The following is a 230,686-nucleotide window of genomic DNA, read 5'->3' as shown; positions in this document are numbered from 1 at the left end:
GGGAAGCACTGCGGAGTTTGAAGGAAAGGTTACAAGAGAGCCTTCAAGAGAAGATATAGATATTCCTGTTAACGAAACATTAATAGTTGAGTTATATAGTAAGTAATTAATATAGAATCAGTTGCCCTCAAAATACATTATTAGATAAATAGAAGGAGGGTTATATTCATGTTAGAGATAGAAAAGCCAAAAATAGAATGTGTTGAAGTAAGTGAAGATGGCACCTATGGTAAATTTGTTGTAGAGCCATTAGAAAGAGGTTATGGTATTACTCTAGGCAATGCTTTAAGAAGAATTCTTCTTTCCTCATTGCCAGGAGTTGCCGCTAACCACATCAGAATTGATGGAGTACTTCATGAGTTTTCAACTGTTCGTGGAGTAAAAGAAGATGTTGCTGAGTTAATTCTAAATATTAAAGGCCTAGCTTTAAAAATGAGTGGAGACGGTTCTAAGACTATCGTTATAGATGCCCAAGGACCAGGTGAAGTTACTGCTGGAGACATAAAAGCTGATGGAGATGTAGAGATAATTAACAAAGACTTACATATTGCGACTCTTGATGATGATGGGAAGTTATATATGGAGATTTTAGTTAATAGAGGTAGAGGTTACGTTTCCCAAACTAAAAACAAATCTGAAGATATGCCTATAGGTACTATTCCTGTAGACTCAATATATACTCCTATTAAGAGAGTTAACTTTATTGTAGAGAATACAAGAGTAGGTCAGATTACTGACTACGATAAGCTATCTCTTGAAGTATGGACTAATGGTACAATAATGCCAGATGAGGCTATAAGTTTATCAGCAAAGATTCTAATTGAGCATTTCAAATTGTTCATGACTTTAACAGATCATGCAAACAATGTAGAAATAATGGTAGAAAAAGAAGAAGATAAGAAAGAAAAAGTTCTAGAAATGACAATTGAGGAACTTGACTTATCTGTTAGAAGCTATAACTGCTTAAAAAGAGCTGGTATAAATACAGTGCAGGAATTAACTGAAAGAACAATGGATGATATGATGAAGGTTAGAAACCTTGGTAAGAAGTCCTTAGAAGAAGTTGAGCAAAAGCTTGAGGCATTAGGATTGTCTCTAAAGCAGAGCGAAGAGTAAAATCGGATTATATTTATATACTCAGAGAAAAGTCAAGGTAAGGAGGTATAGAGATGGCAGGATATCGTAAATTAGGTCGTCCAACTGACCAAAGAAGAGCAATGCTTAGAAACCTTGTTACTAGTTTCTTAAAGCATGGAAAAATCGAAACAACAGAGACTAGAGCAAAGGAAACTAAAAATTTAGCTGAGAAAATGATCACTCTTGCAAAAAGAGGAGATCTTCATGCTAGAAGACAGGTGCTTTCTTTCGTAACAGAAGAGGAAGTTGTAAGAAACTTATTTGATAATGTAGCTCCTAAGTATGCTGAAAGAAATGGTGGATATACTAGAATGTATAAAGTAGGTCCAAGAAGAGGCGACGGAGCTGAATTAGTTATACTAGAGTTAGTATAATATACAGGGGATTAAGTAAACTAACTTAATCCCCGTTTTGCTATAATTTATAAAAGTTTCTTTAATGCTTCATTAAGTTTGAGAGGTGTTCCCATGGAGGATAAGATGATAGAGTGTAATGGTGTTATTTATAGATATGCTTCTAGTGATAAAGATGATGGGAAATTAGCTTTAAATGGCGTTAATCTACAGGTAAATAAAGGGGAATTTCTTGTGATATTAGGCAGAAATGGATCGGGTAAATCTACTATAGCTAAGCATATGAACGCACTGCTGGTTCCATACGATGGAAAAGTATACGTAGATAAACTTGATACATCAGATGAAAGAAATATCTGGGATATAAGAAACAAAGCTGGTATGGTATTTCAGAATCCAGATAACCAAATTGTTGCTACTATAGTTGAAGAAGATGTAGCTTTTGGTCCAGAAAACTTAGGAGTTGAGCCTACTGAGATTAAACAAAGAGTTGATGAGTCATTAAAAAGCGTAAATATGCAGGACTACAGGAGGCATGCACCTCATTTGTTGTCTGGAGGCCAGAAACAAAGGGTAGCTATAGCTGGAGTATTAGCAATGAGACCAGAGTGCATAATATTTGATGAATCTACTGCTATGCTTGATCCGTCAGGTAGAAAAGAAGTTATAAGTTCTATAAAAGAGCTTAATGGCAAACATGGCATAACTATAGTATTAATTACTCATTATATGGAAGAGGCTGTTGAAGCAGATAGAATAATTGTTATGGATGAAGGAAAAATTATAATGGAAGGCAATCCTAAGTCTGTTTTCCCAAATGTAAGTAAAATGCAAAATATAGGACTAGATGTCCCTCAAATGACAGAATTAGCTTATGAGCTTAAAAATAGTGGAATTGATATAAGAAAAGATATATTAACAATAGATGAGATGGTGGATGAATTATGTCGATTAAAATAGAGAATTTAACTCATATATATATGAAAGGCTCTCCCTTTGAAAAAAAGGCACTTGATAATGTAACTATCAATATTAATACAGGTGAATTTATTGCCTTAATCGGTCATACTGGTTCAGGAAAGTCTACGCTTATCCAACACATAAATGGTCTTTTAAAACCTAATTCAGGCAAGATAATAATAGAAGATGTAGATATTACTGAAAAAAAGATTAACCTAAGTTCCATTAGAAAGAAGGTAGGTCTAGTTTTTCAGTATCCCGAATATCAATTATTTGAAGAAACTATAGAAAAAGACATTGCTTTCGGTCCTAAAAATTTGGGGCTAAGTGATGATGAGATAAATAAAAGAGTAAAAAGAGCCATGAATATGGTTGGTTTAGACTATGAGAGTTATAAAGACAAGTCCCCTTTTGAATTAAGTGGTGGTCAGAAGAGAAGAGTAGCAATTGCTGGAGTTGTGGCTATGGAGCCAAAGGTTTTAATATTAGATGAGCCTACTGCAGGACTGGATCCTAAAGGAAGAGATGATATTTTAGGACAGATAAAGAGGCTGCATAATGAGTATAAAATGACTATAATTCTTGTTTCACATAGTATGGAAGACGTAGCAAAACTAGCTGATAGAATATTAGTTATGCATAAAGGACAGTGTATACTAGATGGGCCACCAGCTAAGGTATTTAGGGAAATAGATACATTAGAAAGTGTAGGTCTTGCAGTGCCACAGGTAACCTATCTTGTAAGAAGACTTAAAAATTTAGGAATGAGTATACCTGAAGATATATTTACTGTGGAACAGGCTAAACTGGAAATACTCAAAATACTAAATAAAGGTTAGGAGAGCTAGCAAATGATTAAAGATATTACCATAGGTCAATATGTTCCAGGTGATTCGTTTGTACATAAATTAGATCCAAGAGTTAAAATTTTAATATCTTTAATATATATAATTGATTTATTTATTGTAAATAGTTTTAAAGGTTATATATTTATAACTTTATTTACCTTTGTTGCAATAGTTATTTCCAAGGTGCAATTTAGGTATATTTATAAAGGACTTAAGCCCATATTAATACTAGTACTTATCACTGCAATATTAAATCTACTTATGACAGAAGGAGCAAATCCTCCGTTATTTCACTGGAGGTTTATAACTATATATAAAGAGGGATTAATTTTAGCTGCATTCATGATTCTAAGACTAGTATTTTTAATAATAGGAACCTCCTTGCTTACTTTAACCACATCACCAATTGAATTAACCGACGGAATTGAAAAGCTTTTAAATCCGTTAAAAAAGGTAGGAGTACCTGCTCACGAATTAGCAATGATGATGACTATTGCCCTTAGATTTATACCAACTTTAATGGATGAAACTGATAAAATTATGAAAGCTCAAATGGCAAGAGGAGCAGATTTTGAATCTGGAAACCTTATTCAAAGAGCTAAAAACTTAATTCCTATACTAGTTCCACTTTTTATTAGTTCCTTTAGAAGAGCTGATGAATTAGCCATGGCTATGGAAGCAAGATGTTATAGAGGGGGAGAAGGAAGAACTAGAATGAAGCAATTAAAGTTAACTAGCAGGGATGTTATAGCATCTACTGCTATGCTATGCTTAGTGTTTATATCTATATTGAGCAGGATGTGGGTATAATGAGAAATATAAAATTAGTAATAGAGTATGATGGATCTAATTATGCTGGATGGCAAAAACAGAGCAAGGAAATTACAATTCAGCAAAAAATTGAAGAGGCAGTAGAAAGAGTGACAGGGGTATTTTCTGAAGTAATAGGTTCTAGTAGAACTGATGCTGGAGTTCATGCAAAAGGATTTGTATGTAACTTTCTTACTGAGAGTAAAGTTCCTTCTGAAAGATTTAAGAAAGCCTTAAATAGTTTTTTACCAGATGATATTGTTATAATAAAATCTGAAGAAGTTGATTTAGATTTTCATGCAAGGTATGATAGTACAGGCAAGAGATATGTTTATACTGTCATGTTGGCAAAACAAAGGCCTGCTATCGGGAGAAACTATGTCTATTATTTTCACCGAGATTTAGATATAGATAAAATGAAAGAAGCAGCGAAGAACTTTATAGGAACACATGATTTTTCTGCTTTTAAAAAAAGTGGAAGTAGTGTAAAAACTTCTGTTAGAACAATAAGTCAAGTTAACATAGTAGAAGATGAGAATGTTATTAAATTTACTATTGTAGGTGATGGGTTTTTATATAACATGGTAAGAATAATGGTCGGTACCTTGCTAGAGGTAGGAGTAGGTAGATTTGAGCCAAAGTATTTAGTAGAAATACTTAAATCTAAGGATAGAACTAAAGCCGGAAAATCTGTCCCTGCTAGCGGACTGTGTCTAGAAGAAGTATTTTATTAGAAGTTATTTATATAATGAATTATATTGACACGCCAGGCAGATTGTATTATAATATTATGTGTTTGTATCTAAAGTATAAAAGATCCACTAGCCCCGGATCTTTATATATAGAAACGTATTTTGTATAGAAGAATTCAGGGAGGGAAAATGATGAAATCATACATAGCAAAAACACAAGAAGTTGAAAGAAAATGGTATGTTGTTGATGCTGCTGGAAAGCCATTAGGAAGAGTAGCAAGTCAAGTTGCTTCAATTTTAAGAGGAAAGAACAAACCTACATTTACACCACACGTAGATACTGGAGATTTTGTTATAATAATTAATGCAGAAAAGGTTGTTTTAACTGGTAAAAAATTAGATCAAAAAATGTTAAGACACCACTCATTATATCCAGGTGGATTAAAAGAGACTCCATATAGAGAAGCTATAGCAAAGAAGCCTGAGTTTGTATTCAGTGAAGCTGTTAGAAGAATGCTTCCAAAGGGAGTATTAGGAAGACAAATGCTTAAGAAGCTAAAAGTATACAGAGGTGCTGAGCACAATAATGAAGCTCAAAAACCAGAAGTATTAGAATTAAGATATTAATTGGAAGCTGGAAGGAGGAGAAAAAATGGCTAAAGTGCAATATTTTGGAACAGGAAGAAGAAAGAAATCTGTTGCGAGAGTAAGACTTGTACCTGGAGAAGGTAGAGTAATAATAAATAAGAGAGATATAGAAAACTTTTTTGGATTGGAAACTTTAAGAGTAATAGTTAACCAACCATTAGTTTTAACTGAAACTAAAGAGAAATTCGACGTTTTAGTAAATGTTCATGGTGGTGGATATACTGGTCAGGCAGGAGCTATAAGACACGGTATATCAAGAGCTCTTTTAAAAGCAGATGAAAGCTTAAAGCCAGAACTTAAGAAAGCTGGTTTCTTAACAAGAGATCCAAGAATGAAGGAAAGAAAGAAATACGGTCTTAAGAAAGCTAGAAGAGCTCCACAATTCTCAAAGAGATAATGAAAAGAGAGGTAATAACCTCTCTTTTTTTTATTTTATATTAAATTATTATTAATTAAATAGCACATATTAAGCATAAAATATATAGGAAGTTATCATTAAGGGGGAGGATGGGTTGAACTATAGAAATAGAAAATTGATATTAATAACACTTGTAATTTTCTTGGGTATGACTTCTGTATTATATGCAAACATAAAATATTCTACGCCTACAACTAAAAACAAGTTCCATTTTATAAATAGTGAAGAAGATAGGATTATACTTATAGATCCGGGACACGGTGGTGTAGATGGAGGAGCCTCTGGAATAAAAAGTGGCATTTTGGAAAAAGATATTAATCTAAAAATTAGCACTAGGCTTAGGGATAAGCTAGAAAAACAGGGTTATAAAGTAGTAATGACTAGAGAGGACGATAGAGGATTATACGAAGACGAAGGTAGAATAAGAAAAAAGAAGTTAGAAGACTTGAATAACAGAGTTAAAATTAAAAAGGATTCTAACTGTGATATGTTTATTAGTATACATTTAAACGCATTTCCTGAGACTAGATATTACGGAGCACAGGTGTGGTACTCCAGAAATAAGGATAGCCAAAGACTTGCTAGAATAGTCCAAGAAAACTTTAAAAAAGACTTAGATATAAATAACAATAGACAAGAGAAGCCGGCATTAGACTCCTATAAAGTCTTGAGGGTTAATGATGATATGCCTAGTATATTAATTGAATGTGGATTTTTATCTAATCCTGGTGAGGAGCAGAAGCTTACCACTGATGAGTATCAAAATATAATAGCTGAATCTATAGTAAAATCTTTAAATACATACTATGGTGGATAAAAAGCAATAAAAGCTGCATATTACAGTAAAAAAATGCAGCTTTTATTGCTTTTTTATTCATGACTAAATTTTTAAAAATTGAATATTTATTAGTACCATATTAAGGAATGGATTTATAAAAGTCCAATAGTTAAATGTTTTCAGTGCCAATAGCTGAAATATAAACTATGAATAATTATTAATATATACAGAATAAGTAATAACCATATGTGAATTCATAACAAAATTTTCTTAAATTTGAATTTTGTTAGAAAATTATTGATGTCCATTCTATACTGTGCTATCATAAAATTATAAAATGGATTGGTCCATTAATCCAATAAACTTTGGGGTGATTATTATAGAGATTAGAATAAATAAAGAGAGCGGCGTTCCGCTTTACTTGCAAGTAAAAAAACAAATCATGGACTTAATAAAGAATGGGTTCTTAAAGGTTGGAAATAAAATGCCAACTGAGAGAGAGTTATCTGAAAAGTTAAAAGTAAGCAGAAATACAATTAGTACAGCTTATAATGAACTAGAGCAAGAGGGAGTTTTAAAATCTTACCAGGGAAGAGGAACTTTTGTAGCAGAAGAGGCAAACCCATGGAAAGCTCAAAATATAAAAGAGAAGATAATTAAGTTTGTTGATCTTGGATTAGAAGAAGCTCTTGAAATAGGAATGGATGTAGATGAATTTTTAGAAATAGTCACTCAAAGAGTAAAAGAAAAGAAAGAATTAATGAGTAAAATAACGGCACTATATGTTGAATGTAATATTGAACAATCAAGAATGTTTAGTAAGCAGTTAACGGATAGCACAAATATGAGTGTAATTCCGTTGACCTTAGATGATATAAGAATCATAGATAAAGAAACAAAAGAACTTGTAGAAAAATCTCAAGTTATAATAGCTACATTTAATCATGTTAACGAAGTTGTAGAGTTAACCAAGCCTTTTAAGAAGGAGGTAATTGGTGTAGCTATCAATGTAGATTTAGAAACTATAGTTAAAATTGCTAGGTATCCAGAGAGTACTAGATTTGCATTTGTGTGTATGTCACAAGAATTTATGTTTAAAGCTAGAGGTGCTCTAGAAAAAGCTGGACTTGGCAATATAAATATTCAATATACAAATACTAGTGAAAAAAGTGAGTTGGTAAAAGTTATAAATAACTCTGATGTAATAATAGTGTCACCTGGTAGATACAACGATGTAAAGGAAAATATTAAAGGTGATAAGGAAATAATGAGATTTTTATATAGCCTTGATGACAGCTCAGTAAAAGCTCTAAAGTCAAAAATCATAGAATTAAAATATCAAAAGTAATTTTCAGGGGGTTTCATAATGAAAACTTTAGTTATAGGTGTAATCGGTTCAGACTGCCACGCTGTTGGGAATAAGATATTGGAACATTCTTTTACGCAGGCAGGATTTAATGTTGTTAATATAGGAGTTCTTTCTCCACAAGAAGATTTTATAAATGCAGCAATAGAAACTAATGCAGATGCAATATTAGTATCTTCATTATATGGACATGGAGAAATAGATTGTAGAGGATTAAGAGAAAAGTGCGATGAGGCTGGACTTAAGGGAATTCTCATGTATGTAGGAGGAAACTTAGTTGTAGGAAAACAAAAATGGGAAGATGTTCACCAAAAGTTCAAGGAGATGGGATTTAACAGAGTATACGCACCTGGAACATCACCAGAAATTACAATAGAGGATTTAAAGGTTGATTTGAAAATAGAAGGTTAATAAAAATAAACCTCTGTGGGGAAAACAGGAGTGATGGATTTGGATAGTTACTTGCTCATAGATTTTGGTAGCACCTATACTAAGCTTACTGCCGTAGATATAGAGAATGAAGAAATAATTGCTACAGCTAAAGATATTACTACTATTGAAAACGATATAATGGTAGGCTTTGATAACGCCTTTCAAAAACTGGAGGGTCAATTAAAGGGTAAAGAAATCAATTTTACTAAAAAGTTAGCATGTTCTTCTGCAGCAGGTGGTTTGAAAATGATTGCTATAGGACTTGTACCAGAGCTTACAGCTGAAGCAGCAAAAAGAGCTGCATTAGGAGCTGGAGCTAGAGTATTAAATGTTTATAGTTATGATCTGACATCAAAGGAAATAGAGGAAATTAGAAATTCAAAACTAGATATTATCCTTTTAGCTGGAGGAACGGATGGAGGAAACAAAGATTGTATAATCCATAATGCGAAGATGCTAGCGGAAAGTGGAATGAAAGTACCAATAGTTGTAGCTGGAAATAAAGTTGCAGTAGATGATGTAGAAAAAATACTAAAAGATGCAGGTATGTTTTATAAAATAACTAGTAATGTAATGCCTAAGCTTAATGTTTTAGATGTTGAGCCTGCTAGAGAAGAAATAAGAAAAATATTTATGGAAAAAATAATAGAAGCTAAGGGCATGAAAAATGCTGAAAACTATATAAGCGGAATTTTAATGCCAACTCCAGCTGCAGTACTTAAAGCTGCTAGAGTTTTAAGTGAGGGAACTGATAAGGAAGAAGGGTTAGGCGATTTAATTGTGGTTGACATTGGAGGAGCAACTACCGATGTGCATTCGCTAGCAGATGGTGAGCCTTCAAAGGCAGGGGTAACATTAAGAGGACTTCAGGAACCTTTTGCAAAGAGAACAGTTGAAGGTGATTTAGGAATGAGGTACTCTGCTGTTGCATTATGGGAAGCGGCCACAACAAGAAAAATCCAGAAATATCTTGATGATAAAACAGTAGATGTTGAGGAAAACTGTAAATATAGATCAGAGAATATAAGAATGGTTCCAACCACAGAAGAGGAAATAAAGTTCGACGAAGCGATGGCTAAAGTTGCAACTGAGTTAGCATTAGAAAGACATGTTGGGGTTCTTGAAACCTTATATACTCCATGTGGAGTAGTATACTCTCAGGAAGGCAAGGACTTATTAGAGGTTAAGTATCTAATAGGAACAGGTGGGGTGCTGGTTCATAGTGAACATCCTGCTGAGATATTAAAAGCAGGAAACTTTGATAAAGCTGATCCTACACATTTAAAGCCACAAAATCCTGAATATTTAATGGACAAAACGTATATAATGTCAGCTATGGGATTGTTAGCAGAAGAGAATTCAGATATGGCAGTTAGAATCATGAAAAAATATTTATTGAAGGTTGTTTAGGAGGTAATTCGATTGGAACTTAAAAATAAAAAATGGACAGATGAAGAATTTTTTAACATGAGAAAAGAGGTATTAGCTCAATGGCCTACTGGCAGTGAAGTAGACCTTCAAGAAGCTATAGATTATTTAAAAAGTATACCTGAAGAAAAGAGTTTCCCAGCAAAGTTAAGAAAAGCTAAAGAATCTGGAGTAACATTAGCTCAGCCGAGAGCAGGAGTTGCTTTAATAGATGAGCATATAGAACTTTTAAATCATCTTCAAGATGAAGGTGAAGCAGATTTACTTCCATCAACTATAGATAGCTATACAAGACAGAATAAGTATGATGAATGTGAAATAGGAATAAAAGAGAGTATTGCTGCCGGAAGATCACTATTAAATGGTTTTCCAGGAGTTAACCACGGAGTAAAAGGATGTAGAAAGGTATTTGAGTCTGTTAATCTGCCACTTCAAGCAAGACACGGTACACCAGATGCTAGACTACTTTCAGAAATAATTCATGCAGCAGGCTGGACTTCAAATGAGGGTGGTGGAATATCTTATAACATTCCATATGCTAAGAGTGTATCCATAGAAAAGACTCTATTAGATTGGCAGTACTGTGATAGACTTGTAGGTTTCTATGAAGAACAAGGTATATCAATAAATAGAGAACCTTTCGGTCCTTTGACAGGTACATTAGTCCCACCAAGTATATCAAATACGGTAGCTATAATAGAAGCATTACTTGCGGCAGAACAAGGAGTTAAAAATATAACTGTTGGATACGGACAATGTGGAAATCTTGTTCAGGACGTAGCAGCTATAAGAGCTTTAGAAGAGCAGGTAAATGAATATTTAGAGCAGTATGGATATAAGGATGTATATATAACTACAGTTTTCCACCAATGGATGGGAGGATTTCCTCAAGACGAATCAAAAGCATTTGGGGTAATATCTTCTGGAGCAGCAACAGCAGCTTTAGCTGGAGCTACAAAGGTTATAGTAAAAACACCTCATGAGGCTATGGGTATACCAACAAAAGAAGCAAATGCATCAGGAATAAAGGCAACAAAGATGGCTTTAAATATGTTACAAGGTCAAAGACTTCCTATGTCAAAGGAATTAGAAACTGAGATTGCTATAATAAAAGCTGAAACTAAATGCATGATGGATAAATTGTTTGAGCTTGGTAATGGTGATTTAGCAATAGGAACAGTAAAAGGATTTGAGGCTGGAGTAGTAGATATTCCATTTGCTCCAAGTAAGTATAACGCAGGAAAAATGATGCCAGCAAGAGATAACAATGGTGCAGTTAGATACCTTAAATTCGGTAACGTACCTTTAACTGATGAATTAAAGGAATTTAATATGAAGAAGCTAGAAGAAAGAGGTAGGTTTGAAGGAAGAGAAGTTAGTTTCCAAATGACTATTGATGATATATTTGCTGTTGGTAAAGGAAAACTTATCGGAAGACCTTAATAAAAGAATATACAATTATTAAAAGAAAATATGACTACCGTATCAAATGCGGTAGTCAATATATAATATTTAATAAATAATTTGTAATTAGGAAACAATTAAAGAAAGACAGGTGTAAAATATGAAAATTGTTGACGTTATATGCTCAGAAGGAAAAACAGGATTTTACTTTGATGACCAGAGAGCCATAAAAAAAGGCGCAAAACATGATGGATTTACGTATGTAGGAGAGGCTGTAACAGATGGTTTTACAAAGGTTAGACAAGCGGGAGAAGCTATATCTGTAATGTTAATACTTGAAGATGGTCAGGTGGCATACGGAGACTGTGCTGCTGTTCAATATTCAGGAGCTGGCGGAAGAGATCCATTATTCTTAGCTAAAGATTTTATACCAGTGATAGAGAAAGAAATAGCTCCAAAACTTATTGGCAGAGAATTAACAGAATTTAAGGCTCTAGCAGAAGAATTCGATACAATGCAAGTTAATGGAGAAAGATTACATACTGCTATAAGATATGGAATAACTCAAGCTATTTTAGATGCTGTAGCAAAATCACAAAAAATTACTATGGCTGAGGTTATAAGAAATGAATATAACCCAGAAGCAGAAATAAATAGAGTTCCAATATTTACTCAATCAGGAGATGACAGATACGATAGTTCTGATAAGATGATTATTAAAGGCGCAGATGTAATGCCTCATGCTCTTATAAATAACGTTGAAGAAAAATTAGGACTTGGTGGAGAGAAGTTATTAGAATATGTTAAATGGCTAAGAGACAGAGTGTTAAAACTTAGAACAACTGAAGAGTATAACCCAGTATTTCATATAGATGTATATGGAACAATTGGTATTGCATTTAATTATGATACAAAGGCTATGGCAGATTATATAGCAACATTAGAGGAAGCTGCAAAACCATTCCATTTGAGAATTGAAGGACCTATGGACGTAGAACACAGACAAAAGCAAATGGAAGCTATGAGAGACTTAAGAGCAGAAATTGACGGAAGAGGAATTCAAGTAGAATTAGTTGCAGACGAGTGGTGCAACACTGTTGAAGATGTTAAGTTCTTTACAGATAATAAAGCTGGACATATGGTACAGATTAAAACTCCTGACCTAGGTGGTGTCAACAATATTGCTGAGGCTATTATATATTGCAAAGAGCATGGAATAGGAGCTTATTGTGGTGGAACTTGCAATGAAACAAATAGATCTGCCGAAGTAACTACAAACATTGGAATGGCTTGTGGAGCAAAACAAGTACTTGCTAAACCAGGAATGGGTGTTGACGAAGGTTATATGATAGTCAATAATGAAATGAATAGAGTACTTGCATTAATAAATAGAAGAAAATAGTAGTTAACTTAAATTGGTTATTGAGAAGGCGGTTTTATTAAACTGCCTTTTCATCTATTTAATAAAGGAGAGGAAGTTAATGAGAGAGATAAATGTATCTGAAATAACAAAGGCTGTAAAAGGATTATGTATAGACTCTAATTATTATCTTTCAGAGGACGTTAAAGCTAAACTTAAAGAAGCATACGAAAATGAAAGTTGGTCTATGGCAAAGGGAATCTTGGATAAGATAATTACAAATGTAGATATAGCTAAAAATGAACAGATGCCTATGTGTCAAGATACGGGTATGGCCTGTGTCTTTATAGAAATTGGTCAGAATGTCCATGTAGTAGGAGGAAGCTTAGAAGAAGCAATAAATGAAGGTGTAAGACTAGGCTATGGAGAGGGTTACCTAAGAAAGTCAGTGGTAAAGGATCCGTTAGATAGAATTAACACTAAGGATAACACTCCGGCAGTTATATACTACGATATAGTTCCGGGAGATAAACTAAAAATAACTGTGGCACCTAAAGGCTTTGGTTCTGAAAACATGAGTCAGCTTAAGATGTTAAAACCAGCAGATGGTTTGAAAGGCGTTAAGGAATTTGTGTTAAAAGTAGTAAAAGAAGCAGGTCCAAATCCATGTCCACCAATTGTTGTTGGAGTAGGATTAGGAGGTACCTTTGACAAAGCTGCTAATTTAGCTAAAAAAGCATTAATAAGACCTTTAGCACAGAGAAACAATAATAGCTTTTATTCTGATTTAGAAAAAGAACTTTTAGAGGAAATAAATGCTTTAGGTATAGGACCACAAGGTTTTGGTGGGAAGACTACTGCACTTGCAGTAAATATAGAAACATATCCAACTCATATAGCAGGATTACCTGTAGCGGTAAATATTAATTGCCATGTTACAAGACATGCAGAAATAGAACTATAACAGTTAGAAGTTAGAAGAAAAAACTATAATATAGTTATAACTCTTAACTAAGAATTGTGGAGGAAGATAGTATGGAAAAAAGAATAACTACTCCTTTAACTGAGGATAAAGTTAAAGATTTAAAAGCTGGGGATAGTGTTTTAATTTCAGGAACCATATATACTGCTAGAGATGCAGCTCATAAGAGGCTCGTAGAACTTTTAGATAAGGGAGAAAATTTACCCTTAAACATTAAAGATGAAATTATATACTATGTAGGACCATCTCCGGCAAAACCAGGTCAACCAATAGGTTCAGCAGGTCCAACGACAAGTTATAGAATGGATTCATATACACCACGACTTCTAGATATTGGATTAAGAGGTATGATTGGAAAAGGATTAAGATCAAAAGAAGTAGTAGATTCAATGGTAAAGAATAAAGCAGTTTATTTTGCAGCCATAGGTGGAGCTGCAGCGCTAATGGGTAAGTCTATTAAAAAAGCTGAAATTATTGCCTATGAGGATTTAGGTTCTGAGGCAATAAGAAAACTTGAGGTAGAAGACCTACCGGTGGTTGTGGTAATAGATTCCGATGGAAACAATCTGTATGAACAAGGACAGAGGGAATATCTTAAATCAACTAAATAGTCACTATTTTGCTTTTAATGTCAGGAGGATTAAGATGAAAATAAATAAGGTAGCAAAGGCTGGAACCCTTGAATCAAATGATATATTAATAATGATTATGCCAAATGAGAACAGTGGAATAGAATTGGAGCTAGAAAGCATAGTTATGAAGCAATTTGGCAATCAAATAAAGTCAGTAATATTAAATAAAATAGATGAATTAGGTCTAGAAGATGTAGTTATAAAAGCTCAGGATAAGGGAGCTTTAGACTACACAATAAGAGCTAGAGTACAAACTGCTGTAGAGAGAGCAGTGGAGTAATTTTAAAATAAACTTACTATATTAAGGTAAAGGTATATATTTATAAATATCTCCGTAAAACTACATTTAATTTTCACTAAGAAGGGGAAATGAATATGAAAACATTAAGAAGAACAATGCTTTTTATGCCTGGAAATAATCCAGGAATGCTTCAGAATGCACCAATACTTGGAGCAGATTCAGTAATACTTGACTTAGAAGATGCAGTAAGTTTAACTGAAAAAGATAGTGCAAGAATATTGGTTAGAGAGGCTATAAAATTTATAGACTATTCTCAAGTAGAATTGGTTGTAAGAGTTAACCCTCTTGACACAGAATATGGTATTAAGGATATAGATGTTATAGCTAGAGTTAAACCAGATAGTTTAATGATTCCAAAAGCTACAGAAGAACAACTACAGCAAATAGATAAGATGCTAGACAGGATAGAGAGTGAAGAAGGATTTGAAAAGAGCAGCATTAAGCTCATACCAATTGTTGAAACTGCTTACGGATTAGAAAATGTTTATAGTATAATAAATTCTTCAAAAAGAGTAGTTGCAGTACTTCTAGGAGGGGAAGATTTGACCTCTGACTTTGGAATTAAGAGAACTAAAGAAGGAGAAGAAATTTTCTATGCTAGAAATAGAGTATCCACAGCGTGTAGGGCTGCTAGAGTTCATGCAATAGATACACCTTTCACCGATACAAATGATTATGAAGGTCTTTCAAAAGATACGTTAAAGGCTAAAAGTTTAGGATTTACAGGTAAGGCAGCCATTAATCCTAGACAGATTGATACTATACATTCTGTGCTTGCACCAACAGAACAGGAAATTAATCATGCACTTAGGATACTACAGGCTAGGGATGAGGCAAAGGAAAAGGGCTTAGGCGTATTTTCATTAGACGGAAAAATGGTAGACGCACCTATTATAAATAGAGCACTAACAACGGTAGAACTAGCTAAGGTATTAGGCCTTATATAAGCATACGATTAAAAAGTGAGGGATTAAAATGAAAAATATACTAGGAAGAGATATTCCTGATTATATAGAGGGTTATGGAAGTGTTAAACATTTTGAAGGAGCCTTTTCAAATTATGGAGTGAAAGAAAAGGTTGGAGTTAAAGTAAGTACTGTGAAGCCTGGAGAAGAAAAAGTTCTTAACAGTATTGATGAAGCTTTAGATAGATTAGAATTAAAGGATGGAATGACTATATCTTTTCATCATCACCTAAGAAACGGTGATTTCGTACTTAACAATGTAGTGTATGCAATTTCAAAAAGAGGAATTAAAGATATAAAAATAGCTGCAAGCTCCATCTTTCCAGTACATGAGCCTTTAGTAGAGCATATTAAAAATGGCGTAGTTACTGGAATAATAGCAAACTACATTTCTGGACCTGTGGCAGAAGCTGTATCAAGAGGAGAACTTAAAAATCCAGCAGTTATGATGACTCATGGAGGAAGACCAAGAGCCATAGAGAGTGGAGACTTACATATAGATGTTGCATTTATAGGGGCACCAACAGCAGATACATATGGAAACATAAATGGAGTTTATGGAGATGCTGCTTGTGGATCACTAGGTTATGCAGTATCAGACGCAGAGTATGCAGATAAGGTAGTAGCGATTACAGATAACTTAGTACCATATCCTGCGTCACCGATAGAAATAAGCCAGATTTATGTAGATTACGTAGTAAAAGTAGATTCCATAGGAAATCCAGCTGGAATTGTATCTGGTACTACAAAGGTAACAAAGGACCCTGTAGGACTTAAAATTGCTAAGATGGCAGCTAAGGTTATAGAAGCTTCTGGCTTAGTAAAGGATGGAATGTCTTTTCAAACAGGAGCGGGAGGAACCTCCCTTGCAGTAGCTGTAGAATTGAAAGAAATAATGAAGAAGAAAGATGTTGTAGGAAGTTTTGCAGCAGGTGGAATAACTGGATACATAGTAGATATGTTAGAGGAAGGATTATTTAGAAGCCTGTTCGATGTTCAATGCTTTGATTTAAAAGCAGTTGAATCCTATAGAAATAATCCTAAACATCAAGGTATGTCTGGATCTATGTATGGAAATCCTCATAACAAGGGAGCAGTAGTAAACAATCTAGATGTTATGATACTAGGAGCTACAGAAATAGATACAGACTTTAATGTAAATGTAACTACAGGCTCTAGTGGAGTAATAATGGGCGGTTCAGGAGGACATAGTGATACAGCAGCAGGATCAAAGCTTTCAATAGTTGTTACAAATTTAATAAAGGGAAGACTTCCAATTATAAAAGATAGAGTAACCACGGTAACAACACCGGGAGAAAGTATAGATGTAGTTGTTACTGAAAGAGGCATAGCTGTAAATCCTGCAAGAGAGGATCTAATAGAAGAGCTAAAGAAAACCAATCTGCCAGTTATGACTATAGAAGATTTAAAACAATTAGCAGAAACCATGACAGGGAAACCAGAGGAGATACAAACTTCAGAGGAAATTGTGGCTGTAGTTGAATATAGAGATGGAACTGTAATTGATGTGGTGAAAAAGCCATTAGAATAAAAGATTTGAGATATAGTTTAGCCTTATATTAACTTTCGCATACAGGTTAGCTGTAAACAACATATAATCTAATCAAAAGGAGCTATTATAATGTACGATTTTAAACTTCAAAGTATAAATTTAAAAAATGAAAAAGAAAAAAATGAGGTGTACAGATTCCTAGAACAGTTCCAGTTAACTTTAGACAAAGATGTGGATTATACTGTGGTTTTAAGAGATGGGAATGAAACTATTAAGGCTACCTGTTCTAAGGAAAAGAATATTTTCAAATGTTTTGCTATATCGGAAGACTTAAGAGGAGAAAATGTGACTTCTTCTCTTATTTCCCATCTTATTGATAAAGCCTTTGAAGAAGGAATATATCATAACTTTGTCTTTACAAAACCTGATAAAATAAAAATATTTACAGCTTTAAATTTTAAATTGATATATGAAGTAGAGGAAGCTGCCCTTCTAGAATATGGCATTTACGATATAAATAAGTCCTTAAATAAAATGATAGATAGATATAGCATAAATCTACAGAGCTTAAAAGGAGCTTTAGTTATGAATTGCAATCCTTTTACCAAGGGACATAGATATATAATAGAAGAGGCTGCCAAGAGATGTGAAGAAGTATTAGTATTCATTGTGGAGGAAGACAGATCAATATTTCCATTTAAGCATAGGTATTCTATTGTGAAAGAAGGGTTAAAGGATTTGACAAATGTTACTGTAGTACCAGGAGGAGAGTATATTATATCCTCTGCCACTTTCCCTAATTATTTCATAAGAAAAGAAGATGATAGAATGAGAGCCTATCAAAATGTGGATTGCAACATTTTTGGAAAGTATTTCTGTAGTAGATTTAATATAGATAAGAGGTTTGTAGGTGAAGAGCCATATTGCAATGTAACTAATACCTATAACCAGACCTTAAAGGATATAATGCCTAAGTATGGTGTAGAAGTTATAGAATTAAAAAGAAAAAAGAACAATGAAGAATTTATAAGTGCCTCAAAGGTAAGGGAGCTTATAAGAAACAATAAAATGGATAAGGTTAGAGAATTAGTTCCTGAGGTAACTTGGAATTTCTTAAACTCCCAATTAGGAAAGGAGATAAGTGAGAGAATAAAGATTAGTAATTCTCCTCATTAAGTTTATGAAAGAAGATGTAGTAATTTTTAATGAAGAAGAACTAGGGTTAACAGAAGCTATATGTAAGCTTTGTACAGAAGAAGATGAATGGGATAAAAGAATAGATATTCGCTATATAAGAAAATATAGTCCGGAAGATATATTATCAGAAAGAGAAGAAAGAGTATATAGGCAGCAATCGCTAATTGGGAAATATAAGGGTACTTTGATTGTGATTAGGGTTAATTATCCAGGAACGAATAAAAACAATTATATATCTTTTGGTATATTAAAAGAAATTAGTGCTTTAATTATTGCTGTGTTTAAAAATGTTATTTTGTATAAGAATTTTGAAATAACTGCAGAGGGACCAATAGTAACTATGGTCCTTAATGAAAGCTGTAATAATGCAAAAAACAAGACTGTAGAAATAGAAGAAAATCATCCTTTAGGAAGATGTGTTGATATAGATGTATATGATGAAAATGGGAATAGCTTGAGCAGAAGAGAATTAGGATTATCCGAAAGAAAGTGCTATCTTTGTTGCAGCCTAGCGCAGAACTGTGTCAGGTCAAGAAAACACAGTATTGATGAAATTGAAAACTTTATGAGGTTAAAATATCAACAATTTTGTCATTTATCTATTCTATAAAAATATAGATAATGTGTATGATGGATTTTAAGGTATGATAGATATAAATATTAAAATATAATTTTGGAGAAACATATGGATAATAGACATACTATAAACGATATATCCTTTGATATTGGTAGCTTAGCAGTTAAGGCCATGATGTATGAGGTAGCTTGTTACCCGTCACCAGGGCTTGTTTCATGTATATCTAACGGTGCCCATAAGGATATGGATTATTACACCTTTATTGATAGCACTTCTGCATTGATAAAGTACTTAATTTTATGTGTAGAAGAAGGACTTAAGAAAAATCACCCTAATGATGTATTTTTTCAGCTGAGAAAAATCGGTATAATGGCGGAAAGAGACATGTACAAAAAAACCAAGGGAGTAAATACTCATAAGGGAATGTTATTTCTTATGGGAATATGCTGTGCTGCAGTAGGTATAGCCATTAGAGACAAAAAAAGATTTCTAGATATTAGACAGATTATAAAAGATATGACAGAGGGAATTGTAGAGAGAGAGCTAGAACCTATATTAAGAGAGAAACATTTATTAAAAGACTCTTTATCACATGGAGAAAAGCTGTTTTTAGAACATGGTATTAAAGGAATTAGAGGCGAGATAGAAAAAGGGCTTCCTGTAATATTTGACTTTTCTTTAGAATTTTATAAATTAAATAGTGACTTGAATAAAAATGATAGGTTAGTACATACTCTAATTGGAATAATGCAATATAGTGAAGATACAAACATACTTCATAGACATTCGCTAGATGTGCTTCAAGATATACACAAAAAGGCAAGGGACATCATAAGCTTAGGTGGAATGAAAACTATAGAAGGGAAAAAGGCTATACAACTTTTAGATGCTGAGTTCATAGAGAGAAACATAAGTCCGGGAGGAAGTGCAGACTTATTAGCAATTACTGTATTCCTACATATGGTGGAAGACTATATAAGAACTATTTAACTTTTAGAATTGTTATAGAAAAAATAAAGTTATATTTTTTAAGTTTTACTTTCTATAGAATCTCATATAAAATTATCTATATACTAAATAAATAGAATATAGGAGAGAAAAAGATATGAGGTTTAAAGGAGATAAGCCGAATAATAAATTATTTGATGGAATTTCATTAAGAACAAAAATGATAATGTTTCTTGTCTTAAGCTTAATTGTAGCGGGGATAGCATACAAAGCTGCAGTGGATAACAGGAGTAATAATAAAAGTATAATAGAGAAAGTAGATAACGGATCAAGCAATAACAATAATTTAGAATCATTTATAGAAGACCCTAAGAAAGATAGTACTGAGACAGATGAGGTAAGAAAACTTCAAGAAGAAAAAAGTAAGAAATTAGAAGAAACATATCAGCAAAGCTACAAAGCTTTTGGTGAAAAAAAATATCAAGAAACTATAAAATTGGCTGATCAAATGATAGGTGAAGACAGCAGTTTTTATAAAGCTTATAATATTAAAGGTATAGCGCAGTGCTATAACAACAATTTTAATGACGGAATGAAAAACATAGATAAGTCATTAGAGATTAAACCTGACTTTGGATATGCAAGATTTAATAAGGCATTAGCTTATGAACTTTATGGTTACTATGATGATTCGCTAAAGTGGTATGATAAAGCTTTAGAGGTTGAAGATTATATATGGAGCTACTATGGTAAGGCTAGCATATATGGAAGACGAGGAGATATAGAAAACACTGTAAAGTACTTAAAAACTGCCATTGATATGGCTCCAGAAATAAAGAAACTAGCTAGTGAGGAAACAGACTTTAATCCAGTTAAAAATTCAAAGGAATTTCAAGAATTGATAAAGTAGTATATGGATACTGTTTAAATAGATATATGATTAAATATTTATAAAAATAATCCCCATTAGTTTTTAACTGATGGGGATTATTTTTAATAAGAAATGTGGATAAGTTTAAGATTAATTTATATCAATACCATACTTTTTGCACTTTAGTGATACAGTTCTATGAGTAATACCTAGCGCTTTGCCGGCCTTATTATAGCTTTTATATTTTTTCATAGCTAAAGCTATTATTTCTTTTTCATATTGTTCTAAAGGTTGAAGCTCACCATTGTTAAGATTTATAAGGCTTTCACTAGATGAAGCTTCATTTTTAATGTAGAAAGGCAAATCTATTTCAGTAATTTTAACACCTTCACACATATTAATGGCTCTTTCAATAATATTTTCAAGTTCTCGGATATTACCTGGCCAGTGGTAATCTTGAAGGTATAGAAGAGATTTATTATCTATACCTATAATGTTTTTACCTAATTTATTGTTCATTTTTTCTATAAAGTGTTCTACGAGAAGGTTTATATCTTCTTTTCTGTTTCTTAATGGTGGGAGCATGATGTTTATAACATTTAATCTATAATAAAGGTCTTCCCTAAATGTATTTTCCTTTATCATTTCCTCTAAATTTCTATTTGTTGCAGCTATCACTCTGACATCAACAGTCTGAGTAACAAGTCCACCGATACTTTCGAATTCTTTTTCTTGTAGAACCCTTAGGAGTTTTACTTGCATAGAAACAGGCATATCGCCTATTTCGTCAAGAAAGATAGTACCACCATTTGCTATATTGAACTTTCCAGGTTTATTCTTTACAGCACCAGTGAAGGCACCTTTTTCATAGCCGAATAATTCACTTTCAAGCAGGTTTTCAGGGATTGCAGCACAGTTTACCCTAACAAAAGCTTTATCCTTTCTATCACTATTATTATGAATAGCCTTAGCTATAAGCTCTTTCCCAGTACCACTTTCTCCTCTAATTAATACAGTAGATGTTGATTGAGAAGCTTTTTGGGCTGTAATAGTGCAATCTTTAAGAGAACTACTGTAACCTATAATGGAAGAAAAGGAATTACTTAATTTTGTATGTCTATTTAATTCTTCTTTATAATAATTTAATTCTTCTTCTGAGGTTTCAAGTTTTTTCACTAGATCCTTTAGCTCGTTTACAGTTTTAGAGATAGAAATAACTCCTTTAAAGGTTTTATCAATGAATATAGGAGCAACTGAAGATATTATGTTTATGTTATCCTTACGATGAACTGAGTTATCTATAGATTTTTTTGTATTAAAAACCTTCATTCTAAGACCTGTTGGAGAAATTTCTAGTAAGTCCTTTCCAACAATATCAGAACTTTTAATATGAAAGTGCTTTTCATAGGATGGATTTACATAACTTATAATTCTTCTTTCGTCAACAAAACATATTAAATCATGGGATATTTCTAGTATTTTTTTAAATTTCTCGTTAAGTTCTTTTATGCCACTAAGCTCCGATATGTCTTGAAACACGCCTAAAGCACCAATAACTTTATTATTAGAAAATATAGGTGATCTATTAGTAATTACAAGACGGTTATTGATATATTGAGTTTCTCCAACTTTTCGTTCCATTGATAACACTATATTAGGAAGATCTGAAGTTGGGATGATTTCTTTTACATGATGACCTATGACTTCCTTTGATTCTCTGTCTATAATCCTTAAGGAATAATCATTCATTGCCGTAATGTAGCCATTGTTATCAATAACTAGTATTCCCACAGGAATATTTTTAACAATTTGTTCGTAGGCTATTGTATTCTCTTCGATTATATCATCAATTTTAGATAAAACTGAATTGTTAGTATTCAATCTATTAGTTATAAAATCACAGAGTTCCAACACAGCTTTTTGTGCATTTGAAGAATCTTCTCTTGAGGAAACTTCAATTATTTCACCTTCTCTTATCTTTAGCGAGATTAAAGCTAACATACTTATAGCTAAAGGCTCTTTTGCAGATAAGTTTCTTATATAGAGACTTATTCCATATTTATTTTTTAATTCAGTAGCTTTATGAACTATTACTGCAGCAATTCTTGTATGTATTCCATTAGGAATAGGGACTGTTACACTACTTTTATACATAATTCACCTCGTTCTGATAAAAAATATCAAATATGCTTAAAATGTTGATAAAAATTATCAATTATTATAATATCTTAAAATCTGCTATAAGTCTAGTATTTAATGCTGGGTGCTAAATCTCATTGGAATTATAAACAAAGGTTCTTTGATAATTTTTATCAAGAATTTAGTCGTATTTTCAAACATTTTGTCGTAATAATCACTTTAAAAACAGGTTATATATTTTTTTGATTAGAAAAATACAAGGTTACACAATATAATTATAGACAGAAAATATAAATTAATTAGATTAACAGTTTATTGGCATAAAATTTGCTTTAAATATATCTTTGTCAGAATAAAAATGGACTATAGGTTTGAGATATATTTTATGAACGATTTATATTTGAGGAGGATAAGTAATGATAAAAGGTATAGCAGCTTCAAAAGGATATGCAATCGGTACAGTACTAATAAAGGAAGATACTGAGGTAAAAGTAGAAGAACGAAGAATAGAAGATATACAAGGAGAAAAGGATAGGTTTGAGAGAGCTTTAAAAGCCTCAAAAGAACAGTTGCAACAAATAAAAGAAAAGGCAGAAAAAGAGCTTGGAGCAGCTAAAGCTGCGGTTTTTGAAAGTCATATGATGCTTTTAGAAGATCCAGAATTTGCAGGAGCAGTACTAATGGGTATAGAAAGCAGCAAAGTAAATGCAGAAAAGGCTCTTGAGGATGTTTTAAATATGTATGCTGGAATATTTGCAGCTATGGAAGATGAATACATGAGAGAGAGAGGCGCTGATATAAAAGATGTTGGCAGTAGAATACTTGCCAATCTAGCAGGAAAAGCTGTTGGAATATCAGAGTATAAAGATAACACAGTGGTAGTTGCTCATGACTTAACACCTTCAGATACAGCACAATTAGATAGAAGTAAAGTTATAGCTTTCCTAACTAACATTGGTGGAAGGACTTCCCACAGTGCTATTATGGCTAGAACTTTAGAGATACCTGCAGTTGTAGGACTACAAGACATAACTTCAGCAGTTAAAGATGGTGATACTGTTATAGTAGACGGAGTAGAGGGAATTGCTATAGTTAACCCAGATGCTGAAACAGTAAAGGCCTATGAGGCTAAAAAGGAAGCTTATAAAAAAGAAAGAGAAGAACTTAAAAAGCTAATAGATGTTAAAACTGTTACTAAGGCAGGAAAACGTGTAGAAGTTGCAGGGAACATAGGTAAGCCAGAAGACGTTCATCAGGTATTAGCAAATGGTGGAGACGGAATAGGATTATTTAGAACTGAATTTTTATACATGGATAGAGATGATATGCCAGGAGAAGAAGAACAGTTTGAGTCCTATAAATATGCTGTTGAAAAAATGGAAGGAAGACCTGTAGTTATCAGAACGCTTGATATTGGTGGAGATAAGAAGCTTCCATATTTGCCATTGCCAGAGGAAATGAACCCATTTTTAGGTTATAGAGCTATAAGACTTTGTCTTGATAGAACAGATATATTTAAAATTCAGTTAAGAGCATTACTTAGGGCTTCAGCTTTTGGTAATTTAAAAATAATGTTTCCAATGATATCTTCTTTAGAAGAATTCCTTAAATCAAAAGAAATTCTTGAAGAATGTATGGATGAGCTAAGAACAGAAGGAAAAGAATTTAATGAGAATCTAGAAACAGGTATAATGGTAGAGATACCAGCAGCAGCTGTTAATGCTGATGAACTTGCTAAATATGTAGATTTCTTTAGTATAGGAACAAACGACTTAATACAGTACACATTGGCGGCAGATAGAATGAATGAAAAGATATCCTACTTGTATAATCCAATGCATCCAGCAGTGTTGAAACTAATAAAAATGACTATAGAAGCAGCTCATAAGGAAGGGAAATGGTGTGGAATGTGTGGCGAGATGGCTGGTGATGAAAAGGCTATCCCTACATTAGTAGAATATGGTTTAGATGAATTCTCTATGAGTGCATCATCTATACTAAATGCGAAAAAGTTAATTATGGAAAATTAAAATATAAGAAAAAGTGATAAGTATAAAACCTGAACGGAATTAATTTTCAGTTCAGGTTTTATTTATATCAAAATTTAAACCGTAAAAAGAAATTTTAGTATATAATAGTAGATATAAAAACAAAATTTTAACCAAAGTATATTTAAGTTGATTTTTAAGGAGGAATTACAATGTCAATATTAAAAAATAAGAAAAGAATATATACACTTTGTTCAATGTCAATTGTTTTGCTATTAGCTTTAACAGCTTGTTCAAACTCACAAAATAAAAATACTTCAGACAATAATCAAACAACTACACAAAATCAGAGTCCAAAGGATAACGACAATCAGAATAATACATCCGCAAAAGAAGATAAAAAAGAAGATAAAAAAGAGGCGAAATTTGTTAGCACTCAAAGTGTTAATATTCCAAAGTTTAGCAAGGGGTTGTTATCTAAAAGTGAAGAACCAAGGTTTGGTACACCTTGGAAGAAGTCTAACAATAAAAGTTATAGTGCATGCATAGAAGGAAAAGGACCTGAAGCTATTGAAGAAGGCGTAGGTAAGTTGTTTGTAAAGGATAAGGAAGGCAACACATATAGTTTTGAAATTTTAAACAATGATAAGATTTCACCTAGATATATAGAATGGGCAGATGATGAGAATCTATTTGTAGTAATTGGAGATGCTCACGGAACCGTATCAAAGGGTGGGAATTTATATCTAATTAATGTAGTTACAGGTAAGACATCTTTAGTATTAGAAACATCTAGTGATAAACAACAGGTAATGGAAATAAAGAAATTAGAATCAAACCTAAGCTTAAAGGTCAATGTATATGATGATGACAGTTATAATAAGTCACATATTGAAAATTGGTCAATAAGTTCCTTTGACATAAGTTTAAATAAGCAGATGGAGGTAAAAGATTCAACAGGAAAGACAATTTATATAATTAATAAAACAAATTAGTAAGCTCTAAGGGGAATAATGTATGAACAAATCTAGAAAAATATACATTAAGGCGCTAGAAAAATATAATAACGGTTATATAGATAAGGCTATAGAGTTATGTGAAGAAAGTATATCCATAGATATTAAAAATGCAGCAGCTATAAATCTAAAAGGTCTATTGTGCTATCTAAAAGGGGATTTAGAAGAGGCACAAAAGCTTTGGAAAATGAATAAACAAATTAATAAAGATGGAATATCTGAAAAATATTTAGAGGATACAAAAAAGGATAAAGAAAGACTGAAATTTTATGGCGTTGCATTAGAACTTATAAGGGAGTTGAAAATTCAAGAAGCATTAGTTCTTTTAGAGAAATGTTTAGAGAGCGATTATAACCTTATTAATGTTAACAATCACCTAGCATTATGCTATATGAAAAAAGGGTTATATAACAAAGCATTAGAACATGTTGAGAAGGTTTTAACCTTAGATAGGACTAATGTAATAGCTAAAGATACGAGAAAGAAACTAAAGAGTTATGGTGTATTAAAGGAAGAACATGTACCAAAAAAACTGGTATTGATATTGATAGGTGTAATATGTCTAGTTGCGTTACTTTTGGGAACAATAGTATTTATTAATTTTATTAAAGCCAGCTATAAACCTGGACTTAGAAGTTTATTAAATTTTAAAGTAAATAGTTCTAGTGAGTCCCATAAAAAAGAAACTGGCACTACTAATAAAGAAACTGGAAAGGAAAAAAAGATAGGTGCTGCTAAGCCAGAAGTCAAGGAAGATAAGAAAAGTAATGTACAAAATGAGGTTTTCCCTTATGACAAGATTAAAGGTGATATTGAAAGTAAGAACTTTGATGCTGTATATGATGAAAACATAAAATGGAGAGACAAGAATATTAGCGATACAGAAAAAACACTTTTATCTAGTGCTAATGAATTGCTAAAAACAGAAGGTGTAGAATACTTTTATGACAAAGCATATAGCTACATGAATAGCGAGGATTATGTCAATGCAAAGGTATATTTTACAAGATGTTATGAACTAGGTGGACAGCACTATTTATACCCTCATATAGTTTATATGCTTGGCACTACTTTTCATTTGTCTGGAGATGCTGAAAATACTATAAAATACTACTCTGAATATGACAAAGCATTTTCTGGTGGAGAATATGAGGAAACTGTATTATATACTTTAGCTCTTATATACAAAGATAAAGATGCAGCTACAGCAAAAGTTTATGCAGAAAAGTTATTACAGAATTATCCACAGTCAATCTATAATAATTCTGTAATAAACAGTTTAATTTATTGATAGAATTGAACACATAAATAAAGGTATCAATAGAAAAAATAAATAGTAACTTTAAAATATTTTATAGACTCAAATATTATAAACTATTGACTGTATAAAAAAAGTATTATAAAATTATCATATGAAAGGTACCCCTCAAGGGTATATTGGAGGTATGGAAATGATAGGAGAAATAAAAGATATAAATTTTTCAGAGATAATTGAAAGTTCAAATGTGCCTGTAGTTGTAGATTTTTGGGCACCATGGTGTGGTCCTTGTAAGATGCTCGGACCTGTAATTGATGAAATTGCTGGAGAGTTAGGAGAAAAGGCTAAGTTCTTTAAGTTAAATGTAGATGAAAATCCTGAAACATCCTCAAGGTATAAGATCGCTAGTATACCTACAATTATGGTATTTAAAAATGGTTCTATAGCTGACACACTAGTAGGATTTAGACCGAAGGATGCTATAAAAGGAGTAATAGAAAATCATATTTAATTGAATTTGAAATGACAAATTAACCTTGGGTTAATTTGTCATTTTATATATGTATTAAATAAACAAATCGAAAGTAAAATATTAATAAGTATTTATATTATAGGGAGTGAACACAGTGGATAACAAATATGATATAGCAGTAGTTGGTAGTGGACCAGCAGGTTTATCAGCTGCCATAAACGGAAAGATAAGAAATAAGAGAATAATTGTATTTGGAAGCAAAGAGCTAAGCAACAAGGTAATAAAAGCACCAAAGGTAGATAATTATTTGGGATTTTACGGAATAACAGGTGCGGAAATGAAAAAACAGTTTAAGAAACATATTGATGCTATGGGAATAAAAATAACTTATGAAAGAATAAATGCAATATATGCTATGGGAGACTATTACGGGTTAGCAGTTAATGAAAAAATCTATGAAGCAAGAACTGTAATTTTAGCTACAGGAATAGAATATACGAAACCACTAAGGGGAGAAGAGGAGTTTTTAGGTAAGGGAGTTGGCTATTGTGCTACCTGTGATGCCCCTCTTTATAAGGGAAAAATAGTGACTATAATAGGATATAATAAAGAAGCTGAAGAAGAAACTAACTATGTAAGTGAATTAGCTGAAAAGGTCTATTACGTACCTATGTATAGAGGTGCATACGATTTAAAAAGGGGAAACATTGAAGTAGTTAGTGACAGACCGATAGAAATACAAGGAAAAGATAGAGTTACAAAGGTTGTCTTAAAAGAAAGAGAAATAATCACAGACGGAGTTTTTGTACTAAAGGATAGCGTAGCACCAAATCAACTTGTACCAGGATTATTAGTGGAGAATGATCATATTAAAGTAGATCTGAATATGCAAACAAATCTTAGTGGGTGTTTTGCTGCAGGAGATTGTACAGGGAAACCTTATCAGTATATGAGAGCTGCGGGGCAAGGTCAAGTTGCTGCGCTAAATGCTGTTTCCTACTTAGACTCGTTAAAATAAATAAATGAAAAAACCATACAGAGGTCACCATCGTATGGTTTTTTATATGTGCTTAGCTAATATTAGCTAAAGGCTTATATGTCTAATTGACCACAAAGAAAACATGATTTCCAATAGTTTTTACATTTTTTTTGTTAATATTCTTCATCCATTTAGAGGTTGCTATTTTAGGATTATAGAAGAAAACTGCCCTTTCTGTTGGGTCTTCACCTTTTAATGCTTGAAATACTGCCTTATAACTACTTTCATCAGGAGTTACCTCGATTTTTCCGTTTCTTACACAGGAAAAGGCACCCTTCTGTTTAACTACGTCCTCTACGGTTTTTGGAAACTCTGGATACTTTAGTCGGTTTAGAATCACAGATGCCACTGCCACCTTACCTTCAAAGGGTTCACAATTGCTTTCAGCGTATACTACTTTAGCCATCAAGTGAATATCATTTTGGGTAATGTATATTTTTTTATCCAAATAGCTGAAAACTTGAACCACTTCATCTTCTTGATTAAATAAAGTTGTGTCAATATTGTTAGAGTCATAGGCACTAGCCTTAGTACAATATAAAGCTAGCAACAAGAACAAGAAAGTTATACAATAGGTCATTCTTTTCAAATAAATCCTCTCCTTATTACCAACGGGGTTAGCTGACGGGTTCGGTAAAGGCATAACCTACGTAAAATACGATTCACCCCAAAAATTTGGTTTCCCCGCGTTTTATAAAAAAACTTAGGCTAATGGTATTATACCCATGAATTTTAAAAAAATACATAGTATAATAATTTTTAATATTTTATAAAAATAGAATAGGAATTGATATAAAGATTAGTAAATAGTGTATAATTGATAATAGGATTATTTATTAGGATGGTGAAGTGGGTGGAGATTTTAGATATAGTAGTTAGTTCTATTAAAAATATTAGCATATCATCGATAATGGATATATTAGTGGTTTCATATATTTTTTATAAGGGATATGTTCTCATAAAGGAAACAAGAGCAGAGCAACTTTTGAAAGGAATTATACTTATAATTTTCCTTATTCCGGTAAGTAGTTTTTTTAACTTAACTATGCTTAATTGGATCTTAACCAAAACAATAACAATCGGAGTGCTTTCTTTTATTATTATATTTCAGCCAGAAATTCGTAGAGCACTTGAGCATTTAGGAAGAACTGCTTTTAATGATAAACATCTATTAGAAGATGAAGAAACTATGGAAAGAGTAGTAACTGAAATTGTCAATGCTGTAGAAAATTTATCTAATGAGAAAACAGGCTCCCTAATAATTATTGAACAACTTACAGGCTTGGGGGATATAGTAAATACAGGCACAATGCTAGACGCTGAAGTTTCAGCTGCATTGCTAGAGAATATTTTTGTGGTTAACACACCATTGCATGATGGGGCTACTATCATAAGAAATGATAGAATTGTATCTGCAGGTTGTTTTTTACCCTTAACTAGCAATCAAGGAATCAGCAAAAAACTTGGTACTAGACACAGAGCGGCTATTGGTATTTCAGAGAACTCAGATGCACTAATTATAGTTGTATCTGAAGAAACTGGAACTATCTCCCTTGCGGTAAATGGTGTTCTTACAAGAAACTATACGAAGGAAAAGCTTAAAGATATTCTTATAAGAATAATTAGAAAAAGGCAGAGTACAAAGTTGACCTTTAGGGAGCAGGTGAGAGCATGGAAGAAAAAAATAAACAGCAGCAAGTAATTATCAAAGTATGTTGTGTTATAGCATCTTTTGTTTTATGGTTATATATATTTAATGTTGAAAATCCTATTAGGGAACGAAAAATTCTAGTTCCTGTGAAAATAACTAATAGGGATGTATTGGCAGAATCAAAGTTAGTAGCTGTGGGAGAAAATGACCTAAATATATCTTTAAGTATAAAAGGAAATGCGTCAGAACTGTATTCCGTTAAGGCTGAAGATTTTAGATTAGAGTCAGATCTAAGGTCCTATGTATTGAAAAAAGGAGAAAATAAAGTTCCAGTTCAGGTTAAGAAGAGTCCTGAAAATATAAGAATACTTAATGGTGAAAATCTATGGATTAGTATCGATTTGGATGATTTAAAGGAAAAGATAGTTCAAATAAAAGTACTGCTAGAAGGAAAAGTTAAAGATGGATTTTATGCTCTTCAGCCTACTTTAAGTATAAAGGAGGCTGAAATCAGCGGAGCATCCAAAGAGTTAAGTTCTATAACTAGTGTAGTGGCTAGGTGCAATGTAAAAGATGTAGCAAAAGATGTAAATGCACTAGTATCACTAGAAGCAGAAGGAGAATCTGGAGCGATTAAAAATGTACAGATAGAGCCAAGTTCAGTTCAAGTTATAGTTCCTGTAAAAAAGATAAAAAGTGTTCCAGTTAATATTAAAACACAGCCTAACTTACAAAATATTCAGGGGATAAAATCTATAGCAGCGATGCCGGATAAAGTCGATATAGCTGGAGATGAGAAAGTGCTATCAGGTATAGCTAGTTTAGACATAGAAGACGTTGATTTAAACAAATTAAATGGTAAAGATACTATAGAAGCTAAAATAAAAATTCCTAAGGATGTGATACTTGTAAATAGTAATGGTTCAATTAAACTTAAGGTTCAGTACAATAAAATTGCACAAAAAGAGTTTAATTTAGATATACAAACGAAAAATGTTGGGAATAACTATAATGTAAATTTAGGTGCTAATAAGGCAACTATAACAATTTCAGGAGAAGAAAATATTTTAAATACCTTAAAGCCTGAGTCTATAGGCTGTTTTGCAGATTGCAGCAACCTAACTGAAGGAGAGTACAAATTACCTGTTACTGTAACTCTTCCAGAAGGAATGACTAGGGTTTCACAAAACCCCACAGAGGTTAAGGTAATAATAAAATCAAATGTATTGGAGGATAAAAATGTCAGTCAGAGTAAGTAACATAACAATGAGCATAGATGAAGACATAGAAGGATTAAAAAAAAGAGCAGCTAAAAAGGCAAGAATATCGATAAATGAGATAAAGGATTTTAAGATACTTAAGGAATCCATAGATGCCAGAAAAAAAGATAATATAAAATTTAACTATACTGTTGAAATGTTTTGTGAAAATGAAGATAAGCTTGTAGCTAGAGCCAATGATAAGGATGTAAGTATAGAAGAAGAGTATAATGAAGAACTAAAGCTTGGAACAAAAAAGATGAATCATAGACCTGTTATTATTGGAATGGGGCCTGCAGGAATGTTTGCAGGTCTTTTCATGGCTCAAAAGGGATATAGACCTCTGATAATAGAAAGAGGGGAAAGGGTTGAGGATAGGACAAAATCAATAGAGAAGTTTTGGAGTACAGGAGAATTAAATTTAGAGTCTAATGTGCAATTTGGAGAAGGTGGTGCAGGTACTTTTTCAGATGGAAAACTAACTACTAGAATAAAAGATATAAGATGTGATTTTGTATTAAGGGAGCTTGTTAACGCTGGAGCACCAAAGGAAATTTTATATAGTGGAAAACCGCATGTAGGAACGGATATTTTAAAGAAAGTTGTAAAAAATATAAGAAATAAGATTATTGAACTTGGTGGAGAGATAAGGTTTAATAGTAAGTTAGAAAGCTTAATAGTTAAGGATAAGGCAATTTCAGCAATTATAGTAAATGGAGAGGAGATTCCTTGTGACAACTTGATATTAGCAATAGGCCACAGTTCGAGAGATACTTATGAAATGCTATATAAAAGCGGAGTTTTTATGGAGGCAAAAGCTTTTTCCATAGGGGTAAGGGTAGAACACTCCCAATCAATGATAAACGAGAGTCAGTATGGAAAATACGCGGAGCATCCAAGACTTAAAGCTGCAGATTATAGATTGACCTATAACACCAAAGAAAAAAGAGGAGTTTATAGTTTTTGTATGTGTCCAGGCGGAGAGGTAGTAGCTGCAGCTTCAGAGGAGAAAATGTTAGTAACTAACGGCATGAGTCACTATAAAAGAGACAAGGAAAATGCTAACTCTGCTATTGTAGTTACTGTTGGAGATAAAGATTTTGAGGGAACTAGCCCACTTAAAGGTATGGAGTTTCAAAGACATTATGAAAGACTAGCTTACTTAGTAGGAGGAGGAGAGTATAAAGCACCTGTTCAGTTAGTAGGAGATTTTCTACAAGATAGAATATCCACTAAGTTAGGTAATATAAAGCCTAGCTATAAGCCAGGGTATGAGTTTAAAGAATTAAAAGATTGTCTTCCATCCTATGTAACTGAATCATTAAAGGAAGGTTTTGTAAATTTTGATAGAAAAATCAGAGGATTTGCAAATAATGATGCAATAGTTACAGGAATTGAAACAAGAACTTCAGCTCCAGTTAGAATATTAAGGAATGAAAAATTAAAGAGCATTTCTATTGAAGGATTGTATCCTGCTGGAGAAGGTGCTGGATTTGCCGGTGGAATAGTATCTGCAGCAGTAGATGGATTAAAAGTTGCAGAGAATATAATGCAAGATTACAAACCATTATATTAAATTTTCTGAAAAGAACTTTTTTGAAATAAATCTGTTAAAATATATATTAGATAAATCGATTTCATGAGAATATTTAGATAGACAAGCATTATTTATATAAAGAAGAGGTGTTAATAAATGATTAAAAATTTTCAAGAGGTTTTAGAAAAAGTAAAAAGTTTAAAAACAAAGAAGATAGCAGTAGCAGTAGCTCAAGATAAACCAGTTCTTGAAGCAGTAATGGATGCAAAAGAACAAGGAATAGCAGATGCTATACTAGTTGGAGACAAGACAAAAATTGAGCAAGTGGCAGCAGAAATAGGAATGGATTTAAGCAAGTTTGAAATAGTTGAAGAAACAGACATGAGAAAAGCAGCAATGAAAGCTGTTGAATTAGTTTCAACAGGCAAGGCAGATATGTTAATGAAAGGACTTATAGATACTGCAAATTTCCTAAGAGCTGTTTTAAATAAAGAAATAGGATTGAGAACAGGTGTGCTTATGTCCCACGTAGGTGTTTTTGAAATACCAGGTTACGATAGGTTAATATTAATAACAGATGCTGCTTTTAATATGTATCCTGAACTTAAAGATAAAATAGATATAGTTAAAAACTCAGTAACAGTTGCACATTCACTTGGACTTGAAAAGCCAAGAGTAGCTCCAGTATGTGCTGTAGAAGTTGTAAATCCTAATATGCCAGCTACAATGGACGCTTCAATTCTTTCAAAAATGAATGATAGAGGACAGATAAAAGGATGTATTATTGATGGACCACTAGCATTAGATAATGCTTTATCAGAAGAGGCTGCAGCACATAAAGGAGTTACAGGACCAGTGGCAGGTAAAGCTGATATATTATTAATGCCAAATATTGAATCAGGAAACATAATGTATAAAACACTAACTTATACAACTGCTTGCAAGAGTGGTGCTTTATTAGTTGGAACATCAGCTCCTGTTGTACTTACTTCAAGAAGTGACAGTCATGAAACAAAAATGAATGCTATAGCTTTAGCTGCGTTAGTTGCTAACCAATTAAGCAAGAATAAATAATAGATTATTGAGTTTATTGTATAAAGAGATTTTAATAATATATTAAAACCTAAGGAGGAAAAAGTAATGTCATATAAATTATTGATAATAAACCCAGGATCAACTTCAACAAAAATTGGTGTATACGAGGATGAGAAACAAATTCTAGAGGAGACATTAAGACACTCTTCAGAAGAAATAGGAAAATACGCTACTATTTTTGATCAATTCCAGTTTAGAAAAGATGTTATATTAAAGGTTTTACAAGAGAAAAATTTTGATATAAATACATTAAGTGCAGTAGTAGGAAGAGGCGGATTATTAAAGCCAATAGTAAGTGGTACTTATGCTGTTAATGATGCTATGCTTGAAGATTTAAAAGTTGGAGTTCAAGGACAACACGCATCAAATTTAGGCGGTATAATAGCTAATGAAATAGCAACTTCTTTAAATATTCCTGCTTTCATTGTAGATCCTGTTGTTGTTGATGAATTAGATGATGTTGCAAGAATATCTGGTATACCTGAAATAGAGAGAAAGAGTATATTCCATGCGTTAAACCAAAAGGCTGTAGCTAAGAGATATGCTAAAGAAAGTGGAAAGGCATATGATGGTTTAAACCTAATAGTTACACATATGGGTGGAGGAGTATCTGTTGGAGCTCATAAAAATGGAAAAGTTGTAGATGTAAACAACGCATTAGATGGAGAAGGACCATTCTCACCTGAAAGATCAGGGGGATTACCAGTAGGAGATTTAGTTAAGCTTTGCTATAGTGGCAAATATACAATTGATGAAATAAAGAAAAAAATTAATGGTAAAGGTGGTACTGTAGCTTACCTTGATACAAACGACTTTAGAGTAGTTGAAGACAAAGCTTTAAGCGGAGATGAGAAGTACAAATTAATTTTTGATGCTTTTATATTCCAAATAGCTAAAGAAATAGGTAAGTGTGCTGCAGTGTTAAGTGGAAAGGTAGATGCTATAGTTTTAACTGGAGGTATTGCATATAGTAAGGCTGTTACAGAAGCATTAAAAGAAATGACTTCATTTATAGCACCTGTTGTAATTTATCCAGGAGAAGATGAACTTTTAGCTTTAGCTGAGGGAGCACTTAGAGTGTTAAAAGGAGAAGAAAAGGCAGGAGAATACAAATAAGTATAAATAAATAGATTATATACTTAACTTTAGAGGTATATGCTATCTTATATCTCTAAAGTTAAGTGGATTTATTAGATTTATCTTATTTTTTAAGTTAAATATATAAAAGAAGCAGAAAAATTACAGGTATTCAGCCAATATAGTGAATTTTAAAAAGAAATTTGGCAAAAAATGAATTAGTAAAGTTTATTACTTTATGATATAATGTTTTTGTGATGAAGAACAAGTCATAAAGAAAAGGTTTTAACATAAAAAATTCATATATAGTTTAATAAATGAATTAAGGCTTGTTAATTAGCACAATATGAGAAAATAGACTTTGAAGTCAAAGTAACTTTATTTCATGAGGGTTGTCTATAACCGCTGTGAATACGTTTACTGATGCTTTGATCTAAAGTTTGTTGTCCTTTTATATAAAGAGGTGATATTATGAGTAGAATTAGAATTTTCACAGGACATTTTGGAAGTGGTAAGACTGAAATATCTATAAATTATGCATTAAAACTTGCAAAAGAAGGCAAAAAAGTAGCAATCGTTGATATTGATATAGTTAATCCTTACTTCTGCTCAAGAGATGTAAGAAAACATCTTGAAGAGAATGGTGTAAGAGTAATATCATCAGACCCAAATCTGTCTAATGCAGAATTAGCAGTAGTGCCTGCAGAAGTATTAGCAGTATTCAATGATAAAAGTTATGAAGTAGTTATGGATATAGGTGGAGACGACCAGGGAGCTGTAGTACTAGGACAATATAATAGATACCTTAGAGAAGAGCCTTATGATATGTACTTTGTAGTAAATAACAATAGGCCACTAACTTCTAATGAAAAAGATACAGAAGAGTATTTAAGAACTATAGAGTGGGTTTCAAGACTAAAGGTTACACATTTAATATCAAATACTAATATGTCTTATGAAACTACAGTTGAGGATATATTAAGAGGAGACAAAGAAGTAGCTGTGTTAGCAGAAAAACTTAATATACCACATAGCTATACAGCATGTAGAAAAGACTTTGAGGATGAAGTTAGAGGAAAAGTACAAGGTGAATTATTACCGATAGATATCTATATGAAACCGCCTTGGAGATAATTGCCACAAGGTGTTATAGATTGATTTTAAACATGCTAGCAATAAAATTTATATAAATGGAGTTGAAAAACTCAGGTCATTTTATAGTCTAGAATCAAAAGACTTTAAGATAATTGCAGAAATATCTTTCAAATTATCAAGCATAGGGAGGGAATTTTAATGCAAAAGGTTACTTTCAGAGAAGAGAGATGTAAAGGTTGCGGACACTGTTTAGAAGTCTGTCCAAAGAAGATAATAAGCTTTTCAGAAAAGCTTAATGTTAAAGGATATCATCCAGCAACCGTTACAGAAGATAAGATGGATCAATGTATATCATGTGCATCATGTGCAAAAATATGTCCAGATTGTGTAATTACAGTTCAAAAATAAAAGGAGGGATCTTTAATGGGAGAGAAAGTATTAATGAAGGGTAACGAAGCCATTGGAGAAGCAGCAATTAGAGCTAATTGTAAAGCATTCTTTGGTTATCCTATTACCCCACAAACAGAAGTTGCAGCTTACATGGCAAAGAAGATGCCTAAGATAGGAAGAACATTTATTCAAGCTGAAAGTGAAGTTTCTGCTATAAACATGGTTTATGGAGCAGCTGGAACTGGACTTAGAGTTATGACTTCATCAAGTTCACCTGGAATAAGCTTAAAAGCAGAAGGTATATCATATATAGCAGGAGCAGAGTTACCATGTGTTATTATAAACATAGTTAGAGGAGGCCCTGGTCTTGGAAGTATTCAACCAGCTCAGTCAGATTATTTCCAAGCTACAAAAGGAGGAGCGCACGGAGACTTTAATATGCCTGTATTTGCTCCAGCTTCAATCCAAGAAATGGTTGACTTAATACAAGATGCTTTTGATGTTGCTGATATATATAGAACTCCTTGTATGATAATGGGAGATGGAATGCTTGGCCAAATGATGGAGCCAGTTGAATTCAAAGAAAAAGCAGCTAGAGAGCTTCCAGAAAAAGTTTGGGCAGCTAATGGCTTAAATGGAAGAAAAGAACATAATGTTATAAACTCATTATACCTAGAGCCAGAAGCTTTAGAAGAGCATAACATTCACCTTCAAGAGAAGTATGCTGCTATAAAGAAAAATGAAGCTAAATATGAAATATTCAACTGTGATTCAGACTGTGACTTAATATTAGTTGCATACGGAACTACATCAAGAATATGTAAGAACGTAATCAAAATGGCTGAGAAAGAAGGAATAAAATTAGGACTAGTAAGACCTATAACTTTATGGCCTTTCCCAGTTGAAGCATTTGAAAAAACTATGGACAACACTAAGCATGGCTACTTAGCAGTAGAGATGAGCTGTGGACAAATGGTTGAAGATGTAAGATTAGTTGCAAACGGAAGAAAGCCAGTTGACTTCTACGGAAGATCTGGTGGTATGATTCCAGAACCAACAGATATTTTAGATAAAGTTAGAACTATAGTAGGAGGTACAAAATAATGACAATAGTATATGAAAATCCAAAAGCATTATTAGATGTTCCTACGCATTATTGCCCAGGATGTACTCACGGAGTAATTCACAAGCTAGTTGCAGAGGTTATTGATGAGCTTGGTATTTTAGATAAAACTATAGGAGTAGCTCCAGTTGGATGTTCAGTTTTAGCATACAAGTATTTTGCATGCGATATGTTTGAAGCTGCACACGGAAGAGCACCAGCAGTTGGTACAGGAATAAAGAGAACAAATCCTGATAAAGTTGTATTCACATATCAAGGAGATGGAGACCTTGCTGCTATCGGTACTGCTGAAATAGTTCACGCAGCTGCAAGAGGAGAAAACATAACTTCTATATTCGTAAACAACTGTATTTATGGTATGACTGGTGGACAAATGGCTCCAACTACATTACCAGGTCAAAAAACTGAAACATCACCATATGGAAGAGACACAAGCAGAGAAGGTCATCCAATAAGAGTTTCTGAGATGATTTCAACTTTAGATGGCGCTTGCTATGTAGAGAGAGTATCTGTTGATACAGTTCCTAATATAATGAAAGCTAAAAAAGCTATAAAGAAAGCTTTCCAAAATCAGTTAGACGGAAAAGGCTTCTCAATGATAGAAGTATTATCAATATGCCCAACTAACTGGGGATTATCACCTAAAGAATCAATGCAATGGTTAAAAGACAACATGATTCCATACTATCCTCTTGGAATTAAGAAGGATAAAACTGAGGAGGTGAAATAAATGGCATCACAACAAATAGTTTTTGCTGGTTTCGGTGGACAAGGTATATTATCAATGGGTAAGTTCCTTGCTTATGCAGGAATGGATGCTAATTTAAACGTTTCATGGTTACCATCTTATGGTCCTGAAATGAGAGGAGGTACAGCAAACTGTTCAGTAATATTAACTGATGAAGCTATAGGTTCACCTATAGTTACAAAGGCTGACAGTATAGTTGTAATGAACAGACCTTCTTTAGATAAATTTGAGGATATGGTAGCACCTGGTGGAGTTATCGTAATAGATTCAGATTTAGTTGATAGAATGCCAGAAAGAACAGATGTAACTGTTATAGCAATTCCTGCTCAAACTATAGCTCAAGAGATCGGAAGTAAAACAATAGCAAACATGGTTTTACTAGGAGCATTAGTTAAGAAGACAGAAATAGTTACAATAGAAGCATTATTAGATTCATTAAAGGCTCACGGAAAAGAAAAGTTCTTTGAATCAAATAAGAAGGCTATTGAAAAAGGTTTAGAATACGTAAAATAGTATTGAATTTAGAGGATGTCTCAGAGATTAAATGAGGCATCCTTTTTTATTTTCACCTATTTTAGTCATAAAAACTTAAATAGATTATGAAGGTATTTAGATTATATTGTAACTATATGTAAGTTATAATATAATGTTGTAGAGGAGTTGGTACAAGCTAAGAAAATTGTACTAACTAACTATTTTTGATTAATGTACATATAATAACATTAGCCTATTTATTTTAGAAGAAAAAGAGAGGTATTTTTTATGCATAGAATGTTTGGTACTGATGGAGTTAGAGGTATAGCAAATAAAGAGTTAACAGCAGAATTGGCTTATAGATTAGGAAGAGCGGGAGCACATGTTTTAACAGAAGGAACCCATAAACCTAAAATACTTGTAGGAATGGATACGAGAATATCTGGAGATATGCTTGAAGCTGCATTAGTCTCAGGAATATTATCAGTTGGTGCAGAGGCTATCTGTGTTGGTATTGTGCCAACTCCTGCAGTATCTTATTTAACTAGAAAATATGAAGCTGACGCTGGTATTGTTATATCAGCATCTCACAATCCAGTGGAGTATAATGGAATAAAGTTTTTTAATAATCAGGGTTATAAGTTATCTGACGAACTGGAAGATACAATACAAAGTGTAATAGAGAGTAATTTCGAAGGGGTTCCTCTTCCAACAGGAGACCAAATAGGTAGAAAGATAGAAGAAGAAGGAGAAGCTGTTGGAGACTACGTAGAGTTTGCTAAAGGGACTATTGATACTAACCTAAAAGGACTAAAGGTTGCACTAGATTGTGCAAATGGAGCAGCCTATATAACTGCAGTAAGGGCATTTAAGGAACTAGGAGCAGAAGTATATGTTATAAATAATGAGCCAGATGGAATAAACATAAATAAAAACTGCGGTTCCACCCATCCAGAAAGATTAATGGAATATGTAGTAGAAAAAGGCTGTGATTTAGGATTAGCCTTTGATGGAGATGCTGACAGATGCTTAGCTGTAGATGAAAAGGGAAACCTAATAAATGGTGACTTTTTAATGGCTATTATCGGAAAGTATCTTAAAGAGCAAGGTAAACTAGATAAGGATGTTGTAGTTGTAACTGTGATGAGTAACTTAGGACTAGATATAGCTTTAAATAAAGAAAATATAGGCACTGTAAAGACAAAGGTTGGAGACAGATATGTCCTTGAAGAAATGGTTAAGGAAGGGTATAAGTTAGGTGGAGAGCAATCAGGTCACGTAATAATGCTTGACTATAATACTACAGGAGATGGCTTAATAACAGGGCTTCAATTATCTGCTATAGTTAAAAAGAGCGGCAAAACGTTATCTGATTTAGCATCTATGATGAAGGAACTTCCACAAATATTAGTTAATGCTAAGGTGCCTAATGATAAGAAGAATATACACAATGAAGATGAAGAAATATCAGCTGAAATAAGAAAAATTGAAGAAAGATTAAATGGCTGTGGAAGAGTGCTTATAAGACCTTCTGGTACAGAGCCGTTAGTTAGAGTTATGCTAGAAGGAGAAGTACAAAGTGAGTTAGATGAAATGGCTCATGGGTTAGCAGAGCTTATAGAAAAAAAGGCAAATATTTAAATAAAGTATACCTCTAGAGAAATATGTTCCTCTAGGGGTATATTTTATATTAAGTTATTGGGGGATGGTATTTGGTTAAATTTTTGAAAACATTAATATTTATGTTGACCAAATTTTTATATATACTATATAATATAATGAGGCTTTTAAAATTGGAAGTATAAGCGCCAGAACTTAAGTGAAGGATAGACTTGAAGCGTCACTTGCACAGTGTGTAGGTTCCACTAGCTAAGTCATAGATTTAGAGTCTCACTTGAGTTGACGAGGACAGGGAGTATCGAGTGTTCGGCGGATGCCCTGCGGTATGACACTACCGAGAAACATTAATAAAAGCAAAAAGTAATTTTTGTTACAAAATTAATGAGGTGTCTAAAAGCCTAAAACTTAAAAGTTGAAAGGCAGGTAATTTAATAATGTGTGGAATAGTTGGTTATGTTGGAAAAAGACAAGCAGCACCAATCTTAGTAGAGGGGTTAAGCAAGCTTGAATACAGAGGATATGATTCAGCGGGAGTAGCTATAATAGACGAAGCTGGAAATATGAATGTAAGTAAGTGTAAGGGTAGACTTGCTAACTTAGAGGGCAAGCTAGAGCAGGAACCTGTACAAGGCTTAATAGGAATAGGCCATACAAGATGGGCTACTCATGGAGAACCATCAGATAGAAATTCCCATCCTCATACAAATGAAAAAGAGACAATAAGTGTTGTTCACAACGGAATCATAGAAAACTATATGCATTTAAGAGAATGGCTTATATCAAAGGGATATAAATTTTACTCAGAAACAGATACAGAGGTTATACCAAATCTTGTAGACTATTTTTATGATGGCAATCTTTTAGATGCTGTTATGAAAGCTGTTTCAAAAATGGAAGGAAGCTATGCATTAGGGGTTGTATCAACTTATGAACCAGATAAGATTGTAGCTGTTAGAAAAGACAGTCCTCTTATCGTAGGAGTTGGGGCAGAGGAGAATTTTATTGCTTCTGATGTTCCTGCTATTTTAAACCAAACAAGAGACGTTTATTATTTAAATGATAAAGAATTTGTAGTGTTAACAGAGACAGGTGTAGAAATCTACTCAGCAGAGGGTGAAAAAATAAATAAAGAGCTTCACCATGTAACATGGAATGCTGATGCAGCTGAAAAAGGTGGATTCGAGCACTTTATGATAAAGGAAATCCACGAGCAGCCAAAGGTAATAAAGGACACTATGACTTCAAGAATTATGCCTGGCAAACCAGTAACTTTAGATGATATTAAAATCACAAAAGAACAGATAGAAAATATTGATAAAGTATATATTGTTGCATGTGGAACAGCATATCATGCAGGTATAGTTGGAAAATATGTAATTGAGAGATTAGCTAGAATACCAGTAGAGGTTGATATAGCATCAGAGTTTAGATATAGAAATCCAATAATAAATGATAGAACTTTAATGATTGTAGTAAGTCAATCAGGTGAAACTGCTGATACTTTAGCTGCTTTAAGAGAAGCAAGAGCACAAGGAGCAAGAGTTATAGCTGTTACTAACGTAGTTGGAAGCTCAGTTTCAAGGGAAGCTGATGATGTTTTATACACTTGGGCAGGACCAGAAATAGCAGTTGCATCTACTAAAGCGTATACTACTCAGCTTATTACTATGTATATGATAGGTTTATTCTTTGCTCAAAATAGAAATACACTTACAACAGAGGAAATAGAAAGCATTAAAAATGATATGCTTACTTTACCAGAAAAAGTAGAGGAAACATTAAATCATAAGGAAGTTCTTCAGAAGTTTGCTGCAAACACTTATATGCATAAGGATATGTTCTTCCTAGGTAGAGGACTTGATTATGCCGTAGCAATGGAAGGTTCATTAAAGCTTAAAGAAATATCCTATATTCACTCTGAAGCATACGCTGGCGGAGAATTAAAGCACGGTACTATAGCATTAATTGAGCCAGGAACTATAGTGGTTGCATTAGCTACTCAGAAGAGCCTATATGAAAAAATGGTAAGCAACATTAAGGAAGTAACAACAAGAGGAGCTAAGGTATTAGGTCTAGCTGTAGAGGGCAATACTGATGTAGAAAAGGCTGTGGAATCAGCAATATATATACCAGAAGTTCAAGAGGTACTTTTACCAGTACTTTCAGTAGTACCGTTACAATTATTAGCTTATTATATGGCTATACAAAAGGGTTGTGACGTAGATAAGCCAAGAAATCTTGCAAAGTCAGTTACTGTTGAATAACTTATTTTAGTAGACGACTATTATCTACTGAATACACTAACTTAAATAGAGAAATAGAGAGAAAATCAGGTGAAAAGGCTGACTTTCTCTCTTTTGTTTATATAAAAAAGCATAGTGGCAATAAGAAATAAAGATAGGTAAGAAATTGAAGCTATAAATGGAGTGTAAAGAAACTGTATTGGAAATTAGTTGATATAGTGATAAAATTTAGGGAGATGGTCCTATATAATAAACTAACTAGGGGTGTGAGGGGTTTATGAATGATAAAAAGAAAAAGTTAATTATTGATTTAATAAAGAAGATGCCTTCTCTAATGTTTGGGTTACTACTATATTCTATAGGAATATTGTTAACCTTATACTCGAAACTAGGAATGAGTCCATGGGATGTATTTCATATGGGGATAGTACAACATAGCTCACTTACGCTAGGTCAGGTATCTGAATTAACTGGTTTTGTAATTCTTCTAATTTCATATTTTCTTGGCGTTATACCAGGGCTAGCTAGTGTGCTAAATATGATATTCATAGGGTTATTTATTGACCTGATAGAGAAGTTTAAGGTTTTTAGTACACCAGATAACATAATAGGACAAATGTTTATGTTGTTTATGGGCATTTTTGTAATAGGATGGGCAACTTATTTTTATCTAAGAGTTGGTCTGGGAGCAGGCCCAAGGGATGGGTTAATGGAAGGGCTTGTAAAGAAGATCAACAAACCTGTTTGGATGATAAGGGGGGCTATAGAGGGAACGGTTTTAATCATTGGATACATTTTAGGAGGGCCTGTTGGAATAGGAACTTTGATAACTGCGGGCAGTATTGGATTTTCGGTGCAGTTTGCTTTTAAAATTGGTAAGTACAGTTCCAAGGATACAGATCATATGAATTTGATTCTTTTATACAAGGATTTAAGGCAAGACGAGATTGATATAAATGACACAGATGATAAGTTAATTGATGAAAGAAATAAAATAGAGGTATAAAGAATAATGTAGATATTTATGGGTTTGTTCAAGAAGTTTCTCATTAATATTTAATAAATTAAAAATGTATAGGATATTCTAGAATGTATTTGAATAATATAAAAAGTACTAGTTTTTACTAGTGCTTTTTATATTGCAAGAACATTGTAGTGGTTAACAATGCAAGGAAATTAATTATAGATTACTGAATATTATCTCAGCGATATTTTTGCTCCATAAAAAATTTACCAAAATATATGAAAAAGTACTTGCAAAACAATAATTAGTATTATATAATATTAATTGTAAAGAAAATAAAAATTATAAAGAGTTAAAATTTGATGGGAGGATTATTATTATGAAAAAATTTGTTTGTACAGTATGTGGATATATTCATGAGGGAGAGGCAGCACCAGAGAAATGCCCACAATGCGGAGTTTCAAGTGATAAATTTGCTGAAAAAGTTGAAGGTCAATTCACTTGGGCTGATGAGCATAGAATAGGAATAGCAAAGGATGTTGATCCTGAAGTAATAGAAGGCTTAAGAGCAAACTTTACTGGAGAATGTACAGAAGTTGGAATGTATTTAGCTATGAGCAGACAGGCTGACAGAGAAGGTTACCCAGAAGTAGCAGAAGCTTATAAAAGAATAGCTTTTGAAGAAGCAGAGCATGCAGCAAAGTTTGCTGAATTATTAGGAGAAGTAGTTGTAGCAGATACAAAGAAAAATCTTGAAATGAGAGTAGAAGCAGAGCATGGAGCAACTCAAGGAAAGAAAGATTTAGCTACTTTAGCTAAGAAATTAAACTTAGATGCTATTCATGACACAGTACATGAAATGTGTAAAGATGAAGCAAGACACGGTTCTGCATTTTTAGGATTATTAAATAGATACTTTAAATAAAAAATAGTTTAATATAATTTTAGCTAAAATAGAAGATGCCATATCTTAAACCTTAAGATATGGCATCTTCTATTTTTATAAGTTAAATAATCAAATATATATCTGTGTGATTTAGAACATATATTACATTAAAAAGCTTTATTTTTAAAATAATAAAGATAGCTAGATTTAATGTGGAAAAAACTTAGAAAGGAAGAAAATTATGATTGAACGTATCGCTAAGGATATTAAAAATTTAACCTTTAGGTTTAATGACGATGATGTTTTAGCTTTAGCATCTCAGCTTGCATATAGTCTAATTTTCTCATTCTTTCCATTTCTAATATTTCTTATGACGTTAGTAGGATATAGTCCTATTAGCAGTGGTGAGGTGTTGGTGGGATTAAATAAAATTTTACCTACTAACGTATTAGAATTGGTGCATAATACTGTGGTAGAAGTAGTTGATGGTAGAAACAGCCATCTACTATCTTTGAGTTTACTAGCAACAATTTGGAGTGCATCCAGTGGATTTAATGCGGTTATTAAAGGCCTTAATAAGGCATACGATGAATCTGAGGATAGATCGGTTTTTAAAGTTCAGTTTATAGCAATTATGTGCACTTTTGGGGTAACCTTCATAGTAATACTGACAATGATATTACTGGTATTTGGACAAATTTTGGGAGTATATTTAGCAAAACAGTTCGGGTATTCTTTTATGTTTCAGAGATTTTGGAATATAGTAAGGTATACTGTCATGTTTCTAACCACAATATTTATATTTGCAGCATTATACCATTATACTCCCAGCAGAAGATTGACATGGAAAGAAGTGATGCCAGGAGCGGTTTTTTCTGCAATAGGATTGGTTGGGGTATCTGTAGGGTTTGCCTATTATGTAAATAATTTTGGAAACTATTCTAAAGTTTACGGAAGCATAGGTGCTGTAATTATACTTTTAACTTGGTTATTTTTTTTATCAGTAATGATAATCATGGGAGGAGAATTAAATGCTACATTGGCTTTTGATAGGGAAGGAAAAGTGAAGCCTAAGGGAAAAAAGTTTTAGTATATTTTTATATAACATGAGTAAAAATATTGAATATATGTTTATCAGTTTATAACAACAAAAAGGAATGGTTTTTTAGTAGTAATTCATTACAAAATTTAAAAAGATATTCTAGAAGGTGATATTTTGAGAAGCAAAGATTATATGAAAAAAATCTATAAAAATTTTTCCGACTTTATATACGAGTGTTCCAGTCGTGAACTAGAGTATTTTATACTGGACTCAAAGTTCACGAGTTCCTTCAATCAAAGAGTAAAGAAGTTAACTGATGAAATAGGAAGAGAGGGGAAAAAAAGCGTAGAGTTGGCAATAATATTTAATACGGAAGGAGAGATTGCTCTAATAGACAGTTACATTATAGGGAGTTATATCGGTAACAGTTACACAAAACATATGGAGGAATACTATAAAGAAAACTTTTTAAACAAAATAGTAAAATATGTAGTAAATGGTAACCAAAAGTCTAAAAAGGATTTTTTAATACTTTCTTATGATATACTATATAATACATTAAATAGTATATATTGTGACATAAAGTGCAAAAAAGAGACGTTAAATAACTATGTAAAAATGTATAATTTAAAACATTGCAAGAATGATGATTGCTCTATAGTTGTAGCAAGTATCCTAATATTAGAAGATATCTGCAGATATCTTGCAATTGAAGAACATATTCTAACAGAATCTATTAGGTATACTAATTCAAAAAGAAATAGTCAAGAAGCATAGAATTTCGACAAACAATCATTATTTAAAAGGAAGATAATTGAAGTAAAGTAATATACATGGTTATAGATGTGGGACTACAGGCTTTTTGATGTCATATAAAAGAGATAAGTTGTAATTAATTTTCACATGAAATGACATATTTCTTTTATTTAATATGTTAAGATATTTCTGAAGTTAATTATGGGGGGAAAAAATATGGTGGTAGAAAATTTAGTTAGAACTGAAAGTGTAGAAAAAATAAAGTATAACTATTTCTACAGACTGCTAAAAGGAAGTGTTCTTATTTCATGTGAAATAGATGCCGTAGAGGTACAGTCATATGGAATAGAAGTTGAAAGACAAGATATGGTAGACGGAAAATTAATTAATATAGAAAGAGATGTTGTACAAAATATAAGTCCTGATAGACATAAAGTACATAATTTATTAAAATTATTGTATGACAATACAGTATCACCAATACACTTAATTGATGTATTAGGAGAATATATTGACGAATATATCATTGATTTTGATAAGGAAATAAGATGCATAGCATATTAAGCTATTGTAAGAGTAGATAGTTTTAAAAAGAGGGAAAATCCTCTTTTTTTCTTTTAAATATTAAATTTAACTTTAAAAATTGAAAATTTTGCCTTATTATATTAAGTGTGGGGGTGATATTTTGATTTCAGGTGTTGGGGTTGATATAGTTGAAATCAGGAGAATTAAAGATGCCATGGATAAACATTCTAATTTTATGGATAAAATGTTTAGTAAGAATGAAGTTGAATATCTAAAGAGTAGAAATCTAAGACCAGAATTTGTAGCAGGAAGATTTGCAGCAAAGGAAGCTGTTTCTAAAGCATTAGGAACAGGATTTAGTGGATTTGAATTTAAGGACATAGAAATAGATAGAACTGCTGCAGGTAAGCCTATTGTAGTGCTAAAGGGTAAAGCTAAGATGATAGCACAAAAGTATGGGAACTATAAAATTCATTTAAGTATATCTCACGGAGTGGATAATGCTATAGCGTACGCAGTGATGGAGGTTGATAAACTTGAAGATTGCAACTGCAGAAATAATGAGGAATATAGATAACTATTGTATAAATGAATTGAAAATACCAGGTATTGTCTTAATGGAAAATGCAGCATTAAAGGTTATTAACAATCTAGATTTAAATAAGTTTAGTTCCTTTTGTATTGTTTGTGCTAAAGGAAACAATGGAGGTGACGGTTTTGCAGTAGCAAGACACCTTCATATTTTAAATAAAAAAGTAGAAGTGTTTTTAGTGGGCGGAAAGAGTGGAATGACTTCAGATTGTAAAACTAACTATGATATATTAAAGAAAATAGGAGTTAACATAGTTAAAGTTGACAATATCGAGGATATTAATGAACTAAGGGATTCAGTGCAGAGAAGTGAAGTGACTGTAGATGCAATATTTGGCACAGGACTTTCTAGAAATGTTGAAGGTATATTTGACTCTGTTATCTCCATAATTAACGAGAACAGTAACCATGTTGTAGCTATTGACGTGCCATCAGGCTTTGATGCTAACACAGGCAAACTTCTTGGAAACTGTATTAGAGCAAATATAACTGTGTCTTTCCAACTATATAAACAAGGATTTTTAAGCTACGGAACAGATGAACTAACTGGAAACATAGTAATAGAGGATATTGGCATTCCTGATATAGCTGTTAATAAATTTCATAACAATGAATTTATTATGGATGAACATATGATAAGAAGCAATATAAAGATAAGAGATAAATACTCCTATAAGGGTGATTATGGAAGAATATTAGTTGTTGCTGGCTCAAAGGGGTACACAGGAGCCGCTTATATATGCACACAGGGAGCTGTTCGAAGTGGAGCTGGATTAGTAACATTATGCTGTAGAGAAGAAATTCAATCTATGCTAAGTTCTAAACTCACAGAGGCTATGACAATTTCTATTAGCGAAAAAATGAAAGTACAAGAATTAATAGAAAAAAGCGATGTTATTGCTATGGGGCCAGGTATGGGAAAGGATGAAACTACCTTAAGTCTAGTAAAACAAGTTATAAGTAGTTCTGAAAAATCTATCGTTATAGATGCTGATGGTTTAAATGTTCTGGAGGATAGAGTAGATATTTTAAAAGATAAAAAATGTAATATTTTAATAACTCCTCATTTAGGGGAAATGGCAAGACTAACAGGACTTTCTATAGATTACATAAAGGAAAATAGACTAGAGGTTGCGAAGAAGTTTGCACAAAAAAATGATGTTATTGTACTTTTAAAGGGATACAATAGTATAATTACTGATGGTAAAATAACAGTAATTAATCCTACTGGAAATAGTGCTATGGCATCAGGTGGCATGGGAGATTGTCTTACAGGAATGATAGCATCTTTAATAGGTCAAGGTTATAAACCTATGAAAGCTGCTTATATATCTGCTTTCATACATGGTTATTGTGGAGAAGAACTTTCAAAAAAAATGTTCTGTGTAAGTGCTAGTGATATTTTAGAAAATATGCCGGTGATATTTAAAAAATTTGCCAATTAGGTTGAAAGGCTAAAATTTTACAACCATGAGAATATAAAGAGACATAAGAGAATAGTATTTATAGTGAGATGATACTTGAGAAAATCCATTTCCAGGAGGAATTCTATGAAAAAAGGTACACTAATAATATTATCCCTTATGTCCTTTGCTTTCTTAATACTTTCTTTAGGTTGTAATAGAAATAATAGAGATACAGAGAAAGCAATTGATTATTTGAAAAACTTGGACAGCTATACCTGCGACATAACCATGAAAATACAGAATGATAAACAAGTTATAAATTATGGTGGGAAACAATTTTACGATAAAAAGTATGGATATAGGTTTGAGTTAGAAAAAAGCAGAATCCTAATATATAAAGATAACAAAATATTTATAAAAGATTTACAAAATGGATTAAACTATAATACAGATAGAGATTTTGATAGTTTATTCAAGCTAAGTTTTATTGGTGAATATATAGGCATGATATACACAAATGAAACAGTGAAAAATTCCTTTAAAAAGATAAATAATGAAGAATATCAAGTTATACATTTGGATATTCCAGGTAACAATAAAAACATTAGTAAATCAGAGTTATATATAGATCTTAAAGACAACTCACCTAAGTATTTAAGAATACTAGACTCTAAGGATAGAGAGAAGGTTAACATTGAGTATAGTAATTTTAAAGCAAATACAGAATTACAACAAGAATTATTTGATGTAAATAGTTGAGATACAGGTTGGCAGGGGCTTACTAATGGGTTCGTGCCATTTTATTTTGCGTGTTAAATCAAAAATCTTAATATTTGCAATTATAATATTATTAAAAATGTTGTATAATTAATGTTAGGGGCTAATTAGTAGATAATAAAATTAGTGCTTAATATAATTTTGGGGGGGATGTTTTATGTTTAATAATTTTAGACCGGTATGGGCTGAAATTAACTTAGACAACATAGCCTATAATATACAGCAAATTAGAAAATTAGCTAAAAGTAAAGAATTAATTGCGGTAGTTAAGGCTGATGCTTATGGACATGGAGCTATTGATATAGCACCTGTAGTTTTAGAAAATGGTGCTACAAGACTTGCCGTAGCGGTAATAAGTGAGGCGGTAGAATTAAGAAAATCAGGTATTAATTGTCCTATAATGATTTTAGGACTTACTCCTGGCACCTTAACTGAAGAATTGTTGGAATACAATTTGGAACCAACGGTATCTTCATATGATTATGCTCTTAGTTTATCCGAGGCTGGAAAGAGCAAAAATAAAATAGTAAAAATTCATATTGCTGTAGATACTGGTATGGGTAGAATAGGATTTTTACCTTGTGAAGAAAGTATTGAGGAAATACATAAAATTAGCAATTTGCCGAATATAGAGGTAGAAGGATTGTTTTCACATTTCTGTACAGCAGATGAGACTGATAAAGAATATTCGAAAATGCAGTTTAGCAAATATAATTGGTTCTGTGAGAAGATAAAGGAAAGAAATATTAAGATAAATATGAGAGATATAGCCAATAGTGCTGCAATAATGGAATTGCCAGATACTCATTATGATGGAACAAGACCAGGAATAATACTATATGGTTACTATCCTTCTAGTGAGGTTAATAAGGATATATTAAGTATAAAACCGGCTTTAACATGGAAAGCAAATATAATGCATATAAAAACGCTAGATAAGGATGAGTATATAGGCTATGGAAGAAAGTTTAGGACTACAAGAAAAAGTGTAATAGCAACACTTCCTGTAGGATATGCAGATGGTTATACAAGAATGATGTCTGGTAAGGCAAAGGTTATAATTAATGGAAAGTTTGCACCAGTGGTTGGTAATATATGTATGGATCAGTGTATGATTGATATAACAGATATAGAAGGAGTAAACGTAGGAGATGAAGTTATATTGTTAGGCACTGATGGAAATATAAAGTTTGATGCAGATGATATAGCACCGATGCTTGGGACTATCAACTATGAGGTGATTTGTATGGTAAGCAAAAGAGTTCCGAGAGTATACATTAAGGAAGGCCAAGTAGTTAAGGTTAGAAACTACGTTTAGTAGTATTTTAGAGTTAAGAATTAGGATTTAAAGATAAAGGACAAACTCCATTGTGAATAGTTAACATCCATTATATTCAATCTTAATTCTTAACTTAAAGTGTTAGATTTAGTGTATATAAAATGAATACTTTGTATAATATACTAGTATATTGCCATATTCATCAAAACATATAGATAATACAAAAGGCATTAGCAAATAGGCCTACATATGATAAAAAATACATAATATTATTAAGGTATATTATACCTATTAATGGGTTAGCGAGGTACATATTTAATGAGATTAATGTAAGTATACATATACAATAACATATGTGTAAAAATTAGGGATTATATGCTGACATTACAAGTAGAAAAGTGATGAAATTGCGTATAATTTCTTTGACATAGTTACGATTTTATGACTATAATGATGTGTACATAACTTTCGCTTAAGTTAATAGGAGGTATTAATTTTCATATGTCAAATTCAAAGAGATTAGTAGTAAACCTCTCAGAAACACTATACAATGAATTTAACAAGGCACTTCAAGAAGATTGCAAAAAAAGAAGTGAATTTATTAGGGAAGCTATCATATTATATATTAAAGAGAAAAAAAGGTTAAATATTATAGAGCAAATGGAAAAAGGATATAAAGAAATGGCGCAGCTTAATCTTGAGTTTGCAGAAATGGGCTTTGCAAATGACATGAAAGAATTTAAAGAATATGAAGCGAAGCTTTCGGAGAGTGATTTGCCAGATGACAACAGTAGTGAAAAGAGGAGATATATTCTATGCTGATTTAAGCCCCGTAGTGGGTTCGGAACAGGGCGGAATTAGGCCAGTTATCATTATTCAAAATGATATTGGTAATAAATACAGTCCTACCGTAATTGTAGCAGCTATTACCTCTCAGATAAATAAGGCGAAACTACCAACTCACGTAGAGATTTCATCTGAGGATTATGGGCTTAATAAGGATTCAGTAGTTTTGCTTGAACAGATAAGAACTTTAGATAAAAGAAGACTAAAAGAGAAGATAGGTCATATGACAGATACAGACATGACAAAGGTAGATGAAGCACTTTTAATAAGTGTAGGATTGCAATAGTTTAAATAAGGGTTTTTTAAACCCTTATTTTTTTATATATAAAAATAGAGTTTTATGATAAAATAGAAAAAGAAATTATTAAGTGCAAGCTTACTAGGAGGTTGAGATTGTGAAGAAAAATATAGAAGAACTTAAGCAAACAGCTAAGGTTATCAGAAAAGACATCATAAAGATGTTGACAGAATCAGGTTCCGGTCATCCCGGTGGTTCTTTATCAGCGGTAGAAATTTTAACTACCCTTTATTTTAACCAAATGAATATAAATCCAGAGAAGGCTAGAGATTTAGATAGAGATAGATTTGTTCTTTCCAAAGGACACGCAGCACCTGTATTATATAGTACTTTAGCTAGAAGAGGATACTTTGATGTTGAAGAATTAAAAACACTTAGAAAAATTGGTTCTATATTGCAAGGTCATCCTAATATGAATGAGGTTCCAGGTGTAGATATGTCAACAGGTTCATTAGGACAGGGAGTATCCACAGCTGTTGGTATGGCCTTAGCTGGAAAGTTAGATAAAAAGGACTATAGAGTATATACATTATTAGGTGATGGAGAGCTAGAAGAAGGTCAGGTTTGGGAAGCAGCTATGTCAGCAGCTCACTATAAGCTAGATAACTTAACAGCTTTTGTTGACTATAATGGACTACAAATAGATGGACCTTGTGCAGAAGTTATGTCAGCAGAACCTATAACTGATAAGTTTAGAGCTTTTAGATGGAATGTAATAGAAGTTGATGGACATAGCTTTGAGCAATTAATCAATGCTATTGAAGAAGCAAAATCAGTTAAAGATAAGCCAACAATGATAGTTTGTAAAACTGTAAAGGGTAAGGGTGTATCCTTTATGGAGAACGAAGCAGGTTGGCATGGAAATGCACCAAGCAAAGAACAGTGCGAAAAAGCTTTAGATGAAATCGGAGGTGAAGAATAATGTCTAATAAGATAGCAACAAGAGAAGCTTACGGAAAGGCATTAGCGAAGTTGGGACAGGAAAATGAAAAGGTAGTTGTATTTGATGCAGACTTATCTAAATCAACTAAAACTGCTGATTTTAAAAAAGTTTGTCCTGAGAGATTTATAAATATGGGAATAGCTGAAGCTAATATGATGGCGGTAGCTGCTGGTATATCAACTTGTGATAAAATACCTTTTGTAAGTACATTTGCTATGTTTGCAGCAGGAAGAGCTTTTGAACAAATAAGAAATTCTATATGTTACCCTAACCTAAATGTAAAAATATGTGCTACTCATGCAGGTATTACAGTAGGTGAAGATGGTGCTTCACACCAATCTGTTGAAGACATAGCCTTAATGAGAAGCATACCGAATATGACAGTAATAAGCCCAAGTGATGCTGTTGAAACAGAAGAGGTAATTAAAGCTATAATAGAGCATAAAGGACCTTGCTATGTAAGATTAGGTAGATCAGGAGTTCCTGTAATAAATAACAATCCAGAATATAAATTTGAATTGGGTAAAGGAATAACTTTGAGAGAAGGAAAAGAAGCTACTATAGTTGCAACGGGAATAATGGTAGATGCAGCACTTGAAGCTTACAATACTCTTTCTGAAGAGGGAATAAAGGTCAAAGTTATAAACGTACATACTATAAAACCTATAGACAAAGAATTAATAATAAATGCAGCAAGAGAAACTGGAGTTGTAATAACTGCAGAGGAACATAGTACTATTGGAGGACTTGGATCTGCAGTATGTGAAGTGTTAAGTGAGAACTTACCTACACCCGTAATAAGAGTAGGCATAAAAGATACCTTTGGTGAAAGTGGAAAGCCAGCAGAGTTATTAAAGGCTTACGGATTAACAGCAGATGATATAGTTAAGGCAGTTAAAAAGGGATTAACTCTTAAATAGAAAACTTAAGCAAAGGAGGATATAGGAATCTATATCCTCTTACTTTTTTTAATATAAAATTTAAAATAGGGAATAACTATTCTTAGTAAAATGCGATTTTATTAAATATTTTTCGTATTTAGCAATTACTGCAGAACATATTACTAAAATAGGAGTTAAGAGATTTATGAAAAATGTAAAAGAATATAGTTTAATAACCCTGGGAGTGTTGCTTGTTGCCTTAAGTATAGAACTATTTTTAGCACCTAATAAAATTGCAGCAGGGGGAGTTACTGGAATAGCTATAATAATTAATAATTTTTTACCGAAGTTTAACATAGGGTTGCTTACTTTGATTATGGACATAATATTACAAACAATCGGATTCATCGTTATTGGAAGTCAATTTGCTTCGAAAACCATATATTCAAGCTTAAGCCTATCAGCTTTTCTTTGGATTATCGATAAGTTAATATCCCCGAGCCTTGTAGTAACTACGGACTTATTCCTTGCAGCTATATTTGGTACCTTAATGGGGGGGATAGGATTAGGCATAGTATTTAATCAAAATGCGTCTACAGGTGGTACTGATATTATAGCTAAGATATTAAATAGGTTTTGGCATATAGATATGGGAAAGTCACTTCTTTTAGTGGATTTTATAGTAACGCTATTGGCAGCATTGGCATTTGGTATTGAGGCAGGTTTATATTCACTTTTATGTGTGATTATGAACGGAGTTGTAGTAGATAGAGTTATAGAAGGACTAAATGTGTCAAAACAAGTAATGATTATCAGTTCTCAAAATGAACTGATTAGTAAGTTTATCATTAAAGAATTAGATAGAGGATGCACAATACTTCATGGTCAAGGGGGCTATTCAAAAAAGGATACGTATATTTTGTATGCAGTTCTTGGGAGAAAGGAACTTATAAGGTTGAAACAATATATAAAAGAAATAGATACTAAGGCATTTATTTCAGTAAGTGATTCTCATGAGGTTTTAGGAGAAGGTTTTAAAGATATCATTAGTGAGGCATAAAATAATTTATACCCCCTAAAAAACAAATAATATTTCGTAAATAAAGTATGCAGATTAATTTTATATTATCTTTGCATACTTTAGTTTGTTAATAATAAATTAATTAGTAGAATTGTTTTTTAATTTCATGTCTTATTATGTTATAATAAATATAGTAATGTAAAAAACTTGGAAACTTATGTATATACAAGGAGAGATTTAGATGATAGAGTTTAAAAATGTAAGTAAGGTATACAATAATAATATATTTGCGCTATCGAATATTAATGTAAATATTGAAAATGGAGAGTTTGTATTTTTAGTTGGACCAAGTGGAGCTGGTAAATCTACATTTATAAAAATGCTACTTAAAGAGGTACAAGCTACTAGCGGAAATATAATAGTAAATAACATGGATATAACAAATATTAAGAGAAAAGAAATACCATATTACAGAAGAAAGTTAGGCGTAGTTTTTCAGGATTTTAGATTAATTCCAACTTTAAATGTATATGAGAATGTTGCTTTTGCTATGAGGGTAGTAGAGGCACCATTAAGAGAGATAAGAAAAAAAGTTCCTGTAGTGCTTTCTTTAGTAGGGTTGGCTAATAAATATAAGGCTTTTCCACATGAGTTATCCGGAGGAGAGCAGCAAAGGGTGTCACTAGCAAGAGCTATTGTAAATAACCCATCTATATTAATAGCGGATGAACCTACTGGGAATCTAGATCCAGATACTGCAATGGACATTATGGAAACACTAAATGATATAAATCATGCAGGCACAACAATTTTGATGGCAACTCACGCTAAGGATATAGTAGATGTAATGAAAAAAAGAGTTATTGCTATTGAAAAAGGAATTGTGGTAAGAGATGAGCAAAGGGGGACTTACGGATATGAGGATTAGTACAATTAAATTTTTTATAGTTGATTCTTTAAAGAGTTTAAAGAGAAATAAAACAGTTAGTAGTGCATCTGCTGCTACAGTTGCAGCAACACTTTTTATATTTGGTATATTCTTGCTTAGCATACTAAATGTTAAACAGGGAATATTAGAAGTTGAATCTAGAGTAGAGGCAAAGATATTCTTAAAGGATAATATAACTATGACTCAACAAAGAGATCTAGAGAAAAAGATAAAGGAAGTAAATGGAGTAGTTGATGTACAGTACGAGAGCAAAGCTCAAGCGATGGAGAAATTTAAAGACCAACTTGGGGAGCAAAATAAGAGTTTAGTAGAAGGTCTTGACAAAGATAATCCAATGCCAAATTCATATATAATTAAAGTTCAGAGTCCTGAGATAGTTTCGCAGGTTGTAACTAATGTTAAGGGTATGGAAGGAATAGAAAGCATAAAGGATGGCAGAGAAATTATAGATAAGCTTATGGCTATCACTAAAACAATTAAATGGGTAGGAACTGTTATATTCATAATTTTAATTGGAGTTTCATTGTTTTTAATAGGAAACACTATTAAAATTACTGTGTATTCTAGAAGAAGAGAAATAGGTATAATGAAATATATAGGTGCTACAGACTGGTTTATAAGATGGCCTTTTATAATTGAAGGAATAATTATAGGGGTAGTTGGTGGTATAGTAGCAGACCTATTATTGTACTATGCTTATAGAATTGCCTATGTTAAAGCCTCAACAGGTTTAATGGTAATTCAACTAATTGATCCTCAATATATTTTAACTAGCGTATTAGGCCTGTTTATACTTGCAGGTATTGTTATAGGTTCCTTAGGAAGTATTCTGTCAATAAGAAAATTCCTAGCAGTTTAGAAGATAATTCTCAAGGTATAAGAAAATTTATTTTCATATAAGATAACACTATGTTATCTATATACTATAGAGTATATTGTATTTTAAAGCATGCAGTTATAAACTGCATGCTCATTTTATAAAATTTTTAAATAGTTTTACAAATTTATTTTTTTTAATGTTATAATTATTTAAGATTTATATAAATACTATAACAGTAGAAGGTTAAAGCGAAGAGGTGGATAAATTGGGCAATAAAAAGAAATGGTTATCGTGGACACTAGCAATTGTGCTTATCACTAATACTATTACTTTACTGGGGACGCGAATCTATATATCCAGGAATGAAAATGCAGCTATATCTAAGTTTCAAAAGCTGTTTGAAGTAAGAAATGAACTTTATAAGTACTATGATGGTAAAATAGATGATGCAGTTTTAGCAGAAGGTGCTGTTAAGGGAATGACCTCAGCATTAAATGATCCCTATACTGTATTCATGAACAAAAAAGAATTTGAAGAGTTTAATACTCAAACAGAAGGAAACTATAGTGGAGTTGGCCTTCAAGTTCAAGCAAAGGAAGATAACATTGTAATAGTAGATGTTTTCGAAGATTCACCATCAAAAGCAGCAGGTATATTACCTAAAGATATAATAGAAAAGGTTAATGGCACCGATGTAACTGGTAAGGAACTTGAAAAGGCAGTATCTCTAATGAAAGGTAAAGAAGGAACAGAAGTTACGTTAACTCTTTATAGAGAAAGTAAGGGGAACTTTGATGTAAAATTAAAAAGAAAGAAAATAAACCTTGTTACCGTTAAAGGTGAAATGTTAAATGATAATATAGGAATGATACAGGTTTCAATGTTTGATGAGAATACAGCTAAAAACTTTACAAGTAAACTTAAAGAGCTTCAGGGAAAAGGAATGAAATCATTAATAGTTGATCTAAGAGGAAATCCTGGTGGGTTACTTGACGAGTGTGTAGATATGGTTTCTAATTTTGTGCCAAAAGACAAGGTTATAGTTTCAACAATAGATAAATATAAAAACAAGAAAGAGTATAAATCTAAGGGCGGAGATGCTATTGGAGTACCTCTTACAGTTCTTACAAATGAAGGAACTGCCAGTGCGTCAGAGATATTCTCTGGAGCTGTTAGAGATTATAAGATTGGTACCTTAGTTGGTAAAAAGACTTTTGGAAAGGGTGTTGTTCAAACAATACTGGATACAGGAGATGGCACAGCTCTAAAGGTTACAGTCTCAAAATATTACACTCCAAACGGAGAAAATATTCATCATACTGGAATTAAGCCTGATGTAGAAGTAGAGTATCCTGATGACTTAAGACAAAAAGCTTACGATAGGAATACAGATCCACAGTTTAGCAAGGCTCTAGAAATAGCTAAAGATAAAGTGAAATAATTACTTTAAAGTAAGTAATGCTAAAAACATATTTCAACTTTTAATTATTGAAATAAATATAGTTATAATTATTTTAGGTTTTAAGTTAGATAGGTTTTTCTGTCTAACTTAATTTCACTTCACGGAGAGGGGAAGTTATTTTAATGAATATTTTAATATATACTTTAAAGTCTGTAGCCTATGCGTTAACAGAACCTTATTTGGTTACATTGTTAATTATTCTGGCATTTATACTTTATAGAAGAAATAAAAAAACAACTGTAATGCAGAAAATGATACTTGGAGAAAGAATAAATTCTCCCTTTGAACTTACAATATCACAGATTGTAATAGGTATATTTGCAGGTACATTGGCAAGTATTATAATGTCATATATGGGAGTTGTATTTGATGAGAGTTCAGCAGTGGATTTAATATTTTTAGTTTCCATTGTATTTATGTTTTTTAATCCCAGATTCATATGTTTCGCATATTCAGGGGCAGCATTAGGGCTTGCCAGTGTTATACTAATTTTAATTGGAACAACATTTAACATACCTAATTTGGATTTTTTAAGGATAGATGTGACATCACTAATGACAATGGTAGCTATACTACATTTTGTAGAAGGAATCCTCATAATGATTGATGGAGAAACAGGCTATATTCCTGTGTTTACCAGCAGGGAGGATAAAATAATAGGAGGGTTTGCTCTGCAGAGATACTGGGCCCTTCCGGTTGCAGTGTTTTTTATGCTTCATAATACTTCAGCTATATCAGCATCTTGGCAAGTACCTTTGCCAAACTGGTGGCCTATAGTTAATAGTTCAATCCCTATGAATATTTTAAAGACTGCAGTAGTTGCTCTCATTCCTTTCTATGGCATGATTGGCTACAATAGTATAACCTTTACTAAAAATAGAAGACAAAAGACTCTAATATCTGGACTTATAATAATAATATATAGCTTAGTGTTGTTTGGATTAGCACAGCTTGCTGTCTACAATCTATTCTTTAAATTTTTAGTTCTTATATTTGCACCGGCAGCCCATGAAGGTATTATTATTATTCAGCGATATTTAGAGCTAAAAGGTATTCCTAAATACATTAGTAGCGATGAAGGGATAATGGTGCTAGATGTGGCACCAAATTCACCAGCTAAGGAAATGGGAATAAAAAGCGGAGATTTATTAGTAGAAATTAATAATGAAAAAATTGATAGTGAAGATAAAATAGCAGAAACTATAAGAGACTGTTCAAATTTTATATGGTTTAAGGTAAAAAAGGTTACAGGCAAATTTGAACAAGTAAGCTACAATAGGATGAACAGCAATAAGAGACTGGGAATAGTCTTCGTTCCCAAAGGAGTTCCAAGAGACAGCATGGTAGTAAGGCTTGATGAAACGAAATTTGGAGAAGTACTAGATAAAATAAAAAATAAGGATAAGGATGAGTGAAAATGGAAGTTTTCAAAATACATTCTAAGTTTAAGCCAAAAGGAGATCAACCTCAAGCTATAGAGAGTATAGCAAATAATATATCAAAGGGAGAAAAGTTTCAAACTCTCCTTGGAGTAACAGGTTCCGGTAAAACTTTTACAATGGCTAATATTATTGAAAAGGTTCAAAAACCAACACTAATATTAGCTCATAATAAAACTTTAGCAGCACAGCTTTGTTCTGAGTTTAGGGAATTTTTCCCTGAAAACTGTGTTGAGTATTTCGTATCTTATTACGATTACTACCAGCCAGAAGCTTATGTTGCTCAGACAGATACCTATATAGAAAAAGATGCATCCATAAACGATGAAATAGATAAATTAAGACACTCTGCTACATCAGCATTACTTGAGAGAAAAGACGTTATTGTTGTAGCATCTGTTTCATGTATATATGGTCTCGGTAATCCTGAAGAATATAAAAATCTTACTTTGTCTTTAAGGCAAGGGATGATTAAGGATAGAGACGAAGTTTTAAAAAAACTTATAGAAATACAGTATGAAAGAAATGAAATTAATTTTGTAAGAGGTACCTTTAGGGTAAAGGGAGATGTGTTAGATATATTTCCTGCATCTTCAACTAATAAGGGAATTAGAGTTGAATTTTTTGGAGATGAAATAGATAGAATAAGAGAATTTGACGTATTGACTGGAGATTTACTAGGAACGAGAACTCATGTATCTGTATTCCCGGCGTCCCACTTTGCAACTTCAAGGGAAAGACTTGAAAAAGCTATAGAAAAAATAGAAGTGGAATTAGAAGAAAGACTTAAGGAGTTAACGTCACAGGATAAACTCTTGGAAGCTCAAAGGCTAAAGCAGAGAACGAACTTTGATATAGAAATGATGAGAGAAGTTGGATATTGCAGTGGAATTGAAAATTACTCAAGAATTCTTGATGGTAGAGCAAAAGGCACCCCACCACAAACTCTTATTGACTATTTTCCAGATGATTACTTGCTTTTTATAGACGAAAGTCACGTTACTTTGCCTCAAGTAAAGGCTATGTATTCAGGGGATAGGTCTAGAAAGGAATCTCTGGTGGAGTATGGATTTAGACTTCCTTCTGCTTTTGATAACAGGCCTCTAAAGTTTGTAGAGTTTGAAGGTAAGCTAAGTCAAACTGTTTTTGTTAGTGCCACACCTGCGGATTATGAATTAAATCATTCAACCAATGTAGCTGAGCAGATAATTAGACCAACAGGTTTATTAGATCCAGAAATTATAGTTAAACCTATTAAGGGTCAAATAGATGATTTGTATTCTAGCATTAAGCAAACTATAGATAAAGGGTATAGAACTTTAGTTACTACCCTTACTAAAAAGATGGCAGAAGACTTAACAGATTACCTAAAAGATATGGGCATAAAAACTACCTATCTACACTCTGACATAAATACTATAGAGAGAATGAAGATAATTAGAGATTTAAGAAAAGGAGTTTTTGATGTTTTAGTTGGTATAAATCTCTTGAGAGAAGGACTAGATATTCCAGAAGTAGCTTTAGTTACTATACTTGATGCAGACAAAGAGGGATTTTTAAGGTCAGAGAGATCTCTTATACAGACTATAGGTAGAGCAGCAAGAAACTCTGAAAGTAAAGTCATTATGTATGCGGATAGAATAACGGACTCTATGAATAAGGCCATAACAGAAACAAACAGAAGAAGAAAGATACAGATGAAATATAATGAAGACTATGACATTACTCCAACTACGGTTAAGAAGGAAATTAGGGAAGTAATAGAGGCTACAAAGGTTTCAGAAGAAAAGGAGAAATATGATAGTCTAGAAGAAGCGATAGAGGCAAACAAAGAAAATATAGATGCCCTTATAGCAAAATATGAAAAGGAAATGAAACAAGCGTCTAAGGATTTACAGTTTGAACAAGCTGCACATCTTCGTGATATTATATTTAAACTCAAAAAACAAAAAAAGAGTTAGGTAATTACTGTAGAATGCTTATTGTAAATTTGCAATATTTATTATAAAATAATTTTTTGATAGAAATTATCTACTGATTTTAATTATTAATGGAAAACTAAGGAGTGAAGATAAAACTAATGAGAGATAGCATATTAATAAAAGGTGCTAAGGTTCATAACTTAAAGAATGTAGACCTAAAAATACCTAGAGAGAAACTAGTGGTATTTACTGGTTTGTCTGGTTCTGGAAAATCTTCTCTAGCTTTTGATACTCTATATGCAGAAGGACAGAGACGATATGTGGAGTCATTATCTGCATATGCTAGACAGTTTCTTGGTCAAATGAATAAACCAGATGTAGAGTATATAGAAGGTTTATCACCTGCAATTGCAATAGACCAAAAAACCACAAGTAAAAATCCTAGATCAACAGTTGGAACTATTACAGAAATATATGATTATTTGAGACTATTGTATGCAAGAATAGGGACTCCTCACTGTCCAAAGTGTGGAAAAAAGATAACTCAACAGACTGTAGATCAAATGGTAGACAAGATTCTTTCGATGCCAGAAAGAACTAAGATACAAATTTTAGCACCAATAATAAGAGGCAGAAAAGGTGAACATGTAAAGGTTCTTGAAAATATAAGAAAAAACGGCTTTGTAAGAGCCAGAATTGATGGAGAGACTATTGATTTACAAGAAGAAGAAGTAAAACTTGAAAAGAATAAAAGGCATAACATTGAGGCAGTAATAGATAGATTAGTAGTAAAGGAAGAAATTAAAAGTAGGTTAGCAGATTCTTTGGAAACTGCTCTTAAGCTATCAGAAGGCATAGTTATCGTAAATATAATTGGAGAAGATGATATATTGTTTAGCGAGAACTTTGCCTGTGTTGATTGTGGTATAAGCATTGGAGAACTTGCTCCAAGGATGTTTTCTTTTAACTCTCCTTTCGGAAAATGTGATAGATGCGATGGACTTGGCACGTTAATGGAAATAGATGAAAATTTGGTTATACCAGATAAAAGCAAGAGTATTTTAGATGGTGCTATTGTACCTTGGGGAAGTGGGAGTTTAAAGGAAGATTCCTGGACTTTTAGTATATTAAAAGCACTTTCAAAGGAATATAAATTTAAGCTTGATACACCAATAGAAAAGTTAAAACCTGAAGTGGTGGAAATATTATTATATGGACTTAAAGGTGAAAAGATAAAGGTTAACTATACTAAAGAAGATCGTGCTATGGAATTTAACCATGCCTTTGAAGGAGTAATCAATAATTTAAAAAGAAGGTATCTAGAAACGAATTCTGATTATATAAAAGGTGAAGTTGAAAACTATATGAGCGATAACCCATGCCCTAAGTGTAAAGGAGCGAGACTTAAGCCGGAAGCTTTATCCGTAGCTGTCGGTGATAAAAACATTTTTGAATTCTGTAGAATGTCTATAAAGGATGAATTGGAGTTTTTAGAGCAGGTAGAACTATCTGAAAAAGACAAAATAATTAGTGATCAAATATTAAAAGAAATTAGAAGTAGACTAAAGTTTCTAATTGATGTAGGACTTGATTATTTGAATTTAGGTAGAACTTCAGGAACTCTTTCAGGAGGAGAAGCTCAAAGAATTAGGCTTGCTACTCAAATAGGATCAAGTCTAGTAGGAGTACTGTATATACTTGATGAACCAAGTATAGGACTACATCAAAGAGATAACGATAAACTTATTGCTGCATTAAAACACTTAAGAGATTTGGGAAATACACTTGTTGTAGTAGAACATGATGAAGACACTATGAATGAAGCAGATTTCATTGTTGATATAGGGCCAGGAGCTGGAGAGCATGGCGGTGAAATAGTTGCTGCAGGAACTATGGAAGAAATAATTAAATGTGAAAAATCAATAACTGGTCAGTATCTAAGCGGTAAGAAAAAGATAGATATTCCATCCTCTAGAAGAGGAGGTAATGGAAACAACATAGAAGTAAAAGGAGCAAAGGAAAATAACCTCAAGGATATAAATGTAACATTTCCACTAGGAACTCTTACTTGCGTTACTGGAGTTTCAGGTTCAGGAAAAAGTACTCTTATTAATGAGATATTATTTAAAGGGTTGAATAAAATAATTAATAAATCAAAGAATAATCCAGGAATGCATAAGGATATTTTGGGAGTAGAAAATATAGATAAGATTATAAATATAGATCAAAGTCCTATAGGTAGAACTCCCCGTTCAAATCCAGCAACTTACACCGGGGTATTTGATATTATAAGAGAAGTATTCTCAAATACTTCTGAGGCAAAAATGAGAGGATATAAACCTGGTAGATTTAGCTTCAATGTTAAAGGTGGAAGATGTGAAGCTTGTAGTGGTGATGGGATAATAAAAATAGAAATGCAGTTTTTATCCGACGTGTATGTGCCTTGTGAGGTTTGTAAAGGAAAAAGATATAATAGAGAAACTCTTGAGGTAAAGTATAAGGGTAAGAATATAGACGATATTTTAAATATGACTGTAGAAGAGGCATTAACGTTCTTTGAAAATATTCCTAGAATCAAGAATAAGATTCAAACGCTTTTTGATGTAGGATTAGGCTATGTTAGACTAGGTCAGCCATCAACTCAGTTATCTGGAGGAGAGGCTCAAAGGATAAAGTTAGCCTATGAGTTGTCTAAAAGAAGTACTGGGAAGACGTTGTATATATTAGATGAACCTACAACAGGGCTTCATATAGATGATGTAAGTAGACTTGTTGATATCCTTCAGAGGATTGTGGATACAGGAAATACTGTAGTGGTCATAGAACATAACTTAGATGTTATTAAGTGTTCAGACTACATCATTGACTTGGGACCTGAAGGAGGAGAAAAAGGAGGAACTATTTTATGTACAGGAACACCAGAGGAAATAGTTCAAAATAAATCCTCTTATACGGGACAATATTTAAAAAAGATGCTATAATTTATATGAGACTTAAGACTAGCATTGACAAAGCTAAGATGCTAGTCTTTTGATATATTTATCGCATAATTAAAATTAAAATTTACTAAGAAAATATACTAATAAGTTTACGAGAAGGTGATTATATGGATCTGAGTAAGCTAAGCTTAATATTTAAAATTATAATTATTGGAATAATTTACATTATAATTTTCATAGCCCTACGTATAATGTATAAGGATGTAAAAAACGGAGGAAGAAAAGTTAGAAGTAGTAAAAAATCCTTCGGATTAGAGGTTATTAGTGCAGGTAATAATTCCAATTTGAGAAGGGGTGGGGTTATCCCTGTTCGAGGAGATATAACAATAGGAAGAAAAAATGATAACCTACTTATATTGGACGACCCCTATGCTTCCAGTCATCATGCTAGAGTATACGTTAAAAATAATGATTGTATTTTAGAAGATTTGGGAAGTACAAATGGAACATTATTAAATGGAGAAAGAATAGAGGGCAGAGAATATTTGAATTCAGGAGATGAGATTAGAATCGGAAGTACATCTTTTAGAGTCATAGGCTAAGCTATTATTTTATTATTTATTAAGCAGAATTTACAAAGTTGGCAGTTGATAGTTGACAAGTATCCATTGTCAACTATTTATATTTATGAATTGGTGGTGAATGCAGTTGGACGCTAGCAGAGATGAAAAAAGACTATTAAGGTATACATATCTTCTATGCTTAATATGTTTTTTTAATTTAGCTATAATCAAACAACCTTTTGACAAAGGAGCAATGGTTATGGCTGTGGTTACCTGTTTACTTGTAGGATACTCCTACTTTATTATAAGAAAATTCTTTTCTGATGGAGACAAATATATATTTATATTTTCAAGCATACTAGCAGTTATTGGAATGGTTATGATCTATAGAATTGACATGGCATCCTCAATAAAACAAATAATATGGTTTGCTTTAGGAGTAACAGGTTTTATTTTAATAGTAGTACTGTTGCCGGACTTAAAAAGCTTTGGTAAATATAAATATATTTACTTGGTAGTTACCATAATCTTTATGGGGATGGCTACTTTGTTTGGAACGGAAATAAACGGTTCAAAAAACTGGATAAAAATAGGTGGATACAGCTTCCAGCCTTCAGAGTTCGGTAAGCTATTCTTGGTGGCCTATCTTGCATCTTCTTTAAAGAACTATAAAAGTTTCAAGGATTTGGTAAAACCGGGACTTGTAGTAATGATATGTCTGGGATTTATGGTTATTCAAAAGGATCTTGGTTCTGCATTAATATTTTTTGGAATATCCATAACTATGCTATATATAACTACCTCTAAGTTCTCCTATGTTGCTACCTGTTTTGGATTATTTGGTGCTGGTGCTTTTATAAGCTATCAGCTATTTGATCATGTAAAGACTAGAGTACTAATATGGATGAATCCATGGCCATATGCCACTGGAAAGAGTTATCAAGTAGTTCAGTCTATGTTTTCTATAGCATCGGGAGGACTTACCGGTTCAGGACTGGGACTTGGATATCCTGAGTATGTGCCTATTAATACAACTGACTTTATATTTGCGGCTTTATGTGAAGAACTTGGAATACTTATAGGCTTTGGAATAATAATATTATACTTTTTATTATTCTATAGATGTATGAGAGCAGCGGTATATGGTGAAGATGAATTTTCAAGACTTCTTGCTGTAGGATACAGTGCTATGATAGCATCTCAAGTATTAGTTATAGTGGGAGGAGTTATGAATGCCATTCCTCTTACAGGTATAACGCTACCTTTAGTAAGTTATGGAGGAAGTTCAATGCTTATAACTTTCTTTTCATTAGGTATAATTCAAAAGATATCAGAAGAGGGTAGATAAATATGAATGATATATCAAATAATATAAAAAAAGTTCTTATAGTCTTTTTGATATGCTTTATAGGATTAATTTCCTATATAACATACTTTGAAATGATTGTAGGCCCTAAAATAGTGAGCAGTCCCTACAATAGGAGACTATGGGTTAAAAGAAACGAGGTACTAAGAGGGACAATTTACGATAGAAATGGTAAACCATTAACTAAAAGCGAGAGAATAGACAAGGAAACTCAAAAAAGAGAGTATACCGGAGGAGAAATCTTTGCACATATACTTGGTTATGTAGATATAAAATATGGTATCACAGGGTTGGAAAGAAAATATGATGAACAGCTTATGTCTACAAATATTCAAGATAACGTAAGAAGTTTAATAAAAAATAAAGGTAGAAATGAAGAAAAAGTAGGTAACAATCTTAAAACAACTCTAGACTATGATGTTCAAAGTAGAGCCTACGAGTTATTAGGAGATAACAAAGGTGCAGTAGTTGCATTAAACCCTAAAACTGGAGAAGTGCTAGCAATGGTTTCAAAACCTTCTTTCAATCCTAATAATCTACAAGAGATATGGAGCTCTATTAATAAAGATGAGAGAAGACCTTTGATAAATAGAGCTACAGCAGGGTTATATCCACCAGGGTCAACTTTTAAGGCTGTAACTGCAATAAGTGCATTAGAGAATATTCCAGGGATATCTAATAGAAGATTTGATGACAATGGCAGTTTGTTTATAAGTAACGATTATTCTCTTCATAACTTCTCAGGAGAAGTCTTAGGAAACATAGGTTTCAAAGAAGCTTTTGTCCACTCAAGTAATGTAGTATTTGGAGGATTAGGACTTGAACTTGGAAATGATAAATTAAAAGCAACGTCAGAAAAGTTTTTCTTTAATAAGGAAATACCAACAGATGGAATTCCTGTTGAGCCAAGTAAGTTTCCTACTTTAAAGAAATATGAGAAGGGAAGTATAGCACAAAGTGCAATCGGACAGAGTAGTGATCTCGCCAGCCCTCTTCAAATGGCAGTGGTAAGTAGTACTATAGCCAACGGTGGAATTATGATGAAGCCTCATTTAGTTAAGGAAGTTGTTACTAGCAAAGGGGAATTAATAAAAAGTATACAGCCAGAGTCTATAGGTCAAATTACTTCCTCGGATGTTGCCAACAGAGTAAAGGAATATATGAAAGGTGTTGTTTCTGAAGGTACTGGAGGAAATGCAGCAATTGAAGGAATAGAGGTTGGTGGTAAGACAGGAACTGCTGACCATCTAGAAGGAGGAAAAGAAGCTACTCCTCACTCTTGGTTCATAGGATTTGCACCTTATAATAATCCAGAGGTTGCAGTAGCGGTAATTGTAGAAGAAGGTGGACAGGGAGGAAAGGCTGCGGCTAGAATAGCATCAGAAGTGATGAGAACTGCTTTAAGAAGATAGTAGAATTATTTAAAACAGGGTAATCTAGTATAGGATATTAAGCTTATGATTAAATTAAATGTCAGCAGAAATTAAAAAATTTCCTGCTGACATTTAATTTTTATATTTTTACAGTTTTCCCGGGAAATTTTGTCCGAAAAAGTAAAATTATTAATTCTTTAATGATATAATATATACAATAATTATATCAGTTATTAATAAATAAAATCATATTATGTTTGAAAATAAAATTATATGAGAAAAAGAGGAGAAAATATGAAGGGTAAAACCCATGCGGGTGTTGGAATAGTTACTTTTTTATCTCTTTGTAATATTTTACCGGGAAAATTTAATTTCATTGGTATTGCAGTGGTTGTTTTTGCCTCAGTATTGCCGGATATAGATCACCCTAAGAGCATTATAAATAAATATATACTTCCTTTTAAAAATAAGGCTACTAAAGTCACTTTATATATTTGCCTAGGTATAGTGGTCCTGTGGTATGATTATTTGTATACTAAAGAACCTGCTATAAAGGCACTAGGAGTATCACTTATAACAATAGCTATATCATCTCATAGAAATGGGCTTACTCATAGTCTTTCAGGAATGATCATATTTTCCTTTATTACTGGATATATAGGTAATATGTATGGTATACATCATTTGATATACTACTTTATGATAGGATATGGAATGCATTTGCTGTGCGATATGGCCACTAATAGGGGAATACCACTGTTATATCCATTTAGAAATAAAAAGGTTAAACTGCCTATTACATATAAAACAAATTCAAGAATTGGTACTACTATAGAGGAGTTACTTATGATAGGTGGACTTTTGTTTACTATATATAAGCTGCCTATAATTTTTTACAAATAATTTTTAGGAGTGATTTTGTGTTTGATTTCCAGTATCAGTTGAAGATTTTGCCTGATAAACCAGGGGTATATTTAATGAAGAATTCTTTAGGTGAAATAATATATGTTGGTAAGGCTAAGGTATTAAAAAATAGAGTTAGACAGTATTTTCAAAACTCAAAAAATCATTCTGAAAAAGTAAAAGCTATGGTTAAACACATTAGTGAGTTCGAGTATATAGTTACAGATTCTGAAATGGAAGCTCTTATACTAGAGTGTAATCTAATAAAGAAATATAGACCTAGATATAATATATTACTTAAGGATGATAAACACTATCCATTTATAAAGGTAACTACTAATGAAGACTTTCCTAGAATATTTATAACTAGAACATTGGCGAAGGATGGTGCAAAATACTTTGGTCCTTATACAGATGTTTCTGCTGTGTATGAAACCATGGAACTTATAAAAAATATTTTTCCTATAAGAAACTGTAAAAGGCTCATAAAAGAAGATGGTGAAAAAACAAGACCTTGTCTCAATTACCATATAGGACTGTGTAAGGCACCTTGTGGAGGGTATATAAGTAAAAGTGACTATGACAAGATAGTTGCTGATGTAGTTGACCTGTTATCAGGAAGAGATAAAAATGTAATTGAAAAATTGAAGGGGCAAATGGATGCTGCCGCAGAAAACTTAGAATTTGAAAAGGCAGCTGGTTTGAGGGATAAATTATTAGCGGTGCAGAAAATTAGAGAAAAACAAAAAATAATAACAGGGAATTTTGAGGACGAAGATTTCATAAATATATATAGTGATGAAAAAGATAGCTGTATTCAAGTATTTTTCTTAAGGGCAGGGAAGATAACTGGTAGAGAACACTTTATTGTGGAGAATACCGGGGATTCTGAAAAGGGAGAAATAACAGCAAATTTTATAAAAGAATTCTATGGAGGTACTGCATATATACCTAAAACTATATATGTGCCGGAAACAGATGATAGAGAATTACTTGAGCAATGGCTAGGTATGAAACGTGGCTCAAAGGTTATAATTAAGATACCGCAAAAAGGAGAAAAAAAAGAAACCTTAAATTTAGTTGAAAAGAATGCCAAGATGACTTTGGAGCATTTTAAGTTGAAATTTATTCAAGATAAAGAGATTTATAAGTCATCTTTACAAGAGCTTTCCAATATACTTAATTTAGAAGATATTCCACATAGGATAGAAGCTTATGATATATCTAACATTCAGGGAGTAGACTCTGTAGGAACCATGGTTGTATTCGAGGAAGGAAGAGCTAAAAATAGTGATTATAGAAGATTTAAAATAAACACCGTAAAAGGTGCAAATGATTATGATAGTATGAGGGAAATCTTAACACGAAGGTTTCAACATGGGTTAGATGAAATAAGGGAAATTCAAGAGAATAAAATAAACTTAAGCTCAGGAAAGTTTTCGGTATTTCCCGATTTAATATTAATGGATGGGGGAAAAGGCCAGGTTAACGTTGCGCTTGAAGTACTAAAAAGCCTTAACATTACTATTCCAGTCTGTGGAATGGTTAAAGATGTTAAGCACAATACAAGAGGATTAATATATAATAATAATGAGCTTATGATAAATCGTAACACTAATGTAATGAGACTTGTTACAAGGATACAAGATGAGGTCCATAGGTTTGCAATAACCTATCACAGAAGCTTAAGAAATAAGAGAGTGCTTCACTCAGTACTTGAGGATATACCTAATGTAGGTGAAAAAAGAAGAAAAGAGCTTCTAAAGAAATTTGGGTCTATAGAAAATATAAAAAAGGCCAACGTTGAAGAGCTCTTACAGACACCTTCTATAGACAGGAAAGCGGCTTTAAGTATTATTGAGTTTTTTGGCAGGAATAAGGAAGAGAAATAAAATGTACACTAGGAAATCAAGTATAAGGGATATAAATCTTGATTAAGAATTGTACATACATTATACTAGTTATGATACATAATTTTAATTTTCAAGGAGAATAGACCATGAATAGATTTAAAAGTTTTAGTACAAAGTTAATGGAAATATTGGATCCAAAAGATATAGAAATAGATTCACTTATGAAAAATCATACATCTTTCAAAATAGGGGGCCCAGTAGATATACTAGTTAATCCAGAAAGCTTCGAAGAAGTAGTAGAAGTTGTGAAATTGTGTAAAAAAGATGGTGTACCATGTTATATAATTGGTAATGGTACTAATTTGCTTGTCAAGGATGGCGGAATAAGAGGGGTAGTAGTTAAGTTATCCAAGTTAGATAAAATAAAGTTACAAGGAACTAAAATAATTGCTGAAAGTGGTGCTCTTTTAAAGGACGTATCGGATTTTGCTTTAGAGAATAGTTTAACTGGCTTTGAATTCGCTTGTGGTATTCCTGGAAGCATCGGCGGTGCAGTTACAATGAATGCAGGAGCTTACAATGGTGAGATATCTTATGTTATAGAAAGCGCTAAAATTATAGACAGTGATGGAAATATAAAAGTTCTTAGTAAAGAAGAGCTGGAGCTTGGATATAGGATAAGTTCAATACTTAAATATGGGTATACCGTATTAGAAGTAACCTTTAATTTAGAAAAAGGGGAATATAGCAAAATAAAAGAGAGAATAGATGATTTAAGTGCTAGAAGAACAGAGAAACAGCCTCTTGAATATGCTTCAGCAGGAAGTACATTTAAAAGACCTGAAGGCTACTTTGCAGCTAAATTAATAGAAGATACCGGTTTAAAAGGCATCAGTATCGGAGATGCCCAAGTATCAGAAAAGCATTCTGGATTTATAATAAATAAAGGTAATGCTACTGCACAGGATATTCTAGACTTAATTAAAATTGTTCAAACAAAAGTTAAGGAGAAATTTGGAGTAGAACTTTCCACAGAAGTAAGAATTATTGGAGAAGATATATAAAATAAAATGGAGAATTTAACATCATATTTGTGTTAAATTCTCCATTTTATCTTGTATTCCTTCTTATAAATTGTTGTGTTATAATTATAAAAGTAAATCCATAAAGTATATATAATGAGAAGGATTTAATTAGCAGTTCATGTGAAAAAAGTTAATAGGAGGAGTGACAATGAGATTTGTTATAGTAACAGGTCTGTCTGGTGCAGGTAAAACTCAGGCTATAAGGAACCTGGAAGATTTGGGATATTTTTGTGTAGATAACCTTCCTCCTACACTAATACCTAAGTTTGCAGAGGCTTGCTATCAAACAGACGGTAAGATAGATAAGATAGCTTTAGTTATAGATATAAGAGGTGGAAAGTTCTTTGATGATTTATTTGAGAGCTTAAAGTACCTTAAAGAACAAGGATATAAGTATGAAATTCTATTTTTAGACGCTTCCGACGAGGTGCTAGTTAAGAGATTTAAAGAGTCTAGAAGAAAGCATCCTTTAGCCCCAGATGGGAGAATATTAAATGGAATATCAATGGAAAGAAACAAGTTAAGAGAAGTAAAGGATAGAGCTGATAATATAATAGACACGTCAAAACTTGCCACTAGAGAACTGAGAGAAGAGATAACAAAGATATATTCAGAAGAGGGACAGATGGAGACTCAATTAATGATAACCATACTCTCTTTTGGATTTAAATATGGCATACCTGTAGATTCAGATTTAGTATTTGATGTAAGATTTTTACCAAATCCTTACTATATTCCAGAGTTAAAGAAGTACTCAGGAAATGATAAACCTGTTAGAGATTATGTAATGAGTTTTGAGGAAACTAACAATTTTATTGACAAATTAGAAGATATGTTACAATATTTAATTCCAAATTATTTAAAAGAAGGAAAAAGGCAGTTGATTGTATCCATAGGATGTACCGGGGGAAGACACCGTTCAGTAACTATAGCAAATGCTATTTATGAAAAGTTGACGAATAATGAGTACAGGGTAAACATTGACCACAGAGACATAGATGAAGACGTTAATAAAGGTGGTAAGAAACTATGAAAATAGTAGATTGGCTTAGACCGGGCATAAAGGTAAAAAGATGGGTTATGCTTGGTGCCATGGGAATATTATTTATAGTATTTGGCGTACTGGAATTTGTTAATAGAAGATTTTATAGTATGTACTATATATCCTTTTATGTATTTTTAATAGTATCTGGTGTTTTTGTATTATATATATCTATAACTCAAGGTATGAGGTCTATAATAGCATTAATAAATAAAGGTTATTTAAGCGTATCTTTAGATTCTAGAAAGTTGGAAAATCTTATATATGAAAAAAGGCTTTTGGTAAAAGGACCTAAAGTTGTAGTAATAGGTGGAGGAACAGGACTATCTACAATGCTTAGGGGATTAAAGTACTATACTTCAAATATCACTGCAATAGTTACTGTTGCAGATGATGGAGGCGGGTCTGGTGATTTAAGAGAAGATCTGGGAATGCTGCCACCAGGGGACATAAGAAACTGTATCCTTGCTCTTGCAGATACAGAACCTCTTATGGAAGAACTTTTACAGTACAGATTTAAAGATGGAAGGCTTAAAAATCAAAGCTTTGGTAACCTATTTTTAGCAGCTATGGATGGGATATCTAGTAATTTCGAGGAAGCAGTTCATAAAATGAGTTCAGTATTAGCAGTAACAGGCAAAGTTATGCCTGTTACTTTAGATAACTTAATACTAAAGGCTAAGCTTAAGAATGGAATGATTATAGAGGGAGAATCTAATATTCCTGAGGAAGCAATTAAGCATAACAGCCGAATTGAAAAGGTATTTATAGAACCTAAGAACGCAAGGGCCCTTAAGGAGGCAGTAGAGGCGATACTAGAAGCAGATGCCATAATTTTAGGACCGGGCAGTCTGTATACTAGTGTAATTCCTAATCTTTTAGTTAAAGATATATCTAATGCAATGCAGAAAACAAAGGCTATAAAGTTATATGTATCAAATATAATGACACAACCTGGAGAAACAGATGGATTTGGTGTAGAAGACCATATAGAATCTATTTTTAAGCACTCAGTCAACGGTATAATTGATTATGTAATTATAAATGTAGGTAAGATTGATAGAGAGCTTGAGGGAAAATACAAAGAAGAAGAATCACATCTTGTAAAAATAGATGAGGAGAAAGTAAAAAAACTCAACGTTAACATTATAGAAGGAGATTTTATATCTATAAGAAATGGTCTGATAAGACATAATTCAGAAAAATTAGCATCGATTTTAATAGAGACTATTATGGAGAAGAAGCTTCTATTTGATAGAAAGAAAATTATTGAATACTTCTACTTATCAGAAAGATTAAAGCAAAATAAGAACAAATAGGGAGAGAGCATATGTCGTTTTCAGTTAAAGTTAAGAATGAGGTTTGTAGATATACGAATATTACCAAAGAAGAAGCAATAGCTGAGTTGTCTGCCATAATGAAAGTTAGTGGTACTTTGCTCCTTGGTGGAAATAAGCAATTTAGCTTTAAAGTTACTACAGAAAACCCTGCTATTGCAAGATTCATATTCAAGATACTAAAAGAACATTTTAACATGCACACCCAGATACTAGTAAAAAAGAGCAATTCCCTTAAGAAAAATAATGTGTATATGATATTAATTACAGAGGAAATGAATGTTAGAGGATTACTTAAACAAGTAGGACTCTTAAAAGAAAATGAAAATGTATTTTCCCTTGATTACAGCATACCAAAAAGAATAATAAAAACAGAGGAGTGCAAAAGAGCCTATATAAAAGGAGCATTTTTAGGCGGAGGCAGTATCAGCAATCCTGAGAAAACCTATCATTTAGAATTTGTTACCCACGATAATGATTACTCAGAAGATTTAAGTGATCTTATAAATGAATATGGATTAAACTCAAAGGTAATACAAAGAAAGAGCAGCTATATAGTTTATCTTAAGGAAGGGGAGCAAATAGTTGATTTGCTTAACATAATAGGAGCCCATGCATCTCTTTTAGAATTAGAGAACGTTAGAATTATGAAGGAGATGAGAAATAACGTAAATAGGCTTGTTAATTGTGAAACTGCTAACTTAAGTAAAACTGTTAACGCTGCAGTAAGGCAGGTTGAAAGTATAAAACTTATTCAGAAAGAAATAGGTCTTGCTAGACTTCCTAAGAATTTAAGAGAAATCGCAGAACTTAGACTGAGTTATCCTGATGAATCCCTAAAAGAGTTAGGAGAAATGCTTAACCCACCAGTAGGCAAATCAGGTGTTAACCATAGACTAAGAAGAATAGAAAAAATAGCTGAGGAACTTAGAAAAGAAGGAAGGTAGGAACAGACTATGTCAAAACATGAGGATATAATTAAATATATACTTTCACTGGAAGTTGGAACAAAAATCTCAGTAAGAAGCATAGCTAACGATTTGGGGGTCAGTGACGGAACTGCTTACAGAGCAATAAAAGATTCAGATGCTTTAGGGATAGTTACTACCATACCTAGAGTTGGAACGGTAAGAATTGAAAAAGTAGAGAAAAAAAATATTGAAGCATTAACTTATGGTGAAGTGATAAATATTATAGATGGAACATTGCTGGGAGGAAAAGATGGTATACATAAGACGCTGCATAGATTTGCTATAGGAGCTATGACTATTGATGCTATGGAAAAGTATGTTACACAGGATTGTCTTCTCATTGTAGGAAATAGAGAAGAAGCACAAAGGCTAGCATTGCTAAGCAATTCCGGTGTTCTTATAACTGGTGGCTTTGGTTGCAGTGATGAAATAAAAAGGTTGGCTAATGAAAAATGCCTTCCTATAATCTCTACTACCTATGATAGTTTTACTGTTGCCAGCATGATAAATAAAGCCATATCAGAAAATCTCATAAAAAAAGATATAGTTTTAGTTGAAGATATTATGGAAAGTAATCCTTATTTCTTAAAGGTTACTGATACGGTAGCGAAATGGAAGGAAGTAATGGTTAATACTAAACATCAAAGGTATCCAGTGGTAGATGATGAGCATAAGGTTGTTGGAGTCATTACGATGAAGGATTTATCTAACAGAGAAAGTGATGATGAAGCTATTGGCAGAGTAATGCATAAGGAGCCTATAACGGTAACTCCTAAAACCACTGTGGCTTACGCAGCTCATATAATGGGGTGGGAAGGCATTGAATTGTTTCCTGTAGTTAAAGGGAAAAAACTAGTAGGGGTTATTACAAGACAGGACGTAATAAAAGCTTTGCAATATATGGCAAGACAGCCGCAAGCTGCTGAGACCCTAGAAGACTCTGTGTTAAAGAACTTTGAATTTGAAACTACTGGAGATAAGGTTCGTTTTTATGGAAAAATAACTCCGGAAATGTTAGATCCTATAGGAACAGCTTCTTGGAGTGCTCTAAATATGCTGCTATCAACTATGGGAATTATGGCTTTGAGACAAAGAAATAACATTAATGTACTTGTTGATAGTATAAATACATATTTTATGAAGCCGGTTCAGGTGGACAGCATTATAGAAATTTATACTGATATAATAGATACAGGTAGGAACTTTTGTAAGGTAGAAATTGATATGTTTAATAGCAAGAAAGATATAATAGCGAAAGCCTTTCTATCAGCTAAAATTATAAGAAGGTAAATTAAATAAGTTCATTTCAGGTAGACGGCATTTGTACTTGCTATCTGCCTTTTTTATTGGAAAAACATATGTTATTAAAAAATACCTAGTATAGTGATATAATTTAAGAGTAATTTGTCAATATTTTAGATAAGCTTTTACGGAAGAGGTGAACTAATGAGCGAAAAAAAACATCAATGGGTAAGTTTACACCAGCATACTGGGTATTCTCTTTTGGACAGCTCTGCCAAGATACCAAATCTTATAGCTAGAGCAAAAGAGCTTGGAATGAAAAGTATAGCTATAACTGACCACGGAGTTATGTATGGATGTGTAGAATTTTATCAAGAGGCTAAAGCACAAGGAATTAAACCGATAATAGGATGCGAAATCTATGTTGCTGGAAAGTCAATGCACATAAAACAAAATGATAAAGAAAATGAAAACCATCATCTTGTGTTACTAGTAAAAAATGAAGCTGGTTATAATAATCTAATGGAAATAGTATCTACAGCTTCTATTGATGGATTCTATTACAAGCCTAGAGTAGACCATGAGTTTCTAAGGCAGCACAGCGAAGGATTAATAGCTCTAAGTGCATGTCTAGGTGGAGAAGTTCAATCTAATATTTTAAACGGAAACTTGAATAAAGCTAAAGAAATAGCGCTTTTATATAAAGAGATATTTAAAGAAGGATTTTATCTAGAATTACAGTATCATGGTATAGAAGAACAGCTAAAAGTAAATGAAGAACTGGTATGTATGTCAAGGGAACTAGACATACCATTAGTAGCAACAAATGATGTTCATTATATAAATAAGGAAGACTATAAATCTCATGATGTACTTCTTTGTATACAGACGGGAAAGACCGTAGAAGAAGAGGATAGAATGAGATACGCCTCTGATCAGTTTTACTTAAAGTCACCAGAGGAAATGCATGAACTGTTTTCCTACGTACCTGAAGCCTTGGAAAATACCCTTAAAATTGCTGAGCAGTGTAACTTTGATTATGAGTTTCATAAGTCTAAATTGCCTAAGTTTCCACTGCCAGAAAATCAAGACCCTTACGAATATATGAGAGAACTTTGTTATGACGGATTAAAGGAAAGATATAATGCTTTAACTGATGAACTTAGGGAAAGACTAGAGTATGAGCTTGGCGTAATAAAGCAAATGGGTTATGTTGATTACTTTCTTATAGTTTGGGATTTTATGAGGTATTCTAGAGATAACGGCATTATGGTTGGCCCGGGAAGAGGTTCTGCAGCAGGGTCTCTTGTAGCATATACTTTAGGAATAACTGATATTGACCCAATAAAGTACGGATTAATTTTTGAAAGATTTCTTAATCCAGAACGTGTGTCCATGCCTGATATAGATAGTGATTTCTGCTACGAAAGAAGAGGAGAAGTAATTGACTATGTAGTGGAGAAGTACGGTGTTAACAATGTTTCTCAAATAGTCACCTTTGGAACTATGGCTGCTAGAGCTTGTATAAGAGATGTTGGAAGAGCTATGAGTTACTCCTACAGTGAGGTAGATAGAATAGCGAAGATGATTCCAACGGTTTTAAATATAACTATAGATAAAGCTTTGGAGTTAAATCCAGAATTAAAAGAGGCTTATGAAGATGAAATAAGAACTAAAGAGTTAATTGATGTAGCAAGAGCTCTTGAGGGATTGCCAAGGCATACATCAACCCATGCTGCTGGAGTTGTTATAGCTTCGAAGCCTTTAGTAAATTTCGTTCCACTTCAAAGAAACGAAGGTAATATAGTAACACAGTTTACTATGGGGACCTTAGAGGAGCTTGGTCTATTAAAAATGGATTTCCTAGGTCTAAGAAATTTGACGGTTATTCGGGATGCAGTGAATATGATAAAGGATAACAAGGGAATAAATTTAGATTTAAATAAGATAGATTATGATGATAAAAAGGTCTATGGCATGCTAGGAGAGGGGAAAACTGTAGGAGTCTTTCAGCTTGAGTCTCCTGGAATGACTGCCTTCATGAAGGAACTTAAACCAGATTCTATTGAAGACATTATCGCAGGAAATAGTCTTTACAGACCAGGACCTATGGCAGAAATACCAAGGTATATTAGGAATAAGAATAATCCAGAAGAGGTAGAATATTTGACCCCTGACTTAGAAAGTATATTAAATGTTACCTATGGGGTTATGGTTTATCAGGAGCAGGTTATGGGAATTGTTAGAAAACTTGCTGGATATTCTATGGGGAGAAGTGACTTGGTAAGACGTGCTATGTCTAAAAAGAAACATAAAGTGATGGAGGAGGAAAGACGGAATTTCATCTTTGGTATAGTAGATGAAGATGGTAAAGTAGAAGTGCCAGGATGTATAAGAAATGGTATAAGTGAAGAAATTGCAAATAAGATATTTGACCAGATGATGGATTTTGCAAGTTATGCCTTTAATAAGAGCCATGCTGCAGCCTATGCTATATTATCTTATCAGACTGCCTATTTAATGTACTACTATCCTACAGAGTTTATAGCAGCTACATTGAATAGTGTAAAAGGGGACAGTGATAAGGTTGCCTATTATTTAAGGTTTGCTAATGAAAAGGGAATTCAGGTCCTTCCGCCAGATATAAATGAAAGTTATGCCAAGTTTACTGTTGAAAAAAATACTATAAGATTTGGCCTATCTGCCATAAAAAACGTTGGAGAGAATATTATAGATAGTATAGTAAAGTCTAGAAAAGCCAAGGGTAAGTTTTTAGATATTTCTGATTTTTGCAACAAAATAGATATTTCTTCTATAAATAAAAGAGTAGTTGAGAGTTTGATTAAGGCTGGGGCCTTTGACTGTTTTAAAGTATATCGCTCAAAAATGCTTGCCGTTTATGAAAAGGTATTAGATGGTATAAGTAGTTCTAGAAAAAAGAACTTAGATGGGCAATTAAGTCTTTTTGCCGGCTTAAAGGATGAAAGTATTAAGATACAGTATCCTCCAATTCAAGAATTTGAAAAGAGACATATCCTAGCAATGGAAAAAGAAATGACTGGGTTATATCTATCAGGACACCCTCTAGAGGAATATGAAGAAACGCTAAAGAAAAATACTAGCGTAAATATTTCTGATATAGTAGCAAGTGAATCCTTAGAAGAGGGGATAATTCAAGAATCAAAATTAAAGGATGGAGATAAAGTAATAATTGGAGGAATAATAGCAGCAGTAACAAAAAAGTTTACGAAAAATAATGATATGATGGCTTTTATAACTGTAGAAGATTTATATAGTACAATCGAAGTGGTTGTATTTCCGAAAGTATTTCAAAGGCATAAGGGTCTAGTCAATGAGGACAGTATGGTATTAATAAAGGGAAGGGTCAGCATAAGAGAAGAAGAACAACCTAAGATATTATGTGAAAGTATTGAACCCTTACTTAAAGCTAACACGGGAAGTTTATACCTGTTAATTGAGGATGAAAGAACTTTGAAGGTCTTGCTGCCGGAAGTTAAATCTCTACTGATAAGCTTCAAAGGAAACACTCCTGTTTATCTATGTACGAAGAAAGAAAGAAAGAAGTTTAGATTGGATACTGAGTTTTGGGTTAATGAAGACTTGGAACTTATGTCCACTTTGAGAAGGAAATTTGGGGATGATTCAATTAAGATAATATAGGTTTTTAAGTATATTTTCTTAGTACAATAAACAAAATATTAGAGAGGATAGATGTACATATCTTCTCTAAAACTCCTTATATATTAATTAACAATAAATACCGAAAATACTCTTAAAAATAAATAATATCATGTGATGAAAAAAGGCTAAATATGTGATATAATAAAAATACTTTACTTATAGAATATCAAAATAAATATTGTATAATGTGCGTGGGACATAAAATGTCCCAGTGGTCATAGGAGGTATAGATATGAGAACAATAGCTGTGTTAACAAGTGGTGGAGATGCACCTGGAATGAATGCTGCTATAAGAGCAGTAGTGAGAGCAGGATTAGAAAAAGGTCTAAACGTAATGGGAGTAAGAAGAGGATATAGTGGGCTAATTAACGGCGAAATTATACCTATGGATAGACATAGTGTGGCTGACATTATACAAAGAGGTGGAACTATTTTAAGAACCGCACGTTGTGAGGAATTTAGAACAGAAGAAGGAAGAAAAAGAGGAGCAAATATACTAAAAACCTTCGGAATTGATGGACTTGTAGTAATAGGTGGAGATGGTTCTTTTAAAGGAGCACAATTATTATCAAAACTAGGTATAGCAACAGTGGGGATACCGGGAACTATTGATAACGATCTTCCATATACTGAGTATACTATAGGATTTGATACCGCTGTAAACACAGTTTTAGATGCAATTAATAAGATAAGAGATACTTCAACATCACATGAAAGAGTAAGTATTATCGAAGTTATGGGTAGAAATTGTGGAGATATAGCACTTTATGCAGGTCTTGCAGGTGGAGCAGAAAGTATAATTGTACCAGAAAAAGGATATAATCAAGATAAGCTATGCAGAACCATACTTGAAGGAAAATTAAGAGGTAAAATGCATAATCTAATTCTATTAGCAGAAGGTATTGGAGGAGCAGAAGAACTAGCTAAGACTGTAGCTGAGGTTACAGGAATGGAAGCTAGGGCTACTAAGCTTGGTCATATCCAAAGAGGCGGAAGTCCAACTTGTATGGATAGAGTATGGGCATCAAGAATGGGATATAGAGCTATTGAGCTGTTAGAAGAGGGAAAATCCTCTAGAGTAGTTGGAGTTAAAGACGGAAAAATATTTGACGAAGACATAGATGATGCTCTAGCAGTACCAAGACAATTTGATGAAAAACTATATGAAATTGCTAATGCGTTATCATACTAAAATATATAAATAAATTTTAAGTGGATGTTAAGGAGAGTAAGCTATGCAAAAGACTAAAATGATTTTTACAATTGGACCAGCCAGTGATTCGGAAGAAGTTTTATCTAAACTTATCGAAGCTGGAATGAGTTGTTCAAGACATAACTTTTCTCATGGAGATCATGCTGAACATGGAGAAAGAATTAAGCTTGTAAAGAAGTTAAGGGAAAAATATAATAAACCAATAGGAATAGTGCTTGACACTAAGGGACCAGAGATAAGAACAGGATATTTTCCTGAAAAGGTAGAATTAGTTGAAGGAACAAAGTTTACTATAGTTTGTGGCGAAGATGTAGATGGAGATGCTACAAGATGTAATTTAAGTTATCGTGAACTATACAAAGATGTTAAACCAGGAGACATGATACTAATGGCTGATGGTTTAATTGGACTTGAGATTCAAGAAGTAAAGGGAACTGATATACACTGTATAGTAAGAAATAGTGGAATGATAAGCACTAAAAAGAACGTTAACGTACCAAATGTAAAAACAAACCTTCCTTCTTTCACAGACAAAGATGTTGAGGATTTAAGATTTGGTTGCGAAATAGGTGTAGATTATATAGCAGCATCTTTTATAAGAAAAGCTTCAGATGTTCTAGCTATTAGAAAGCTATTAGAACAATTTGGTGGACATGATATACAAATAATTTCTAAAATAGAGAACCAAGAAGGTGTTGATAACATTGATGAAATAATCAAGTTTTCAGACGGAATAATGGTTGCTAGAGGGGATATGGGTTCAGAAATTCCAATAGAAAGAGTACCATCAGCTCAAAAAATGATAATTGAAAAATGTAATAGAGCAGGTAAATTTGTAGTAACAGCTACACAAATGTTAGATTCTATGGAGAGAAACCCAAGACCAACAAGAGCAGAAGCTTCCGACGTAGCTAATGCTATATTCGATGGTACTGATGCTTTAATGCTAAGTGGAGAATCTGCAAATGGAAAGTGGCCTGTGGAAGCTGCTCAAACAATGTCAAGAATAGCTATAGAAGCTGAATCTAGATTAAAGTATGAAGAAATTTTAAGTAAGAAGAGAGAAACTCATATACAAAATGTACCTAATGCTATAAGTCTTGCTACTTGCACAACTGCATCAGAATTAAATGCATCAGCTATAATAACAGCTACTCAAAGCGGTCATACAGCAAGAATGGTTTCAAAATATAGATCAGCTTGTCCTGTAATAGCCGTTACTTCAAGTGAAAGTGTAGCTAGAAAATTAGCATTAAACTGGGGTGTATTCCCTATAACTACAGATAAGGTTCAGTCAACAGACGAGTTAATAGAAAAATCTGTTGATATATCACTAAAAACTGGGTATGTAAAGAAAGGGGATCTAGTTGTAATAGCTGCTGGAATTCCTGTAAGTTACTCAGGAACTACAAATATGCTTAAAGTTCATGTTGTAGGAGATATATTAGTTCAAGGTAGAGGTGCTGGAAACAAGCCAGGATATGGTACAGCTAAAATTGCTAATAGTGCTAAACAGGCAGATGAGATTATAGAAAAAGGAGATATCTTAGTTGTAAAAAACCTAGATAGAGAATATATAAATGTATTAGATAGAGTATCAGGTATTATAGCTGAGGAAGGCGGGTTAACTTCTCATCTTGCTATAGAATGTATTTCACAAGAGATTCCATTAATTTGCAATGCAGGTGGAGCTACTGAGGTATTAAAAACCGGATCTTTTATCACTATGGATGTTACAAGAGGTATTGTATATAACGGCAGAACAAATATAATGTAATATAAAGGACTACTGGTAAAAGCTAGTAGTCCTTTATACTGAAAATAAAATTTAGTAATTAAGATATTTATAATTATTTTTTTCTAAATATAACGACAAAAATCAACAAATAAACTATAGTTACGTAAGAATTAAACTTATGTTAGAAAATCAAGTTAAGATTTAATAGATAAGTTTTTAAGTTTTTATTGGAAATTTATATTAAAGTAATGTATAATAAGAAAACATATGGTTAAAATAACAAAATGAGAAAATAAGAGACAACTGATTCTATTTACTTTTAGCACCTTTCTGATAAAGGTGCAATTTTTTTAAAGTATAAAATTCCTCGAAATTTAGAAAACTATATTTATAGATAGTAAAGGGGAGGAATTTTTATGAGTGGAAAGTTAAGATGTAGCGCAAAAAATTGCTATAATAATGTAAATGAATTTTGTATAGCAAGTAGTATTCATGTAATGGGGGAAGAAGCAAACACTAGTCCAGATACTATGTGTGATACTTTTCTTGAAAAAACAGATGCAGATGCCATGTCACATTTTACAAATAGAAATCTAGCAGGTGAGTTTAGACAGCTTTTTAGTGCAGATACGGTAGAGCTAAGTCCCGATATAGTTTGTGAAGCTCAGAACTGTGTATATAATGTAAACAGAATATGTAGCGCTGATTTTGTTCAAGTACATGGGCCAAATGCTCGAACAAGTGAAAGTACTGAATGTGAGACCTTCAGAGAAAATGAGTAAAAAGCGGATTTTTCCGCTTATTTTTATTTAAATTATTTGATAGACAAATTACAAGGAAAAATGTAGAATATGGAGAGAGAATTTGATAGAGTAGGTGAAAGTATGAGTAGAATTATTCCTGTAGAAAAGAATAGAGAATATATATTAGATATAAGCAGTATGGGTTATGAGGGGGAAGGAGTTGGCAAAGTAGAGGATTTTACGATATTTGTTCCTGGAGCTTTGGTAAAGGAAAAGGTAAAAGTAAAAATTGTGAAGGTAAATAAAAACTTTGCCTTTGGAAAGCTTATAGAGGTGATTGATAAATCACAACATAGGAGTGAACCGGTATGTGGAATATATAAAAGGTGTGGGGGATGTCAGTTACAACATTTTAATTATCAAGCCCAGTTAAAGTTTAAGAAACAAAGAGTACAAGACTGTATTAATAGGATTGGGAAACTTAATATAAAGGGTTCAGAGGAAAAGAAAGTTAAAGACAATACAGTAAATAGTGATGAAGGAATAGTATTACACGATACAATAGGCATGGAGACACCTTATAGGTATAGAAACAAAGTACAGCTTCCAGTAGGAAGAAGAGATGGTGAAGTGCAGATAGGCTTTTATGCTCCAAGAAGCCATGAAATAATACATATGGACTCCTGTAGTATTCAAGATGAAATAGCTGATAAAGTAGTTCTCTTGATGAAATCATGGATTGAGAAATATAGTATAGAGCCTTATAATGAGGAGCAGCATAGTGGACTGATAAGACACATTATGGTTAGAAGAGGTTTTAAAACCGGTGAGGTAATGGTTGTTATAGTAACAAGGACTGAGGAATTGCCTCATAAAGAAGAGTTTATAAAGCTAATGGCTGAAAATATTAAGGGTATAAAAAGTATTATACAAAATATAAACAATAAGAAAACTAATGTTGTCTTAGGAGAAAATAACATAACCCTATGGGGAAGTGACATTATAAGTGATTATATAGGAGAATTTAAATTTAATATATCACCACTTTCATTTTTTCAGGTAAATCCAGTGCAAACGGAAACTTTATATAATAAGGCATTAGAATATGCTAATTTAACTGGAGATGAAACTGTCTTTGATGCCTATTGCGGAACAGGTACTATATCACTATTTTTATCACAAAAGGCTAAAAAGGTTTATGGGGTGGAGATTGTTCCTCAAGCTATAGAAAATGCAAAGGTGAATGCAGTACAGAATAATATTAAAAACGCAGAATTTATAGTAGGACAATCTGAAAAGGTCATTCCTGCGCTTATTGAAGAAGGAGTATATGCAGAAGTTGTTGTAGTTGATCCTCCTAGAAAGGGCTGTGAAAGAATTCTTTTAGAGGCAATAGCTAAGATGAAGCCTAAAAGAATAGTATATGTATCCTGTGACCCAGGAACCTTAGCTAGAGATTTGGCTGTATTGGATGAGTTGGGGTACGGAACTAAGGAAATTCAGCCAGTAGATATGTTTCCTCAGACCGCTCATGTGGAATGTGTCGCGAGGATAGAGAGTAAATAGGCTGATATGAAGGTGTTAGAGAGATTTAATCTTTTTTTATGTGTATTTCATATTTTCTTAGACTAAGAGTCTGTGCATAAATACTGAAAAACAGCAGTGACCAAGTAGGTGTATAAGAGTATAAATACCAAAAAATAAATTAAACTATAGGGTAGTAAAATTTATGCTGGCTGAGGTGAAGTGAAAATATTCATCTTAGTCGGCTGTTTTTTGGTATTGATTACTCTAAGGGCAGTTGAAAGGCTTGAATGCAAAATATAGTTGACAATTAGTCTAATTAGACTATAATATTTAAGTGTTAATAGTCTAATTGGACTATTAATGAATTTAGTAGTTTTTGATATCTAGGAAAATCTACTGAAGCAATGAATTAATAATAGAACTGGAAACATTTCTTAGTGAATACTAAATGAAAAGAAAGGATGAAAAAAATGATTAAATCGTTTTTAATGTTAGGACAGTCCAATATGGCTGGACGAGGATTTATTCATGAAGTAACCCCGATTTACAATGAAAGAATACAAATGTTACGTAATGGTAGATGGCAAATGATGACTGAGCCTATCAATTATGACCGTCCTGTTTCAGGAATAAGTCTTGCTGGTTCATTCGCAGATGCATGGTGTCGTCAAAATCAAGAAGATATTATTGGCTTAATTCCTTGTGCTGAAGGTGGGAGCTCACTGGATGAATGGGCTGTAGACGAAGTGCTTTTTAGGCATGCGATAACTGAAGCTAAATTTGCTATGCAGAATAGTAAGTTAACAGGAATTCTATGGCATCAAGGAGAAAGTGATAGTATCAATGGTAACTACAAAGTTTACTACAAGAAATTACTTTTAATTATTGAGGCTCTTAGAAAGGAGTTAAATGCTCCAGATATTCCCCTCATTATTGGTGGTTTAGGAGATTTTTTAGGCAAAAAAGGGTTTGGAAAAAGCTGTACTGAATATAATTTTATTAATGAAGAGCTACAAAAGTTTGCTTTTGAACAAGATAATTGTTACTTTGTAACAGCCTCAGGTTTAACTTCTAATCCTGATGGTATTCATATTGATGCAATTTCCCAAAGAAAATTTGGTTTACGATATTTTGAAGCCTTTTGTAATAAACAGCATATATTAAAGCCATTAATTAACGAAAATGAGTTAATTAACCTAAATTATGCTAGAACACATACCAAACCAGAAAAAATATATATAAAAAGTATGGATTTAGCACTAGGAAAAATATCATATGATGAATTCGAATCTCAACTGATGCAAATCACAAATGGTTAAACTTTATAATTATGAAATAACTATCAGCATAATTTTGATGAAGAATATAAAGGAGATGTTTTTTTGATACCATTACTAATTTTAGGGTTATTAAAAGAAAACCCAGGTTCTTATGGATACGAATTATTAGCCTTAATGGAAGAGAGGCACTATAAATATATAGTAAATTTCACTAAAGGATCATTCTATTATAATCTTCAACAATTAGAAGAGAAAAAATATATTAAAAAAATTGACCAATTAGACAATACTAGAGAGACGCATAACTATATCATCACTGAACTTGGAGATAAAGAATTTGAAAAGTTGATGTATAAATATGGCTCTAAGACGGATTATATAAATTTATCTTTTTATGCAGCAATGCTATTTGCTAATGAATATAAAAGCGAGGGACTAACGAAACTAATAGAAATACAAATCGAACAAACTAAAAAGAAAATTTCTTTATTAGAAAAATCTCTTGAGAATAATGAAACTATCCCTACTTATTTTGGGAAAATGCTAGAAAATTCACTTTCTCATCATTTAGTAAATGTTCAATGGTTTGAGGGATTGTTAAAAGATATAAGAAACGAAAGTTAACTTAAGGGGTATCTGTTATTTAGAAATCCGTAAGGATAAGCTGAAGTGGGTATGTGAGAATTAAATTATGGAGATATAGAGTTTTTTATTTTAAATTGAAAGGGGCGAGTACTTTATGCTAGGACCAGATAAGAAAAAGTTATATCCAAATGAAAATATCAAAACAGTTTGTTATATAAGTAATTTACCTAAACGGCCCAACGTAGAGATTGGAGAATATACTTATTATAGTGATAACAAAAAGTCTCCTGAGAAATTCTATGATAATATAGAGCATCATTATGAATTTCTAGGAGATAAGCTAATAATAGGTAAATTTTGTGCAATAGCAGAGGGAGTCAAATTCATTATGAATGGAGCAAATCATAGAATGGATGGCATAACAACCTATCCCTTTAATATTTTTGGTAGCGGTTGGGAAAAGGTTACTCCTACAGTAGAGCAGCTACCCTTTAAGGGAGATACTGTGATTGGCAATGATGTCTGGATAGGTCAAAATGTAACCATTATGCCAGGTGTTAAAATTGGTGATGGTGCCATTATTGCTTCTAACTCAACTGTAGTAAAAAATGTTGAACCATATACAATATATGGAGGGAATCCAGCTAGATTTATCAAGAAACGTTTTAACGACGAAAAAATTGCATTATTGCTAAAGATTAAATGGTGGAACTGGAACGAAGAGAAGATATTTAGTAATCTTGAAATGTTAACATCAGGGGACGGATTAGATCATTTGATATAATGTATAATTGTTGATTAAAAGCAGTTATAATATAAGTAAAGAAGGAGGGCCCTCACCTTATGAGGCTTCTCCTTCTTTACTTAGGGTCATTTTAAAAAGTAATACTTTTAATTAGTTTTTTGGTCAGTTTTATTTGGTACCTCTTTATCAGCCGGATATTTACGAACTACAAAAATTTCAACTCTTCTATTTTTTGCTCTACCTTCTTCTGTAGAGTTATCAAATTTAGGCATATATTGACCATATCCTTGAATTGAAAATCTTTCAGGCTGGAGACCACCTGAGTCAACTAAAAAATTCATTACGTTTATAGCACGCATAGCACTTAACTCCCAGTTAGAATGGAATTTTACATTCTTAATAGGAATAGTGTCTGTATGGCCTACAATCTTAATACTGTTATCTAAATTAACTAATGACTTAGAAACTTCTAGAAGTAATGGTGAAGTCTCATTTAATATCTTATCATCACCAGAATTAAAAAGCACAACGTCTTGTATAGAAATCTCTAGACCTTCCTTGGTGACGTTAACTTTAACTCTATCAGAATAACCGCTTTTTTCTATTTCCTTATCTAAGGTTTGTTTAATTTCATTCATCTTATCTTCTTCAACAGCACTATTACTACTTTCTGAAGGAACAACTGCTTCACCAGGGTTATCTAGAACTCCACTGCTTTTATCTCCTGAGAAAACCACACGAAACTGTTCGCTAACTTGTTTCATTTTTTGTTTATCTGCCTGACTCATGGCAAACATAACAATAAAAAGTGCTAAGAGGAGAGTGAGCATATCAGAATAAGGTATTAACCATGTCTCATCAACGTGTTCTTCGTGATGTTGTTTTTTCTTAGCCATTATTACTCTCCTTTACTATTTTCCTCGATTTTAGCTCTCTCTTTTGGCTCTACCATACATGCTAGCTTCATTTTAATACTAGTTGGATTTTCTCCTGCTTGAATGGCTAAAACACCTTCGAGAATAATATACATATTACTTATTTCTTCATGAGACTTTCTTTTTAACCTTGAGGCAAAGGGATGGAAAATTACATATCCAAAAAATATACCATAAAGAGTAGCAACGAAGGCTGCTGCAATCATATGTGCAAGTCTTTCAGTGTCACTTAAGTCTCCTAGTGCACCGATTAAGCCTATAACAGCACCCAAAACTCCAAGTGTAGGAGCAGCCCCACCGGCGGAAGTAAATATGGAGGCACCAGCGCGGTGTCTTTCTTCCATGCTGTCAATCTCGCTGTGCAGAATTTCACTTATATTTTCTCGTTCCATACCGTCAATTACCATTCTTAAACCATTTTTCAAAAACTTGTTATCCATACCTTGCATAGATTGTTCAAGTGATAACAAGCCATTCTTTCTAGCAGTTTTCGATATATCTGCAATTTGTTCTATAATATCCGCAGCATCTTCTGTCTTTCTTTCTTTAAAAAGAACTCCTACGATTTTAGGTATGTTAAGAAACTCTTTCTTAGGAAAGGAATTCATTACTGCGGCAGCAGTACCAACAAGGATAATAATAGCAGCAGCAGGGTTTAACAATACCATAACATCTGCACCTTTTACAATCATACCAACAACTATTGAAAGAAGACCGGTAATAACTCCAATAATCAAAAAAATATCCATTTTTGCACCTCACAAAATACTTAATAATTATATTTAATTTAAAAAATTTGTTGAATAACCAACAATCGACAAATTGTTTAAAATATTATGGACATGCTACAAGTATATCTACACTAGAAAAGATAGTCAAGATGTTTACATAATGTAATATAATACCATTCGTGGATATATATATCTTATAACTATTGATCTTAAAAAACTTAGTATTAGTAAGGCATACTATCGATATTTTAGTTATAGCATTGTGAAAAACAAATTTTGAAATTTAAAAAATATTGGAAGTTGAGATGTGTTTTTGTTTTAAAAGGATTTTTACTTTGATTTTATTTTCTACTTTAGTATTTACAGTTATTTTCGATAAATTATACAAGAATATAACATAAAACAACAAAGGGGGAACCTTAATGCTTAAAAAAGTTAATTTAAGAAGCATACGTAGTAAACTGATAATTAGTTTAATAGCCATATGTGTACTTCCACTATATATGTTAGGAACTGTAGCATATTTCCAGGCCAAGGCAATTATGACTAAAAAATTTGAAGTTACAAGTAAACAGACCTTAGAGGAAGTTAACAGAGGGCTAGATAACTATTTTAATACCTTTGCATTTCAAATCACTATGTTATCTAGCAATGTGAATTTCAGAGAATCGCAGGCTGTGCCAGAAAGGATAGATTTTGCAAAATCCCTTTTGAAGGATGTTAAAGAGAGTGATGCAAATGTTTTTAGCACTTATTTTGGTACTGAAGATGGAAGGTTTATAATATACCCTGAAGGTGAAATGCCAAAGGATTTTAATCATAAAGAAAGATCATGGTATAAGGATGCGATAAATAATAAGGGTAATGTTACCGTTTCTGAACCTTTTAAGGATACTAGAACTCAAAAGCTCGTAGTTTCTGTTTCTAAAACTGTAGAGTATAATGGCAAAATAGTTGGAGTTGTATCGGAAAATATAGACTTTGAAAACTTATCAAAAAACATGAGCAAAATAAAGATTGGTAATAATGGATATGTTTTTGTTACTGATAAGCAGGGAATAATGTTAGCTCATCCAAAAACCGAAAATTTAGGAACAGATGTGGCAACTAAACAGGGTTTTTGGAATACGGTAAAATCAAAGAATAGCGGTATGGAAAAGTATACATACGAGGGGGCAAATAAATATGCAACCTTCCTGACAAATGAAAAAACAAATTGGAAGCTAATTGCTGCTATGGATGAAGGTGAGATAAAAGGAGATATTAGCTCCTTCTTAAGCTTTCTTAAAGTAATACAAAATATAGTTACTGTTATTGTTATATTCGTAGCTGTACTTATAAGCAGAGGAATAGCCAAAAATATTAAAGAGCTCAATACGGCTTTTAATAGTGCAGCAGAAGGTGACTTAACCGTAAGGGTTAATATTAAGTCCAAAGATGAGTTTGGAACTCTTGGAGGAAACTTTAGCAAGATGATGGACAACATATCAAGGCTTATGTCAGAGGTAGAAGCCTCCGCTAAGACTGTTATGGAATCCTCAGTAAATTTAGCAAGCGTATCAGAGGAAACCTCTGCATCTATAGAACAAGTTTCTCATGCCATAAACGAAATAGCTGAAGGAGCTACAGAAACTGCTCAAAGTGCTCAGTGGGGAGCAGAAAAAATAAATAATTTGTCCCAAGGTATAGATAAGATAACAGTTTCTACTGAAGATATGGATTTAATATCTAAAGAAACTCAGAAACTTGGAGGAAAAGGTCTAGAGTTAATTGAATTATTAGGTGAAAAATCCGACAGGACAAAAGCTTCAGCTACTCAGGTAGGAAGTATTGTTTCAGATATGAATAAAAGCACAGAAGAAATTAGCTCTATTTCAGATGCTATATCCCAAATAACAGAACAAACAAATCTACTTTCATTGAATGCTTCAATTGAGGCAGCAAGAGCAGGAGAGGCAGGAAGAGGCTTTGCTGTTGTTGCAGATGAGATAAGAAAACTTGCTGAGCAATCTAAGAACTCCACTGTAGAAATTAAGAAAATTATAGAAAGTATACAAGCTAAATCACATATCGCTGTGAAAGCTATGGGAGAAACAGAGCTAACTGTTAGAGAACAAGAAGAGACAGTTAGAGAAACTCAAAAAGTCTTTGATGAAATAATAGGAGCAGTGAATATTCTTGTACAAAGGATTGAAGAGGTAAAAATTGATACATTAAATATTAAGGATCAGAGAGAAACAGTTATAGAGCAGATGGAGAATATATCTTCTATATCAGAAGAGACGGCTTCAGGCACAGAAGAAGTTTCTGCTTCCGCGCAGCAGATAAACCTAACAATGGAAGAGGTAACAAGGCATGTAGAACAGTTGAAAGAACTTTCCGAGAAACTACAACAAGGAATTAGCAAATTTAATTTAGCTTAAGCTAAAAATTCATATTATGAAAAAATTAATATATTTCTAACTTGTTCTTAAGATTTATATTGTATAATGAGTACATCTAAAAAATGTTGAATGGAAGTGATTATTGTATGATAGCTTATCTGCAGAATATTGATATAAAAGTATTGGACTTACTAAATCGAAAGTTTCGGTGTCAATTTCTCGATAAGATAATGCCGCTTATTACTGCTATGGGTAATTGTGGTATAGTGTGGGTTCTTGCTTCAATATGTTTAGTAAATAATAAGAATTATAGAGTTAAGGGATATATGATAATTACTTCTTTAGTTATAACTACAATTATTGGTGAAGGAATAATAAAACACTTAATAAAAAGGACAAGACCCTTTGTTAATATGAAGGATAGTAAGTTGCTAGTATCAAAGCCTATAACCTATTCTTTTCCATCAGGTCATACTGCATCATCCTTTGCAGCTGCTGGAATATTTATGAACATGGACAGCAGCTTAAGCATTTTGGTGGTCATAGTAGCTTCACTGATAGCTTTTTCTAGGATTTATTTAAACGTACACTACCCAACGGATGTTGTTACGGGAATTATTTTAGGGCTCTTGTGCTCTAAGCTAGTAATAAATATATTTAGTAGTGAGTTTCTTACCTACTTAAATTACTAAAACTTATTAATTCAAGGGATTTGGTGTATTTATAAACCAAATCCCTTGAATTTTTAAAGTTTTAGCTTTTTTACACTATTCAAAGCAAACAATTCTTATCTAAAGCCTATTTTTAAGAATACATTTACAGTCATTGTGCCTTAATATATTATAGATAGAGAAGAATGGAGATTAAGAGTTAAAATTTTTTATGCTAGGGATAAAGGTAATTAAAATAATTTGTTATTCAGGTAGAGGTGTGAACTATGTATAACATTATGATAGTAGAGGATGATAAAAAGATAACTGAACTTATCAAGAGAACACTTGAACGCTATGGTTATAAAGCTTATGCCGTAGAAGATTTTTCAAATATTAAGGAAGAGTTTATAAAGAGCAATTCTGACCTTGTGCTTATGGATATTAACCTTCCATTTTATGATGGTTTTTACTGGTGTAGAGATATAAGAACTGTATCCAATATACCCATAATTTTTATTTCTGCAAGGAATTCAGATATGGATCAGGTTATGGCAATAGAAAATGGTGCAGATGATTATATAACAAAGCCTTTTTCCTATGATTTATTACTTGCAAAGATAAAAGGTGTTATTAGAAGAGTTTATGGAAGTTATGCTGAAAATAGTAGTGAGGTTTATGAAGTAAGAGGATTATTTTTACACATAAATCAAAATATTGTAGAGTTTAATAGGAAAAGGATAGAACTTAGTAAAAAAGAATTTCAATTATTATATACGCTGATAAGGAATGTAGATAAGATTGTATCAAGGGAGACTTTACTTGAGGTTCTCTGGAATGATACTGATTTTGTTGATGATAATACGTTATCCGTTAATATTACACGACTTAGAAAGAGGCTTGAAGATATAGAAATTAAAGATGCTATTGAAACTAAAAGAGGTCAGGGATATAGATTGGTAGTTAATTGGAGCAAGTAACAAAAGGTATGGGCAGGTGGATTGATTGAAATTAAAGGATTTTTTAAAAGATAGAATAGCTTACACAATAATATATTTCTCAGGAATCTTTTTAACTATTATAATTATGTACTTGACTATAGTTATAAATTCTAAGGAGTATCCAAAGGCGGAAAATATACTCTATCCATTATTGATATCTATAATAATTTATATAGCTTTTTTGGCATATGACTATTATAGGAAGAGCCACTTTTATAATCAGCTTTATAATATGCTTGAATCAAGTGAGAATATTAATTATTTATTAAATATTGATGATGCTAGAACTAGGGAGCAGAGAACTTATGCAGAAGTCTTATCAAAAATATATAAAGTTAATAGCCAAAAAATATCTGAATATGAAGATAGGCATAAAGAATACATATATTTTATAAATCAATGGGTGCATCAAATGAAAACACCTGTATCTGTTATTAATCTTATATTGCAGGATCAAAAAAAAGAGGAATTTAGAGAGTTATTTAACAGTATAGGTGAAGAAAACGAAAAAATATCTCATGGAATCGAAATGATGCTTAATCATGCAAGGCTTAATGAATTTAACTTAGATTTCAAAGTAGAAAGTATAGATATAATAGCAGTGGTACGAAAAGTAGTTAACGATAATAAAAAGTCATTAATTCGGAATTCTATCTTTCCTAAAATTATAGGAGACAACAGTGTAGTCGTAGAGACAGATAAAAAGTGGACTTATTTTGTAATAAATCAAATATTAGTTAATGCAATAAAGTATTCCAAAGAAGTTAAAAAGGAAAATAAATATATAAGCTTTGAGATTAAAGAAAAGGAATCAAAAGTAGTTTTATCCGTTACTGATGAAGGAATTGGTATACCTAAAGAGGATTTAGGAAGAGTGTTTCAGGCTTTTTTTACAGGTAAGAATGGCAGAAAAACTTCAGAGTCTACTGGTGTGGGGATGTATTTATCTAAAAGAATATGTGATAAACTTGGGCATGAATTAATAGTAGAATCCAAAGAAGGACAATGGACTAAGTTTTCCATAGTATTCTATAAACAAAAAAATTTATTTAGGCTTTAATCTTTCAACATTGTAAGATTAAAATGTCATTTGTAAGAGAAATCGATACATGGATTTCTCTATTTTTTTTATAATGTATTTGTAGATAATAAACATTAGAGAGGAATGATGATGATGCCAGTATTAGAGGCTAAAAATATAACAAAAATATATGGAGATAAAAGAGGTGCAATGCAAGTTAAAGCTCTTGATAAATTTAGTATTAGTATAGAAGAAGGAGAGTTCGTAGGAGTAATGGGACCTTCAGGAAGTGGAAAAACTACTCTTTTAAATATCTTAGCAACTATAGATACACCATCCACTGGTGAACTGTTAATAAGTGAAATAAATCCAGCAAAACTAAGTGAAAAAGAAGTTGCTTTCTTTAGAAGGAAGCAACTAGGATTTATATTTCAGGATTTTAACCTTTTAGATTCTCTATCAATAGAAGAAAATATAATACTTCCACTGGTGTTAGATAAGGTAGGAGTAAAGGAGATAGAGAAAAGAGTACAGGATATTGCAGAAGTTTTAAATATAAAAGATATCCTTCTAAAAAGGCCTTATGAGGTATCAGGTGGACAGCAGCAAAGGGCAGCTTGTGCTAGGGCTTTAATTCACAATCCTTCTATAATTTTGGCTGATGAGCCTACAGGAAATCTGGACTCTAAGGCTTCACAGGACGTGATGGAAGCTTTAAGAAACTTGAACGAACAAAAGAAAGCTACTATCATGATGGTCACTCATGATCCTTTTACAGCAAGTTTTTGTCAGAGGATTGTTATGATTAAGGATGGAAAATATTTTTTAGAGATAGTGAATGGGGGTAAACGACAGGTTTTCTTTAAGGAAATTATAGACTCACTTTCACTAATAGGAGGTAGAACAACTGATAACTATTCTATACAGGGCGGGAATATAGGAGGGAATTATAATGACCTTAAGTAATATTGTATTTAAGAATATTAAAGGGAATTTAAATAAATATGTAATGTATTATTTAAGCAATACTCTAGTAGTAATGATATTTTTTATTTTTGCTAATTTTATATCCAATCCCCAGGTGGAAAGTGTGGATATCATGGGAAGCATGGGAGCTATGGCATCACAAACTATGTTTTTATGCGAGGTCGTAATAGTTATATTTACTATGGTATTTACAACGTACTCAATTTCAAGTTTTCTAAAATCCAGGGAAAAGGAATTTGGACTTCTTTCAATGTTTGGACTAACAAAGGGTCAGATAAGAAGTTATGTAATGCTAGAAAATGTTATTGTATCTACTGCAGCGATAGTTACAGGCCTTCTTTTAGGAATAATCTTTTCTAAACTATTTTTTATGACAATCACTGTCCTTTTAGCATTAGATATAGAAATACCCCTTATAATATCTACTAAAGCCCTCATTATAACACTAATAGTCTTTATCATATTATTTCAAGGTATTAGTTTTATAGTGAGCTATAAAATAAAAAGCAACAATATAATTGAGCTATTAAAAGGAGATAGACTGCCTAAACCTATACCTAAATTCTCTAAATTTAAAGCTATATTTTCTATAATACTTATTGCTGCAGGCTATATTTTGGCTGCATATTCTGGTGCAGCTATAGTGTTAACTATGTTACCTATTTTAATCTTAGTTATTATAGGAACCTATCTTCTATACTCTCAGTTTACTGTATTTTTTACTAATAAACTTAAGGTTAACAAGGCGATTTATTATAAAGGAATAAACATTATAACCTTATCTCAAATTATATATAAATTAAGGGATAATGCTAACATTCTTTTTATTGCATCTATTCTTAGTGCTGTTACCTTAACGGCTTCTGTAAGTGTATATTCTATACAAAAAAACATTATAGGGAGCATAGAGCAGAACTTTCCACAAGACTTTAATATAGTTGAAAGGGGATTAAACTCTCATAGTGTAATATCACCTGAAGAAATAGAAAAAACAATAAAAGCTTATGGTCATGAAATAGAATATAAAAATAGAATTATGCTAATAGAAGCTGCAAATAAAGAAAGAGAAACTTCAAGTGTAACTAATAATAAAAGAGATTTTTATATAATGTCTAACTCAGACTATAATTTGATGGCCTCCCAGTTAAGAAAAAAACAAATATGGCTACAAAATGGAGAAGTGTTAATACACACCTATGATATTACAGGAAGAATGGGAAGTAAATACTTTATTGATGATAGTGAATATTTGACTCTAACTACTAACAGTGAAGAATTAAAGTTAAAGATAAAGAATGAAATAAGTGGGGGAATAATAAACGACGATAACAAGAACACCAATACTGCTGTGGTGAATGATGAGGTTTTTAATAAAATTGTTACAAAGGTTCCTAATGAAAAGAAGTTGGTTTACTACGGATATAACATAAAAGATTGGATGAATGCTTCTGAGGCTGTAAAGGAGATAGAAAAAATGTTTCCAGATAACAGTAAAAATTCTTTTACAGAAAGAGTGGCAAAATATTTACCTATTATAAGAAGTATGTCGCTTTTGTTATTTATTGGAACCTTCATATCTATACTATTCTTTATTTCAACTAGCAGCATACTATATTTTAAAATTTACAGTGAGATACAAAATGATAGACATGAATTTATGTCTTTAAGGAAAATGGGGATATCCAATGACGAAATAAAAAGAGTAGTAAGCACTCAAAGCGCAATCATGTTTCTACTGCCTTTTGTAGTGGCATTAAGCCATTCTATATTTGCAATAAAATCATTAAGTAACTTGTTAGGAGATAATTTGTCAGGATATTTTATAGTAATATCATTAATTTATCTTGCTCTACAGTTATTATATTTTGTATTTGCAAGGACTATTTATAATAACCAAGTAAATGCTTGGGTTAGATAATAAACTTAAGAAAATGAGAGGATAATAATATGAAAGATTGGATTACACAACTAATGGAGAACTTCGGTTACTTTGGTACATTTCTTTTAATAGCCTTAGAAAATGTTTTTCCGCCGATTCCTTCAGAAGTCATTCTTACCTTTGGAGGATTTATGACTACACGGACGGAAATGACAATTCTAGGGGTAGTAGCATATGCAACAGCCGGGTCTACCGCTGGTGCTGTTATCCTTTATGGAATAGGACGCCTGCTTAACATTGATAGATTAGAAAAGATAATAGGTCGATGGGGACATATACTACGAGTAAGAATTGAAGATGTTCATAAAGCAAATAACTGGTTTAATCGTTACGGTTATCTTACTATTTTCTTCTGTAGAATGATTCCTTTGATCCGAAGTTTGATTTCAATCCCAGCTGGTATATCTAATATGAAATTCAGAGTATTTTTACCGCTAACAATAGCGGGAACGCTAATATGGAATATCATATTAGTTTGGGCCGGAGCTTCACTTGGAGAATCCTGGGAAGAGGTTTTGAGATTTATGGATATATACTCTAATATCACATACACCGGTATCGGATTATCTACCATTGTTTTTGCTACAATATGGATTTCAAAAAGAAAACAGAAAATTAAGGTGAAACAATAGAGTATTAGCTACAAGAGTATGAAAAAAGAGGATTAAGATAAAAGTTCAAATATTTAGTAACTTATAGCCTTGACAATTAAGTTTTTATATTTTATTATATAAAATAAGTTTAAAAAGTAAAAATATTATAAATACAAAGAAGAGGATTAGTAAAAATTTTTAGCTTTTCAAAGAGAGGGAATGTAAGGTGAGAGTTTCCTAAAAGTTTGATTTTGAACCTACCTTGGAGTTCTGTACTGAAGTAGTAGTAGGATACAGCGGATAATTACCGTTAAGAATTAAGAGTGAATATATTTAAACTATGAATATATTAATCAGGGTGGTACCGCCGATTTAGCTTCGGTCCCTTTTAGGGATTAGGGGCTTTTTTTATTGCTAAAAATTATAAAAAGTGTAAAAAATGTTAATATCAAGTACATAAGTTTATTAGGAGGATTAAAAATGGAAAAAGAAAAGAAACTAGTAGAACAGATAACACCTAGGGATGTAGACTTTGCGCAGTGGTATACTGATATCGTTAAAAAAGCAGAGTTAGCTGATTACTCAAGTATTAAGGGATGTATGATTATTCGTCCTAATGGATATGCAATTTGGGAAAACATACAAAAATATGTAGATACAAAACTCAAAGAGTATGGACACGAAAATGTTTCTATGCCAATGTTTATACCAGAAAATTTATTACAAAAAGAAAAAGACCACGTTGAAGGATTTGCACCTGAAGTTGCATGGGTAACTCATGGTGGAGATGATGAATTAGCGGAAAGATTATGTGTTCGTCCAACATCAGAAACACTATTCTGTGAACACTATGCTAAGATCGTGCAATCTTATAAGGATTTACCAAAGTTATATAACCAATGGTGCTCAGTAGTAAGATGGGAAAAGACAACTAGACCTTTCTTAAGAACAACAGAATTCTTATGGCAAGAGGGACACACAATTCATGAAACAAAGAATGAAGCTGAAGGCCATGCACTTAAAATATTAAATATGTATTCTAGATTATGTGAAGATATGTTAGCAATGCCAGTAGTTATGGGTAAAAAGACTGAAAAAGAGAAGTTTGCTGGTGCAGATGATACTTACACAATAGAAAGCTTAATGTACGATGGAAAAGCACTACAAGCAGGTACTTCACACTACCTTGGTCAAAACTTCTCAAAGGCATTTGATATAAAATTCTCAGACAGAAACGGAAAGTTAGAATATCCACATTATACTACATGGGCAGTAACCACAAGATTAATTGGTGCAATAATAATGGTTCATGGTGATGACAGTGGTTTTAAATTACCACCAAGAATTGCACCAACTCAAGTAATAATTATTCCTGTTGCACAACATAAAGAAGGAGTACTTGAAAAGGCAGCAGAGTTAAAAGAAAGATTAGCTAAGGTTGCAAGAGTGAAGCTTGATGACAGTGATAAGATGCCAGGCTGGAAGTTTAGTGAATATGAAATGAAAGGTATTCCATTAAGACTAGAAATCGGTCCAAAAGATATAGAAAAAAATCAGGCAGTATTAGTAAGAAGAGACAATAGAGAAAAAATAATGGTTTCATTAGATGAGCTTGAAACAAAAGTTCAAGAGTTGCTAGACGCTATTCACAACTCAATGTTAGAAGAAGCTACAAGAAGAAGAGATGAAAAAACTTATGTAGCAACTACTATGGAAGAGTTTAAGGATACTATTGAAAATAAACCAGGTTTCATTAAAGCAATGTGGTGTGGAGATAGAAATTGTGAGGATAGCATCAGAGAGAAAACAGGAGCAACATCTAGATGTATGCCATTCGATCAAGAGCATGTTTCAGATAAATGTATTTGCTGTGGAAAAGAAGCTAAGCAATTAGTTTACTGGGGAAGAGCATACTAAAATTCAAACGTCATAGTTTTTACTATGGCGTATTTTCTGAGAAAATAAAACTTTTATATAGTAAAAAGCTAGGGGGTAGTTTTATGGAACTAAATGAAAGAATTGAGGAGCTAAGAGAAGAAATAATAAAATCTACACAGGACCTTGTAAAGATAAAAAGTGTTGAAGAGGAAGCAAAGGAAGGAAAGCCTTTTGGAGAAGGTGTTGCTAAGACCTTAGATAGAGCCCTAGAAATATCTGCTGAACTTGGATTTAAAACAGTAAATATGGATGGCTATGTAGGTTATGCGGAATATGGTGAAGGTGAGGACTATGTTGCAGTATTAGCTCATCTTGATGTAGTGCCAGAAGGAGATGGATGGATTCACCCGCCTTATGGGGCTGAAATTCATGACGGAAAAATGTACGGAAGAGGAACTATGGATGACAAGGGACCTATCATGTCTGCTCTATATGGCTTAAAAGCTATTAAAGATTTAAAACTTCCACTTTCAAAGAAGGTAAGAATAATATTCGGTACTGACGAAGAGACTGGTTCAGAAGATATTGCATATTATTTACAAAGAGAAAAGGCACCTATAGCAGGCTTTACACCAGACGCAGAGTATCCAATAATTTATGCAGAAAAAGGTTTGACAGTTTTTGATATAGTAAAGGATTTAAATAACAGAGAAAACAGTGATGTTAGAATAAAATATGTTAAAGGTGGAACTAGGGCAAATGTAGTTCCTGATTACTGTGAGGCAGCAATAGAGGCTAAAAATCCTTCTGAAATTATTAAATTAACAGAAAGTTTTGCAGTAAGTAGTGGATATGATATAAAAGCGGAAATTAAGGATGATCTAGTAATAGTAAAATCTGTAGGTGTGTCTGCTCACGGCAGTGTTCCTGAGATAGGAAAAAATGCTATAATGCAAATGTTTAAGCTTTTAGGAGGACTTTCATTAGGAGATAATGATACAGCTGCTTTTATAAAGTTTTTAAATACATATATAGGAATGGAAGTAAACGGAGAATCCTTTGGAATAGGTCTTGAGGATAAAGAATCCGGCAAACTTACATTTAATGTAGGTACAGTAGATATGAATGAGAACAAGGTTACCATGGCTCTTAACTTAAGATATCCTGTTACATTTAAATTTGAGGACATGATAAATCCATTTAATGAAAAAATAGAAAAAGCAGGTATAAGAGTTGAAAATATGGATCATGACGAGCCTTTATACTTCCCAGCAGATCATTTCCTAATTAAAACTCTACAGAAGGTTTATAAGGAGCAAACAGGAAATGAAGCAACCCTTCTAGCTATAGGTGGTGGAACATACGCAAAGGCAATGCCAAATACGGTAGCGTTTGGACCATTATTCCCAGGGGAAGAAGATCCTATACACCAACCTAATGAATATATAAAAGTAGAAGATTTAATACTTAATGCTAAGATATATGCTAAGGCAATATACGAATTAGCTAAATAATATATTAAGAATGAGAGTACATGTAGTGATTCTCATTCTTTCTTTATTTTATCTTTCAAGAAGTTAGTGGATAAAAGCATCTTAAATGTTAAGGATATACTATAAGCTCAATAAAAATTGCAAATATATATCATAGTAGATATTTATAAATAAAAATATATATAAATAAAAAAATACTTTAAAATAATTTGTAAACACTATAGGTAAAAGAATATTTATTGTTATAATATAATTATAATTTAATAACAATTTACATGGAGGATAAATATGTTCAATAAGAATAAGTTTGATAGTAATAAGTTTAAGTATGGAATATACTATGCCATAGCCGTAGCTATCATAATCTTTATTTTAAATGACTATGTAGTAAACCTAAAAACACAGCACATAAAATATAGTGAGTTTATAAACTACATAAATGCAAGTAAAATAGAGGAAGTGCAGATAGCTAGGGATAAGTTGATTATTGTTCCTAAAGCAAAAGAAGGAGAAAAGAGTAAAATACTATATACTGAAAGGGTAGATGATCCAGATTTAATCAAGAAACTGGATACTGCCAAAATTAAGTATGGTGGAGCACCACAGGAGAACAGTCCGTTAAGAAACTTTTTCATCAACTGGATATTACCAATTTTAATTTTTATGTTCCTTGGACGACTACTCTTTGGAAGAATAGATAAGAAGATGGGCAGTGGAGTGATGTCCTTTGGTAAAAACACTGCAAAGATATATGCTGAAAGTGAAACAGGAGTAACTTTTGATGATGTAGCTGGACAGGAGGAGGCTAAGGAATCTTTAGTTGAGATAGTGGACTTTCTTCACAATCCTCAAAAGTACACGGATATAGGAGCGAAACTTCCTAAGGGAGCATTATTAGTAGGACCTCCAGGAACGGGAAAAACTCTTCTTGCGAAGGCGGTAGCAGGAGAAGCAAAGGTTCCATTTTTCTCTATATCAGGTTCAGCCTTTGTAGAAATGTTTGTAGGCATGGGAGCATCTAGAGTGAGAGATTTGTTCCAACAAGCGCAAGATAAGGCTCCATGCATAGTGTTTATAGACGAAATTGACGCTATAGGTAAAAGTAGAGAGGGGAACATTGCTGGAAATGATGAGAGAGAACAGACTTTGAATCAGCTTCTAGCAGAGATGGATGGTTTTGATTCCTCTAAAGGAGTTGTAATTTTAGCTGCAACTAATAGACCAGAAGTATTAGATAAAGCACTTTTAAGACCAGGAAGATTTGATAGAAGAGTAATAGTTGATAGACCAGACTTAAAGGGTAGAGAAGAGATATTAAAGGTTCATTCAAAGGGAGTTAAGGTGTCAAAAGATGTGGATTTAACTGCTGTTGCAAAGGGAACCCCAGGAGCAGTAGGGGCTGACTTAGCAAATATAATAAATGAAGCAGCTTTAAGAGCTGTAAAAAGTCGTAGAAAAGAAGTAATTCAAGAAGATTTAGAAGATGCAGTAGAAGTAATTATTGCAGGTAAAGAGAAGAAAGATAGAATACTATCAGGTAAAGAAAAAAGGGCTGTAGCCTTCCACGAAGTCGGTCATGCACTAGTAGCAGCTTTATTGGAAAATACAGATCCTGTTCATAAAATCACTATAGTACCGAGAACTATGGGTGCGTTAGGTTATACTATGCAGCTTCCAGCAGAGGAAAAGTATCTTATAACTAAAGAAGAGATGATCGAACAAATCTGTGTTATGCTAGGTGGAAGAGCAGCAGAAGAAATTGAGTTTAATTCAATGTCTACTGGAGCAGCCAATGACATAGAGAGAGCAACTCAGACAGCAAGAAGTATGGTTACCATGTACGGAATGACAGACAGATTCGATATGATGGGCTTGGAATCTATTCAAAATAGATATTTAGATGGAAGACCAGTTCAAAATTGCAGTGCAGAGACTGCAGCAGTTATAGATGAAGAAACCTTAAAGATAATAAGAGAAGCCCATGATAAGGCTAAAGAATTGCTTAAGAATAACAGAGAATTATTAACTAAGATATCAGAGAGACTTTTAGAAAAAGAGACACTTATGGGTGATGAGTTTATGTCAATGGTTAATGGATATGATCAAAATAAAGAAGATAAATCTTCCGAAGCAGATTCTGATAATCAATAATTAATAGTAGGATGGAGATTTAAATTATGGATAACAGTGAATTAGAAAAGGAATTAAGAAGGGAAATAGAGCTTAACTTAGAAAAAGAAAAGTTAGAAGTAGTTCTTGATGAAATTAAAAGCCAGACTTTAAGTTTTATAGATAAGAGAAAAGAAGTAACCCAGTATATAGTGAACCTAAGAAAAAATGCTATTGATGAATATAAAGATGATGAAGACAAGGTAGCGGAATACTTTGATCATGAGGCCTTTGCTAAAGAAGAGTATTATAAGCTTATAGACAGAAAGCTAAAGGAACTTACTATTTTAAGTAGTTCCCCTTACTTTGGTAAAGTAAACTTTGAGGATAAGTTCGGCAATGAAACCATATATATAGGCAGATTTGGGATGACTAAGGAAGAGGATTATGAGCCTGTTATAATAGACTGGAGATCTCCTATATCATCATTATTTTACGCTGGTAAGCTTGGTAAAACTACCTATAAGGCACCTATAGGAGAGGTGGAGGCAGATATCTTATCGAAAAGACAGTTTGTTATAAAAAGAGGAAAAATGACAGGAATGTTTGATTCCGATATTGATGTAAAAGACGAAATTTTACAAATGGTTTTAAGTAAGAGTGCAGTAGATAAATTAAAGGATATTGTAATGACTATACAAGCTGAGCAGGATACTATAATAAGGCAGCCAAGAACACAAGCTACCATAGTAGATGGAGCAGCTGGTAGTGGAAAGACAACTATAGCACTGCATAGAGTTGCTTATTTACTATATAATTATAGAAACATTCTTCAAGACAAAGTTCTAATCCTTGGTCCTAATAGTATATTTATGGATTATATATCTATGGTTTTACCTACCCTTGGTGAGGTAGGAGTAAAACAAACTACATTTAGAGATTTTGCTATGGAACTTCTAGAATTAGATAATATAATGAGTTTTAAAGATTATATGGAAAAAGTATTAGGGGAAAATGAAGAATTTAAAGAAGATATAGCATATAAGCATTCTTTAGATTATTGTAAACAGCTAGATAATTTTATAAAAGAATTGGAATATCAGCAATTTAAGATAGAAGATGTTAAGTTTTATGATAGGGTTATTGTTGAAAGCAGTGAGATTAATCAGATGTTTAAAGAGCACTTTAAGGATATGCCTTTATTTAGAAGAAGTAAAAAAATAAAAAGAATTATATATTCAAAAATTAGGGATGAAAGAGACAATATAGTAAGAGAAATAAAAAGAGAATATGAAGAGGCTATCAAAAATCTATCTGAAACAGAATTAAAGATTCAACGGAATCATTTAGAATTTGTAAGAAGAAACAGAATAAGAGAAACTATACAGGAAGTAATAAGAATAAAAACTAACTTAGGTTGGATAGCTAATCCAGATGTCATACAGGCATATAATAGATTTAATAATGAGAAAACCTTAACCTATGATGATTTATCAGCTATTATATACTTAAAAATTAAGTTAGAGGGTTTAAAATATAAAAAAGAAATAAAACATATAGTAATAGATGAAGCACAAGATTACTCAGCTCTTCAATTTATTATTTTAAAAGAACTTACTGGATGCAAGTCTTTAACAGTAGTTGGAGATAGTAATCAAAGAATAACCCCTATCAAAGGATTAGTTCCTATGACAGACTTAGAAAATATTTTGCCAGACTTGGATATCCATAAATTTAAGCTTTCTAGAAGCTATCGCTCTACAAAAGAAATAATTGATTATGCAAATAAGTATTTAAAAGGCGATAAAACCATTCCTTTAGTTAGAAATGGTGAAGAAGTAGTGGAAAAACAGGTAAATGACGTAAATAATCTTGTAGACAAATTAATAGATAATATTATAAAATTAAAAGAGAAGGGTTATGAAAGTATAGCTGTTGTTTGTAAAGACTTAAAAGAGACAGAAATTTTAGGTAATCTAATAAAAAGTAAAGCTCATATAAAAGTTATAAATAGGGAGGATATTATATACTCTAGTGGAGAGGTAATACTTCCTAGCTACTTTGCGAAAGGCTTAGAGTTTGACTGTGTTTTACTGGTAGATACTGATGAAAACCTGGATAATAAAGAGAATAAATTAAAATATGTTATGACTACACGAGCATTACATGAATTATATGTATATAAAACTTCCTCGATTAAATAAAAAAGCTTTCACTTATGAAAGCTTTTTTATTTGTTTATAGAATCTAAAAAAATACGGCACAAGTAATTTTTTAGATTCTATTGCTTAAAATATTTGTATAGTTAGTTGTTAAAACTTGGTGTAAAATAAATATATGGTCGTGATTATTTTGTAAGAAAGGAATCGTGAGATACTTATGGATAGAAACTTAGAGTTAATAAAAAAAGCAGAAGAAACTCATAATTTAAACAAATGTGAAATAGTGCAGCTTTTACAAGATGATACTTATAACGAAGAGCTTTTTAGAGCAGCGGATAGAATTAGAACTGAGTATGTAGGAGATGAGGTTCATTTAAGAGGATTAATAGAATTTTCCAACATATGTAAAAGAAACTGTTTATACTGCGGATTAAGAGCCTCAAATAGCAATGTAAAAAGATATAGATTGGAACCAGATGAAATAATAGAACTAGCTAGAAAGGCTGTAGATTATGGATATAAAACTGTAGTAATGCAGTCTGGCGAAGATGAATATTATACTTTAGATAAGATGACATATATAATTCAAGAAATTAAGAAACTTGATATTGCACTTACGCTAAGTATAGGCGAAAAAAGTTTTGAGGATTATAAGGCATATAAAGAGGCTGGAGCAGATAGGTATTTAATAAGAATAGAAACTACAGATAAAAAACTATATGAAGACATGGACCCAGGCATGAGTCATGAGGAAAGAATAAGATGTCTTAAGGAACTGAGAAAGTTAGGTTACGAAGTTGGTTCAGGGTGCTTAGTTGGACTTCCTGGACAAACTGTAGAATCTTTAGCAGATGACATAATATTTTTTAAAGAAATAGAAGCTGATATGATTGGGATAGGACCATTTATTCCCAATGAGGACACTCCATTAAAGGACGCTAAGGGTGGAGATTTTATAACTAGTTTAAAGGTTATGGCTATAACTAGACTTTTAATGCCAGATATAAATATTCCGGCAACTACCGCTATGGAAACTTTAAATAAAAATGGCAGGATGATAGCTCTTCAAAGTGGGGCAAATGTAGTTATGCCAAATGTTACCGAGGGAGATTACAGAAAGCTATATGCTCTTTATCCTGGAAAGATATGTACAGGAGATACTCCATCACATTGTAGAAACTGTATAACAGGCAAAATAAAAGCTATAGGTAGAGCAGTTTCAACATCAAAGGGATTTAGGAGACAAATTGAGGCTTTATAAGTTTAGGGTTCTTAAGTAAACTCTCGCATTTTGCGAGAGTTTACTTATGTGTTTATATAGTTTTATTAATTTCATGCTCTTTTTCATATTTTAAAAGTCTATTTACTAGTTTATCATAGGCTTCGTCAATTTCCTCAAAGTTCATGTTTTCTATATAGTATTTTTCAAGATCATCATGAAGTTTTTTAGCTGAAGCGATAACAGTTAATCCCTCATTTAATAATTTGTAGAAGATATCTTTATCCTTTTGAACTTCGTCTTTATCCACAAGAGCATAGTCAAGTAAGTTATCCATAAATATCTGAGTTCCAATGAATTTTTTTTGATTTATTTCATTAGACGTAACAAGAGCAGTTTTTAAATCAGGTATGATAATGTGCTCAATTCTTTCTGGAATAAGTGGGTCATGATATACTTCCACAAAAAATCCTCTCTTAATTGCCTCCTCTAATATGAACTTTAAAATCTGTGTTTTACCAGTACCAGGTCCTCCATTTAAGACATATACCTTTTCTGAGCTTTCATAAAGAGAGTCAATAAAGGTTACAATACCATTAGGGGTAAAGGCTGTAGCAAAAAGGTGGCGCTCAGCTCCTATAGAAGCAATTTCGTAGTTTGATAGAATTTTATTCTTTAAGTCTTCCTGTAAAACAGCTAATTTAGACCTATCTAATGCAGTTTTGTTATAGTTACTCCAATCATCATGTATTAGTTTTGATGCTCCTATGAATTTGTAAGCTCGTTGAAAGCGACTTTTGATTTGTTTATTTGTTTTAATAATGTCTTCTCTATATTTCTTAAAGCCATCCTCATTCCAGTGTTGACCCATATTAAGAATTTCATCTACTGCACCTGGATTTTGAGGATCTACTACGTGAGGGGATGTACCGTCTAATATAGCTACATCAAGTCCCTTAATAACTACACCGTCTAGTGAATTGTTATCAGAAGAGCAGTGGTGATACTCAACATCATAACCTTTATCATTAAAAAATGTTCCTATCTTTTTCATAAGAGATGATTTTCCAGTTCCAGGACCACCTTTAATGCAAATCTTCCTCGTTGCTGTATCTTGACTTATAATGTAGTCATAAAAAGAATAAAAGCCGAGAGAAGTATTACCACCTGGAAAAAAGTTTCGAATATTACCTTTCATAATTACACACTCCTACTTAATTACAATCATTATATAATATGCGAAGTGCTGTTATTTTGATTATGTGTATTTGAAAATATATTAAGTTGGATAAATATTTATAAAAAACATAAATTTTGGTATAATTATCTGGTCGTAGTGCAAAGTAATATAAATTATTAAAATAGTGGAGGAATAAAGATGAATGACCAATTAGAAAGGGCACAGGGGCTTATAGACTTCATTTACGAAAGTCCTACAGCTTTTCATGCAGTAGAGTCCATAAGAACAATACTCCTAAATTCAGATTTCACTGAACTTAAGGAAGAAGATAGTTGGAAATTGGAAAAGGGAAAAGGATACTTTTTAGTAAAAAATGAATCAGCAATTGTAGCTTTTGTAGTAGGAAAAGGGGAACTATCCAAAGAGGGCTTTAGAATAATAGGAGCACACACAGATTCTCCAAGTTTTAGAGTTAAACCAAATCCTGATATGGAAGTGGAAGGCTCTTACATAAAGATAAATACAGAAGTTTATGGGGGACCTATCATTAATACATGGCTAGACAGACCACTGTCTTTAGCAGGTAGAGTTGCTTTAAAAAGCGCTAATCCATTCTGTCCTGAAATAAGACTATTAAATATAAAAAGACCTATTTTAGTTATACCTAACTTAGCAATACATATGAATAGAAATATAAATTCAGGTGTAGAATTGAATAAGCAAAAGGATATACTTCCTCTACTCTCACTAGTCAATGAGGAATTTGAAAAAGGAAGGTATCTAATAAAAACTATAGCTGAAGAGTTAGAAGTAAAGGAAGATGATATACTAGATTTTGATTTATTCCTGTATGAATTTGAAAAGGGAAAAATTATTGGCCTAAATAATGAATTTATATCCAGTGGAAGATTGGATGATTTATCTATGGCTTATGCAGGAATAAAGGCATTAACAGAAGGAAAAGCAGGAAATGCTACAAATGTAGCAGTTTGTTTCGATAATGAGGAAGTAGGAAGCACTACAAAACAGGGAGCAGATTCTCCGCTTTTATCAAATACATTAGAGAGGATAAGTATTAGCCTTGGTAAGGATAGAGAAGAATTCTTTAGGTCTCTGTCAAAGTCATTTATAATTTCCAGTGATTTAGGCCACGCGCTACATCCTAACTATGGAGAAAAGTCCGACCCTGTAAACAGACCTATTATTAATAAAGGTCCTATTATCAAGGTAAGTGCAAATCAAAGCTATACTTCAGATAGTGTATCTAGTGCTGTTTATAGAAGCATATGTGGTGAAGCAGGAGTGCCAGTGCAAATTTTTGTAAATCGTTCCGATGAGCGAGGAGGCTCTACTATAGGACCTATATCCTCAAGACATATAAACATATCTTCTGTAGATATTGGAGTTCCAATATTATCAATGCACTCCATAAGAGAATTAGGTGGAGTAAAAGACTACTGCTATGCTGAAGATTCATTTAGAAAATTTTATGAATTATAATATGCAGAGCTCTGTGTATTTTTAAAATTCAATGATTTGTGAATAAAGAAAAAGGTATAAAAAGTAGTTGAAATGTATAATTATTTATGATAAACTAAGTACAATTTAATAGAAGTACTTACCTAGGGTAGAGGTGCTGTGATTAAGAGTATTTATTTTGAGTCTGCAGACGATGAAAAATAAAGAAAGGAATTATAGCCGAAGAAAATAGTTTGGCGAAACTATTTTCTGGCTTTGCATATAATATGTGCAAGGCTGTCACATTCATTTATGAAGGTGGAGAGCTACAAAGGTACACGGAGTTGCATTTAAAAGTTTTTGATGTGCGGCAGAGGTGTTCCTTTGCTGCACTTATTTTTATTCCTTATAGTAAGTTTCTAGAAAGTAAGTAAATTTGAGGGAGTGGTGTTATGGCAGTTGTAGTACAAAAATATGGTGGAAGTTCTGTAGGAACTATAGACAAGATTAAAAAAGTTGCTAATACTGTGGTAAAAAGAAGAGAAGCAGGAGATGATGTAGTTGTTGTAGTTTCTGCTATGGGTGATACCACAGATGATCTTATAGAACTTGCTGGTCAGATTTCAAAAAATCCTGACAAAAGAGAGTTGGATGCTCTTCTCTCTACAGGAGAGATGATGTCTTCAGCGTTATTAGCTATGGCAATTAAAGAATTAGGATATGGTGCTGTTAGCTATACAGCTTATCAAATAGGGATTAAAACAAGTGGTCAATATGGAAAATCTTTAATAGATGATATAGATGGTGACAACATAAAAAGAAGTTTATCAGAAGGAAAAATTGTTATAGTAGCTGGTTTTCAAGGTATTAACCAGGAAGGAGATATTACTACCCTTGGTAGAGGCGGTTCAGATACTACTGCAGTGGCAATTGCTATTAAGTTAGCCGGGGTATGTGAGATTTACACAGACGTAGATGGCATATATGGTGTAGATCCAAGAAAATATAATGCAGCAAAGAAACTAAATGAAATAGATTATGAGGAGATGCTAGAACTTTCAAGTCTTGGAGCTCAAGTAATGCATTCTAGATCAGTGGAGCTTGGACAAAAATATAACATTCCAATTTATGTAGGATTAAGTAACAGTGATATCAAAGGTACAATTATTAAGGGGGTAAGTAACATGAACATGGAAAGTAAGCCAGTAACAGGATTAGCTACAAGTGATGAGGATGTTGCAATAACAATAAGGGATATAAATAACGATATTAATATGATTTCAAGTTTATTTGAAAGTGTTGCAAGTAAGAGGATTAATATTGACATGATAAGTCAAACGGCACCAATAGATAACAGAGTTAATCTATCATTTACAATACCAAAGGCTGATTTAAATGAATGCTTAGAGATAGTTCGAGAGCACTATTCATGCAAGGAAGCAATAGCTATAGATGAGGATATAACTAAGTTTTCCATAGTAGGAATTGGAATGAAAACTACTTCTGGAGTAACAGCTAGAATGTTTAAGTTATTTAGAGAAAATAATATAGAGGTAAAAATGATTACTACTTCAGAGATTAGAATTACTTGTACTATAAAGCAAGATGATAAATTAAGAGCAATAAATGCAATAGCTGGAGAGTTTAACTTATAATTAGTATTTAGGAGGAAAGCCACTATGAGATTAGCAGGTACTATGGAAACAAAAAATAATACACTATATATTGGTGGGGTAAGTACAGTAGATTTAGCAGAAAGGTTTGGTACTCCTCTATATGTTATTGATGAAGAATTAATTAGAAGTCAGTGTAAAAGATATTACAATGCCTTTAAAGGATATGAGAAAAAAAATAAAGTTGCCTATGCTGGAAAAGCCTTTTTAACTTTAGCAATGTGCCAAATAGTTAATGATGAAGGATTATGTCTTGATGTGGTTTCTGGCGGTGAACTTTATACTGCATGGAAAAGCGGGTTTCCTATGAAAAATGTATATTTTCATGGAAACAATAAAACTTCAGAGGAAATAAAGATGGGTATTGAACTTGGTGTTGGGAAATTTGTTGTTGATAACTTATACGAGATTGAAAAGATAAATTCAATAGCAAAGGAACAAAGTAAGGTTCAACAGATTCTTCTTAGAATAACTCCAGGAATTGAAGCTCATACTCATGAATATATAAAAACTGGACAAATAGACTCCAAGTTTGGTTTTACAATATTAAATAACAAAACTATAGATGCAGTAAGGAAAGCAATAGGCCTTTCTAATATTAAATTTGTCGGATTGCATTGTCATATAGGCTCACAAATATTTGATACTAAACCTTATGAAGATGAGGTAGAGATTATGTTATCTATAGTAAAGAATATAAAAGATGAAACAGGCTGTGATATCCAGGAATTAGACTTAGGTGGTGGATTTGGAATATACTACACTACAGGAGATACACCTAAAACCATTGAAGAGTTTTGTGAGGTAATATTAAACAAAGCAGAAGAAGTAGCGAATAAACTAGATATCCAGCTTCCTAGTCTAGTTATAGAACCAGGAAGATCTATTGTAGGTAATGCTGGTACGACTCTTTATACAATAGGTTCTATCAAGGATATTCCAGATGTTAGAAAGTATGTAGCTGTAGATGGAGGAATGACAGATAATATAAGACCTGCATTGTATAACGCACAGTATGAATGTGTTATAGCAAATAATATAGAAAGCACTTTGAAGGAAACTGTGACAATATCAGGAAAGTGTTGTGAGTCAGGAGATATATTATTAAATAATGTAGAAATTTCTAAAGTTAAAAGTGGAGATGTCTTAGCGGTATTAAGTACAGGTGCATATGGCTATTCTATGTCAAGTAATTATAATAAAATACCAAAGCCAGCAGTGGTGTCAGTGAAGGAAGGCAGCACAAAGCTAATTTGCAGACGTCAAAGTTATGAAGAAATTATTCAGAATGAATTATCTATATAATTAAAAAATGCTTAGTAGTAATAAACTACTAGGCATTTTTTAATTATATGTGTAGCAAAAATTACTCAGTTATAAAGTTAATTTATACTTTGTATATTTTAGGGAATAATAAGCAAAGCACAAAGTCTTTTACATGAAAGGATTGATTTTTATGCTTTATATTATTATTGTAGGAATAATCATATTGATTGTGAGTTTTTACATATTGTCAAACAAGGATGAAACAAAAGAACATAACATAATGGATGATATTCCTGTGGTGAACACGAGTAGAGAGGAACTTAAAAAACACGCATTTGAGATATCTAATTATTCCGATGTCACAAGAAAAACTAATTGTAGAAGAAAGTTAATTCAAAACTTAGATGATAGCTATAGAAAAATACTTAGTAGTCATGATTATCTAGATAAGGAGTTTAGAAATAAAAATAATGTAATTCAAGCTTCAGAATGGCTGTTAGATAACCTTTATTTAATACAAAGGGAATATAAGGATATTAAGAGAAATATGCCAGAAGCTTATTATAGAAACCTTCCTGTGTTAAGTAGGGGAATTATGAGGGGATATCCTAGGATTTACTATATAGCCATTGAGTTAGTATCTCACACAGATGGAAAGGTGGATAAAGATGCAATAGAGACTTTCATTAATGCATATCAAAAAAATACTATACTTACTAGTGGAGAATTGTGGGCTTTTCCTACAATGCTTAGAATAGCTTTAATTCAAAATATAAGTAAGATAACTGAACGGATTACATTGATGCAAAGAGAGAGAAAGAAGGCAGAGGTTGTTCTGGAAAGAATCATAAATCCTGTAGGTAATGGAGGTATTTCAGAAGAAATAAGAAAGCTTTCAGAGGAAAAGGTAGACTTTTCTGCTCCTTTCGTTGAAAAATTGTTAAAGGGGTTAAGAGATAATGGGGTGGAAAGTCCAGAAGTATACAAGTGGATAGATCACCAACTGGATAAGTTAGAGCTAAACACGGAAAGAGTAATAAACCTGGAGCATCAAAAGCAATCTGTATATCAAATTTCACTAGGTAATTCAATAACTGGCATAAGAGAGGTAGGGGCGTTAAACTGGAGTGAAAACTTTGAAAGACTAAGTTACTTAGAGAGTATCCTGAGGAAGGATCCATTGCAACTTTATGAGAAGATGGATTTTCAATCAAGAGACCACTATAGACATAGATTAGAAAGATTGGCTAAGTATATAAAGGCTCCAGAATCTTTTATAGCGAAAAAGGCTATTGAATGTGCAGAAGAAGCCTTTCAAAATAAGGATGCTGAGAACTATGAAAAACATGTTGGCTACTACATTATTGATGAAGGTGTAGAGTGCTTAAAGAGAAAAATTGATTATAAAGAAAAGGGAATTAAAAGTATAAGGAGTTTGTTTATAAAAGCAAATGTAAGCTTTTATATAAGAGGTATAGTTTTAGGTACAGTAATATTAACAGTCTTATTGACATATTTAAGTTCACTAAGAGAAACCTATATGGAGAGCTGGAGATATGTGGTTATAGCAATAGTAGCTTTAGTGCCATGTAGTGAGATAGTTATTTCTATATTAAATTGGAGTATAAATAAATTAATTCCTCCTAGGTTTATACCTAAGATAGAATTTGAAAATGGAATTCCAGAAGAATTCAGCACTATAGTAGTAATTCCAACATTGCTTAATGATGAGTCAAAGGTTAAAGCACTAGTAAAAGACTTAGAGGTCTATTATTTAGCGAATAAAGAGAATAATATGTACTTCAGTATTCTAGGAGATTTTAAGGATAGTCACCGTGAGCGTGAAGAGGATGATAAAGTAATAACTGAGAGCGCTTTAAAATTGATAGAGGAATTAAATAAAAAGTACTGTAAAGATGACAATAATATTTTTTATTTTTTTAATAGGTATAGACAATTTAATAAGAAAGAAAATCTTTGGCTTGGCTGGGAAAGAAAACGGGGAAAGCTTATTGAGTTTGGTGCTTTAATTAGAGGAGATAAAAACACAAGTTATAACGTAGTAAGTAGTGATATAAGTAATTTGCAGAAAGTTAAATATATAATAACTCTAGATGCAGATACTAAGTTACCTAGAGATAGTGCAAAAAGATTAATTGGAGCTATGGCTCATATTCTAAACAGACCTTATGTAGATGCTGAAAGGAAAAAAGTATTAAGAGGACACGGTTTGATGCAGCCAAGGATAAGTGTAGGAACCTTAAGCGCTAATAAGACCTTATTTTCTAAAGTTTTTTCAGGAGAAACCGGAATAGATGTATATACAACAGCTATTTCTGACGTATACCAAGACTTATTTGATGAAGGAATTTTCACCGGTAAGGGTATATATGATGTAGATGTCTTTAACCAGTTACTAAAAGATGAAATCCCCGAAAATGCAGTATTAAGCCACGATTTACTAGAAGGATCTTATGTTAGAGCTGCTTTGGTTACGGATATAGAACTCATAGATGGTTACCCAGCTTATTATAATTCAAGTTCTAAAAGACTTCATAGATGGGTTAGAGGAGATTGGCAACTTATACCTTGGCTGTTTAAAAAGACATCTCTGAATAGGCTATCTAAGTGGAAGATCTTTGATAATCTAAGAAGAAGTCTATTGGCTCCGTCAATTATAACTTTAACTATAATTGCTTTGGCTATATTCTCTAGGCCAGATGAATGGCTATTGGTAGCTTTTATTTCACTTATCTGTCCTATATTATTTGATGTATCGGAAGCAGTAGTATCACCAATTAAGGGAATAAGTTTATCAGGAAAAGTGAACAATGGAAAGAATCTGTTAGAACAATTTTTTCTCATATTCTCTTTTCTGCCTTATCAGGCATGGCTAATGCTAGATGCTATAGTTAGAACTTTGTATAGACTTTACATAAGCAAGAAAAATCTACTGCAGTGGCAGACTGCAGAAGATGTAGAACAAAGTACAGGAAGAGAATTAAAAGATTTTATAGTTTCCATGTGGCCAGGAAGTATGATAAGTGTATTCATAGCGTACTTAGCTTTTATGAGTTCCTATGAAACAGGTTTGATAATGCTCCCTTCCTCTATAATTTGGTTTCTTAGCCCGTTGATGGCCTATAGCATAAGCAAGGATATAAAAGTAGATAAAAGGGAATTTACAGAAGAACAGAAAGATACATTAAGAAGACTAAGTAGGAAGACATGGGCATATTTTGAGGACTTTGTAAGTGAAAAAGATAATTGGCTCGCACCAGATAACTATCAAGAAGACCCTGCAAATGGAATCGCCAGTAGAACATCTCCAACTAACATGGGGATGGGATTAACCTCTAATATAGTGGCATATGATCTAGGTTATATTGGAGTACTAGAATTTAAGCAGAGAATTGATAGAGTAGTTACTAGTATGGAATCTCTAGAGAGGTATAAAGGACATTTTTATAATTGGTATGACACCAGAAGCAAGAATCCACTATATCCAAGATATATTTCCACTGTTGACAGTGGAAATCTTGTTAGCTATATATGGCTTGTAAATGAAGCGATAAGGGAACAAATGAATAGTCCGTTACTAAGTAAAAATCTAATTACAGGTCTAGAGGATACTCTAAAGCTTGCTGATGATGAGATAGAAAAGTTATTGGGGTTGAAGGATTTTTATGCTGACTCCTTGATGGAATTAAAAAATAGGGAGTTTAGTGTAGGATTATGGAAGAATATTTTAAGCATTATTTGGGGTAAAGTTATAGATGTGGAAAGAAGAGCTAATCAAATAAATTTATATTGGAATGAAAAACTAAAGCATCAAGTTGGAAAAGGTTTAAATGAACTAAAAAGGTTAACTCCTTGGTTAGAAATTTTAGAACAAAATTTAGATAAGTTTTCTAACTTAGATAAAGTAATAGAGAAGCTATTGCTACAGACTCCAATAAATAAAATTTCCCAGGAGCTTCAATCTCTTGAGGATTATGTTATAGGCTCTTCGCAGAAGCTTTATAAAAATGAAGAATGGATTAATCAATTAGTTCAACTAGTGGATGCAAGTAGAAGAGAACTGAATGACCTTTTAACAAAGATGGATGATTTAATAAGAAGATTAAATAATATAGCAGAAGATACTAGTTTCAGGATGCTCTACGATGAAAAAAGACAGCTTTTTACTATAGGTTATGATGTAGAGAGAGATAGTTTAGGAAACAGTTACTACGATTTATTAGCATCGGAAGCAAGGCAGGCTAGCTTTATAGCTATAGCAAGGGGAGAAGTTAAACAATCTCATTGGTTTGCATTAGGTAGAGCACTAACACTCATAGGTAAAAGCAAAGGTTTAGTATCTTGGACAGGAACGATGTTTGAATATTTAATGCCACTTTTAGTTATGAAAAATTATCCTGATACTCTTCTTGACGAAACTTATAAATCGGTAGTAGAGGGGCAAAAGCGATATGGTATGAAAAGAGGAGTACCTTGGGGAATATCTGAATCAGCATATTACTATTTTGATTTAGGTAAGAATTATCAGTATAAGGCTTTTGGGGTACCAGGTATAGGACTAAAAAGAGGGCTTGCAAATGAACTAGTAATAGCCCCATATGCTACTGTTATGGCTCTTCAGGTAGACTTTAGGGGAGCTTTTGAGAATATAAAGAATCTTATTAATATGGGCTTAGAAGGAAAATATGGTTTTTATGAATCAGTAGACTATACTAAGGAAAGACTTCAAAAGGGATGTGGGAAGGCATTAGTAAAATGTTTTATGGTTCATCATGAAGGTATGAGCCTTATGGCCTTAGATAACGCTTTAAAGAATAATATTTTGCAGCAAAGATTTCATAGAATTCCTGAAGTAAAAGCAACAGAATTACTTTTACAAGAAAAATTAACAAAGGCTGTGGTATATGATAGAGAACAGCAGTATGATAATCCAGATGTTGTAGTAGAAAAGCAGCACATGGCTGTAAGAGAATATAATACAGTTAAAACAGAAATACCGGAAACTCACTTGATTTCAAATGGAAATTATGCTTTGATGATAACCAATAGCGGAAGCGGTTATAGCAAAAATAATGATATGACAATATATAGGTGGAGGGAAGATGCAACAGTAGATGATACTGGAATGTTCTTTTATATAAAGAATTTAAATTGTAATGAGTTCTGGAGTGCCACCTATGAACCTTGCAAATATGAGGGAGAAGAGTATTCTGTAGCATTTTCTCTTGATAAAGCAGAATTTAAAAGGAAGGATGGTAATATAAGAACTCATACAGAAGTTACAGTTTCCACTGAGGATAACGCAGAAGTAAGAAGGATTTCTATAACTAATAGTAGTGAACATCCGAGAGAAGTGGAAATCACCAGTTACTGTGAAGTAACACTAGCACCTTATAATGCAGATTTAGTGCACCCAGCTTTTAGTAACCTCTTTATAAAAACTGAGTTTGTAGATGAACCAGGATGCATACTTGCAAATAGAAGGCCAAGGGCTAAGGGAGATAAAAAGCCCTGGGTAATGCAGACTGTTGCCTTAGAAGGAAATGTCATAGGATCAGTGCAGTATGAAACTAGCAGAGCTAATTTTATAGGAAGGGGTAGAGATTTAACTAATCCTCAGGCTATGGATAACGACGCTCAGTTAGGAATGACAGTGGGAGCTGTGTTGGACCCTATAATTAGTATGAGAGTTAGAGTAAGAATAGAAAAAGGAGAGACCTGTACAGTAGCCTATACAACAGCTGTGGCCAGTTCTAGAGAAGAGATAGTAGAGTTAGGTAGAAAGTACAGTGATATTCAAAATATAAATAGAACCTTTGAGCTTTCCTGGACTGGTGTTCAGGTTGAATTAAAATACTTAGGTATAAAATCATCTCAAGCTAACATATATCAACTTATGGCATCAAAGATACTATTTATTAGCTCTCTGTTTAAAGATAGGGCTGATTATATCACTAAAATAAGCAAAAGCCAATCAGCTTTATGGCCTTATGGAATATCAGGAGATTTACCTATAGTTCTGCTTATAATTAGGGATGAAAAACATATAGATTTGGCAAGACAGCTGTTAAATGCCCATGAATACTGGAGTATAAAGGGATTAAAGGTGGACTTAGTTATTATAAATTTACAAGGAAACTCATATATTCAATCTGTTAATGATACTGTAAGAGATTTGATAAGCTCCAGCCATGCAAGAGATAAGCAAAATAAAGCTGGAGGAGTTTTTCTTCACAATACAGCTACTATTAAGAAGGAGGATATAGAACTGCTTATAGCTATAGCAAGATTAGTTATAGATGGAGATAAAGGTTCATTAATATCCCAGGTTAAAGACAAAGAAGAAAACAAGGAGAGTCTGGACCTACTAGGTGTTAATCCAAAAGAGTATAATACTATCCCTGAAAAGTTACAGATACCTAAACTACATTATTTTAATGGTATAGGAGGCTTTAATTCTGAAGCTAACTCATATGTGATACTGTTAAATAACTATAATAATACTCCTGCACCATGGATAAATGTTATATCTAACGGAAAATTTGGTTTTCATGTTTCTGAAAGTGGTATATCTTACAGCTGGAATAAAAATAGTAGGGAAAACAAACTTACAACTTGGTCAAATGACCCTGTAATGGATAGTGAGGCTGAACAGATATATATAAGAGATGAAGATACAGGGAAGTTATGGAGCATATCTCCTAAGCCTATAAGAGATGAAGGAGAATATTTAATAGAGCACGGCTTTGGTTACTCTACCTTTAAGCATGAGGTTTATGGAATACTAGGAGAAATGACTGTATTTGTTGATATGAATGAAAGAGTTAAATTATCTAAAATAAGGCTAAAAAATAATACTAATGAGGAAAGGAAACTATCTATAAACTACTATGCAAAATTAGTGCTTGGGGTAACTCATGAACAAACTGCACAGTATATATTTACAGGGTTTAATGATGAAGCCCAGTACATATATGCAAAAAATCCTTATAGTGAACATTTTGGTAAGTTAGTATGTTACCTGAAAGTTTTTGGAGGAGAACAGTTAACATATACAGGAAGAAGAGTGGACTTTATCGGAAGAGGAGAAAGTATAAGGCAGCCTAAAGGATTAAAGCTTAATTCCCTTCCCAATACTGTAGGAGCAGGTTTTGATCCCTGTCTTGCAGAAAGTGTTAAAATAACTCTAAACAAAGGAGAGAGCAAAGAGATATTAGTTATGCTTGGTCAGGAAGAAAGTTTTGAAGACATAGAAAGAGTTATAGGAAAGTATATGGAAACTGATAGGGCAGAGAAGGAATTAATTAACGTAAAAACTTACTGGAAGGATCTCCTAGGCACTATTCAGGTAGAAACTCCTGATAAGTCAATGGATTTAATGATAAATGGTTGGCTCATGTATCAGGTTATATCTTGTAGGTACTGGGCAAGAACAGCTTTTTATCAATCTGGTGGAGCTTATGGTTTTAGAGATCAACTTCAGGATGTTATGGCGGTAGGTTACCTGGAACCTGAAATTACGAGAAAGCAGATTATTTACAGTGCTTCTAGACAATATTTAGAGGGAGATGTTCAGCATTGGTGGCATCCTGTAGTAGATAGCGGAATAAGAACAAGATTTTCAGACGACTTACTATGGCTTCCTTTTGTAGTTATAGATTATATACAAAATACTGGAGACCTTAGTATTTTAGATGAAGAGGTAACCTATTTAGAGGATGAAGAGTTAAAAGAAGGGGAGGATGAAAGGTATAATATATCTAGAATATCAGATAAAAAAGGAAACATTTATGAACATTGTGTAAAGGCAATAGAAAGAGGATTAAGATTTGGACCGCATAATATACCTCTTATGGGATCAGGTGACTGGAATGATGGAATGAGTACCGTTGGAAACAAGGGAAAAGGAGAAAGTGTATGGCTTGGATGGTTTTTGTATAGTATATTAGATAACTTTACTGAGCTGTCTAATAAAAAAGAGGATTGGGAAAGAGCAAAAGAATACGAAAGAATGAAAGAATTTATCAGAGAAAACTTAGAGAAAAATGCTTGGGATGGAGGTTGGTATCGAAGAGCATACTTCGATGATGGAACACCTCTAGGTTCTAAACAAAATGATGAGTGTCAGATAGATTCATTATCCCAATCCTGGTCAGTTATATCTGGAGCAGCTAAGGAATCTAGAGCAAAAGAGGCTATGGAAGCCTTACAGAGAAACCTTATAAAAGAAGATAAAGGAATAGTGTTGTTATTAACACCGGCCTTTGATAAATCCTTCCTAGAACCTGGCTATATAAAGGGTTATGTACCGGGAGTAAGAGAAAATGGTGGCCAATACACTCACGCATCTATATGGGTAATTCTAGCTATGGCTAAGATGGGGTTAAATAATGATGCATGGAGAATATTTCACATGATAAATCCTATAAATCATTCAAGGACGTATTTAAATAGTCAGGTTTACAAAGTAGAACCTTATGTTATGACTGCAGATGTCTACGCTGTAGAACCCCATACTGGTAGAGGAGGTTGGAGCTGGTATACCGGTGCTGCTGGATGGATGTATAGAACAGGAATAGAAAGTATATTAGGCTTTAAGTTTGTTGAGAGTAGAGGATTTACTATAGCTCCATGTGTTCCAGATAACTGGCAGCGATATAAAATTTGTTACAGTAGAGGAAAATGCAAATATAATATAAATATTGAAAGAGGAGAAGAAAAAGGAATTTGGCTTGGAGAGAAGTTGCTGAAAGATGGAGTGATTCCTATTCTTCAATCCGGACAGTATGAAGTTAAGGTAGTGATCTAATTAGGAGTAGGTGTGAACTAATTTTTAGTTTACACCTATTAAACTTCTGTTTTAAAATATGCTGCATATAATTATAAATGTAGTATAAGACATACTTTAATACTTGCTAATAATAATTGTTCAAAAAAGAAGGATTTTAGGAATTTATCGAGAATAATTATTAGTAAGTACTAAATGTTTAAGGAGGAATGAACAATGACAGAAGTTAAACAAGTTTATAAGTGTGAGATTTGCGGTAATATGGTTGAGGTACTTCATAAAGGAGGAACTCTACACTGCTGTGGCAAACCAATGAAGAAACTAGAAGAGAACACTGTTGATGCAGCTTTAGAGAAACATGTGCCAGTCATAGAAAAAATAGATGGTGGAGTACTAGTGAAGGTTGGGGCTGTAGAACATCCAATGCAGGAAGTTCATTATATTGAGTGGATAGAGATACACACTGAAAACAAGGTATATAGAAAGCATTTGAAACCAGGTGAAAAGCCAGAAGCTATTTTCAAGATTGATGAAGAAATTCTATATGCAAGAGAATATTGTAATTTACATGGTTTGTGGAAAAAATAAATAATAACTCTAAGCCTACTTTTTCTGAGTTAACTTTTAATTCTATATAATGATTTTAAAAAAGTATTGACAATTACATTTTTAGGGAATACTATATTATAAAGAATTAAATCATTATATAACCATTGAAGGGAAGTAAGTAAGTTTAAATACAGATTTAAGAGAGTCGTAGATGGTGGAATTACGATAATTATGCTTAAACTGAATGGGTCCTAGAGGTTCGAGATGAATTTAAAGTAGTCTTCTGACGTGTGCCTTACGTTATAAAGGCTGGAATATTATTGTATTCATAATAAGGAAAAGATTAATTATCTTTTTAAACTTAGGTGGCACAGCGGTAATGCGCCCTATGACTATTTATAGTCATAGGGCTTTTTTATATTTAGCAGTAAACCAATAAAATTTGATTAAAGAATTGGAGGTATAAACTATGGATGAAAAGAAAAAAGTAATATTTAGTGGTATTCAACCATCAGGAAACCTAACACTAGGGAATTATTTAGGAGCTTTGAAAAACTGGGTAAAACTACAAGACCAATATGATTGTTATTATTGTGTTGTAGATTTACATGCAATAACTGTAAGGCAGGAACCAAAGGAACTAAGAAGAAGAACTTTAGAAGTACTTGCAATATATTTAGCAGCAGGGATTGATCCAGAAAAAAACACAATATTTATTCAGTCACATGTACCTACTCATGCTGAAGCTGCTTGGTTATTAAATTGTTATACCTATACAGGTGAACTTGGAAGAATGACTCAATTTAAAGATAAGTCAAGTAGATATGGAGAATCTGTATGTGCAGGGCTTTTAAATTATCCTGTATTAATGGCGTCAGATATATTAATTTATAACGCAGACTTAGTACCTGTTGGAAAAGATCAAAAGCAGCATTTGGAGCTTACTAGGGATTTGGCAGAAAGATTTAATAATCTATATAGCCCTACATTCAATATACCTGAACCATACATTCCAGAAGCAGGTGCTAAAATCATGGATTTACAAGAGCCAACTAAGAAGATGTCAAAGTCATCAGATAACCCTAATAGCTATATACTGATAATGGATCCTCCAGAGGTTATAAGAAGGAAAATAGGCAGGGCTGTTACAGATAGCATAGGAGTTGTTAAATATAGTGATGAGCAGCCTGGAGTGAAAAATTTAATTACAATATTAAATGCTATAACAGGCATGACTATAGAGGAAATAGAAAATAAATATCAAGGACAGGGGTATGCTCAGTTTAAGGTTGACGTAGCAGAGGCTATAGTAAATGAGCTAGAACCTATACAGAAAAAGGTAAATGAAATTTTGAACGATAAAGAATATATTGAAAGCATATATAAAAAAGGAGCAGAAAAAGCTTACTATGTTTCTAGCAAAATGCTAAGAAAAATGCAGAAAAAGATAGGTTTTATTCCTGTGTCTAAATAAGTTTTCTATATTTAATAAAAGAGTATAACTAAAGCATGTGATTTAATTGAGCATTTATATAAAATCACATGCTTTTCATTTTTATAATATACAGTTATGGGGTTTTATTCATAGGCATTAACAAGCCTTGCCATCTTCTAGAATAAATTTGTTTATTACATGAGCAACACCATTTTCTATATTTGTCTTTGTTATATAGTTAGCTATTTTTTTCACTTCTGGGAAGGCATTGCCCATAGCAACGCCAAGTCCAGCGTATTTTATCATGTGTATGTCATTTCCAGCGTCACCCATGCAAATTACTTCTTTTGAATTTATACCAAGGCTTTTAGCTAGAAGTTCTACTCCAAAACCCTTATTAACTTTCTTATTGATAAATTCAAGGAAAAAAGGAGCACTTCTTACCACTGTATATTTATTATATATTTCTTTAGGAAGCTTTTCCGCTGCTTCAGATAAAATCTCCTCGTCACCTGTAACAATTACTTTAACGACAGTAGTATCTTCATTAATTTTATTAAAGTCTAAAATTTCTAATGGAAGGTTATTCATAGTAGTTTCCAATTCACTATACTTGTCAGCTTTAGGTGTTATACAAGAATTAGGAGTAGATATAAAAATTCCAACACCTAATTTAGCAGTTAAATTATATATATACTTAGCATCATCTAGATTCAGAAGATTTTCAGCTATAACTTTTCCGGTTTTAGTATTTTGAATTACTGCACCATTAAAGGTAACAGCATAGTCATTTTCAGTAATCAGGTTTAATTCCTTTAGGTATTTTTCGATACCTTTTATAGGTCTTCCAGTAGCTAAAACTACCTTTACGCCATTTTTCTGAGCATTTTTTATAGCTTCTAAATTCTCTTTAGATATAGTTTTATCTTCATTTAGTAAGGTACCATCCATATCAAGTGCTACTAATTTGTACATTAAATTACCTCCAAGTTTCTATTTTTATATTATTTAGGGATAATAAATCACCCCTCTAGTTAACTCAGTCCAGTATCATAATAATTATATATTCTACTTCAGTTAAAGCAAATTACTGGAGAAGGTAATAACAAGCAGTGACAAGTAATTACATGGTAAGTTAAACGATTACCGTCATACATATTCCATAGAGGTGCATAAGGCTGTTTTTGTTGAAAGTTAGTATGTGAAATGATATAATTTAATTTGTTTTGAAAAAGTTATGATGGATGTTTGTAATAACAAGCATCCTATATTTATAAAGCGAAAACTACGGAATAATAGCAAAAAGAAGAGGAGAGAGAGCTGTGGCTGACTTAATAAGAGAGATTGAAAGAAGAAGAACCTTTGCAATAATATCTCACCCAGATGCCGGAAAGACAACATTAACTGAAAAGCTTCTGTTATATGGAGGTGCTATAAGACTTGCAGGTTCTGTTAAGGCTAGAAAAGCATCAAAACATGCAGTGTCAGACTGGATGGAAATAGAAAAACAAAGGGGTATTTCTGTTACATCATCAGTAATGCAGTTTAATTATGATGGATATTGTATAAATATTTTAGATACGCCTGGACACCAGGACTTTAGTGAAGACACATACAGAACCTTAATGGCAGCAGATAGTGCAGTGATGGTAATTGATGCAGCTAAAGGTGTAGAGGAACAAACAAAAAAGCTTTTTCATGTATGTAGTTTAAAGGGAATACCTATATTTACCTTTATAAATAAGATGGATAGAGAAAGTAAAGATCCTTTTGAGTTAATAGAGGATATCGAGAATGTTTTAGGGATAAAGTCATATCCTATAAACTGGCCTATAGGTTCAGGGGCGGATTTTAGAGGGGTTTATGACAGAAACCAGAAGCTTGTTGAAGTTTTTGACGGCGGTAATCACGGGCAAACTGAGGTTGAAGCTATAGAAGGAGATATAGAAGATAAAGTATTTAAGGATCTTCTTGGCGATGCATTGCATCAAAAATTAAAGGATGATATAGAACTGCTTGATATAGCAGGAGATGAATTTGATTTGAATAAGGTTAGAACTGGTTCCCTTACTCCTGTATTTTTCGGTAGTGCTTTAACTAACTTTGGAGTAGAACCATTTTTGAGAGAGTTTCTTGGGTTGACTACTTCGCCATTACCAAGAGAGTCAGATAAGGGAGAAATTGAAGTTTTTCAAGATGATTTTTCTGCCTTTGTCTTTAAAATCCAAGCCAATATGAATCCAGCTCATAGAGACAGAATAGCATTTATGAGAATTTGTTCTGGTTCCTTCAAAAAAGGAATGGAAGTATTCCACGTTCAAGGTGGAAACAAAATTAAACTTGCTCAACCACAGCAATTTTTAGCACAGGATAGAGAAATTGTTGAGGAAGCATATGCTGGAGATATAATTGGTGTATTTGACCCAGGTATCTTTAGTATAGGAGATACACTGTGTTCACCTTCAAATAAGTTTAAGTTTGAGGGGATACCTATATTCGCACCAGAGCATTTTGCCAGAGTTAAAACTTTAGATACTATGAAGAGAAAGCAGTTTATAAAGGGAGTAACTCAGATTTCCCAAGAAGGAGCTATTCAGGTATTTAAACAATTGAATATTGGAATAGAAGAAATAATTGTAGGAGTTGTAGGTGTTCTGCAATTTGAGGTATTAGAATATAGGTTGAAAAATGAGTACAATGTAGATATAAAAATGGAGAGATTAGCTTATAGATATATAAGATGGATAGAAAGTTCCGATATCCCAGTAGATAAGCTTACTTTAACAAGTGATACTAGACTTGTTAAGGACTTAAAAGATAGAGATATCTTAATATTCCAAAGTGAGTGGGCTATAAGTTGGGCACTAGAACATAATAAAGGACTTATATTATCTGATATAGGTAAATCTGAGTAAATAGTACAATATAATTGATGAACTTGAATTATATAAAAAGGCTAGAGTACAACTAATATAATTTAGTTATACTCTAGCCTCTGCTTTTTTAGTCTATAGAGTTAATATAGTAATTATTTACGTAGCTAGTAGAACTAGTAGGCCTGCTGTAGTAATAGGAGTTTAGTAAGTTTGATATTAATATCTTACCTTTATCTAGTACGAAATCTACAAGTTTAACAGTTACATATGCAAGCAGCATACCGGCTATAACATCTATTATCCAATGAATCTCCAAGTACATTGTGGAGAATACAACACTCAAACAATAGAATCCCCAAATATATTTGAAAGCTTTATTTCTCTCTCTCAAAACTAAAAGAAACATAGCAAAGGCTATAGATGTATGCATAGATGGAAAGCAGTTTAAGGTAACTCCTGCAGCTGCCTGAGGGCTTAAGTTTCTTGCTAAACCATCGGGATGACCTAGTACATACCATACCTCCTGTAAATGAAACATTAGGTAAAAAGGAGTAATCAAGAAGACTTGTACAATATGTCCGGACAATCCATATCTCAACATTTTTTTAAAGTCTTTAGATATAGCAGCTCTATATAGTGGAAGAAGTACTGGAAGTACGAATCCATTATTATAAACTAGTCTTAAAAACCAAGTAAGAGTTTCTGATTTATAGGCTCTTACAAAAGCGGCATCATTAAGAGGTATTTTGCTAAACAAAGGGTTTAGGTCTATTACAATATCCTTGCTCATCTGCCAGCTTAGCATTTTACCCCATAGTGCATATCCATGAACATTTAAGTAAGATACAAATATTAAAAAGGGTACACATAATGCTAAAAATGGTAACCATTTTATATCTTTACGTAGTTCTGAATAAGCTGTAAAGCTTGCGAAAGCTAGTAAAAATAAGTATGCTTTATAGTCAATTCCCGTATTTGAATTGAGAGCAGTAAGTATAGCGCTGCGAAGAAAATACAGACCTATTAGTACAAAGTAATATTTATTTAATAAGTCAAAGGCTCTAAAAGACAAATTCTTTAACGTTTTTACAAATCTTTTTTCTCTAAAAATAGACATAAAATTTTATCCCTCCCTCATACAGGATAAATTATATCATAGAGTATTAGTGGAAGTACATAAGCAAATATAGTCTATTGCTAGTGTTCAATATACTATGACATGAAAAAAAGCTCAGAATTTATCTGAGCTTTTTAACTATGATATTATACATTTTTCTTTCTTCCAAATATGGCATCTACGATGAAAACTATTGCTGCTACAATTAGAAGAAGATTAATAAAACCGCCTCCAATTCTAAATATTAAACCTACAAGCCAGAATAATAGTACAAAGCCACCTAGCCAACGTAAAAAAGTCATTAACAATACCTCCTATAAGATAGATAATATTAATAATAGTGTTATCACTAATTGCAAAAATTATTAGTAAATTTCAATAAATTTTATATTAAAGAATTGTATCGTTACATTTTTGGTTTTTTAAAATTACCTATATAATAAAAGAAAGAATGACAATTAAATATAAAAGGAGTGTTTTCAATCATGGAACAGAAAAAAGTAGCCTTTAGTACTCTGAGGGTTCAGGATATGGTACAAGTAGCATTGATGGCGGCTATGACTTATATAGTTACTACAGTGGCCAATATTCCTAGCGGAGTAATAGTTAAAGGAGTAGTTCATTTAGGTGATACTATGATTTTCTTGGCAGCTATATTATTAGGTAAGAAAAAAGGATTTCTATCAGCAGCTATTGGAATGTGTATGTTTGATTTACTTTCTCCTTATGCCATATGGGCACCATTCACTTTTGTGATAAAAGGGGTTATGGCATATATAGCAGCCTCGGTAGCTTATAGAAAAGGGTATAAAGGAAATAATCCGTTGAACAATGTACTAGCTTTTACTTTAGCAGGAATATGGATGATCGCTGCTTATTATGTAGCTGGAGTGCTTATAATGAATTTGGTAATGAATATAGCGCTAGGACAAGCCTTTGTTCTTGCGGTAGCAGAGATTGTTGGAAATATAACTCAAGTAGTGGCAGGCATAATTTTAGCTCTTCCTTTAGCAAAAATATTAAAGAGAGCCAATATAGTTAGGTAATAATGAAAAAGCAATTTAAGGTAAGGGTTACATTAAAAATACCTACCTTAATTACTTACAGACAACTAAATAAAAAAGAGAGGTTTTAAAGCCTCTCTTAAAATTTCTTATCTGTCTCTCATTCTGTTTTTTTCAGCTTTTCTAGCTCTTCTGCAGTCAGGGCATCTAACTGGATCATTTTCAAATCCTTTTTCCTTATAGAAAGCTTGCTCACCTTCTGTAAATACGAATTCTTTTCCACAGTCTTTACAAACAATTGTCTTATCTGCCATTTAAAAAAACCTCCTTGAATCATAGGACTAATTTTATTCTTACTACTTACCTCCCATGATTAAGGAGAATATAGTACCTTGAAAAAACTGACCTATATGAAATAATTTTAGAGTAAAACTCTAAAATTATTATATCACATTTTACTAAAAAAACAATATTTTATAAGGTTATTTAGGATTCAATAGGTGAAAATATACTATAAAAACTGTCAAGTGATTATAATGATAATATATAATAGTTTTATAAAACTATTTGCAGATAAATTGAATATAAATATTAGTATAATAGATGTGGAGTTGTTAGAATGGATAAGAAAAAACTTGCAAACTTATTGAAAAAAATCGAAGGTCCTAAGTTAGATTTTAAACAAAGCATTCAAATAGAAACAGATAGTGGACGCAGAGAGCTTGCTAAGGATATATGTGCCATAGCTAACTCCAAAGGAGGAAGAGGATATCTAATAATTGGCATAGAAGATAAAACTAAAAAAGTAATTGGAATTGAAGACTTTGAGCTCAGTGAAGAAAAGATTCAGCAAATAGTAAGTTCTAGAATTGATCCACCAATACCAATATCTTTAGAAGTTATTGAGTTTCAAAATAAAAAAGTGGCAATAATAAATGTATATGATGGTCCCCAAAAACCATATCAATTAAGGGATAATGGTGCATTTTATGTAAGAAGGGGCTCTACCAACGATACAATGAGAAAGCAGGAGATAGTTTCTGCATTACAAGAAAATTTCATGTTAAATGCAGAATTGTGCCCAATACCTGGTAGTAATCTAAGCTGTATAGACAATACACTTGTAGACAAATATTTCTTTTCTCAAGGTATTAAGGTTGATGATGATAACAGGGTAGGACTAATGGAAAGTGCTTCAATTATATATATGGATAAAGATTCAGGAAAATATATGGTTACATTAGGTGGGTTGCTGGTTTTTTGTAAAAATAATAGCATATATGTACCGCACAATATGATAAAAATAATTAATAAAGTCAATACAAACTTTGATAATACTATAGTAATCCATGGAGATTTATTAACTATGTTAAACAGCAGTGAAAAGCTATTGCGAGACATATTAGTTAAATCCTATCCAGTAGAAGCCGTTAATGAGGGTATAAAGAATGCTATTTTATATAGGGATTACACAATGTTTAATAAAATAATTGAAGTTATAATTAATTATAATAGTATCATCATTACTAGTCCTGGTATATTAGTAAAAGGGAACAATACTGGGTACATTAATTATGTAAAACGCAATATGTGGATATATGAAAAAGTCATTGCCTTAGATGATAAGTCTAAGTTCATAAAGTCCGGAAAGGGATTTAGCAGAATGAAGAATGCCTTTAAACGAAAGGGGAAAGTGAACTTTATAAACTCCATTGAAGACGGTGATTTCAAAGTAATATATCCTGGAGTAAAAAAATTTGATTAATATATGTATAATATATAGGTACATATATATATAATAACTATAGAGCAAAAGTTGTCATTCAATTATGAATATTTTTTTAAATGCTTTATAAAATGTTGAAAAAATATTCTGAATATTATATAATTTACTTATAAGGATAGCACCTAAATATTAAAGTAAGGGGTGGTAAACATGATTCACGTATTTTGCAACAAAAGAGGTTCAGGCAAAACTAAAGCATTACTTAATTTAGCTAATGAAAAGGCATCAGAAGCAAAGGGTCATATTGTATATATTGATGACAATAGCAGACCTTTGTTTCAGTTGGACAGAAGAATAAGATTTATTAACACAAGTGAATTTAGTTTAAGAAAGCAAGAAAGTTTCTATGGTTTTTTGTGCGGCATAGTTTCGGAAGATTATGATATTGACACAATTTGTATTGATGGATTGTTTAATATTATAGAAGAGAATCTTCAGGATGCGGCACAATTATTTTATGCCCTTGAAAAGTTATCCAGCCAATATGCTATCGATTTTTACATCAATGTAAACGAGGAACAGGAAATGCCAGATTTCATTATGAAATATGTTGCTTAACAAATTTTATACTTTATTATTGGAGAATTGGGGAGAAAACAACTTTAAAATTTATATATCAAGGCTGGGCTTATAAACCCAGCCTTAAATAATTGTGATTTTAAGATTAGTTTTATAAAAAAGATTAAAAAACAACTATTTTATTGAAGATTTGGATTAAAAAATGCATTATATTTATTTAAATGTTGATAAAAAAATGCTTTATATATATACTATAAGTTATAGCAAAGAATGACAATTTAAAATAGTAGAAAGGTAGTGATTGAAGTGGCTAGCGTTTATGATATATTGCTAGAACGTGGATACATAAAGCAGGTTACTCATGAAGAGGAAATTAAAGAACTTCTAGAGAAAGAGAAGGTAACCTTTTACATAGGATTTGATCCAACTGCTGATAGTCTTCATGTAGGACATTTTGTACAAATGATGGTTATGGCTCATATGCAAAAAGAAGGACACAAACCTATAGCTTTAATAGGTGGCGGTACTGCAATGATTGGAGACCCAAGTGGCAAAAGTGACATGAGAAAAATGATGACAAAGGAACAAATACAACATAATGCCGATTGTTTTAAAGTTCAGTTTTCAAAGCTTATAGACTTTAATGATGAAAAAGCAATAATGGCAAACAATGGGGATTGGTTACTAGGTCTAAACTATGTAGAGTTCTTAAGAGAAGTTGGTGTACATTTCTCTGTAAATAGAATGCTTACAGCAGAATGCTATAAACAAAGATTAGAAAAAGGGTTAACTTTCCTAGAATTTAACTATATGTTAATGCAAGGATATGATTTCCTTGAACTTAATAGAAGATATGGCTGTGTTCTCCAAATGGGTGGAGATGATCAATGGTCAAATATATTATCAGGAGTAGATTTAATTAGAAGAAAAGAAAGCAAACCAGCATTTGGAATGACATTTACTCTTCTAACTACTAGCGAAGGTAAGAAGATGGGAAAAACTGAGAAGGGAGCTTTATGGCTTGATGCTGAGAAAACATCTCCTTATGAGTTCTATCAGTACTGGAGAAATGTAGGAGATGCAGATGTGGAGAAATGTTTAGCTCTTTTAACTTTCTTACCGATGGATGAAGTTAGAAGACTTGGAGCTCTTGAAGGTGCTGAGATAAACGAAGCTAAGAAGGTATTAGCTTTTGAAGTTACAAAACTAATACACGGTGAAGAAGAGGCTCAAAAAGCTAAAACTGCAGCTGAAGCGCTATTTGCTGGTGGTCAAGATATGAGCTCAGTACCAACAGTAACTATAGAAAAAGGAGAATTAAGTTGTAATGTTTTAGACCTGCTAGTAAATACAAAAATATTACCGTCAAAGAGTGAGGCGAGAAGGTTAGTTCAACAAGGTGGACTTACAATAAACGATGAAAAAATTACGGATATCAACTCGGAAATCACAGAAGAATATTTCCAAGATGGTAGTATTTTAATAAGAAGAGGAAAGAAAAATTATAATAGAATAATCCTTAAATAAGAGGGAAACACAACTATAAGTTGTGTTTCCACATTATTATCGCATCTTCTTTGTTATCTCCATAGTATTCTTTTCTTATGCCTTCTTGAATAAAGCCATATTTTTCATAAAGAGACTGAGCGATTTTATTAGACTTTCTCACTTCTAAAGTTATTTTACATATTGATTCTATTTTACATATCTCAATAAGTGCTTCAAGGAGAAGGTTTCCAGCACCTATCCCCCTATATTCTGGATGAACAGCTATATTAGTTATATGTCCTTCATCAAGAATAAGCCACATTCCTGCATAACCTATTATAATTCCATCTTTTTTGGCCACTATATATCTTGCAAATTTATTAGTCTCGATTTCTCTTTCGAAGGAATTTCTGCTCCATGGAGTTGGAAAGCTTAAGGAGTCTATTACCAACACGCTATCCACATGTTCGTGTTTCAAGGATAGAATCTCAATATCATTATTCATGATGAAGGGACTCCATTTTTTTTTCATATTCTCTTTCTGCCTGAGACTTTCTAAGGTAAAAAGGAGCAAAACTATAAAGGTCATCATGTTTTCCGGAGACTAGAAGCTCTAACCCAAGTTCACCTAAAGAGGATGATTTAACTAAATTAAGATGGGCAGGAGCAAAGCGAATATTTTCCATACTAGAGGACAGTTTTTCTCTGAACTTAGGTACTGCGTCGCCGACAAAACAAACAGATTGCCCTTGTTTATTTAAAAGAGAAATTAAATCATCTACAGAGATGACCATGTACTCACTTATAATATGAAGCTTATTATCAATAAATTTGTATAAAGCAGTATAAACGTTACCTCTAAGTGCATCTAGAATAGGACATATAATTCCTGATGTAAATGCTAAGTTATATGCAAGGGCATCTAAGGAAGAAATGCCTATAAAGGGTTTGCCGGTACCATGACTTAAGCCTTTTATAGTTGCAGCACCTATTCTTAGACCTGTAAAAGAACCAGGTCCTTTAGATACAACAAAACCGTCTACAGAAGAAATATCTAATTTTAAATTCTTTAGTAATTCATCTATCATTGACATAAGTACTACTGAATGTTGCTTTTTATAATTAAAGGTTATTTCCCCTAATAATCTATCATCTTCTAACACAGCACAGGTTGCTGATTCTGTGGCTGAATCCAAACTTAAAATTCTCATAAAATTATCCTAGCTCCTTTATATAATTATATCTATCTCCATAATATTGTATTATAATTTTTCTAAAGTTTATACCTAGTTCCGGCATTTTTCTTATTTCCACCCATATATGTTCTTCTGGTATTAGCTCCTCAATATAGTTTGCCCATTCAATAACACTTACAGCATCGCTAAAAATATATTCATCAAAACCTATAGCCTCTATTTCATCTGGATCATTTACCCTGTAAACATCAAAATGATATAGTTTTAAACGGCCTTCGTATTCATTTACAATAGTAAATGTAGGGCTTGTAATAGGGCAATTTATTCCAAGACCGCTAGCAAGTCCTTTAGTAAAATGAGTTTTTCCTGCTCCTAGGTCACCAGTTATGCAAACTATATCACCAGGATTAGCAAGAGAACCAAGATTTTTTCCTATATTTATAGTATCTTCTAAACTATCTACGATAATTTCCATTAAAATTCACCTCATAGATATTTTATCCAAAATAGAACAAAAAGAAAAGAAACATTAAATTTTCATTAATAGTATATAACAAGTTTGCATTGTTAAAATACATTATGTAAAATATATATTATATATCTATATCTGTAAAACATGCACTTTAATGTGTAACTCAATATGTTATTGTTAGAATAATTATTATATATTTTTATTCGAGAAATATAGAGGTGAAGAACTTGAGAAAAAAGTTAGGTGTATTTTTAGTTTTTATTATAATATTTCTTGTAGGGTGTGGCAGCAAAGTAGAGAAGGAGTCAGCGGCTATAGAAGAACTACCTAAAATGGAAACAAAAAAGAATATTGATTTAAATATAGTAACTACAGATAAATTGCTATATAGTATGGTAAAAACTCTAGTTAAAGAAAAACATTTAGTTGAATATATGTTTAAGGATAGAGAATCAGAGATAAACTTTACCTTTTCAAGTGATAGTCTAAATAATGTAGCAAAGAAGGACTTATTTATTTATATGGGAGCCGGTTTTGAGCCATGGATGAACGATTTTATAGATAAGCTTAACAAAAGCAGGGTTGGAGTCATAAATGTATCTAGAGGAGTAAATCTTATTTCATATAATAAGGTAGTAAAATATAAGGATGTAGTTTTAAAGGATAACCCTTATTATCTTTTAAATATAGATAACTACAAAGTTGCATTGTTGAACATAAAGAATTCAATACAAGATAGAGACCCTAAAAATAGAGATCAATATGAAAAGAATTTCTCGGAACAATTAAAAAGATTAGAAGGCTATCAAAATGAATTGAAAACAATCCGTGACAAGCTGGCAGACTATACATTTATAGTGGTAGAAGATGAATTAAGTTACTTCGTAAAGTATAATGATTTTAAGGTAATGGAGATAAATAGTCAAGGTAATGAAAAGAGAATATTACCACAGGATAGCAATGCTGCATTAGAATTAGAATCAAAACTTAAGGAAAGTAAAAAATTAATCTTATTATATAATAATGATACTGTATTAAAAGATAACGAAGCTTTAATAGGTAAGTATAATATTAAAACTGTAAATATAAAGATGATTAATGATGAATCAAGCTATGATGCTATACTTAAAGCTAATATTGAAAGTTTAAAAAAAGTTTATGAAGAGGAACCGGTTATAAAATAGATGGATATTAAAATGTTATAGTAAAATAAAAAAATGCTTGCATTATTTAAAAATATCGTATATAATAAATATTGTCTTAGGGGTATAGCTCAATTGGTAGAGTAGCGGTCTCCAAAACCGTTGGTCGTAGGTTCGAGCCCTACTACCCCTGCCAAGAAGATCTGATAAACTAATTAGTTTATCAGATCTTTTTTTATTTTAAATTAAACTGTTAAGTGGAGGCTCTGTATTTTTAAAAAGCGATAGCTTAAAGCTTATACTGAATTGAGCAAAAAAGGAATAAGTAAGTTTTGAATTATTCATTTAACAAATAAAGGTATGCAATAAACAGCTATAAGGTATAAGAAGTAAAATGTTGTAATTACATAAAATACAAGGATATTTACATATTTGATCAAAAGTTTCTACCATAAAGTAAATGTTATACCATTTGTTTATAAGTTTATGGTATAGTTTATAAGTTTTTGAAAATGTTTTCTGGGATTATTAAAATTCTTTTTTTTAAATAAATATTAATAATAATAGAATGATAACAATAAGAATCAACAAAACTATGGATGCATTTATTCTAGAATGTTTGCAATAGTTAGTGAAATAGTGTAATATGAGTAGGTGTGTTTTTTCATTGTTTGTAATATTCGAAGAAATAGTAATGCAAAGATGTTAAGATATATCAATAGATGAAAGAAAAAATGCAATCCTCTAAAAAGAATTTTTGCAATAAAGTAGTATATATATATACTTTTCTCAGAAAGTTATAAGAATATAAAGTTATAAAAAGTTATTTTTGTTGAAATGATTACAATACTGCATATAAATGTATAAATATAATAAAATAAATGAAATAATTAATCGCAAGATTGCCGTGGAAATAAATGATATCTTGTCAAAATAAAAATATAATGATAAAATAATTTTGAAATTAAATTAAATAAGAAAAAGGAAGAGGGGATAACATGGAACTTGCAAAAAATCAAGGTGAAGAACAAAAGATGAAACATCCACCAGGGCTGTATATGCTTTTCATGGTAGAGATGTGGGAAAGATTCAGTTACTATGGTATGAGAGCTTTACTTGTAATGTATCTAACAGGAACACTAGTATCTGGTGGTTTGGGATTTGATAAAGCTTCAGCAATGAGCTTATATGGTACATTTACATCTTTAGTTTATTTAACTCCATTAGTAGGTGGATATTTATCAGACAGATTCTTAGGACAAAGATTAGCTATCACAATAGGTGGTATAACAATGGCGGCTGGACAATTTGCATTGTTCTCAAGCCAAACTAAGGGTGCGCTATATTTAGGATTATTTTTACTTATAATAGGAAATGGTTTCTTTAAACCAAACATTTCAGCTATAGTTGGACAACTATATCCAGATGGAGACAAGAGAAAAGATGCTGCCTTTACTATATTCTATATGGGAATAAACGTAGGTGCATTTATCGCTCCACTAGTATGTGGTACTTTAGCAGAGCAAGTATTCGCAGTTAGACAAGGCGGAGAAATTATACATTACGGATTTAGATATGGTTTCTTAGCAGCTGCTATAGGAATGATTTTAGGACAACTTATATTCAACTTGTTAGGAAATAAGTATCTAGGCGAGATTGGAAAAAAACCAGTTAAAAAAGCGAAAGATAACGACGATAATTCAGAAGATGCTAATAGACCTCTTACAAAGAAAGAAAAAGACAGAACTATAGTTATATTTATATTAACAGCTTTCGTTATATTCTTCTGGACAGGCTTCGAGCAAGCAGGAAGTTCATTAACAATATACACTAAGGACTTTATTGACAGAAATGCATTTGGAACAGAATTACCAGTTTCTTGGTTCCAATCATTAAACCCAGTATTCATAGTAATTTTTGCACCAATAATAGGAAAGCTATGGATAAGTTTAGCTAAGAGACCACAGGGAGATATGAACATTCCTACAAAGATGGCTTCTGGTATGATTCTTTTAGGTATTGGTTTCGTATTAATGGTAGGAGCTGTTTTACAAAGAGGAGATGCAGGTGATAACGTAGCTGTAAAAGCTAATATGTTATGGCTTGTTGGAGCTTATTGGTTCCATACTATTGGAGAACTTTGTTTATCACCAGTAGGACTTTCAATGGTAAGTAGACTAGCACCAAAGAAATTCCTATCATTACTTATGGGAGTTTGGTTACTAAGTTCATCTATTGCTAATAAACTAGCTGGAGTATTAGCTGGATTTATGGATCAATTAGGACACTTACAAATATTTGGTGGAGTTGCAGTTGCCGTTATACTTTGTGGTGGTATACTACTTGCTCTTAACAAAAAACTTTCATCTATGATGGAATAATATACAGTAATATAGGTCGCGGATAGTAGGGATAAATTCTTACTAAATCCGTGGCTTTTTTTTATATTTCTTTAATTAAAGCTTATTTTTATCAATTATAAAGGTATTATTTTTATAATAAACTTAAGCTTTAAATTTAAGATTCTAAGTTTATTTGTCGAAAGCAATCCATTGTATTCAAAAAAGCATTCTATTAATATTGAAAACCTTATCATTTTTGAAAGTTATTAAATTTAAATAAAAGTTTACTAAAAATTTAACAATCTTTATGAAGTTATAATATGATTTGCTGATATGAAAAAAATGTCGAAAAATGCTTTAAATATTTATTCAATAGGAAGAATAACTTGAAGATCCTATAAATAAGATATAGAGTCTTAAATTATTTATCAAAATTTTTTGAATAAAAAATAAAAAATACTTTGCATTGGACGATAAATTTATGATAATATAAGAGCAGATAGGAATTCATGGAAATTAATTTTGAACTAATTTGATCTAAAGTAAATAATTGTAATAGATTATATCTGTAATTTCAAACAACATGCTGATATAAATTGTATTTATATCTTAATAAAAACCCATCTGAAATTTATAATAAATACATAAAAAAATTAAAAAAATAAGTGTTTTAAGAAATAAATATAGGATTAGACTTGGGTATTCTTGATTTTATAGAGTTAAATGTTTATTTTTTAACATTTTTGTTTGTTAATCTTTTCTTTTTAATAGAAAAGGATTATAATTATAATTGTGGACATACAATTTTTTTCAATTAATATAAAAAATAGGGTTTTAGGTAATATTAGGGATTGACTAAAATTATACAGTTAATCCTACAAGGAGGGAATTATTAATGAGTGAAAAATTACTTTCCATTGACCAAACTACAATTCAAATGTTGGACAAAGCTAAAAATGAAGGTTTGGAAACAGCTTGGGACAGAAAAGTGGCTCAAAAAGCAGCTTGTGGATTCGGTTCCGCTGGTGTGTGCTGCAGAAACTGTACTATGGGACCTTGTAGAGTAAGCCCAGTTCCTGGAAAAGGTGCTGAAAGAGGTATCTGTGGTGCTACTGCAGATGTTATCGTATCCAGAAACTTTGCTAGAATGGTAGCTGGTGGAGCAGCAGCTCACTCAGACCATGGTAGAAGTATAGTTCTTGAATTATTACATGCAAGTCCAGAAGGAGCTATAAAAGTAAAAGATGAAAAGAAATTAATGAAGGTTGCTTCAAGATTTGGAATTGAAACTGAAGGCAGAGATGTATATGATATAGCTCATGAGCTTGCTCAAACAGGATTAAAGGACTTTGGTAGACAAGAGGGACATATGGTTCTACCACCAACAGTTCCACCACAAAGAAAAGAAATATGGGAAAAGTTAAATCTAGTTCCTAGAGGATTTGATAGAGAAGTTGTTGCAATCATGCACTCAACTCATATAGGATGTATGGCAGATGCTGAAGAAATGCTTAAAATGTCATTAAGATGCGGATTAGCAGATGGATGGTTAGGATCATATATGGCAACAGAATTCAGTGACATAATGTTTGGAACACCTCATGCACGTCCTACTGAAGCAAGTCTAGGAGTTCTAGAAGACAACCAAGTAAATATAGTTTTACATGGACATGAGCCAGTACTTTCAGAAATGATAGTTGCAGCTGCAGAAATGCCAGAAATAATCGAATTAGCTAAATCAGTAGGAGCAGATGGAATAAACCTTTGCGGTATGTGTTGTACAGCTAATGAAGCAACAATGAGACATGGTGTTAAACTAGCTGGTAACTTTATGCAACAGGAATTAGCAGTAGTTACTGGAGCAGTAGAAGCAGTAGTTGTTGACGTACAATGTATATTCCCAGCACTTGCTAAATTAACAGAAAGCTATCATACTAAATTTATAACTACTTCACCAAAGGCTCGTATCACAGGAGCTGTTCATATGGAAATGGATGAAGAATCACCATTAGAAACAGGTATAGCTATAGTAAAAGAAGCTATAATGAACTTCAAAAACAGAGACAAGAGCAAGGTTATGATACCTGATATTAAAACTAAAGCAGAAGTTGGATATAGTGTTGAAGAAATATTAAATAAATTAGATGGAGTTGTAAACTCACACATAGGACCAATGCAATCAACTAAACCTCTTGCAGACGTTATAGTTGCTGGAGTAATAAGAGGAGCAGCTGGTGTAGTTGGATGTAACAATCCAAAAACTGTTCACGATGAAGGACATATTGAAGTAATAAAAGGCTTAATTAAGAATGATATAATAGTTGTTGTTACTGGTTGTGCAGCTCAAGCAGCAGCTAAACACGGTTTACTTTCAAAAGAAGCAAAAGAACTTGCTGGCCCAGGACTTAAGAAAGTATGTGAATTAGTTGATATTCCACCAGTACTTCACATGGGTTCTTGTGTAGATATCAGCCGTATCTTAGAATTAGTTGGAACAACTGCTATTCATTTAGGAGTAGATATAAGTGATCTACCAGTAGTTGGTGTAGCTCCAGAATACATGTCAGAAAAAGCTTTATCAATAGGATGTTATGTTGTAGCATCAGGTATAGATACATGGCTTGGAGTAGCTCCTCCAGTTACAGGTAGCCCAGAAGTTGTGGACATACTAACTAACAGAATGGAAGAGTGGGTAGGAGCTAAATTTACAGTAGAACCAGATCCACATAAGACTGTTGAACAAATAGTTGCTAGAGTTAATGAAAAACGTAAAAAGATAGGAATCTAAAACCAGAGGTTTATACTTATTTCAGAATGAGAATAGAAAAAGTCTATTCTTATTCTGAATGAACTATTAATATAATAAGTGAATTGCAGTGAATTATATAAGGCAATTATTGTAGCAAATAAGGAGGGTCTACACATGAAAATGAAAGTGGCGATAACGGGAAAAGGTGGTGTAGGTAAAACTACATTCTCAGCCATATTAAGTAGGATATATGCAGAAGAAGGATATAAGGTTTTGGCAGTAGATGCTGACCCAGATCCTAACTTAGCCTTGGCTTTAGGTTTCCCAGAGGAACTAATGGATGAAATTGTTCCAATATCAGAGATGAAAAAGTTAGTTGCAGAAAGAACAGGCTCAACTCCAGGAGCCTTTGGTAAAATGTTTAAGATAAATCCAAAGGTTGATGATATACCAGAAAGATACTGTAAAGAACATAATGGTGTAAGACTTTTAACTATGGGAACAGTAGACACTGGTGGGACAGGCTGCATATGCCCAGAAAATGTTCTTCTTAAAAAGCTTACTTCACATCTAATTCTTCAAAATAAAGATATTGTTATAATGGATATGGAGGCTGGTATAGAGCATTTAGGAAGGGGAACTGCCCAAGGTGTAGATGTATTTATCGTTGTTGTAGAACCTGGAATAAGAAGTATTCAAACTTACAAGCATGTAAGAAGGCTTGCTAAGGATATAGGTATAGATAAAATTTTTGTAGTAGCTAATAAAGTTAAAAATGAAGAAGATGAAAAATATATACTCCAGAATGTAGACGAGGGAGCTTGTCTTGGATTCATACATTATAAGGACGCTGTAGGAAGTTCTGATAGAGTTAATCAATCTCCTTACGATTCTAATAAGGATACTGTTGAGGAGGTAAGAAAAATAAAAGAAAAATTAGAGATGGGGGTATTTTAAATGGGATTTAAATCCGATATCGAAATAGCACAGGAGTGTAAACTACAAGACATAAGGGAAATAGCTTCAAAATTAGGTTTTACTGAAGATGATATTGAACTTTATGGAAAGTATAAGGCTAAAGTAGATTATAATCTTTTAAAGAAAACTCCTTCAAAAAATGCAAGACTTATTCTTTGTACAGCAATAAATCCAACACCAGCTGGTGAAGGAAAAACTACTACTTCAATTGGTGTAGCAGATGCTTTATCAAAAATAGGTAAAAATACAATAGTTGCATTAAGAGAGCCATCACTCGGACCAGTATTTGGTGTTAAGGGTGGAGCTGCAGGTGGCGGATACGCTCAAGTTGTTCCAATGGAAGATATAAACCTACACTTTACAGGAGACTTCCATGCTATAGGAGCAGCTAATAACTTATTAGCAGCAATGGTTGACAATCATATTTATCAAGGAAATGCATTAGATATAGACCCAAGAAGAATTGTTTGGAGAAGATGTGTTGACATGAACGACAGACAATTAAGATTCGTAGTAGATGGTATGGGTGGAAAAGCTAATGGAATGCCTAGAGAAGATGGTTTTGATATAACTGTTGCTTCAGAAATAATGGCTATATTCTGTTTATCAAATGATATAAATGACTTAAAAGAAAGATTAGCTAGAATAGTTGTAGGATATACAAGAAAAGGAGAACCAGTAACAGCTGGTCAAATTAATGCTCAAGGTGCAATGGCTGCATTACTTAAAGATGCATTAAAGCCAAACCTTGTTCAAACACTTGAAGGAACACCAGCATTTGTTCATGGTGGACCATTTGCGAACATTGCTCACGGATGTAACTCAATAATGGCTACAAAGATGGCTACTCATTTTGCTGATTATGTAGTTACAGAAGCTGGTTTCGGAGCTGACCTAGGAGCAGAAAAATTCTTAGATATTAAATGTAGAATGGCTGGATTAAAACCAGATGCAGTAGTAATAGTTGCTACAGTTAGAGCATTAAAATATAACGGAGGAGTTCCAAAAGCTGAGTTAAATAATGAAAACTTAGAAGCTTTAGAAAAAGGACTTCCAAACTTATTAAAGCATGTTGAAAATATAACTAAGGTATTTAAATTACCAGCAGTAGTTGCAATAAATGCATTCCCAACTGATACAGCAGCTGAGTTAAAGCTTGTTGAAGACAAGTGTAAGGCACTTGGCGTAAATGTTAAGTTATCAGAAGTTTGGGCAAAAGGCGGAGAAGGCGGAATTGAAGTTGCTAAAGAAGTTGTAAGATTAATAGAAAGTGGAGAAAATGAGTTCCAATTCTCTTACGACACAGAACTTCCAATAAGAGAGAAAATAAGAGCTATATCTCAAAAAATATATGGAGCTGATGATGTTATATTCACAGACCAAGCTAACAAGGAAATTGATGAGTTAGAGAAAAATGGATATGGAAAGACTCCAATATGTATGGCAAAAACTCAATATTCCTTAACTGATGACCAAACTAAGCTTGGAAGACCAACAGGATTTAACATTACTGTAAGACAGGTAACAATTTCAGCAGGAGCAGGCTTTGTTGTTGCTTTAACTGGTTCAATAATGAAGATGCCAGGACTTCCTAAGGTTCCAGCAGCTGAAAGAATCGATGTTGATGAAAGTGGAGTAATAAGCGGATTATTCTAAAGAATTTTAGGGGGAACGAATAATGAAGCTAGCGGATAAAACTTGTACAGAATTTATAGAAGTTCTTGCTTCAAAAGCAGCAGTACCTGGTGGTGGCGGGGCTGCAGCATTAACAGGTGCGATAGGAATGGCACTTGGAAGCATGGTTTGTAATTTGACAATAGGAAAGAAAAAATTCGTTGAGTACGAAGAAAAGTTACAAGGCATATTAAATAGAGCTGGAGAGTTACAACAAGAACTTCTCAAAATGATAGATGCAGATGCAGAATGCTTCTTACCTTTATCAAAGGCTTATGGAATGCCTAAAGATACAGATGAGCAGAAAAAACTAAAGGAAGAAACTTTAGAGAAATGCTTAAAAGATGCCTGTGAGGTTCCTGTATCTATAGTTAAATTAGCTTATGAGTCAATTAAACTTCATGAAGGATTAGTTGACAACTGCTCAATGTTAGCTATAAGTGACGTAGGGGTAGGAGTGCAGTGTTTAAGAGCTGCTATAATCGGTGCTCAATTAAATGTAATAATCAACATAAATTCTATTAAAGATGTAGATTATGTTGAAAAAGTAAAAAAAGAAACAGAACCTCTAATAGAAGAGGGAGTTAAACTTTGTGATGAAGTTTATGAAAAGGTAGTAAAAGCACTTTCTAAGTAGTGCATTGTGGCACGGCTTCAGAGAAAAGCTTTTTTCTCTGAAGAGTGCTTACACATATAATTACTTGAGAATTTTAGTGTGAAGGAGATTATAAGTATGGGTCAGTTAATTAAAGGGAAACCAGTTGCAGATGCAATAAGTGCAGCATTAACTAAAGAAGTTGAAGAATTAAAGGTAAAGGGTATTGTGCCAAAGCTAACAATAGTTAGAGTTGGAGCCAACGGAAGTGACCTTGCTTATGAAAGAGGAGCTTTAAAAAGATGTCAGTCTATAGGAATAGCGACAGAAGTTAAAGAGCTTCCAGAAGACATATCTCAAGATAAGTTCATAGAAGAATTAAAAAAGGTAAATGATGATAAATCTACTCACGGAATACTAGTTTTTAGACCTTTCCCAAAACAACTAAGCGAAAGCGTTATTAAATATGTAATTGCACCTGAAAAAGATGTTGATTGTTTCAGCCCTGTAAATGTAGCTAAGGTTATGGAGAACGACCAGACTGGCTTTGCACCATGCACTCCATCAGCTGTTATTGAAATTCTTAAGCATTACAATGTTCCTATGAAGGGCAAAAAGGCTGTAGTTATAGGAAGATCAATGGTAGTAGGAAAACCAGTATCAATGTTGCTTTTAAACGAACATGCTACAGTTACTATATGTCATTCAAGAACTGAAAATATGCCAGCAGTATGCTCAGAAGCTGATGTCTTAATAGTGGGGATAGGTAAGGCAAAGATGATAGATTCAGCTTATGTAAAAGAAGGAGCAGCAGTTATAGATGTTGGTATAAATGTTGATGAACAAGGAAATCTTTGTGGAGATGCTGATACTGATGACTGTGTAAATAAGGCTTCAGTGATAACACCAGTTCCAGGTGGAGTAGGAGCGGTTACTACTTCAATACTTGCTAAACATGTTGTAAAAGCATGTAAGCAGCAAAATAACCTATAAGCATTTATAAATTGGGGGAATAAAAATGATTATTTCAGAAAAAAAGCCTTTTGAAGAAGTAATTGACTATTTAAAAGATAGTCAAAAAGTTGTTTTAACAGGTTGTTCCTTATGTGCATCCACATGTAAAGTAGGTGGAGAAGAGGAAGTTTTAGCTATGAAAGCTAAGCTAGAAGAGAACGGAAAAACAGTTTTAGGATATAAAATATTAGATCCTTCTTGTAATTTGCTTAAAACTAGAAAAGACTTAAAAGCTTTAAAGGATGAGTTAAAAGAAGCTGATGCAGTTTTATCTTTAGCTTGCGGGGATGGAACTCAGACTGTTGCAAAGCTTGTAAAAAATTCAGTTTACCCTGCTAATAACACATTGTTTATAGGCGAAGTAGAGAGAGTTGGCCAGTATGCAGAAGCTTGCAGAGCTTGTGGAAGCTGTCAGCTTGGCTGGACTGGGGGAATATGTCCAGTAACAATGTGTGCAAAGGGTCTTTTAAATGGAGCTTGTGGTGGAGCAAGAGATGGAAAGTGTGAAGTTGATCCGGAAAACGATTGTGCATGGATAGCAATATACAATAAGTTAAAGGAACAAGATAAGCTTGAAAATCTAGTAGAGATAAGAGAGCCAAGAGATTATCAAATTAGTGCACATCCAAGAAAAATAGATTTAAAAGATAAGTAATTATAACTAAGGGGGATTATGAAAAATGAGTCTATTGAAAGAAGCTTTTGAAAGAGGAGATTTTGCTGTTACAACAGAAATGGCTCCTCCAAAAGGTACAAATCTTTCCCATCTAATAGAATGTGCTAAAGCGGTAAAAGGAAGAGTTCATGGGGTTAACGTTACAGATTTCCAATCTGCTACATTAAAAGCTACCTCCTTAGCAACATGTAAGGTTTTAAAAGATGCAGGACTTGAGCCTGTGCTTCAGGTGACAGGAAGAGATAGAAATAGAATAGCTATACAGGGGGAGTTATTATCTGCTGGGGTTTTTGAGATAGAAAACGTTTTAGCTCTTACTGGAGACTATACTATGACAGGAGATCATCCAGGTGCTAAGCCAGTTTATGATTTAGACAGTGTAAGCATACTTCAGGTAGCTAGCACTTTATCCAGTGGAAAGGATATGTCTGGTAATGAGTTAAATGGAAAGCCAGATTTCTATCTAGGAGCCTGTGTAACACCAAGATATGAACCTTTAGAGGTACAAATACTAAAAATGGAAAAGAAAATAAAGGCTGGTGCTAGGTTCTTCCAAACACAAGCTGTATTTGACATAGATACTTTAAGAAATTTTAGAGAGAAGACTAAGCATTTAGACGCAAAACTAATGCTAGGTATTATACCTCTAAAATCAGCTGGAATGGCTAAATATATGAATAAAAATGTTCCAGGCATATTTGTTCCAGATGAATTAATCGAAAGAATGAAAAATGCTGAGGATAAGGTAAAAGAGGGTATTAAAATATCCGGTGAATTTATAAAACAAGCAAAAGCTGAAGGGCTTTGTGATGGTATTCATATAATGGCAATCGGGGCGGAAGAGAATGTGCCATTTATATTAGACGAAGCAGGATTATAAAAAAGGGGCGATTTAAATGAAGATAGTTGTTGTTGGTGGGGGTCCAGGTGGATATGTAGCTGCATTAAAAGCTGCAATGTTAGGTGCTGAAGTTACTGTAGTTGAAAAGGGTAAAGTTGGGGGAACTTGCTTAAATGTAGGATGTATACCTACAAAAGCTTTACTTGCTTGTTCAGACGTATTAAATCATGTTAGAGAAGCTAAAAAATTCGGCATTACTATAGAAGGGGATATAAGTGCTGATTTTGCAACTATAGTAGAAAGAAAAGAAAAAGTTGTTACTCAGCTTGTAAAAGGAATTGAATACCTATTTGAAAGCAGAGGAGTAAAACTTGTAAGAGGACTTGGAAGATTAGTAAGTAATAAGGAAGTTGAAGTTACAAAGGAAGATGGAACAAAGGAAAGTATACCAGCAGACAAGATAATTCTTGCTACAGGTTCTGTGCCAGTAGTTCCAAGATTCCTTCCTTATGACGGAAAGAATGTAATGACTTCTGATGAAATTTTAAATCTAAAGGAACAACCAAAATCAGTAATTGTTGTTGGTGGCGGTGTAATAGGCTGTGAAATAGGACAGTTCCTACATAGACTCGGAACTGAGGTTAAAATAGTAGAAATGTTACCACAATTATTACCTCTTGAAGACGAAGATACAGCAAAAATACTACAAAGAAGCTTTAAACAAGAAAAGATAAAGTTCTTTGTAGGTGATGGTATCTCAACTGTAGAAGTTGGAGAGGACAAGGTCGTTGCAACTTTAGCTAGTGGTAAGAAAGTAGAAGCAGAAAAGATGCTTGTAGCTATTGGCAGAAGAGCATATACAGAAGGTCTTGGATTAGAAGAACTAGGAATGCAAATGGATAGAGGTAAAGTAATAGTTAACGAGTGTTTAGAAACTAATGTAGAAGGCGTTTATGCAATAGGCGATTTAACTATAAGTCCTGATTTAGCTCATGTAGCTTCAAGACAAGGTATCGTAGCTGTAGAAAATGCTGTTCTAGGCAAAAATAAGAAAGTTAGCTATAAAGCTATACCAGGATGTGTATTTACAGAACCAGAAGTTGCTTCTGTTGGTATGAAAGAAAAACAAGCAAAAGATGCTGGAATTAATTACAAGGTAGGAAAATTCGATTTTAGAGGACTTGGAAAAGCTCAAGCTATGGGTAAAATACAAGGATTTGTAAAAGTAATTACAGATGAAAAAGATGTAATTATTGGTGCAGCTATAATCGGAGAAAGAGCAGCAGACATGCTTGGAGAATTAACAGTAGCTTGTGAACTCGGCTTAACAGCAGAACAAGTAGGAGAAGTAATTCATCCACATCCAACTTTATGTGAAGGAATTATGGAAGCACTTCATGATGTTCATAAACAATGTGTTCACTCAGTAGACTAACAGCATAGGGCTTTAGCCCTATGCATAGCGATAAAGGGAGGTTGTACTATGGGATATAAAATAGCTGTAGCAGGTAAAGGCGGCACTGGAAAAACTACTTTAACAGGTCTTTTAATTGATTACTTAGTTAAAAAAGGTAATGGACCTATCTTAGCAGTTGATGCAGATGCCAATGCCAATTTAAATGAAGTATTAGGTGAAGAGATAGAAGCCACTATAGGAGAGATAAGAGAAGATGTAAGTCAAAGATCACTTGATCAAAACTTCCCAGGAGGAATGTTAAAGGCTGATTACCTAAAGTATAGGTTGAATACTGCCGTAACAGAAGGAAACGGCTATGACATGATAGTTATGGGAAGGTCCCAAGGAACAGGCTGTTATTGTTATGTAAATGGGGTACTAAAGTCCCAAATAGATTCTCTTTCAGGAAATTATAATTACCTGATTATTGATAATGAGGCAGGTATGGAGCATTTAAGTAGAAAAGTAGTTGAAGATATAGACACTTTATTTTTAATAAGTGACTGTTCTAGAAGAGGAATCCAAGCTGTTGGAAGAATAAGAAGATTAGTTGATGAGTTAAAACTAAAAGTAGGACAAATTTTTCTTATAGTTAATAGAGCACCAGAAGGTAAGTTAAATGAAGGAACAATGGAAGAAATAGAAAAGCAAGGTTTAAATTTATTAGGTGTTGTACCAATGGACCCTATGGTGTATGAATATGATACTAGCGGAAAGCCTCTTGTTGAAATGCCAGAGGATTCCATGTCTAAAAAAGCATTAAATGATATTTTATCAAAAATTGAATTTAAAAAGTAGTTTAAGGAGGCATTAAGTTATGTTCAAAAAAACAGTACAGAAGTTCTCAGGTAAGATTTGTGAAGTTGAAATCGGAACTGGAGAAAAAGCTATAAAGTTAGGTGGAGAAAGCACACTTGCATTCCATAGCTTTGATGGAAATGTAGGAAATGCTCCAAAGGTTGGTTTAGAAATATCAGACGTATATCCAGAAGAGTGGATAGAATCATTAAAAGCTCTTTACAGTGATGTAAGCAAAGATCCTGTTGCATGGGCAAAGTTTGTTGAAGAAAAATATTCTCCAGACTTCATTTGCTTAAAATTAGATAGTGCAGATCCAAACGGATTAAATAAGCCTGTTGAAGAAAGTGCTAAAGCTGCTAAGGCTGTAGCAGAAGCTATAAAAACTCCTCTAGTAATAGCAGGAACAGGTAACCATGATAAGGATGCTAAGCTTTTCGAAAAAGTTGCTCAAGAATTAGATGGACATAATGTTCTTTTACTAGCTGCAGTAGAAGATAACTATAAGACAATAGCAGCTGCTGGTACAATGGCTTATAACCATAAAGTTGCAGCAGAGTCTTCTGTTGATATAAACCTTGCAAAACAAATAAATATATTAGTTAATCAGTTAGGTGTTCCTAATGAAAAGATAGTTGATAACATAGGTTCTGCAGCAGCAGGCTATGGTTATGAATATGTTATCTCAACTCTAGATAGAGTAAGACTAGCTGCTCTTGGACAAAATGACAAAACTCTTCAAGTGCCAATAATAACACCAGTTTCTTTTGATACTTGGAAGGTAAAGGAAACAGTTGAGTTAGAATCAGATTCACCACAATGGGGATGTCAAGAGGATAGAGGAATTGCTATGGAAATAGCAACTGCTACAGGAGTTTTAGCATCAGGATCTAACGCTGTAATCTTACGTCATCCAAAATCAGTAGAGACAATTAGAACATTCGTAAATGAGTTAATAGGTTAATAAAAATATAAATTTATACTGGGATTAGGTAAGGGAGGATTCAAAATGGCTTTAACAGGATTAGATATATTTAAATTAACACCAAAAAAGAATTGTAAAGATTGTGGTTTTCCAACATGTTTAGCATTCTCAATGAAGGTTGCTGCAGGTGGAGCAGAAATAGGAAAATGTACACACATGAGTGCAGAAGCTATAGAGAAGTTGTCAGAAGCTACAGCACCATTAATGAAAACTATAACTATCGGTAAAGACGAAAATGAATATAAATTTGGTGGAGAAACTGTTTTATTCCGTCATGAAAAGACTTATGTAAATAGAAATAGATTTGCAGTATTATTATCAGATAGCATGGATGATGCTGAAATAGACTCAAAGATTCAACACATGAAAGATGTTAACTATGTAAGAATCGGAGAAGAAATGAAGGTTGAATTTGCTGCATTAAAATATGCTGGCAATAAAGATAAGTATGTTGCTTTAGTTAATAAAGTGAAAGCAAGCGGATTAAAGGTAGCTTACATACTAATTTGCGAAGACGTTGCTGTTGCAAAGGAAGCTCTTGAATTAGTAAAAGCTGAAAATCCTATGATGTATGGTGCTAACAAAGAAAACTTCAAGGAAATGGTTGAGCTTGTTAAGGCTGACAACATTACTTTAGGAGTAAAAGCTGATGATTTAGAAGCTTTATATGGATTAGTAGAGGAAATACAAAAATTAGGATACAAGAATTTAGTACTTGATCCAGGATCAAGTTCAGTAAAAGAAGCATTTGAAAATACAGTTCAAATCAGAAGAATGAATCTTCAAGGACAGGATAGAACTTTTGGATATCCTTCAATCTTATTCGTAGATGAGCTTTCAAAAGGCGACAAGTTTATGGAAGTAGCTTTATCTACACTATTCACTATGAAGTATGGCTCAATAATAGTTTTAAGTGATATGGATTATTCTAGAGCGCTACCATTATATGGTCTTAGACAAAATATCTTCACTGATCCTCAAAAACCAATGAGAATAGAACCAAATCTTTATGGAATAAATAACCCAGATGAAAATTCTCCAGTATTATGTACAGTTGACTTTGCTTTAACTTACTTCGTAGTATCTGGTGAAGTTGAAAGATCTAAAGTGCCTGTATGGATGGCAATTCCAGACGCAGGTGGATATTCTGTTCTTACTTCTTGGGCAGCTGGTAAATTTACAGCTAGCAGCATAGCTAAGTTCATAAAAGAAAACGGAATAGAAGAAAAAGTTAAGAGCAGAAAACTTTTACTTCCAGGAAAAGTTGCAGTTCTTAAAGGTGACTTAGAGGAAAACTTACCAGGATGGGAAATAATAGTTGGACCAGCAGAAGCTATGTTCCTTCCTAAGTTCTTAAAAGAATTAACAGCAAAGTAATTATTAAGATAAATTAAGTTTGAGAATCGAGATTTCTCGATTCTCAAATAAAAAATAAAAATGTATTAAGGCTATCTTTAAAATTTAAAGTTAAAATGGGAGGGTATTTGACCATGGATAAATTTTTAATCATAGGCGAAAGAATTCACTGTATATCACCAGCTATTAGAAAGGCTATAGCAGAAAGAAATCCAGAACAAATTATAAAAAGAGCAAAAGAACAGTTAGATGCAGGTGCTCATTATATAGATTTTAATATAGGACCAGCAGAAAAAGACGGAGAAGAAGTAATGCAATGGGGAGTTCAATTACTTCAAAAAGAGTTTGACAATGTTCCACTTGCACTAGATACAACAAATAGAAAGGCTATAGAAGCAGGACTTAAGGTTTATAACAGAGAAAAAGGAAAACCAATTGTAAACTCTGCAGATGCTGGTGAAAGAATCGAGAATATAGATTTAGCTGCAGAATATGATGCAATGTGTATTGCACTATGTGCAAAGGAAGGTATAACTAAAGACAATGACGAAAGAATAGCTTACTGTACAGAAATGTTAGAAAGAGCTATGGGACTTGGAATGGATCCTACAGATTTATTATTCGACCCATTATTCTTAGTAATAAAGGGAATGCAGGATAAACAAAAAGAAGTTTTAGAAGCTGTTAGAATGATAAGCGAAATGGGACTTAGAACTACTTGTGGATTAAGTAACATATCAAATGGAGCTCCAAAGGAAATAAGACCAATCATGGATGCTACATTCTGTGCAATGGCTATGCAAGCAGGACTTACTTCAGCGATAATGAACCCATGTGACAAGAGATTAATGGAAACAATTAAAACTTGTGACGTAGTAAATGGAGCTGTTCTATACGCTGATTCTTACTTAGACTTATAATACTTTAACTATAAATTTCAATAATTTAAAATTTGGGAGGGGCTAAAAAATGAATTTATTTCAAACTATATTCACTGGTTCCAAGCAGGCATTAGCAGCTGCAGAAGGTCTTGTAAGTAAAGCAGTAGAAGAAAAAGGTAGAGACCATAAAGTTGCGTTCCCTGATACAGCATATTCATTACCAGTTATTTATGCTGCTACAGGAAAGAAAATCACTAATGTAGGAGAATTAGAAAGTGCTTTAGACATAGTTAGAAGCTTAATAGTTGAAGAGGAAATGTTAGATAAAGCATTAAACTCAGGTTTAGCTACTGCTGTTGCAGCTGAAATAGTTGAGGCTGCTAAATACGTTCTTTCAGATGCTCCATATTCAGAACCATGTGTTGGTTTCGTATCAGACCCAATAATCCGTTCACTAGGAGTTCCACTAGTTACAGGAGATATTCCAGGTGTAGCAGTTGTGCTTGGAGAATGTCCAGATGCTGAAACAGCAGCAAAAATAATAAAAGATTATCAATCAAAGGGTATAATGACATTTCTAGTTGGTAAGGTAATAGACCAAGCTGTAGAAGGCAATGTTAAAATGGGTCTTGAATTAAGAGTTATTCCTTTAGGATATGATGTTACATCAGTTATTCACGTTGTAACTGTTGCAATAAGAGCAGCATTAATATTCGGTGGAGTTAAACCAGGAAACTTAGCTGAAGTTCTTCAGTACTGTTCTGATAGAGTTCCAGCATTCGTAAATGCTTTTGGACCATTAAGTGAGCTTGTAGTTTCAGCAGGTGCAGGTGCAATAGCACTTGGATTCCCTGTAGTAACTGACCAAACTGTAACAGAAGTTCCTACATTGTTATTAACTCAAAAGGATTATGATAAAGTAGTTAAAACTTCTTTAGAGGCTAGAAACATTAAGATAAAGATTACTGAGATTCCAATACCAGTTGCATTTGCAGCAGCATTCGAAGGCGAAAGAATTAGAAAGAATGACATGTTTGCAGAATTTGGTGGTAATAAATCAGAAGCTTGGGAATTAGTTATGAGTGCTGAGCTTGGAGAAGTTGAAGACCATAAAATAGAAATTATAGGACCAGACATAGATTCTATAACAAGTGCTCCAGGATTATTACCTCTTGGAATGATGATAAAAGTAGCTGGTGCTAAAATGCAAAAAGACTTCGAGCCAGTTCTAGAGAGAAGACTTCACTATTTCTTAAACTACATTGAAGGCGTAATGCACGTAGGACAAAGAAATATGACTTGGATAAGAGTTGGTAAAGAAGCATTTGAAAAAGGCTTCAGATTAAAACATTTTGGTGAAGTTGTATATGCTAAAATGTTAGATGAGTTTGGTGAAGTTGTAGATAAATGTGAAGTTACATTAATAACTGATCCAGAAAAAGCTGTACAATTTAAAGATCAATATGCTATGCCTAGATTTGCTGAAAGAGATGAAAGACTTAGCTCATTAATAGATGAAAATGTTGATACATTCTATACATGTAATCTTTGTCAATCATTTGCTCCAGCTCATATATGTATAGTTACTCCAGAAAGACTTGGTCTTTGCGGAGCAGTTTCATGGTTAGATGCTAAAGCTACACTTCAATTAAACCCAGTAGGTCCATGTCAAGAGGTTCCAAAAGAAGGTTTGCTTGATGAAAGAGCTGGTATTTGGACAAAGGTAAACGAAGCGGTAGCAAATGGTTCACAAGGTGCTGTAACAGAAGTTACATTATATAGTATTTTAAATAGTCCTATGACTTCTTGTGGATGTTTCGAATGTATTACAGGTATTATGCCAGAAGCAAATGGTGTTGTTATAGTAAACAGAGAACATGCTGCTACAACTCCACTTGGAATGACATTTGGTGAACTTGCATCTATGACTGGTGGTGGAGTACAAACTCCAGGATTCATGGGTCACGGAAGAGCATTTATTCCATCAAAGAAATTCATGAAGGCAGAAGGCGGAATTGAAAGAATAGTATGGATGCCAAAAGAATTAAAAGATTTCGTAGCAGAGAAATTAAATGCTACTGCTAAGGAATTATATGGAGTAGAAAACTTTGCAGATATGATCTGTGATGAAACTATAGCAGTAGATTCAGAAGCTGTAATGGCATTCCTAGAAGAAAAAGGACATCCTGCATTAGGCTTAGATCCAATAATGTAATCAAACTAAGAAACTTAATCAAGTTGATAGTGGACTATAATGGTTCACTATCAACTCTCAACTAATAATTAAGGGGTGTTTATAATGAATTTACCAAAGGAATTATATTATCATGTTGAACATACTTGGGCTAAAATCGATGGAGATGTAGCTTATATAGGAATAACTGACTTTGCTCAAGACCAACTTGGAGACATATTATTTGTTGAAATGCCAGAAATTGAAGATGAAGTTACACAAGGTAAACCTTTTGGAGTTGTTGAGTCTTCAAAGAAAGCTTCAGATTTATTTGCGCCGATTTCTGGTCAAGTATTAGAAGTAAATGAGAAACTAGATGATGAGCCAGAGTATATTAATGAAGATGCTTACGATGCATGGATAGTAAAAATAAAAGTTAGTGATAAAGGTGAACTTGATAACTTATTAAGTGCTTCTAAATACGAGGAAGGCTTAAAGTAGAAAAAAAAACTTCTCGGTATTTTAACCGAGAAAGTTTTTTTTAAGGAGGTATTTATAAGATATGTTAAAAGTTAAGTTTGTTCCACAAAATATAGAACTAGAAGTTGCTGAAGGAGAAAACTTATTAGAAGCAGCAAGAAAAGCAGAAATATTTATAGATGCACCTTGTAATGGGAACAGTGTTTGTGGAAAGTGTAAGGTAAAAATAGTTGATGGAAAGGTACATACTGAAAAAAGTAGACATATAAAAGATGATGAGTGTAATGAAGGGTATGTTTTAGCTTGCTGTTCTAAGGTAACAGAAGATATTATTGTGGAAATACCATCTAATGCAGGATCTGCTATGCATGGTATGAAAATAGAGGATTTATCAGGGGAAAGAGAACAGTTAATATTTGAAAAAGCTAAAAGCCAAGCCTTAGAAAATGGAATGGAATTTAAGACCTATGTAAGAAAAGATTATATTGAATTAGATCCACCAACTTTAGATGATAATATATCTGACTTTGAAAGGATAAAAAGGCATCTCAGAACTAACCTGGGATATAATCAAGTATTTTGTAGACTGCCTTTGCTTAGAAAGATACCTCCAATATTAAGAGAAGCTAATTTTAAAGTAACAATTACTCATATACCAAGAGGCGAAGGAAAAACAACAATAATCAGAATGGAAGTAGGAGATTCTACTAATAAATTATATGGTATAGCTTTAGATATTGGTACAACATCTGTAGCAGCTTGCTTAGTAAATCTGCAGGAAGGAAAGCTAGTTGCAAAAGCATCTTCTGGAAATGCCCAGATAAAGTATGGTGCTGATGTTATAAATAGAATAATGTACTCAACTAAGAGAAATGGGCTAGAGGATCTTAATAATGCAATTATAAAGGAAACTATAAACCCATTGTTAGATAAAATGTATAGAGATTCTGGTATAGGCAGAGATGACGTTGTATCTTTTATTGCAGCTGGTAATACAACAATGTCCCATCTTTTTCTAGGAATATACCCAGATTACTTAAGAATGGAACCTTATATACCTGCTTTTGTAAAGGCACCATTTATAAAGGCATCAGAGTTAGGGATAAATATTAATTCGGAAACCTTCATATACTTAGTACCTTCAGTAGCAAGTTATGTGGGTGGAGATATTACTGCAGGAGTATTGTCTTCTGGGTTATGGAACAGCACTGAAAATATATTATTTATTGATTTAGGAACTAACGGAGAAATTGTATTTGGAAATAGAGAATTTTTAATGACCTGTGCATGCTCAGCAGGGCCAGCCTTTGAGGGCGGAGAGATAAGCTGTGGAATGAGGGCCGCAGGAGGAGCTGTAGAAGGAATAAGAATTAACAAAGAGAATTATGAGCCTGCAATTAGTGTAATAGGTAATGAGAAACCATTAGGAATATGCGGTTCAGGTATTATTGACTTAATATGTGAATTGATGCTTGCAGGAATAATTGACAGAAGAGGAAAGTTAGTAAAAGGTCTAAACACATCAAGAGTTAGATTTGATGAGCATGGAATTGGAGAATATGTTCTTGTATTTAAAGAACATTATGGATTAGAAAAAGATATTACCATAACGGAAGTTGATATAGATAACTTTATTAGAGCTAAAGGGGCTATTTACTCAGGACTTACTACTTTACTAAATAGTCTTGGAATGGATTTTACTATGATAGATAAAATTTATATAGCTGGAGGTATAGGAAACAGTTTAGATATTGAAAACTCAATAAAAATTGGAATGCTTCCAGATATAGAGAGAGAAAAGATATCATACATTGGAAACAGTTCACTTATGGGATGTTATTTAACTTTGATGAGTGAGGATGCAAGACATAAGTTAGAGGATGTTGGAAATCAGATGACCTATGTAGAGTTAAGTGTAGAGCCAGCATATATGGATGAGTTTGTGTCAGCCTGTTTCTTGCCACACACAGATATAGAAAAGTTCCCTACAGTTAAGGAAATTTTAGGATAAGCTAATTGTAAAATTGTGTGAAAAATTGTACAATTAAGTTGAGTAAAGGTTTACTATGTACTAATTTATAGAAAAGGGGAGGCAATAATAATGTGTGAATCAACAGCATACTTAATAACACCAGAGGGAGAGCGTAAGTTAATGGAATATGTAGTGGATGTAGTACCAAAGGATAATGGAAGATTAGCTTTAACAGATATTTTAGGTGAGGAAAAGATTATTGAAGGAATGTTAAAGGAAATCAGACTACTAGAGCACAAAATAGTAATAGAAAATATTAAGTAAACTTTAGTTCATATATTTCACTAAGATAAAAATAAAGTATTAAGGATGGGGATTTAGGATGAGTAACGAAAATTTACATGAACATAGTCATGAACATGGACATACACACGATCATGAACACCAACATCATCATGAGCATAATCATATGCATGATGGTCATGAGCACAGTCATGAGCACGATCACAATCATGTTCATCCACATAATCACAGTCATAGTCATGAGCACAATCATGATGGATCACATGGACACTGTCATTGTTCAGATAAAGAGATGGACAACATTAGTAAAGAGGAAAGAACTTTAAGACTTTTATTAAATCATTGGGTTGAACATAACAAATCCCATGAAGAAGGGTTTAGTGAATGGGTTGAAAAATCAAGAGTAATGGGAAAGGCTGATACAGCTGATTTTATACAAAAGGCAATAGATTTAATGAAAAAAGCAGATGAAATGCTTTTAGAAGCTCAAAAACATATGTAGTATATGAGGTTATAAGTTAGCAAGAGCCAAGGTATCTATAATAAATTCCTCAGTACTGTTAACTGCACTTAAGAACTCTAAGGGTTCTAAAAATACAGTTAAATGTATCTTCGGAATTCACTATAGACACCTTCTCAAAGCTAACTTTTAAGCTAGTATAAAATGTTTTGAGTGTTTTTATAAGTATTTGAAAATTAGAAAGGCAAAGCAGAAAGGATGAAGTTCATGGATAGAGTAGCTATTGAAGAGAAGAGAAAAGATAAGATACCTTATGATTATCATAGTAGTATATTTAAAGACTTTGATCCGGAGTTGATGTCTAAGAATACTGGATGTCATTATGATAAGGAAAAAGGTGAATTTGTTGTAAGGTTGATGGGTGAGGACATAATTGTAAAATATCCTAGTGGACGAGTTTTAAAGGCAGATGGCTCTGAGATAAATAAATATCCACCTAAAACTTTAGTATTAAGATATTTAATGAATGCAAAAGGGGTTGCTCCATTAAATAGGGATATTACCTATAGAGATGTTGATGGTGGTAATATGTATTTTAGAAATTTTAATGGAAGATGTCTTTTAAGATTAGCTAAGACTTTTGGAAATAGTATAGATAAATTTAAAAATGTATTTGAAAAGCTTCAAGCAGAAAAGGTTAATATGGGGGATGCTGCGTACAAATTTGAATTTCTTAATAATATATATGTAACCTTCGCGTTGTGGGAAGGTGACGAAGAGTTTCCACCAGCTTCTCAAATCTTATTTGATGGAAATGCACCTTTTTACTTTACTGCGGAAGACCTAGCGGTAGTTGGAGATGTTTCAATTGGAACAATTACTACTTTGGCTTACTCTAAATAGTCAGACTAACTATAAGAATTATTGTCGAAATATTAGGAAAAATGCTTAATTATATAACCTGGAGGAATTAATATGAAATATATATTGAATAATTCACTGAACCCATATTTTAATTTAGCATTAGAGGAACATATATTCAAAACCGTGGGAATGGATGATGATTTTATTATATTATGGCAAAACGATAAGACAATAGTAATTGGAAGACATCAGAATACTATTGAAGAGGTCAATTCTGATTTTGTAAAAGAAAATAATATAAACGTAGTAAGAAGAATAACTGGCGGCGGAGCCGTATATCATGATTTGGGGAACCTTAATTTTTCTTTTATCACTGGATATGATAAAAATGATAAAATTGATTATAAAAAATACACAATACCTGTAATTAATGCTTTAGATAAGATAGGTATTAAAGCAGAACTAAGCGGAAGAAATGATTTAACTATTGATGGAAAAAAGTTTTCAGGAAATGCTCAAAGTTTACATAAAGGGAGGATATTGCACCACGGAACCTTATTGTTTAATTCTGATTTAGATGTTGTTAGTAAGGCATTAAATGTAAAAGCAGATAAAATTAAATCAAAAGGCATTAAATCAGTAAGAAGTAGAGTTACAAATATAAGTGATTATTTAGATAAAAGTATAGAAATAGGTGAATTTAAAGATATACTTTTAAAAAATTTATTTGAAGAAAATGATCTTCAAGAATATATTATTACAGAAGATGACCTAAAGGCCATCAATGAGCTTAAAGATAACAAATATAATACATGGGAGTGGATATATGGAAAATCTCCTAAGTTTAACTTTAAGAGCTCTAAGTGGTTCACAAACGGAAATATAGAAGTTTTACTTAATGTAAAGGGCGGAATAATTACAGATTGTAAAATTTACGGAGATTTCCTAGCGTTATATGGTATCGATGAGGTAGAAAAAAATATTTGTGGGCTTCAATATGAAGAAAATGTTATTGAAAATTTAATAAAGAGCTTTGATTTAGTAAAATACTTCGGAAACATCACACTTGAAGAGGTCCTAAGTTGCTTTTTTAATTAATTTAGATAAAAAGTTATTATAACTATAATAATTTTTTATAAATTTAATAGTAAAGGGGAAGCTTATATGGAAAGTGGAATGTTAAAACCGACAGAATTATGTGATGCATCCATAGGTGGAGGTTGCGGTAAAGCCAAGTTAACGGTATTACAACAGACTGTTCTTGGCATTATGGCAGGTATCTTTATAGCACTAGGGGGAGCAGCTTCAGCTGTTGCTTCGCATAGTGTAACTAACGTAGGATTGGCAAAGTTTGTAGGAGGGGCTATATTTCCTGTAGGACTTATATTAGTAATAATATGTGGAGCAGAACTGTTCACAGGAAATTGCCTTATGGTTGTACCCCTTATGGACAAAAAAATAAGCTTTAAAGATTTAATAAGAAACTGGGTAGTAGTATACATTGGAAACTTTATAGGTTCAGTACTTTTAGCATTCTTAGTTTTCGAATCAGGGATGCTTACTATGAGCTCAGGAAAACTAGGAGGAACTGTAATAAAGGTTGCCTCAACAAAGGCAGGTTTACCATTTGCTACAGCATTCGCAAGTGCAATATTATGTAATTTACTTGTTTGCCTTGCTGTCTGGGGAGCGGCAGCGGCTAAAGATGTTGTAGGAAAAATAGCTATAGCATGGTTTCCTATAATGGCTTTTGTAACCTGCGGCTTTGAACACTGTGTTGCTAATATGTATTTTCTAATGGTAGGTCTTTTCGCTAAATCCAATCCAGTCTTTGCCCAAGCCTCTGGTTTAACTCCAGATAAGATGGTAAATGGATCTGGAATTATTCACAATTTAATACCTGTAACTCTTGGCAATATGGTGGGAGGTATAATTTTAGTAGGTTTTACTTATTATATAGCATATAAGTATGCCCCTGCTTTAAGTGAGAAAAGTAAGAGTAATTTAACACAAGCAAACGTTAATTAGATTAGGTTTTGGATTTATATTTTAGATAGTTTTTTGGACAATTCCTTAGAAATTCAGAGTATACGAGAAATATGATAAGTACAGACAGTATAAACATATGAAAAAAATCTAATTTTAAAGGTTTTCATCCTTGAAGGATAAAATAATATGTGTTAAACTTAGAGCATAAAGTTAATTAAATTAAATACTAAGGCAGAGTTTTAGAGAGCCAAATTTTAAGATACAGGCACAACTGTATCTTGGATTTGAGCTCTTTTTTGTTTATATTTAAGGAGGTATATAAATATGTTTGATGTAACAATTATTGGAGCAGGAGTTATAGGATGTTCAATAGCTAGAGAACTATCAAAATATAATTTAAAAACTTGTGTGGTAGATAAAGATTCAGATGTTTCTAACGGAACTACAAAGGCTAATAGTGCCATAGTTCACGCTGGTTTTGATGCTAAGAGTGGTACTTTAAAAGGTAAATTAAATGCGTTAGGTAATGCAATGTTTGATAAGTTATCAGAGGAATTAGATTTTCCCTTTAAGAGAATCGGTTCACTAGTTTTATGTTTTGATGAAAATGATATAAATAAGCTTTATGAATTAAAGGAACAAGGAGAGAAAAATGGAGTTCCCAATCTTCAGGTTTTAGATGGAACTAGAGTAAGAGAATTAGAACCTAACATTAGTGATAAAGTAGCAGCAGCTTTATATGCGCCAACTGGTGCTATAGTATGCCCTTATGAGATGACTATAGCCCTAGCTGAAAATGCTTATACTAATGGAGTTGAATTTTTATTTGAAACGGAAGTAACAGATGTAATAAAAGAAGATAGTTATATATTAAAAACAAATAAGGGCGACATAAAGACTAAGTTAGTAATAAATGCTGCAGGAGTATTTGCAGATGAAATAAACAATATGGTAAGTGAAAATAAAATCAGTATAGTTCCTAGAAAGGGTGAGTACTGTTTATTCGATAAGGCTGCAGGAGATACAGTTTCAAAAACTATATTCCAGCTGCCAGGTAAGATGGGAAAAGGTGTATTAGTTACACCTACAGTAGATGGTAACTTACTAATAGGACCTAATGCTACAGAAATAGAAGATAAAAATGATTTAACTACAACTAATGAGGGAATTGATGAAATATTAAGTAAGGCTTCACTTAGTATAAATCAGATACCAATGAGACAAGTAATCACTTCCTTTTCAGGGCTAAGAGCTCACAGTGTAGTGGATGACTTTATAATAGAAGAGCTAAAAGATGCAGAAAACTTTATTAATGCAGCAGGTATCGAATCACCAGGACTTTCAAGTGCTCCAGCTATCGGAGAAATGGTTAGAGATATAGTTATAGGAAAGCTAAATCCTGAGAAAAATGGGACATTTAATCCTATAAGAAAGGGAATACCTAAGTTTAGAGAGTTAGACAATGAAGAGAGAAAGAAGCTTATAGAGAAAGACTCAAGATATGGAAAAATAGTTTGTAGATGTGAAACAGTTACTGAAGGAGAAATAATCAGTGCTATAAGAAGACCAGTAGGTGCGAAGACATTAGACGGTGTTAAGAGAAGAACTAGAGCTGGAATGGGAAGATGTCAAGCAGGCTTCTGTGCAACAAAGATAGTTGAGATTTTATCAAGAGAGCTTAATGTTTCTCCAACAGAGGTAACTAAATTTGGAGGAAACTCTAATGTTTTAGTTGGAAAAGACAAAGAGACTATTTAATTTCACTTTAAAGATAAACTAAGGTTTTTATGATAAGGTTTTAAAGTAATTGTTAAATATGAATTAGAATTGTCGGAGGTTTAGAGATATGCAAGAATTTGATATAGTAATAATCGGCGGAGGTCCAGCAGGACTTGCAGCGGCCATTTCAGCAAAAGAAGAAGGAATAGACAGCATATTAATACTAGAAAGAGATACCCAATTAGGGGGGATATTAAATCAATGTATTCATAACGGATTTGGCCTTCATACTTTTAAGGAAGAGCTAACAGGACCTGAATATGCACAAAGATTTATAGATAAAGTAGAAGATATGAAAATACCATATAAACTGAACACTATGGTATTAGACTTGAATAAAGATAAGGTTATTACAGCGGTTAATGAAGAAGATGGAATACTTGAAATAAAGGCTAGAGCTGTAGTTCTAGCTATGGGTTGTAGAGAAAGACCAAGAGGAGCAATAAATATACCAGGAAGCAGATCAGCAGGAATATATACTGCAGGATCAGCCCAAAAATTTGTAAATATTGAGGGATATATGCCTGGCAAGGAAGTGGTTATACTTGGATCAGGAGATATAGGCCTTATAATGGCAAGAAGAATGACACTTGAAGGAGCAAAGGTTAAGGCTGTAGTTGAGCTTATGCCTTATTCAAGTGGTCTTAAGAGAAACATAGTTCAATGCTTAGATGACTTTGATATACCACTAAAGTTAAGTCATACTGTAACAGACATAAAAGGCAAGGATAGAGTTGAAGGAGTAACTATTGCAAAGGTTGATGAAAATAGAAAGCCTATAAAAGGAAGTGAAGAGTTTATTCCTTGTGATACATTACTTTTATCCGTTGGTCTTCTTCCAGAAAATGAACTTTCAAGAACTGCAGAAGTTAAGTTGTCTAATATAACAGGTGGACCAGAAGTGGATGAAAGTTTAGAAACAAATATAGAAGGTATATTTGCTTGTGGAAATGTGCTTCATGTTCATGATTTAGTAGATAATGTTTCGGTAGAAAGCTCTAATGCTGGAAGAAACGCAGCTCAGTATGCTAAAGGTAAGAGATTTGACGGTAAAAAGATAGAAGTTATAGCTACAGAAGGCGCTAGATATACAGTGCCAAAGGCTATTAATCCTAAAAATATTGAAAAAGCAGCAGAAGTTAGATTTAGAGTTGGAGATGTATTTAAAGATAGTTTCGTATCAGTTTATTTTGATGATGTTAGAGAAATGCATATAAAGAAGAGAGTATTAGCACCAGGTGAAATGGAGACTGTGAAACTTACAAAGGCAATGTTTGAAAAATATCCTAACTGTGAAAAGATAACAATTAAGGTGGAAGGAGAGTAATAGATATGAGAGAACTAATATGCATAGGATGTCCTATAGGATGTCAGCTTGCAGTTAAGCTACAGGGAAATGAAGTTGTGGAAGTTACAGGTAATACCTGCAAAAGAGGAGAAGACTATGCTAAAAAGGAATGTACTAATCCTACTAGAATAGTAACTTCTTCTGTATGTGTAGAAGATGGAGACATTGACATGGTAGCTGTTAAGACTGAAAGTGATATACCAAAGGATAAAATCTTCGACTGTATCAAAGAACTAAAGGGAATAGTAGTAAAGGCACCTGTAAATATTGGAGATGTAATAGTTGAAAATGTACTTGGAACTGGTGTAAATATTATAGCTACAAAAAAGATAATTAAAGTAGAGAAAAAAATAGATAAAATTGCTTAATAATAAAGCCGGCAGGTACAGGTTACTGTATCTGCTGGTTTTTATTTGTAATAGTACTTTCTAAATATTACTGTAAATACTATAATAGTAGTAGGAAGAGGAGGGAAAATTAAAAATGAATGAAAATGAATTGAAAAGGATAATAGAGGAGATAAGTTCCTTTGAACAGTTGAAGCTTTCTAATATCCCTGATATAGATTTGTATATGGATCAAGTAACTACCTTCATTGATGAGAAGCTCGGTTACTTAAAAAGAAACGAAAAGGACAGCATTCTTACAAAAACAATGATAAATAATTACACCAAAGCTGGAATAGTAATACCTCCTAAAAAGAAAAAGTATTCCAAACAACATATGATACTTATCATTCTAACCTACTATCTAAAGCAAGTCCTCTCAATAAGTGATATACAAAGTCTACTATCTCCAATTGTTCAGTCTATAAACTCTGGGAAAATCCATGAGCTAAATGTAGAAGATATATATAATAAGTTTTTAGAAATAGAGAGAGATGAAATTGCAAGCTTTAAAGGTGAGTTTGAAGATAAGCTTAGTCTAGAATTAGCAGATAACCTCAGCGAAGCGGAGCTTGAGTCTGAGGAGAAACTAGAACAGGATTTAGAAGAAGATACTCATGATTTAGATGATAAAGAAAAAGATATCAGTAACTTAATAATGACAGTAATAACTCTAGTAGTAAGGTCAAGCATACAAAAAAGAATGGCGGAAAAGATAATTGATGAACTACTTAATGAAAATAAATAAGGCTAAAGATATAACTTTTATCTTTAGCCTTAAAATAAATTCTTAAAGCAGTTTCTACATATTGCTGTTTTACCCTTATTTGCAGATATTGATTCCTCTTTTTTTATAGATTTACCACATACTTCACAAAAGAACTTGTTTTGATTAGTACTAGAATGACAAGCGGAGGTTTTTCTGGGCAAAGAGGAAGCTTTTTTTCTATTCGGAGGGGGAGAATAGTTGATAGGGTTGTCCTCTACTTCTTTTTTCACTACTTTATATTCAATTGAATAGGTGCTTTCTCCAAAAAGATCCAATTCAAACCTTGGGTTTTCTTCGTCATAAAACTCTTCTATTATAATTCTTCGTATCTGAGCATCATTGATTATAAGACCACTTTTTTCAATACCATCAAAAATGCTTTTAGTAATATTATTAGTATCAGGGTGTCTTTTTCTACTTTTGTAGTAAACCTTTAACACTGCTATTAAGGCCTCTGTAAGCACTTTGCCAGGATTCTGACGTCGGGTTTCGTATGCTATTTGTTCCTCATAGTGGGCATACCTATCGTGGTATTTACCAGAGTTATAAGGCAGTATAGCTCTACCATTAATATTAAAAAGTTTAAAATTTGATTTTGATATAGGAGAGCCCTTCACTATAACCTTTGCGTAATTATCATTCATAATTTATCCCTTCTTTTACTTTTGTCCATAAAAGCTTTTATTCCATACAATTATAGCATAATATTTAATGGGATAGTGGATAGAATAATTTACAACTGAAAATCAATACTAAATGGCTATTGTCAATTGTCAACAGTCATTTGTATGAAGTATAATATTTGTTAGTATTGCTAATTAAAATAAAGTGAGGGAAAAGCCATGGATAAGGATATAAAGATACTTGCACTAGAGAGCAGTTGTGATGAAACTTCAGCAGCTGTTGTAGTTAATGGAAGAGAAGTGTTATCAAATATAATATCATCTCAAATAGATATACACACTAAATTTGGAGGGGTAGTGCCTGAGGTTGCATCTAGAAAACATGTGGAAGTTGTTTCAGTTGTTGTACAGGAGGCTTTAGATAAAGCAGGAGTAACTTTAGAGGAGATAGATGCCATAGGAGTTACTTATGGACCAGGACTGGTTGGCGCTCTTTTGGTAGGGGTTCAATATGCAAAGGGATTAGCTTATGCGACAGGAAAACCTTTAATTGGCGTTAACCACATAGAAGGACATATATGTGCTAATTTCATACAACATAAAGATCTAGAACCACCTTTTGTATGTCTTGTTGTTTCAGGTGGGCACACCTTTATTGTGTATATGAAAGACTATGGTGAGTTCGAAATTTTAGGACAGACAAGAGACGATGCAGCTGGGGAGGCTTATGACAAAGTAGCTAGGGCAATAGGACTTGGTTATCCTGGTGGGCCTAAAATTGATAAGATTTCAAAAGAAGGAAATCCAGATGCCATTAAATTTCCTAGAGCGAACTTTCATGATGATAGTTCATTAGATTTTTCCTTTAGTGGAGTTAAATCTGCGGTATTAAACTATTTAAATCAGATGGAAATGAAGGGTGAAGAAATAAATAGGGCAGATGTTGCTGCATCTTTCCAAAAAGCAGTGGTAAGCTTCTTAGTAGATAACGCTATGAAGGCTTGTAAGCTAAGGGGAGTTAGTAAAATAGCAGTTGCAGGTGGAGTGGCATCAAACAGCTGTCTAAGAGAAAGTCTAATTAATGAAGGCGAGAAAAGGGATATAAATGTACTATTTCCTGAATTTATACTCTGTACTGATAACGCAGCTATGATAGGTAGTGCAGCATATTTTGAATATACAAAAGGAAGAACAGCAGAGTTAACATTGAATGCCATTCCTAATTTAAAGCTTGGTGAAAGATAAGGCTGAGCAAGTATTCAATTTTTATAATTTACTCAAACCTGTATACAGGTTTGAGTAAATTTTTTTTATATAATGATAAAAACAAGTAAACAGAAACAATAGAGTATCACAAATACTAATTAGAGTATACTATTTACAAAATAAAGCATATGCTATATAATGGATGTGTGAAAGGGATGATTACGATATAGTTTTAAAGTTGCATTGTTATTTTATAAAGAAAATTAACACAATATTTAAAAGTGTAGACATGCCCTAAATGTGCTAGTAGTTAAATATAATACTAGCAACAGCTTTTTTATTCAAAAGTGCAAGTAAAAAATTTTTTAAATGCAATTGAAATAGTTTTAATGCTTGTATATAATATTATTATCTTGTTAATATTTATTATGATTTCTTAATAATTATTCAATATACGTAATTTTTATGAAAAGGGGCTGAGGAATTTGGTTAAAAAGTTTAAAAGAGTTCTTGTAGCTAATAGAGGAGAAATTGCAATACGAATCTTCAGAGCATGTCAGGAACTAGGTATAAGAACAGTTGCTATATATTCAGATGAAGATAAGCGTTCACTTTTTAGAACAAAAGCAGATGAAGCTTATCTAATAGGAAAAAATAAAGGGCCGGTAGAGGCCTATTTAAATATTGATGAAATAATTAGTCTTGCTCTTAAGAAAGGCGTTGATGCAATACACCCAGGTTATGGATTTTTATCAGAAAACGCTGAGTTTGCAAGAAAATGTCAAGAGGCTGGTATTGAGTTTATAGGACCAACTTCAGAAATGATGGAGAATCTTGGAGATAAGATTAAATCCAAGATTGTAGCTCAAAATGCAGGAGTACCTACGATTCCAGGAGTAGAAAAACCTATAGAATCAGAAGAAGAAGCAGTAGAATTTGCTAGAAGTTGTGGTTACCCTGTAATGTTAAAGGCAGCTGCAGGTGGTGGCGGCAGAGGAATGAGAATAGTAACGAAGGAAGATGAGCTTATTTCTTCATACAGAAGTGCTAAAAACGAAGCAAAAAAGGCTTTTGGAATAGATGATGTATTCATCGAAAAGTATCTTGAAAAACCAAAGCATATAGAAGTACAGATACTTGCAGATAAATATGGCAATGTGGTTCATCTCTTTGAAAGAGATTGTTCAATACAGAGAAGGCATCAAAAGGTTGTAGAGTTTACTCCAGCTATAGCCTTACCTGAGGAAAAGAGAAAAGCTATATGCGAAGATGCACTAAAAATAGCTCAATATGTAGGATACAGAAGTGCAGGAACTCTAGAATTTCTTGTAGATAAAAATGGAAATCATTATTTTATAGAGATGAATCCGAGAATACAGGTTGAACATACTGTAACAGAAATGGTTACTGGAATAGATATTGTTCAAAGTCAAATTTTAATAGCAGAAGGTTATTCTTTAGGTTCAGAAGAACTTGGCATAGGCTCACAGGAAGATATAAAGCCTAGAGGTTTCGCTATTCAGTGTAGAGTAACTACGGAAGACCCTTCTAATAACTTTGCACCAGACACCGGAAAAATTGATGTATATAGAACAGGATCTGGTTTTGGAATAAGACTTGATGGAGGTAATGGGTTCACTGGTGCTGTTATAAGCCCTTACTATGACAGCCTTTTGGTTAAAACTACGTCATGGTCAAGAACATTCCAGGATGCAATAAGAAAGTCAATTCGTTCTATAAAGGAGATGACAATCTCTGGAGTAAAAACAAATGTTGATTTTCTAATAAATGTGTTAAACCATGAACAATTTGCAAAGGGTATATGTGATACTAACTTTATAGCAGATAATCCTGAACTCTTTGATATATCACCAAGAACAGATGATGAGTTAAGAGTGCTAAGATTTATTGGTGAGAAGGTAGTTAATGAAACTCATGGACAAAAAACAGATTTTGATGTTCCTGTAGTGCCAAAAGTAGATATAAGTGAACCTTTAAGAGGAACAAAACAAATACTAGATGAGCAAGGTCCTGAAGGACTTGTTAACTGGATTAAGGATCAGAACAAGTTACTTTTAACAGATACAACAATGAGAGATGCTCATCAATCGCTTATGGCTACAAGAATGAGAACAAAGGATATGCTAAAAATTGCAAAAGCTCAATCAGTACTTGGTAAGGATTTATTCTCCATGGAAATGTGGGGAGGTGCAACTTTTGATGTTGCCTATAGATTCTTAAAGGAGTGTCCTTGGGAAAGGCTTACTGAATTAAGAAAGAAAGTTCCTAACGTATTATTCCAAATGCTTATAAGAGGAGCAAATGCTGTAGGATATAAGAATTACCCAGACAATGTAATAAGAGAATTTATAAAGGAATCTGCAGAGTCAGGAATAGATGTATTTAGAATATTTGACTCATTAAACTGGTTAAAGGGAATGGAAGTGGCTATTGACGAGACCTTAAAACAAAATAAGGTAGCAGAAGCATGTATGTGCTATACCGGCGACATTCTTGATGAGTCTAGAGATAAATATACCTTAGAATATTATATAAAGCTTGCTAAAGAAATTGAGAAGACAGGAGCTCATATTCTTGGAATAAAGGATATGTCAGCTTTACTAAAGCCTTATGCAGCACTAAAGCTTATAAGGGCGTTGAAGAATGAAATATCTATACCAATTCATCTTCACACACATGATACTACAGGAAATGGCGTAGCAACAGTGCTTATGGCAGCGCATGCAGGAGTGGATATTGTAGATACTGCTTTTAATAGCTTATCGGGACTTACAAGTCAACCAGCACTAAACTCTGTAGTTGCAGCGTTAAAAAATACAGAGAGAGATACAGGTATAGATTTAGATGGTCTTCAAAAGTTATCTGATTACTGGAGTGCTGTTAGACCGGTTTACAGTCAGTTTGAATCAGGACTAAAAACAGGAAGTGCAGAAATATATAAGTATGAAATACCAGGAGGACAGTATTCTAACCTTAAACCTCAAGTTGAAAGCTTTGGCTTAGGTCATAGATTTGATGAAGTAAAAGAGATGTTTAGAGAAGTAAACCATATGGTTGGGGATATTGTAAAAGTTACTCCTTCTTCTAAGATGGTTGGAGACTTAGCTATATTTATGGTGCAAAATGATTTAACAACTGAGAATATATGTGAAAAGGCTAAAAATATGAGTTTCCCTGATTCTGCTGTATCATACTTTAAAGGTATGATGGGTCAGCCAATGGGAGGATTTCCAAAGGATCTTCAGAAGATAGTATTAAAAGAAGAGAAACCTATCACATGTAGGCCAGGAGAAATGTTACCAGATGAAGATTTTAGTAAGATAAAGAATTATCTAGAAGAAAAGCACAAAATAGAAGCCACTAACAAAGAATCGCTGAGCTATGCTTTATATCCAGATGTGTTTGAAAACTACCTTAAGTACATCAAAGAAAACGGAGATTTTAGCCGTATGGGAAGTGATGTATTCTTCCATGGCTTACGAGAAGGTGAAACTTCAGAAATTGAAATAGCTGAAGGTAAAACTCTAATTGTTCAGCTTATGGAAATAGGAAAAATTGATTTACAGGGAAATAGAACTGTGGTCTTTGAGGTTAACGGTAACAGAAGGGATATAAAAATAAAAGATAAGTCTAGCAACTCTGCAGCTCAAGGGCGTGAAGAGACAATGATTATGGCTGATTCAGAAAATAGCCTAGAAATAGGTGCAAGTATTCCTGGAAATATATTAAAGATACTTGTAAAAGAAGGGGATACAGTAAAAGAGGGAGACAGCTTGATTGTAATTGAAGCTATGAAGATGGAAACCAATATTGCGGCAGCTGTTTCAGGAGTTGTTGAAACAATATTTGTTAAGGAAGGACAACAGGCTAAGTCAGGACAGTTATTAATTAAACTTAAATAAAAATTTTATATAATAACAGATATACCAAAAAAGACTTTGCTCTAATTAAAGAGTAAGGTCTTTTTTATTGGAAAATAATCAATGTTATATTAAAATATGCTTAAATGGATATAAATTTAGGTATATTTAACCAGAACCAATGTATGATAGAATATAATATATCATAAGACAGTTAGGAATAATAATACATAGGTCAGTTGACATATTACTTACGCAGTAGTAAGAAAAAATGTCTAGTAGCAGTAAAAGAAGAAGTAGTAAATTCCTAAGTGATATATCTTAACTTAAGAAATATGGAGAGTGGTAAATTTGGATAAGAAAGTAGGATTTTTAGGCTGTGGAAATATGGCTCAGGCTATTATAGGAGGAATAATAAGATCTAAATTAGTAAATTGTGATAACGTTGCTGCTAGTGGTGTTCGTGAGGAACAGTTAAGAAAGATAAAAGAGAAATATGGTATCAGAGCTACTGATGATAATAAAGAACTGGCTCAGTTTTCTGATATATTGTTTTTAGCAGTAAAACCAGAAAAATACGAAATTGTAGCAGAAGAAATAAAAGAAGCTATAAAAGATGAAATCATCATAGTAACAATGGCACCAGGAATAAGTACTAAGGATATGGAAGTTTTCTTTGATAAAAAGATAAAAGTTGTTAGAACAATGCCAAATACTCCTGCACTTGTAGGCGAGGGTATGACAGCAGTATGCCATAATGATGAGATATGCAAGGAGGAGTTGGAACAGGTTATTAAAATTCTGGAGAGCTTTGGAAAGGTTCAGATAATAGATGAAAAACTTATGGATGTAATTCCTGCTGTAAGTGGTTCATCCCCTGCCTATGTGTATATGTTTATCGAAGCTTTAGCAGAAGGCGGTGTTCTAAGAGGATTGACTTGGGATCAAGCATATAAGTTAGCAGCTCAGGCTGTACTAGGTTCAGCAAAAATGGTATTAGAAACAGGGGAGCATCCAGCTGTATTGAGAGATAAGGTTTGTTCTCCTGGAGGAACTACTATAGCTTCAGTATATAGTCTTGAGAAAAATAATTTTAAGGGAACTATTATAGAGGCTATGGAGAAATGCACTGAAAAGATAATTGATATGTCTAAAAATAAATAAAGAAAAGCTGAATATCTTTAATATATTTCAATTCAAAAGGAAAAAATAAAAAAAAGTAGGTTCATAATAAATTAGAATATATAGTAAGATTTGAAATTAATAACATTAAGTCTTTGAAAGGGGCAGAGTAATGGAACTAGGGAATATTTATAACGGGTTTAAATTATTAGAAGAGAACAATATTGATGAAATTAATTCTACAGGTATGTTGTTTGAACATGAGAAAACAGGAGCTAAACTATTTTACTTAAAGAATGATGATGATAACAAGGTGTTTTCTATAAGCTTTAGAACACCGCCTACGGATAGTACAGGGGTACCGCATATACTAGAGCACTCTGTACTTTGTGGATCAAGAAAGTTTCCTGTGAAGGAACCCTTTGTAGAGCTAGTAAAAGGTTCTTTAAATACCTTTTTAAATGCTTTTACGTTCCCGGATAAAACTATGTATCCAGTAGCAAGCACGAATGACAAGGACTTCAAAAATTTGATGGATGTATATTTAGATGCTGTTTTCTATCCAAACATATATAAGTATCCGGAGATTATGATGCAGGAAGGATGGCATTATGATTTGCAGGATAAGGATGGAGAACTTACCTATAAGGGTGTAGTTTATAACGAAATGAAGGGAGCTTTCTCATCTCCAGAATCAATACTGTTTAGAAAAATATCAGAATCACTTTTCCCAGATACTCAATATGGAGTTGAATCCGGTGGAGATCCTGATGTTATACCAGAGTTAACGCAGCAGCAGTTTCTAGATTTTCACAAAAGATACTATCACCCATCTAATAGTTATATATATCTGTACGGTAATATAGATATATCAGAAAAATTAAAGTTTATAGATGAAGAGTATCTAAATAATTTTGAAAAGATTCAGGTGGATTCTCAATTAAACATTCAAAAACCTTTTGAAAAGCAGAGAGAGGTAATTATAGAATATCCTATATCTAGTACTGAAAAGGAAGAAGATAAGACATTTTTAAGTATGAACTTTGCAGTTGGAAAAGCAACAGATGATGAATTGTACTTAGCCTTTGATATTCTTGAACATCTTTTACTAGAGACACCATCATCACCACTTAAGAAGGCGTTAATCGATGCGAATATAGGTAAGGATGTTTTTGGGTCTTTTGAAGGTGGTATGCTTCAGCCTATGTTCAGTATTGTTGTAAAAAGTTCAAATGAAAAAGAAAAAGATAAGTTTAAGAGTATCATTACAGAAACTCTAACTAAGCTTGTTAAAGAGGGTATAGATAAAAAGCTCATAGAAGCTTCTATAAATATAAAGGAATTCAAACTAAGGGAAGCTGACTATCATGGATATCCTACAGGACTTATATATAGCATGAAGGCTATGGATAGCTGGCTTTATGATGAAAAGCCTTGGGAGCATTTAGCTTTTGAAAATATACTAAAGAAGATAAAAACTGCTTTAACTACAAATTACTTTGAAAGTATGATAGAAAAGTATTTACTTAATAATAATCATAGTTCAGTTCTTATTGTAAAACCTGCAAAGGGATTAGCAGAAAAGAAAGAAGCAGATTTAAAGAAAAGGTTAGAAGAATATAGAAAAAGTTTAAGTGATAAGGAAATTGAAGAAATTATAAATAATACTAAGCTGCTAGAAAAAAGACAGACTACTTCTGATTCTCCGGAGGAGTTAACAAAGATACCACTATTATCAATAAAGGATATTGATCCTAAGGCAAAGAGATTACCTTTAGAGGAGAAAGAGGAGCAGGGAATAAAGATACTTCACCACTCTGTATTTACTAATGGAATAGCCTATGTAAATATGTACTTTGATACACAGGGAGTTAACGAAGAACAAATACCTTATATATCACTATTAAGTACTATAATGGGTAAAGTAAGCACTGAAAAATATAATTATGAGGACTTAGCTAAAGAAATTAATATTAACACTGGTGGTATAAGACATACTGCTCAGGCTTATTATGAGACTGGTGATGCTGAGAAGTTTTACCCTAAGTTTGTAATAAGGTCTAAGGTTCTATTAGAAAATATATCAAAGCTATCACAGTTACTAGGTGAAATAATTAGCCATACTAGATTTGATGAACATAAACGCTTAAAAGAAATAATCCAGGAAACAAAATCACGTATGGAGATGATAATTTTTGATAGAGGTCATGTAGTAGCGGCAAATCATCTATTCTCATATTTTTCTCCAATAGGCAGGTATGAGGATATACTCAGTGGGTTGTCTTTCTATAAGTTTATTGTAGAATTAGAAAAAAACTTTGACGATAGGGTAGAAGAATTAGTTAAAAACCTACAAGAAGTGTCTAAAGTTATTTTCAATAAAAATAACTTGCTTTTAAGTGTTACTCTTGAAGAAAAAGACTACGAAGAATTTAATAAAAACTTTGGATCATTATACAGTGAGTTGGGAAATGAATATATAAAACCAACAGAATATAAATTCAAATTTGAAGCCAAAAATGAAGGCTTAATGACCTCGGGAAAGGTTCAGTATGTTGCTAAAGCTTATAACTTTATGAAGTTAGGATATTCTTATAATGGAAGTCTTCAGGTTCTAAGAGCTATAGCAAACTATGATTATCTATGGAATAGAGTACGTGTACAGGGAGGAGCATACGGTAGTTTTTCTTCCTTCCAAAGAAACGGTAATACCTTCTTTACTTCTTACCGTGATCCAAACTTAGATAATACACTAAAGGTTTACCAAGAAGCAGGGGATTACTTCAAGAAATTTGAGGCAGATGATAGACAGATGACTAAGTATATTATTGGAACTATATCAGATTTAGATTTTCCGTTAACTCCTTCAATGAAAGGTGAACGTGCAGCTGAAAACTATATAAAACATTTTACACATGAAGATATACAAAGAGAAAGAGAAGAGATATTAGCCACTAAGGTTGAAGATATACGCAAATTCGGAGATCTAGTTTCAGATGTAATGAGACAAAATTACCTATGTGTATTAGGAAATGAAGATAGAATCAAAGAAAATAAAGAACTCTTTAATGAATTAGTAACATTATTCGAGTAAAAAAATCCACAATGTGAATCTTTTTATATTCACATTGTGGATTTCTCTTTTTAATAAGTTAAATAGCGTGGCTACCAGAGGAATTCATATTCTTCAAGTCTTTTATCCATGCTCTTACGCTTTCTATTATTATAAATAAAACCATAATTATCAGCACGAAGGAAAGCACTGCTAGAAGCATCTTACCTTGTGGTAGGTAATTTTGGAATATATTTAGTAATGCTGCATCTACAGTTATTATAGTTATGATAACCATTGGTATTGCAGTAATAAGGCCGTATATAGGTTTGCTATGCCTTATTATAACTGTAGTGCCTATAGCAAAGGCTATAGCTGCAAGCATCTGGTTTGCTGTTCCAAATAGAGGCCATATAGTTGATACGTTTCCGGTATACAATAGATAGCCCCAACTAAAGGAAATTAATGCACTAAAGAGTACCATGTTAAATACTGAATTTTTATTTTCAAAAGGTTTATAAAACTTTCCGCATAAATCTTGAAGAAGATATCTTCCTATTCTAGTACCAGCGTCTATTGTAGTCAATATAAATAACGCTTCAAACATTATACAGAAGTGATACCAGTAGGACATTAAATGTTCAAGTCCTGGAATCTTATAGAATACATAGGACATACCTACAGCAAGAGATACCGCTCCACCAGGTCTACCGGCAAGGTTCTCACCAACCATTTGTGAAAGCATTGGAAGTTCACTAGGAACCATGCCAAGCTTAGCAAATACAGCAGGAGTTGAGTTTATAGCAAAATAATCAGCAGTTGGAAGACAAGTTGCTGCAATTAATGCCATCATTCCTACGAAGCATTCCAAAAGCATAGCACCAAAACCTATTGGAAGTATATCCTTTTCGCTTGAAATTAATTTAGGAGTTGTACCAGAACTTATTAATGCATGGAAGCCGGATAAAGCACCGCAGGCTATTGTTATAAATAGGAACGGGAATACTTTACCAGGGATAACAGGTCCGCCACCATGTATAAAACTAGTTACAGCTGGCATTTGAACAACTGGTCTAACAATCAATATACCAATAGCTAAGAAACCTACAACACCAAGCTTCATGTATGTGCTTAAATAGTCTCTAGGAAGTAGTAGTAGCCATACAGGAAGGGCTGCTGCACAAAAACCGTATAATGCTAGTATAATTGACATTTGTTTAGCATTAAAGGTTAAAAATGGAGCTAAGGCAGTATGTTGAATAAATGGTCCTAGTATAACGCCTAGTAGTATAAGAGCCATACCAATTACAGTAGCTTCAGCAATTTTACCAGGTCTTAAGAATTTTAAGTATAATCCAATTAGTATAGCAACTGGGATAGTGAATCCAACGGTGAAGGTACCCCAAGGACTGTTATAAAGTGAGTTAACAACTGGAAGTCCAAGACCAGCCATTGCAATTATTAATATAAATAGAACTGCAATTGATGTAACAAAGCCCATTTTTGCACCAAAATTTGCTCTAGCGATTTCAGCTATGGATTGTCCATCCTGTCTAACAGAAGCAAACAATAAAACCATATCGTGAACAGCACCAGCAAAAACACCACCGATTAAAATCCAAAGTGTACCTGGAAGGTAACCGTATTGTGCTGCAAGGACTGGTCCTATCAGTGGTCCAGCACCAGCTATAGCTGCGAAGTGGTGACCAAGGAGTACCCATTTGTTTGTAGGTACGTAATCTCGACCATCCTCATGAACTTTCGATGGAACTTCTCTAGTTTCATCAGTAACCAATACCTTTGCTGCTATAAATGCACCATAAAGTCTATAACCTAAAATTAAGACAAGAGCAGCTATTATTACAAGAACTATTGAATTCATAAAAAACCCCCCTTTAGTTATTAAGTAGAATATTCTAATAATTCTTACTATAATAATGATATTACTTTTGAAGGTAGCAAAATATATTTATTGGGTGATTAGGTAAAAAAAGGGGGTGAATGGTTAAATAGCTATTCCGTTTAGCAGTTATAAAAATCCCCCCTATACTTTCTGCGAAAGTATAGGGGGGATTTTAATTGTTAGAAATTAACTAAAAGGATAGATTTGTTTACTAAACTGCTTGGTTACTATTTTTAATGTTATTTGAAGATTGATTGCTAAGTTCTTTAATCCAAACCTTTACACTCTCCACAATAATTATAATCATCATTATTATAAGTACTCCGGAAAGACCTGCTAGTAGATTTTGATGTTTTGGTAAATAATTTGAGAATATATTAGTAACGATAGCCGTTAAAGTTGTTATAGCAACGAAAGTCATAGGAATTATAGTTATAGGAGCATATTTTTGCTTACCCATTTTAATCAGTACTGTTGTACTTATTGCAAAGGCTATAGTTGCAAGGGTCTGATTTGCTGTACCAAAAAGTGGCCATATCGTTGATATATTTCCTGTAAATAGCAGGTATCCCCAAGTAAAGGACATAAGTGCACTAAAGAATATTATATTAAACCAGGAATCTTTTCGAGCTAATGGTTTGTAAGCTTGACCGAATAAATCCTGTAATAGATATCTTCCTATTCTAGTACCAGAATCTATTGTAGTTAATATAAATAGAGCTTCAAACATTATGCAGAAATGGTACCAGTAAGCCATAAGTCCTTTGAACCCAGGAATTTTGTAGAAGATATAAGACATACCTACAGCAAGAGATACTGAACCACCAGGTCTTCCAGCAAGCTCTTCTCCAACCATTTGAGAGAGCATTGGCAATTCCTTTGGAATCATATTAAGTTTAGCAAATAAAGCAGGAGCTGAATTTATAGCAAAATAATCGGCAGTTGGAAGACAAGTTGCAGCGATTAGTGCCATTAAAGCTATAAAAGATTCAATAACCATTGAGCCAAAACCTATTGGAAGTATATCCTTTTCATTGGCAATGAGTTTTGGTGTTGTACCAGAGCTTATAAGAGCGTGGAAACCTGATAAAGCACCACAGGCTATTGTTATAAATAGGAATGGAAATACTTTACCTGGAACAATTGGGCCACCACCATGGACAAATTGAGTAACAGCAGGCATCTGAACTGTTGGCCGAACAATTACTATACCAACGGCAAGAGCACCTATAACTCCTAGTTTCATATATGTACTTAAGTAATCCCTAGGAAGTAGCAGTAGCCATACTGGAAGGGCTGCTGCACAGAAACCGTAAATAGCTAGTATAATTGATAACTGTTTAGCATTGAAAGTTAAGTAAGGAGCCAAAGCTGTGTGTTGAATATATGGTCCAACAATAACACCGAATAAAATTAATGCCATACCTATAATTGTAGATTCACCAATCTTACCAGGTCTTAAAAATCTTAGGTATATACCAATAAGCATAGCAACTGGAATTGTGAATCCAACAGTAAAGGTGCCCCAAGGGCTGTTATAAAGTGAGTTAACAACAGGAAGTCCGAGTCCTGCCATAGTAATTATTAGAATGAATATAACTGCTAAAGATGTTATGAGTCCCATTCTTTTGCCTAGATTGGCTTTAGCAATTTCAGCAATGGATTGTCCATCATGTCTAACTGATGCAAACAATAAAATCATATCGTGAACTGCACCAGCAACTACACCACCGATTAAAATCCAAAGTGTGCCTGGAAGGTAACCGTATTGTGCTGCAAGAACTGGTCCTATAAGTGGTCCAGCACCAGCTATAGCAGCGAAGTGATGTCCTAGTAACACCCATTTGTTTGTAGGCACGTAATCTCGACCATCCTCGTGAACTTTTGCGGGCACATCTCTAGATTCATCTAAAGCTAGAACCTTTGCTGCTATGAATGCACCGTAAAGTCTGTAACCTAAGCTTAATACAAGGGCAGCGATAATAACTAGAATGATAGAATTCATATAATTTCCCCCTTTTAAAATATTTATTGTATAAGATTTAGTAATTAAAAAAACAATGTAAATATTAAAATGATTTTTGGTATCGATTACGAATACTATAATACTATTTTATTATCTGTATATACACAAAAATGTGCTAAATAGGTAAAAGTCGACAATGAACAGCAGAAATTAATCCTTAATTAGCATTAAAAGAATATAATTATTTTAATATTTTTATTTTGTTATATAATATAATGTATAAAGAATATTTATAATTATAAAACAAGGGGGAGGGCTATTTGATTTATATACAAATGCTAGAGCGAATGGCACTGATTGCCCTAGCAGCATATATATATAATCAATCTCACATTTTTAAAAATCTAATTAAGGACGAATTAACAGTTACAGACAAAGTAGGGATGATTGTATTTTTTAGTTTGTTAGGAATAATAGGTACTTATACAGGTATAGAATTAGAGCCCTATGCAATAGCCAATACAAGACCAATTGGAGCAATAGTTGCTGGGTATGTAGGGGGCCCTATAGTAGGAGTAATTGTAGGGGCAATTTCAGGAACACACAGATACTTGCTGGGAGGGTTTACAGCTTTGGCCTGTGGTATAGCGGCAGTTGTTGAGGGGCTTACAGGAGCTCTAGCTAGGAAATATTCTAAGGATGGCGCTTTTAGCGTAAGAAGTGCTTTTATAGGTGGGATAGTTGCAGAGTGTATGCAGATGCTTATGCTTTTAATTTTTGCTAGGCCACTAGAAAGTGCAGTAAAGTTGGTAGGATTTATATCTCTACCTATGATTATTATAAATTCTTTTGGAGTTCTTATATTCATAAATATAATACAAAATGCCAGAAATGATTATAACAGGATTGGAGCGATACAAGCGCAAAAGGCACTAAACATTGCTAAGAGAACTATGGGACATATAAGAAAAGGTTTAAACAAGGATACTGCTGAAGAGGTAGCTAAAATTATATATGAAATATCAGATATTAAAGGAGTCTTTATAGGAGATAAAACTGGCCTTCTTGCATACTATGGAGAGGAAGTAAACGAAGAAGCCTTAAAGGAAAATTTATATAGTTATTATAAACTGCCTAACTATAGGGTTATTAAGGTCAATAATCATAATAGACAAGCATTATTTGTTTGTACACCTTTTTTAGTATCTGGTGATAAGTTTGAAGGTCTAATAGGATTAAGGGTAAAGTCAGAGAAGAATATAGACTTATATTTTTGGGAGTTCGCAAAAGCATTAAGTGAGTTGCTATCTACTCAATTAGAGCTATATAAGTTGAATAAGTTAGCTCAGGAGGCGTCAACGGCAAAATTTAAAGCGTTAAGAGCGCAAATAGAACCTCATTTCTTATTTAATGCATTAAATACAATAGCATCATTTTGTAGAACTAGCCCTACTAGAGCAAGAGAGCTAATAATAGATCTTTCTAATTATTTTAGACAAACGCTAAAAAAGCAAGAGGATTTTGTTGCTCTTAAAGATGAACTTGAATTTATCCAATCTTATTTATCCATTGAAAAGGCAAGGTTTGGAGAAAGACTTCAGCTAATTGTGGATATACCAGAGGATATGATGAATATGATAATACCATCTTTTGTGTTGCAGCCAATTATAGAGAATTCTATTAAACATGGAATACTCCCTAAGCCAGAAGGGGGGAGTGTTTATGTCAAGGCATGTTATGTGAAACAAGACATATCAATTTCTGTTGAGGATACAGGAGTTGGAATGAGTGAAGAAAAATTAAAAGAAGTTATAAATGAATGGCCAGGCATAGGCCTCAAAAATGTAAATGAGAGACTAAAACTTTTATATGGGGAAAGATATGAAGTAAAAATAGTTACAGCCTTAAATAAAGGAACAAAGGTTAGTTTTTCATTACCGAAGGAGGATAAGTAATTGGTTAATAAATTAAGGGTAATTATTGTTGAAGATGAGCTGCCAGCGGCAGAGGAACTTAAATTTATTATATCTCAGTATGATTTTATTCATGTGGAAGGAGTTGCACATGATGGACAAAAAGGGTTAGAGCTTATTAAAGAAAAGAAACCTAATGCTGTTTTCTTAGATATAAATATGCCGCTTCAGAACGGTATAAAATTAGCAGAAGAAATAAAAAGGTTTGATAACTCTATTGAGGTGATTTTTGTAACTGCTTATGAGGAGCACGCTATAAAAGCTTTTGAAGTAGATGCCTTAGATTATATTCTAAAACCTTTTGACGATAAAAGAATAGCAGTTACAATAGATAGGCTTATTAGCAAACTCAACGTTAAAAAAGTGGATCAGGATAACATTCCGAATATAATAAATGAAATAATAAACAAAATAGATAGAGTAGAGAAATTAGTAAAAAAGATCCCCTGTGAAAGAAAAGGTAAAATTATATTAGTAGATGTAAAGGATATATATTTTTGTTTTATTGAGGATGAAAAGACCTATATTAAGACTAAAGCTGAACAATACTTAGTAGGATATACTCTTCATCAAATAGAGGAAAAAACTAACTTTTTTAGAGCCCATAGAAGTTATTTAGTGAATATGGATAACATTAGAGAGATGTATTCTTGGTTCAACGGTACTTATAAATTAGTAATGAATGATAATGAAAAATCAGAAGTGCCTATAAGCCGTAATAATGTTAAAAAGTTAAAGGAGCTGCTTGAAATCTAAATATCGTTGACAGTAGGTTTTAATGAAGATAATATAGTTCATATCTATAGGCTTACAAATTAGGAGGAATAATAAGATTATGGCGAATTTATTCACGGATAGGTTGCTAATACATGTTGAGGATATTGATGAACAGCACAGAAGGATATTTGAAATTGTGGAAGAATTTTATAGTGAATGTATGAATGGAAAGAATAAGGATAGGATATTAGAGATATTTAGAGTTTTAAAGGGTTCTCTTGAGGAGCACTTTAAAAGTGAAGAGGACTATATGGTTACATATAGTTATCCAGAATATGAAGTACATAAAGAAAGACATAATATTTTTATGTTAAAACTCCAAGCTTTAGATAGTGCATTTAAAGGAGGTTTTATACCTTTTACAAAACTGATGGAGGCAAATGAATTTTTTGCAGAGGGATTTGTAACACATATTTCAGATATAGACAGCAGGCTAGGTGAGTTTCTAAGAGATAAGCTATAACTATATATTCAGCTTACGGTTTAAGGTTTAATACATGAAAGAATGCTATAGTAGTATATTTAAGGAGGAGAATTAAATGGTGCTTGCTAATGTAAGTTTACAGGTGTTACCTGTTGTAGGTGAAGAAGAATTATATGGAGTGGTTGATAAGGTAATAGAATATATAGATTCAACCGGTGTAAAGTATGAAGTAGGAGCAATGGAAACCACAATGGAAGGAGATATTGATAAGCTCTTGGATATAGTTAAAATAGCACAACAGATATGCGTAGATAATGGTGCTGTAAGGGTGGTGTCTGTAGTAAAGATAGATTATAAACCAGAGGGAGTTACTATGGAAGAAAAAGTAGGTAAGTATAGAGGATAATAGTAGAATATATTTATAAAATATAAAATATTCAATGATCCTTTAATTAAATATGTATAAAATCCGTTGAAAAATAGTAGTTAATGGGTTAAAATCAGATTAGATTGTTATGTGGTGGTGAAACCATGAAAAGAGTTCTTGTAGTAAATGATTGCAGATTTGAAAGTATGATAATGAAAGATTTTTTAAGCGATATTGGATATAATGTACAAGTCACCAATGAATATGATACATTTATTCAGATAAAAGTTTTTCAGCCAGATATAATAATAGTGAATTTAATAATGAAAGATAACAGAGGAGATAGGTTAATTAATAATATAAAGAACAACTATCCGGGTATTCTATGTTTACTTTCATCCTGTGATTCTATAAAACTTCAAGATTTTATCCAAAGTAAGGTAGATGAGGTTATTCATACACCAGTAACCAGATCTAAGTTATCAGAGATTTTGGATGAAGCCTTGGACAAGTTTTATAGTAGACATGATGAGTATAAGAATATAGAAAAAGATTTTAAAGGATTAACTAGAGAAAACTTAAAAGAGAATAAAAATGAAAAAACTGCTTTAGTATTGAACGAAGAAACAAACGTCAAATTACCTAGTAAGTTTTTATTCTGCCCTTACTGTGGTGGAAAGTTTACGGAAGAAGTTACTAACTTTTTATTCTGCCCTTTCTGTGGACAAAAACTAAAATAAGAAAAATTTTTCATTATACTAAAAAACCTTGAAGTATGAATTGCTTCAAGGTTTTTTAACTTTTAACTAAATAAGAGTTTCCCACTGCTCATAAAGTTCATCTAACTTGGTTTGGGCGTCTGCTAATTGCTTATTTACATTCTCACTTTTTTCGGGACTTGAATAAACTTCTTCTAGACAAAGCTCATCTTGAAGTTTTGTTATTAACTCTTCTAAGTTTGAAATTTCTGTTTCTAAGTTTTTAACTTTAGATTTTTTTTCTTTCTCCGCTTTTTCTAGTTCTCTTTTCTTTCTCTTCTCATTTTGTATCTGAGTCTTAGTTTTGCCAGCGGCTTCCTCTTCCTCTTGATACCTAAGTGGGTTTTTTTTCTTCTCAACATAATAACTATAATTACCCAGATACTCTTTAACACCATCTATATCTAATTCATAGATTTTGTCGACAACTTTATTTAAAAAGTATCTATCATGAGATATTACGAGAACAGTACCATCATACCCTAAGATTGCATTCTCCAAGGCTTCACGGGAAACTATATCAAGATGGTTTGTAGGCTCATCCATTAATAAAAAGTTTGACTTTGAAAGAATGAGCTTTAAGAGATTAATTCTACATTTCTCTCCACCGCTTAAGGATGAAATTTTTTTAAATACATCATCTCCTGTAAAGAGGAAAGAAGCAAGGGCATTTCTAATTTCAGTAGTAGTTAATTCTGGAAAGTCGTCCCAGACCTCATCAATTACTGTTTTTTCTGAAGTCAAGTTGGATTGTTCCTGATCATAATATCCTATAAAAACATTTTTACCAAGTACGCTTATCCCCGTATTAGGCTCTATGTCATCCATTATTATTTTAAATAAAGTTGTTTTACCTCTACCATTTTCACCTATAAGAGCTGTTTTTTCTCCTTTTTTAATATCTATATCTAGATTATTAAAAAGAACTTTATCTCCAAAGCTTTTACTAAGGTTTTCTACATGTAAAACATCGTTTCCGCTTTTTATCTGAGTTTCAAAGACTACATTTTTAATTTTCCTTTCCTTATCCGGTGCCTTTATCCTTTCAATTTTATCTAAGGCCTTTTGTCTGCTTTCAGCAGCTCTTACACTCTTTTCTCTGTTGAAGGAACGGTATCTCTCTATTATTTCTTCCTGTCTTTTCAGTTCAGATTGTTGAATATTGTAAGCCTTTAATTGGATTTCATAATTTTTTTCTTTTAAGTCCAAGTAGGTAGTGTAATTGCCATTGTAGCAGTTAACATGTCCGTTTATAAGTTCTAATGTTTTAGAAGTAATTGCATCTAAGAAATATCTATCGTGAGATATAATCAAGATTGTACCTTTGTATGCTTTTAAGTATTCTTCTAACCATTCTATAGCATCTAAATCTAAGTGATTTGTAGGCTCATCTAATAGAAGAATATCTGGCTTGGTTAAAAGCAGCTTACATAGAGCTATTCTAGTTTTCTGACCTCCGCTCAGAATACTTATGGCCTTATTGTAATCATCTTCAGAAAAACCTAATCCTTTTAAGACTTTGCCTATTTCAGCTTTATAAGTATACCCTCCTCTATTTGTGTATAGTTCAGAGCAAGTAGTATAATCTTTAATTAATTTGTTGTGATAATCTTCTTTTTCAGGATCATAGGGTTCGTTCATTAAATTTTCTAGTTTTTTCAATTTGTTTTCTAAGTTCAATAGATCTTGAAATACAAGTAGTAGTTCATCATATATTGTGCTTGAAGAATCAAGAGATAAATGCTGTGCTAGGTAGCCTACGGTTTTATTTTTATCTATAAATAAATCTCCAGTATCTTGTTCCATTTGATTGGTAATGATTTTAAAAAGAGTAGATTTACCAGCGCCATTTGGACCTATTAAGCCTACTTTTTCCCCTTCATTTATATTAAAGGTCAAGTTTTCCAAGATAACATCTATTCCATAACTTTTTTTTATATCTTTACAACCTAAAATTATCATAAGTTTCACCTTCCTTAATCATTAATATTTTACTATGTAAGAGAAATTTTTTGTAGTGGAATTTAAGAATTTATCTTGGAATAATTTAGTACAAGCTCAGTTTATATGATATTAATTTCACTTTACAAGCAAAACAAAAAGTTACAATCAAGGCTAAAAAATGTAAAAAAATAAGTGAAAGAACATAAAAAATTTTGCTAATAGCGTAAAGAAAAAGAAAGTAATAAAAAATATATTATTGACATATTATATATTTAAATAATACTATAAAAAGTAGGACAAAATTATTATAAAATGATAAAATATAGACAAAGTGATTAGTTTAAAATATAGCTTTTTAAAATATAGCTTTTTAAAATATATATAAGAGGTGCGGTATGGAGAAGAAAAAGAATATTTCAATGGCAGTTATAAAGAGATTACCTAAGTACCACAGATATTTAGGAGAATTAATGAACAATGATGTAGATAGAATATCTTCAAAGGAATTAAGTGAAAAAATAGGCTTTACAGCTTCCCAGATAAGACAAGATTTAAACTGTTTCGGTGACTTTGGACAGCAAGGTTATGGCTATAATGTAAGAGAGTTACATGGACAAATAAGCAATATACTTGGTCTGACGAAGGTATATAAAACAGCAATAATAGGTGCAGGAAATATAGGTCAGGCTATTGCAAATTATACTAGATTTGAAAAACTTGGATTCAGTCTTGAGGCTATTTTCGATGTAAATCCAAAGGTTATCGGACTTAGAATAAGGGATGTAGAAATAAAAGATATAGATTTTCTATCAGACTTTTTAAAGGAAAACCCAATAGATATAGGAATTATATGTGTTCCAAGTAATAATGCACAAAAGGTTTGTGATACTTTAGTGAAAAATGGTGTTAAAGGAATTTGGAATTTTGCATATGTTGACCTTGTGGTACCAGAGGATGTAAAGGTTGAAAATGTTCATTTAAGTGATAGTTTACTTACTTTAAGTTGCTTGTTAACTGATATAGAGTAACATATGAAAATAATTGAAGTTATGCTTCAGTTATTTTTTTTGTTTAAATTTGTTGTAATATGAGTATGCTTTGTCATATAGGACTAGTATATGTGACGGAATTATATTTTATTATTAAAATATAATTCTATAAACTTGTATACTATTAAAAATTTATAGAAAATGATGATTAGTTGTGCAATTTTTGTTTTAATGTGTTATAATAGTAACAGGGTTTAGGAGTAATTAAAATTAAAACTTTCATTTCGGGGAGGAACCAAAATGTATAAAATTTTGAGCAAAAGAGAGCTTGCGCCGAATATATTCTTAATGGATATTGAGGCTAAAAGAGTTGCAAAGTCTTGTTTACCAGGACAATTTGTTATAGTAAAAACTGATGAAAAAGGTGAGAGAGTACCTCTTACAATCTGTGACTATGATGCTGAGAAAGGCTCAGTTACTATAGTGTATCAAACTCTTGGTGGATCAACACAAAAAATGGCTAAATATGAAGTAGGCGAAAGCTTTACAGATTTTGTAGGACCACTTGGACAACCTTCAGAGTTTGTACATGAAAATATAGAAGACTTAAAGAAACAAAAAATGATATTTATAGCAGGTGGAGTTGGTGCAGCACCAGTATATCCACAGGTTAAGTGGCTTCATGAAAACGGTGTAGATGTAGATGTAATCGTTGGAGCTAAGTCAAAGGAATACGTACTACTTGAAGAAGAAATGAAAGCTGTATGTGGTAACTTATACGTAGCAACAGATGACGGAAGTTATGGATATAAAGGATTAGTTACAAACTTATTAAAAGAGCTTATAGATAATGAAGGAAAGAAATATGACCATGTAATTGCTATAGGACCTATGATAATGATGAAATTCGTAGCTAAGCTTACAAAGGAATATGGAATACATACAGTTGTAAGCTTAAATCCTATAATGGTAGATGGAACAGGAATGTGCGGAGCTTGCAGAGTTTCTGTAGGTGGAGAAGTTAAGTTTGCTTGTGTAGATGGACCAGAATTTGATGGACATCTAGTAGATTTCGATGAGTCAATGAGAAGACAAGCTATGTACAAAACAGAAGAAGGTAAAAAACTTCTTAGACAAGAAGAGGGAGATACTCACCATAGAAAAGGCTGTGGCTGCGGAGGTGACAAGTAATGGATAGAATGAAGAGAACGCCAATACAAGAACAGGATGCAAAGGTAAGAGCAACTAACTTTGAAGAAGTTTGTTTAGGATATACAAAAGAAGAAGCTATCCAAGAAGCTGCTAGATGTTTAAATTGTAAAAATCCTAAATGTGTAGGGGATTGCCCTGTATCTATACATATACCAGAATTTATACAGCAGGTTAAAGAAGGAAACTTTGAAGAGGCTGCTAAGGTTATAGCTAAATCAAGTGCACTTCCAGCAGTATGTGGAAGAGTATGTCCGCAAGAAAGCCAATGCGAAGGTGTATGTGTACTTGGAATAAAAGGTGAGGCAGTAGCTATAGGTAAGCTTGAAAGATTTGTAGCTGACTGGTCAAGAGAGAATAATGTGGATTTATCAGAAAGAAAGCCAAGCAATGGAAAGAAAGTTGCTGTTATAGGAAGTGGTCCTGCAGGATTAACTTGTGCAGGAGACTTAGCTAAGCTTGGTTATGATGTAACTATATTTGAAGCATTACACGAAGCAGGCGGAGTTTTAGTTTATGGAATACCAGAATTCAGACTTCCAAAGGATACAGTAGTTAAGCATGAAGTTGAAAACGTTAAAAAGCTTGGCGTTAAAATAGAGACAAACGTAATCGTAGGAAGAACTGTTACAATAGATCAGTTAATGGAAGAAGAAAATTTTGATGCTATATTTATAGGATCAGGAGCTGGACTTCCTAAGTTTATGGGAATACCAGGAGAAAACCTAAATGGAGTATTCTCTGCTAACGAGTTCTTAACAAGAAATAACCTAATGAAAGCCTTTAAGGAAGATTTCGATACACCTATAAAGGTTGGCACAAAGGTAGCAGTAGTTGGAGGCGGAAACGTTGCTATGGACGCAGCTAGAACAGCTTTAAGACTTGGAGCTGAGGTTCATATAGTATACAGAAGATCAGAATCAGAACTTCCAGCTAGAGTTGAAGAAGTACATCATGCAAAAGAAGAAGGCGTAATAATGGATGTACTTACAAACCCAACTGAAATCTTAGGAGATGAAAATGGCTGGGTTAAAGGAATGAAATGTGTGAAGATGGAGCTTGGTGAGCCAGATGCTTCAGGAAGAAGAAAGCCTGTAGTAGTAGAAGGTTCAGAGTTTGTAATGGACGTAGATACAGTTATCATGTCCCTTGGAACATCACCAAACCCATTAATATCATCAACTACAAAAGGATTAGAAATAAACAAGCATAAGTGTATAGTAGCACAGGAAGAAACTGGTTTAACATCAAGAGAAGCAGTATATGCTGGTGGAGATGCTGTAACTGGAGCTGCTACAGTAATATTAGCTATGGGAGCTGGAAAGAAAGCTGCTAAGGCTATTGACGAGTTCTTAAGTAAATAATAATTGTATAATAATTAGGCTACATTAAGGTAAACTTAATGTAGCCTTTTTTAAATTAATGTAATAGTGTATAATTAATAAAAATATAACATAATAAGGGGTGAATAGTATGTTATTAGATAAGGTTAAAAAGTATTATAGTGAGGAATATGACTTAAATTGTGCTGAAACTATAGTTTATGCTGCTAATGAGGAATATAACTTGAATTTGGATAAGAACACTTTAAAGACAATGTCTGCCTTTGGTGGTGGTATGGGAATTGAAGGCACTTGTGGTGTAGTGTCTGGTTCATTAGCTATTTTAGGAATTATTTTTACAAAGGAAAAAGCTCACGAAAGTGATAGGATAAAATTACTTTCCCAAGAATTCTTTAAGAGCTTTGAAGAAAAACTAAAAAGTAATAACTGTAAGTCATTAAAAGAAATGTATAGAAATGATGATGTTAGGTGTAGTGAAATTGTCTATACTGCAGCGGAAGTTTTAGAGAAAATTATTATAAGGGAGAAGGATAACCAATAGGATAAAAGCGTTGTAGAAACTTTAAATTAGAAAGTTAATCTCCCATAAAAGGAGCTGATTGAAATGGATTATAGATCTGTAGAAGAATTTGAAAATGGAGTAATAATAAAAGAAGTGGAAAATTTTCAGCTAGAGCATATATTTGACTGTGGTCAGTGTTTCAGGTGGCACAAGCAGGAAAATGGTAACTATATAGGTGTAGCCTTTGGGAAGGTAGTTGAAGTAGAAAAAAGAGAAGAGGATGTAGTGCTATACAATACAAATATGGAAGATTTCAAAAATATATGGGAAGATTATTTTCATTTGCAGAGGGATTATAGTGAAATAAAAGAGCTATTAAGCAGAGATCCACTTCTAGAGAAGGCTGTGGAATTTGGATATGGTATAAGGCTTCTAAAACAAGATCCCTTTGAGCTTATTGTATCCTTTATAATATCAGCCAACAACAGGATACCTATGATAAGAAGAGCTATTGAGAAAATAAGTGCTAAGTGGGGAGAAGAACTAGAATATAAGGGAAAAAAATATTATGCATTCCCAACTATAGAGAAGCTGAGCACAGCACCTAAAGAGGAGCTTGAAGACTGTGGAACTGGATTTAGAGCTAAGTATATAAAGGACACTGTGGATAAGATTTACATGAATAAGACAGCTTTAGAAGATAACTATGATAAGACCTACGATATAGATTGGATTAAATCTCAGGAGGATGACAGCTGTCATAAGGAACTTCAGAAATTCATGGGAATAGGACCTAAAGTAGCAGACTGTATAATGCTATTTTCAATGCAAAAGTACTCAGCTTTTCCTGTAGATGTATGGGTAAAAAGAGCTATGCAGCATTTTTATTTAGCACCAGATGTCTCCCTAAAAAAGATAAGGGATTTTGGAGTAAATAAGTTTGGACAGTTATCTGGGTTTGCTCAGCAATATTTATTCTACTATGCAAGAGAAAACAACATAAATGTAGAGTAAAGATTGTCTGATTTTACAGAATTTTGTTGATTTATTTTACCAATAAAATTCTGTTACATTTAAAATAATAATCTGTTATAATATATCGGTAAGGAATATTAGAAAAAAATTAGAACTGTATTATAAAAATTAGTATAGTTCTAAATTTTTACGCCTGTAATAATATTATTAAGAAAAAGATCGAATAGTTGCAGATATTTTATATTAATATATGATGTAAATTTAATATTTAGTGGCTTTTACTATAAATTAATAGATGCTTTATAACAGAAGGGAGAAATAAAATGATAACGTTTGAAACCCAGTTAAAAAAACTTAAACACTTAGTTCTAAAAGAAGTAGCTACTATGACTAAGGAAAATAGACTTAACAAGGAAGAACTTGAAAAAATCCCTTACAACATAATTGAAGGGGATAAGGCACAATATAGATGCTGTGTTTATAAGGAAAGAGCAATTGTATATGAGAGAGCAGTTTTAGCATCGGGATATTCCCCAAATAATGGTATAAACTCAAAATTAGCAGAAATTGACGATAAAAATCAAATGGTATTTATATTAGAAGCAGCTTGTGATAAGTGTCCTATAGATAAGTATACTGTAACTGAGGCTTGTAGAGGATGTATTGAACATAAGTGTATGGAAGTATGTCCAGCACAGGCAGTAGCTAGAGTAGCAGGAAGAGCTTATATAAATCAAGAATTATGTAAAGAGTGTGGAATGTGTAAAAAGGCATGTCCTTATAACGCTATTGCAGAGGTAATGAGACCTTGTAAGAGATCTTGTCCTACTGGCGCGCTAGAAATTAACTCTGATAGTAAGATAGCAGTAATAAATAATGAGGATTGTATAAACTGTGGAGCATGTATGGCAGGATGTCCCTTTGGCGCAATATCTGACAGAAGTTATATTACAGAAGTTACTAGAGAGCTAGTAAATAGCAAGAAAATATATGCAGTAGTAGCACCAGCAATAACTGGACAGTTTGGACCAAAGGTAACAGTTGGACAGGTTAAAGATGCCTTTAAGAAACTAGGTTTTGAAGATATGGTTGAGGCAGCTTGTGGAGCTGATGCGGTAACAGTTCATGAGAGTAATGAATTTGTTGAAAGAATAGAAGAGGGAGACAAATACATGGCCAACTCTTGCTGTCCTGGATTTATGAATTATATTGAGAAGAAATTCCCAGATCAAGCAGAAAGAATTTCAGGAACAGTATCTCCAATGATTGCAGCAGGAAGAATGATTAAAAAGTATGATCAGGATGCCTTAGTAGTGTTTGTAGGTCCATGTACAGCTAAGAAAAGTGAAATCTTAAGACCTACAATACAAGATGCAGTAGATTATGTTTTAACTTTTGAAGAAATAGCAGCTATTATGGCAGCTTTCGAAATAGATCCTGAAGCTTGTGAAGATATAGCTATTGATGATGCTTCTGTATTTGGAAGAGGTTTTGCTCAAGGTGGAGGACTTACAGCAGCTATAGAGAACTATGTTAAGGAAAAGAATGTTGAAGTAGAGTTTAAACCTGTTAAGGTAAGTGGAATGGACGAAATAAAGAGAACTATGACAATGGCTAAGGCAGGCAGACTTCAAGGTAATTTTATAGAAGGTATGATGTGTGAAGGTGGATGTATAGGTGGACCAGCTACTATCGTTTCTATAATGAAATCTAAACCACAGCTTAACAAATTTAGTGGACAATCTCCTAAGAAATCTGTGCTTTCAAATGAAAACTTAGAAAAATTTGAAGGTGTAAATTTAGAAAGATAATCAATAGAATCAGTTTTGAGATTAAATTATAGTCTGAAAACTGATTTTTTATTTTATAGGTTTACTTTAAATAATCTAGTTGATACTATAAAAGTAAGATTTTTGTTGAAAAATACTATTATAGAGTAAACAGAGAATTAAGGTGAAAAGATGGATAAAAAGTTTTGGGAAAGGGTTAAGGATAAGCTGCATGAATACAAGTCTCATATAGTCCTTGGTATTATATTTGCAATTTTGCTTTTTATAGCCTATGAATATTATCACAGATATTTTTATATACTTAAGAATCCCGATAGAATTAAAAAGACAATCATGTCTTATGGAGAATATAGTATATTGGCTTTTTATATTCTGCAAATTATTCAGGTAATTGCTTTTTTTATACCAGGAGAAGTTGTACAGATTGCAGGAGGATATATATATGGGACGCTTTGGGGTAGTATTCTGTCACTTTTAGGAATAACTACAGGAAGTATGGTTGTATACAGCATTTCTAGATTTTATGGAAAGCCTTTAATAAATAAAATCATATCTGCAAAGGATTTTAAATTTTTTGAAAAGGCACTAAGGATGGGAAGTGTAAATTATATAGTATTTTTATTATACCTAATACCAGGTATACCTAAAGATGTTTTGGCTTATATGTGTGGAATATCCAATATAACGTTTAAAAATTTCATTATTTACTCTACTTTAGGAAGAGTCCCTGGAATATTTATGTCTGCATACTTTGGTGCAAAGTTTAATGTAGAAAATAAGGTAGTACTAATAGTGATAGCCATTGTGGCAATAGTTCTATTTATTGTAGGATTATTTAAAGGGGAAAAGATAATATCTGGAATGGTTAGAACAAAATCAAGAAGAGAAGAGTAAAAATCGATGTTAGCAAGTGCTTAAAGGTTTTATTTAATGCTACAGCTAATTACAGATAAAGGAATATCGATATACTATTTTTATATCGATACTCTTTTATCTTTATTTAATTTCCTAAATATTATTAGTAAAAATGCACTCCATAAGACTATTAATAGTAGAATTAAAATAGCACAATGGAGGAAGAACTCTTGAGGAAGAATATTGATAACCGGGTCAGTTTTAGGACTAAAAAGCCAGTAGTCGTTATTAAAAAGCACTTTGTGAAAAAAGTTAAAAGACTTATCAAAGTTTATATAGAAGGTTCCAGATAAAACAATAAAACTTAACCAAATCATAATTGAGCACCATTTTAAAGGTGAAAAATCTCTATACTTTTTCATATAGTAAATTCCTGCAGCAGATACTATTGCAGAAGAAAATAAAATATAGTTCAATTTTATAAATAAACTTTTCACCTCCTGAAAGTGAATAGCTGCTTCTTTGGAGGATGGAAGTAAAGGAATCCTAAACTCATCAGTTTTATCTGTATTTATGAAGTTTATAAGGTAATCATAGGTAGACCTTATTTCTTCTTTGCTTAAGGTTGTATAACTTTTTATATTTAGATGCTCTATATCCCAATAATAAAGAGCCTTGAAGTTTAAAGCTATTTTTACAGAAGAAGCGGTAATAAATAATAATAGCGAAAATGTTAGTAATAATCTAGCAATAGTTTTCATATCCTTTAATCTCTTCCTTTTAAAAATTATTCCTAAGTTAAAAAAGTTTTACTGTACTTGTATTATATTTATATTATTAGATAATAATATAAAAGTATGATTTTGTGTAAAAAAATTCTAAATAAATAGTATATTAATGTAATTCTTAGAAATAAGGAGAAAAAAATATCTAAAGTGTGGTAAATTGCCCTAATTCACTTAAAACAAATTATTAGCTATGAAATTAGCATTTGAAAATGTAAATACAATTCATTATTATAATAATTGTATTAGCACTCGATAGGAGTGAGTGCTAACAACTAATTGTTAATAAATGAATTTAAATAAAATTATCAAGTAATTTTAAGGAGGGGTTTAACTATGAGAATTAGACCACTTGGAGACAGAGTAGTTATTAAAAGAATTGAAGCTGAGGAAACAACAAAAAGCGGAATAGTGTTACCTGGAACAGCAAAGGAAAAGCCACAAGAGGCTGAAGTTATGGCAGTAGGACCAGGAGGAGTAGTAGACGGAAAAGAAATTAAAATGGAAGTAAAGGTTGGAGATAAAGTATTATTCTCCAAGTATGCTGGAACAGAAGTAAAGATGGATGGTGAAGAATACACTATCTTAAGACAAGATGACATACTAGCAATAGTTGAATAGTTTTAAAACATTTAAGAATTTAAGAATTGAATAGATTATATAATCGTGAGGAGGGTCTCTTTTATGGCAAAAAGTATTTTATTTAGCGAAGAAGCTAGAAGATCAATGCAAGCTGGTGTAGATAAACTAGCTAATACTGTAAAAGTTACATTAGGACCAAAGGGAAGAAATGTTGTATTAGATAAGAAATTTGGTTCACCACTTATAACAAATGATGGTGTTACTATAGCAAGAGAAATAGAATTAGAAGATCCATATGAAAATATGGGAGCACAATTAGTTAAAGAAGTTGCTACTAAAACAAATGATGTAGCAGGAGATGGAACAACTACAGCTACATTACTTGCTCAAGCAATTATAAGAGAAGGCTTAAAGAATGTTACAGCTGGTGCTAACCCAATGCTTATAAGACAAGGTATAAGAATGGCTGTAGATAAAGCAGTAGAAGAAATAAAGAAAAATTCAAGACCTGTTGAAGGAAAAGAAGACATAGCAAGAGTTGCTGCTATATCCGCTGCTGATGAGGAAATTGGTAAACTTATAGCAGACGCTATGGAAAAGGTAGGCAACGAAGGTGTTATCACTGTTGAAGAATCAAAGTCTATGGGAACTGAATTAGATGTAGTTGAAGGTATGCAGTTCGATAGAGGATATGTAAGTCCATACATGGTAACTGATACAGAAAAAATGGAAGCTGTATTAGATGATGCGTATATCTTAATTACAGACAAAAAGATATCAAATATCCAAGATATACTACCAGTACTTGAGCAAATCGTTCAACAAGGAAGAAAGCTATTAATAATTGCTGAAGATGTAGAAGGAGAAGCGCTACCTACTTTAGTTCTTAACAAATTAAGAGGAACATTTACTTGTGTAGCAGTAAAAGCTCCAGGCTTCGGTGACAGAAGAAAAGATATGCTTCAAGACATAGCTATACTTACTGGCGGAGAAGTAATTTCAGAAGAATTAGGAAGAGAATTAAAAGAAACTACTCTAGAAATGCTTGGAAGAGCTGAATCTGTTAAAGTTTCAAAAGAGAATACTGTAATTGTAAATGGAAGAGGCGATAAGAACGAAATCCATAACAGAGTAGCTCAAATAAAGAGACAAATAGAAGAAACTACTTCAGAATTTGATAGAGAAAAATTACAAGAAAGACTTGCTAAATTAGCAGGTGGAGTAGCTGTAATTAAAGTTGGTGCTGCAACTGAAACTGAATTAAAAGAAAGAAAGTTAAGAATAGAAGATGCTCTAGCAGCTACAAAAGCAGCTGTTGAAGAAGGAATAGTTGCAGGTGGTGGAACAGCTTACGTTAACGCAATTCCACAGGTTGCTGAATTAACTTCTGATGTTATAGATATCAAAGTTGGTATAGACATAATCAGAAAAGCTCTAGAAGAACCAGTAAGACAGATAGCTACAAATGCTGGTGTTGAAGGTTCAGTAATAATTGATAAAGTTAGAAACAGCGAAGTTGGAATGGGATACGATGCTTTACATGATAAGTATGTAAACATGTTAAAGGTTGGTATCGTTGACCCAACTAAGGTTACTAGATCAGCACTTCAAAATGCTGCATCAGTAGCTGCAACATTCTTAACTACTGAAGCTGCAGTAGTTGATATTCCAGAAAAGAATGCTGCACCAATGCCAGGTGCTCCAGGAATGGATATGGGCGGAATGTACTAAGATTATAATTAAAACGTCATGTGCTTATGCACGTGGCGTTTTTTATTTATAACTAGGATGGTGGTCATACCTATATATTACAGGATTGGTAAATTTATATTGAATAAATTTAGATGAGGTGATAAAATTAAATCAATAAAATGAATAGTTTAGGGAAACTGTGAAGTACATGCTTTATTTGGGCATCTTGGATGTATGGAGTTAGTGATGCAACCACCCCTGTATTCGTAAAGGTGTTTATGAATATAGGGGTTTGTTTTAACCTAAATATATGGAGGGAGAATTAGTTATTTTAGGTATAAGCTCACTATAGGATTTTTATAGTAGATATTATATTATTATTTTGTGAATAAAACATTTTGTAGCTATAAAAAAGGAATATTAAATTCAGTAAAAGAACTAATACTGATTTAGAGTATTAATTAATTTAGTATTAGCCATTAGGATTCAAAAACACTGTTTATGTAGAGCTAACAAGTTTTATATAAATTTTGTTTAAATATTTAATTCTAAGACAAGTTTTAGGAGGATGGAATTATGGACATTACTAAGAAAAAAGGTTTTACCTTGATTGAGCTTATGATAGTATTAGCTATTATAGCTATACTAGCAGTTGTACTTATACCTAAGTCAGGAATATTCAAAAAAAATGCGAAGGTGTCAGGGGTTACAACTAACATGAATACTGTTAGGGCTTATTTAGAAACAAAGACTGGAGACAATTTTATGTCAAAAGAGAATTTACAAGATGCTATGGAGAAAAATTTTAAAAGTACTAGTACCTTAGATACTGACAAGAGTGAACAAATTATTAATCCAGCAAATGAGGGAACAGGTATTCCGGATTTGACGTCTACTAATGCGCCAGCGAAATCTTCAGTTTTAATAATGAATAGCATGCCAGGAGATTCTGTGATTGCAGGTGATCATGAGTATAATGGAGCAGTTATTATTGTTGTTGAAAGTAATAAATATAAAGTTTATGGTGTAGATATGGATGGTAACGTGTTAAAGAATAATTACGAAATAGGTAAATAATTATTGCAAAGGCATGGGTGTAAATCATCCATGTTTTTGTAACTATGAGTTAATCTGGCTGATTTCTATAAAAGCTTGAATAAAGGTACAGGTTTTTTAATATTGTGATACTTACAATTTCAGATACAATATTAAAAAAGATCATTCTTATGTAAAAAATAACTAGCAACCATAATAAATATTAAAATAATATGGGAAGTGAAGTAATGACAAGAGTAAGAAAACGTCTCGGAGAAATTTTAATAGATGCAAATGTTATAACAGAAGAAATTCTACAAAAGGTCCTTACTCTACAAAAGAACACAGGTGAAAAACTTGGTGAAATACTTGTAAGTAAGGGCTTTACTACTAATGAACAGATAATAGAAGCTGTTAAAAGCCAGCTTGGAATACCGTCAATAAACTTGGACAACCTTAACATAAGACAAGATGTCATAGACGTTATTCCTGAAAGTATTGCAAGAAAAGATGAAGCAATTCCTGTGGATATCATAAATGGAATATTACATGTGGCTATGAGTGACCCTTTAAACTACTTTGCCATTGAGGATATAAGAGTGGCTACGGGATATGCTGTGAAACCTTCTATTTCACTAAGAGAAAGTATACTAGAAAATATCGAAAAATACTATGGAAAGAGCAGAGCACAGGAAGCAGCTCAAAATTATAATAAGATATATGGAATTAAATCATCAGATATTCAAGAAAAAGAAATAGAGGATGAAAATGCAGCTCCAATTATAAAGTTTATCAATAGCATTGTAGAAAATGCAATTCTTTATGGAGCTTCAGATATTCATATAGAGCCTGAAGAAAAGGAACTGCGAGTTAGATTTAGGGTAGACGGTGTACTCAGAGAGATTATGAGATCAGATATTGGGATGTTAACTCCAGTACTTAGTAGAATAAAGATTATGGCTAACTTGAATATTGCAGAAACAAGGCTCCCTCAGGACGGAAGAATAGCTTATAGAGCAAAACAAAAAAATATTGACTTAAGAGTATCAATTATTCCTACTATTACTGGGGAAAAAGTTGTTATGAGAATCTTAGACAAGAGTAATTTTTCAGTAAGTATTGAGAAAATTGGACTTGGAGTTGAAGAATATGAAAAAGTAATCGATATTATCACGAAGCCTTATGGTATAATATTGGTATCAGGACCTACAGGAAGTGGTAAAACTACCACCTTATATTCAATACTTAATGTTTTAAATGACGAATATAAAAATATAATAACCATAGAAGATCCTGTAGAGTATAACCTAAAAGGAATAAACCAAATGCAAGTTAATACAAAGATTGGTTTTGGCTTTGCAAGCGGTCTTAGAAGTATATTAAGACAGGACCCAGATATTATACTAGTAGGAGAAACAAGAGATAATGAAACTGCAGAAATTTCAATAAGGTCCGCCCTTACAGGACACTTAGTTTTTTCTACAGTTCATACAAATAATGCAGCGGGGACAATAACAAGATTACTAGATATGGGAATTGAGCCATTTTTACTTTCTTCCACCTTGGGTGGAGTTATAGCTCAAAGATTAGTTAGAAGAATATGTCCTAATTGCGCTGAGGAATATTTAAGTGATGAGAGAGAAACAAAAATACTTGGCTTAGATCATCCTGTTAAAATAAAAAAGGGAAAAGGCTGCAGTATGTGTAATAATACAGGATATAAAGGAAGAATTGCAGTATTTGAAATAATGACTATGGATAAAGGTATAAGAATACTTATAGATAATAAGGCTAGTGAGATGGAGATTGAAGAAAAGGCAGTAGAAAAAGGTATGATTCTTTTGAAGGATTCCTGTAAGAAAAAGGTTTTAAGTGGAATTACTACTGTAGAAGAAATGCTTAGGGTAACTTATGGATATTAGGAGTATACTATGAAAAAGTATCTATATAAAGCTTATGATGAAAACTTTAATATAATTAAGGGTGTTATCGAAGAAGATGATGGGGATATTGCAGAAGAAAGATTAAGGGATAGGGGACTAAAACTTATATACATTAAAGAAAAGAACGACATATTTCAGCTGAAACTTTTCAAAATGACCTTAAGTGATGAAAATTTATCAGATTTTTGTGGACAAATTGCTATAATTGTAAACTCCGGTGTCAGCATTGTAAGAGGTCTTGAAATATTATATGAACAAACTAAAAAGAAAAATATGAAAAAGGTTATTCAAGGGGTACTTACAAGAGTAAGAGAGGGAAGAACTCTTACAGCTGCTATGGAAGCCGCAGGAGTTTTTCCAAGGCTATTAACGGATATGGTAAGAACCGGAGAATTAAGTGGAGAAATTGATACTATTCTTTTTAATATGGAAAGCTACTATAAAAAAGAGGCAAGTGTAAAGACTAAGATAAAAAGTGCATCTATATATCCAGTACTAATTTTAGTTGTAGCTATAGCCATGATGGCATTTTTTAATTTCTATATTTTTGGGGAAGTTGAGGAATTGTTTAAAGATAATACAAATCTTCCTGCTATTACAAAGCTTTTGTTAATATGCATGGACTATATTAATAATAATATGCTTATAATTACTATACTTATCTTTGCAATAATTATACTTGTTATTTATGCAAAAACTTTACCTAAAGTTAGATATAGTTATGATAAAATACTACTTAAACTACCTATTATTAGGGATGCTAAAATGAATATAATGACAGCAAGATTTACAAGAACTATGGGTATATTTTTAAAATCAGCAGTACCTATGCTTGAAATACTAGATAACCTAAAATATATTTTAGGAAATGAGTTTGCAGCAACAAAAATTGAGAATGTAAAGCGTGAGATAATAAATGGAAATAAAATTGCAGATTCATTAGAAAATGAAAAGATGTTTGAACCTCTTGTAATTCAAATGATAAGAGTTGGAGAAGAAACAGGAAAGCTTGAAGAGATGCTTTTTAGCTTGGCAGATAGATATGATATAAGAGTTGAAACAAGTATAAGCAGACTTACATCTTTAGTAGAACCTGTGCTTACTCTGTTAATAGGACTCATAGTAGGAACAGTTATCGTTGCAGTAACATTGCCAATTATGCAAATGTCTCAGGGGTTACAGTAAAGAATAATATTCATTCTGTATAGAATATTAGAGATAATTTGAAGAATATTATTAAAGTTAGAATATAGGATAAAATTTAGGCGTGACAAACTAAGGGGAGAAATAAATTGAGTTCTAATAGAAAGCTTATATTTAGTATAAAAGATAACAGTATAGACATAGTTGCGATAGCTAAAAGAATAGGGGAAGTAAAGCTTTTAAGAGTAGCAACAATTAAACCACATACTGTTATAAATACTGTTGATATATCCTATAACAGTGATGAAAATTCAAATATAATAAAGACTATTCGTAATAAAAGCAGGGTAAAAACTAAGGAAGTAGACTTAGTTCTTTCAGTAGATGGTATTATAACAAGAAATATAGAAACGCCTATAATGAAAAGAAAAGAACTTGAAAGCTTTATAAAAAACAATATAAATGATTATTTTGCAGTAAATCTTGGTGAATACTATTATGACTTTGAAATTATTGAAAAAGAAAAAGCCGAAAACAAGGATAAAAAAGGCAGGTTTCACATAATATTAGCTGCAGTACCCAAGTATAAGTTAGATAATATATTGGAGTTTATAAACATTTGTGGTCTTATTGTAAAAAATATAAGGATATATCCTCAAGTTATTAAAAATATAGTTGATGATTATAGAAATACAAGTATTGCAATATTAGATACAGATAAAGAAAAAAGTAATGTAACTATATTTGATAATAATAAGTTATTTTTATATTCTAATATACTATCAGAAAGTCATAGTGAGGAAAACAGCTTTCAAGATATGGTAGAGAACTTTGGATATTTTCTTAACTTTTATGATACAAGACACTTTGGGAATAGGGTGCAGAATATATTTATTACAGGAGAGTTTTGGGATAACAGAGAATTATATCAAGCTATTAAAAACAGCTTTGGTATAGAGCCTACTGTTGGAATTGAGGGAATAGGTACAAAAATTACTTCAAAGGTAAATGAGAATATAAATATTTTTGCAGACATTATAGCAAACTCTATTAAACCTTTCAGAAAAAGAGAATACAGTATTAATTTTGCAAGAAGACTTGAAAAGAATAAAAGTAAAAGCATTACTAATGATAAAAATATATTAATAAAGGTAGCAGCAATTGCCTTACTAATTACTATTATCTGGACATCAGCCACTAGTATATATTTTTTTCAGAAAGAAAGAAAATATAATACAGCTGAAATAGAAAATAAAATAGCGTCTTTAAGTTATGTAGAAAAAACTATAAGTGATTTAAATAATCAGAAGAATTTTTATGAGACCAAAATTAAGTATATAAATCAAGTAGCAAATGAACAATTCGATTATGTGGCTATAATAGAAACATTGCAAAAAGGCCTGCCTAAAAAGGTAACTATAAAATCCATAACGCTTAATAATGCAGATGCAATTGTTATATTCAATATACAAAATAGTACGATTGATGTAGCAAGACTTGTCATAGCTATAAATGAAATGAATATATTTGAACCTGTTGAAGTAGATGAGGTAAAACTTGATGATTCAGTGTCTGAAGCAAGCTTTAATCTGAAGATAAAGGAATCGGAGGCTAAATAATGGACAAAAATAAAAGACAAATTATAATTTTAATTTGCCTACTAGCATTTATAGCTAATTATAGTATATATACTTATTATATAAATCCTCGATTGCAGAAAATAATAGATTTAAAGAAAAGCTATGAACAAAAGTTAAATAAACTGAACTCCTTAGAAAAAGAAAAAGCTAGTATACACAGCCTAAAAGAGAATGTTTCTAATCTCAAAGTTGAAAGTGAAAAATTAGATGATATGGCTCCTAGGGAAATTGATACTCCAAAGCTTATTTATGACTTTTACAACTTTTGCAGGCTTTATGGAGTAACTGGAGATAGTATTAAGTTTCAACTGGAAGCAACTTCTGAAACAGAAAATAATAATGAAAATACTGATACTAATAACAATAATAATTCAGAAAAAAACTCAGATTTAGTATTGGTAAGTCTTACTATAGATTTGTCTATAAAAGGAAACAAGCAAAATATAGGTAATATGTTAAATAACCTTAATAGTATAACTGATAGAAAGCTTAATGTTAAAAATATAGTTCTTGCTCCAGCTGAAATGCAGCAAAGTGAAGAAGGTCATCAAAATAACAACATTAATGGCAACTCTCAGGATGTTAAAATACCAAACAATGTACAAAATGCACAAAATGAACCATCTGTACAAGGAGGAAATGGAGTGACTATGACTAACCTCTATGAGATGATGGCGAATATAACTTTTGTTCAGTACATACAGATTAGTAATAAGAGTTATGAACAGTTTAAAAGTTATCCATTCTTTGATGAGAATGATAAAGGGTTTGGAAGTTTTTCAGAGATGTTTAAGTAGTGAAAACTTTTTATGAAGGGGGGAGAATGTGGTTAGAAAAAGAGGATTTACACTAATAGAGATTATGATAGTTTTGGCGATTATAGCTTTGCTGTCTGTAGTATTAGTACCAAAGGTAGGAGCTATTAAGCTTCAATCAAAAAATAAAAATGTAACTACTAATGTGATGTTAGTTAGAAGTTATCTTGAGAATAGATCGGGAAAAGATGGTATTCAGTATAAAGTGATCACTATCGGCGGAAAGACACAGGAACAGGCTCTTGATAGTATTCTGAAAAGCAATAATAATGATAATACTAGTTATATTGGGATTGGACCAGATATGACTTCTAATTTTTCAGGTAGTAATGCCTTGACAAATCCTTTTACTAGCAATAATTCTATTGTATATTCTCAAGGCAATATAACAAATAAAAGCCCCTCTTCGACTTCATCGGTTTTAGTGTATTATAGCACTGGTAATTTGCCTTCAGATAATAATTCTGTAATTAATAATTCAATGATGCCTAAAGGGGTAGACTTTAAAGGAAATGTAGTAATTGTTGTTTATAGTACGGGATATGTCTTATATGGTGTGGATAACAGCGGAGAAATGGTTAACATATATATTATTAAATTTCCACCAACACCGCCTATTGTTAAGGGAGGTGTTACACCAGGTGATGGAGGAGATGACGGAGAAGACACTAACGGTAATACAATTGCAGATTTATTAGCTACGAACTGTTTTAATGTACTAGGTGATAGTAGTACTCAAGTTAATTTAGGTAATAGCACCACAATGAGCATTACAGGTTCTGTATATTTACAAGGCCAACAGATTACACTTAAACAGAATTCAGATATTAATGGTAATTTTTCAATTTTAGGTGTTGGAGGGCAAAATAGTATTAATATTGGGAATGGGAGTGGTCAGAATCAAATCGTTAATGGAATAGTAAATTTTCAAGCATATAATATTGATTTAAATAGTAATTTTCAATCAAATAACAATGTTTCTATCTTGGCTAATAATAAAGTTAACTTTGGTAATTCAAGTATTAATACAAGTTTTAGCAATGGTAATGTTCAAATTGAGAGTGATAATGAGGCTATCTTTTCCAGTGATATAAGCTTAACAAATAGTAAGTTTTCTACAATATCTGAAGGAAATGTTGAATTCACTAATAGAGGTAGGAATTTTAATTTAGATAGAAATAGTTCGGCATATATACAATCTAAAAACGATATGGATTTCTACTATAAATTAGATTCAAAGGGTCCAATAACAATGATTTCAACAAATAATTTAGATTTTGGTAATAATGGTCAAAGTATAAATATAAATGCCGGCACTTACCTTAAAGGAAATACAGTAAGTATAAACAAGAATGTAGCCTTTGGGGATACGTATATAGAGGCTAATACGTTTGACTACAAAAATGCTAGTATTTATACAACTAGCTTAAAGACTTATATAAATAATTTCATTAAAGGTAATTCAATATACCCAAATCCAGTACTTGTATCTGCTCATCAAGAGCCAAGTGAACCAGCAGTGCAGCCAACACCTATTACACGTATTACTACACCTAATCAAATTAAGACTACCAAAAGTGGTATTGTACATAGCAATGCTTATGACGTTACAACTTATAATGATTTAGCTTTTCGTGTAATTCGAGGATCAGATAATAATGCATTAAAGCAAGCACTAGCACCTACAAGTGAAAATATAAATCCTAATATTTATAAATTGCTTATAATTGATGGAGATTGTTCTATTGAAGGAAGTATAAATAATTGGGGAACTAAAGATTTAGTATTTAATAATTTCATAATCTACTGCACAGGTAAGATGACGTTTGCTAATAATATTAATAGTATAACATTTAATAATTCGGCTATAATCACTAAAAATGCTGATACAAATGCTCACTTTACTATGACACAGTTAAGTAGTAATCAATATACTGAAAATATTAAGAGAAAGATCAATAATTGTTTTGAAAAATATTTTCGATAAGTTTTACATTAGTGAAACTAAATTTGATTAATAAATTATTAGCTTCATCAGTGTAGGAGTTTTGGTGTTAGAAAGTAATAAATAAGAAATACTTGAAAGATTAATTAACATATCTTTAGGTTTTGAAGGTTCTAAGTTATAAATCTATACAAAAATAGAGGTTTAAAATGAGAAAAGAAGGTTTTACTTATATAGAAATCATGATTGCCACAACCATATTTTTGATATTGTCTATTTTTATTGTGAGAATCAATATTACAGCAAATAAAAATATAAGGCTACAAATTGAGAGACAAAATATGACGATGGAAGCACAAAAACTTTTAGAAAAATTTAAAACCGCTACTACAGACGTTGGTAACTATAATAATGGAGACTATGAGAAAGTTGATAACTATTATGTTGTGGTGCAATCTAAAACTGTCAGTGAAGGGCCACCAAAACTTTTAGAAGTGACTATAAGAGTACGTAAAAATATTGCTGATAAAAATAATGAAGTAGTGTTAACATCACATTTTTTAAAAAAGTAAGGTGAAGTTCATGAAGAAAAAAGGATTTACATTAATTGAACTAATGATAGCTATAGCGGTTTTTACCATATTCTCTATGTATCTTTACCAGACTTTTTTTTCTCAAGTAAAACAGTCCTTTAATTTTAATAACAATATAGATATTCAGTATAATGGAAATAAAGCTTTAAATATGATAACTGATCAAATTAGAAATTACAGCTTTACTAATATAAGTGTAAATGGAACTAAAGTGCTTTCCGGAGGAAAGGTTATAATAGACCTAGATTCAACCGTAGTAAATACTTCAAATACCGATATAATATTATATTATAATAGTACAAATAAGATTCTAAGTGACAGCAGTGGTAACCAGTGTTCTAATATAGACTCAATTAAAATTGAAAGAGGTTCAAATGACGAAAATGAACTGATGCTGATTACTATTTCAGCTTCAGAGGGAGATACTAAGAGCACAAGCTCTACTGCTGTGAATATAAATAAATAGAGAACAATCCAATGTTGTTATTTTTATGCTGCATGGGGCACCAAGCGGAGGTATAGAGTTTTATGAAAAAGAAAGGTTCTGCTCTTTTGATTGTTATTATTATTATGATGTTAACCTTTGTACTAGCAGCATTAATACTAGATGCTAGTATTAAAAATAATAGATTAGCCTCAGATACATCTAATAGAACTAAAGCTTACTATAGTGCTGAAGCAGGGATTTATGATTCTATAAATTATATTAATAGCAAAAATTGTGATGTATCTAGCGGAACTATAATGACTAATCTTCATAACGCTGGTGGTCTTTATGGTGATAACATGTCATTTTATAATGTTACTCTTATGAATGAAATCACCAATAAAGTTACTCAGATAGGTAACCCAATAACTTATACGAAGGAGTATACTTTTGATCTTTATTCCTCTGGCAGCTATGGTTCTCAGGGATATGTTATAGTTGCAAATGTATCTGTTATTTATAAAAGTAATGATAATATAAATTATAACTATGCATCTTATTCTATAAAATCTAAGAAAGTTTATAGGGGTTAGGGCTTAAAAAATCTATAAAGATTTAAGGATAAATAAGACAAGATATTTGTGAGCAGAGAAAAGTAGTGTAAGTTGAGGAAAAACAATAAACTGGCTAAGTATGGGGGATAAAATACCATTAGATTATGAGTAAAAATAGGAGTATAAGTTGCTTCTGTTTTTATTTTTATGCCTATGAATTAGATTAATGATTTTATGGTAAAATGATAATATAGTAGAAACTTATGGAGGGAAAAATGAACACATTAATTAGAATATTTATAATGATATTCGGCTTCATAATAGGAAGCTTCCTAAACGTCTGCATATACAGAATACCAAAAGGACAATCTATAGCGTATCCACCATCTCACTGTACTAACTGTGACAGAGAAATAAAATGGTACGATCTAGTTCCTATATTTAGCTACATATTCTTACTAAAAGGCAAATGCAGACACTGCGGAGAAAAGATATCTATAAGGTATCCAGTAATTGAATTTATAACAGGAGTATTGTATCTTGTAATATATATAAAATATGGACTAACCCTAACAACATTAAAATATATAGCTTTCATAACCATTCTCATTGTAGTTGGAATTATTGATTTGGATACTACAGATGTGTATTTTAGTACAACCATTGTAGGAGTTGTACTTGCTCTATCATTTATAGCAGCCAGTGGATATTTATATAGCGATTTCAAACAGTATATATATGGAGGGTTACTAGGTGGGGGAGTTATAGCCCTAATAATAGTCCTTACCAAAGGCATGGGCTGGGGAGATGCAGAGATATGTCTTTACAGCGGGTTATTCCTAGGATTAAAACTAACCATAGTTATGTTGTTTTTCTCCTTTATCTTCGGCTCAGTAATTAGCTTAATACTTATAGCTTTAAAGAAAAAAAATAGAAAAGACTATATTCCCTTTGGGCCTTTTATTGCCCTGGCAGCAGTCTTTACCGTGTTTTTCGGAGACAAAATACTCCTTTGGTATGGCATATTCTAAAAATTTCGTCATAAATTAATTGACAAAAGCATAAAAATTGAATAAAATAATGTAAACAATGAATTTGAAAGAAAGAAAAATTGAATGATTTTAAATTTACTCGTATATACCCTGAATATGGCAGGGAGTATCTACCGGGAGCCGTAAATTCCTGACTATGAGTGAAGTTATTGTGGTACGGCTAAAACCACACTAATTTCACGTAATAGTGCAATTAGTGTGGTTTTTTTGTTTATTCAAATTATAATTTAAGGGAGTGTGTTCTAATGGCAAGAATTTTAAAACAAGCATATACTTTTGATGATGTTCTTCTAGTTCCAAATAAGTCAGAGATTTTACCAAAAGAGGTTACCTTAGCTACAAACTTAACTAAGAAGATAAAATTAAATATACCTCTTATGAGTGCTGGTATGGATACTGTTACGGAATCTAAGATGGCAATAGCTATTGCAAGAGAGGGCGGAATTGGTATCATACACAAGAATATGACTATAGAACAACAAGCAGCAGAAGTGGACAAAGTTAAAAGACAGGAAAACGGAGTAATAACAGATCCTTTTTATCTTTCTCCAGAGCACACTATAGAAGATGCGCTAGCTGTTATGAGCAGATATAGAATATCAGGGGTTCCTATAACTGTTGATGGAAAGTTAGTTGGAATAATAACTAACAGAGATATTGTTTTTGAAACTAATTATGGTAGAAAAGTATCAGAGGTTATGACAAGCGAAAATTTAATTACAGCTCCTGAAAACACTACTATAGAAGAAGCAAAAGAAATTCTTAAAACTCATAAAATAGAAAAACTCCCTTTGGTAGATAAAGACTTTAATTTAAAAGGACTTATAACTATAAAAGACATTGAAAAGGTAAAAATATTCCCTAATAGTGCAAAAGACGAGAGAGGCAGGCTTTTATGTGGTGCAGCTGTAGGAGTTACTGCAGATATGTTAAAGCGTGTAGCTGCTCTTATTGAAGCCGGTGTAGATGTAATAACAGTAGATACAGCTCATGGACATTCCAAAGGAGTTATAGATGCAGTTAGAACTATTAAGGAAAATTATCCGGATATACAAGTTATTGCAGGTAATGTTGCTACAGCCGAAGCAACAAGAGATTTAATTCTTGCAGGTGCAGACTGTATTAAAGTAGGTATAGGACCAGGATCTATTTGTACAACTAGAGTTGTAGCAGGAGTTGGAGTACCACAGCTTACAGCAGTAATGGATTGTGTGGAAGAAGCAAATAAGTACGGAGTTCCAGTTATTGCAGATGGTGGTATTAAGTATTCTGGAGACATAGTAAAGGCTTTAGCAGCGGGAGCTAAGGTAGCTATGATGGGGTCAATGTTTGCTGGCTGTGAAGAGTCACCAGGAGAAACAGAGATATATCAAGGAAGAAGTTATAAGGTGTATAGAGGAATGGGTTCTTTATCGGCAATGGCTTGTGGAAGTAAAGATAGATACTTCCAAGAAGGTAATAAGAAACTAGTTCCTGAAGGTGTAGAAGGAAGAGTGCCTTATAAAGGATATGTTGCAGAAACTATATTCCAACTTTTAGGTGGAATTCGCTCAGGCATGGGGTATCTTGGATCTAAGACTTTACATGAATTATATGAAACTGCTACTTTTGTAATTCAAACATCATCAGGATTAAGAGAAAGTCATCCACATGACATATCAATGACTAAAGAAGCGCCAAATTATAGTGTAAATCAATAAAAAACTTGGAGGTAACTGATGAAAAGAGAATTAGTTTTAATAATAGACTTTGGTGGACAATATAATCAACTTATAGCAAGAAGAGTTAGAGAAAATAATGTGTACTGTGAGATAGTTCCATACACATACTCAATAGATAAAATAAAGGAAAAAAGCCCTAGAGGAATAATTTTCACAGGTGGGCCTAACAGCGTTTATGGAGAGGGTGCTCCTAGAATTGATAAGGAAATATTTGAATTAGGTGTACCAGTGCTTGGAATATGCTACGGTGAGCAGCTTATTGCTCACACTCTTGGAGGAAATGTTAAAAGTCCAGAGGTAAGAGAATATGGTAAAACAGAAGTTAAATTAGATAACTCCTGTACATTATTTGACGGAATAGAAGAGAATGAAATTTGCTGGATGAGTCATACGGATTATGTAGAAAATGCACCGGATGGTTTTAGAATAATTGGAACAACAACACAGACACCGGTAGCAGCTATGGAAAATGTAGAAAAGAAGATATATGGCGTTCAATTTCATCCAGAAGTTGAGCACACACCTTTCGGAAAGAAGATGCTTTCAAACTTCCTTTTTAGAATTTGTGAGTTAAAGGGAGATTGGTCTATGTCTTCCTTTGCAGAGGAACAAATTAAAGCTATAAAAGAAAAGGTTGGAGATAAAAAAGTAATTTGTGCTCTATCCGGTGGAGTTGATTCATCAGTAGCAGCGGTGCTTGTTCATAAGGCTATTGGAAAGCAATTAACTTGTATATTTGTAGATCATGGTCTTCTTAGAAAAGATGAAGGAGATCAGGTTGAAAATATCTTCAGAAAACAATTTGATATGAATTTAATAAGAGTAGATGCAAAGGATAGGTTCTTAGGAAAGCTTGCAGGAGTATCAGACCCTGAGAAAAAGAGAAAAATTATAGGAGAAGAATTTATAAGAGTATTTGAAGAAGAAGCTAATAATTTAGGAGAGATTAGTTTTTTAGTTCAAGGTACTATATATCCAGATATAGTTGAAAGTGGAACAGATACATCTGCAACAATAAAGAGTCACCACAATGTTGGAGGACTTCCAGAAGACATGCAATTTAAGCTTATAGAGCCACTAAGAGAATTATTCAAGGACGAGGTAAGAGCTGTAGGGGAAGAACTAGGAATTCCTCATAAACTAGTTTGGAGACAGCCGTTCCCAGGACCAGGTCTTGCTATAAGAGTTCTTGGTGAAATAACAGAAGAAAAATTAGAAATCGTAAGAGAAGCAGATGCTATTTTTAGAGATGAAATAGCTATTGCAAAACTTGATGAAAGTATATGGCAGTATTTTGCTTGCCTTCCTAATATACGTTCAGTTGGAGTTATGGGAGATGAAAGAACTTATTGTCATACAATAGCACTAAGAGCAGTAACTTCATCTGATGCAATGACTTCAGAGTTTGCTAGAATACCTTATGAAATTTTAGATAAGGTATCAAGAAGAATAGTAAACGAAGTTAAGGGAGTAAACAGAATTGTTTATGACATAACTTCAAAACCACCAGCAACTATTGAGTGGGAATAGAATAAACATAGTAAATCCAATACTTGCATAATATAAAAAGTGTTTTTGATTATTTCTAAATATAAATAATCAAAAGCACTTTTTTGTTTAAAAAAACCATTGAAGGCGAATAATAAACTTAGTCTTTATAAAGTTAAAAATATTTCTGCTGTAAATGGTTACAAATACTTTATTTGTAAAATATGTATTGTCATGGCTTGATTTATATATAATATTAGAATAGAATTTCAATTAGGACTAGTTTAAGTAAAAGATAAATTTTAAAAGGGAATACTAATTATTCAATATAAATGAACTTTAAATAGTTATATTTAAAACTGAGTCTTAATATTCAACAGGGAGGTAGAGTTATGTCAAAAAAAGGTTTAACTTTAGATTTAAGCAATGCAATGCCTTATCTACAAGAGCATGAAGTTACAGGTTTACAACCATTTGTTAATGAGGCTCATAAAATGCTTCATGAAGGAACAGGTGCAGGTAATGATTATTTAGGTTGGGTCGATCTACCTGTTAATTATGATAAAGATGAATTTAATAGAATAAAGAAAGCTGCTGAAAAGATAAGAAGTAATTCTGATGCTCTTATTGTTGTAGGAATAGGTGGCTCATATTTAGGAGCTAGAGCCGCAATAGAAATGCTTACACATACCTTCTACGGAAGCTTATCAAAGGATAAGAGAAAAGGACCAGCTATATTCTATGTAGGAAATAACATAAGCTCTACATATATGACAGATTTATTAGAAACTATTGATGGAATGGATATATCCGTTAATGTTATATCTAAATCTGGTACTACTACAGAACCAGCTATTGCCTTCAGAATTTTCAAAGATTTGATGGAAAAGAAATATGGAAAAGAAGGTGCAAAGGAAAGAATATTTGCAACAACTGATAAAGCTAGAGGAGCATTAAAAACTTTAGCTGATGCAGAAGGCTATGAAACCTTTATAATTCCTGATGATGTTGGAGGAAGATATTCAGTTTTAACACCAGTTGGGCTTCTACCAATAGCAGCAGCAGGAATTGACATTGAAGAAATGATGAAAGGTGCGGCAGATGCAAGAGAGACTTATAGTAATCCAGATATTAATAGCAATGATGCTTATAAATATGCTGCAGCTAGAAATGCGTTATACAGAAAAGGTAAGACTACAGAAATGTTAGTTAACTTTGAACCTTGCTTGCATTACTTTGGTGAGTGGTGGAAACAATTATTTGGAGAAAGTGAAGGAAAAGACAATAAGGGAATATTCCCAGCAGCTGCGGACTTCTCAACGGATCTACACTCTATGGGTCAGTATATACAAGAAGGCTTAAGAGTTCTATTTGAAACATTTATAAATGTTGAAAAACCAAGAAAAGATGTGACTATAGAGAAGAATGAAGATAATCTAGATGGATTAAACTTCTTAGCAGATAAAACTATGGATTTTGTAAACCATCAAGCTTTAAGAGGAACAGTTTTAGCTCATAGTGACGGAGATGTTCCAGCCTTTGTTGTAAATATACCAGAACTAACTGCATACTATTTTGGTTATGTAGTATATTTCTTTGAAAAAGCTTGTGGAATTAGTGGATACCTAATGGGAGTAAATCCATTTGATCAACCAGGAGTTGAAGCCTATAAAAAGAATATGTTTGCTCTACTTGGTAAGCCAGGATACGAAGAGATGAAAGCCCAGTTAGAAGCAAGACTTAAGTAATAGATTAGAAGAAGATAACCTTGACCTACAGTTAGCGATTCCATAGCTACTATAGGTCGAGTTATTTTTCTAAAATCATATTAAATTAAAAGGAGGTAGGCTATGAAAATTTTAGTAGATGCAGATGCCTGTCCAGGTAAAGATTTAATAGAGAAAGCAGCCAAAGAAAATGGTCTAGAGGTTGTTATGTTTTGTGACATAAGCCACATTATAACTACTAATTATAGTACAGTAAAATATATGGACAAGGGTTTTCAAAGCGTAGATATGGCTGTAGCTAACGAGGCTAAAAAAGGAGATATAGTAGTTAGTCAGGACTATGGTGTTGCAGCAATGGTTCTTGGTAAAAAAGCTTATGCTATAAGCCCTAAAGGGTATATTTATGATGACAATAATATTGAGAAACTTTTATTTGAAAGACATATTTCTGCGAAAGTTAGGAAAGGTGGCGGCAGAACCTCGAATCCTAAAAAACGAAATAAGGAAGATGATGAAAGACTTTATTATAATCTATTGAAACTAATAAATCAGGCTAAAGAACTATACCCTAATCAGTAATGATATTACTATTAGGGTACAGTTTAATTTAGGTTTTAGTATAAAACTCAAACCTAAGAGGTACTAATAGAATCTTTGACGGAATTCATATCCACAGTATTCCTAGGACCTTCCGGATAAAGTAACCCATTAGAGGTTCTTTCAATTATAGGGTATCCTTCTATAGAAAATCCTGTATCTATACCTTCCTTTTTGTATGGATATTCTGGATCATATCTATCTATTTTATGAGACATACTATCACTCTCCTCAAAAGTATTTTTTCCTAAGACATATGTTCTTATCCTTAGTACTAATGAGAATATTTTTACAAAATAGTGTTAATATAGAGGATGCTTCAGCAGCTACATTTTAAACAATATGCAGGTTGAAATTCTAGGTATAACTATAGTATCCTCATATGAAATTTTTTTCTTTATATCTGTATTGTCTTTTAATGCCACATACCATCTTCCTTCAGGAAGATCAATAATTACATCTTTTTTATTAGCATTAAAAACAACTAATATATCCTTCCAAGAATCATTGTTAGCATAGTCCTTTAAAATAAAACCAATAGTATTATCAGGATAATAATCCAGAATCAACAGGTGTTTTTTAATTTTATCAACAGTGTCAATTCTAAAGGCAGGATGGTTATTTCTTATGCTTATGAGTTTTTTATAATAATTAAAAACGTCTATAAATTCAGCCTTTCTAGCCCAATCTACCCAGTTTATATTATCAGGCTTATTATAACTATTATGCTCTCCATATTTGGTTCTGCAAAATTCCTCTCCAGAATATATAAAAGGAATACCTGGGGAAGTGAGAATAATTGCAGCACACAATTTTGTCATTCTCTTTTTAGTATCAAAGCTTTCAGATTTACAACTGGAATCTATCTTATCCCACAATGTAAGATTATCATGACATGATATATAGTTCACCGACTGAGAAGGAGCTAGAAAGTCACAGCAAATAAGTTTAATAAGATCTTTATTACTATGAGATTTCCCTGTAGCAAAGCCTTTTTCTTCAGCATTAAAGACATCTCCTTTTATGCAATCCCTTATTCTATCATTAAAAAATGCGATGCCAGGCAGTTTTTTAGAATTGTTATAGGTAGCTTTTTCACTTTCATCTAAACAAGTATTTAGGTTCCAACCTTCCCCATATATCATTACATTTTTCTTGAATTCACTAAGTTTTTTACGTAGAGAGTTCATTGTATCTATATCCTGTAATCCCATTAAATCAAATCTAAAGCCATCGATATGATATTCTTTGCACCAGTAGAGAACGGAGTCTATAATAAACTTTCTCATCATGGAATGCTCAGAGGCAGTATCGTTTCCACAGCCACTTCCGTTTGAGAGAGCTCCATTTTGTGAATATCTAAGATAGTACTCAGGAAATATTTTTTCAAAGTTACTGTTTGCAGCATCGAAAACATGATTATATACTACATCCATATTTACAGCTATATTATTCTGGTGTAGGTGATAAATTAGTTTCTTTAATTCATATATTCTGCATATAGGGTCGTAGGGATTGGTAGAATAGCTTCCTTCAGGAACGTTATAGTTTTGAGGATCATAGCCCCAATTATATTTATAAGGCTGTTTTTCATCTACACTGATGTAGCTAAAATCAAAGATTGGCATAAGTTGTAGGTGGGTTATGCCTAAGTCTTTAATATGATCTAAACAAGTAGGTAGATTATTGCTGGAGAATGTAGAGTCTTCTGTAAGTGCTAGAAATTTTCCTTTATGGTTTACCCTACTTTCATGGTGAATAGATATGTCACGTATACTAGTTTCGTAAATTATAGCGTCTGTATAATTTTCGAGACTAGGACTAGTATCCTTGTACCAACCATGGGGATTTGTTTTTGACAAATCCACTATAAATCCCCTAAGTCCATTGATACTTACTGATTTTGCATAGGGGTCAACTACTTCGTTTACTTTATTGTATACTTCAACTTCATAATTATAGTAATACCCATTCAAGTCTCCCTTAACTAAAACAGACCAAAGTCCATTGCTTTCTTTCATATTTATCACTTTCTTATCCTCTTCAATAGAGGGTTCTCCATTACTATAGAGAAGTAGATTAATATTGGATGCAGCAGGAGACCATATTCTAAATATTGTATATTCATGGTTATAAATAGCACCTAAGGCTAAATCATGATAAAATCTGTTATCAAAATCCTTTGTGGAGAATAGGGGGTGAAATAGTATCTTTTTATGCAGATTTTCGTGGCTTATATAACATTCACTTTTTATATTTACTTCTTCTTTTAGCAAAAGAGTTACGTTGTTATCTACTACAGAGTACTTTTCTATAGATAATTTAGAATTTCCATTTTTAATTTCAAATTTATAAGATCTAAACTGGGAAAAATCATCTACAGAAACTTTTACTTTATTAAAGTTTTTTAGAACTGCATTAAAAATTATCATCAAAATAACCTCCAGTGAAAATCTATATAAAGTTTAAACTATATAATAACTATATTATAAAAATGTAATATAAATGTTAATAAAAACCTATTACAAAATATGGAACTATAGTATAATGTAATCTAGAGATATTATAAACAGGGGATGTGTAGTAGATATGAATGAACTAACTATAAGTTGTAATTTAGAGAGTCCACAAGAAAAGAATACAAAAATAGCAATAAGTATAATTAACAACTTAGAAGAAGATTTACTATATAAGTATATGATAGGCAGTAATGGAACTTGGGATACACTGAAGGATTTTAGTGAGGAAAGTAGTGCAGAATGGATTCCAGAGGAAGACGGGAAATATATAATAATGATACAAGGTAAGAGAAAAGATGGAGACAAAAGCTTTGATTACGTATCTAGAGTAGACTATATAATAGGAAAGAGTGAGGGAAAACTTATAAATTCAGTTAGCTTAGATCAGTACGAATTGAGGATAGGAGATAAGCTGAATTTGTTTGTAGATACAGATAAAGTACCATTAATGTTTAGATATTGCTTAAAAGTTAAGGATGATTGGGAAATTATAAAAGATTATTCCGCAGATAATACACTCTCCTGGGTGGCTAAGTTTGAAGGAAAAGGAGAGCTTTTAGTAGAATGTAAAAATATTGATTCTGAGAGCAACTGTGATGACTTCAAGATTGTAGAATTTGAAGTACTTCCTTTAAAGGAAATCGAAATAATTAGCTTCAAGTGTTTAACTTCAGAGTTAGTAGAAGATTCCGAGCTTATTTTTAAAGTAGAGGCTTCTTATGAAGAGGGGAGAAATATATTATATAAATTTCTTAGGATAAGTTCCAATGGAGAAGTTAAATGTGTACAGGATTACTCTACAAAGAAAGTCGTTAGTTATGTAGAAACTAATAGTGGCGACTATAAGCTTTTGTGTTTAGCAAAAGATATGTATTCTACTAACAGTTTCGATACAAGGGCAGTGATAAATTTTAAGGTAAAAAAATATAAAGAGTTAATTATAAAAAGTTTTACTGGTGATTTAAGTTCTCCCCAGCTAGTAGATACTCCAATAACATTAAAAGCAGATGTTATTGGAGGAAAGGAACTTTTATATAGATATATAGTTGAAGGAGAGTACACTGAGGACTCTGGATACATTAGAAGTAATACCTATATATGGAGAGGTAAGGTTTCTGGAGAATATAAAATAAAGTTATGGGCAAAGGACAAATCTTTTGAAGGAAATTACGAGGTAGAAGAGTGTTTTGACTTTGTAATTGATGAGCAAAGCGAGGAACCAGTGGCTATTAATGACGTATTAATTGACAAGAAGGATAGAGTTTTAGTAAATGAAAAAATTCAGGTAATTGTCAATGCCAGTGGAGGAACTGATTTAAGATATTCTTTTATTGTAAGTAGGAACAATGAAGAATTAGATAGAATAGATTATGGAACTTGTAACTGGATGAATTTTATGCCTAAGGAACAGGGGCAGTATAAGCTAGAGATAATGGTAAAGGACAGATATTCTGACAGGGAGTATGACTGTCATGAATTGATAAGCATAGAAGTGTTAGATTATATTCCTGCAAGCCTAGATCATGTTATTTTTTCCTTAGGAGAATATCATGTTGTAGGAGATAGAATAAACCTTAACGTAATAACACAAAATTCAAAAGAGGTACTTGTAAATTATGTATTGAAAATAAATAACCATAAAGTAGAGGAAACAGACTTTGTAAAAGAAAAAGGATATGTATTCACGCCTAAATGTAATGGAATATATACTGTAGAGATTTTTGCTAAGAGTGTAAAAAGTAACAAGCCTTTCGATTGTAAAAAAGAAGTTAAAATAGAAGTTCATGAAGCCTTTCCGGTAACCAACACTAAAGTTACCTGCGATAAAGTTAAATTTTCATGTAATGAGTCTATAACCTTCACCGTTCATAGTGAAGGGGGAAAAGATGTAGTATATGAATTTTATCTTATGGAAAAAGGAGATTGGAATTTAGTGCAAAACTACAGCAAAAAAAATTACTACACCTTTATTCCATTTAGTAAGGATGAATATAAAATACTAGTACTTGCTAAAAGTCAGCAGAGTAAGGTTTCCTATGAGGATTATGATACATTTGCTTTTTTAGTAGAATAACAATATTAATAATAGATAACCATTTAATTATATACAGTTTTTGCATATAAAGTATTTAATAAAAAGATACGATAACATATAAGTGTAAAGAATAAAGAGGTTGGTGAAACGATGAAAGTAGATAATAATAAAAATGCGGAGCAGCTCTTGCAGTTTCAATTGATGACTCAAATTCTCAAGCAAGCTGCGGGAGACTCGGATTCTTTTTCACTTATTATGGAAAGTTTAACTAAAGCAATGTCAGATAGTGATGGAAATATAGATTTAAGTAGTTTTGGGCTAGGAGAAGAAGATCTTAGCAAGTTAGGCTATGGAGCTGGTCAAAGACTAAACTCTCTATATAAAGATGTAAAGGGTGATATTAGCAGCGGAAATATAAGTATAGATGAAGCAGTTAATAGAGCATCTAAAAAATATGGAGTAGATAAAGAGCTTATATTGGCAGTTATAAAACAGGAATCAAGCTTTGATCCTAAAGCTACATCTCATGCGGGAGCAATGGGGCTTATGCAACTTATGCCTGGTACCGCAAGGTCATTGGGGGTTTCTAATGCCTATGATGTTCAGCAGAATGTAGAGGGAGGAACTAAGTATTTAAAGGGCTTATTGGATATGTACGGAAATTCTAAGGAATTAGCATTAGCAGCATATAACGCAGGTCCAGGAACTCTGCAAAATAGAGGGGTAAAAGATACCAGCGGAATTTCCAGACTTCCTTATGAAACAAGAGATTATGTACAAAAAGTCATGAAATATTACGGAAAGTAAAACAGTCTTTAACTAGACTGTTTTTATTTTGCAATTTAAAGGTTATAATACATAATAGAATAAGAAGCGCTAGGAGGATTTGGCATGGATAGATTAGATAAGGTTTTGTCCAATCTTGGATATGGAACAAGAAAAGAGGTAAAAGCTCTTGTAAAGGATGGTATGGTAGAGGTTGATGATGTAACAGCTAGTGATAGTGGTATGAAAATAGACCCGGAAATCAGTGAAATAAAAGTATCTGGAGAAATAGTTAACTATAGAAAACATATATATCTAATGATGAACAAACCAGATGGGGTGGTTTCTGCAACCTTTGATAACTACGACGAAACAGTGGTAGATTTGTTAGAACCAGAACATCAGGTGTTTAAACCCTTTCCAGTAGGTAGACTGGATAAAGATACAGTAGGATTATTACTGCTTACAAATGATGGTGAGCTAAATCATAGACTGTTATCACCTAAGTGGCACGTAGATAAAGTTTATTATGCAGAAATAGATAAGGCTGTAGATGAAAAAGATATTAGAGCTTTTAAAGAAGGAATAACTTTAGATGATGGTTATGAGTGTCTGCCTGCTAAATTAGAAATTTTGCAAGCAGATGAACATGGTTCAAAAGTTCATGTAACTATACAGGAAGGAAAGTTTCACCAAGTTAAGAGGATGTTTAATAGCAGAGACAAAAATGTTATCTACCTTAGAAGGATAAAGTTTGGTCCTCTTGGATTAGATGAAGAGTTAGCAGAGGGAGAATATAGGGAGCTATCACAAGAGGAAATCGAAACTCTTAAAAAAGTTTAGTTTAAATATAAGAATATATAAAAATGAATACAATATGAATTGAATTTAATCATATTAATATATTTTTTACAATTAAATTTGCAAAACAGCTTGAAATTTAAAACAACCTTTAATATAATTATTTTGTAAGGATAAATAAAAGGAATAAATAGCCCCCTTTTTATTTATTGTAAACGGCCCATGCCCCAATGGGCTGTTTTTTATTGCATAAAATAGAATTAATAATGTATCCTTATTGACAGTTAACTTGTATTTAAAATAAATTTAATTCAATTCAGATAAATTATCGTAATTGTTATAGATTAATGCTTTAATACGTGATAGAATTGAATTGAAAAAGGCAATACTTAAGATATCTATAATTAAATAAGGAGTTGAGCTCATGGACGAATATAAATCCAAGTTACAAAGTGAAGCAATGGATTTTTTATGCGAAGCTATATTATCTTTAAAAAGTAAAGAGGAGTGCTATAGATTTTTCGATGACATATGTACAATAAATGAAATAAAAGCATTGGAGCAGCGACTTCAGGTTGCAAAAATGCTGAGAGATAAGAAAACCTACCTTGAAATTGCAGCAGCTACGGGAGCTAGTACTGCCACTATAAGTAGGGTAAACAGATGCTTAAATTATGGTAGTGATGGATATACTATAGTATTAGAAAGAATAGATAGTAAAGAGTAAACATTAAATAACGAAAATACATTTACGAGAACTGTATTAATATAGTAATTTATATACATAAATATGTGTTGATGCCATTGATAGCCAGTGGGTAAATCAGCACATTTTTTGTTTTTTTAATGATTAAACCATTAGTAAAATGTTATAATATTAAACATAAAAGCAGTAAAAAAACTAGGGAGTGAGTACTTATGGATTTAAAGAAGCTTTTAAATAAAGAACAGTATGAAGCGGCTGTAACTGTAAACGGACCGCTATTAATTTTGGCTGGTGCAGGATCAGGTAAGACAAGAGTACTGACATATAGAATAGCTCATATGATTGAAGACTTAAATATATATCCTTCTAAAATTTTAGCTATAACCTTTACTAATAAGGCAGCAGGAGAAATGAGAGAAAGAATTAGAGGTCTAGTTGGTAACGAAGTAGATCATATGTGGGTCTCTACTTTTCACTCAAGTTGTGTAAGAATTCTAAGAAGGGAAATAGATAAGCTAGGGTATAATAAGAATTTTGCCATATATGATAGTTATGATCAGAAGGTTCTTATAAAACAGTGCATGGAAGAATTAAATATAAATGAAAAAGATATAACCGATAGAGAGATAATAAATAAGATTGGTGAACAAAAGGATAACTTAGTATCACCACAGCAGTTTAAAAGAGAAAATGAACAAAATTTTAGATTAAATAAAATTGCAGATATGTATCTTTTATATCAAAAGAAGCTAAAAAATAATAATGCTTTAGACTTTGATGATTTAATTTATAAAACAGTAGAACTTTTCAAGAAGAACGAGGATGTACTAGAGTTTTATCAAAGAAAGTTTCAGTACATAATGGTAGATGAGTATCAGGATACTAATAAATCTCAGTATGAGCTGGTTAGACTGTTATCAGCCAAACAGAAAAACATATGTGTAGTTGGTGACGATGACCAATGTATATATGCCTGGAGAGGTGCTGACATAAAAAACATATTAGAATTTGAGAAGGACTATCCAGAGGCAAAGGTTATAAAGTTAGAGCAAAATTATAGGTCAAAGGCAAACATATTAAAAGCTGCTAATGAGGTTATAAAAAATAATACCTACAGAAAAAATAAAATACTTAGAACTGAAGATGAAAACGGTGAAAAAATCAAAATATATAGAGCCTACTCTGATATTGACGAGGGAATGTATGTAGCAAATCAAATTAAGAGATTTAGAGAAGAAGAAAATAAGTCTTATAAGGATTTTGCCATACTTTATAGAACAAATGCACAGTCCCGTGTATTTGAAGATGTGTTTATGAAATCCAATATTCCTTATAGAATAATTGGAGGATTAAAGTTCTATGACAGAAAAGAAATAAAGGATATAATGGCTTATTTAAAATTTATAAATAATCCTCTTGATGACGTAAGTTTAAGGAGAATAATAAATGTTCCAAAGAGGAGTATAGGAGACGCCACTGTACAAAAGGTTCAAGAATTTGCAGCTTCTATGGATGAATGTATGTATAGCGTTTTATTAGATATTGAAGAAGTATTAAGTCTCTCAGCAAGAAGTATATCTTCAATTAAAAAGTTTGTAAGTTTAGTAAATAGTTTTATAAGAACTAGAGATCAAGTATCTGTTTCAGCCTTGATAAAAGAAATCTTAGATACAACAGGTTATCTTAAAGAACTCAAAGAATCAAAAGAGATAGACGCTATAAGTAGAATAGAAAACTTAAAGGAACTTGTGTCAGCAGCGGTAGAGTTTGAGAGCACATCAGAGGACAAGTCGCTATCTGCATTTTTAGAAAAGGTTACTTTAGTTTCAGATGTAGATAATTTTGATGAAGATGCAAATACTGTTGTAATGATGACTGTTCATAGTGCAAAGGGACTTGAGTTTCCAATAGTATTCATGGTTGGTATGGAAAATGGTATTTTCCCTGGAACACAGTCTTTAAATGACTACAATGAGATGGAGGAGTCTAGAAGGCTTTGTTACGTTGGAATAACCAGAGCAAGGGAAAGATTGTATATGACTTCCGCAGAGAGCAGGAGAGTTTTTGGTAAAACAGTATCTTATTCTCAATCAGATTTTATAGATGAGATATCTAATGATTTAAAAGAGATGGAAGGAGCTTCAAGAAGAGGCTTTAGTAGTTTTGGAAATACTAATGTAAACTCAAGAACGAATAATGTAAATAGAAGCATAAATGATAGCATAGGTAGAAATAGCTTTAATTCACAAAGTTCTTCACCTAAGGTATCAAATATGGCTTATACCGCAGCAGATGCTGTTAACAGTCAAAAAAGTGCTAATGATTTAAAGCCTGAAGATGTTAAAGCAGGAGCTAAGGTAAGACATAGTAAATTTGGAATAGGAACCATTGTAAGTGTTTCTAAAGATGGAAGTAATACAAGACTTACCATAGCCTTTGATAAAATGGGAATTAAAAATTTAATGTATGGAGTTGCACCTTTAGAAGCAGTATAAGGAGGTTTCCTATGATAGATAACAATGATAAACTAAGTAGAATTAAAGAACTAGCGGAAGAACTAAACAGGCATTCCTATGAGTATTATGTATTAGATAATCCAACTATTTCAGATAAAGAATATGATAAAAAATATGACGAGTTAGTTCGTCTAGAAAAGGATACGGGAATAGTATTAAGCTATTCCCCTACACAGAGGGTTGGAGATGTAATATTATCTGAGTTTCAAAAATACACTCATAAAGGAAGGCTTTGGAGTTTAGATAAATCACAAACCTTTGAAGGAATAAGGGAATGGCACAAGAGAAATAAAAAAGCAATAGAAGAATATAACTCAACTCATGAGGATAAACTTCCGGAACTTAAATATGTACTAACGAAAAAGTTTGACGGATTGACCATAAACTGTACTTACGATGAAAATGGATTGTTGATAAAAGCAGCTACTAGAGGCACGGGGATAACTGGAGAAGACATAACAGCTCAGGTAAAAACAATTAAATCTGTGCCCCTAAGAATAGATAATAATCATGTTATTGAAGTGCATGGTGAGGCAATAATGACACAGACTGCTTTCGAAAATTACAATAAGATTGCAGATACTCCTCTTAAAAATTTGAGAAACGGTGCGGCAGGTGCCCTAAGAAACTTAAATGTAAAAGAAACTGCAAGAAGAAATTTATCAGCATTTTTCTACGACGTAGGGTATAATGAGGGAACTGAATTTGAAACCTATATTGAAATGATGGAATTCATTAAAAAAATGGGTTTTCCTCAAGATGATTATATTAAGGTATGTAATAGTATAGAAGAAGTAGAAGAGGAGTTAAAATCTGCTGACAGTATTAGAAAAGACTTAGATTATGACATAGATGGAATAGTAGTTGTAATTGACGACATAAGAACTAGAGAGGTACTAGGCTATACCGTAAAGTTCCCAAAGTGGGCTATAGCCTATAAATTTGAAGCTGAGGAAGCAGCCACAAAACTTCTAGAGGTGGAATGGAATGTGGGACGAAGTGGAAGGGTTACACCTACAGCTATTCTAGAACCAGTAGAGCTAGCAGGGGTTACTGTAAAAAGAGCTACATTGAATAATATGGATGATATACATAGAAAGGGAGTAAGAATTGGTTGTGACGTATTAGTTCGTCGTTCTAATGATGTAATTCCTGAAATAATAGGTGTAATAGAGGATACTGTAGAGAACAGTGAGGAAATTGAGCCGCCAGGAAATTGTCCTTATTGTGGTAGTGATTTGGTACAGGATGGAGTTCATTATTTTTGTGATAACACTTTATCATGTAAACCTCAAATGGTAAAAAGTATTGTTCACTTTGGAAGCAGAGAAGCTATGAATATAGCAGGTTTTAGTGAAAAAACTGCAGAGCAGTTATTTGAAAAACTAGAGATAAAGTCTATCGCAGATTTATACAGGTTAAAGAAAGAGGAACTATTAACTTTAGATAAGTTTGGTGATAAAAAGGCTCAAAATCTTTTAGATGCAATAGAAAAAAGCAAGACTTGTGACCTAGCATCTTTTATATATGCTCTCGGAATACCTAACGTTGGAAAAAAGACAGCTACAGACTTGGTTAAAAAATTTAAAGCCTTAGAAAAGATACAAAGTGCTAACTTTGATGAGCTTATTTCAGTACAGGATATAGGAGACATAGTTGCAAAAAGTATAATAGAATTCTTCAAAGAGGATAAGATAATAAAAAGTATAAATGAACTTTTACAATTAGGAGTAAGACCTGAACAGCAAGAGCATATTACAGTAGTTGATACTCCTTTTAATGGAAAGACCATGGTAGTAACAGGCAGCCTAAATAACTATACAAGAACAAGCATAAAGGAAAAATTAGAATCTCTTGGAGTTAAAGTTTCAGGAAGTGTAAGCAAAAAAACAGACTATCTTTTAGCAGGAGAAGCAGCAGGCTCAAAATACGATAAAGCATTAGAATTAGGAATAAAAATAATAAGTGAAGAAGAGTTTGAAGAGCTGCTGGAAAATAAGTAAGAACTATAAGAGTCGTTTGTAAAAAGTGGTATTTACAAAAACCTAAAAAAAGACTATTATAAGAGTGATCTGATTTGTGCAGAGAATGAGGCACTTTAGTGTGGAGGAGAAAAATGAGAAGGGCTATAAATTTCTTAGGATGGATAGGGGTATCTTTTACCATCCTTACACTAATATTAACACTTCTGACTACATATCAATTTATGTATGTAAAGTATTTTGATAGTTATTATACATTACAATGGTGTATATTTTTTACGATGATTTTTTGGTCTATCAAGATGTTTGAAATAAATAATACTCTTAGAAGTAAGCTGTACCCTATAGCATGTATGGTAATAGCTTTTGGAACCATATTTTTTATATTTATGAAGGTATACTAGTGAAAGTTTGTTACTTTGATGAGATTGAAGTGGATTTGTTATTAATTTAATCCTTTTAAATACACCCGGTTATGTTGTTTTTAACATAGCCGGGTGTATTATTTACTATTGAAACACAAGTATGTAGTTATTATAAATAAGAAAGCTATAGCGATTACTCAGCATTGTTGTTTGCAGATAACTCTTCTTCTTTTTGTGCCAAAGTATATATATGCTGGGTAAGCTTTTCCATTAGATAATTCTTATATCTTAATTGGTTTAATATTTGATTAAGAAGTATAAAACCCCATATTAAAACAAACATTATGGTACACATAGTAAGTATACCTAATATTTCTATGGCAAGTATCATTCTAACTCCTCCGTATAACCTTTAATAATTTACTTTTGTGGCAGTATCTTGAATTTTGTGTAAGTTTTTGAGATACGTAAATATTATACCATAAAAATCAAAGTCTAAACATAAGTTTGACAATAAAAGTTCATTCAGTAATTTGTATCAAAATTTAATATCCTCTCATATAATGAAATAACGTAAGTATTTTTCAGGAGGGGGCTTGATGGGTGGTATAGTAGAAAAAGCATATCTAAGGATTAGGCAGGATGAACTCTATAGAAGAAAGTTAAAATTAAAGAAAATAAATATAGATTCTATAACAGAAGATATAACAAAAGATTGTTGGAATTATAATATACAATACGAAATATTCTTGAAGACATCAAATTTATTAATTATAAAACTTATAGGGATAGAAAGAACTATATTATTCAAATATCATAAGAAGGATAGGGTATTATTAAGAGATTATAGAGAATTTTTGAATCGCTTAGATATATGCAAAGTTGAAAGAGGAATATATATCACTACAGGAGTATTTGAGGAAAATATAAATAAAGATGAAAAGGGTATATTTAGTAAAAGAGTAAAAAAGGTAGATGGCATAAAACTTATTAAAAGACAGTTAAAGTTTAACAAATTAAGTTTTTTAGAGTATTTACCTCAATAAATAAAAAGACGGCAATTAACAATAACCAATTGTTAATTGCCGATTTTTTTTACTAATTGTTTATTTTATACCTTATATGTTAATAATTTAGATAACTAAATAAATAGGTAGATAAGGGAGGCATTATGAGAAAACTTATTTGTTATATATTAATTCTAAGTAATCTATTATTTAATGGGTGCGTAGAAAAAAGTGTGCAAGGAACAAAAAGTGAAGGCACTAGAAACTATGTTGTTTATAATATTGGAAAATCACCAGAGGACCTAATTATGCTTAATAATCACGATTTTAGACAACAAGATTTGCTAATCAATCTTTTTGAAGGGTTAGTCACTTCTGATGAAAAAGGGAAAATAAAACCTGCTATAGCGGAAAGCTGGAGTTTAAATAAAGATGAAACCTGTTATACCTTTAAAATTAGGAAGACTGCAACTTGGAATAATGGGGAAGATATTACTGCTGAAGATTTTGTAACCTTCTTTTCTCAAGTGCTAAACAAAGACAGAGATAACGTATATGCAAAGCAACTCTACTGTATATTTGGTGCAGAGGATTATAAAAAAGGCAAGGGTGACTTTAGCAATGTTGCTGTTCGTGCACTAGATGAAAAGACTCTTGAAATAAGACTAAATTATCCCTGTAACTATTTTTTAAACATACTAGCAGAACCTATATATTCTCTTAGAAAGATAAATGAAGACTTAGTGAGTTGGAAGAAAAATTATAAGAACATACTATATTCAGGCTGTTATAAAATTGATAATATCTTAGATAACGGAGATGCAAGGTTAAAAAAGAATGAAGAATACTGGAATAATAGTTCAGTAAAGAGTGAGGATATTATGGTTACATTTATTGACAGTAGTGAAGCTTCACTGGCTGCTTTTGAAAGCAGTAAAATTGATATATTCACCAATCCTCCTATAAGCGAATTAAGTAATCTTTCAGCCTCTGGAAGGATAAGTAAAATACCATTCTATGGTATAGGAACCTTGGTTTTTAATCTGAGAAAAGAAGGAGTTATCCAGGATTCCAATCTCAGAAAATCCATTTCTGCAGCCGTAAGCAGAAAAGAAATATCAAAAGAAGCATTAAATGACACAGTTAAACCTGCTACTGCTTATATTCCACCTAATGTTAGTGATGGAATGAATGGTCAATATTTAAATAAAGAAATTTTTACGGTAGAACCAGAAAAAGCTAAGGCTTTAGACCTAATAAGTAAAAGTAAATATGAAAATAACAAAGAAGAGTTGAAGTTAATATACTTAGATTCAGTGGAAAATAAAAAGATCTGTGACACTATAGCTAAACAGTTAAGAGAGAATCTAAAACTAAAAGTACAGTGTAAAGGCTATAGTTTAGAGGAATTTTCTCAAGTGATAAGAGAAAATGATTACGACATAGCTAAAGTTAATTATGAAAGCAGTTATGACTATCCACTATCCTTTCTAGAAAGATATACTTCAGAATCAGAAATGAATTTATTTGGATATAAAAATGCTGAATTTGATACAAGGGTGGAAAGGGCCAAAAGAGAAAAGGATATGGTTAAAAAAGTTCAGGATCTAAGAGAAGCGGAAAATATTTTAATGGATGACATGCCTATAGTGCCACTATATTTTACTAATAGTGTAATATGTAAAAAGAATAATATTGACGGTATATATACAAATAAAAGGGGAAACATAAAGCTGGATAAAGTATACATCAAAGTTGAAGCTTAAGTAGGAGAATAAAAAGTCCCTCTTATTTTGAAGAGGGAGCTTTTTTTATAGAGTGCTTTGGAGTAAAATAAGCACAATCAATTTCTGTATTGATAATACTTGAAAGGGGCGTTACATGATTCAGATTACACTTACCGTTTTTTTCGTGTATGCAGTTCTCAGAACAGTTTATGTTCATCATAATGTACATACCTCCTTATAAATCCGGTGATTTTTCATTAGTTGTATAGTTGATGTGAGATGGTTATATTATTATGTGCAGAAACAGGAAGGTTTATTTTGGTTTATCTTTACATTCCTCCTCATCTATATCATTTGACCTTTGAATACATTCTGGTTTAAAAAAGCTTATAATTAAGAAAAATATTAATAAGTTTTTATTTGCATCAAAGGAGGACTTTGGATTTTTAAAAATTTCTTTCTTCTTGTTATAGGTAACATGTTTTGCAAATACAGGAGCAAGTTCACAGCTTTCAGGAGTTGGTATTGACGGCATTCTGAAATTCTGCTCCTCTACTAAATCTTCAGGTCTTAGAGAAAAGTTTCTGTACCGTTCAACATCATTTAAACTAGGAGCTTCAGGCCAGCTTAGCACAAGTCCCGAATCTAAAACTTGACGTTTAAAAATATCAGTAGCTATAGATTCACTTTTGTTTTTATCATCAGCTATATGTGAATGGATTAGACAAGTTAAAAGATATGACATAATTTCTAAACAAGAAAAATTGATATCCTTATCCTCAGTTTCTTTAATAAATATTCCTTTTTCAGGGTCATACAAAGTTAGAAGCTTTTTATATAATGCTTCAGCTTTATCTTTAAATTTTATGATACCTGTGTTCCTGTAAAACAAAATATAGTTCATATACTTCATTGAGGATAGATCCACTTTTTCTGCTGAAATAATATGACTTTCATATAAATTCTCTTCACATAAGAGTTCTGACAAATCTAGTAGTAAAAGCTTACAAGCTTCATTTTCTGAATACTTGTAGAAAAGATTTAATGCAAAGCACAGCTTTACCAGCTCTTCTGAACTTAGTTCATATAGATCTTCTTTATACTGAATGAGCATGTTTAATATATCTATGGAAAAGTTCATATAGCTCTCTTTATCATCATCTACTAGTAGAGCACATTTGTAATATGCAGCCATAAGCAATGCTTGAGATGCAAAGCTGAATTTCTTGTTTTTTTCCTCAAACTTTAACTCCTCATCGTATATATTATTTTGGATTCCTTTGTCAATAAATACTCCCTCGTCGTTTCTCAAATATGTGGCATAAAACTCTAATTGGCTTTTGCAAACTGATCTGTATATTTTTCCTAGGTTACATTTATTTGTATCTATGTTTTTAAAACTATCATAATAACTACAAAGTTCTAAAAGACATAATGTCATGTAGGAGTTACTATCTATGTTTACTTCTCTCTTAAATTTATCTTCATTCCAACAAAGCTTGTCATCGACGTTTAGTAGTTTTGGACTTGCTTTTTTGTATATGCATAGAAGTGGAGAAAGATCTTTAAATGTGTTAATATCAAAGTTGGATATCTTTTTTATCTTAAGATCCTTAAGAGAAGTGCACACTCCACATTTGGAGTAAAGTACAATTTGATTTAGAGATTCTTTTGCTAGGTAAAAAAGCTGTTCCTCAATATTTTCTTTTTTTAATTTATTGATTCTTAGAAAAGGTCCTATATATTTCAAAAACATACACCTACCATAAATTAATCCTTATATAAATAATATGAAGTAGGTTATAAAATAGTGCTAGTTTATTTTAGTGAGAAGGAGAGAATTTTATGAAAGCTGGAAAATTAAACTGGGATGATTTAAAGAGTATAATAGAAGATAGCAGACAGGTTAGAAGGGAGGATGTAAGAATTAGAAGTGGAATAGGAGAGGACTGCAGTGTGGTGAGTTTTGGAGATTATGACTGTGTTCTTTCTACTGACCCTATAACAGGCGCAGAAACCAATGCTGGACGGTTGGCAGTACATATAAATTGTAATGATATAGCATCTAGTGGAATTGAACCTTTAGGAATATTAGTGACTATACTAGCACCAGAAAATACATCAATAGAAGATATAAAAAAGGTTATGAATGAAATCAAAGAGGAGACGGTAAAGCTTAATATTGAGATATTAGGTGGTCATACTGAAATTACTAAGGCTGTTAATAAAATGATTATATCTTGTACTGTTATTGGAAAAGGTGAAAAAAATAGAGCTGTAGCTACATCAGGTGCAAATGAGGGAGATGATATAGTAGTTACAAAATTACTATGTCTTGAGGGCACAAGTATAATAGTAAATGATTACGAAAATAGTATTAAGGATATCCTTACAGAAGAGGAGATAACTGAAGCAAAGGAATATGTTAAATACATAAGTGTAGTAAAAGAGGGAATCGTTGCAGGAAAGCTAGGGGTTAACTCTATGCATGATATAACAGAAGGGGGAGTCTTAGGAGCTTTATGGGAAGTTGCAGAGGCTAGTAATCTAGGCTTTAAGGTTTATAGAGATAAGATGCCAATAAGCAGTATAACCTCAAAGATATGTGATAAATACTCTATAGACCCACTAAGACTTATATCATCTGGAAGTATGTTGATAACCACTAGAGATGGCAGTAAGTTAGTAAAGTTATTACAGGAAGAAGGTATCAAAGCTTCAATAATCGGTAAAATTACTAAAGGAAAAGGTGTTTTAGTAAATACTAGTGGTGTGGAAGAGGTAGTGATTCCACCAGAGAGGGATGAGTTATTCGTATTAGAGGAAAAGGTAGAGTGATTATTTTAAATTAGATGCACAATATTATCTAGATATTGTATAATAATTAGGTGGAAAGTAACGAACTATTATGTTTATTTTGGAGGTAAAAAATGAGAATTGGTAGTAGAAAAAATGATCAAACAAGGCATATAAAAATAACAAGAAACTATACAAAATATGCAGAAGGATCAGTTTTAATAGAGACTGGAGACACAAAAGTAATATGCACAGCTTCAATAGAGGATAAAGTTCCTCCTTTTCTAAAAGGCAAGGGAGAGGGCTGGATAACTTGTGAATACAATATGATACCTAGAGCAACTCAGGTTAGAAAAGTTAGAGATTCAACTAAAGGAAAAGTAGACGGCAGAACAATGGAAATACAAAGGCTCATAGGGAGAGCTCTAAGATCTATAGTTGATCTAAAAGCAATCGGAGAAAAAACTATCTGGATAGATTGTGATGTAATACAAGCAGATGGAGGTACAAGAACTGCATCCATTTCAGGTGCATTCGTGGCATTAGTAGATGCTGTTAACAAACTTCACAAACAAACCCCATTTACAGTATATCCAATCAGGGATTTTGTAAGTGCAGTAAGCGTAGGAATTGTAGATAATATAAAGATGTTAGATTTATGCTATGAGGAAGATTCTCGTGCAAAAGTGGATATGAATGTAGTTATGACAAGTGCTGGTGAGTTTATAGAAGTTCAAGGCACTGGTGAGCAGAGTCCATTTTCAAGAGCTGATTTAAATGATTTATTGAACTTAGCAGAAAAGGGTGCTAAGCATATGATTCAGGTTCAGAAGGAAAGTTTAAAAATGGATTCATTATGGATAGGAACAGGTGAAAGAAAATGAAGAAATTAATTGTAGCAAGCAATAATGTAAAAAAGATAAAAGAGATTAAGGAGATTCTTTCTAAATACCCTATAGAGATAGTTTCTTTAAAAGAGGCAGGAATAAATGTTGACGTAGAAGAAAATGGTGAGACTTTTATAGAAAACGCCTACATTAAAGCTAATGAAATCTATAAGATGGTTGATAATGCTATGGTATTAGCAGATGATTCTGGACTAATGGTAGATTGCCTAGGAGGGGCACCAGGAGTTTATTCAGCTAGATTTGCAGGGGAACACGGAAATGATAAAAAGAACAACGAAAAACTAATAGGCTTATTACAAGGAAAAAAAACAGAGGAGAGAAAAGGAAAGTTTGTTTGTGCAATAGTATTGATAATAGATTCTAACAATGTAATTAAGGTTCAAGGAGAAGTAGAAGGAATAATTTTAGAAGAAGAAAAAGGAGAAAACGGATTTGGATATGATCCGCTATTTTATGTACCTGAACATAAAGTCACCTTTGCAGAAATGGATGCTGTACTAAAGAACTCCATTAGCCACAGGGCAAAAGCATTAAAGAAGCTAGAAGGAAGAATGAAAGAACTAATGATGGAGGGGTAATAGTTGTTAATTGGAGTAATAAGTGATACACATAGATATACCTGGGTTATCGAAAGTGCCGTAAAAAAGCTGGAAGACTCAGATATCATTATACACTTAGGAGATAACGTTCAGGATATTAATGAAATAGCTAAATATTATAAGGGGCCAATTATAAACGTTAAAGGAAACTGTGATTTTTCAGTAGATGTACCGGGTGAAAGGCTAGAGGTTATAGAAGGCAAAAGAGTATTTATAACCCATGGTCATAGGTATGATGTTAAATACGACCTATCTAGACTAAAATATAAAGCCTTAGAGTTAGAAGCGGATATAGTACTTTTTGGACATACACATGTATCAAAAATAGCTTATGAAAATGGAGTATGGTTTGTGAACCCTGGGAGTCCAGCTTTATCAAGAGATGGCTTCAACAGTGTAGCTACTGTTAAAATAACAGAGGGCAAAATTAATCCAAGCATTAAAGGCATTTAGAACAAAAAAATAAAAAAATACAAAAAAATTTAAAATAAGTGTTGACGAATATAAATATATCGTGTAGAATAATCTATGTCGTCAGGAGTTAACAACAACGACGAAACGAATTCAGGAAAATTCCTGAATGCCGGGGTGTGGCGCAGATGGGAGCGCGCGTGGTTTGGGACCATGAGGTCGCAGGTTCAATCCCTGTCACCCCGACCATAATTTATAATTCGGTTGGTAATTCGATAAATGAAATCAGGTTGACAGCAGAGCATTTAATAGTGAGTTGGAAGCTTAAATTTAAGGGATTGTCAATTGAAAAT

195 protein-coding genes, 2 tRNA genes, 4 riboswitches and 2 other annotated features (1 of these 203 cut by a window edge) are annotated in these 230,686 nt (G+C 32.5%); of the genes, 175 read left to right on the top strand and 22 right to left on the bottom strand.

All coding sequences use genetic code 11. The features are described from left to right. From rpsD to N4T77_RS07605, 24 genes are all read left to right on the top strand, one after another. On the top strand, positions 1-106 hold the 3' end of the coding sequence (rpsD, locus tag N4T77_RS07720) for a 30S ribosomal protein S4 (protein WP_261671183.1). 515 nt of this gene lie to the left of the window's left edge; the window shows 106 of its 621 coding nt (coding positions 516-621); its start codon lies beyond the left edge, outside the window; the stop codon is at positions 104-106. A gap of 62 nt (positions 107-168) precedes the next feature. Beyond that, the gene (locus tag N4T77_RS07715) at positions 169-1,116 is read left to right on the top strand and encodes a DNA-directed RNA polymerase subunit alpha (protein WP_261671182.1); all 948 of its coding nucleotides are present in this window, start codon (positions 169-171) and stop codon (positions 1,114-1,116) included. Between the two features lie 53 nt (positions 1,117-1,169). Further along, positions 1,170-1,511: a 50S ribosomal protein L17 gene (rplQ, locus tag N4T77_RS07710; protein ID WP_261671181.1), complete on the top strand. Its 342-nt coding sequence runs from the start codon at positions 1,170-1,172 to the stop codon at positions 1,509-1,511. Between the two features lie 93 nt (positions 1,512-1,604). Then, entirely contained in the window at positions 1,605-2,450 is an 846-nt protein-coding gene (locus tag N4T77_RS07705) for an energy-coupling factor transporter ATPase (protein ID WP_261671180.1), read from the top strand. Continuing rightward, a complete protein-coding gene (locus N4T77_RS07700) occupies positions 2,435-3,289 on the top strand; it encodes an energy-coupling factor transporter ATPase (protein ID WP_261671179.1) in 855 nt (284 codons plus the stop codon). The genes N4T77_RS07705 and N4T77_RS07700 overlap by 16 nt, the downstream gene beginning before the upstream one ends. A 12-nt stretch (positions 3,290-3,301) precedes the next feature. Then, positions 3,302-4,108 carry an energy-coupling factor transporter transmembrane protein EcfT gene (locus N4T77_RS07695; protein ID WP_261671178.1) on the top strand — a complete coding sequence of 269 codons (807 nt, stop codon included), beginning with the start codon at positions 3,302-3,304 and terminating at the stop codon, positions 4,106-4,108. After that, the gene (gene truA / locus N4T77_RS07690) at positions 4,108-4,842 is read left to right on the top strand and encodes a tRNA pseudouridine(38-40) synthase TruA (protein ID WP_261671177.1); all 735 of its coding nucleotides are present in this window, start codon (positions 4,108-4,110) and stop codon (positions 4,840-4,842) included. Before N4T77_RS07695 ends, truA begins: the two co-directional genes overlap by 1 nt. Positions 4,843-4,992: 150 nt before the next feature. After that, a complete protein-coding gene (rplM, locus tag N4T77_RS07685) occupies positions 4,993-5,427 on the top strand; it encodes a 50S ribosomal protein L13 (protein WP_261671176.1) in 435 nt (144 codons plus the stop codon). 25 nt (positions 5,428-5,452) lie between these two features. Further along, positions 5,453-5,845 (top strand): 30S ribosomal protein S9, encoded by a 393-nt coding sequence (gene rpsI / locus N4T77_RS07680; protein WP_261671175.1) that lies wholly within the window; start codon positions 5,453-5,455, stop codon positions 5,843-5,845. Between the two features lie 115 nt (positions 5,846-5,960). Continuing rightward, positions 5,961-6,683 carry an N-acetylmuramoyl-L-alanine amidase CwlD gene (gene cwlD / locus N4T77_RS07675; protein ID WP_261671174.1) on the top strand — a complete coding sequence of 241 codons (723 nt, stop codon included), beginning with the start codon at positions 5,961-5,963 and terminating at the stop codon, positions 6,681-6,683. Between the two features lie 298 nt (positions 6,684-6,981). After that, the gene (locus N4T77_RS07670; protein WP_261671173.1) at positions 6,982-7,992 is read left to right on the top strand and encodes a GntR family transcriptional regulator; all 1,011 of its coding nucleotides are present in this window, start codon (positions 6,982-6,984) and stop codon (positions 7,990-7,992) included. A gap of 18 nt (positions 7,993-8,010) precedes the next feature. Next, positions 8,011-8,421 (top strand): methylaspartate mutase subunit S, encoded by a 411-nt coding sequence (gene glmS / locus N4T77_RS07665; protein ID WP_261671172.1) that lies wholly within the window; start codon positions 8,011-8,013, stop codon positions 8,419-8,421. A gap of 39 nt (positions 8,422-8,460) precedes the next feature. Next, positions 8,461-9,852 (top strand): methylaspartate mutase accessory protein GlmL, encoded by a 1,392-nt coding sequence (gene glmL / locus N4T77_RS07660; RefSeq protein WP_261671171.1) that lies wholly within the window; start codon positions 8,461-8,463, stop codon positions 9,850-9,852. Between the two features lie 12 nt (positions 9,853-9,864). Beyond that, on the top strand, positions 9,865-11,313 hold the full coding sequence (locus N4T77_RS07655) for a methylaspartate mutase subunit E (protein ID WP_261671170.1): 1,449 nt from the start codon (positions 9,865-9,867) through the stop codon (positions 11,311-11,313). 121 nt (positions 11,314-11,434) lie between these two features. After that, positions 11,435-12,676 carry a methylaspartate ammonia-lyase gene (locus N4T77_RS07650; RefSeq protein ID WP_261671169.1) on the top strand — a complete coding sequence of 414 codons (1,242 nt, stop codon included), beginning with the start codon at positions 11,435-11,437 and terminating at the stop codon, positions 12,674-12,676. 79 nt (positions 12,677-12,755) lie between these two features. Continuing rightward, entirely contained in the window at positions 12,756-13,598 is an 843-nt protein-coding gene (locus N4T77_RS07645) for a fumarate hydratase (RefSeq protein ID WP_261671168.1), read from the top strand. Between the two features lie 71 nt (positions 13,599-13,669). After that, positions 13,670-14,227: a Fe-S-containing hydro-lyase gene (locus tag N4T77_RS07640; RefSeq protein WP_261671167.1), complete on the top strand. Its 558-nt coding sequence runs from the start codon at positions 13,670-13,672 to the stop codon at positions 14,225-14,227. A gap of 34 nt (positions 14,228-14,261) precedes the next feature. Then, entirely contained in the window at positions 14,262-14,528 is a 267-nt protein-coding gene (gene citD / locus N4T77_RS07635) for a citrate lyase acyl carrier protein (RefSeq protein ID WP_261671166.1), read from the top strand. Positions 14,529-14,623: 95 nt separating this feature from the next. Beyond that, positions 14,624-15,496, top strand: a complete 873-nt coding sequence (locus N4T77_RS07630) for a CoA ester lyase (protein ID WP_261671165.1) — start codon at positions 14,624-14,626, stop codon at positions 15,494-15,496. A gap of 28 nt (positions 15,497-15,524) precedes the next feature. Next, on the top strand, positions 15,525-17,066 hold the full coding sequence (gene citF, locus N4T77_RS07625; RefSeq protein WP_261671164.1) for a citrate lyase subunit alpha: 1,542 nt from the start codon (positions 15,525-15,527) through the stop codon (positions 17,064-17,066). 90 nt (positions 17,067-17,156) lie between these two features. Further along, complete coding sequence (gene citC, locus N4T77_RS07620) at positions 17,157-18,203, top strand: [citrate (pro-3S)-lyase] ligase (RefSeq protein ID WP_261671163.1); 1,047 nt, start codon at positions 17,157-17,159, stop codon at positions 18,201-18,203. A gap of 4 nt (positions 18,204-18,207) precedes the next feature. Further along, entirely contained in the window at positions 18,208-18,834 is a 627-nt protein-coding gene (gene citX / locus N4T77_RS07615; protein ID WP_261671162.1) for a citrate lyase holo-[acyl-carrier protein] synthase, read from the top strand. 75 nt (positions 18,835-18,909) lie between these two features. After that, entirely contained in the window at positions 18,910-19,791 is an 882-nt protein-coding gene (gene citG, locus N4T77_RS07610; protein WP_261671161.1) for a triphosphoribosyl-dephospho-CoA synthase CitG, read from the top strand. A 115-nt stretch (positions 19,792-19,906) separates the two neighbouring features. Beyond that, positions 19,907-20,659: a tetratricopeptide repeat protein gene (locus tag N4T77_RS07605; RefSeq protein ID WP_261671160.1), complete on the top strand. Its 753-nt coding sequence runs from the start codon at positions 19,907-19,909 to the stop codon at positions 20,657-20,659. 111 nt (positions 20,660-20,770) lie between these two features. Here the strand turns inward: N4T77_RS07605 and N4T77_RS07600 are convergent, their stop codons facing one another. Further along, a complete protein-coding gene (locus N4T77_RS07600) occupies positions 20,771-22,774 on the bottom strand; it encodes a sigma 54-interacting transcriptional regulator (RefSeq protein WP_261671159.1) in 2,004 nt (667 codons plus the stop codon). Between the two features lie 401 nt (positions 22,775-23,175). On the opposite strand from N4T77_RS07600, the gene ptsP reads away from it, so the two are divergent. The 5 genes from ptsP to N4T77_RS07575 all read left to right on the top strand — a co-directional run bounded on the left by ptsP (position 23,176) and on the right by N4T77_RS07575 (position 28,511). Next, entirely contained in the window at positions 23,176-24,789 is a 1,614-nt protein-coding gene (ptsP, locus tag N4T77_RS07595) for a phosphoenolpyruvate--protein phosphotransferase (RefSeq protein ID WP_261671158.1), read from the top strand. A 170-nt stretch (positions 24,790-24,959) separates the two neighbouring features. Then, on the top strand, positions 24,960-25,742 hold the full coding sequence (locus N4T77_RS07590; RefSeq protein WP_261671157.1) for a DUF4652 domain-containing protein: 783 nt from the start codon (positions 24,960-24,962) through the stop codon (positions 25,740-25,742). Positions 25,743-25,764: 22 nt separating this feature from the next. Beyond that, positions 25,765-27,054, top strand: a complete 1,290-nt coding sequence (locus tag N4T77_RS07585; RefSeq protein ID WP_261671156.1) for a tetratricopeptide repeat protein — start codon at positions 25,765-25,767, stop codon at positions 27,052-27,054. A gap of 160 nt (positions 27,055-27,214) precedes the next feature. Continuing rightward, entirely contained in the window at positions 27,215-27,532 is a 318-nt protein-coding gene (gene trxA / locus N4T77_RS07580) for a thioredoxin (protein ID WP_261671155.1), read from the top strand. A gap of 115 nt (positions 27,533-27,647) precedes the next feature. Continuing rightward, complete coding sequence (locus tag N4T77_RS07575) at positions 27,648-28,511, top strand: NAD(P)/FAD-dependent oxidoreductase (protein WP_261671154.1); 864 nt, start codon at positions 27,648-27,650, stop codon at positions 28,509-28,511. Between the two features lie 82 nt (positions 28,512-28,593). Here the strand turns inward: N4T77_RS07575 and N4T77_RS07570 are convergent, their stop codons facing one another. After that, the gene (locus tag N4T77_RS07570; RefSeq protein WP_261671247.1) at positions 28,594-29,112 is read right to left on the bottom strand and encodes a cell wall hydrolase; all 519 of its coding nucleotides are present in this window, start codon (positions 29,110-29,112) and stop codon (positions 28,594-28,596) included. Positions 29,113-29,123: 11 nt separating this feature from the next. Then, a riboswitch (cyclic di-AMP (ydaO/yuaA leader) is annotated at positions 29,124-29,252 on the bottom strand. 133 nt (positions 29,253-29,385) lie between these two features. Here N4T77_RS07570 and cdaA point away from each other — a divergent pair. From cdaA to N4T77_RS07320, 50 genes are all read left to right on the top strand, one after another. Further along, complete coding sequence (cdaA, locus tag N4T77_RS07565) at positions 29,386-30,234, top strand: diadenylate cyclase CdaA (RefSeq protein ID WP_261671153.1); 849 nt, start codon at positions 29,386-29,388, stop codon at positions 30,232-30,234. Beyond that, on the top strand, positions 30,204-31,442 hold the full coding sequence (locus tag N4T77_RS07560; RefSeq protein ID WP_261671152.1) for a YbbR-like domain-containing protein: 1,239 nt from the start codon (positions 30,204-30,206) through the stop codon (positions 31,440-31,442). Before cdaA ends, N4T77_RS07560 begins: the two co-directional genes overlap by 31 nt. Then, a complete protein-coding gene (locus N4T77_RS07555) occupies positions 31,423-33,018 on the top strand; it encodes an NAD(P)/FAD-dependent oxidoreductase (protein WP_261671151.1) in 1,596 nt (531 codons plus the stop codon). The genes N4T77_RS07560 and N4T77_RS07555 overlap by 20 nt, the downstream gene beginning before the upstream one ends. A 117-nt stretch (positions 33,019-33,135) precedes the next feature. Next, positions 33,136-34,053, top strand: a complete 918-nt coding sequence (gene ptb / locus N4T77_RS07550) for a phosphate butyryltransferase (protein WP_261671150.1) — start codon at positions 33,136-33,138, stop codon at positions 34,051-34,053. Between the two features lie 66 nt (positions 34,054-34,119). Continuing rightward, positions 34,120-35,190: a butyrate kinase gene (gene buk / locus N4T77_RS07545; RefSeq protein ID WP_261671149.1), complete on the top strand. Its 1,071-nt coding sequence runs from the start codon at positions 34,120-34,122 to the stop codon at positions 35,188-35,190. A gap of 432 nt (positions 35,191-35,622) precedes the next feature. Continuing rightward, positions 35,623-36,285 (top strand): ATP-binding protein, encoded by a 663-nt coding sequence (locus N4T77_RS07540; protein ID WP_261671148.1) that lies wholly within the window; start codon positions 35,623-35,625, stop codon positions 36,283-36,285. 159 nt (positions 36,286-36,444) lie between these two features. After that, positions 36,445-36,654, top strand: a complete 210-nt coding sequence (locus tag N4T77_RS07535; RefSeq protein ID WP_261671147.1) for a 4Fe-4S dicluster domain-containing protein — start codon at positions 36,445-36,447, stop codon at positions 36,652-36,654. 15 nt (positions 36,655-36,669) lie between these two features. Beyond that, complete coding sequence (locus N4T77_RS07530) at positions 36,670-37,740, top strand: 3-methyl-2-oxobutanoate dehydrogenase subunit VorB (protein WP_261671146.1); 1,071 nt, start codon at positions 36,670-36,672, stop codon at positions 37,738-37,740. Beyond that, positions 37,740-38,489 (top strand): thiamine pyrophosphate-dependent enzyme, encoded by a 750-nt coding sequence (locus N4T77_RS07525; protein ID WP_261671145.1) that lies wholly within the window; start codon positions 37,740-37,742, stop codon positions 38,487-38,489. Before N4T77_RS07530 ends, N4T77_RS07525 begins: the two co-directional genes overlap by 1 nt. Next, positions 38,490-39,020, top strand: coding sequence for a 2-oxoacid:acceptor oxidoreductase family protein (locus tag N4T77_RS07520; RefSeq protein WP_261671144.1), 531 nt, complete (start codon positions 38,490-38,492; stop codon positions 39,018-39,020). 249 nt (positions 39,021-39,269) lie between these two features. Further along, complete coding sequence (gene glmM / locus N4T77_RS07515; protein ID WP_261671143.1) at positions 39,270-40,622, top strand: phosphoglucosamine mutase; 1,353 nt, start codon at positions 39,270-39,272, stop codon at positions 40,620-40,622. A gap of 413 nt (positions 40,623-41,035) precedes the next feature. Continuing rightward, positions 41,036-42,865 carry a glutamine--fructose-6-phosphate transaminase (isomerizing) gene (gene glmS / locus N4T77_RS07510; RefSeq protein ID WP_261671142.1) on the top strand — a complete coding sequence of 610 codons (1,830 nt, stop codon included), beginning with the start codon at positions 41,036-41,038 and terminating at the stop codon, positions 42,863-42,865. A 256-nt stretch (positions 42,866-43,121) separates the two neighbouring features. Next, positions 43,122-43,850, top strand: coding sequence for a YitT family protein (locus N4T77_RS07505; protein ID WP_261671141.1), 729 nt, complete (start codon positions 43,122-43,124; stop codon positions 43,848-43,850). 337 nt (positions 43,851-44,187) lie between these two features. Beyond that, positions 44,188-44,733, top strand: a complete 546-nt coding sequence (locus N4T77_RS07500; protein ID WP_261671140.1) for an NADH peroxidase — start codon at positions 44,188-44,190, stop codon at positions 44,731-44,733. 202 nt (positions 44,734-44,935) lie between these two features. Further along, positions 44,936-45,784, top strand: a complete 849-nt coding sequence (locus N4T77_RS07495; RefSeq protein ID WP_261671139.1) for a YihY/virulence factor BrkB family protein — start codon at positions 44,936-44,938, stop codon at positions 45,782-45,784. Between the two features lie 144 nt (positions 45,785-45,928). Next, complete coding sequence (locus N4T77_RS07490) at positions 45,929-46,513, top strand: hypothetical protein (RefSeq protein ID WP_261671138.1); 585 nt, start codon at positions 45,929-45,931, stop codon at positions 46,511-46,513. A gap of 195 nt (positions 46,514-46,708) precedes the next feature. Then, positions 46,709-47,056, top strand: coding sequence for a DUF6514 family protein (locus tag N4T77_RS07485; protein ID WP_261671137.1), 348 nt, complete (start codon positions 46,709-46,711; stop codon positions 47,054-47,056). 121 nt (positions 47,057-47,177) lie between these two features. Next, positions 47,178-47,594 (top strand): holo-ACP synthase, encoded by a 417-nt coding sequence (gene acpS, locus N4T77_RS07480; RefSeq protein ID WP_261671136.1) that lies wholly within the window; start codon positions 47,178-47,180, stop codon positions 47,592-47,594. Then, positions 47,554-49,053 (top strand): NAD(P)H-hydrate dehydratase, encoded by a 1,500-nt coding sequence (locus N4T77_RS07475; protein WP_261671135.1) that lies wholly within the window; start codon positions 47,554-47,556, stop codon positions 49,051-49,053. The genes acpS and N4T77_RS07475 overlap by 41 nt, the downstream gene beginning before the upstream one ends. Positions 49,054-49,158: 105 nt before the next feature. Then, positions 49,159-49,773: a germination lipoprotein GerS-related protein gene (locus N4T77_RS07470; protein WP_261671134.1), complete on the top strand. Its 615-nt coding sequence runs from the start codon at positions 49,159-49,161 to the stop codon at positions 49,771-49,773. 175 nt (positions 49,774-49,948) lie between these two features. After that, positions 49,949-51,109, top strand: coding sequence for an alanine racemase (gene alr / locus N4T77_RS07465; RefSeq protein ID WP_261671133.1), 1,161 nt, complete (start codon positions 49,949-49,951; stop codon positions 51,107-51,109). Between the two features lie 462 nt (positions 51,110-51,571). After that, entirely contained in the window at positions 51,572-51,892 is a 321-nt protein-coding gene (locus N4T77_RS07460) for a CopG family ribbon-helix-helix protein (RefSeq protein WP_261671132.1), read from the top strand. Continuing rightward, on the top strand, positions 51,852-52,202 hold the full coding sequence (locus tag N4T77_RS07455; protein WP_261671131.1) for a type II toxin-antitoxin system PemK/MazF family toxin: 351 nt from the start codon (positions 51,852-51,854) through the stop codon (positions 52,200-52,202). Before N4T77_RS07460 ends, N4T77_RS07455 begins: the two co-directional genes overlap by 41 nt. A gap of 109 nt (positions 52,203-52,311) precedes the next feature. Then, positions 52,312-53,136 carry a transketolase gene (locus tag N4T77_RS07450; RefSeq protein ID WP_261671130.1) on the top strand — a complete coding sequence of 275 codons (825 nt, stop codon included), beginning with the start codon at positions 52,312-52,314 and terminating at the stop codon, positions 53,134-53,136. After that, the gene (locus N4T77_RS07445; RefSeq protein ID WP_261671129.1) at positions 53,136-54,077 is read left to right on the top strand and encodes a transketolase family protein; all 942 of its coding nucleotides are present in this window, start codon (positions 53,136-53,138) and stop codon (positions 54,075-54,077) included. Before N4T77_RS07450 ends, N4T77_RS07445 begins: the two co-directional genes overlap by 1 nt. Before the next feature lie 166 nt (positions 54,078-54,243). Beyond that, complete coding sequence (locus tag N4T77_RS07440) at positions 54,244-55,098, top strand: YitT family protein (RefSeq protein ID WP_261671128.1); 855 nt, start codon at positions 54,244-54,246, stop codon at positions 55,096-55,098. A gap of 202 nt (positions 55,099-55,300) precedes the next feature. Beyond that, positions 55,301-55,987, top strand: a complete 687-nt coding sequence (ftsE, locus tag N4T77_RS07435; RefSeq protein WP_261671127.1) for a cell division ATP-binding protein FtsE — start codon at positions 55,301-55,303, stop codon at positions 55,985-55,987. Beyond that, positions 55,977-56,867: a permease-like cell division protein FtsX gene (gene ftsX, locus N4T77_RS07430; RefSeq protein ID WP_261671126.1), complete on the top strand. Its 891-nt coding sequence runs from the start codon at positions 55,977-55,979 to the stop codon at positions 56,865-56,867. Before ftsE ends, ftsX begins: the two co-directional genes overlap by 11 nt. 226 nt (positions 56,868-57,093) lie before the next feature. After that, positions 57,094-58,269: a S41 family peptidase gene (locus N4T77_RS07425; RefSeq protein WP_261671125.1), complete on the top strand. Its 1,176-nt coding sequence runs from the start codon at positions 57,094-57,096 to the stop codon at positions 58,267-58,269. 143 nt (positions 58,270-58,412) lie between these two features. Next, positions 58,413-59,705, top strand: a complete 1,293-nt coding sequence (locus N4T77_RS07420; protein WP_261671124.1) for a PDZ domain-containing protein — start codon at positions 58,413-58,415, stop codon at positions 59,703-59,705. Between the two features lie 2 nt (positions 59,706-59,707). Beyond that, on the top strand, positions 59,708-61,690 hold the full coding sequence (gene uvrB / locus N4T77_RS07415) for an excinuclease ABC subunit UvrB (RefSeq protein WP_261671123.1): 1,983 nt from the start codon (positions 59,708-59,710) through the stop codon (positions 61,688-61,690). Positions 61,691-61,809: 119 nt separating this feature from the next. Beyond that, positions 61,810-64,632, top strand: coding sequence for an excinuclease ABC subunit UvrA (gene uvrA / locus N4T77_RS07410; RefSeq protein ID WP_261671122.1), 2,823 nt, complete (start codon positions 61,810-61,812; stop codon positions 64,630-64,632). 125 nt (positions 64,633-64,757) lie between these two features. Continuing rightward, entirely contained in the window at positions 64,758-65,192 is a 435-nt protein-coding gene (locus N4T77_RS07405; protein WP_261671121.1) for an FHA domain-containing protein, read from the top strand. Positions 65,193-65,298: 106 nt separating this feature from the next. Further along, a complete protein-coding gene (locus tag N4T77_RS07400) occupies positions 65,299-66,501 on the top strand; it encodes an FtsW/RodA/SpoVE family cell cycle protein (RefSeq protein ID WP_261671120.1) in 1,203 nt (400 codons plus the stop codon). Between the two features lie 2 nt (positions 66,502-66,503). Next, positions 66,504-67,931, top strand: coding sequence for a penicillin-binding protein 2 (locus N4T77_RS07395; RefSeq protein ID WP_261671119.1), 1,428 nt, complete (start codon positions 66,504-66,506; stop codon positions 67,929-67,931). 255 nt (positions 67,932-68,186) lie between these two features. Beyond that, positions 68,187-68,795, top strand: a complete 609-nt coding sequence (locus N4T77_RS07390) for a metal-dependent hydrolase (protein WP_261671246.1) — start codon at positions 68,187-68,189, stop codon at positions 68,793-68,795. Positions 68,796-68,812: 17 nt separating this feature from the next. Beyond that, positions 68,813-70,687, top strand: a complete 1,875-nt coding sequence (gene uvrC, locus N4T77_RS07385; RefSeq protein WP_261671118.1) for an excinuclease ABC subunit UvrC — start codon at positions 68,813-68,815, stop codon at positions 70,685-70,687. A 107-nt stretch (positions 70,688-70,794) separates the two neighbouring features. Continuing rightward, entirely contained in the window at positions 70,795-71,712 is a 918-nt protein-coding gene (gene murB, locus N4T77_RS07380; RefSeq protein WP_261671117.1) for a UDP-N-acetylmuramate dehydrogenase, read from the top strand. Positions 71,713-71,881: 169 nt separating this feature from the next. Next, positions 71,882-72,766 carry an RNase adapter RapZ gene (gene rapZ, locus N4T77_RS07375; RefSeq protein ID WP_261671116.1) on the top strand — a complete coding sequence of 295 codons (885 nt, stop codon included), beginning with the start codon at positions 71,882-71,884 and terminating at the stop codon, positions 72,764-72,766. Next, positions 72,763-74,094: a gluconeogenesis factor YvcK family protein gene (yvcK, locus tag N4T77_RS07370; RefSeq protein ID WP_261671115.1), complete on the top strand. Its 1,332-nt coding sequence runs from the start codon at positions 72,763-72,765 to the stop codon at positions 74,092-74,094. Before rapZ ends, yvcK begins: the two co-directional genes overlap by 4 nt. 11 nt (positions 74,095-74,105) lie before the next feature. Next, positions 74,106-75,059 carry a DNA-binding protein WhiA gene (whiA, locus tag N4T77_RS07365; RefSeq protein WP_261671114.1) on the top strand — a complete coding sequence of 318 codons (954 nt, stop codon included), beginning with the start codon at positions 74,106-74,108 and terminating at the stop codon, positions 75,057-75,059. Positions 75,060-75,068: 9 nt separating this feature from the next. Next, entirely contained in the window at positions 75,069-76,373 is a 1,305-nt protein-coding gene (locus N4T77_RS07360) for a DRTGG domain-containing protein (protein ID WP_261671113.1), read from the top strand. Positions 76,374-76,529: 156 nt separating this feature from the next. Next, entirely contained in the window at positions 76,530-80,006 is a 3,477-nt protein-coding gene (locus N4T77_RS07355) for a DNA polymerase III subunit alpha (RefSeq protein WP_261671112.1), read from the top strand. Between the two features lie 253 nt (positions 80,007-80,259). Next, positions 80,260-81,219, top strand: coding sequence for a 6-phosphofructokinase (gene pfkA / locus N4T77_RS07350; RefSeq protein ID WP_261671111.1), 960 nt, complete (start codon positions 80,260-80,262; stop codon positions 81,217-81,219). A gap of 43 nt (positions 81,220-81,262) precedes the next feature. Continuing rightward, positions 81,263-83,017, top strand: a complete 1,755-nt coding sequence (gene pyk, locus N4T77_RS07345; protein WP_261671110.1) for a pyruvate kinase — start codon at positions 81,263-81,265, stop codon at positions 83,015-83,017. 377 nt (positions 83,018-83,394) lie between these two features. Continuing rightward, the gene (locus N4T77_RS07340; protein ID WP_261671109.1) at positions 83,395-83,760 is read left to right on the top strand and encodes a DUF1540 domain-containing protein; all 366 of its coding nucleotides are present in this window, start codon (positions 83,395-83,397) and stop codon (positions 83,758-83,760) included. 69 nt (positions 83,761-83,829) lie between these two features. Continuing rightward, positions 83,830-85,287: a 23S rRNA (uracil(1939)-C(5))-methyltransferase RlmD gene (rlmD, locus tag N4T77_RS07335; protein WP_396125096.1), complete on the top strand. Its 1,458-nt coding sequence runs from the start codon at positions 83,830-83,832 to the stop codon at positions 85,285-85,287. Between the two features lie 431 nt (positions 85,288-85,718). After that, on the top strand, positions 85,719-86,567 hold the full coding sequence (locus N4T77_RS07330; RefSeq protein ID WP_261671108.1) for a sialate O-acetylesterase: 849 nt from the start codon (positions 85,719-85,721) through the stop codon (positions 86,565-86,567). A 63-nt stretch (positions 86,568-86,630) separates the two neighbouring features. Beyond that, positions 86,631-87,152, top strand: coding sequence for a PadR family transcriptional regulator (locus tag N4T77_RS07325; RefSeq protein ID WP_261671107.1), 522 nt, complete (start codon positions 86,631-86,633; stop codon positions 87,150-87,152). A 115-nt stretch (positions 87,153-87,267) separates the two neighbouring features. After that, positions 87,268-87,897, top strand: a complete 630-nt coding sequence (locus N4T77_RS07320; RefSeq protein WP_261671106.1) for a Vat family streptogramin A O-acetyltransferase — start codon at positions 87,268-87,270, stop codon at positions 87,895-87,897. Between the two features lie 107 nt (positions 87,898-88,004). On the opposite strand, the gene N4T77_RS07315 is transcribed toward N4T77_RS07320, so the two are convergent. After that, positions 88,005-88,754, bottom strand: a complete 750-nt coding sequence (locus N4T77_RS07315) for a flagellar motor protein MotB (protein ID WP_261671105.1) — start codon at positions 88,752-88,754, stop codon at positions 88,005-88,007. 2 nt (positions 88,755-88,756) lie between these two features. Continuing rightward, on the bottom strand, positions 88,757-89,542 hold the full coding sequence (gene motA, locus N4T77_RS07310; RefSeq protein ID WP_261671104.1) for a flagellar motor stator protein MotA: 786 nt from the start codon (positions 89,540-89,542) through the stop codon (positions 88,757-88,759). Between the two features lie 404 nt (positions 89,543-89,946). Between motA and N4T77_RS07305 the strand changes: the two genes are divergently transcribed. From N4T77_RS07305 to hydE, 12 genes are all read left to right on the top strand, one after another. Beyond that, positions 89,947-91,947 carry a methyl-accepting chemotaxis protein gene (locus N4T77_RS07305; RefSeq protein WP_261671103.1) on the top strand — a complete coding sequence of 667 codons (2,001 nt, stop codon included), beginning with the start codon at positions 89,947-89,949 and terminating at the stop codon, positions 91,945-91,947. 107 nt (positions 91,948-92,054) lie between these two features. Beyond that, positions 92,055-92,600 (top strand): phosphatase PAP2 family protein, encoded by a 546-nt coding sequence (locus tag N4T77_RS07300; protein WP_261671102.1) that lies wholly within the window; start codon positions 92,055-92,057, stop codon positions 92,598-92,600. A gap of 245 nt (positions 92,601-92,845) precedes the next feature. Further along, positions 92,846-93,538: a response regulator transcription factor gene (locus N4T77_RS07295; protein WP_261671101.1), complete on the top strand. Its 693-nt coding sequence runs from the start codon at positions 92,846-92,848 to the stop codon at positions 93,536-93,538. A gap of 25 nt (positions 93,539-93,563) precedes the next feature. After that, entirely contained in the window at positions 93,564-94,619 is a 1,056-nt protein-coding gene (locus N4T77_RS07290) for a HAMP domain-containing sensor histidine kinase (RefSeq protein ID WP_261671100.1), read from the top strand. A gap of 114 nt (positions 94,620-94,733) precedes the next feature. Continuing rightward, positions 94,734-95,546 carry an ABC transporter ATP-binding protein gene (locus tag N4T77_RS07285; protein WP_261671244.1) on the top strand — a complete coding sequence of 271 codons (813 nt, stop codon included), beginning with the start codon at positions 94,734-94,736 and terminating at the stop codon, positions 95,544-95,546. Further along, positions 95,533-97,485 (top strand): FtsX-like permease family protein, encoded by a 1,953-nt coding sequence (locus N4T77_RS07280; protein WP_261671099.1) that lies wholly within the window; start codon positions 95,533-95,535, stop codon positions 97,483-97,485. The genes N4T77_RS07285 and N4T77_RS07280 overlap by 14 nt, the downstream gene beginning before the upstream one ends. A gap of 29 nt (positions 97,486-97,514) precedes the next feature. After that, entirely contained in the window at positions 97,515-98,138 is a 624-nt protein-coding gene (locus N4T77_RS07275; RefSeq protein WP_261671098.1) for a DedA family protein, read from the top strand. 127 nt (positions 98,139-98,265) lie between these two features. After that, positions 98,266-98,489: a binding site (T-box leader), on the top strand. A gap of 90 nt (positions 98,490-98,579) precedes the next feature. After that, the gene (proS, locus tag N4T77_RS07270; RefSeq protein ID WP_261671097.1) at positions 98,580-100,016 is read left to right on the top strand and encodes a proline--tRNA ligase; all 1,437 of its coding nucleotides are present in this window, start codon (positions 98,580-98,582) and stop codon (positions 100,014-100,016) included. An 83-nt stretch (positions 100,017-100,099) separates the two neighbouring features. Further along, positions 100,100-101,491 carry a dipeptidase PepV gene (pepV, locus tag N4T77_RS07265; RefSeq protein WP_261671096.1) on the top strand — a complete coding sequence of 464 codons (1,392 nt, stop codon included), beginning with the start codon at positions 100,100-100,102 and terminating at the stop codon, positions 101,489-101,491. A gap of 267 nt (positions 101,492-101,758) precedes the next feature. Continuing rightward, positions 101,759-103,621 (top strand): ATP-dependent zinc metalloprotease FtsH, encoded by a 1,863-nt coding sequence (gene ftsH / locus N4T77_RS07260; protein WP_261671095.1) that lies wholly within the window; start codon positions 101,759-101,761, stop codon positions 103,619-103,621. 26 nt (positions 103,622-103,647) lie between these two features. Continuing rightward, entirely contained in the window at positions 103,648-105,783 is a 2,136-nt protein-coding gene (locus N4T77_RS07255) for a UvrD-helicase domain-containing protein (RefSeq protein WP_261671094.1), read from the top strand. A gap of 175 nt (positions 105,784-105,958) precedes the next feature. After that, complete coding sequence (gene hydE / locus N4T77_RS07250; RefSeq protein ID WP_261671093.1) at positions 105,959-107,002, top strand: [FeFe] hydrogenase H-cluster radical SAM maturase HydE; 1,044 nt, start codon at positions 105,959-105,961, stop codon at positions 107,000-107,002. Positions 107,003-107,054: 52 nt separating this feature from the next. On the opposite strand, the gene N4T77_RS07245 is transcribed toward hydE, so the two are convergent. Further along, on the bottom strand, positions 107,055-108,158 hold the full coding sequence (locus tag N4T77_RS07245) for a PRK06851 family protein (RefSeq protein WP_261671092.1): 1,104 nt from the start codon (positions 108,156-108,158) through the stop codon (positions 107,055-107,057). A gap of 180 nt (positions 108,159-108,338) precedes the next feature. On the opposite strand from N4T77_RS07245, the gene N4T77_RS07240 reads away from it, so the two are divergent. The 6 genes from N4T77_RS07240 to trpS all read left to right on the top strand — a co-directional run bounded on the left by N4T77_RS07240 (position 108,339) and on the right by trpS (position 123,369). Further along, positions 108,339-109,640 carry a M18 family aminopeptidase gene (locus N4T77_RS07240; RefSeq protein ID WP_261671091.1) on the top strand — a complete coding sequence of 434 codons (1,302 nt, stop codon included), beginning with the start codon at positions 108,339-108,341 and terminating at the stop codon, positions 109,638-109,640. Positions 109,641-109,760: 120 nt separating this feature from the next. Next, positions 109,761-109,935, top strand: a riboswitch (Lysine riboswitch). Between the two features lie 115 nt (positions 109,936-110,050). After that, positions 110,051-111,253: an aspartate kinase gene (locus N4T77_RS07235; protein ID WP_261671090.1), complete on the top strand. Its 1,203-nt coding sequence runs from the start codon at positions 110,051-110,053 to the stop codon at positions 111,251-111,253. Between the two features lie 24 nt (positions 111,254-111,277). Beyond that, complete coding sequence (gene lysA, locus N4T77_RS07230; protein ID WP_261671089.1) at positions 111,278-112,576, top strand: diaminopimelate decarboxylase; 1,299 nt, start codon at positions 111,278-111,280, stop codon at positions 112,574-112,576. A 151-nt stretch (positions 112,577-112,727) separates the two neighbouring features. Further along, positions 112,728-121,367 (top strand): GH36-type glycosyl hydrolase domain-containing protein, encoded by an 8,640-nt coding sequence (locus tag N4T77_RS07225; RefSeq protein WP_261671088.1) that lies wholly within the window; start codon positions 112,728-112,730, stop codon positions 121,365-121,367. Between the two features lie 195 nt (positions 121,368-121,562). Further along, positions 121,563-121,934, top strand: a complete 372-nt coding sequence (locus N4T77_RS07220; RefSeq protein WP_261671087.1) for a desulfoferrodoxin — start codon at positions 121,563-121,565, stop codon at positions 121,932-121,934. Positions 121,935-122,050: 116 nt separating this feature from the next. Then, positions 122,051-122,287, top strand: a binding site (T-box leader). Positions 122,288-122,364: 77 nt separating this feature from the next. Next, a complete protein-coding gene (trpS, locus tag N4T77_RS07215; RefSeq protein ID WP_261671086.1) occupies positions 122,365-123,369 on the top strand; it encodes a tryptophan--tRNA ligase in 1,005 nt (334 codons plus the stop codon). A gap of 117 nt (positions 123,370-123,486) precedes the next feature. On the opposite strand, the gene yidA is transcribed toward trpS, so the two are convergent. Further along, positions 123,487-124,305, bottom strand: a complete 819-nt coding sequence (gene yidA, locus N4T77_RS07210; protein ID WP_261671085.1) for a sugar-phosphatase — start codon at positions 124,303-124,305, stop codon at positions 123,487-123,489. A 347-nt stretch (positions 124,306-124,652) separates the two neighbouring features. Between yidA and N4T77_RS07205 the strand changes: the two genes are divergently transcribed. Then, entirely contained in the window at positions 124,653-126,245 is a 1,593-nt protein-coding gene (locus N4T77_RS07205) for a peptide chain release factor 3 (RefSeq protein ID WP_261671084.1), read from the top strand. A gap of 88 nt (positions 126,246-126,333) precedes the next feature. Here the strand turns inward: N4T77_RS07205 and N4T77_RS07200 are convergent, their stop codons facing one another. Together N4T77_RS07200 and N4T77_RS07195 are read right to left on the bottom strand one after the other, a co-directional pair. After that, a complete protein-coding gene (locus N4T77_RS07200; RefSeq protein ID WP_261671083.1) occupies positions 126,334-127,323 on the bottom strand; it encodes a phosphatase PAP2 family protein in 990 nt (329 codons plus the stop codon). Between the two features lie 146 nt (positions 127,324-127,469). Further along, entirely contained in the window at positions 127,470-127,625 is a 156-nt protein-coding gene (locus N4T77_RS07195) for a DUF5670 family protein (protein ID WP_261671082.1), read from the bottom strand. A gap of 183 nt (positions 127,626-127,808) precedes the next feature. Between N4T77_RS07195 and N4T77_RS07190 the strand changes: the two genes are divergently transcribed. Then, on the top strand, positions 127,809-128,369 hold the full coding sequence (locus tag N4T77_RS07190) for an ECF transporter S component (protein WP_261671081.1): 561 nt from the start codon (positions 127,809-127,811) through the stop codon (positions 128,367-128,369). A 107-nt stretch (positions 128,370-128,476) separates the two neighbouring features. Here N4T77_RS07190 and N4T77_RS07185 read toward each other — a convergent pair whose 3' ends face one another. Continuing rightward, positions 128,477-128,641 carry a zinc-ribbon domain-containing protein gene (locus tag N4T77_RS07185; protein WP_218318734.1) on the bottom strand — a complete coding sequence of 55 codons (165 nt, stop codon included), beginning with the start codon at positions 128,639-128,641 and terminating at the stop codon, positions 128,477-128,479. Between the two features lie 305 nt (positions 128,642-128,946). Between N4T77_RS07185 and N4T77_RS07180 the strand changes: the two genes are divergently transcribed. The 3 genes from N4T77_RS07180 (at position 128,947) to tyrS (ending at position 132,159) form a co-directional block, all read left to right on the top strand. After that, positions 128,947-130,092, top strand: a complete 1,146-nt coding sequence (locus N4T77_RS07180) for a helix-turn-helix domain-containing protein (RefSeq protein ID WP_261671080.1) — start codon at positions 128,947-128,949, stop codon at positions 130,090-130,092. A gap of 171 nt (positions 130,093-130,263) precedes the next feature. Continuing rightward, positions 130,264-130,671: a hypothetical protein gene (locus N4T77_RS07175; protein WP_261671079.1), complete on the top strand. Its 408-nt coding sequence runs from the start codon at positions 130,264-130,266 to the stop codon at positions 130,669-130,671. A 267-nt stretch (positions 130,672-130,938) separates the two neighbouring features. Further along, the gene (gene tyrS / locus N4T77_RS07170) at positions 130,939-132,159 is read left to right on the top strand and encodes a tyrosine--tRNA ligase (protein ID WP_261671078.1); all 1,221 of its coding nucleotides are present in this window, start codon (positions 130,939-130,941) and stop codon (positions 132,157-132,159) included. A gap of 13 nt (positions 132,160-132,172) precedes the next feature. On the opposite strand, the gene rimI is transcribed toward tyrS, so the two are convergent. Genes rimI through tsaE form a run of 3 tightly spaced genes read right to left on the bottom strand, consistent with a single transcriptional unit; the run spans position 132,173 to position 133,791 of the window. Continuing rightward, positions 132,173-132,625, bottom strand: coding sequence for a ribosomal protein S18-alanine N-acetyltransferase (gene rimI, locus N4T77_RS07165; RefSeq protein ID WP_261671077.1), 453 nt, complete (start codon positions 132,623-132,625; stop codon positions 132,173-132,175). Beyond that, positions 132,618-133,331, bottom strand: coding sequence for a tRNA (adenosine(37)-N6)-threonylcarbamoyltransferase complex dimerization subunit type 1 TsaB (gene tsaB / locus N4T77_RS07160; RefSeq protein WP_261671076.1), 714 nt, complete (start codon positions 133,329-133,331; stop codon positions 132,618-132,620). The genes rimI and tsaB overlap by 8 nt, the downstream gene beginning before the upstream one ends. A gap of 4 nt (positions 133,332-133,335) precedes the next feature. Next, positions 133,336-133,791, bottom strand: coding sequence for a tRNA (adenosine(37)-N6)-threonylcarbamoyltransferase complex ATPase subunit type 1 TsaE (gene tsaE / locus N4T77_RS07155; RefSeq protein WP_261671075.1), 456 nt, complete (start codon positions 133,789-133,791; stop codon positions 133,336-133,338). A gap of 215 nt (positions 133,792-134,006) precedes the next feature. Between tsaE and N4T77_RS07150 the strand changes: the two genes are divergently transcribed. From N4T77_RS07150 to N4T77_RS07020, 27 genes are all read left to right on the top strand, one after another. After that, positions 134,007-134,972 carry a metal ABC transporter solute-binding protein, Zn/Mn family gene (locus N4T77_RS07150; RefSeq protein ID WP_261671074.1) on the top strand — a complete coding sequence of 322 codons (966 nt, stop codon included), beginning with the start codon at positions 134,007-134,009 and terminating at the stop codon, positions 134,970-134,972. A gap of 78 nt (positions 134,973-135,050) precedes the next feature. Beyond that, positions 135,051-135,126: transfer RNA gene (locus N4T77_RS07145), tRNA-Trp, on the top strand. A gap of 802 nt (positions 135,127-135,928) precedes the next feature. Next, positions 135,929-137,311 carry a peptide MFS transporter gene (locus N4T77_RS07140; protein WP_261671073.1) on the top strand — a complete coding sequence of 461 codons (1,383 nt, stop codon included), beginning with the start codon at positions 135,929-135,931 and terminating at the stop codon, positions 137,309-137,311. A gap of 856 nt (positions 137,312-138,167) precedes the next feature. Next, the gene (gene cooS, locus N4T77_RS07135) at positions 138,168-140,060 is read left to right on the top strand and encodes an anaerobic carbon-monoxide dehydrogenase catalytic subunit (RefSeq protein ID WP_261671072.1); all 1,893 of its coding nucleotides are present in this window, start codon (positions 138,168-138,170) and stop codon (positions 140,058-140,060) included. A gap of 141 nt (positions 140,061-140,201) precedes the next feature. After that, on the top strand, positions 140,202-140,978 hold the full coding sequence (locus N4T77_RS07130) for a carbon monoxide dehydrogenase accessory protein CooC (RefSeq protein WP_261671243.1): 777 nt from the start codon (positions 140,202-140,204) through the stop codon (positions 140,976-140,978). Further along, entirely contained in the window at positions 140,979-142,655 is a 1,677-nt protein-coding gene (locus N4T77_RS07125) for a formate--tetrahydrofolate ligase (protein ID WP_261671071.1), read from the top strand. A 22-nt stretch (positions 142,656-142,677) separates the two neighbouring features. Next, complete coding sequence (locus N4T77_RS07120; RefSeq protein WP_261671070.1) at positions 142,678-143,310, top strand: cyclodeaminase/cyclohydrolase family protein; 633 nt, start codon at positions 142,678-142,680, stop codon at positions 143,308-143,310. 96 nt (positions 143,311-143,406) lie between these two features. Continuing rightward, positions 143,407-144,261: a bifunctional 5,10-methylenetetrahydrofolate dehydrogenase/5,10-methenyltetrahydrofolate cyclohydrolase gene (locus N4T77_RS07115; RefSeq protein ID WP_261671069.1), complete on the top strand. Its 855-nt coding sequence runs from the start codon at positions 143,407-143,409 to the stop codon at positions 144,259-144,261. Positions 144,262-144,286: 25 nt separating this feature from the next. Continuing rightward, the gene (locus N4T77_RS07110) at positions 144,287-144,937 is read left to right on the top strand and encodes a methylenetetrahydrofolate reductase C-terminal domain-containing protein (protein WP_261671068.1); all 651 of its coding nucleotides are present in this window, start codon (positions 144,287-144,289) and stop codon (positions 144,935-144,937) included. A 25-nt stretch (positions 144,938-144,962) separates the two neighbouring features. Next, positions 144,963-145,838 (top strand): methylenetetrahydrofolate reductase, encoded by an 876-nt coding sequence (locus N4T77_RS07105; protein WP_261671067.1) that lies wholly within the window; start codon positions 144,963-144,965, stop codon positions 145,836-145,838. A gap of 16 nt (positions 145,839-145,854) precedes the next feature. Then, positions 145,855-147,234, top strand: a complete 1,380-nt coding sequence (lpdA, locus tag N4T77_RS07100; protein ID WP_261671066.1) for a dihydrolipoyl dehydrogenase — start codon at positions 145,855-145,857, stop codon at positions 147,232-147,234. Between the two features lie 48 nt (positions 147,235-147,282). Next, on the top strand, positions 147,283-148,053 hold the full coding sequence (locus N4T77_RS07095; RefSeq protein ID WP_261671065.1) for an AAA family ATPase: 771 nt from the start codon (positions 147,283-147,285) through the stop codon (positions 148,051-148,053). A gap of 19 nt (positions 148,054-148,072) precedes the next feature. Further along, positions 148,073-149,017, top strand: coding sequence for an acetyl-CoA decarbonylase/synthase complex subunit delta (gene acsD / locus N4T77_RS07090; protein ID WP_261671064.1), 945 nt, complete (start codon positions 148,073-148,075; stop codon positions 149,015-149,017). Positions 149,018-149,062: 45 nt separating this feature from the next. Further along, entirely contained in the window at positions 149,063-150,415 is a 1,353-nt protein-coding gene (gene acsC / locus N4T77_RS07085; RefSeq protein ID WP_261671063.1) for an acetyl-CoA decarbonylase/synthase complex subunit gamma, read from the top strand. Positions 150,416-150,528: 113 nt separating this feature from the next. Further along, a complete protein-coding gene (gene acsE / locus N4T77_RS07080) occupies positions 150,529-151,314 on the top strand; it encodes a carbon monoxide dehydrogenase/acetyl-CoA synthase methytransferase subunit (protein WP_261671062.1) in 786 nt (261 codons plus the stop codon). A gap of 49 nt (positions 151,315-151,363) precedes the next feature. Beyond that, on the top strand, positions 151,364-153,490 hold the full coding sequence (gene acsB / locus N4T77_RS07075) for an acetyl-CoA decarbonylase/synthase complex subunit alpha/beta (protein WP_261671061.1): 2,127 nt from the start codon (positions 151,364-151,366) through the stop codon (positions 153,488-153,490). Positions 153,491-153,574: 84 nt separating this feature from the next. Then, entirely contained in the window at positions 153,575-153,949 is a 375-nt protein-coding gene (gcvH, locus tag N4T77_RS07070; RefSeq protein WP_261671060.1) for a glycine cleavage system protein GcvH, read from the top strand. A gap of 61 nt (positions 153,950-154,010) precedes the next feature. Then, entirely contained in the window at positions 154,011-155,939 is a 1,929-nt protein-coding gene (gene acsV, locus N4T77_RS07065; RefSeq protein WP_261671059.1) for a corrinoid activation/regeneration protein AcsV, read from the top strand. Between the two features lie 90 nt (positions 155,940-156,029). Next, positions 156,030-156,224: a CooT family nickel-binding protein gene (locus N4T77_RS07060; RefSeq protein ID WP_261671058.1), complete on the top strand. Its 195-nt coding sequence runs from the start codon at positions 156,030-156,032 to the stop codon at positions 156,222-156,224. 58 nt (positions 156,225-156,282) lie between these two features. Beyond that, positions 156,283-156,705 (top strand): zinc transporter, encoded by a 423-nt coding sequence (locus tag N4T77_RS07055; protein WP_261671057.1) that lies wholly within the window; start codon positions 156,283-156,285, stop codon positions 156,703-156,705. A gap of 225 nt (positions 156,706-156,930) precedes the next feature. After that, entirely contained in the window at positions 156,931-157,566 is a 636-nt protein-coding gene (locus tag N4T77_RS07050; protein WP_261671055.1) for a DUF3786 domain-containing protein, read from the top strand. Positions 157,567-157,638: 72 nt separating this feature from the next. Further along, positions 157,639-158,625: a lipoate--protein ligase gene (locus N4T77_RS07045; protein WP_261671054.1), complete on the top strand. Its 987-nt coding sequence runs from the start codon at positions 157,639-157,641 to the stop codon at positions 158,623-158,625. Positions 158,626-158,691: 66 nt separating this feature from the next. Beyond that, positions 158,692-159,555 (top strand): formate/nitrite transporter family protein, encoded by an 864-nt coding sequence (locus tag N4T77_RS07040; RefSeq protein ID WP_261671052.1) that lies wholly within the window; start codon positions 158,692-158,694, stop codon positions 159,553-159,555. 285 nt (positions 159,556-159,840) lie between these two features. Continuing rightward, positions 159,841-161,274: an NAD(P)/FAD-dependent oxidoreductase gene (locus N4T77_RS07035; protein ID WP_261671051.1), complete on the top strand. Its 1,434-nt coding sequence runs from the start codon at positions 159,841-159,843 to the stop codon at positions 161,272-161,274. An 88-nt stretch (positions 161,275-161,362) separates the two neighbouring features. Next, positions 161,363-162,622 (top strand): NAD(P)/FAD-dependent oxidoreductase, encoded by a 1,260-nt coding sequence (locus N4T77_RS07030; protein ID WP_261671050.1) that lies wholly within the window; start codon positions 161,363-161,365, stop codon positions 162,620-162,622. A 5-nt stretch (positions 162,623-162,627) separates the two neighbouring features. After that, the gene (locus N4T77_RS07025; protein ID WP_396125095.1) at positions 162,628-163,011 is read left to right on the top strand and encodes a DUF1667 domain-containing protein; all 384 of its coding nucleotides are present in this window, start codon (positions 162,628-162,630) and stop codon (positions 163,009-163,011) included. A gap of 115 nt (positions 163,012-163,126) precedes the next feature. Further along, positions 163,127-163,777 carry a DUF1836 domain-containing protein gene (locus N4T77_RS07020; RefSeq protein WP_261671049.1) on the top strand — a complete coding sequence of 217 codons (651 nt, stop codon included), beginning with the start codon at positions 163,127-163,129 and terminating at the stop codon, positions 163,775-163,777. Positions 163,778-163,806: 29 nt separating this feature from the next. Here the strand turns inward: N4T77_RS07020 and N4T77_RS07015 are convergent, their stop codons facing one another. Further along, positions 163,807-164,442: a RusA family crossover junction endodeoxyribonuclease gene (locus tag N4T77_RS07015; protein ID WP_261671048.1), complete on the bottom strand. Its 636-nt coding sequence runs from the start codon at positions 164,440-164,442 to the stop codon at positions 163,807-163,809. Positions 164,443-164,640: 198 nt separating this feature from the next. Here N4T77_RS07015 and tsaD point away from each other — a divergent pair, with 198 nt between their 5' ends. From tsaD to N4T77_RS06995, 4 genes are all read left to right on the top strand, one after another. Beyond that, positions 164,641-165,666: a tRNA (adenosine(37)-N6)-threonylcarbamoyltransferase complex transferase subunit TsaD gene (gene tsaD / locus N4T77_RS07010; protein ID WP_261671047.1), complete on the top strand. Its 1,026-nt coding sequence runs from the start codon at positions 164,641-164,643 to the stop codon at positions 165,664-165,666. Between the two features lie 446 nt (positions 165,667-166,112). Beyond that, positions 166,113-169,550 (top strand): pyruvate carboxylase, encoded by a 3,438-nt coding sequence (locus N4T77_RS07005; RefSeq protein WP_261671046.1) that lies wholly within the window; start codon positions 166,113-166,115, stop codon positions 169,548-169,550. A gap of 309 nt (positions 169,551-169,859) precedes the next feature. Continuing rightward, on the top strand, positions 169,860-170,672 hold the full coding sequence (proC, locus tag N4T77_RS07000) for a pyrroline-5-carboxylate reductase (protein WP_261671045.1): 813 nt from the start codon (positions 169,860-169,862) through the stop codon (positions 170,670-170,672). 130 nt (positions 170,673-170,802) lie between these two features. Beyond that, positions 170,803-173,724 (top strand): insulinase family protein, encoded by a 2,922-nt coding sequence (locus N4T77_RS06995; RefSeq protein ID WP_261671044.1) that lies wholly within the window; start codon positions 170,803-170,805, stop codon positions 173,722-173,724. Between the two features lie 58 nt (positions 173,725-173,782). Here the strand turns inward: N4T77_RS06995 and N4T77_RS06990 are convergent, their stop codons facing one another. Both N4T77_RS06990 and N4T77_RS06985 read right to left on the bottom strand, forming a co-directional pair. Beyond that, complete coding sequence (locus N4T77_RS06990; protein ID WP_261671043.1) at positions 173,783-175,564, bottom strand: carbon starvation protein A; 1,782 nt, start codon at positions 175,562-175,564, stop codon at positions 173,783-173,785. A gap of 232 nt (positions 175,565-175,796) precedes the next feature. After that, the gene (locus N4T77_RS06985; RefSeq protein WP_261671042.1) at positions 175,797-177,590 is read right to left on the bottom strand and encodes a carbon starvation protein A; all 1,794 of its coding nucleotides are present in this window, start codon (positions 177,588-177,590) and stop codon (positions 175,797-175,799) included. A 281-nt stretch (positions 177,591-177,871) separates the two neighbouring features. Here N4T77_RS06985 and N4T77_RS06980 point away from each other — a divergent pair, with 281 nt between their 5' ends. The 5 genes from N4T77_RS06980 (at position 177,872) to N4T77_RS06960 (ending at position 181,832) form a co-directional block, all read left to right on the top strand. Continuing rightward, entirely contained in the window at positions 177,872-179,506 is a 1,635-nt protein-coding gene (locus N4T77_RS06980; RefSeq protein WP_261671041.1) for a LytS/YhcK type 5TM receptor domain-containing protein, read from the top strand. After that, positions 179,507-180,280 (top strand): LytTR family DNA-binding domain-containing protein, encoded by a 774-nt coding sequence (locus N4T77_RS06975; RefSeq protein ID WP_261671040.1) that lies wholly within the window; start codon positions 179,507-179,509, stop codon positions 180,278-180,280. It abuts the gene before it with no gap. Positions 180,281-180,359: 79 nt separating this feature from the next. Beyond that, complete coding sequence (locus N4T77_RS06970) at positions 180,360-180,764, top strand: bacteriohemerythrin (protein WP_261671039.1); 405 nt, start codon at positions 180,360-180,362, stop codon at positions 180,762-180,764. Between the two features lie 76 nt (positions 180,765-180,840). Continuing rightward, entirely contained in the window at positions 180,841-181,131 is a 291-nt protein-coding gene (locus tag N4T77_RS06965) for a thiamine-binding protein (RefSeq protein WP_261671038.1), read from the top strand. A gap of 125 nt (positions 181,132-181,256) precedes the next feature. After that, entirely contained in the window at positions 181,257-181,832 is a 576-nt protein-coding gene (locus tag N4T77_RS06960) for a response regulator (RefSeq protein WP_261671037.1), read from the top strand. A 66-nt stretch (positions 181,833-181,898) separates the two neighbouring features. Here the strand turns inward: N4T77_RS06960 and abc-f are convergent, their stop codons facing one another. Further along, positions 181,899-183,812: a ribosomal protection-like ABC-F family protein gene (gene abc-f / locus N4T77_RS06955; protein ID WP_261671036.1), complete on the bottom strand. Its 1,914-nt coding sequence runs from the start codon at positions 183,810-183,812 to the stop codon at positions 181,899-181,901. A 377-nt stretch (positions 183,813-184,189) separates the two neighbouring features. Between abc-f and N4T77_RS06950 the strand changes: the two genes are divergently transcribed. The 7 genes from N4T77_RS06950 (at position 184,190) to N4T77_RS06920 (ending at position 191,496) form a co-directional block, all read left to right on the top strand. Next, positions 184,190-184,822, top strand: coding sequence for a redox-sensing transcriptional repressor Rex (locus N4T77_RS06950; RefSeq protein WP_261671035.1), 633 nt, complete (start codon positions 184,190-184,192; stop codon positions 184,820-184,822). Between the two features lie 261 nt (positions 184,823-185,083). Then, complete coding sequence (locus N4T77_RS06945; RefSeq protein ID WP_261671034.1) at positions 185,084-185,974, top strand: sulfide/dihydroorotate dehydrogenase-like FAD/NAD-binding protein; 891 nt, start codon at positions 185,084-185,086, stop codon at positions 185,972-185,974. Continuing rightward, on the top strand, positions 185,974-187,356 hold the full coding sequence (gene gltA, locus N4T77_RS06940; RefSeq protein WP_261671033.1) for an NADPH-dependent glutamate synthase: 1,383 nt from the start codon (positions 185,974-185,976) through the stop codon (positions 187,354-187,356). Before N4T77_RS06945 ends, gltA begins: the two co-directional genes overlap by 1 nt. A gap of 109 nt (positions 187,357-187,465) precedes the next feature. Further along, a complete protein-coding gene (locus N4T77_RS06935) occupies positions 187,466-187,876 on the top strand; it encodes a C-GCAxxG-C-C family (seleno)protein (protein ID WP_261671032.1) in 411 nt (136 codons plus the stop codon). Between the two features lie 63 nt (positions 187,877-187,939). Then, the gene (locus tag N4T77_RS06930; protein ID WP_261671031.1) at positions 187,940-188,851 is read left to right on the top strand and encodes a DNA-3-methyladenine glycosylase; all 912 of its coding nucleotides are present in this window, start codon (positions 187,940-187,942) and stop codon (positions 188,849-188,851) included. Positions 188,852-189,135: 284 nt separating this feature from the next. Continuing rightward, on the top strand, positions 189,136-190,623 hold the full coding sequence (locus N4T77_RS06925) for a 4Fe-4S dicluster domain-containing protein (RefSeq protein WP_261671030.1): 1,488 nt from the start codon (positions 189,136-189,138) through the stop codon (positions 190,621-190,623). 150 nt (positions 190,624-190,773) lie between these two features. Next, positions 190,774-191,496, top strand: a complete 723-nt coding sequence (locus N4T77_RS06920; RefSeq protein ID WP_261671029.1) for a TVP38/TMEM64 family protein — start codon at positions 190,774-190,776, stop codon at positions 191,494-191,496. Positions 191,497-191,576: 80 nt separating this feature from the next. Here N4T77_RS06920 and N4T77_RS06915 read toward each other — a convergent pair whose 3' ends face one another. Next, complete coding sequence (locus N4T77_RS06915; protein ID WP_261671028.1) at positions 191,577-192,218, bottom strand: TIGR01906 family membrane protein; 642 nt, start codon at positions 192,216-192,218, stop codon at positions 191,577-191,579. A gap of 360 nt (positions 192,219-192,578) precedes the next feature. Between N4T77_RS06915 and groES the strand changes: the two genes are divergently transcribed. The 16 genes from groES (at position 192,579) to N4T77_RS06835 (ending at position 211,178) form a co-directional block, all read left to right on the top strand. Continuing rightward, complete coding sequence (gene groES / locus N4T77_RS06910; protein ID WP_261671027.1) at positions 192,579-192,863, top strand: co-chaperone GroES; 285 nt, start codon at positions 192,579-192,581, stop codon at positions 192,861-192,863. Between the two features lie 63 nt (positions 192,864-192,926). Then, positions 192,927-194,555: a chaperonin GroEL gene (gene groL / locus N4T77_RS06905; RefSeq protein ID WP_261671026.1), complete on the top strand. Its 1,629-nt coding sequence runs from the start codon at positions 192,927-192,929 to the stop codon at positions 194,553-194,555. A 144-nt stretch (positions 194,556-194,699) separates the two neighbouring features. Then, positions 194,700-194,783: riboswitch (cyclic di-GMP riboswitch) on the top strand. Between the two features lie 309 nt (positions 194,784-195,092). Continuing rightward, positions 195,093-195,593 carry a prepilin-type N-terminal cleavage/methylation domain-containing protein gene (locus tag N4T77_RS20215; protein WP_315903161.1) on the top strand — a complete coding sequence of 167 codons (501 nt, stop codon included), beginning with the start codon at positions 195,093-195,095 and terminating at the stop codon, positions 195,591-195,593. 206 nt (positions 195,594-195,799) lie between these two features. Further along, on the top strand, positions 195,800-197,473 hold the full coding sequence (locus N4T77_RS06895) for a GspE/PulE family protein (RefSeq protein WP_261671025.1): 1,674 nt from the start codon (positions 195,800-195,802) through the stop codon (positions 197,471-197,473). Positions 197,474-197,482: 9 nt separating this feature from the next. Further along, positions 197,483-198,679 (top strand): type II secretion system F family protein, encoded by a 1,197-nt coding sequence (locus N4T77_RS06890; RefSeq protein WP_261671024.1) that lies wholly within the window; start codon positions 197,483-197,485, stop codon positions 198,677-198,679. A gap of 107 nt (positions 198,680-198,786) precedes the next feature. Beyond that, positions 198,787-200,256, top strand: coding sequence for a pilus assembly protein PilM (pilM, locus tag N4T77_RS06885; RefSeq protein WP_261671023.1), 1,470 nt, complete (start codon positions 198,787-198,789; stop codon positions 200,254-200,256). Beyond that, a complete protein-coding gene (locus tag N4T77_RS06880) occupies positions 200,256-201,074 on the top strand; it encodes a hypothetical protein (RefSeq protein ID WP_261671022.1) in 819 nt (272 codons plus the stop codon). The genes pilM and N4T77_RS06880 overlap by 1 nt, the downstream gene beginning before the upstream one ends. Before the next feature lie 28 nt (positions 201,075-201,102). Then, positions 201,103-203,079, top strand: a complete 1,977-nt coding sequence (locus N4T77_RS06875) for a prepilin-type N-terminal cleavage/methylation domain-containing protein (protein WP_261671021.1) — start codon at positions 201,103-201,105, stop codon at positions 203,077-203,079. 167 nt (positions 203,080-203,246) lie between these two features. Next, positions 203,247-203,609, top strand: coding sequence for a type II secretion system protein (locus tag N4T77_RS06870; protein ID WP_261671020.1), 363 nt, complete (start codon positions 203,247-203,249; stop codon positions 203,607-203,609). A 10-nt stretch (positions 203,610-203,619) separates the two neighbouring features. Beyond that, a complete protein-coding gene (locus tag N4T77_RS06865; protein ID WP_261671019.1) occupies positions 203,620-204,096 on the top strand; it encodes a PilW family protein in 477 nt (158 codons plus the stop codon). Positions 204,097-204,158: 62 nt separating this feature from the next. Then, positions 204,159-204,650 (top strand): pilus assembly PilX N-terminal domain-containing protein, encoded by a 492-nt coding sequence (locus tag N4T77_RS06860; RefSeq protein WP_261671018.1) that lies wholly within the window; start codon positions 204,159-204,161, stop codon positions 204,648-204,650. A gap of 236 nt (positions 204,651-204,886) precedes the next feature. Continuing rightward, positions 204,887-205,642 (top strand): A24 family peptidase, encoded by a 756-nt coding sequence (locus N4T77_RS06855; RefSeq protein ID WP_261671017.1) that lies wholly within the window; start codon positions 204,887-204,889, stop codon positions 205,640-205,642. 80 nt (positions 205,643-205,722) lie between these two features. Beyond that, positions 205,723-205,820, top strand: a riboswitch (purine riboswitch). A gap of 88 nt (positions 205,821-205,908) precedes the next feature. Further along, entirely contained in the window at positions 205,909-207,363 is a 1,455-nt protein-coding gene (gene guaB, locus N4T77_RS06850; protein ID WP_261671015.1) for an IMP dehydrogenase, read from the top strand. An 18-nt stretch (positions 207,364-207,381) separates the two neighbouring features. Further along, positions 207,382-208,914 (top strand): glutamine-hydrolyzing GMP synthase, encoded by a 1,533-nt coding sequence (guaA, locus tag N4T77_RS06845; protein ID WP_261671014.1) that lies wholly within the window; start codon positions 207,382-207,384, stop codon positions 208,912-208,914. 350 nt (positions 208,915-209,264) lie between these two features. Continuing rightward, on the top strand, positions 209,265-210,620 hold the full coding sequence (locus tag N4T77_RS06840; protein WP_261671013.1) for a glucose-6-phosphate isomerase: 1,356 nt from the start codon (positions 209,265-209,267) through the stop codon (positions 210,618-210,620). Positions 210,621-210,722: 102 nt separating this feature from the next. Continuing rightward, positions 210,723-211,178, top strand: coding sequence for a YaiI/YqxD family protein (locus tag N4T77_RS06835; RefSeq protein WP_261671012.1), 456 nt, complete (start codon positions 210,723-210,725; stop codon positions 211,176-211,178). Positions 211,179-211,231: 53 nt separating this feature from the next. Here the strand turns inward: N4T77_RS06835 and N4T77_RS06830 are convergent, their stop codons facing one another. Together N4T77_RS06830 and pulA are read right to left on the bottom strand one after the other, a co-directional pair. After that, positions 211,232-211,414 carry a hypothetical protein gene (locus N4T77_RS06830; protein ID WP_261671011.1) on the bottom strand — a complete coding sequence of 61 codons (183 nt, stop codon included), beginning with the start codon at positions 211,412-211,414 and terminating at the stop codon, positions 211,232-211,234. A gap of 108 nt (positions 211,415-211,522) precedes the next feature. After that, entirely contained in the window at positions 211,523-213,628 is a 2,106-nt protein-coding gene (gene pulA / locus N4T77_RS06825) for a type I pullulanase (RefSeq protein WP_261671010.1), read from the bottom strand. A 157-nt stretch (positions 213,629-213,785) separates the two neighbouring features. Between pulA and N4T77_RS06820 the strand changes: the two genes are divergently transcribed. The 7 genes from N4T77_RS06820 (at position 213,786) to N4T77_RS06790 (ending at position 222,924) form a co-directional block, all read left to right on the top strand. Next, a complete protein-coding gene (locus N4T77_RS06820) occupies positions 213,786-215,789 on the top strand; it encodes a triple tyrosine motif-containing protein (RefSeq protein WP_261671009.1) in 2,004 nt (667 codons plus the stop codon). A gap of 111 nt (positions 215,790-215,900) precedes the next feature. Beyond that, positions 215,901-216,557, top strand: a complete 657-nt coding sequence (locus N4T77_RS06815) for a lytic transglycosylase domain-containing protein (RefSeq protein ID WP_261671008.1) — start codon at positions 215,901-215,903, stop codon at positions 216,555-216,557. Between the two features lie 84 nt (positions 216,558-216,641). Beyond that, on the top strand, positions 216,642-217,358 hold the full coding sequence (locus N4T77_RS06810) for a pseudouridine synthase (protein WP_261671007.1): 717 nt from the start codon (positions 216,642-216,644) through the stop codon (positions 217,356-217,358). A 382-nt stretch (positions 217,359-217,740) separates the two neighbouring features. Beyond that, entirely contained in the window at positions 217,741-218,043 is a 303-nt protein-coding gene (locus N4T77_RS06805; RefSeq protein ID WP_261671006.1) for a YerC/YecD family TrpR-related protein, read from the top strand. A gap of 191 nt (positions 218,044-218,234) precedes the next feature. After that, entirely contained in the window at positions 218,235-220,517 is a 2,283-nt protein-coding gene (gene pcrA, locus N4T77_RS06800; protein WP_261671005.1) for a DNA helicase PcrA, read from the top strand. Between the two features lie 11 nt (positions 220,518-220,528). Further along, positions 220,529-222,541 (top strand): NAD-dependent DNA ligase LigA, encoded by a 2,013-nt coding sequence (ligA, locus tag N4T77_RS06795; RefSeq protein WP_261671004.1) that lies wholly within the window; start codon positions 220,529-220,531, stop codon positions 222,539-222,541. Positions 222,542-222,654: 113 nt separating this feature from the next. After that, positions 222,655-222,924: a hypothetical protein gene (locus N4T77_RS06790; protein WP_261671003.1), complete on the top strand. Its 270-nt coding sequence runs from the start codon at positions 222,655-222,657 to the stop codon at positions 222,922-222,924. 154 nt (positions 222,925-223,078) lie between these two features. On the opposite strand, the gene N4T77_RS06785 is transcribed toward N4T77_RS06790, so the two are convergent. Continuing rightward, positions 223,079-223,276, bottom strand: coding sequence for a hypothetical protein (locus N4T77_RS06785; protein WP_261671002.1), 198 nt, complete (start codon positions 223,274-223,276; stop codon positions 223,079-223,081). A 208-nt stretch (positions 223,277-223,484) separates the two neighbouring features. Here N4T77_RS06785 and N4T77_RS06780 point away from each other — a divergent pair, with 208 nt between their 5' ends. Both N4T77_RS06780 and N4T77_RS06775 read left to right on the top strand, forming a co-directional pair. Continuing rightward, positions 223,485-223,931, top strand: a complete 447-nt coding sequence (locus N4T77_RS06780; RefSeq protein WP_261671001.1) for a hypothetical protein — start codon at positions 223,485-223,487, stop codon at positions 223,929-223,931. 125 nt (positions 223,932-224,056) lie between these two features. Further along, a complete protein-coding gene (locus N4T77_RS06775; RefSeq protein WP_261671000.1) occupies positions 224,057-225,658 on the top strand; it encodes a peptide ABC transporter substrate-binding protein in 1,602 nt (533 codons plus the stop codon). A 22-nt stretch (positions 225,659-225,680) separates the two neighbouring features. On the opposite strand, the gene N4T77_RS06770 is transcribed toward N4T77_RS06775, so the two are convergent. Continuing rightward, entirely contained in the window at positions 225,681-225,839 is a 159-nt protein-coding gene (locus N4T77_RS06770; protein ID WP_261670999.1) for a hydroxymyristoyl-ACP dehydratase, read from the bottom strand. Positions 225,840-225,932: 93 nt separating this feature from the next. Beyond that, positions 225,933-227,369 (bottom strand): hypothetical protein, encoded by a 1,437-nt coding sequence (locus N4T77_RS06765; protein ID WP_261670998.1) that lies wholly within the window; start codon positions 227,367-227,369, stop codon positions 225,933-225,935. Between the two features lie 95 nt (positions 227,370-227,464). On the opposite strand from N4T77_RS06765, the gene N4T77_RS06760 reads away from it, so the two are divergent. From N4T77_RS06760 to N4T77_RS06740, 5 genes are all read left to right on the top strand, one after another. After that, positions 227,465-228,457, top strand: coding sequence for an AIR synthase family protein (locus tag N4T77_RS06760; RefSeq protein WP_261670997.1), 993 nt, complete (start codon positions 227,465-227,467; stop codon positions 228,455-228,457). Between the two features lie 92 nt (positions 228,458-228,549). Beyond that, positions 228,550-229,299, top strand: coding sequence for a ribonuclease PH (gene rph / locus N4T77_RS06755; RefSeq protein WP_261670996.1), 750 nt, complete (start codon positions 228,550-228,552; stop codon positions 229,297-229,299). Then, entirely contained in the window at positions 229,296-229,901 is a 606-nt protein-coding gene (locus N4T77_RS06750) for an XTP/dITP diphosphatase (RefSeq protein ID WP_261670995.1), read from the top strand. The genes rph and N4T77_RS06750 overlap by 4 nt, the downstream gene beginning before the upstream one ends. A 3-nt stretch (positions 229,902-229,904) precedes the next feature. Continuing rightward, the gene (locus N4T77_RS06745; protein WP_261670994.1) at positions 229,905-230,375 is read left to right on the top strand and encodes a metallophosphoesterase; all 471 of its coding nucleotides are present in this window, start codon (positions 229,905-229,907) and stop codon (positions 230,373-230,375) included. A gap of 131 nt (positions 230,376-230,506) precedes the next feature. Beyond that, positions 230,507-230,582, top strand: a tRNA-Pro gene (locus N4T77_RS06740). The last annotated feature ends 104 nt before the right edge of the window (positions 230,583-230,686 follow it).

This window comes from Clostridium sp. CX1 (assembly GCF_025398335.1).
Classification (GTDB): domain Bacteria; phylum Bacillota; class Clostridia; order Clostridiales; family Clostridiaceae; genus Clostridium_AM; species Clostridium_AM tanneri.
The sequence above is the reverse complement of the archived record's forward strand: the minus strand, read 5'-3'. Positions and strand labels throughout refer to the sequence as shown.

Bases quoted from the DNA above. Each gene is read 5' to 3' on its own strand.
- rapZ (WP_261671116.1), top strand. From the start codon at position 71,882: ATGAGATTTGTTATAGTAACAGGTCTGTCTGGTGCAGGTAAAACTCAG.
- N4T77_RS07220 (WP_261671087.1), top strand. From the start codon at position 121,563: ATGACAGAAGTTAAACAAGTTTATAAGTGTGAGATTTGCGGTAATATG.
- N4T77_RS07535 (WP_261671147.1), top strand. From the start codon at position 36,445: ATGCAAAAGGTTACTTTCAGAGAAGAGAGATGTAAAGGTTGCGGACAC.
- N4T77_RS07040 (WP_261671052.1), top strand. From the start codon at position 158,692: ATGGAAAGTGGAATGTTAAAACCGACAGAATTATGTGATGCATCCATA.
- N4T77_RS07130 (WP_261671243.1), top strand. From the start codon at position 140,202: ATGAAAGTGGCGATAACGGGAAAAGGTGGTGTAGGTAAAACTACATTC.
- N4T77_RS07340 (WP_261671109.1), top strand. From the start codon at position 83,395: ATGAGTGGAAAGTTAAGATGTAGCGCAAAAAATTGCTATAATAATGTA.
- gcvH (WP_261671060.1), top strand. From the start codon at position 153,575: ATGAATTTACCAAAGGAATTATATTATCATGTTGAACATACTTGGGCT.
- N4T77_RS06815 (WP_261671008.1), top strand. From the start codon at position 215,901: ATGAAAGTAGATAATAATAAAAATGCGGAGCAGCTCTTGCAGTTTCAA.
- N4T77_RS07245 (WP_261671092.1), bottom strand. From the start codon at position 108,158: ATGAAAGGTAATATTCGAAACTTTTTTCCAGGTGGTAATACTTCTCTC.
- acsB (WP_261671061.1), top strand. From the start codon at position 151,364: ATGAATTTATTTCAAACTATATTCACTGGTTCCAAGCAGGCATTAGCA.
- N4T77_RS07115 (WP_261671069.1), top strand. From the start codon at position 143,407: ATGGGTCAGTTAATTAAAGGGAAACCAGTTGCAGATGCAATAAGTGCA.
- N4T77_RS07670 (WP_261671173.1), top strand. From the start codon at position 6,982: ATGGATTGGTCCATTAATCCAATAAACTTTGGGGTGATTATTATAGAG.
- N4T77_RS06950 (WP_261671035.1), top strand. From the start codon at position 184,190: ATGGAGAAGAAAAAGAATATTTCAATGGCAGTTATAAAGAGATTACCT.
- glmM (WP_261671143.1), top strand. From the start codon at position 39,270: ATGCATAGAATGTTTGGTACTGATGGAGTTAGAGGTATAGCAAATAAA.
- yvcK (WP_261671115.1), top strand. From the start codon at position 72,763: ATGAAAATAGTAGATTGGCTTAGACCGGGCATAAAGGTAAAAAGATGG.
- abc-f (WP_261671036.1), bottom strand. From the start codon at position 183,812: ATGATAATTTTAGGTTGTAAAGATATAAAAAAAAGTTATGGAATAGAT.
- rplM (WP_261671176.1), top strand. From the start codon at position 4,993: ATGAAATCATACATAGCAAAAACACAAGAAGTTGAAAGAAAATGGTAT.
- N4T77_RS07305 (WP_261671103.1), top strand. From the start codon at position 89,947: ATGCTTAAAAAAGTTAATTTAAGAAGCATACGTAGTAAACTGATAATT.
- N4T77_RS06915 (WP_261671028.1), bottom strand. From the start codon at position 192,218: ATGAAAACTATTGCTAGATTATTACTAACATTTTCGCTATTATTATTT.
- N4T77_RS07300 (WP_261671102.1), top strand. From the start codon at position 92,055: ATGATAGCTTATCTGCAGAATATTGATATAAAAGTATTGGACTTACTA.
- N4T77_RS07045 (WP_261671054.1), top strand. From the start codon at position 157,639: ATGAAATATATATTGAATAATTCACTGAACCCATATTTTAATTTAGCA.
- N4T77_RS06960 (WP_261671037.1), top strand. From the start codon at position 181,257: ATGAAAAGAGTTCTTGTAGTAAATGATTGCAGATTTGAAAGTATGATA.
- ftsH (WP_261671095.1), top strand. From the start codon at position 101,759: ATGTTCAATAAGAATAAGTTTGATAGTAATAAGTTTAAGTATGGAATA.
- N4T77_RS07190 (WP_261671081.1), top strand. From the start codon at position 127,809: ATGGAACAGAAAAAAGTAGCCTTTAGTACTCTGAGGGTTCAGGATATG.
- proS (WP_261671097.1), top strand. From the start codon at position 98,580: ATGGAAAAAGAAAAGAAACTAGTAGAACAGATAACACCTAGGGATGTA.
- rplQ (WP_261671181.1), top strand. From the start codon at position 1,170: ATGGCAGGATATCGTAAATTAGGTCGTCCAACTGACCAAAGAAGAGCA.
- N4T77_RS06920 (WP_261671029.1), top strand. From the start codon at position 190,774: ATGGATAAAAAGTTTTGGGAAAGGGTTAAGGATAAGCTGCATGAATAC.
- N4T77_RS07185 (WP_218318734.1), bottom strand. From the start codon at position 128,641: ATGGCAGATAAGACAATTGTTTGTAAAGACTGTGGAAAAGAATTCGTA.
- N4T77_RS07030 (WP_261671050.1), top strand. From the start codon at position 161,363: ATGCAAGAATTTGATATAGTAATAATCGGCGGAGGTCCAGCAGGACTT.
- N4T77_RS06990 (WP_261671043.1), bottom strand. From the start codon at position 175,564: ATGAATTCAATAGTTCTTGTAATAATAGCTGCTCTTGTCTTAATTTTA.
- N4T77_RS07555 (WP_261671151.1), top strand. From the start codon at position 31,423: ATGTCAGTCAGAGTAAGTAACATAACAATGAGCATAGATGAAGACATA.
- N4T77_RS06860 (WP_261671018.1), top strand. From the start codon at position 204,159: ATGAAAAAGAAAGGTTCTGCTCTTTTGATTGTTATTATTATTATGATG.
- whiA (WP_261671114.1), top strand. From the start codon at position 74,106: ATGTCGTTTTCAGTTAAAGTTAAGAATGAGGTTTGTAGATATACGAAT.
- N4T77_RS07600 (WP_261671159.1), bottom strand. From the start codon at position 22,774: ATGTATAAAAGTAGTGTAACAGTCCCTATTCCTAATGGAATACATACA.
- ligA (WP_261671004.1), top strand. From the start codon at position 220,529: ATGATAGATAACAATGATAAACTAAGTAGAATTAAAGAACTAGCGGAA.
- lysA (WP_261671089.1), top strand. From the start codon at position 111,278: ATGAGATTAGCAGGTACTATGGAAACAAAAAATAATACACTATATATT.
- N4T77_RS07495 (WP_261671139.1), top strand. From the start codon at position 44,936: ATGATTGAACGTATCGCTAAGGATATTAAAAATTTAACCTTTAGGTTT.
- N4T77_RS07560 (WP_261671152.1), top strand. From the start codon at position 30,204: ATGGAAGAAAAAAATAAACAGCAGCAAGTAATTATCAAAGTATGTTGT.
- acsV (WP_261671059.1), top strand. From the start codon at position 154,011: ATGTTAAAAGTTAAGTTTGTTCCACAAAATATAGAACTAGAAGTTGCT.
- N4T77_RS07320 (WP_261671106.1), top strand. From the start codon at position 87,268: ATGCTAGGACCAGATAAGAAAAAGTTATATCCAAATGAAAATATCAAA.
- N4T77_RS07140 (WP_261671073.1), top strand. From the start codon at position 135,929: ATGGAACTTGCAAAAAATCAAGGTGAAGAACAAAAGATGAAACATCCA.
- citX (WP_261671162.1), top strand. From the start codon at position 18,208: ATGAAAGAAGATGTAGTAATTTTTAATGAAGAAGAACTAGGGTTAACA.
- N4T77_RS07360 (WP_261671113.1), top strand. From the start codon at position 75,069: ATGTCAAAACATGAGGATATAATTAAATATATACTTTCACTGGAAGTT.
- ptsP (WP_261671158.1), top strand. From the start codon at position 23,176: ATGATAAAAGGTATAGCAGCTTCAAAAGGATATGCAATCGGTACAGTA.
- N4T77_RS07405 (WP_261671121.1), top strand. From the start codon at position 64,758: ATGGATCTGAGTAAGCTAAGCTTAATATTTAAAATTATAATTATTGGA.
- N4T77_RS06855 (WP_261671017.1), top strand. From the start codon at position 204,887: ATGAACACATTAATTAGAATATTTATAATGATATTCGGCTTCATAATA.
- ptb (WP_261671150.1), top strand. From the start codon at position 33,136: ATGATTAAAAATTTTCAAGAGGTTTTAGAAAAAGTAAAAAGTTTAAAA.
- N4T77_RS07490 (WP_261671138.1), top strand. From the start codon at position 45,929: ATGAAAAAAATCTATAAAAATTTTTCCGACTTTATATACGAGTGTTCC.
- N4T77_RS07295 (WP_261671101.1), top strand. From the start codon at position 92,846: ATGTATAACATTATGATAGTAGAGGATGATAAAAAGATAACTGAACTT.
- N4T77_RS07440 (WP_261671128.1), top strand. From the start codon at position 54,244: ATGAAAAATGTAAAAGAATATAGTTTAATAACCCTGGGAGTGTTGCTT.
- uvrA (WP_261671122.1), top strand. From the start codon at position 61,810: ATGAGAGATAGCATATTAATAAAAGGTGCTAAGGTTCATAACTTAAAG.
- N4T77_RS07570 (WP_261671247.1), bottom strand. From the start codon at position 29,112: ATGACCTATTGTATAACTTTCTTGTTCTTGTTGCTAGCTTTATATTGT.
- ftsE (WP_261671127.1), top strand. From the start codon at position 55,301: ATGATAGAGTTTAAAAATGTAAGTAAGGTATACAATAATAATATATTT.
- N4T77_RS07050 (WP_261671055.1), top strand. From the start codon at position 156,931: ATGGATAGAGTAGCTATTGAAGAGAAGAGAAAAGATAAGATACCTTAT.
- trxA (WP_261671155.1), top strand. From the start codon at position 27,215: ATGATAGGAGAAATAAAAGATATAAATTTTTCAGAGATAATTGAAAGT.
- N4T77_RS07330 (WP_261671108.1), top strand. From the start codon at position 85,719: ATGATTAAATCGTTTTTAATGTTAGGACAGTCCAATATGGCTGGACGA.
- N4T77_RS06830 (WP_261671011.1), bottom strand. From the start codon at position 211,414: ATGTCTCATAAAATAGATAGATATGATCCAGAATATCCATACAAAAAG.
- N4T77_RS07035 (WP_261671051.1), top strand. From the start codon at position 159,841: ATGTTTGATGTAACAATTATTGGAGCAGGAGTTATAGGATGTTCAATA.
- N4T77_RS07700 (WP_261671179.1), top strand. From the start codon at position 2,435: ATGTCGATTAAAATAGAGAATTTAACTCATATATATATGAAAGGCTCT.
- gltA (WP_261671033.1), top strand. From the start codon at position 185,974: ATGGATAGAATGAAGAGAACGCCAATACAAGAACAGGATGCAAAGGTA.
- N4T77_RS07695 (WP_261671178.1), top strand. From the start codon at position 3,302: ATGATTAAAGATATTACCATAGGTCAATATGTTCCAGGTGATTCGTTT.
- guaA (WP_261671014.1), top strand. From the start codon at position 207,382: ATGAAAAGAGAATTAGTTTTAATAATAGACTTTGGTGGACAATATAAT.
- glmS (WP_261671142.1), top strand. From the start codon at position 41,036: ATGTGTGGAATAGTTGGTTATGTTGGAAAAAGACAAGCAGCACCAATC.
- N4T77_RS06760 (WP_261670997.1), top strand. From the start codon at position 227,465: ATGAAAGCTGGAAAATTAAACTGGGATGATTTAAAGAGTATAATAGAA.
- N4T77_RS07195 (WP_261671082.1), bottom strand. From the start codon at position 127,625: ATGACTTTTTTACGTTGGCTAGGTGGCTTTGTACTATTATTCTGGCTT.
- pyk (WP_261671110.1), top strand. From the start codon at position 81,263: ATGCAAAAGACTAAAATGATTTTTACAATTGGACCAGCCAGTGATTCG.
- N4T77_RS06810 (WP_261671007.1), top strand. From the start codon at position 216,642: ATGGATAGATTAGATAAGGTTTTGTCCAATCTTGGATATGGAACAAGA.
- N4T77_RS07460 (WP_261671132.1), top strand. From the start codon at position 51,572: ATGTCAAATTCAAAGAGATTAGTAGTAAACCTCTCAGAAACACTATAC.
- N4T77_RS06790 (WP_261671003.1), top strand. From the start codon at position 222,655: ATGAGAAGGGCTATAAATTTCTTAGGATGGATAGGGGTATCTTTTACC.
- N4T77_RS06805 (WP_261671006.1), top strand. From the start codon at position 217,741: ATGGACGAATATAAATCCAAGTTACAAAGTGAAGCAATGGATTTTTTA.
- N4T77_RS07455 (WP_261671131.1), top strand. From the start codon at position 51,852: ATGACAACAGTAGTGAAAAGAGGAGATATATTCTATGCTGATTTAAGC.
- N4T77_RS07650 (WP_261671169.1), top strand. From the start codon at position 11,435: ATGAAAATTGTTGACGTTATATGCTCAGAAGGAAAAACAGGATTTTAC.
- N4T77_RS06995 (WP_261671044.1), top strand. From the start codon at position 170,803: ATGGAACTAGGGAATATTTATAACGGGTTTAAATTATTAGAAGAGAAC.
- N4T77_RS06985 (WP_261671042.1), bottom strand. From the start codon at position 177,590: ATGAATTCTATCATTCTAGTTATTATCGCTGCCCTTGTATTAAGCTTA.
- citF (WP_261671164.1), top strand. From the start codon at position 15,525: ATGAAAAATATACTAGGAAGAGATATTCCTGATTATATAGAGGGTTAT.
- alr (WP_261671133.1), top strand. From the start codon at position 49,949: ATGTTTAATAATTTTAGACCGGTATGGGCTGAAATTAACTTAGACAAC.
- acsD (WP_261671064.1), top strand. From the start codon at position 148,073: ATGTTCAAAAAAACAGTACAGAAGTTCTCAGGTAAGATTTGTGAAGTT.
- N4T77_RS07095 (WP_261671065.1), top strand. From the start codon at position 147,283: ATGGGATATAAAATAGCTGTAGCAGGTAAAGGCGGCACTGGAAAAACT.
- trpS (WP_261671086.1), top strand. From the start codon at position 122,365: ATGGATGAAAAGAAAAAAGTAATATTTAGTGGTATTCAACCATCAGGA.
- N4T77_RS07445 (WP_261671129.1), top strand. From the start codon at position 53,136: ATGTCTAATAAGATAGCAACAAGAGAAGCTTACGGAAAGGCATTAGCG.
- rlmD (WP_396125096.1), top strand. From the start codon at position 83,830: ATGGAGAGAGAATTTGATAGAGTAGGTGAAAGTATGAGTAGAATTATT.
- N4T77_RS07280 (WP_261671099.1), top strand. From the start codon at position 95,533: ATGACCTTAAGTAATATTGTATTTAAGAATATTAAAGGGAATTTAAAT.
- citC (WP_261671163.1), top strand. From the start codon at position 17,157: ATGTACGATTTTAAACTTCAAAGTATAAATTTAAAAAATGAAAAAGAA.
- tsaB (WP_261671076.1), bottom strand. From the start codon at position 133,331: ATGAGAATTTTAAGTTTGGATTCAGCCACAGAATCAGCAACCTGTGCT.
- glmS (WP_261671172.1), top strand. From the start codon at position 8,011: ATGAAAACTTTAGTTATAGGTGTAATCGGTTCAGACTGCCACGCTGTT.
- N4T77_RS07240 (WP_261671091.1), top strand. From the start codon at position 108,339: ATGAATGACCAATTAGAAAGGGCACAGGGGCTTATAGACTTCATTTAC.
- buk (WP_261671149.1), top strand. From the start codon at position 34,120: ATGTCATATAAATTATTGATAATAAACCCAGGATCAACTTCAACAAAA.
- acsC (WP_261671063.1), top strand. From the start codon at position 149,063: ATGGCTTTAACAGGATTAGATATATTTAAATTAACACCAAAAAAGAAT.
- N4T77_RS07395 (WP_261671119.1), top strand. From the start codon at position 66,504: ATGAATGATATATCAAATAATATAAAAAAAGTTCTTATAGTCTTTTTG.
- pepV (WP_261671096.1), top strand. From the start codon at position 100,100: ATGGAACTAAATGAAAGAATTGAGGAGCTAAGAGAAGAAATAATAAAA.
- N4T77_RS07420 (WP_261671124.1), top strand. From the start codon at position 58,413: ATGAATATTTTAATATATACTTTAAAGTCTGTAGCCTATGCGTTAACA.
- citD (WP_261671166.1), top strand. From the start codon at position 14,262: ATGAAAATAAATAAGGTAGCAAAGGCTGGAACCCTTGAATCAAATGAT.
- N4T77_RS06780 (WP_261671001.1), top strand. From the start codon at position 223,485: ATGGGTGGTATAGTAGAAAAAGCATATCTAAGGATTAGGCAGGATGAA.
- groES (WP_261671027.1), top strand. From the start codon at position 192,579: ATGAGAATTAGACCACTTGGAGACAGAGTAGTTATTAAAAGAATTGAA.
- N4T77_RS07055 (WP_261671057.1), top strand. From the start codon at position 156,283: ATGAGTAACGAAAATTTACATGAACATAGTCATGAACATGGACATACA.
- rpsI (WP_261671175.1), top strand. From the start codon at position 5,453: ATGGCTAAAGTGCAATATTTTGGAACAGGAAGAAGAAAGAAATCTGTT.
- N4T77_RS07025 (WP_396125095.1), top strand. From the start codon at position 162,628: ATGAGAGAACTAATATGCATAGGATGTCCTATAGGATGTCAGCTTGCA.
- pfkA (WP_261671111.1), top strand. From the start codon at position 80,260: ATGAGAACAATAGCTGTGTTAACAAGTGGTGGAGATGCACCTGGAATG.
- tsaD (WP_261671047.1), top strand. From the start codon at position 164,641: ATGGATAAGGATATAAAGATACTTGCACTAGAGAGCAGTTGTGATGAA.
- truA (WP_261671177.1), top strand. From the start codon at position 4,108: ATGAGAAATATAAAATTAGTAATAGAGTATGATGGATCTAATTATGCT.
- N4T77_RS07630 (WP_261671165.1), top strand. From the start codon at position 14,624: ATGAAAACATTAAGAAGAACAATGCTTTTTATGCCTGGAAATAATCCA.
- N4T77_RS07390 (WP_261671246.1), top strand. From the start codon at position 68,187: ATGAAGGGTAAAACCCATGCGGGTGTTGGAATAGTTACTTTTTTATCT.
- murB (WP_261671117.1), top strand. From the start codon at position 70,795: ATGAATAGATTTAAAAGTTTTAGTACAAAGTTAATGGAAATATTGGAT.
- N4T77_RS06880 (WP_261671022.1), top strand. From the start codon at position 200,256: ATGGACAAAAATAAAAGACAAATTATAATTTTAATTTGCCTACTAGCA.
- N4T77_RS07105 (WP_261671067.1), top strand. From the start codon at position 144,963: ATGAGTCTATTGAAAGAAGCTTTTGAAAGAGGAGATTTTGCTGTTACA.
- acsE (WP_261671062.1), top strand. From the start codon at position 150,529: ATGGATAAATTTTTAATCATAGGCGAAAGAATTCACTGTATATCACCA.
- N4T77_RS07530 (WP_261671146.1), top strand. From the start codon at position 36,670: ATGGGAGAGAAAGTATTAATGAAGGGTAACGAAGCCATTGGAGAAGCA.
- N4T77_RS06870 (WP_261671020.1), top strand. From the start codon at position 203,247: ATGAGAAAAGAAGGTTTTACTTATATAGAAATCATGATTGCCACAACC.
- N4T77_RS06840 (WP_261671013.1), top strand. From the start codon at position 209,265: ATGTCAAAAAAAGGTTTAACTTTAGATTTAAGCAATGCAATGCCTTAT.
- N4T77_RS07520 (WP_261671144.1), top strand. From the start codon at position 38,490: ATGGCATCACAACAAATAGTTTTTGCTGGTTTCGGTGGACAAGGTATA.
- N4T77_RS07020 (WP_261671049.1), top strand. From the start codon at position 163,127: ATGAATGAAAATGAATTGAAAAGGATAATAGAGGAGATAAGTTCCTTT.
- N4T77_RS07500 (WP_261671140.1), top strand. From the start codon at position 44,188: ATGAAAAAATTTGTTTGTACAGTATGTGGATATATTCATGAGGGAGAG.
- N4T77_RS07315 (WP_261671105.1), bottom strand. From the start codon at position 88,754: ATGGCTAAGAAAAAACAACATCACGAAGAACACGTTGATGAGACATGG.
- N4T77_RS06895 (WP_261671025.1), top strand. From the start codon at position 195,800: ATGACAAGAGTAAGAAAACGTCTCGGAGAAATTTTAATAGATGCAAAT.
- ftsX (WP_261671126.1), top strand. From the start codon at position 55,977: ATGAGGATTAGTACAATTAAATTTTTTATAGTTGATTCTTTAAAGAGT.
- N4T77_RS07590 (WP_261671157.1), top strand. From the start codon at position 24,960: ATGTCAATATTAAAAAATAAGAAAAGAATATATACACTTTGTTCAATG.
- N4T77_RS20215 (WP_315903161.1), top strand. From the start codon at position 195,093: ATGGACATTACTAAGAAAAAAGGTTTTACCTTGATTGAGCTTATGATA.
- N4T77_RS07505 (WP_261671141.1), top strand. From the start codon at position 43,122: ATGAATGATAAAAAGAAAAAGTTAATTATTGATTTAATAAAGAAGATG.
- tsaE (WP_261671075.1), bottom strand. From the start codon at position 133,791: ATGGAAATTATCGTAGATAGTTTAGAAGATACTATAAATATAGGAAAA.
- N4T77_RS07110 (WP_261671068.1), top strand. From the start codon at position 144,287: ATGATTATTTCAGAAAAAAAGCCTTTTGAAGAAGTAATTGACTATTTA.
- rimI (WP_261671077.1), bottom strand. From the start codon at position 132,625: ATGAATAATGATATTGAGATTCTATCCTTGAAACACGAACATGTGGAT.
- N4T77_RS07525 (WP_261671145.1), top strand. From the start codon at position 37,740: ATGACAATAGTATATGAAAATCCAAAAGCATTATTAGATGTTCCTACG.
- N4T77_RS07485 (WP_261671137.1), top strand. From the start codon at position 46,709: ATGGTGGTAGAAAATTTAGTTAGAACTGAAAGTGTAGAAAAAATAAAG.
- N4T77_RS07645 (WP_261671168.1), top strand. From the start codon at position 12,756: ATGAGAGAGATAAATGTATCTGAAATAACAAAGGCTGTAAAAGGATTA.
- N4T77_RS06835 (WP_261671012.1), top strand. From the start codon at position 210,723: ATGAAAATTTTAGTAGATGCAGATGCCTGTCCAGGTAAAGATTTAATA.
- N4T77_RS07585 (WP_261671156.1), top strand. From the start codon at position 25,765: ATGAACAAATCTAGAAAAATATACATTAAGGCGCTAGAAAAATATAAT.
- N4T77_RS06890 (WP_261671024.1), top strand. From the start codon at position 197,483: ATGAAAAAGTATCTATATAAAGCTTATGATGAAAACTTTAATATAATT.
- N4T77_RS07225 (WP_261671088.1), top strand. From the start codon at position 112,728: ATGCTTTATATTATTATTGTAGGAATAATCATATTGATTGTGAGTTTT.
- N4T77_RS06935 (WP_261671032.1), top strand. From the start codon at position 187,466: ATGTTATTAGATAAGGTTAAAAAGTATTATAGTGAGGAATATGACTTA.
- N4T77_RS06925 (WP_261671030.1), top strand. From the start codon at position 189,136: ATGATAACGTTTGAAACCCAGTTAAAAAAACTTAAACACTTAGTTCTA.
- N4T77_RS07715 (WP_261671182.1), top strand. From the start codon at position 169: ATGTTAGAGATAGAAAAGCCAAAAATAGAATGTGTTGAAGTAAGTGAA.
- N4T77_RS07705 (WP_261671180.1), top strand. From the start codon at position 1,605: ATGGAGGATAAGATGATAGAGTGTAATGGTGTTATTTATAGATATGCT.
- N4T77_RS06965 (WP_261671038.1), top strand. From the start codon at position 180,841: ATGGTGCTTGCTAATGTAAGTTTACAGGTGTTACCTGTTGTAGGTGAA.
- N4T77_RS07470 (WP_261671134.1), top strand. From the start codon at position 49,159: ATGAAAAAAGGTACACTAATAATATTATCCCTTATGTCCTTTGCTTTC.
- N4T77_RS07640 (WP_261671167.1), top strand. From the start codon at position 13,670: ATGGAAAAAAGAATAACTACTCCTTTAACTGAGGATAAAGTTAAAGAT.
- N4T77_RS06785 (WP_261671002.1), bottom strand. From the start codon at position 223,276: ATGATACTTGCCATAGAAATATTAGGTATACTTACTATGTGTACCATA.
- N4T77_RS07060 (WP_261671058.1), top strand. From the start codon at position 156,030: ATGTGTGAATCAACAGCATACTTAATAACACCAGAGGGAGAGCGTAAG.
- N4T77_RS07175 (WP_261671079.1), top strand. From the start codon at position 130,264: ATGATTCACGTATTTTGCAACAAAAGAGGTTCAGGCAAAACTAAAGCA.
- N4T77_RS07180 (WP_261671080.1), top strand. From the start codon at position 128,947: ATGGATAAGAAAAAACTTGCAAACTTATTGAAAAAAATCGAAGGTCCT.
- yidA (WP_261671085.1), bottom strand. From the start codon at position 124,305: ATGTACAAATTAGTAGCACTTGATATGGATGGTACCTTACTAAATGAA.
- pulA (WP_261671010.1), bottom strand. From the start codon at position 213,628: ATGATAATTTTTAATGCAGTTCTAAAAAACTTTAATAAAGTAAAAGTT.
- N4T77_RS07120 (WP_261671070.1), top strand. From the start codon at position 142,678: ATGAAGCTAGCGGATAAAACTTGTACAGAATTTATAGAAGTTCTTGCT.
- rph (WP_261670996.1), top strand. From the start codon at position 228,550: ATGAGAATTGGTAGTAGAAAAAATGATCAAACAAGGCATATAAAAATA.
- hydE (WP_261671093.1), top strand. From the start codon at position 105,959: ATGGATAGAAACTTAGAGTTAATAAAAAAAGCAGAAGAAACTCATAAT.
- motA (WP_261671104.1), bottom strand. From the start codon at position 89,542: ATGGATATTTTTTTGATTATTGGAGTTATTACCGGTCTTCTTTCAATA.
- guaB (WP_261671015.1), top strand. From the start codon at position 205,909: ATGGCAAGAATTTTAAAACAAGCATATACTTTTGATGATGTTCTTCTA.
- N4T77_RS07125 (WP_261671071.1), top strand. From the start codon at position 140,979: ATGGGATTTAAATCCGATATCGAAATAGCACAGGAGTGTAAACTACAA.
- N4T77_RS07015 (WP_261671048.1), bottom strand. From the start codon at position 164,442: ATGAATGATAATTACGCAAAGGTTATAGTGAAGGGCTCTCCTATATCA.
- pcrA (WP_261671005.1), top strand. From the start codon at position 218,235: ATGGATTTAAAGAAGCTTTTAAATAAAGAACAGTATGAAGCGGCTGTA.
- N4T77_RS06820 (WP_261671009.1), top strand. From the start codon at position 213,786: ATGAATGAACTAACTATAAGTTGTAATTTAGAGAGTCCACAAGAAAAG.
- N4T77_RS06775 (WP_261671000.1), top strand. From the start codon at position 224,057: ATGAGAAAACTTATTTGTTATATATTAATTCTAAGTAATCTATTATTT.
- citG (WP_261671161.1), top strand. From the start codon at position 18,910: ATGGATAATAGACATACTATAAACGATATATCCTTTGATATTGGTAGC.
- N4T77_RS07355 (WP_261671112.1), top strand. From the start codon at position 76,530: ATGAGCGAAAAAAAACATCAATGGGTAAGTTTACACCAGCATACTGGG.
- N4T77_RS06750 (WP_261670995.1), top strand. From the start codon at position 229,296: ATGAAGAAATTAATTGTAGCAAGCAATAATGTAAAAAAGATAAAAGAG.
- N4T77_RS07275 (WP_261671098.1), top strand. From the start codon at position 97,515: ATGAAAGATTGGATTACACAACTAATGGAGAACTTCGGTTACTTTGGT.
- N4T77_RS06945 (WP_261671034.1), top strand. From the start codon at position 185,084: ATGTATAAAATTTTGAGCAAAAGAGAGCTTGCGCCGAATATATTCTTA.
- N4T77_RS07605 (WP_261671160.1), top strand. From the start codon at position 19,907: ATGAGGTTTAAAGGAGATAAGCCGAATAATAAATTATTTGATGGAATT.
- N4T77_RS07540 (WP_261671148.1), top strand. From the start codon at position 35,623: ATGAGTAGAATTAGAATTTTCACAGGACATTTTGGAAGTGGTAAGACT.
- N4T77_RS06930 (WP_261671031.1), top strand. From the start codon at position 187,940: ATGGATTATAGATCTGTAGAAGAATTTGAAAATGGAGTAATAATAAAA.
- N4T77_RS07200 (WP_261671083.1), bottom strand. From the start codon at position 127,323: ATGTCTATTTTTAGAGAAAAAAGATTTGTAAAAACGTTAAAGAATTTG.
- groL (WP_261671026.1), top strand. From the start codon at position 192,927: ATGGCAAAAAGTATTTTATTTAGCGAAGAAGCTAGAAGATCAATGCAA.
- N4T77_RS07235 (WP_261671090.1), top strand. From the start codon at position 110,051: ATGGCAGTTGTAGTACAAAAATATGGTGGAAGTTCTGTAGGAACTATA.
- uvrB (WP_261671123.1), top strand. From the start codon at position 59,708: ATGGAAGTTTTCAAAATACATTCTAAGTTTAAGCCAAAAGGAGATCAA.
- N4T77_RS07255 (WP_261671094.1), top strand. From the start codon at position 103,648: ATGGATAACAGTGAATTAGAAAAGGAATTAAGAAGGGAAATAGAGCTT.
- N4T77_RS07285 (WP_261671244.1), top strand. From the start codon at position 94,734: ATGCCAGTATTAGAGGCTAAAAATATAACAAAAATATATGGAGATAAA.
- lpdA (WP_261671066.1), top strand. From the start codon at position 145,855: ATGAAGATAGTTGTTGTTGGTGGGGGTCCAGGTGGATATGTAGCTGCA.
- cooS (WP_261671072.1), top strand. From the start codon at position 138,168: ATGAGTGAAAAATTACTTTCCATTGACCAAACTACAATTCAAATGTTG.
- N4T77_RS06770 (WP_261670999.1), bottom strand. From the start codon at position 225,839: ATGATGAACATAAACTGTTCTGAGAACTGCATACACGAAAAAAACGGT.
- N4T77_RS06970 (WP_261671039.1), top strand. From the start codon at position 180,360: ATGGCGAATTTATTCACGGATAGGTTGCTAATACATGTTGAGGATATT.
- N4T77_RS06865 (WP_261671019.1), top strand. From the start codon at position 203,620: ATGAAGAAAAAAGGATTTACATTAATTGAACTAATGATAGCTATAGCG.